This is a genomic window from Geomobilimonas luticola, assembly GCF_018476905.1.
In the GTDB taxonomy this organism is placed as follows: Bacteria; Desulfobacterota; Desulfuromonadia; order Geobacterales; family Geobacteraceae; genus Geomobilimonas; species Geomobilimonas luticola.
Map to the genome: position 1 here is coordinate 56,412 of NZ_JAHCVK010000002.1, position 230,686 is coordinate 287,097.

Below are 230,686 nucleotides of genomic sequence, written 5' to 3' on the forward strand. Positions count from 1 at the left end.
GACGGTGCCGGCACGCTGCAGACCGAGCTGATAGTTGTCTTCCGGCGAGCCGACGGTGTCGGTGTGTCCAATGACGGAGAGTTCCGCCGGTTGTCGCAGGTCAATGGCCTCGATAACCTCGGGGAGCAGGGCGGTTGACTCTGGAGTGAGATTGGTGGTGTTCTGTTCGAAATAAAGCAGGTACCTTGCAGGAGGCAACGGCATTGCAGAAAATGGCCCGGCGAAGATTCTGCGCACTTCAGCCTCGTCCATTACCATCGGTGTGGATGGTCCCCCGCCGGTTCTCGAAAACTTCGTTGCCTCCCACGGTTGTTTCAGTACCTGGGAGCCGTGGGGATTCGAAACGGTGACTTTGCCTGACGTCTTGCCCTCCTCCGGCACCAGGACCACAAGGTTCTGGTGCCCGGCACAGCCCGGCAGAAAAACCGCGAGCGTCAGCCAAAGAAGTACTCCTATCCGGTGCATTCCATATTCCGTTATCATGGTACGACCCTCATCATAAGATAGGTTCCCTTGATTCCCAGACTTGCCTTTGGCGTCTCAATCCGCACCGCTTCGGGAGCCAGTTTGGCTATCCTTCCCGATCGGTAGCCGATAATGCCGCGCGTTACCCGCAGAACCATTCCCATGTTCTGCCGGGAGGGCTCGAAGACGAACCTGTCGATGTGGAGTTCACTTGAGGAGCCGAGCGCGAGGATTGTATCGTCCCTGAGTATGATCGATATCCTGCCGGTCGGACCGGTTGAGAGTATATCTTTCTGATAAAGCTGCTGGCCGGGTTGTGCGGCTATGCGCTGGGTGTTCCGCAGTATTGCGACATCGCCAGCAGCCACCTTTACCAGGCCAATGGGGCGGAGTTCTTCCGCAGAAAATGCCGAAGTAGAGGCAGCAAGCAGGGTGCAAATCACCAGGAGCCCGATGCGCATCGAGTACTCTCCTTGAGGGGGGGGTGTAGACATTTCGTCATAGTTTACTGTAAACACATGAATTGTAAAACATTAAAAATTTCATGTAGTGCTCGGATGCAGGTTGCCATGGATTGGTCAGGCAAATATCCCTTGACTCCGCCCCGCAGAGGATGGTAAAGTTCCTCCGAACCTGCCCATACTGCCTTTTAACTTAACCCCGTGAGGTTAGCAAAGGTGTCGAAAACAGTTACCAGAAGAGTATTCTGAGAGCCTTTCCGCCTGTCCGCGGAGAGGCTCTTTTTTGTGAGGTTCGCGTGGTAGGGGTAACCCCTGTGGTTGCCCGTGAATCGGGCAGGCACAGAGGTCTGACCCTGCGAGAACAGGAGGAGGCACAGTGGCGACAGAGGGGACGGTTATTCTGGATGGGGCCGGGGTAAAACGGGCGCTCACCCGTATTGCCCACGAGATTCTGGAGAAGAACAAGGGGGTAGGGGGGCTGGTGCTGGTCGGTATCAGGACCGGCGGGGTGCACCTGGCCCATGAACTGGCGGATCGCCTGGCAGAGATCGAGGGGGAAAAAGTGCCGGTCGGAGCGGTTGACATAACCCTCTATCGGGACGACATCAAGGGGCATGCGGAGCACCTGCCGGTCGGGAAGACCGAGATCCCCTTCACCCTCGAAGGGCGGATAGTTGTCCTGGTGGATGACGTCCTCTATACGGGGCGTACCATCCGGGCCGCGATGGATGCCCTGATGGACCACGGCCGGCCCACCTCAATCCAGCTGGCGGTGCTTGTCGACCGGGGGCATCGGGAACTCCCGATCCGGGCCGACTTTGTCGGGCGAAACGTGCCGACCAGCCGCACAGAGAATATCCAGGTCATGTTCGATGCCATCAACAAACCGACTGACGTGGTGCTACAAAAGTGATGCAGGTAAAGGTAGAGGTAAAGTCATAATACTTTTTCTCAACCTCTGCCTGTGAGTGAAACGAACGAATACCTATACCTGCTCGCAGGGCGAGCTGACAGGGGGACGCCATGGGCTTCAAACACAAGGACATCATCGCGCTCAGGGACCTGACGAAGGAGGATATCGAACTCCTCATTTCCACGGCGGAAAGCATGCGCGAGATCAACAGCCGCGACATCAAGAAGGTTCCGACGCTGCGGGGCAAGACCATTATTAATCTCTTCTACGAGTCCTCCACCCGGACCCGGACATCCTTTGAGATTGCCGCCAAGCGTCTCTCGGCCGACACGGTCAATATCTCCCCCTCAACCAGTTCGGCCACCAAGGGCGAGACCCTGGCGGACACCGCCCTGAACCTGCTGGCCATGAAGCCGGACATCATCGTCATGCGCCATGCCGTCTCCGGTTCCCACTACTTCCTCTCCAAGAAGATACCCTGCTCCATTATCAACGCCGGTGATGGTGCCCACGAGCACCCCTCCCAGGGGCTTCTGGACATGCTGACGATAAAGGACAAATTCGGGCGACTGGACGGCCTGAAGGTCGCCATCGTCGGCGACATCACCCACAGCCGCGTGGCTCGCTCCGATATCCAGGGGCTGACCAAGATGGGGTCCCACGTATTCCTTGCCGGCCCTCCCACCATGGTGCCGCCGGGGGTGGAAAAGCTCGGGAATGTTACGGTCTGTCCCACCATGAAGGAGGCGATCCAGGATGCTGACGTGGTGATCATGCTCCGGATTCAGCAGGAGCGCCAGGGAAAGACCCTGATGCCCAATGCCCGCGAGTATTCCCGCTATTTCGGCCTGAACCCGGAAAACCTCAAGCTGGCCAAGCCGGATGCCATGGTCATGCACCCCGGCCCCATCAACCGCGGCGTGGAGATGTCCTCCTACGTAGTGGACGGCGACCAGTCCCACATTCTGAAACAGGTGGAGAACGGGGTGGCGGTGAGGATGGCGATGCTCTACCACGTCTGCGGCGGCGAACTCGCAGAGTGAGAACGCACACTTTTGCGCAATCTCGGCGTCAGATTTCTCGTTTCCTTGTGCGGCGTAGCGCTGCTACGCCTCCGCGTAAACGCTCATCTTCCTTGACCTTGCACAAAATTGAGCGTTCTTGGCACTAACTGATTTCGATACTTTTTACGAGGTGACCATATGAATCTGTTGATAAAGAATGGCAGGGTGATCGACCCGTCCCAGGGGATAGACGACATGCTGGATGTGGTGGTGGAGAAGGGGGTGGTGAAGGAGGTCGGCAAAGGGCTCAAGGCGCCCGCCGGTGCCGAGACCATCGACGCCGCCGGCAAGTACGTGGTGCCGGGGCTGGTGGACATGCACGTTCACCTGCGCGACCCGGGGCTCGAGTACAAGGAGGATATCGTATCCGGCACCCGGGCTGCGGCAGCCGGCGGTTTCACCTCGGTTGCCTGCATGCCCAACACCAAGCCGGTCATCGACAACAAGGCGGTGGCGAACTACATCATCGCCAAGGCCAGGGCGGAAGGGTTTGCCAACGTCTTTCCCATCGGTTCCATCACCTACGGCTCCCACGGCGAGCGGCTGGCGGAGATGGGGGAACTCAAAGAGTCGGGGTGCGTCGCGGTATCCGACGACGGCAAACCGGTAGTTAACTCCGAACTGATGCGCCGGGCTCTTGAGTATGCCCGGGGGATGGGGATTCTGGTCATCTCCCATGCCGAAGACCTTGCCCTCGTCGGCGAAGGGGTGATGAACGAGGGATTCACCTCGACGGAACTGGGGCTCAAGGGGATTCCGTCCGCCGGGGAAGATATCGCCACGGCACGCGACGTCATGCTGGCCGAGTACACCAGCTCGCCGCTCCACATCGCCCACGTCTCCACCCGCGGGGCGGTGCGCATCATCCGGGAGGCCAAGGCGCGCGGCGTGAAGGTCACCTGCGAGACGGCCCCCCACTACTTCAGCCTGACCGATGATGCGGTGCGCGGCTACAACACCAATGCCAAGATGAACCCGCCACTGCGGGAGGCGGATGATGTGGCTGCCATCAAGGAAGGGCTCAAGGACGGCACCATCGATACCATCGCCACCGACCACGCCCCCCATCATATCGATGAAAAGGATGTGGAGTTCAATGTGGCCCTGAACGGCATCGTCGGCCTGGAGACTTCCCTGCCGCTCTCCCTCAAGCTGGTGGAAGAGAAGGTGCTCACCCTTTCCCAACTCATTGAGAAGATGGCAGGCAATCCGGCCAGGATCCTCGGTATCGGCAGGGGGACCCTCAAGGCGGGGGCCGTAGCCGACATCACCGTCATCGACCCGGCCGTCGAATGGACGGTCACCGGGGAAGGGCTCGCCTCCAAGTCCAAGAACTCCCCCTGGTTGGGAGAGCAAATGAAGGGTGGGGCGGCGTACACCATTCTCGGCGGTAAAGTAGTTTTCAAACGGCAATAGAATCAGGCAAAGCAATTAACCACAGAGGGCGCAGAGAAACGCAGAGGAAAATCAAAATCTTGATAGAACACGGAACAGGCGAAAAAAACTGGATAAAGGCGGATTAGAGTCAAATCCTTTTAGGTTTAAAACCAAAAAAAGCTTTTTCAGGTTTAATCCGCAGTTATCCGGCAGTTTTCGCAGTTTCCGTGTTCCATTGCTTTCAGGTTTCCTCCGATTTTCTCCGTGTCCTTTAGACCCTGTGGGTCTCTGTGGTAAATGATTTTCAAGGGGTTATGTTTATGAAAGCAGTTCTCGCGCTCGCCGACGGGCGCATCTTTGCGGGGAAATCCTTCGGCGCTTCCGGTGAAGCCACCGGCGAGGTTGTGTTCAACACCGCCATGACCGGATACCAGGAGGTCCTGACCGACCCCTCCTACCGGGGGCAGATGGTCACCATGACCTATACCCAGATCGGCAACACCGGCATCAACCCGGAGGATATCGAGAGCAGGCAGCTCTACCTCTCCGGCTTCATCGTCAAGGAGTACCACGACTTCCACTCAAACTGGCGGGCAACCATGAGCCTTGACAGCTATCTGAAGGAGAATGGGGTAGTGGGTATCCAGGGGCTCGACACCCGGGCGCTGACCCGCCATCTGCGGGACAAGGGAGCCCAGAACGGGATCATCTCCACCGTCGATTTCGATCCGGAGAGCCTGCTCAGGAAGGTGCGTGCCGTTCCCTCCATGGCCGGTCTCGATCTTGCCAGCGGTGTTTCCTGTGACAAACCGTACCACTGGACCGAGAAGCTCTGGGAGCTGGGGGAAGGGTATGGCCAGGCGACACCGGCGGAATTGAAGTACAAGGTGGTCGCCTACGACTTCGGCATCAAGTACAACATCCTCCGTTGCCTCGTTTCCGCCGGCTGCGACGTGACGGTGGTTCCTGCCACCTTCCCTGCGGAAGAGGCGCTGGCCATGAATCCGGACGGGATATTCCTCAGCAACGGCCCGGGGGATCCGGAGCCGATGACCGCAGTGATCGAGAACATCCGGAAGTTAGTCGGCAAGAAGCCGATCTTCGGCATCTGTCTCGGCCACCAACTCCTGGGGCTTGCCCTGGGTGGGCGGACCATGAAGCTCAAGTTCGGCAACCACGGCTCGAACCTGCCGGTCATGGACCTGGCGACGCGGAAGGTGGAGATCACCGCCCAGAACCACGGCTTCTCGGTGGATATCGTGTCGCTGGGGCATGCATGTGAGCTGGCCCACGAGAACCTGAACGACCAGACCGTGGAGGGGATGCGGCACAGGGACCTCCCCATCTTCTCGGTCCAGCACCACCCGGAGGCGTCGCCGGGGCCCCATGATTCGCATTATCTCTTTTCGCGTTTTGTGGAAATGATGGAGACAAACAGGTGACCAGGGACTAGGGACCAGGGACCAGGGACCGGTAACGGCAGGTCTTGGTGAGCATTTACTGGTCCCCGTTTCCCGGTCCCCGATTACCATGAATTACCTCGATCTTTACAATTCAGGCGAGTTGCTGCGACGGGTGCGGACGGCCTATGCCCGGCTCAAGAGTTGTGACCTTTGCCCCCACGACTGCCGGGTGAACAGGCTGGCGGGGGAGACGGGGGTCTGCCGGAGCGGAGCACTGCCCCGGGTTGCATCGGCCAATGTTCACCGGGGGGAGGAACCCCCCATCTCCGGGACGCGGGGGTCGGGGACGATCTTCTTCTCCAACTGTAACCTCCGCTGCCGCTTCTGCCAGAATTTCCCCATCAGCCAGTTCGGCAACGGGGAGGATGTGACGACCCGAGAGCTGTCGGCCAGGATGCTGAAGCTCCAGCGACAGCGGGCCCATAACCTGAACCTGGTCACCCCGAGCCACTTCCTCCCGCAGTTTCTGGCGGCTCTCTATCTGGCGATCGGTGAGGGTTTCCGGCTCCCCATCGTCTGGAACTCCAACGGCTACGAACGGGTGGATGCGCTGGAACTCCTGGACGGGGTGGTGGATATCTACCTGCCGGACATGAAGTACGTGGCGGAAGATCCGGCGGTGAACTTCTCATCGGCTCACGGCTACCGGGAGATCAACCGGCGTGCGGTGCGGGAGATGCTTCGCCAGGTGGGACACCTGCAGCTGGACGAGGAGGGGATCGGGGTGCGCGGCCTCATCGTTCGTCACCTGGTCCTCCCCGAGGGGCACGCCGGCAGCCGGGAGACACTCCGCTGGATTTCAGAAAACCTTGGGGGGGATACCCACATCTCCCTGATGAAGCAATTCTTTCCGGCCCATGAGGCAGGGCAGATACCCGGCATCCACCGGAAGATCACCGACGAAGAGTACGAGGCGGCGGTGGAGGCCCTGGAAGAGGCGGGGCTGGAAAACGGCTGGGTGCAGGAATAGAGCAAAAGCTGCGTTTACAGGGATAAACAGGGTACGAGGGATAACGTCAAAACCTGAAGGTTACATCCTGTCTATCCTGAATATCCCTGTGCATATAGGTTTGAGGTTTTGTCGTGAGAACGATCGTATTACTGCTGCTGTCCAACATTTTCATGACCTTTGCCTGGTACGCCCATCTGAAGGACCTCCGTACCGCCCCCTGGTTTGTCGCGGTGCTGGTGAGCTGGGGGCTGGCTTTCTTCGAATACATGCTCCAGGTGCCGGCCAACCGGGCGGGCTACGGAACCTTCAACCTGGGGCAGTTGAAGATCATGCAGGAAGTGATAACGCTCTCCGTATTCGTGCCGTTCGCGGTCTTTTACATGGGGCAGCCGCTGAAGCTCGATTTTCTCTGGGCGGGGTGTTGTCTGGCAGGGGCGGTATTCTTCATATTCCGGGGGTGAAACGCGCCTTTAATGTCTTCGCGTTCCCTTGACAGCCTTGATCTTGCGAAAAAATCGCGTTTCTCGGAAAAGCACCCCGTTTATTTGCGAACAGGAGTTATGGATGCCCAAACGTACCGACATCAAGAAGATCCTCATCATCGGTTCCGGCCCGATTATCATCGGTCAGGCGTGCGAGTTCGACTACTCGGGCACCCAGGCATGCAAGGCTCTGCGCAAGCTTGGATACCAGATCGTGCTGGTCAATTCCAATCCGGCCACGATCATGACCGATCCCGGCATGGCGGATGTGACCTACATCGAGCCGCTCAATGTCCCTACGCTCACCGAGATAATCGCCAAGGAACGGCCGGATGCCCTGTTGCCCAACCTGGGGGGACAGACCGGATTGAACCTTTCCAGCGCCCTGGCCGAGGCCGGCGTTCTGGACACGTACAAGGTCAAGGTGATCGGTGTCAATCTCGACGCGATCAAGCGCGGCGAGGACCGGGAGACATTCAAGGAGACCATGACCCGTCTCGGCATTGAGACTGCCCGCAGCGACGTCGCCCACAGCCTGGAGGAGGCGAAGGAGGTGCTGGCGAAGATCGGTCTGCCGGTAGTTATCCGTCCGGCGTACACCATGGGGGGGACCGGCGGCGGTTTTGCCTACAATATGGACGAGTTCGAGACCATCGTCAGCCGCGGACTCTCGGCCAGCCCGGTGAGTCAGGTACTGGTGGAAGAATCGGTCCTCGGGTGGGAAGAGCTTGAGCTCGAGGTGGTACGGGACGCTAAGAATCAGAAAATAACGGTCTGCTTCATCGAGAACGTGGACGCCATGGGGGTGCATACCGGCGACTCCTATTGCACCGCGCCGATGCTGACCATCGCCCCGGAACTGCAGGCCAGGCTGCAGGACTACTCCTACCGGATCGTCGATGCCATTGAGGTGATCGGCGGCACCAACGTGCAGTTCGCCCACGACCCGAAGAGTGGGCGGGTGGTGGTCATCGAGATCAACCCGCGCACCTCCCGCTCATCAGCCCTTGCCTCCAAGGCCACCGGTTTCCCGATCGCGCTGGTCTCCTCCATGCTGGCCGCCGGCCTGACCCTGGACGAGATCCCCTATTGGCGCGACGGGTCGCTGGAGAAGTACACGCCGTCCGGCGACTATGTGGTGGTCAAATTCGCCCGATGGGCCTTCGAGAAGTTCAAGGGTGTGCAGGACAAGCTGGGTACCCAGATGCGGGCCGTCGGCGAGGTGATGAGTATCGGCAAGAATTACAAGGAAGCGCTGCAGAAGGCAATCCGCTCCCTGGAGAACGGTCGTCATGGCCTTGGCTTTGCCAGGGATTTCAACCGCAAGACGCTTGCCGAGCTAATGGAGCTTCTGGCCGAACCGTCCAGCGAGCGGCAGTTCATCCTCTACGAAGCGCTCCGCAAGGGAGCAGCCATTGATCTGCTTCATGAGCGGACCCACATCAAGACCTGGTTCCTGGAGCAGATGCAGGAACTGGTCGTGCTTGAGGAGCAGATTCTGCAGCACAAGGGGAACCTGCCGCCCGACGACCTGCTGATCCAGGCCAAGAAGGACGGTTTTGCCGACCGCTATCTGGCCCGGATCCTCGATGTCCCGGAACAGGCTGTACGCGAGCGCCGCATAGCCCTTGGCGTAGTGGAGGCATGGGAGCCGGTGCCGGTCAGCGGGGTTGAGGACGCGGCATATTATTTCTCCACCTACAACGCGCCGGATGCGGTCGGGGTGACCGGCCGGAAGAAGATCATGGTCCTGGGGGGAGGCCCGAACCGGATCGGCCAGGGGATCGAATTCGACTACTGCTGTGTCCATACCGCCTTTGCCCTCAAGGATGCGGGGTATGAGACCATCATGATCAACTGTAATCCGGAGACGGTCTCCACCGATTATGACACCTCCGACAAGCTCTACTTTGAGCCGTTGACGGTGGAGGATGTCGTTTCCATCTATGCCAAGGAGCGGCCGGAAGGGGTTCTGGTTCAGTTCGGCGGCCAGACTCCGCTCAATATAGCCCGCCAGTTGCAGGATGCCGGAGTCAGAATCATCGGCACCAGCCCGGATACCATCGATCTTGCCGAGGACCGGGAGCAGTTCAACGCCATGATGCGGAAGCTCGACATTCCCCAGCCGGAATCAGGCATGGCCAGCACCCTGGATGAGGCGTTGGCCATCGCGGCGCGCATTGGCTACCCGCTTATCGTACGCCCCTCCTACGTGCTCGGCGGCAGGGCCATGGAGGTGGTTCACGACGAAGAGATGCTGCGGGAGTATCTGGCCAAGGCGGTGGATGTGACCCCGGAACGGCCGATACTGATAGACCGGTTCCTCCAGAACGCCATCGAGGCCGAGGCCGATGCCATCAGCGACGGCACCGATGCCTTCGTTCCGGCCGTGATGGAGCATATCGAGCTTGCAGGGGTGCACTCGGGCGATTCGGCCTGTGTCATCCCGCCGGTCAACATCCCGGCGAAGCACATCGCCACCATTGAGGAATACACCCGGCGGATCGCCGTGGAGATGGGGGTCGTGGGGCTGATGAACATCCAGTACGCCATTGCCGACGATAAGGTCTACATCCTCGAGGCCAATCCGCGGGCAAGCCGGACCGTCCCCCTGGTTTCCAAGGTCTGCAATATCCCGATGCCCCGGCTTGCCGTGCAGGTGATGCTCGGTGCCAGGTTGAAGGATATGGGGCTTGTTCGCCGCCCGGTTCCCCATTTCGGTGTGAAGGAAGCGGTATTCCCCTTCAACATGTTCCCGGAAGTCGACCCGGTGCTTGGACCGGAGATGCGCTCGACCGGCGAAGTACTCGGCATGGCCGCTTCCTACGGCATGGCCTTCTACAAAGCCCAGGAGGGGGCCAACTCCATCCTTCCGCTGGAAGGAACGGTACTCATAACCGTTGCCGAACACGACCGCGCCGGTGCACTCGACGCCGCCCGCCGTTTTTCCGCGCTCGGTTTCGGCATCATGGCCACGCAGGGGACAGCGCAGTACCTGACAGAGAACGGCGTTGCCGCGCAAGCCGTTCTGAAGATGCACGAGGGAAGGCCCCATGTCGCCGACGCCATCAAGAACGGCGAAGTGCAGCTGGTGGTCAACACCCCGTCCGGCAAGACCAGTATTCATGATGATTCGTACATCCGCAAGGCTGCGATCAAGCACAAGGTTCCCTACATCACCACCACCGCCGCGGCAGTTGCGGCAGCAGAGGGGATCGCCGCCAGGCGGCAGGGGAAAGAAGATATCCGGAGCCTCCAGGAGTACCATGCGACCATTCAGTAGCGTAAAGGAGTTGTGCCTACATGCCTAAAAGAACAGATATCCATAAGATTCTCATCATCGGCGCCGGCCCCATCGTCATCGGCCAGGCGTGCGAATTCGACTACTCCGGCACCCAGGCGTGCAAGGCGCTCAAGGAGGAGGGATTCGAGGTGGTGCTGTTGAACAGCAACCCGGCCACCATCATGACCGACCCGGATTTCGCCCACCGGACCTACATCGAGCCGGTGACCCCGGAGATGCTCGCCAAGATCATCGCCAAGGAGCGCCCCGATGCCGTCCTCCCCACCCTGGGGGGACAGACGGCGCTCAACACCGCGGTGGCGGTGGCGGAGAACGGCATTCTGGAAAAGTACGGCGTGGAACTCATCGGCGCCAAACTCCCCGCCATCAAGAAGGCGGAGGACAGGACCCTGTTCAAGGAGGCGATGGAGCGGATCGGTCTGTCGGTCCCCCGGTCGGGGCTTGCCCATGATCGCCAGGAGGCTATGGCCGTCATCAAGGAAATAGGCTTCCCGGCCATCATCCGCCCTTCGTTCACCCTGGGGGGGACCGGCGGCGGCATAGCCTACAACATGGAAGAGTACGAGCGGATGGCCATGGCGGGGATCGATGCCTCCCCCACCGACGAGATCCTCGTTGAGGAGTCGGTCATCGGCTGGAAGGAGTACGAACTGGAGGTGATGCGGGACACCGCCGACAACGTGGTGATCATCTGCTCCATCGAGAACTTCGACCCCATGGGGGTCCATACGGGCGATTCCATTACCGTCGCGCCTGCCCAGACCCTGACCGACAAGGAGTACCAGATTCTCCGGGACGCATCCCTGAAGATCATCCGGGAGATCGGTGTGGACACCGGCGGTTCCAATATCCAGTTTGGCATCAACCCCCGTGACGGTCGCCTCGTGGTGATCGAGATGAACCCCCGCGTCTCCCGCTCGTCGGCCCTGGCCTCCAAGGCGACCGGCTTTCCCATCGCCAAGATCGCCGCCAAGCTAGCGGTCGGCTATACCCTGGACGAGATCACCAACGACATCACCCGCGAAACGCCCGCCTGCTTCGAGCCGGCCATAGATTACGTGGTGACCAAGATTCCCCGCTTCACCTTCGAGAAGTTCCCCGCCGCCGATTCCACCCTCACCACCCAGATGAAGTCGGTGGGGGAGGTGATGGCCATCGGCCGGACCTTCAAGGAGTCGTTCCAGAAGGCGCTTCGCTCCCTGGAGATCGGTTCCTGCGGCTTCGAGTCCCGCCTCTTTGACCTGGGGAAAGAGACCCGTCGGGCTTTGACACCCGCTGAGCAGCAGCTTCTTCTGGACAAGCTGGGAACTCCCAACTGGGAACGGCTCTGGTTCGTGGGGGATGCGATCCGGAGCGGTATGGAGGTGGACAGGCTTTACAAAATCACCGGCATCGATCCCTGGTTCCTCCACAACATCCGGCAGATCATCGAGATGGAGGACAAGCTCAAGCAGGTAAAGGTAGAGGCAAAGGAAAACCTTAAAGACCTTCTTCGCGAGGCGAAGCAGTACGGTTTCAGCGACAGGTTCCTCGGCAAGCTGTGGGGAAGGAACGAGGAGGAGATGCGCAAGCTCCGCCTTTCCCTCGGTGTCACGCCGGTCTTCAAGCGTGTTGATACCTGCGCCGCCGAGTTTGTCGCCTACACTCCCTATCTCTACTCCACCTACGAGGAGGAGTGCGAGGCGGAGGTGACCGACCGGAAGAAGATCATGATCCTGGGGGGTGGCCCCAACCGGATCGGCCAGGGGATCGAGTTCGATTACTGCTGTGTCCACGGCGTCTTTGCCCTGGCGGAGGACGGCTACGAGACCATCATGGTAAACTGCAATCCGGAGACGGTCTCCACCGACTACGACACCTCCGACCGCCTCTACTTCGAGCCTCTCACCTATGAGGATGTCCTGAGCATCGTGGATGTGGAGAAGCCGGACGGGGTGATCGTCCAGTTCGGCGGCCAGACGCCGCTGAAGCTGGCCGTGGCACTGGAGAAGGCGGGCGTCCCCATCATCGGTACTTCCCCCGACGCAATCGACCGGGCTGAGGACCGGGAGCGGTTCCAGGAGATGCTCCACAAGCTGGGGCTGCGCCAGCCGGAAAACGGCACCGCCCGCTCCTTCGAGGAGGCGGAAAAGGTGGCCGACCGTATCGGCTACCCCGTGGTGGTCCGCCCCTCTTACGTTCTTGGCGGGCGCGCCATGGAGATCGTCTACGATGTGGACAATCTGCGCCGTTACATGCATACCGCCGTGCAGGCGTCCCCCGAGCACCCGATCCTCGTCGACAAGTTCCTGGACGAAGCGATCGAGGTGGATGTGGATGCTCTCTGCGACGGTCGCGAGGTAGTGATCGGCGGGATCATGGAGCACATCGAGGAGGCGGGGATCCATTCCGGCGACTCGGCCTGCTCCCTTCCCCCCTACTCCATTTCCCCGGAAGTGGTGGCGGAAATCCGTCGCCAGACCGTGGCCATGGCCCTTGAGTTGAAGGTGAAGGGGCTGATGAACGTCCAGTACGCGGTGAAGGACGGGGTTATTTTCATCCTTGAGGTGAATCCGCGGGCCTCCCGTACGGCCCCCTTCGTCTCCAAGGCCACCGGCCGGCCCCTGGCGAAGATCGCCGCCCGCGTCATGGCGGGCAAGAGCCTGCAGGAACTGGGGGTCAGTGGCGATATCGTCCCCGCGCATATGTCGGTCAAGGAGTCGGTCTTCCCCTTCGTGAAGTTCCCCGGCGTGGACACCATCCTCGGCCCGGAGATGAAGTCCACCGGCGAGGTGATGGGGATCGATGCCGACTTTGCCACCGCCTTTGCCAAGGCACAGCTGGGAGCGGGGGTCAAGCTCCCCACCAGTGGCCGGGTCTTCATAAGTGTGCGTGACGCCGACAAGAAACATATTGTCACCGCCGCGAAAAAACTGTATGATCACGGATTCGAACTGGTTGCAACCCGTGGCACTGCCGCATTCCTGCAGGAGAAGGGGCTTGCGGTGCGGGTTATCAACAAGGTGCTGGAAGGGCGTCCCCACATCGTCGATGCCATCAAGAACGGCGAGATCGCCATGGTGATCAACACCACCCAGGGAGCCCAGGCGGTTGCCGATTCCTTCTCCATCCGCCGCAACACCCTGATGCACAACATCGCCTACTACACCACAGCATCCGGTGCCCGGGCCGCCGTGGACGGCATGATCGCGGTAAAGAAGGAAGCGCTGGACGTGAAGCCGATCCAGGAATATCTGGGCTGACGTCAGCCAGACACAAACGTACGAGGTTATACGCGGGGCGGCCGTTCTGGCTGCCCCGCCATTTTCGCACAATGTTGGACTTCAGACGTTGTGCAGACCAGAGGAGTTGCCAGGAAGATGTCCCATTCTGTACCGATGACGAAGGAAAGCTTTGAAACGCTTCAGGAGGACCTGAAGCGCCTGATCCGCGAGGAGCGCCCCCGGGTGATCCAGGACATCGCCGAGGCGCGCAGTCATGGAGACCTGTCGGAGAATGCCGAATATGATGCCGCCAAACACCGTCAGAGCTTCATAGAAGGGCGCATCGCCGAACTCCAGGACAAGCTTGCCCGCGCGTACGTGGTTGATCTGTCCAATCTTAAGCCGGACAAGGTGGTGTTCGGTTCCACCGTCACCCTTTACGATACCGCTGCCGACGAGGAGTGCACCTACAAGATCGTTGGCGAGGATGAGGCGGACATCAAGCTTGGAAAGATTTCCTGCACCTCCCCGGTCGGCAAGGCGCTCATCGGCCACAAGCTGGACGATTCGGTGAAGGTCAAGGTACCATCCGGTCTGAAGGAATACGAGATCGTCGACATCAAGTACGTGTGAGTCGCAGACAGGCCGGGAACGGTTTACTTTTCACCATTCACGTTTCACGATTCAACTAATCGGGAGAGAGGAAAGAATACATGAGCCAGACTGTAAACAAGGATATGACGTTTGCCCAGGTGATGCGGATGCATCCGGATGTGGTGAAGGTGCTTGCCAAGTACAACCTGGGGTGCATCGGTTGCATGGGAGCCCAGGCAGAAACCCTGGAACAGGGGTGCGGAGCCCACGGACTCAATGTTGACGACATTGTCAACGACATCAACGCACTGTTTGCCTGAACAGAAAAGGCGCCGTGAAGGCGCCTTTTTTTATGTCTGACCCCCCCTTGGCAGGTTTATTGGTGACGGGTGCAGCAGTCTCCCCCTCCCGTTCATTTCTCATGGTTTCTTTCCAGCAGGAACCGGGCCCTTGCCAGTTCCTCCTCCTTTTCCCTGTCCACCTTCGGATACGCGAGATCCAGCTCACTCAGGGCGTCAATAATGGCCGCTGACACCACCAGCCGCGTGAACCACTTGTTATCGGCAGGCACCACGTACCATGGCGCATGGTCGGTGGACGTGTGGCGGATCATGTCCTCGTAGGCGGCCATGTAATCGTCCCAGTGGTCCCGTTCGCGGACGTCGTCCATGGTGAATTTCCAGTTCTTGTCCGGGTTGTCGATCCGTTCGAGAAAACGTTTTTTCTGTTCGTCTTTCGAAACGTGCAGGAAAAATTTCCGGACGGCGACGCCGTTGCGCGTCAGGTAGCGCTCAAAGGCGTTGACGTCTTCGAAGCGCTCCTTCCAGACGTGTTCTGTCACGAGGCGGGGAGGGAGCTTTTCTCGTTCGAGAAGTTCCCGGTGCACCCGCACGACAAGCATCTCCTCGTAGTAGGAACGGTTGAAAATACCGATACGTCCCCGTTCGGGGAGACAGCGGTTGGTGCGCCAGAGAAAATCGTGATCCAGTTCTTCGGCGGAGGGGCTCTTGAAGGAGAAAACCTGGCACCCCTGGGGATTTATGCCGGACATCACGTGCTTGATGGCGCTGTCCTTGCCGGCGGCATCCATAGCCTGGAAGATGAGAAGGAGTGCCCAGCGGTCCTGGGCGTACAGTTTCTCCTGCTCTTTGCGCAGGCGCTCGATGCCCCGCTCCAGTTCCGCAGCCGCAGTTTCTTTCGTGAGGTTGCCGGTTTCGTCGGGCTTGACGCTCTTGAGCCGGAACTCCTTTCCGTTACCGACACGGAACGGTCCGGCAAACTCCCGCGCCTGTTTCGTCAGTTTCCCCATGGTCAGCCCCCTCCTGTGCTACCCCTTTTCCGGCTTCTCAGTGTCCGGCAGAGTCGTCGGTTTTGCCTGCTGCCGCATCCATTCCATTCTTTCCCTGATGGTCTTCTCGTAACCGTGTCCGGCGGGGTCGTAATACGTTCGCCCGGCAAGCTGGTCCGGCAGGTAGTTCTGGGGGACGTATCCCTGGGCGTAGTCGTGGGCGTACTTGTACCCCGCGTGGTAGCCGAGCTCCTTCATCAGCTTCGTCGGCGCGTTCCTGATGTGGAGCGGGACGGGGAGGGCGCCGCTCTTCCTGACCTCGGCCAGGGCCGCATCGATGCCGATGTAGGATGCGTTGGACTTGGGAGCGGTGGCGAGATAGGTCACCGCCTGGCCAAGGATGATCCGTCCCTCGGGGAGCCCCACCAGCTGGAATGCCTGGAGGGCCGCCACCACAATCTGGAGCGCCCGGGGGTCGGCGTTGCCGATATCCTCCGATGCCAGGATAACCATGCGGCGCAGGATGAAGATCGGGTCCTCACCCGCCTCCAGCATACGCGCCAGCCAGTAGAGGGCGCCATCCGGGTCGCTCCCCCGCATGGACTTGATGAAGGCGGAGATGACGTTGTAGTGCTCCTCTCCCCCCTTGTCATAGAGCAGTGCCTTTTTCTGCATGGCTTCGCGGGCTGTTTCCCGGTCGATCAGCCTGCCCGTTGCAAGCCGTGCCGCAGTCTCCAGGGTGTTGAGGGCGACCCGGCCGTCACCCTGGGCCTGTTCTGCCATGTAGGTGAGGGCGTCGTCGGCTATGGTGAGATCGAGGGAGCCCAGACCCCGCTCGACGTCGGCAAGGGCATGGCGGAGGATCCCCTCGAGCTCCTCCTCGGTCAACTGGTTGAGGACGAGCACCTTGCAGCGTGACAGGAGGGGAGCGATCACCTCGAAGGAGGGATTTTCGGTGGTGGCGCCGATCATGGTGAAGACCCCCCGCTCCACGTAAGGGAGGAAGGCGTCCTGCTGGGACTTGTTGAAGCGGTGGATCTCGTCGACGAAAAGTATGGTCCTGAGCCCCTTGAACTTGCGGATATCTTCCGCTTCCCTGACGATCTCCCGGATTTCCTTGATGCCGGAGAGGATGGCGGAGAAGAAGATGAAGTGGGCCTTGGTGGCATTTGCTATGATCCGGGCCAGGGTGGTTTTCCCCGAACCGGGGGGGCCCCAGAAGATGAGAGAGGTGAGCTGGTCGGTCTCGATCAGCTGGCGCAGGAGCTTCCCAGGACCGAGGAGGTGCTCCTGGCCCACGTACTCGGCGAGGGTCCGGGGGCGCATCCGCTCGGCGAGGGGGGCTTCCCTGAAGGTGTCGGCGGTGGCTTTAGCGTCAAAAAGATCCATGATTTGTTTATAGGTCATAGAGGTCCTATGGGACTTATGAACCGCCTTCATCCTTTCTATGTTCAACTAAACAGACTCCGTCATGGAGGCAATGCTGGGCCTGGGCGCTGATTTCGACGGTATCCACTCCCCAGATGTCCCGGGCGTATTCGGCTATGGTCCGGTCGCTGGAAAACTTTCCCATTCCCGCCGCGTTGAGGATAGCCCGCCGGCTCCATTCGTCCTGGTCGCGGTAAAGCTGGCTCACCTCTTCCTGGCTGGCGATGTAGGAGGCATAATCGGCCAGAAGCAGGTAGTGGTCCCCCTGGTTGAGGAGCGAATCGACGATCGGCTTGAACAGGTTGGCGTCGTAAGGTGAGAAGAAGCCGCCGCTGACCATGTCGAGAACCTTCTGCAGTTCCGGGTTACGGTTGTAGTACTCCCGCGGGTTGTACCCCTTCCGCTTCAACTCTGTCACCTCTTCGGCGGTAAGACCGAAGATGAAGATGTTCTCCCGTCCCACCTCTTCCATGATCTCGATGTTGGCACCGTCCAGGGTGCCGATGGTCAGGGCGCCGTTCAGGGCGAACTTCATGTTGCCGGTACCCGATGCCTCGGTGCCGGCGGTGGATATCTGCTCCGACAGGTCGGCGGCGGGGAAGATCATCTCCGCCAGGGAGACACTGTAGTTGGCGAGAAAGACCACCTTGAGCCGTCCCGCCACGTCCGGATCGCGGTTCACAACATCACCCACGGCATTTATGAGGCGGATGACCAGCTTGGCAATGAAGTAGGCGGGGGCCGCCTTGCCGCCGAAAATGAAGGTCCGGGGGACGATGTCCAGGCTGGGGTCTGCCTTGAGCCGGTTGTAGAGGGTGATGATGTGCAGGACGTTCAGGAGCTGCCGCTTGTATTCGTGGATCCGTTTTACCTGGCAGTCGAAGAGTGAATCCACATCCACCTGGATGCAGTTGTGCTTGAGGATATAGGCGGCCAGTCGCTCCTTGTTCTCCCGCTTCACCTTCTGCCAGTCGGCCCGGAATTCCGCGTCTTCCGCCAGGGGGCGGAGTTTTTCCAGCTCATACAGATCGGTAACCCACCCAGGGCCGATCCGGTCATCGATCAGGGCGGACAGGGGGGGGTTCCCCTTTTTCAGCCAGCGCCTCTGGGTGATGCCGTTGGTCTTGTTGTTGAATCGCTCCGGGTACATCTCGTAGAAGTCCCTGAACAGGTCGTTCTTGAGAATCTCGCTGTGGAGCGCGGCCACACCGTTCACCGAATGGCTCCCGACGATGGCCAGGTGCGCCATTCTGATTTTCCGCTCCCAGTGCTCTTCCACAAGCGACATCCGGGCGAGACGCCCGTTGTCGCCGGGGAATCGTCTACGCACCTCATCGAGAAAGCGGTCGTTGATCTCGTAGATGATCATCAGGTGACGGGGGAGGATCTGCTCGAAGAACCAGACCGGCCACTGTTCCAGCGCCTCGGGGAGGATGGTGTGGTTGGTGTAGGCGAAGACCCTGGTGGTCACGTTCCAGGCGTCGTCCCACGACAGCCCCTCCAGGTCGAGGAGGACCCGCATCAGTTCCGGTATGGCGAGGGCGGGATGGGTGTCGTTCAGCTGTATCGCCACCTTGTCCGGCAGGAGGCGCAGGTCCTTATGCATCTTCTTGAAGCGGTAGATGACGTCGTGCACCGTGGCGGAGGCGAGGAAGTACTCCTGCTTGAAGCGGAGCTCCTTTCCTTCTATGACATTGTCCGCCGGATAGAGGACCTTGGAGATGTTCTCCGTCAGCATCTTCTTTTCCACGGCCCGGATGTAGTTCCCCTCGTTGAAGAACTTGAGGTCGAATTCACGGCTCGACTTGGCGCACCAGAGGCGCATGGTGTTGACGGTGTTGTTGCCGTAGCCGGGGATGGGGGTGTCGTAGGCCATGGCCATGACGTCTTCCGTGTCGACCCACTCGTGGCGTGGCTTGCCGTCGATATGTACCGTCACCACGCGGCCGTTGAACTTGACCGGGTGAAGATGTTCCTGGCGGTCCAGTTCCCAGGGGTTGCGGTAGCGGAGCCAGTTGTCGGGGATTTCCACCTGGGTGCCGTCGGTGATCTTCTGGCGGAAAATGCCGTATTCGTAGCGGATGCCGTAACCATAGGCGGGGATAGCCATGGTGGCCATGGAGTCGAGGAAGCAGGCCGCCAGCCGCCCGAGACCGCCGTTGCCGAGCCCCGCTTCCTGCTCGTCCTCCACAAGTTCGTCGAAATCGTAGCCGAGAGACGAGACCGCCTCCTTGAATTCGTCCAGTAATCCGAGGTTGATGAGGCTGTTCTCCAGGGAGCGCCCCATGAGGAATTCCATGGAGAGATAGTAGACCCGCTTGTGATCGGAGTTGTAATAGTGCTGCTGCGTGTCGAGCCAGCGCTCAACCATCCGGTCGCGGACGGCGTAGGCCAGGGCGTTGTAGATGTCGTACCGCGAAGCGGAGTATTTGTCCTTCCCCAGGGTATACTCCAGGTGTTCCAGGAAGGACTTGATGGTCAGCATGAGGCTGTCGAGTTCGGGATTGTCGATGGTTGGGGGAAGGCTGTCGTCGTGCATCCGGTCCTCGTCTGATGTCCTGTGGTCCACTGCGTGAAGGTCGTCGTCACCTGTAAGAGTATAGCCGGTCGGCGCGGAATTTCCATGGACATGGTAACGGTTCTATGCTAGTAAAATCGTTCTTATACCACAGGTCAGGGGCGCGCAGGATGAAAAAAATCGCGATCTTCGCAAAGGTGCACGACCCCCGTTGCCAGGGGGTGGCGGAAGAACTCGTACACTGGCTTGAGGCGCGGGGGCTGGTTCCCCTGGTGGAATCCCACCTGGCGCGTCATCTCAGGCACGACGCCGGCATCCCGTCTGAGGATATCCCCGCAAACGCCGACATGGTGGTGGTGCTGGGGGGGGATGGCACCCTCATCTCCGCGGCGCGGCTCATCGGCGAGCGGGAAATCCCCATCCTTGGGGTCAACCTGGGGAGCCTCGGCTTTCTCACCGAGATCACCCTGGACGAACTCTATCCCGTTCTCGACAGCTGTCTGGCGGGGAACTACCAGGTTTCGGAACGGATGATGCTCAAGGCGACCGTTCTGCGGGACGGGGTGGAGGTGATGAACCACCGGGTCCTGAACGACGTGGTTATCAACAAGGGTGCCCTGGCCCGGATCGTCGACCTGGAAACCATGGTGAACGACTACTATCTCACCACCTTCAAGGCGGATGGTCTCATCATCTGCAGCCCCACCGGATCCACCGGCTATTCCCTCGCCGCAGCCGGGCCGATCATCCATCCAGCCCTGGAGTGCCTCGTCGTTACCCCCATCTGCCCCCATACACTCACCAACCGCCCCATTGTCGTCAATGCGGATGCCGCTATCACGGTAACGCTCAAATCGGCCCACGAGGATGTGTTCCTCACCCTGGACGGCCAGGTGGGGATGGAGCTCAAGGGGGGTGACGTCATCACCGTGCGGCGGGCCGCCCACCGGACCCGGCTCATCATGTCCCGGAGCAAGGATTATTTTGAGGTACTGCGTACGAAGCTCAAGTGGGGAGAACGATAACGGCAATTTTGAATTATGAATTTTGAGTTTTGAATTAACCCTGATGCGATGCGTTTAATTCAAGACTGTTCTTCGGTTTTCATTCAAAATTCATAACTCAAAATTCAAAATTGACTCTATGTTAACTGACCTGAACATAAAAAACTTCGCCATCATCGATGCGCTCCACGTGGCGTTCCAGCCGGGGCTTACCATCCTCACGGGGGAGACGGGGGCAGGGAAATCCATCATCATCGATGCCGTGAACCTGATTCTCGGGGGGAGGGGGTCGGCGGAACTGATCCGGACCGGTGCGGACGATGCGACCGTGGAGGCGCTCTTTGACCTGGCGGGTGAGGAGGCGCTCCTCTCCTGTCTGGCGGAACTCGGCATCGAGACGGAGGGGGAACTCCTCATCAAGCGGGTGGTGGCCCGTTCGGGGAAGAACCGGGTATTCATCGGCGGCGGCCTTTCCACCATCGCGGTCCTTGCAGACGTAACGCGCCTGCTGATCAATATCTACGGTCAGCATGAATCCCAGACGCTCCTCCGGCCTGAAAACCACCTGGCGCTCCTGGACGGATTCGCCGGTCTCGGCTCCCTGCGGGGAGACTTCTCCAGAATTCACGGTGAATTTCGAGGCGTCAAGGCCGAAATTCAACGTCTTGAGGAGGGGGCACGGGATGCGGCGCGGAAGCTTGACCTCCTTTCCTACCAGAGTAACGAAATTGGAGCCGCCTCTCTCGTTGCCGGCGAAGAAGAGGACCTGGAGCGGGAACGGCAAATCCTCGCCCATGGGGAGAAGCTTCTGGCCAACAGTCAGAGGGCGTTCGATCTCCTTTACGGGAGCGATGCCAGTATACTCGGCCAGCTGAAGCTGGTGACCGCCGCCGTTGGCGATATCAGCCGGATCGACCCGGAGCTGGCAGAGCTTTACGAAACGCTTCAGGGGGCTGCCCTTCAGCTGGAGGATGGTGCTCTTGCCCTGCGAGACTACGCAGCGCGGGTGGAGTCCGATCCGGAACGTCTGCAGGCGGTGGATGACCGGCTCGACCTGATTGGTCGTCTGAAGAAAAAGTATGCTCCGACCGTGGAAGAGATCATCGCCTTCAAGGCGCAGGTCGACAGCGAACTCGCGCTCCTCACGAATCGGGACCAGGCGCGCGGGGAGTTGGACGGGCGCCTGGAGGAATTGACGCACCAGATGCAGTCCCTCGGCCGTGAGCTTTCCGAACGGCGCCGTGAAGCAGCCAGTGTCCTCAGGACGGCAATGGAGCGGGAGCTCCGTGAACTGGCCATGCCCCACGCTGTGTTCGAAGTGGCTTTCGAAGCATTGGCTGAACCGCGACCGACCGGATTCGAGCGGGCCGAATTCCTGTTCTCTCCCAACCCGGGGGAGGTTCCGCGCCCCTTGGCCCGTATTGCCTCCGGCGGCGAGCTCTCCCGACTCATGCTCGCCCTGAAGCAGGTCCACCCCGAGAGCGATGTGCCGACCCTGGTGTTCGACGAGGTGGACACGGGGATTGGCGGTGCCACCTCGGCGCTGGTCGGGAAGAAACTGAAAAACGTAGCCCGGAAGCAGCAGGTGCTCTGTATAACCCATCTCCCCCAGGTGGCAGCCTTTGCCGACCATCACTACCGGGTGGAGAAGCGGGTGATTGACGGACGGACCGCAACGAACGTTTCTCTGCTGGGTGACGACGAGCGGGTTGCGGAAATGGCCCGCATGCTCGGCGGGGTGAAGATCACCGATACCACTCTGGAGCACGCCCGGGAGATGATAGCCGAGGCACGGTAAGAAACGGTTCTTTTTCGTTCTGATGGTATCAATCTTCGGGATTTATGACGGCAACGAATGAAGCGAGTTTGACCGCGAAGGCGCCAGGGGCGACCGGCAGGTCGAGTCAAGGACCCTCGTTTCTTTCTTGAACAGACCTGTCTGTGAAAGGATGATATATGCTCCGCAAGGCCCAGATCAAGGATGTGAAGGACATTCAGAAACTTTTGACCTTTTACGCCAGCCGCGGCGATATGCTCTCCCGTTCCCTTGCCGAGCTGTACGAGGTGCTGCGTGATTTTTACGTAGTCGTTGAGGAGGACAAGCTCTTGGGAACTGCGGCCCTCCATATTGTCTGGGAAGACCTGGCCGAGGTCCGTTCCGTTGCCGTTGCGGAGGACGCGGGCCGGAAGGGGGTCGGCAGCCAGGTGGTGCAGGCGTGCATCGACGAGGCACGTACGCTCGGACTCAAGCGGGTGTTCTGCCTCACCTACAAGCCGGATTTTTTCGCCAGGTTCGGCTTCCGCGTCGTGGACAAGTCCGAGCTTCCCCACAAGGTCTGGGGGGATTGTCTGAAGTGCGTGAAGTTTCCGGACTGTGACGAAATTGCTATGATACTTGATTTGGATTGACAGAAGACGGGGTGGTTATGGACTTCCAGGAAACCGCAAACCGTATCGAGAAGCTGCTCGCGTCCCGTGCATTGGACGGTTACGAGATCATGCTCGGCAGTTCCCGCAATCTCTCCATCGAGGTGAAGGAGCAGAAGGTGGACACCTTCAAGTGTTCCCATCCGGTAGGGGTGGGAGTGCGGGTGCGCAAGGGTGCGGGGATGGGGTTTTCCTACTCCACGAGCCTGGACGGTGCTGACCTGGCGCGGATGATCGACAATGCCCTGGTCGGTGCCGAAACCCAGACCCCTGACCAGTGTCATGGTTTCCCCCTCCCCCAGGAGTACCCCGTACTGACGGGGCTCGTGGATGACGAACTGGCAGGGGTTAGCGAGGAGGCGAAGGTCGGCCGAGCCCTGGAACTGGAGCGGCTGGTGCTGGCGGAAGACCCGCGGGTGCGGAAGGTACGCAAGAGCACGTACGGTGAGGCGGACTACCGGGTGTTCATCCGGAACTCACACGGTGTCGAAGGGAACTACCGGGGGACCTCGGTCTCCAGCAGCGTTTCCGCCATCGCCGAAGCGGACGGCGATTCCCAGATGGGGTGGGACTTCGGCTTCAGCACCCGCTTTGCCGGGGTGGACGTGGCGACGATCGCCTGCCTTGCCGCCGGCAAGGCGACGGGGCTCCTGGGGGCACAGAAAATTCCCACCATGCGCTGTCCGGCGGTGCTGGACAACTATGTCGCCACCGAAATACTGGAGGTGCTGGCCCCTGCCTTTCTGGCCGAAAGCGTGCAGAAGGGGAAGTCGCTCCTGGCGGGGCGGCTGGGGGAGCGGCTCTTCGCCTCAGGGCTCCGCATCCGGGACGACGGCACCCTTGACGGCGGCATGGCCACCACCCCCTTCGACGGGGAAGGGGTGGCGCACCGCAATACCATCCTCGTGGAAGACGGCGTGCTGCAAGGGTTTCTCTACGATACCTACTGCGCCTGCAAGGATGGGGCGACCTCCACGGGCAATTCCGTGCGGAGCGGCGTGAAGGGGGTGCCCCACATGGGGGTGACCAATTTCTTCATCGAGAATGGCACCCGTCCCCGCCGCGACCTCCTTGCCGGCATCGACCGGGGGATTCTCGTCACCGACGTGATGGGGATGCATACTGCCAACCCCATTTCCGGCGATTTCTCCGTCGGCGCCGCCGGCTTCCTGATTGAAGGGGGAGAAGTTTCTGCGCCGGTCAAAGGAATCGCCATTGCCGGCAATATCCTGGAGCTTTTTCGCTCCGTTGAGGGTGTGGGAGACGATCTCCGCTTCTTTGGCGGGGTCGGAGCACCTTCCCTGCGGATCGCCGCCCTGGACGTGAGCGGGCACTGACGGGGTGTTGCAGCAACCCATACGTGCCGGTTCAACGCAGGGGCGGGATCAAAGCCCGCCCTTCTTGTTTTGTGCTTCGGCTCCTTTATCATTATATCCGCGTGCAATGCCGTGGCATAACCCCTCCCGTCCCCTTTTCAGTTGAGCAAATTTCCCCATTGTGGTACCTTAACCTGTTTTTTATTTCCTCATAACGTTACCAGGAGACCTGTGCATGTTTGGAGCAATCCTCAAGAAGATCGTCGGCAGCAAGAACGAACGGGAGCTGAAGCGACTCTGGCCCATCGTTGAGCGGATAAACGCCCTGGAGCCGGAGATAGTGAAGCTTTCCGACGATCAGTTGCGACATAAAACCCTTGAATTCAAAGAGCGCTACGCAAAGGGGGAATCCCTCGATTCCCTTCTTCCCGAGGCCTTTGCCGTCTGTCGCGAGGCGGGAAAACGGGTCCACAACATGCGCCATTTCGACGTCCAGCTTATCGGGGGGATGGTGCTCAACTCCGGCAAGATCGCCGAGATGAAGACCGGCGAGGGGAAGACCCTGGTGGCGACCCTTCCCGCCTACCTCAACGCCCTTACCGGTCGCGGCGTCCACGTGGTTACGGTGAACGATTACCTGGCCAAACGCGACTCCGACTGGATGGGGCAGATATATCGCTTTCTCGGCCTTTCGGTGGGAGTCATCGTTCATGGCCTGGACGACGACGAGCGACGCGACGCGTATAACGCCGACATAACCTACGGCACCAATAACGAGTTCGGCTTCGATTACCTGCGGGATAACATGAAATTCGCCCTGGAAGACTACGTGCAGCGGGATTTTCATTACGCCATCGTCGACGAGGTGGACTCCATCCTCATTGACGAGGCGCGGACCCCGCTCATCATCTCCGGTCCCACGGAGGATTCCACCGACAAGTACTACGTCATCGACCGGATCATCCCTTCCCTCAAGAAGGGGGAGACAATCGAGGAGGAGGCCAACACCCTCTCCGGCAAGAGGAAGCGCTACACCGGTGACTTCACGGTGGATGAAAAAGCCAAGTCCGCCACCCTGACCGAGGAAGGCGTGCTCAAGGTAGAGAAACTTCTCAAGGTCGACAACCTCTACGATCCCCGCAACATGGAGATACTCCATCACGTCCAGCAGGCACTGCGTGCCCACGCCCTGTTCAAGCGGGACGTTGACTATGTCGTGAAGGACGGTGAGGTGCTCATCGTCGACGAGTTCACCGGTCGCCTCATGCCGGGACGTCGCTGGTCCGACGGCCTGCACCAGGCGGTAGAGGCCAAGGAAGGGGTGCAGATCGAGAACGAGAACCAGACCCTGGCCACCATCACCTTCCAGAACTACTTCCGGATGTACGAGAAGCTCTCGGGTATGACCGGTACCGCCGACACGGAAGCGGAAGAATTTCACAAGATCTACAAGCTGGACGTGACAGTCATCCCGACCAACCGGCCGCTGCTGCGCCCCGACTTCCCCGACGTCATCTACAAGACCGAGATGGAGAAGTTCAAGGCGGTCATCGAAGAGATCAAGGAGCTCCATGCCAAGGGGCAGCCGGTGCTGGTCGGCACCATCTCCATCGAGAAGTCGGAGGTGTTGGCCGAGCTTCTGAAACGGCAGGGGGTTCCCCACAATGTCCTCAATGCCAAGCAGCACGAGCGGGAAGCGGAGATCGTGGCCCAGGCCGGCCGCAAGGGGATGGTGACCATCGCCACCAACATGGCGGGGCGCGGCACGGACATCGTTTTGGGGGGGAATCCCGATGGGTTGGCCCGGCAGTGGCGCAAGGCCGAACCTGATGCGACCGACGAAGAATACGGGAAGAAGCTGGCTGAATTCAAGGAGCTTTGCGCCCGAGAGCACGACGAGGTGGTGAAGCTCGGCGGCCTCCATATCCTCGGCACCGAGCGCCACGAATCGCGCCGGATCGACAACCAGCTGCGGGGGCGTTCCGGCCGCCAAGGGGACCCGGGGTCGTCCCGTTTCTATCTCTCCCTGCAGGACGATCTGCTCCGGATCTTCGGCTCCGAACGGGTTGCGAAGATCATGGACCTCCTTAAGATCGAGGAGGGGGAGGCGATCACCCACGGGATGATCACCAAATCCATCGAGAACGCACAGAAGAAGGTGGAAGCCCACAACTTCGAGATCCGCAAGCATCTCATCGAGTACGACGACGTCATGAACAAGCAGCGGGAAGTGATCTACACCCAGCGCCGGGAAATCCTGGCTGGTGAGAACATCCGCGAAAACTTTCTGGAGATGATGGACGAGAGCGTGGAGGACCTGGTAACGGCCTATGCCATCGACAAGGTAGCGGCGACGGAGTGGGACTGGCAAGGGATTAGCGAGGGTGCTTACAAGGTGTTCGGCTTCCATCTGGACATCCCCCCCGAAACCATGGCACTCCTCAATCCGACCAATTTCAAGCAACTCCTCCAGGAGAAGGTGCGCGAGATATTCACCGCCAAGCTCGGCCAGTTCGGCGACGAGATGATGGACCACCTGATCAAGGTCATCATGCTCCAGGCCATCGACACCCAGTGGAAGGACCACCTCCTTTCCATCGACCACCTGAAGGAAGGGATCGGGCTGCGTGGCTACGGTCAGAAGGACCCCAAGCAGGAATACAAGAAAGAGGCCTACCAGCTCTTCATGGACATGATCGGCCGGATTCGCGAAGAGGTGGTGGAGAAGATTTTCTGGGTGCAGCTTGCCCGTGAGGAAGACGTGGAGAGGATCGAGGAACAGCAGCAGAAGAAACAGCGGCTGGTCTTCAACCTGGGGGGAGAGGACGTGCAGCAGCAACCGGTCAAGAGCCAGAAGGTGGGAAGGAACGAATCGTGTCCGTGCGGGAGCGGGAAGAAGTACAAACAATGCTGCGGCAAGTAAGGACGGCCGCCGATACACGCCCATCTGCGGCGTTGCCCGCGTCTCCCGCTTCCTCGACGTAGCGCTGCTACGCCTGCGGAGCGGGCTCCTCGCCGCCTTGCATCTGGACATGTCTCGACGCCCGTGCACTAGCGGTTATGGTGATAGGAACCTCTTGTTGTGGAGGATATTATGGTTAAGGGATTCAAGTTTTCCGCCGTTGAGGCGGCTATAAAGAAGCCGGGACGGCTCGACCTGGCGCTCATTTTTTCCGAGACGCCGGCGACGCTGGCGGCGGTGTTCACCACCAACAAGGTAAAGGCGGCACCGGTGGTGCTCGGCATGGAGCGGGCGAAGGAGGGTGTTTGCCAGGCGGTGGTAGTGAACAGCGGCAATGCCAACGCCTGTACCGGTTCACGGGGGATGGAGGATGCCCGGGAAACCTCGCGGCTGGTGGCGGAAGGTCTCGGCATCCCCGACGAGGCGGTGCAGGTCTCTTCCACCGGCGTGATCGGGGTACAACTTCCCATGGACAGGGTTCGGGGTGGTGTGCCGAAACTGGTGGAGGGGCTTGAGTCCGGTACCCTGGACGACGTGGCCCGGGCCATCATGACCACCGACACCTTTCCCAAGCTGGAGGCGCGGCAGGGTGATGCAGGCGGAGTCAGTTACACCATCGCCGGCGTTGCCAAGGGCGCGGGGATGATCATGCCGAACATGGCGACCATGCTTGCCTTTCTCGTTACCGACGCGGCGGTCGAGCCGGCCTGGCTCCGGAAGGCGTTCCGTCAGGCTGTCGACGCATCCTTCAACGTCATCACCGTTGACGGCGACACCTCCACCAACGACACGGCCCTGCTCCTCGCCAACGGGGCGGCGGGGAACGTTCCCATTCATGAGGGGACGCCGGAAGCGGCCCGTTTTATGCAAGAATTGCAGGACGTGGTCCTGGCGCTTGCCCGTCAGATAGTCCGGGACGGGGAAGGGGCCACCAAGTTCGTCGCCATCACGGTCAAGGGCGCTTCATCGGCCGGGGATGCCCGGCAGGCGGCCATGGCGGTGGCAAATTCCTCCCTGGTAAAGACTGCCTTTTTTGGCCAGGACGCCAACTGGGGAAGAATCCTGGCGGCGGTTGGGTATTCGGGCGTTGCGGTTGACCCCGACCGGGTAGCACTGTTTTTTGACGATGTCCTGATGGCCAGTAACGGTGTTTTTGCGGGTGGAGACGCAGAGGCACGGGGTTCGGCAGTGCTGCACAAGGATGAATTCACGGTTACCGTCGATCTTGGGTTGGGAGAGGGGAGCGCCACGGTCTATACCTCGGATCTCTCCCTCGATTACGTGAAGATCAACGCCGATTACCGGACCTGACAGTGTCGAGAGCAGGTAGAGGGCTGCCGGACTTACCATCTGGAGGTGCTATGAAACATTTTCTGTCGGTTGCGTGTCTGCTGCTGGTCATTGCCTTTGGCGGACAGGCGAAGGCAGCAGGGACCGGAATAAAGATTACCGAGATGGCGGTAACCACCAAGATAGTCCGGGGCAACCCGATAGATTCGGTACGGCGCATTTCCTGGCGTTCCGTTCCCTCCCTTTTCTGTTTCACCCGTACCGTCTCCAGTGACGGTGGCGAACAGTCCATAACCCATGTCTGGTACCGCGACGAGGTGAAGGTTGCCGAGTACAAGCTGCCGGTGCGCGGGGAGCGCTGGAGGACCTACAGCAAAAAGTCCGTGGACAGGGGCTCGCCCGGTGAATGGCGGGTGGATGCCCTCGATGGAGACGGGAATCTTCTCAAGAGCGTCAAATTCAAGGTCAACTGAACGACGGGGGATTCATTCCCCCTTCCGTTTTTCAGGGCGGTGCAGTGAATAGTCTCAAGGCGATTCTCATATCCCTCGTGGTTCTTGCCACGGCGGTCAGTGGTTCAGCTGAAACGCAGCGGCACGTAACGCCGCACGTGGAGAAGGTCGATCAGCTGCTGGAGAGCGCCATTGCCCGCGGACTTGTCACCGGTGGCGTTGTTCTCGTCGGCAATCGTCAGGGAGTGCTGTTCGAAAAGGCCTACGGCCGGGGACTCGGTGGACCGGACTCCCCCGGCCTCACCGTCGATTCTCTTTTCGACATCGCATCCCTTACCAAAGTGGTCGCCACCACGCCGGCGGTACTGAAGCTGGCGGAGGAGCGGAAACTTTCCCTTGTCGACCCGGTGGTCAGGTGGTTCCCGGAATTTTCCGGCAAGGGGAAGGATGACCTGCTCGTCCTCAACCTGCTGACCCATACTTCGGGCCTCGACGACTTCTCCCTCTCCTCTGTCAATCCCCTCCAGAGCGCTATCGAGGGGGCTGCCCACCAGCGCCTGAAGGGAGAGGTCGGGAACAGGTTCAGGTATGCCGACATCAATTTCATCCTGCTGGGTGAACTGGTCAGGCGGGCGAGCGGTGTCGGCCTCCAGGAGTTTGTGGCAAACAGGTTCTATGGCCCCCTCGCGATGCGTGATACCGGTTTCAGTCCCGACCCCGCCAAGGCGTTCCGCTGTGCGGCAACACGGGGTGCCGAAAACCAGCTGTTGCAGGGGCAGGTTCAGGACTACCCCGCACGCCAGCTGGGGGGAGTGGCGGGGCATGCCGGCCTGTTCACCACCATCCACGACCTGGCGCGCTTCTGCCGCATGATTCTCAACGAGGGAGAGCTGGGCGACGTCCGCGTACTGTCAGAGAGAGCCGTCCGGCAGATGACAGTCCCCTACTTCTCCCGGGGGGGAGATGTCATGCGGGGGCTTGGCTGGGATATAGCCTCTCCCTTCTCGTCACCCAAGGGTGAGGGGTTTTCCCGCTATTCTTTCGGCCATACGGGATACTCCGGCAGTTCCATCTGGATAGACCCGGCAAGCGACACCTTCGTGGTGCTGCTGACCTCCCGTGTCGATTATGGAAGAACAAAGGAATTCAGCAGGTTGCGCGGTGACCTGTCAACCTTGGCGGCCAGCCTCTTCGCTGCGACGCAGAAGGAGTTTGCCGGTGTCGTCCGGGACACCGACGAGTAAGAACAGCAGACGGTAATATCTTGACAGGTTGTGGCCATTGTGCTAGCTTTTGCGCACCTGTGCAGAGTTTAGGACACTTCCCGACCAACTTTTTCCGCGGAGGAGGGTTCGATGGGCAATAAATTGCTCCTCGCCGATGACAGCATCACCATTCAGAAGGTCGTAGGGATAATCTTTGCCAACGAGGATTATGAGCTCACCGTGGTTGACAACGGGAACGCTGCGCTGGACAAAGCCAGGGAGCTTTTGCCCGATATCATTCTCGTGGATGCCCTCATGCCGGGAAAGACAGGCTACGAAGTCTGTGAAGCTGTCCGCCGCGAGCCTTCCCTGCGACATGTCCCTCTTCTCCTCCTGACGGGTGCTTTTGAACCCTTCGATGAAGGCAAGGCCCGCGAAAGCGGAGCCGATGATTTTATTTCCAAGCCCTTTGAATCCCAGCATCTTATTGATAAAGTCAAAACGCTGATAGAGCTCGGCAAGGAACGTCGTGCCGGGCAGTCAGCCATTCCCGCGACTGAACCGGTCGCCACGCCTCCTGTCCAACCTGCCGTCACTCCTGCAGCAGTGGAGCCGTTGACGGCGGCAACCGCCGTTTTTGCCGCCGAACCGGAACAGGCACCAGCAGCAGCGGCCGGGATGGAAGAGATGCTCTTTGCCGATTTGGACGTGCCTGCGGAAACGGCTCCGCTTACTGCGGCAGTCTCACCTGCAGAGGCAACGGTCGAGGCGGAGTTGGTGGAAGTTTCTCCTGACGACGACCTGTGGGGGGCATTCGACCTGGAAGAACTGCCGGAAGAGAGTCAGGTCGAGTTCGGGACGGTCATTGCGGAGGAGACCGCTGTCGCCGAAGAGGTGGCAGTTGCGGACGAGTTCGTCTTTGCCGAAGAGGCGGAGGTCGGAACCATAGAGGCTTCCACGGTTTTGGTTGAGCCTGCAGGAGATATCGACGGCAAGTGGTTGCCGGTTGAAGAACAGACCTTCGATTTCCAGGAGGAAGAGGGCTTCCCCGAGGAGAGCATGCCGGAAGCGGATCCTTTTGCTGAACTGGCGGCCGCACCGGAAGCAGCAGCGCAGGATGAGATGGCGGAATTCCTTGCCGAGCCGGCCAGGGAGCCAATGCCGGTCATGGAACAGCCGTTCGCGCCCGAAGAGGAGTCCGTGCCTGCCCCGGCTCCGGCAGCTGCTCCCCCCCAGGAGATGGACCTGCAGTTCGCTCCCGAGGAAGAGTACGTACCGTTTGTCCCGCCAGGGGAGGCCGAGGCCCCCTCAGTGGCTGCCGTTGCAGCCACGGCAGCAGTGGCTGTCGCCACAGCAAGCGCAGTAGCGCCGGCATCTGCGGCATCGGCGCCGGCTCCAGCCCCGCCTGCGGAGTTGAGCGAAGAGCAACTGACGGCACTGGTAGCGAAGATATCGAAGGACATTATCGAACGAATCGCCTGGGAGGTTGTGCCGGACCTGGCGGAAAACATCATCAAGGAAGAGGTTCGTCGCCTCAAGGAAGGTGCCTGAAGCATCGGCCGGGATGTCCGGACAGATTGTGGATGAATGCAGACGAACGGGGGATGATGAATCCCCCGTTTGATTTATATCCGGGTTTCTTCGTCGGGACGGCAATGCGAAGCATGGTATCCCTGACACACTATATCAGCACATGAAGAGGTTGCAGCATGGCAGAACGTGAACTGGCCAAGGTCTACGAACCGCAGAGCGTGGAAGTGAAATGGTACGGGGAGTGGGAGCGGAGCGGTTATTTCCGTGCAGCGTCCGTTTCCGCAAAACCTCCTTACAGCATAGTCATCCCCCCCCCCAATGTCACCGGCGCCCTCCACATGGGGCACGCCCTCAATAACACCCTACAGGATATCCTCTGCCGCTGGAAACGGATGAGCGGTCATAACGTACTCTGGATGCCGGGGACCGACCATGCCGGCATTGCTACCCAGAACGTAGTGGAGCGGCAACTGGCTGCCGAGGGGAAGGATCGCCACGAACTGGGTCGCGAAGCCTTTATCGAGCGGGTCTGGCAGTGGAAGGGCGAATCGGGGGGACAGATCATCGGCCAGTTGAAGAGACTTGGCGCCTCCTGCGACTGGGAGCGGGAGCGCTTTACCATGGACGCGGGACTCTCCAGGGCGGTCCGTGAAGTGTTCGTCCGGCTCTACGAAGAAGGGCTCATCTACCGGGACAATCGTCTCATCAACTGGTGTCCCCGCTGCCATACGGCTCTTTCCGACATCGAGGTGGAGCATGAAGAGAAGGCTGGCCATCTCTGGCACCTCCGCTATCCGGTCGTCGAGAGCGATCGCTGCCTTGTTGTTGCCACCACCCGGCCGGAAACCATGCTGGGTGACACCGCCGTTGCGGTACATCCCGAAGACGAGCGCTACCGGGAGCTGATCGGCAAGAAGGTGCTCCTTCCCCTGGTCAACCGGGAGATTCCCATCGTTGCCGACGAGTACGTGGACAGGGAGTTCGGCACCGGCGTGGTGAAGATCACGCCGGCACATGACTTCAACGACTTCGAAGTAGGCCGGCGGCATGGCCTCGACGTTATCAATGTCTTTGACGAGTCGGGCGTCATCAACGCTGCCGGTCACCAGTACGAAGGGCTCGACCGGTTTGCTGCCCGGAAGAAAGTCGTCGAGGACCTGGAGAGTGCGGGGCTTCTGGAAAAAATCCAGGACCACGCCCTGGCGCTTGGTGGCTGCTACCGCTGCAAGACTGTCGTTGAACCGTACCTGTCTCTTCAGTGGTACGTCAAGGTGGGGCCGCTGGCGGAAGAGGCGCTGGCGGCAGTGAAGGACGGACGGACCCGCATCGTTCCCCAGCAGTGGGAAAACACCTACTATGACTGGATGGAGAACATCCGCGACTGGTGCATCTCCCGCCAGATCTGGTGGGGACACCGCATCCCCGCATGGTACTGCGACCACTGCGGCAAGGTGACCGTCGCCAAGGAAGACCCGTCGAAATGCGCAGCCTGCGGCAGCGACGAGATCCGCCAGGAGACCGACGTTCTCGATACCTGGTTCTCTTCGGCCCTCTGGCCCTTCTCCACCATGGGGTGGCCGGACCGGACTTCCGAGCTGTCTTCCTTCTACCCCACCTCATGCCTCGTGACCGGCTTCGACATCCTCTTCTTCTGGGTGGCCCGCATGATGATGATGGGGCTCCATTTCATGGGAGAGGTCCCGTTCAGGGACGTGTACATCCATGCCCTGGTGCGGGATGCCCAGGGGCAGAAGATGAGCAAATCCAAGGGGAACGTCATCGACCCCCTGACGGTGATCGACCAGTACGGCACCGACGCCTTCCGTTTCACCCTGGCCGCTTTCGCCGCCCAGGGACGGGATATCAAGCTGGCGGAAGAACGGATTGCCGGCTACCGAAATTTCGCCAACAAGATATGGAACGCGTCCCGTTTTGCCCTCATGAACCTGGCAGGGTTCACGCCGGCCAACGTCGACCCGGCGACCCTGCCCCTCACCAATGCCGACCGCTGGATCCTCCATCGTCTGAATGTTGCTGCGCAGGAAACGAAGGACGCCCTGGACGCCTTCCGCTTCAACGATGCCGCCGGCACCCTTTACCGTTTCACCTGGAGCGAGTTCTGCGACTGGTACATCGAACTGGTGAAGGACGACCTCTACCGGGGAGAGGCTGACCGTCAGCAGACGGCTCGCCAGGTACTCTGGACCGTTCTGGAGCACCTGCTTCGGCTTCTCCACCCCTTCATGCCGTTCATTACCGAAGAAATCTGGCAGAGCCTGCCGGGCGAACGACCGGTGCCGAGCATCATGCTGGCCGATTACCCGCAACCACGCCCGGAGTGGCAGTTCGTCGACGGGGCAGCCGAGATGGAACTGGTCATGGCGGTGATCACCGGCATCCGTACCATCCGGGGGGAGATGGATGTGGCCCCTTCCCGTGAGATTGCCGCCATACTCGACTGCAGTTCAGAAGGGAGTCGCCATCTCCTGAAGCAGAACGAGGTCTACGTCATGTCACTGGCCCGGATCTCCGACCTGGCCATCGGCAGCGGGATGGACGTTCCGGAGGACGCTGCCGTGCAGGTAGCGGGGGACGTGAAGATCGTCGTGCCGCTCAAAGGACTGGTGAACGTGGCGGAGGAAGAAAAGCGCCTTCTCAAGGAGATCGCCAAGGTGGACAAGGATATCGAGTTCCTTGACAAAAAACTGTCGAACCCGAGTTTCGTGGAGCGCGCCCCGGCCGATGTGGTGGTCAAGGAGAGGGAAAAGCTCACGGAGTTCGCCGACAAGAAGCTGCTTCTGGAAGAAAGCCTGGTAAAGATCCGCAGACTACACTAGGGGCGTACCGCGTGTTCGCCCCAACAGGGCGGTTGCATGAATCGCCCAGGGGATTCCCTTGTCACTGCCAATCGTCTTTTACATTTTTGCCTTCATCTTCGGTGCTGCCGTCGGTTCCTTTCTGAATGTCTGTATCTGCCGGCTTCCCAAAGGGGAGTCAATCGTCTTTCCTCCCTCCCATTGCACCCGCTGCGATTACAAGATACGGTTCTACGACAACATTCCCCTCATCAGCTATCTTCTTCTCGGGGGTAAATGCCGCTCCTGCCGCGAGCCGATTTCCGTCCAGTATCCCGTCGTGGAACTGCTCAACGGCCTGCTGGCCCTCTTTCTCTTCATCAAGTTCGGCCCGACACCCACTTTTGCCGTACTGTTCCTGCTCTGTGCGGCCCTCGTGGTCATAACCTTCATCGACCTGGAGCACCAGATCATCCCCGATGTCATCAGCCTTCCCGGCATCGTGGTCGGTTTGATCTGTTCCTTCTTCCTCCCCTGGCTCGGGTGGTTCGATTCCCTCACCGGCATCCTGCTGGGTGGGGGGAGCCTTCTTCTGGTGGCTTACGGCTACCACCTGCTCACCGGTAAAGAGGGAATGGGGGGGGGCGACATAAAACTCCTGGCCATGCTCGGGGCATTTCTAGGCTGGCGATCGGTTCCGTTCATCATCTTCGCCGCATCCCTGGCCGGTTCGGTTATCGGCGTGAGCGTCATGCTGGCCAAGGGTAAGGACAGCAAGCTGGCCATTCCCTTCGGCCCCTTCCTTGCCTTCGGTGCTGTCCTCTACATCTTTTACGGCCGGCAGCTGATTACCTGGTATCTGAGCCTCGGGAGGGGGGGGGGAGGGTAGCCCTCATGAAGCCGTTCCGCGTCAATCTCACCTTTGCCATTCTGGCTTCCCTCGCCTGCCTGCTCAGCCTTACCTGGATACTGCTGAGCCTCATCTCGTTCAAGACCGCCGAAAAAGACATTCTTATCCAGAAAAACGGGGAAGGGCGCATCCTCCTCGCTTCGTTCGTCAACCTTGTCCCCTTTCCCCTCGACCGTCTGAACGACGCGACGCCGGCCGGTTCGTTTGCGGTACGTCTCGCCAACGAACGTGCCATCGCCGGACTGACCGTCGTAAACCCGGAAGGGTGGCCGATGTACCGGGTTGCGGAAAGGGAGGGGCTGGATGCCGGCTTGACCAGGGCGTTGCGGACGGGAGATGCCACATCCTCCTTCAGCAAAGACGGCAGGCTCCTGTATCACTATGCGCCCTTGAGGGATGGCGCCCGTATAGCGGGTGCTGCGCGCCTCACCCTCTCCCTGGCTGCCGAACGGGATCGCCTGACCCGCTCACGCCATCTCTTTCTTTCCTACTTCATGCTCGATTTTCTCCTTCTGCTCGGACTCGGGTCGTTTCTCCTGTCCCGGGTTGTCGTTTCGCCCATAAGAAAACTGCTGGCGGCAACGGAGCGGATAACCGCCGGAGACTACAGTCACATGCTCCATATCCCCGGCTGCGCGGAGATAGTTGACCTTTCCGATTCGTTCAACATGATGCAGCTGGCACTCAGGGAGAAGCAGGAGGAGGTCGCTGCCCACGTGCGTTCCCTGCAGAAAGCCAATCTGGAACTGCAGACGGCCCGCGAGGAGACGATACGCTCGGAAAAAATGGCGTCGGTGGGGCTTCTGGCGGCGGGGATGGCCCACGAGATCGGCTCGCCTCTCTCGGCGATAATTGGCTATGCCGGCATTATGCGGGACGAGGTGGCCCATGACCCGGACAAGGCCGATTACCTGAGGCGGATCGAGCAGGAGGCGGGGAGGATTGACCGTATCGTGCGCGATCTGCTGAATTATGCCCGGCCAACCCCGGCAGAGAACGAACGGGTAGCTATTGCGCCGTTTCTGCGGGAGGCCATGGAGATGCTCGAACATCAGGGAATCTTCAAGAAGATAGTCTTGAGCCTTTCCGTCGCGGAAAACCTGCCGGCGGTATGCCTCGACCGGCACCAGTTATTGCAGGTGCTGATCAATCTCGTTCTCAATGCGCGGGATGCCATGCCCGGCGGGGGGAGGCTGGAGGTCATTGCCGCTGCCGATGTCATGAGTACGGCATATGACCGGTCGGAGCAAACCCGCCATCTTGTTAGCATGGGGCGGCGCAGGGAGGATTTCGGGGGGGTGTTCCGGTCGCCGTTCCCGGCGGACGAATTCGCTGCCCCCTGTGTGCGGATTGTGGTCGGCGACAGCGGGGAAGGGATATCTCCCGCGTCGCTGGAGAAAATTTTCGACCCCTTCTTTACCACCAAGGAACCGGGAAAGGGGACCGGTCTCGGCCTTTCCATCTCCGCCAGCATCATAGACTCCTTTGGCGGACGTATCACCGTGGAGAGTGCACCGGGGAAGGGCTCCCGTTTCAGTATCTGGCTGCCAGCCTGTCCTGTGGAGAGTGAACCGTGAGTCGTAACAATCGTAAAATCCGTATACTGGTGGTCGACGACGAAAAAAACCTCAGGCACATGCTGCAGGTCATACTCCGCAAGCAGGGGTACGTGGTGGAAGAGGCCGCAAACGGCAGTGAGGCATTGCAGAAGGCCCTGGCGGGCGGGTTCGATTTCATACTCAGTGACATCAGGATGCCGGTCATGGACGGGCCGGAATTTCTCCGCCAGGCGTCGGATGCGGGGGTTTCCGCAACGATCATCATGATGTCGGCCTACGGGACGGTGGATACTGCCATTGAGTGCATGAAACTGGGGGCCTATGACTATATCTCAAAGCCGTTCAAAAACGATGAAATTCTCCTGGTTCTGAAAAAGGCCGAGGAGCGGCAGCGTCTTGCCGCGGAAAACCGGCGGCTGAAGGAGGAGATGCACCGGGAATTCTCCTTTGCCAGTATCATCAGCAGAAACCCGCGCATGGGAGAGATATTCTCCCTGGTGGAAAAGGTGAGCGAGTACAAAACCACGGTTCTTGTCCTGGGGGAGTCGGGTACGGGAAAGGAACTGGTGGCACGGGCCATCCATTACAACAGCGGCCGCAGGAACGCCGAATTCGTGGCGGTGAACTGCGGTGCCATACCCGAGAGCCTGCTGGAAAGCGAACTGTTCGGCCATGTGCGGGGGGCCTTCACCGATGCCTCGGCTGACAAGGCAGGATTGTTCGAACAGGCCGATGGCGGCACCCTGTTCCTCGACGAGATAGGGGAGATGCCCCTTTCCCTGCAGACCAAGATACTGCGCGTACTGCAGGAGGGAGAGATCCGGCGGGTGGGGGAAACCACACCCAAAAAAGTCGATGTCCGGGTGATATCCGCAACCTCCAAGGATCTGGAACATGAGGTGCGGGGAGGGGGGTTCCGGGAAGACCTCTTTTTCCGGCTCAACGTCTTCAGCATAAAGCTCCCGCCTCTGCGGGAACGCCTGGAGGATATTCCGCTTCTGGTGGCCCATTTTCTCGGCAAGTATGGAGATAAGTTCGGTCGGCCGGGGGTTGAGTGCGCCCCGCAGGTGGTGAAGGAATTCATGAAATACACGTGGCCGGGCAATGTGCGGGAGCTGGAGAACGCCATAGAGCGCGGGCTCATTCTCTGCGAAGGTGACCTGCTGACCATGGACTGTCTGCCGGACGGCATCCGGAATGTGCATACAGTCCGCTATCTGCCCGCTGATTCCCTCTCCATAAAACAGGCAGGAGAGATGCTGGAGCGTGATTTCATCCGCCGTGCCCTGGAAAAGACCGGCGGCAACCGTACCCACGCCGCAAAACTGCTGGAAATAAGCCACCGGGCCCTTCTCTACAAACTCAAGGAGTACGGAATGGAGTAGGGAATTACCATAAAAAGATTAGTTAAATATAATAAAAAACTTGTAATAATAAGACGGCTATGCAATAACTGCATGGCCGTTTTTTGTTGCAATACCGGTACGATACCATCCCCGGAGGTGGGTGAATGACAGATGGTGCGGCGACGGAACAGCAGTTTCTGGACGGAACGGTTGAGAACGGGTTTACCCTGCTGGAATTGCTTATCGTGGTCGGTGTCATGGCAATTATCACCGCCCTGGCGTATCCCGCGTTCAGTTCCTACTATGGCGACTGCTGTATGAAAGCCGCAGTCTGGGAGATCGTCGGCATGGTCAAGGAGGCAAAGCAGCGCTCGCTGACCGACGACAGGTACTACGCCGTCGGCTTCGACCCGGTTCGTGGCGTGGTTTCCCTCATCGCCGATCGTGGGCCGGACGACGAATGGAATACCGGTGACGACCGGGTGGTGCGTATGTCGCGGTTGGAGGACAAAGGAGGCGGCGTACGGTTCGGGTATGGCACCTGCGGACCAATACCCGGGTATGCCGCTACCTCCGATGGCATAACGTTCCAGCAGAACAACACCATCGTCTGCAATCCGGAACTGACCGGCAATGCCGGCACCGTCTATCTCTGTACCTCCCGTGGGACCGCGGTCGCCGTAACGGTCAATTCCCGGGATTTCAGCTGCGTGCAGCGGCGCTGGAACGGCAGTGGATGGGTGAAGATGTAGGTCATATCCGGTGGTATGGCAGGGCGGATGACAGGACTGTGCATCTTTTGCATAGTCCTTTGTTTTTTGCGACGGGGCGATCTATCCGGTAATACAGGGAAAATTGCCGTGATACCGTAATTTTCCCAAGGGTACGAAAATTGCTATGAGATAAGAATGCAGGTGTGTAATTTCTGGAGAGAATCTGTTGCCAAGGGGAATCCATGCTGAAATCCATTGCTCCCGTCCTCGTGTTTCTTTGTGTTGCGGTGAGTGCAGTCGGCGTACAAGCAGAAGAGTGCAGCGATACCGGCGCCACTGCGCCGCTCATGACGCTTGACGAGGCCAACGAGACCCTGCGCGGCATCGGCGAGGTTAAGTCGGTCAAACTCTCGCCGGTGCAGGGGTTGTACGAACTGTCCGTCGTCAATAACGGCCGGCAGGCGACAGTTTACGTCGATTTTGCCCGGAAGCACCTCATACCGTCCCCCATATTCAGCCTTGCCACGAAAAAGCCGATAGCTCCCGAACCGACGGCCGTTTCCACCCCGCCATCCAGGGTTGACATCGCCACGGTGCCGACGGAGAACTCCATCATACTCGGCAACCCGGAAGGGAAGCGGAAGCTGTTCGTCTTCACCGATCCCGATTGCCCCTTCTGCGCCAAGCTCCACGAGGAACTCTGGAAGCTCACCACCCTGGACAACCAGGTGACCGTCTACGTCAAGATGTTCCCCCTCAAGATGCACCCCGCCGCGTATGACAAGGCGCGGGTCATCCTCGGCGCCGGCACGCCGGAATTGCTCAACAAGGCTTTCGCCGGCGAACCGATCCCCGCCCCCGGGCCGAAGGACTCCGCCAAGGCGGTGGACGACACCCTGAAGTACGCCGAGTCCATCGGGATAACGTCCACCCCCACCCTGATCCTGCCCGATGGAAGGATTGTCGTCGGGTTCAAAAAAGCCGAAGAGCTCAAGGCTCTCATGTCAACTGTCAGCGATAAAGGTGCGAAGCCATGATGAAACCAACAGCGAGGTACACCATGAAGGCCGTCGGTTCGTTCACGAAAATGCTTCCGGTCGTCGCCGCCCTCTCCATCTCCCTGGTGGCCGGTCCGGCCCAGGCCGATCCCGGCAACAACTACTGCATAACGCCTGCCTTCATCACGAGCAGCATACCTCCCAACCTGCTTCTGATGATCGACAATTCCACCAGTATGTACGATTTGGGATATGCGGATGAAGGACAGACGGATGCCAGCGGGAATATTACCCGCCAGCCTTCGTACTGCCGCGATCAGACCTATAAAACAAATTACTGTTCAAACGACAGTTCTCGCACCTGCGTCCAGGACTCGAATTGCAATAACTACTGCTCCGGTGATAGCATGCGCTATTGTGCTGCCAATGCCGAATGCGCCTCGGGGCAAACCTGCGTTCTCAACAACAGCTGCCTGAACGTTTATGTCGGCTATTTCGAACCCAATACCGGCTACGAATACGACTTCACCAACAAGTACTTTTACATTCCCGCCTCCCTTCCCACTTCCTGCGATAAGTACGTCACCAATACCCTCTGCGTCAATTTCGACTCGGGAACGGGAGAGGTGAACAAGTTCGTGGCCAAGGGGAACTACCTCAACTGGCTGGCCGCGTCAAAATTCGATATCGAGAAAAAGATACTTACGGGGGGGAAATACGCAACCAAGCTCTGCTACACCAGCAGAACCTGTTCGAATGACGGCGACTGCGAGTCGGGCCAGAGCTGTGCCTCCGGTACCTGTCGCACCAACAAGGCCTGTCTTTCCAATGGTGACTGCGAGTCGGGGCAGACCTGCACAGCCGTCACCCCGTTCCTTATGGCCGAGTCCCGCGGCTGTGTCGGGCAGCCATTCATCAAGCAGGCCCTTACCACCGATTTCGTCAACTATCCGAGCACGACGAAGCCAAATCCGAACACTGCCAACGAACTGGGAGTCACCTTTGCCGTACGAGGGCCGGTGGAAATCAATCCCGCCTCCCCCTCCCAGGGGGGGCAGACCTTCGTGTATATCCATCAAGGTTCCGTCAGGACAGAACCCTGCGATGATGCAACGACGCTCTGGAACACGCCGGGGGCGAGCAAGACTACCCTGCAGTCAAAAATCGAAGAGTGCATCAACTACAACCCCCATGCGGGCAACTACTGCCAAGGGGATATAGCCCGGCTTGTTTTCCCAACCTGCGCCTCGGATGCCGACTGCACCAAGCCGGTCGCCGCGGTTTCGGGGAAGTGCACAGACGGAACGACAGTCTGTTCTTCCGACACGGACTGCGGCAGCACGGTGACGCCGGGTAGATGCAGCAATAACGGCGTTGCCTGTGTGAACGATACCGTCTGTGCCGCTTCCACCACACCGGGCAAATGCAGCAACGACGCAAGCAAGTCCTGTCAGCAGGCGAGCGACTGTACGGTGGCAGCGATTCCGGGTGCCTGCAAGCTGGGTGGAGGTGCATGCATGTCGGACGCCAACTGTTCGCCGACGTACTACTGCAGCGTCAGGACCGACAAGACCTGCACCACGCCTGGTGACCCCTGCAACGCCGGCTGGGGGACCTGCACCGCAAATACCTGCAGCAAGCCGGCACCGATAGCGGGGAGCAGCGGTACCTGTACGAACCCGGCGCCGACGTCGGTCGGCGCCGGAACCTGTTCCAACCCGCCGCCGACGACAAGCGCGGGCGGCCTTTGCAATAATCCTCCTCCCGTTCCGGCAGGGACCCTCAATTACGCCCCCTGCATCAACCCGAGCCAGTCGGGGGAAGTCAAGACCAAGATTGCCCTGACCGAAACCGTCCAGACCTGCTGGCAGTATATCGGCACGGGGTCCCTCGGTTCGGGGGACATTACCCGCCTCACCACCGGCGGCAAGTGTACCGATGTATATGCCGCCTACGGCGTCTGTTCGGGAAACAACGACAAGGGATGCGGTGCCGATGCCGATTGCCCCGGTGCCCTGGGAGGGACCTGCCTCAAGGGGCCCAATTATATCTTGCCAGGGAATCCCGCTCTCGTCTGCGGCTCCAGCTATCTCGGGGCCTACTACACCGGCAGTGGACCGACCTGGGACAAGAACGCCTGGACCAATACGGCGGGGCAGATTAACGCGTTCAAGAGTTACTGCGACGCAAACCAGCCGTCGGTGATCGACCCCACCGACTCGGCAGCCAGCACGTCGAGCTATGAGAAGGTTCCGGCCCTTCTTGGGGGGATCGCGGTTGAAGGACAATTGGGGCCCCCCAAGGGGAAGCTGCTGTTACGGCTCAAGAAAGACACGCAGCCGTCGGGTCTGCTCCAGGAGTTCGGCGACCGGATACGGATCGGCGCCATGCAGTTCAACTTCGCCGGTTCGGCCACGGAGGCCTCCTCCACCTACGGGGCAACCATTACCACGCCGAAGGTCTGCTCCAACGATCGCTACAGACTCTGCGCCATTGATAAGGACTGTGGCGGCACGAACACCTGTAGTGCGACCACCGCCGGTTCCACCAATCTGGACGGCTCGAGCATCATCTATGACGTGGGAAAGGGAAAATGTTCCACGGCGGTTTCGCCCACGGTCCTCTGCACGACCGCCGCCGACTGTTCGTCAGGGGAGCGTTGCTATGCCAACCGCTGCTGGACGGCCACCTCCACCGACTGTACCACCGACAGAAACTGTCTCTCCAGTCAGACCTGTATCGGTGACGGCGCGGGTGATCATGTGAGTGCCGATGCCCTGGTGAGGAAAATCGATGACATACGGGCCAATGCCTGGACCCCCTTTGCGGAAGCCTACTACAACGCCATCGGCTACTTCGCCACGGTCAAACAGTGCTCCAACTCCACAACCCAGTGTTACACCGACAGCGACTGCAGCAGCGGCGGCCTCTGCAACAAGGTTATGGGGAGCAGGACCACCCTGAAGCTCAATTCGGACGATTATAACGGGAACATGAATCCTTCCCAGTTCCGGTGCCAGCAGAACTACGTCCTGCTCATCAGCGACGGGAGTTCCACCGCCGACCGGAATACCACGGCAAGCGGTTTGGCCGATCTCTACCATGTCTCCGCCGGCAAGCCGGTCAGTTGGGACAGTACCTGCACCAATTACATGGGGAGCAAGAATCTCCCCATCCTCTCCTGGCTTGCCCGGCACCTGGACATCTCCAAGTTCAGCACTTCTTCGACCACCCTGACGGTATGCTCCGGCAATACCAACCAGATATGCTCCCTCGATACCGACTGCCCGACGGGGCAGACCTGTCTCAATATACCCCGGAACGGCCAGGACGCCATCAGCACCTACGTGGTGTACAACGGTGGTTCCAACGGCCAGACCGGCGAGTGCAGCACGAGGCAGCTTCTTTCCGATACCGCCGAAAAGGGGGGGACAAGACTGCAGGTCGCGAGCAACCCCGCCCTGCTTTCCCAGTCACTACGGAAGGTATTCGAGGAACTGGCAGCCAAGGCCGCGTCGGGAACGGCGGCCTCAATCCTCAGCAACAGTGAGGGGAGCGGCGCCAATATTCTCCAGGCGGTCTTTTATCCGAAAAAAATCTTCAATGCTGAGACGTCTGCCAACTGGGTCGGAGAAATGCAGAATCTCTGGTACTACGTAGATCCCAAGATCAACAACAGTACCATCCGGGAGGATACGGACGGAAACCGCCAGTTGGACCTGGTGGCCGATAAGGTTGCTACCTTCATTTTCGATACCAGCGTCAACCAGACCATGGTCCAGTTGCAAACGGATACCAACGGTGACGGGATAGGGGACGGTGCCCCGACCACGGTCGATCCTGACGTGGTCAAAAGCATCTGGCGCGCAGGGAAGCAGATGTGGGTGCGTGATCTCACCCTGTCACCACGGACCATCTATACCCCGCTGCTTACGGGCGGAACGGAGGTGGGGAGTACCGGCCTGATGAAGTTTACCTATGGCGCCATCGGGAGCACCTCCTTCCCCGACAACTCGACCGTTTTGCAGCCCTACATGCAGATGAGCGACAACACCAGCACCGTCAAGATTATGAAGTACATCCATGGATTCGATTTCCCCGGCGATACTACCATGCGGAGCAGAACGGTGAAGATCGGCAACATCCCTGCGACGAATGTGGGAAATGATCCCACCGACCCTTACGTCACCAATCCCCGGGACAAGGGGATCGGGGTCTGGAAACTGGGGGATATCATCTCCTCCACGCCGCGCATCCAGTCCACCGGACGGCAGAATACCTACGATACCCAGTTGCCGGGGGGATACAACGACACCTCCTACGCATCTTTCATAAAATCCAATAACTACAAGAGTCGCGGAATGGTCTACGTGGGTGCCAACGACGGGATGCTCCACGCCTTCAAGCTCGGCATACTGGACGTGACCGCATCCGACACTACCAAGGCAACCCTGGCCGGTACCGGTCTCGGGGAGGAGCAATGGGCCTTCATACCGAAGAATGCGCTGCCGTACCTGAAGTATACGAGCGACCCCGATTACAGTCATCTCTATTTCATCGATGGTTCGACCATCGTCCTGGATGCCAGCATCGGCGTGTACACCTCGGGAACGGGGAGTTGTACCGCAGCAACCTATGACCAGTGCCTCAAGAACCCCATCGTGGTGGACACCGCAACCAACAATCTGGATCCGAACAAAAACACCTGGCGTTCCATCCTTATCGGGGGGATGGGGCTCGGTGGCGCATCGAGCAAAACCAGCTGCACCGGTCTCAACTGTGTCCAGACGCCGCTTACCGACCCGGGGGACACGGTCAACAACCCTGGCCTCGGCTACTCGTCGTACTTTGCCCTGGATGTGACCGACCCCGACAATCCCAGGTTCATGTGGGAATTCAAGGGTGACCCTGCAAACAACCACAATCTCGGGTATGCCACCTCCGGCCCGGCGATTGTCAGGGTAGGAGCGTCCAACAAGAACGGCAAATGGTTCGCGGTGTTCGGTTCCGGTCCCACCGGTCCGATCGATACGGCTACCCATCAGTTCCTGGGTCGCTCCAATCAGAACCTCAAGTTCTTTGTCGTCGACCTGAAGACAGGGGAGCTGCTACGGACGATCGATACGGGGATTGCCGAAGCTTTTTCCGGCTCTCTCATCGGCGGTCCCATCGACACCGACCGCTGGAACGCTATTGCTCCGGGGAGGTATCAGGATGATGCCATCTACGTGGGATATACAAAGAAACGTTCCACTAATGAATGGACAGGAGGAGGAGTGCTCCGGATCATGACCATGGAGAGCCCCAACCCGGCCGACTGGGAAGTCACGCCAGTCATCAGTGATGATATCGGACCGGTGCCGACGGCGATTGCACGCCTCCAGGACCGGAACAACCGTGACCTCTGGCTCTTTTTCGGCACGGGGAGGTATTACTACCGGGCCGGTTCGCTCATCGACGACTATACCAGTCACAGGACGCTCTACGGGGTCAAGGAACCGTGCTACAACACGTCTACCAACCCCGGTAATTTCCTGGATAAGACCTGTACCGATGCCAGGGCATCAGGCGACCTTACCGACCAGTCCACCACGCTCCATGAAGGTCCCCAGCCTGTCGGGTGGAAGATTGACCTCGATGCGTCGGTAACAGACTATGGCGCGGAGCGGGTGGTGACCGACACGGTTGCACTGACCAACGGTGCGGTATTCTTTACTTCGTTCAAGCCGACGGCAGATGCCTGCGGTTACGGCGGCAACTCGTTTCTCTGGGCGTTGGATTACAACTCAGGGCTCCGCCCGCCCAACTCCACGCTCATCGGCAAGGCTCTCATTCAGCTCTCCACCGGTGAGTTCAAGGAAGTTGATCTTTCCCAGGCCTTTACGGACAAGGGGAACAGGCGGATGGGGGTTCCCATGACCGGGAAACCGCCGGGAGATGCCCCGCCGATTCTCAGCACGAGCGGGAACAAGCCGATCAAGCGCATTCTGCACATACAGGAGCGCTGATATGGATGAGCGCGGATTCACCCTTACGGAAATGCTTATTGTCATAGCTGTCATCGGTATATTGACGAGCATTGCGGTCTATGGTTTTGGCAAGGAGCGATTGAAGTCCTCCATCGAGGCGCAGGTGCGGGATATGTACACGGAAATCGTCAATGCCCGGCTCCAGTCGTTTTATACCAAGCAACCCCGTTCGGTAATCGTGAACGGAACGCTGTTCAAGGTCATCGACACAGCGTCGAGCGCGACCCTGGTGGAGAAGACCCTGGCCCATCCGGTCGTGTTGAACACCACGAACAACCAGCTTGATTTCGACAGGAGCGGCCTGACCTTCGGCGCCTTCAGTTCCGCCTGCATCGAGCCGGCCGGCAATCCAGGCGCCATCGACAGCATCGTCATCTCGGCAGCAAAAATCAACATGGGAAAGAGATCATCGGGAGGAAGCTGTGGGACAGGTACCATCGTGCAAAAATAATGGCGGTTTCACGCTGGTCGAGCTCCTGGTCGCCATGGTAATCATAGTGATCGGAATGCTCGGACTTCTGGAGGCGGTGAACGTTGCCATGGAACACAACCTGAGGAACCAGTTGCGGGACCAGGCTGTCTACGTGGGGGAGAAGATACTGAACGACATGCGGGGGCAGCAGTTTGATGCAACATTTACCAACCACACCACCATCCCCATGAGTCTGAGGGGGGTGAACAAGAAATTCACGGTGGACACCACTACTATCCCTCTGGGAGCCGATTCGAAGCAGTATGAAGTGGTGGTGAAGTGGACCTACAAGAGCAGGAATTATCAGAACCAGGTGGTTACAGTTCGATCACGGTAGTCATCAGGGCAGATGCAGCACGACGCATTTCACGCGAGGATGAGCACTTTATGATACGAGAACAGCGCGGTTTTTCTCTGGTCGAACTGATTATCGTCATGGGTATCTTCATGATCATCATCATGGTCACGACCCAATCCTTCGAGACCATCGTTACCCAGGCAAGTCAGCAGGGGAAATCTGCCCAGACCCAGATCGAAGGAATTGTCGGCCTGGAGGTGTTGCGGGCTGATCTTGAGCAGGCGGGCTTCGGCCTCCCCTGGTTGTTTTCGTCCGCCCTGACGGGCACCGCCTACACCGAAGTGAATGTCGGTACCAATGAACCCGTTGCGTTTCCTTCGACCATCGCGAGTGCCGAGTTTTTCAACGATACTTCGCCCATATCCCCCCCCCGGGCAATTCTGAACGGCTCGACTATGTTCAACTACGACACATCAATAAATAAAGGATCACAGTATCTGGTTCTCAAATCCTCCGTTGCCGGCATAGACCCGGTTGCCAAGAAATGGACTTCGGTGGCCTATACCGAAGCAGGTCCGGCTACGACCACGTGGGGCCAGGCTGACCGGGACCTGGGTGACAACGACCGGATAATCGTCATCAAGACCACCTTCGCGAATAACCTGCCGAAGCAGCAGCTCATGGTGAAAGGCGGGCAGTTTTCCACTATATTCAGTGAATACAGCAGCATGTCCACCCCCCACACTCCGGGTGATATCTTCCATATCTACGGTGTCGACAAGCCCGACGGTGCTGCGCTCAGGATGCCCTTCAACCGGGCGGACTACTACATCAAGAGGCCGGCAACCATGCCCGCGACCTGTGCCCCCAACACGGGGATACTCTACAAGGCGGTGGCCAATCATGCTGACGGTTCACTTACTCCCGAACTCCCCCTGCTGGACTGCGTCGCCGACATGCAGGTCGTCTATGGACTCGATGCCGCCGGCAACGGGTTCATAGGTGACCACGTGGACGAACCTCCTGCCAAACTGGCACAACACGCGGACCAGGCGGAAACCATACGGAGCATCGTGAAGGAAGTGCGGGTCTATATCCTGGCCCAGGAGGGGAAGAGGGATAGGACCTATAATTTCCCCAGCAGCACCATAAGGGTTGGTGAAAGTTTCGGTGGGAACACGCGGGGACGTGATTTCGACCTTGAGGCCATAATCGGAGCCGACTATAAGCATTACCGCTGGAAGGTTTATACGATTGTGGTGCGACCCAAAAATCTGATTCAATAACCGGTGGGTGGATATTATGCGATACGTTCGAAATGAAAACGGAATAGCACTTTTGACGGCCCTGATGTTCACCCTCATCGCCCTGGGGATCATCATGGCGCTGCTGCAGATGGTTCTCATGGGGACCAAGATGTCCGCCAGCCAGAAAGTCTACCGCAACTCCCTGGAGGCCTCCTACGGTGGGGTCGACCTGGTTGCCAAGGAAATCATCCCCAAGCTTTTCGGCCGTTATTCCTCGGGGAGTGATTCCCTTATGTCCACGTTTGGCGGGTCGTCCAAAATCAGCCTGGAGTTGGGACCCTCCTTGCAGGACAAGCTTGAGAAGGATAGAAGAACCGGTTGGCCTTCAACTGCAAGCACGACTCCCGATGCCAAAGTTTCACCGGACATAACTTTCAGGCTTTCGGGTACTAACGGCAACTTCAAAGTGTATAACAAAATAGTCGATACGGTAACGGGCAATTCTGACACCAGTGGCAGGGATCTGGATCCCGGTATCGGCGTGGCGGGATCTGGGTCGGGGATTGCGCCGAAACACAGTCCCCATCTCATCACCATAGAGGTGCAGGGAGAACGGGAAACCAATCCCAAAGAAAAGGCGATGCTGTCGGTGCTTTATGCATACTGAAACGAAACCGCGTACGGGATTGTTTGATTTTCGTGCGTAGGTTGGATGTGAAGGAGTCGATAGTACGTTATTTTACGTGGTTAAATGGCAGGGGCTTACGGAAAAATACGCATGTTCTCAACGGCATTGTCTGTGTTATTTAGAGCTAACTTGCTAAAAATTAAGACTAAATATGTATTTGTGATAAATGGAATTTAAATTGCATAGTAATTATTGTCTTTGGCCATATTCCGCTATTTGATAACCAGTCTATGCTGTAAGTCTTGGCTGAACAGCATAGAAAAGATGGTAACGATAATACTAAACCATCCGTGAGGATGGGGCGGAAAGCCTATTGGGTCTCATTTGAGACAGCCGGGTTGCCGAAATATCATATGATATTCTGCAACCCTTTTTTTATCATATTTTTCAGATCAATGATGAAAAAATGCCATATAATAAGCATGTTAGAAGTGGGTAGATATAATTTAATATAATTATAATAAATTTCTTGACATTTCTATTGTTTATTGTAAATTCCATGTAAAATTACTAAAGTGGGTATGCCTGCATGAAAAACAAAAACAATGTCAAGAAGCTGCGCGAGCGTAAAATGATAAGCAAGGCCGAGTTGGCTCGACTTGCCGGCGTTTCTCCGGTTACCATTGACAGGATAGAGGGCGGCATGCCCTGTCGTATGGAAACGAAGCGGAAGATAATTCTCGCCCTGGGCTATTCGCTGACTGAAAAAGATAAGGTGTTTCAGGACTAATTTCTACAGGAAGCCAATCATGCTATTCTCCAAAAAGAAAGACATAGTCGGCATTGACATCGGGTCGAGTTCCGTCAAGCTCGTTCAGCTGAAAGAGCTTAAGGGTGGGTATGTACTGCAGAATGCGGGAATCGTCCCCCTCCCTCCCGAAGCTATTGTCGATAATACGCTGATGGACAGTTCTTCCATCGTAGAGGCGGTGAAAAACCTTCTCGCCGGTCTTAATATCGGCAAGGGGGTTGAAGCTGCCTGCTCCGTTTCCGGTAACTCGGTCATCATCCGCAAGATTTCACTCCCGGCAATGCCTCCGGAGGAACTGGAAGACCAGATCCACTGGGAAGCCGAACAGTACATCCCCTTCGACATCAATGACGTAAATATCGATTTCCAACTCCTTCCTCCCGATGAACACGATCCGACGAGAATGAACGTGCTGCTGGTGGCCAGCAAGAAGGATATAATCAACGACTACCAGACAGTCTTCAACGAAACCGGTATCAAACTGGCCGTGGTCGACGTAGATTCGTTCGCAATCCAGAATGCCTTCGAGATCAACTATGATCTGGATGGGGAAGATGTCGTCGCCCTGATAAATATCGGGGCAAGCATCATGAATCTCAATGTCGTCAAGGATGGTATCTCGCTGTTCACGAGGGATGTGCAGATGGGGGGAAACCTCTATACGGAAGAAATCCAGAAACAGTTCAGCGTGAGCGGTGAAGATGCCGAGCGATTCAAAGTGACCGGCGAGTGCCCCGACAGGGAGCGTCTCCAGAACATTATCAATCGTGTTAACGAAACTCTTGGGCTGGAAATTCGTCGTTCGCTGGATTTTTACAATACGACTGCCGGTGAGGGAAAAATAACCAAGGTATATCTCAGCGGCGGCGGTGCAAAGACGGCAATGCTCTCGGAGGCTGTCGGCCAGCGCCTGGGATTGCCGGTGGAGACCATGAATCCTTTTGCCAAGGTAAAATATGCGGACAAGGATTTTGATGCCGACTACCTTCACGAGATCGGACCTCTTGTAACCGTTGCTCTGGGGCTGGCAACAAGGAGGGTTGGCGACAAATGACGAGAATCAATCTATTGCCCGTCAGGGCTGCAAAAAAGAAGGAAACTGCAAAGCAGCAGATAACCATACTGATTGCTGCCGTAGTTGCGGTGCTTGTTGCCGGGTTGGCTTTTTACTCGGTGACGCTGGCGAAAGTCAGCGGTACGAAAGCTGAGATCAAGCGCTCTGAGGCAGAACTGCAGCAACTTAAGACCAAAATTGGGGAAATCGACAATATCAAGAAACTCCAGGCAGAGGTAAAGAAAAAGCTTGACGTACTCAACATGCTGCGCAAGGAAAAAAGCGGCCCTGGGGTCAGGCTGGCAAAGTTGAGCGACATAACCCCGGATAAGATGTGGTTGACCAACTACGCGGAAAATGCTGCCAAGGTCACAATTTCCGGCCTTGCCTACAGCGAAGATATCATTGCAACCTTTCTCAGGAACCTGCAGGAGTCTGAGCTGTTCACCGATGTGGAACTGCTCGTTTCGGAGCAGAAGGAAGAGAGTGGCGTCAAGTTGAAAAAGTTCGATGTGACATGCAATATAAAAGCACTTAAGAAGGAAGAGCCGCCGCCAGCTCAGCAGAAACAGCAGAAAAAATAGGCGGTTTGAAGATTGATTGGTTGTCAGTATCAGCCTGTATCCTTATGTCTAAATCGGTCGAGGACATTCCATGGACCCACGTGTAGAAAAATTACTGAAGCTCCCCAATAAACAGAAAGCCGCCATCCTCGGGCTTATCGTCGTACTGATCGGTGCTGGTTTGTTTTTTGGGTTGATACAACCGAAACTCAAACAGTTGAAGGTTCTTCAAGGGCAGCTGGACGGACTGCACACCCAGGTGACGGAAAGCCGGAAAATAGCAAACAACCTCCCGCGTTTCAAAGCCGAATATGCTCAACTGAACAAGGAACTGGAAAACGCGTTGACCGAACTGCCGAACCAGAAGGAAATCCCAACACTTCTTACCAGTATTACCAGTGCAGGCAAAGGAGCAGGTCTTGACTTCCTCATTTTCAGGCCAAAACCGGAAGAGCCTAAGGATTTCTATTCTGTTGTTCCCGTTGATATATCGGTATCAGGTTCCTACGCCAGTGTTGGTAATTTTTTTGTGGCGGTCGGCAACCTCCCTCGGATAGTCAACATCAATAACGTTGCGTTTACGAACCCGAAAAACATAGGTGGTAAAACGGTTTATACCATCAACTGTCTTGCTACAACATTCCGTTTTCTGGACAAGAAAGAGATTAAGGATGATAAAAAGGGCAAGAAATAAACAAGTTATTATACTGTTTTTGGTTCTGTCCCTGGCGGTGTCCGGCTGCAAGAAGAAAGCCGAGACACCACAGCCACAGGCTAAACCTCAGGCACCTGTAACGCAAGTGCAGAAGCCGGTGCAAAAGCAGCTTTCTTCCGCGCAAGTGGGGGGGGGGAACGCTCCAGCACTGAATTTCAGCCTCAAAAAAGATCCCTTCAAGCCGTTAATCGCCAAAGCGGAGCCTTCTGCAGGAAAAAACGCGGCACCGGTGATTTCCAAAAACACCAATATGCTGCCGATACAATCATTTGATGCAAGCAAGTTCAAGGTGTCGGGCATCGTTGCCGGGCTCAAGGAGAACAAAGCTCTCATCATTGATCCGGCTGGCAAAGGATATGTCGTAAAGCAGGGTATGTTGATCGGGAACAATAATGGCAGGATCACGAAAATAAGTAACAATGCCATTGAAATTGCCGAGCAGTATCGCGACGAAAGCGGCCATACGAAAAAAAGGGTTATCAAGCTTACTCTGTCCCCAAAACGGTAAGGAGAGTTCCAGATGAGAATGAATTCAGCCCGGGTTTGCCTTAATAAAATAGTCATTGTGATGATGCTGGCGCTCGGCGCAGGTTGCGCACAGCAGAGGGTTAATCTGGCGGATGAAAAATTGTCCGATGCTGCACAGCCCCTGACTATCCAGACCGTCAGCGTGGCGCCAGATGGGTCACAGGTGGATATCTCCGTTTCACAACCGGGCACGTTTACATTCTACAAGACAACAGACCCGGCGAAAGCGGTCGTTGACCTTGCTGACACGGAACCGGGCAATTTCAAATCCCTGGATGTCAACTCCGGAGTCATTCAGCGGATAGACGCCACGAAGCACGTGTTCAGTGGCGGTTATCTTACCCGTGTGGAAATAAGCCTTGCCAAGGATGTGGAGTTCACTGTCGGGGTTGATCCTGTTGACAAAAACAAGCTGGTCGTAAAATTTCCTGTTCACACCCAGGAGACTGCTGCTGTCCCACAGCTTGAGAAACCGGTCGCTCCTGCACCGGAATCTGCGCCCCAGCAACCTCAAGCGACTGCAGCGCAACCTGCTGTCCCGTCACCTGCCACAGTCGTACCGGTACAGCCCGCAGTCAATAGTCTCCAACCGAGGACCGTAACTGCCGTTAATGTGGTGCGAAATGGAATCGAGATCGACGTTGCGGGAGGGGTTGACACCTTCAACGCCTTCAAGATGACGAAACCGGACCGCATTGTCGTTGATGTTTTCGGTGCAAAAACTAGTATTGCCAATAACATGGTGGCGATTAATGCTTTTGGTGTCGGAAAAGCGCGAATCGGCCTTAGTGCTGAAAAAGTGCGCGTTGTTTTCGACGCGGTCAGCGGTACGCTTGCTCCCTACGAAGTGACCAAGACAGACCGTGGCCTCAAGGTAGCGATTGGTGAAACCGCCAACGCAGCTGTCTACACGGGAGGAACGACGGAAGTTTCGGCGCCTGCCGGTAAAAAGGAATCTGCCGGATCCATGCACGATAATGGCCCTGCTTCCGTGGAAGCGATCGATTTTAACGTTCAGGATGGCATATCAAGGATCACGATCAAGGTTTCGGGTGCCTGCACGGCAGGCAAACCGGTGAAATCGCCGAAGGGATTGAGCCTTTCCATCGCCGGATGCCAGATTCCCCGTAATCTGCAGAGGACACTCGATACCAGTTCATTTGTAAGTACGGTTCTGAAAATTACACCGTACCAGGCAAAGGTCAAGAGTGGCTATGACACCAGACTGATGGTCAAACTGCGTGCCGACGCATCTTCCGAAGTCAGGCAGGCCGGCAATGTTATCACCTGGGATATCAAGAACGAAGGGATCAGCGAAGCGACCCTGATCTCCGAGGTCGCCAAATCGCAGCCACCTGTTCTGTCGTCTGCGACAGCGGAACCGGTGACCATAACCGAAAAATCCTTACATAAATCGGGCAGCGATAAAAAAGTGTACAACGGCCGCAGGGTTACCCTTGAATTTTCTGACGCCGATGTCAGGAAGATATTCCAGCTCATCGCGGAAGTCAGCAACCTTAACTTCCTCATTGCCGACGATGTCACGGGAACAATCAGTATCAAACTGGTGAACGTCCCCTGGGATCATGCCCTTGATGTAATACTCGAAACCAAAGGCCTGGAGATGAAGCGGGACGGCAATATTGTCCAGATCAAGCCGAAGGGTAAGTTCAAGACGCAGGAACAGGAAGATGCCGAGCTCAAAAAAGAACGCGAGCGGCGGATGGAGCTACAGACAGTTGTTTTCGATATCAACTATTCCACGGTTGAAGACGTCGCGACGCAGTTAAAATCAGTCGCTACCCAGCGTGACGGTGTCAGCATTTCAGCCGATAAACGCACCAATAGGGTGATAGTGACGGACATTGCTCCCGCCATCGAGAGGATGAGGTTCCTGCTGAAAAATCTCGACATACCTGAAAAACAGGTCATGATCGAAGCCCGGATTGTGGAGGCCTCCAGTTCGTTTACCCGCGATCTCGGTGTCCAGTGGGGTATACATTACAAGGACGGCTCTGCATCAGTACTTGGTATCAATCAGCTCGACACCGGTTTTGGTGGCGTGGTGACACCTCCCCCCAGTTCCGGTTTTCCGGCGGCGGACAGCCCGGGTGGCGCGATCGGCATGTCATTCGGTAAACTGACGAGCAACATTCAGATCGATATGCGCCTCTCTGCAGCGGCGGCAGCTGGGCTTATCAAGATAGTTTCGACGCCGAAGGTGGTTACCCTCAACAACAAGGCCGCAAAAATATCCCAGGGACAGTCGATCCCTTACCAGACAGTGTCCGCCGAGGGGACCAAGACGGAATTTGTAGAAGCTGCGCTTACGCTGGAAGTAACCCCGCACATAACTGCGGACGGCAGTGTCAGCATGAAGATCAAGGCATCCAATAACTCGGCTGGGGTAGGTTCACCGCCACCGATCAACAAGAAGGAAGCTACGACCGAAATGCAGGTCAAAAACGGGGAAACCACGGTCATAGGTGGAATTTATGTGGATAGTGACACTTCCAATGATCAGGGTGTTCCCTACCTGAGCGACATACCGCTCATTGGGTGGCTCTTCAAGTCAAACACCACGACTAAAACCAAGACTGAACTGCTGATATTCATAACGCCTAAGATCGTGTCCTGACATAGAACTTTCACTGGAGGGTAAAGATGACAATAAAGATGTTCATGAAATTAGGTGTTACCGCTATCCTGTTCGCACTCCTTGGATGTGGCGGCGGGAATGGCGCAGATGGCCTGAATGGCAGTATAGACCTCTCGGCCACAGCGAGTGGACGTTATATTACTGCATCCGCAACGTATAAACATCCCACAAGAACCGATCTTATCGGTGTTCCGCTGACGTTTTCCTATTACGATGGCGCTACGGAAATCTTTCTGGGAACATACAATACCAATAACAGCGGGGGGATTGACCTGACTTTTACGGTGGCCCCTTTTGCCGGTACAAAAGATTTTGTCGTTCTTGCCAAGACCGGCGAGCTTTCCGCAAACAGCATTGTTACCATGACCGGAGCCACGTTTACCATGACGCCGCCGGCAGCCATGACGGTTACCGCCGATGCTACCGTCCCGACCGGCTCCACGGCATCGTTCCCGCTGACCGCGCCAAGCTTTGTAAAAATTGTTGATCCGTTCTTTAACGATATCGCGAATCACACTATTTCGATAACCGCTGCCCTTGCGCCAACGGCTGCCGGAGACAGCATTACGCCCAACCCGACGTCCGCTATTACAAGCCAGGTGGGGGTTGCGCAATTGAGTGGCGTTCTGGCAACGATTGCTATTCCCGATACGGTTTCGACACGGATAGTTACGGTTACCTGGACCGCTACTGACATGAACACCGGTTTCCAGGCTTCGGGGACAACAACCCTCACGGTGACACGGACGGCGCTGCCACTTCTTGTTCCCTAGCTTTCACTTTTTGCCCATATGTGTTACGACAATGCCAGGGACATCCCTGGCATTTGTTTAAATACTGGAGAATTCATGTTGCGTTATCTTACCGCAGGAGAATCCCACGGCCCTCAGCTAACCTCGATAATAGAGGGAGTGCCTGCTGGATTTCCACTTGACGCTGAATCCATTAATATCGATCTAGCCCGTCGCCAATGCGGTTATGGTCGTGGTGGGCGCATGCAGATCGAGACGGATCGTGTCGAGATTCTGTCCGGAGTCCGTTGGGGAAAATCCATCGGGTCCCCCGTTACTCTCTGTGTAGTCAATCGCGACTGGGTGAACTGGCAGGAAAAGATGTCCCCCCATGTGCGGCACCGCGATGACAAACTGGCGGTCACCCGTTCCCGACCGGGACACGCAGATCTGCCCGGGGCCATGAAATACGACCATCACGATGTCCGCAATATCCTGGAGCGCTCCAGTGCGCGAGAAACCGCCGTGCGGGTTGCGGTCGGTGCGGTTGCCAAGTCGATTCTTACCCAGTTCGGCATCACGGTTTCCGGCTTCGTCACGGAGCTGGGGGGGATCAAGGCTGAACGTCCCAAAATGTCGTGGGAGGCCCTGCAGGGGAAAATTGCGAAATCCGAACTGTTCACCTGCGATGAACGTGCCGAGGCTGAGATGAAGGCCCTCATCGACCGTGCGAAAGAGTCTGGCGATACTGTCGGGGGGGTCATAGAGGTGAACGTATGCGGCGTTCCCGTTGGTCTGGGGAGTCATGTGCAGTGGGACAGAAAGCTCGACGCGCGCCTTGCGATGGCGCTCATGAGCGTCCAGGCAATCAAGGGAGTGGAGATCGGGTGCGGTTTTGACGCGGCCCGCAACCCCGGCTCCATGGTTCATGACGAGATTTATTACGATTCGGTGCGCCTCGTTGAAGGCAAATCTTCGGGTTTCTACCGCAAGACCAATAATGCAGGAGGTATCGAGGGGGGCATCACCAACGGTGAAACCATCATCGTCCGTGCCGCCATGAAACCGATTCCTACCCTTTACAAGCCGCTCAAATCGGTGGACATCATTACCAAAGAGCCTTTTGAGGCGACAGTGGAGCGTTCCGACACCTGTGCAGTGCCGGCCGCTGCTGTTGTGGCTGAGGCAGTGGTCGCTGTCGAGATTGCCAATGCCTTCCTGGAAAAGTTCGGCGGTGACTCGCTGGGAGAAATCCGTCGCAATTACGATGGCTACCTGGCATATCTCCGCGCGTTCTGACATGGGGAACATCATCCTGACCGGGTTCATGGGGACCGGCAAGAGCAGTGTGGGAAAAGAACTGGCGCTGAGACTCAACTACCGGTATATTGATCTCGATGCACTGATAGTTGCCGAAGCCGGCATCTCCATAAACGAGATTTTCACACGGGACGGGGAAACCGCGTTTCGTGCTATAGAAGCCAGGTTGCTGTCGTCACTGAAGGGCGAGGAGAACATGGTGCTCTCCACGGGCGGAGGAGCTGTTATCGCCGGGGAAAACCGGCGCGTTCTCCGCGAACTCGGCATGGTAATCAACCTCGTTGCTCCGGCAGAGGAGATACTGCTCCGTCTTCGGCATGAACATGACCGGCCGCTCCTCAACAATGATAAGTCACTTGAACGCATCAGAGCGTTGATTGCCCATCGGGAGCCTTTCTACGCAGATGCGGATGTACGGATAGAGACCTGTGGCAAGACGGTGGCTGGCATCGTAGACGAAATTTTAATATGGCTAAAAAGGGCAGGGGCACGTGGACAGGCTTGATGTAGGGTTGGGGGAGAGAAGTTATCCCCTTTATTTCGGCAACGGAAATCTCGGTACGATCGGTGCCTGCTGCAAGGAACGCGGCCTCGGGATGAACGTCGCGATGATTACCAATCCGACAGTTGGTTCCCTGTATGCTGACGGTGTACGTGATTCCATGCAACAAGCGGGTTTTACCGTTAACCTGGTGGAGATCCCCGACGGAGAAGAGTACAAAAACAGCGTGACGCTCAATGCCATATATGACCGCTGTGTCGCTCTCGGTCTCGACCGCGGCGCGTTCATTCTTGCGTTGGGTGGGGGGGTGGTGGGCGATATAGCAGGATTTGCGGCTGCTACCTATTTACGGGGAATTCCGTTCGTTCAGGTGCCGACAACGCTGCTTGCCCAGGTTGACAGCAGTGTCGGCGGCAAAACCGGCATAAACCACCCCCAGGGAAAGAATCTCATCGGCGCGTTTTATCAACCGCGCCTGGTCCTGATCGACGTGACGGTCCTGGCGACTCTCCCTGAACGGGAATTCCTGTGCGGCCTGGCTGAGATCGTAAAGTACGGTATCGTGCTGGACCGGGAACTTTTCGAGTATATAGAGTCCCATGGTGACAAGCTCTTGGCAAGAAACAGCGACTCCCTGCTTCACGTTATCAGGCGATCCTGCGCCATCAAGGCAGCGGTAGTGGAGAATGACGAACGAGAAACAGGACTGCGTGCTGTCCTCAACTACGGCCATACCGTTGGCCATGCAGTCGAGACGCTTACGGGCTATGGTCGCTACAAGCATGGTGAAGCGGTTGCCATCGGGATGGTTCAAGCCGCAAGATTTTCCGAACGGTCCGGATTATCTCGTCACGACGAGACGGAGAGAATTGTGGCGCTGCTGACGCGACTCGGTTTACCGGTGGATTTGCCACAGTTCGGTGCAGATGAATATACCGAGGCGCTCTGGCATGATAAAAAGGTCCGTGAGGGGGGGCTCAATTTCGTCTACAACCGGGGGATTGGTGAGTTCCATATAGGGAGAGTGACTGATATATCAACCCTGTTGACCGCCTGTGGGATAGAGGCGTGACGATGGCTCACGTTTCCCTCGAGCGGGGCCGGGATTGAAATGTATGGAGATCTCGTGCAATGGTGAGATTCTACTGTGGAGAGTATTATGAACACGGAGAATAGGGACGAATTGGTGCTGGAAGACGATGACCTGCTGGTGGAACTGTCTGAGGAGGAAGCTCCTGAAGAAGAGTTTGCCTGGGATGACGATGTAGCGGACAACGGGGGAGGTCAGGATACTGTCACATCCCGGAACGCTGATGCCGACCCGGCACGGGATCCTCTGTCAACGGCTACCTTGGCTGAACTCTATGTTTCCCAGGGTTTTCTCAAGCGGGCGGTGACCATATACCGCGAATTGCTCGAAACCGAACCCGACAATGAGGATTTGAAACGGCGAATGATGGAACTCAAGGAAGCCGTTGACCGTGATCAGATTTCAGCACGGGAACACGCGCTGGATGACCTTTCTCTTGAGGACGCCGCCGGTCCGGCAACGTTGAACCCATTAGATGAACAGGTTGAAGCCGGCGGTACGGATTCGGTGCTTCGGACTCTGGAGCGCTGGCTGGAGAACATCGGAAGGAGACGCTAATGTCATTCAGAGCTACGCTGCAAACCATTGTGGAAGGTGTCGAGGGTGGATTCGGCGCCATTATCATGGGATATGACGGCATCGAAATCGATGCGTTTGTGCGTCAGGACAGCGGATTTGACGTCCAACTCCTGGCGGTGGAATACGCTACGGTTCTCAAAGAAGTGAAGAATACGGTCGATGTCCTCAAGTCAGGTGCGTTGGAAGAGGTGACCATCGCCACCGGGCGTTACCGGATACTTGTCAGAGCCGTCAATGATGATTTCTTTGTCGTCCTGCTGATGTCCAGTGATGGTAACTACGGCAAGGGCCGCTTCCTGCTCAAACGCGAGGTTCCTGCATTGCTGGCTGGTTTACAGTAGGAACGGGGGAAGAATCATGCATATTCTCGTGCTGCACGGGCCGAATCTGAATCTGCTCGGAACCCGCGAACCCGATGTTTACGGTCGCGACACCCTAGCCGGGATCAACGAGTCGCTCATGACGCTTGCGACTGACATGGGCATTTCGGTGACTTGTTTCCAGTCAAACTCCGAAGGGGAATTGATCGACAGGATTCAGGCTGCCGCATGTACGTGTGACGGTATCGTGATCAACCCTGCAGCTTATACCCATACCAGCGTCGCCATCCGCGATGCCCTTTCCGCTGTTGCCCTTCCCGTTGTGGAAGTGCACCTTTCAAACATCCATCGTCGCGAGGAATTCCGCACCCGGAGTTTTATTGCACCTGTCGCTGTGGGACAGATATCCGGCTTCGGTCTTGACAGCTATCTTCTCGGCCTGAGAGCGCTTTTTAACCATATTAAAAAAGGATTGTAATAGGTGCGGCAGGTGTGTTAAAAGACAGAATCTCTTCGGCCAGGGAGTATCTGGAGAGGTTTGGCGTCGATGCCATTCTCTTCGTGAATCTTTGTAATATCCGCTACCTGTGTGGATTTACCGGCAGCGATGGAGCCCTGCTCGTCACCCGTGAGGGGGGGGTGTTCCTTACCGATTCCCGCTACACTACCCAGGCTGCCCAGGAGGTCTCCCGTTTTCCCCGTCGTGAATACCAGGGAAAACTGGAAGGCATTGCCGCATTCATCAAGGAGTGCGATGCGGGCAGGGTCGGTTTCGAATCTGAACAGATGCCGGTGGCCCAGTATAACTCCCTTGCGGATATCTTGCCCGGCGTCGAGCTTGTCCCCATCGGGACGGAGTTGACGGCTCTCCGGCAGGTAAAGGACGAGCGGGAACTGGAGTTGCTGGCCCGAAGCGCCGAACTGGCCTCCCGGTCCCTGCTCGACATCTGCGGCGAAATTCGACCGGGAATGAAAGAGCGGGATGTGGCGCTCGCCCTGGAATTTGCCATGAAGCGGGCGGGGGCGGAGGAAAAAGCCTTCGACTTTATCGTTGCCTCGGGCAACCGTGGCGCGCTACCCCATGGCAAGGCCAGTGACAAGCAGATAATGGTTGGTGAGCTGGTGACCCTGGACTTTGGCGGTGTATACCAGGGATACTATTCCGACGAGACGGTTACGGTAGCAGTCGGAAAACCTGATGAACGGCAGCGTGAAATTTATGGCATCGTCAAAGAGGCACACGACCTTGCCCTTGCGGCGGTGAAGCCTGGTGTCAGTTTCAGGGAACTGGACGCGATTGCGCGCGACCTTATAGCCGGACGCGGGTATGGCGAGTTTTTTGGCCATGGACTTGGTCATGGGGTCGGGCTGGAAGTTCACGAGAAACCTGTCATATCGTATCGTGGCGAGGGAACTGTCGAACCGGGCATGGTGTTTACCATTGAACCGGGCATATACATTCCCGGCTGGGGCGGCGTCAGAATTGAAGATACCGTGGCAGTAACCCCCGATGGATGTCGCTGTCTCACCAAGGTTCCCAAGGAGTTGATGGTCCTTTGAGGGATTATCCGCAACAGGACCGAAACAGAACATGCAGTGCCAGAGTTGTTATCCCAAAGGATCAAAGGAGATTGAAGAATGGATATCAAGGATATCAAGACACTGATAAAAATGGTGACGGACACCGATATCACCGAGTTCGAGATGGAAAACAGCGAAGAGAAAATTTCCATCAAGCGGGGGAGCGCACCCCAGATAGTCCATTACCAGGCGCCCCAGCAGATTGCCATGCCCCAGGTGGCCCCCCTTCAGGTCGCTCCTTCCCAGCCAGTTCAGGTGGCCGAAGGTGGAGCTCCCGCTGCAAGTGCGGCCGTGCCCGACAAGGGGAAGGCTGTTGTGTCTCCAATCGTGGGTACTTTCTACCGTGCCCCGGCACCCGATGCTGCGCCCTATGTCGAGGTCGGTAAAATTGTGGAAAAGGGCGAGGTGTTCTGCATTGTCGAAGCCATGAAGCTGATGAACGAGATTGAGGCCGAGTACCGCTGCAAAATTCTCGAAATCTGCAAGGAAAACGCCCAGCCGGTTGAGTTCGGCGATACCCTGTTCCTGGTCGAGCCGCTCTAGGCGAAGCTGCTGTTCACCATTGTTCAATCAACCAATCGGAGAGCCTTAGATGTTCCATAAAGTACTAATTGCCAACCGTGGGGAGATAGCCCTGCGAATTATCCGTGCCTGCAAGGAGTTGGGGATCAAGACCGTTGCGGTATATTCCACCGCCGACAGCGAGTCGCTCCATGTCAAGCTCGCCGATGAGAGCGTCTGTATCGGTCCTGCCCCCAGCCTCCAGAGCTATCTGAACATCAATGCCATCATCAGTGCGGCCGAGATCACCGATGCCGAGGCGATCCATCCAGGCTACGGGTTTTTGTCCGAGAACGCCGCTTTCGCCGAGATATGCGAGAACTGTGGCATTGTCTTCATCGGGCCGTCCGCCGAGAGCATGCGCATCATGGGGGACAAGATCAGTGGCCGGCAGGCGGTGATCAAGGAGGGAGTTCCCATTCTCCCCGGCACCAAGGAAGGGGTTAACGACGTCGCCGAGGCGATCCGGATCGCCAAGGAGATCGGATTCCCCGTCATCATCAAGGCTACCGCCGGTGGTGGCGGAAGGGGGATGAAGATAGTCCATTCACCCGCCACCCTCCCCAACGCCTTTGCCACGGCTCGGGCCGAGGCGCAGGCCGGTTTCGGCAACCCGGAAGTCTACATCGAAAAATACTGCGAGCAACCCCGGCACGTGGAAATTCAGATTCTCGCCGACAAACATGGGAACGTTATTCATCTCGGTGAGCGGGATTGTTCGATCCAGCGGCGGCACCAGAAGATAATCGAAGAGGCTCCTTCAACCGTCAGTACGCCTGAGTTGCGCAAGGCGATGGGTGAGGCTGCCGTTCGAGCCGCCAAGGCGGTAGGGTACAACAGTGTAGGGACCATGGAATTCCTGGTTGACAAGAACAATAACTTCTACTTCATGGAGATGAACACCCGTGTTCAGGTGGAACATCCCGTGACGGAGATGGTGACCGGTGTGGATGTCGTCAGGGAGCAGATTCGCTCGGCGGCAGGGCTCAAGCTGCGTTACAAGCAGACCGATATCAAGATTCACGGTCATGCCATCGAATGCCGTATCAACGCCGAGGACCCGATAAAATTCACCCCATCTCCCGGCAAGATCGTCGGATATCACCCCCCCGGCGGCCTTGGGGTGAGGGTTGACTCCTTCGTGTATGACCAGTATACTGTGCTTCCCCATTATGACTCTCTTATTGCCAAGCTGATTGTCCATGCCGATAACCGGCAGGATGCCATCAAACGGATGGCCAGGGCACTGGATGAGTACATTATTGAGGGGATAAAGACGACGATACCGTTTCACAAGCGGATCATGGCCAATAAGGACTTCATCGAAGGGAACATCGACACCAGTTTCCTCGAAAGGATTGTGCTGGAGTAGCCCATGGATTTTCCCGAAGAGTTGAAGTACAGCAAGGAACACATCTGGGTCAGGATGGAAGGTAACAGGGCGGTGATCGGTATCACCGATTATGCCCAGCAGGAACTGGGGCTGATCACGGCGGTTGAATTGCCGGGGACAGGGGACGATCTTGAACAGGACGACTCCTTCGGTTCCATTGAGGCGCGCAAGACCGTGGCAGACCTCTATGCACCCTTCAGCGGCCCGGTGCTCGAAGTGAATGAGGAGTTGCAGGTCACACCGGAACTTGTCAACGACGATCCCTATGACGGCGGCTGGCTGGTGACGGTCGGCATCGCCGACCCCGAAGAATTGAATTCCCTCATGTCGGTGGAGGATTACATGGACTACGTGGAAGAGCACGAGGAATAGCCGTAGGGAAATGCGGCAGGTGAAAGAAGGCGAGGCGTATGCTCTCGCCTTTTTTTGTGGCTCTGATTCCTCCCACCGCCGTTTTGCCTTGGGTATTGGGATGATTCATGGTATAGGTTTGTGCAGTAACTTCAGAGGTCCTCAATGGAATTCAGTCGCGAGCTACGCTTATGACCCTGCGTATCGGTCAGATAGATTACGCCAACGTTACACCCATATTTACTGCCCTGACACGGAATTTTTCAACTGCGTCCTACACGTTCGTGCGGGGCGTTCCCTCCCGCCTGAACATGCTTCTTGCCAAGGGTGACATTGATCTCTGCCCTTCTTCCTCCATTGCGTACGCCAAATCGCCCGAGCAGTACTACCTTTTGCCGGACCTCTCCATAAGTTCCATCGGCCCCGTCAAGAGCGTGCTCCTCTTTTCCCGGGTTCCCCTCAACGAACTCGAGGGGTGCACGCTGGGATTGACCACCGATTCCGATACGTCGGTGAACCTTCTCAGGATAGTGCTGGCCCGAAGCCACGGCCTTTCTAACCGTTTCGAGCGAACGTCGCTCCCCCTTGCCCAGGCCCTCGAGGCTTTCCCGGCAATCCTCCTGATAGGCGATGCGGCCCTGCGGGGGGGAATGGATGGGCGGGTGGCGCATGTCTATGATCTTGGCGAGGAGTGGTTCCGGTTTACCGGTCTGCCGTTCGTGTTCGCCCTCTGGATCGTGCGCAGGGAGGCCGTTGAAGGGAAATACGGTGAGGTTGCGGCGCTGCTTTCCCAACTACGGGAAGCCAAGCGGATCGCCTATGACTCGTACGAGTCTATTGCCGCAACGTGTGAGGAAGAGCACTGGATGGGACGGGAAAGGCTCGTTGACTACTGGCGCTGCATTTCCTACGACCTGACACCCTTCCATCTGCAAGGGGTGAAGGAGTTTTTCAGGCATGCAACTGAAATGGGAATACTTCCGAGGGAACCGGCAATTCGTCTCTTTCCTGAATCGTGAGGCCTTTAGGCCTGAGTTTTGCTCTATCAGCGCATAAGGATTGTATATGCAAAATATGACGTGGCTTGACGCCTTATCCCAAAGGTTCAACCTCAGCCGTGAAGCAACCGATCGACAGTCCCCCATGGAAATCGTCGAACGGATTGCACTTGTGGCCAAAACCAGGTGGGTGCTTCTGTTCCTCATCGGGCTGTACTGCTGTTATGCCGGCGGTTTCTTCTATTTCAGCAAGTACGGATTTTTCCTTACCTCTTCACAGCTTATATTTCTTTTCATCACGGTAGCCGGCGTTGCTTCGTACAACCTGTTTCTCGAGCGCAGTTCCCGCAGTTCAGATATGCCCCGTGTACTCGGACTTCTGCAGATCTTTCTGGATATGTTGTTCGTCACCATTCTCATTCAGTTCAGCGGGGGTGCGTCCAGCTGGTTCTGGCCGGTCTATCTGATCGTCACCATCGAGGCAACCTACCTTCTTGAAAAGCGCCGGGAAGTCTGGCTGGTCGGTATCGTCGGTTCGCTTCTGTACGGGGCGCTGCTCGCCGGCCATTATTTTGGATCTATCCCGTATGTCACGATGCCGTTTATTGAAGAAGGGCTTCATCACGATCCCCTCTATCTGCTCCTCATGTGGTTCTGGGTCGTGATTCTCAACGCAACGGTAGCCTTCATCGGCACCTTCCTCATGACGGTGATCCGGAACGACAACGAAGCCCTTCGCAGAAGCGAGGAGCGGCTGGTCAATTTTCTCGATACCGCAAACGACCTCATCTTCAACATCGCCCCCGACGGAAGATTTCTGTACGTAAACCACGCCTGGCAGCGGATTCTCGGTTATCGGCCGGAGGAGGTGCCGGCTCTCAGGATTCTTGATATCCTTCATGACGAGAGTAGAACCCAGTGCCTGCGGGAATTTCGGGATATTCTCGCCGGGGGAAAGACCGACGCTCTGGAGGCCGTTTTCAGGGCGCGGGACGGCCGTCTGATAACAGTCGAGGGGAATCTGACCAGCATAATGAAGGATGACAAGTCGGCTGCCATCTGGGGTATATGCCGCGATATCAGCGATCGCAAGCAGACCCAGGAACAATTGTACCGCCTTGCCCACCACGACACGCTCACCGGACTGCCAAACCGTATCCTGTTCCTTGACCGCCTGAAGCAGGCACGGGCACTGGCTCACCGGCAAAAACTCCATATGGCGATACTGTTTCTCGATCTCGACCGCTTTAAAATCATCAACGACACGCTGGGGCACTCCATCGGCGATAAGCTGCTCCAGTCCGTAGCCCAGCGTCTCAACAGCTGCGTGCGGGAAGTGGATACCGTCGCCCGTATTGGCGGTGATGAATTCATCATCGTGCTGGTTAACCTGAAAGAGGCCGCAGACGCCGAAAAGGTGGCGCAGAAGATATCAACGACCCTGTCGGCTTCTTTTAATATCGAGGGACACGAACTCTTTGCCACGACCAGCATAGGTATCAGCCTCTACCCCGAAGATGGTGAAGATCTCGACAATCTGGTCAAGAAGGCCGATATCGCCATGTACAGTGCCAAGGGACTGGGGAGGAACACTCACCAGTACTATGAAAGCTCAATGGATGAGCACGCCCATAAGCGGCTGGTGCTGGAAAACAGCCTGCGCAAGGCGCTCGAAGGGGACGAATTCCATCTCCATTACCAGCCCAAGATCGATGCAACGAGCGGCGCAATAACTGCCATGGAAGCTTTACTCCGTTGGGTGCACCCCGACCTGGGCCTGCTCCCTCCGTCGGAGTTCATCCCCCTCGCTGAAGAGACCGGTCTCATCGTTCCGATCGGCGAATGGGTGCTGACCAAAGCGTGCCAGCAAAACAAGGCGTGGCAACAGGAGGGCCTCCCCCCGGTCCGGGTTGCCGTCAATCTGTCCGGCTACCAGCTGCAGCAGAAAAACCTCGTGGAAGTCGTTACCCGCGCCCTCACCCAGAGCGGAATGGCCCCCTGTTATCTGGAGTTGGAGATCACCGAAACCGTCATCATGCAGAATCCTGATTTCGCCATTACCGTACTGGGAGAATTACAGGAACTCGGGGTGGAGATATCCATCGACGATTTCGGCACCGGCTACTCGTCCCTTGCCCATCTGAAACGATTCTCGGTCAACACGCTCAAGATCGACAAGTCGTTCGTCCGGGATGTTGAGATCAATTCTAAGGATGCCGCCATTGCAACAGCCATCATTGCCATGGGGAACAGCCTCAATTTGCGGGTGATTGCCGAAGGGGTCGAAACGGAAGGGCAGGTGTCCTTTCTGAAGGATAACCTGTGTGACGAGATGCAGGGCTACTTCTTTAGCAGACCAATGCCGGCAGAGGATGTGGCTGCCTTCATGCGGGGCAGAGGTGTGCAGCTTTCTGACACTGAAAAAGGAAGTGACTCAGAGTAGCCCTTTCCTCTTGAGCCGGATGTAGTCCTGAAGAATTATTGCATGATCGAAGCAGAGGGACGGGGGGAGGGCTGCAAGGGGAAAGACGTCAAGCCCGGCGGCATCGTCTGCTGCGTGGGGAATGCCTGAACCCTTGGTCGCATACACCGTAGAGATGGTATGCATGCGCGCATCCCTGGACGGGTCGGAATAGCACCCCACCAGCCGCAGCGACCCGATTTCGAGGGAGGTCTCCTCACGTGCTTCCCTGATGGCTGCATCCTCGAGGGTTTCACCGTAATCCACGAACCCCCCCGGCAGTGCCCAGCCGAAAGGCTCGTTTCGTCTCTCGATCAGCACGATACCCTCTGCCATTTCTATGATGATATCGACCGTGGGGACGGGGTTGCGATAGACTTTGACCTGCGCACCACAGGCAGGGCAGGCCAGATAGGCACGGGGCATGTCTCCTCCGGAATGATTCGGAAATAAAAAAAGGGAGGATAAAATCCTCCCTTTTTCGTACCGTGCGCTGCGGGTATTACTTCTTCTTGCTGCCGCCCGAGGCCTTTTTGGAAGCCTTGAGGGGGTTGATCTTGGTGTCTTCGCTCTTGATCTCCACCTTGACGTGGGTAGCGAAGTTGCAGATCCCGGCCAGCCATTTCTTTTCCGGCGCCGGGTAGGCGCTACAGACCCGACCGATGGAGCCATCTACGATCCGCTCGCACCCTTCACAATTTTCCACTACCACCTGACAGGAGCCATCGGAAAAAACACACCCCTGCTTACCCCAGAAGGTACACTCGGTACCAGGAAGTACGGTCTGGCATTGCATAAACTCTCCTCCTCCTTCTTCTATTCGCTTGCCGCGTAACTGTCTAAGGGTCAATGTAGCAATTTTGCCGGAAAAAAGTCAACAGGAAAAATCCCTGTAAACAAGCCCTTTCCCTTGACTCACCGTGCCCTATATATTAACCTTCTACACAGTAAATGAGCAATAGTGCGGCATTACAGGCGAATGTCCGGCGCTGTGTGTCATGCAGCACCTTTAAATCCTGCAGGTTCCGGTCGCTGTTCCCTTTGAACTGATATTCAGCCGGGAGCCTCAGGTACGACCTGGCCAATTCCGTCAGATATGATTTGCAGACTTTCATTTGATTACCAGGAGGGTGTAATGTCACGTATAACCTTTGGAACCTCAGGCTGGCGCGGTATCCTGTGCGAAGACTTCATCTTCGATAACGTCAAGGTCGTCACCCAGGCCATTGCCGACCACATAACCGACCAGGGGGAGAAGGGCAAAGGGATAATCGTCGCCTGTGATTCCCGTTTCATGGGAGACCGGTTTGCCAAGGAAGCGGCCCGGGTGTTGGCAGGTGCTGGAATCAAGACATTCCTCTGTAACCGTGACACACCGACGCCGGTGGTAGCTTTCGAGATACTGCGCCGCAAAACGGCGGGAGCGGTCAATTTTACGGCCAGCCACAACCCGCCCGAGTACAATGGCCTGAAATTCTCTCCCGCCTCGGGGGGGCCTGCTCTACCGGAAACCACCCAGGACATCGAACGGCGTGCCAACGAGATGCTCGGCGAGTTCTGCTACAAGGAAGTGGAGCTCGACGATGCCCAGCGCCAGGGCCTGCTGGAGGAGATCGATCCGCGCCCGGCTTATCTGGCCGACCTGGAGCAGAAGGTAGATTTCGCGGCCATCGCCCGGCTTGGCGGTCTGGCCGTCAATCCGCTCTACGGCACCGCCCGGGGCTATCTTGATACGCCGCTCATGGAGCGAAATATTCCTATACGGCTTATCAATGCCCACCGTGATCCCTATTTCGGCGGTTTTCCTCCTGAGCCTGCCGAAAAGAACATTCAGGATTTCATTGCCCTTGTCAAGGGTGATCCGGCAATCAAGCTTGGTATTGCCACTGACGGGGACGCCGATCGATTCGGCATCGTGGACGAGGACGGGACCTATATCGAGCCGAACTATATCATCGCACTGCTCCTCGATTACCTCGTCCGCGTACGGGGAATGAAGGGTGGCGTGGCACGGAGCGTCGCCACGTCCCATCTGATTGATGCCGTTGCGCGAAAGCACGGAGTAGAGGTTTACGAGACGCCGGTCGGTTTCAAGTACATCGGCGAGCTGGTGACTCAGGACAAGATCATCATTGGTGGCGAGGAGAGCGCCGGGCTCACTATCCGTGGGCATGTGCCGGAAAAGGACGGCATCCTTGCCTGCTTTCTGGTTGCCGAGATGGTCGCCCGGGAGGGAATGTCGGTACGTGCCCTCCTTGAGAGGCTCTACAGTCAGGTCGGGCGCGTCGTTACCAAGCGGGAAAATATCACCCTCTCGCCGGAGTTGGAGGACAGATTCCCTGACAAGATGGGGACTACCCCCTCCGAGATCGCCGGAACCCGGATCAAGGATGTGGTCACCATCGACGGCAACAAGTTCCTTCTCGATGACGGCAGTTGGCTTCTCTTCCGCAAATCGGGGACCGAGCCGGTTGTGCGGCTCTATGGTGAGGCAGCCTCTCCGGAGAGACTCAAGGAAGTCATGGCTGCAGGTAAACAGTTTATCCTGAGTTGAGATGTAAAAGCAGAATACGCAAAGACGCGTGGGGGTGTCAGCTATTCCCGCGCGTCTGTTGTTACAGGTCTATACTTGACTAAATTACTCAGGCAATGTATCTTGAACACGACGCATGAACTGGGATACCGATAGCGTATCCGCTATCCAATAATCACTTCCGGGAGGCTGTAGATGTGGGATTACACTGACAAGGTTAAGGAACATTTCCTGAATCCGAGAAATGTGGGGGAGATAGAGAATGCGGACGCGGTGGGAGAAGTGGGAAGCCTGGCCTGCGGCGATGCCCTCAAGCTGTTCATAAAGCTGGACGAGAACAAGGAACGGATCGTTGAGGCAAAGTTCCAGACCTTCGGCTGCGGCAGCGCCATCGCATCCTCATCGGCACTGACCGAAATGATCAAGGGAAAGACCCTGGACGAGGCCCTCGGCGTGACCAACAAGGAGATCGCCGACTTCCTCGGCGGGCTGCCGGAGGAGAAAATGCACTGCTCCGTCATGGGGCAGGAGGCCCTGGAGGTGGCGATCGCCAAGTACCGGGGTGGTCCGGTGCCGTCCCACGACCATGGCCATGAGCACGAGCAGGAGGGAGAGATCGTCTGCAAGTGCTTTGGCCTGACGGACGGCTTCCTCAAGAAGGTCATCAGCCAGAACCGTCTGCATACCGCCGAGCAGGTCACCCATTTTACCAAGGCAGGGGGGGCCTGTGGCGGCTGTATACCTAAAATAAAGGAACTGATTGCCGAAGTGCTCGGGGAGCAGCAGAAACAGGAGCCCAAGAAACCGGAGCGACTTACCAACCTGAGGAAAATGCAGCTTATTCAGGAAGTGCTGGAAAACGAGGTGAGGCCGCTTCTCTGGGCAGACGGAGGCGATCTCGAACTGATAGACATTGCAGGAAATGCGGTCCAGATCGCCTTCCGCAAGGCGTGCGCCGGCTGCGCCTCTTCCGGCTATACCTCCCGGTTTGTGGAGCAGAAACTGAGGGAACTGGTGGCCGATGACATCACGGTCGAGGAGGTGCAGGGATGAGGGAAATCTACCTGGACAATAACGCCACTACCAAAGTGGACGAGGTGGTCTTTGAGGAGATGCGCCCCTATTTCTGCGAGCTTTACGGTAATCCCAGTTCCATGCATTATTTCGGTGGCCAGGTCCAAAAAAAGGTGGACGAGGCGCGGCAGCGGGTTGCCGGTCTCATCGGTGCCCAGCCGGAAGAGATAATCTTTACCGCCTGCGGCACGGAAAGCGACAATGCGGCAATCCGGTCGGCTCTGGAAGTTTTTCCCAACAAACGCCATGTGATTACGACCCGGGTGGAGCATCCTGCAGTGCTTACTCTTTGCCGCAGCCTTTCGAAGCATGGTTACCGTGTGACCGAGTTGAATGTGGACAGTGCTGGCCGGCTGGATATGGATGAACTGCGTGACGCCGTTGACGATAACACCGCCATTGTCTCGATCATGTACGCGAACAACGAAACCGGCGTCATCTTTCCCATCGAGGAAGTAGGCCGGATCGTCAAGGAAAAGGGGGCGTTGTTGCACACGGATGCCGTTCAGGCGGTTGGCAAAATCCCCCTCAACATGGCTGAATCTACCGTCGACATGCTTTCGCTTTCTGGCCACAAGCTCCATGCCCCGAAAGGTATTGGTATCCTTTACGTGCGCAAAGGGGTCCCCTTCCGGCCATTTCTGGTTGGCGGACATCAGGAGAAGAGCCGCCGTGCCGGCACGGAAAATACGGCATCCATCATTGCCCTGGGGAAGGCGTGCGAACTCGCCGGGCAGCATATGGGGGATGAAAACAGCCGGGTCAAGGCAATGCGCGATCGCCTGGAGAATGAACTGCTGCGCCTTATCCCGGCCGCCCGCATCAATGGCGGCGGGGCCGACCGGCTTCCCAATACCGTTTCCATTGCCTTCGAATTCGTCGAAGGGGAGTTGATCCTCCTGTACCTTTCCGAGCTCGGTATCTGTGCATCATCGGGGAGCGCCTGCACTTCCGGGTCTCTTGAACCTTCCCACGTTCTGCGCGCAATGGGGGTTCCCTTCACCTGTGCCCATGGTTCCATCAGGTTTTCTCTCTCCCGTTTCACGACGGACGAGGAGATTGATACGGTCATCCGGGAACTCCCCGCCATTATCCGGCGCGGACGGGAAATGTCCCCTTTCGGGCGCGAGTTGCTGGCAAAATAGTCGAACATGACCCAGGCACAGTAAAAAGGGGGTACGCGGATTCCGCGTACCCCCTTTATTTTTATGCGGTCGATACCGTCTACTGGCAGGTCTGGGGATTCTTGCAGATGGCGATGAGGGCTTCGAGGATGTTGGTGGTGGTCATGATGCCGACCAGATCCCCTTTATAATCCACCACACAGAGTCCGTAGAGTTTTTTATCGTGAATCAGTTGCGCTGCGTCAGTCAGGTCGGTGTCGGGAGTGACGGTGTAGGGTTTGGCGTTCATCGCTGCCTTGACCGGTGTTTTGGAGAGGATATAGTGGACCTCCCACGTGTCGAGGGCGGTCGCCTTGCTCGGGGTGTACTCCTTGATCATCCGGTCGGTTATGAGACCGACGAACTTCCCTTTCTTCATTACCGGCAGCCGGCGTACGTTCTTTTCCTTCATGAGGTGGATCGTCTCGATAATACTGGCGTCGGCATCGATGGTGATGGGGTTCCTGGTCATCCATTTTTCGACTTTGGTCATGATGATGTCTCCTCCAGGGGCAGGCGCAGCCCGCCCGGAAATGAAGCCGGCTGGCGCTCCGGCCGCGTCTACATGCCGAGGAACGCCTTCTTTACATGGTCGTCGTTGAGAAGGTCTTCCCCTTTTCCGGTCAACACCACCCGGCCGGTTTCCAGAACATAGGCCCGGTGGGATATCCGCAGGGACTGGTAGACGTTCTGCTCGACCAGCAGGACGGTTACCCCCTGCTTGTTGATTTCCTGGATGATATCGAAGATGAACTTGACCAGGAGCGGCGCAAGGCCGAGTGACGGTTCGTCCAGCAGGATCAGCTTGGGGTTTGCCATGAGTCCCCGCGCTATGGCGAGCATCTGCTGTTCACCTCCGGACATGGTGCCACCCAGCTGTTTCTCCCGTTCCTTGAGGCGGGGAAAAAGCTGGAACACCCGGTCGATGTTGGCGTCCCGGTCGGGGCGGGCGCTCTTGATGAACGACCCCATCCGGAGGTTTTCCAGGACGGTCATTTCGGGGAATATCTTCCTTCCTTCCGGCACCTGCACGATCCCCATCTCCACCACCTCATGGGGCTCATGCTTCGCCAGGTCGGCTCCGTTGAAGGTTATGGAACCGGATGTCCATTTCACGAGGCGCGACACATTCTTCAGGGTCGTGGATTTGCCGGCACCGTTGGCGCCGACCACCGTCACGATCTCCCCCTCGTTCACCGTCAGGTCCAGGTCCCAGAGGACCTGCATGTCTCCGTAGCTGAAATTCAGTTTGTCTATGTTAAGCATGGAAATCCCCCAGGTAGGCCCGTACCACTTCCGGATTGTTGACGATCTCCTGCGGAGTCCCTTCGGCAAGCTTTTCGCCCGAGTTGATGACCACGATCCGGTCCGATATCCGCATGATCGCCTTCATGTCGTGCTCGATGACCATCTGGGTTATGCCTCCCCGCTTCTTGATGTCGAGGATAAGCTGGATGATCTCGTCACTCTCCGCCGGATTGAGACCCCCCATGACCTCGTCCAGGAGAAGGAGCTGGGGCTGGGTGGCAAGAGCCCGGGCCACCTCCAGTTTCTTCCGTTCGCCGATGGGGAGCCCGCCAGCCAGGAAGTTGGGCTTGTTATCCAAACGGACCACTTTCAACTGCTCCATGGCCAATTCGCGGGCGGTCTTGAGGGAATTGGTCCGGCAGAGAGCCCCGACCATGACGTTGTCGACGACCGACAGTTTTGCCAGGGGACGGACCTTTTGCCACGTCCGCACCATGCCGAGCCTGCAGACCCGATCCGGTTCAAGCCCGTTGATCTTCTGTCCCTTGAATATCACGTCCCCCCGGGACGGCGGGTAGTAGCCGGTGATGCAGTTGAAGAGGGTAGTCTTTCCGGCGCCGTTGGGGCCTATCAGCCCCATGATCATCCCCTCCTCCAGGGAGAAGGATACATCCGAGTTGGCTGCCAGACCGCCGAAGAATTTGCTCACGTGCTGTATCTCAAGTATGGTTCCCATGGCTGTCTACCCCCTTCCTTTTTTCGCCGTCAGCTTCTTTATCCAACCGAGGACGCCGTCGGGCATGAAGAGGATGACCACGACAACCAGGATGCCGTAAATCAGGGCATGTGCATGGGCCAGGTGCTCCTTGAGGAATATCCCCAGCCCCGATTCTTCGGACGTGAGACCGGTCTTGAAAATCATCTGGGCAATCAGGTTGCTCCGAAGCGCCTCAGAAAGGGGAACCAGCACAAGCGCTCCGATGACCGGCCCCCAGATGGTGCCGATGCCGCCGATTATGCAGATGAGAACGATCTGGACCGAGATGTCCAGGGCGAGGACCGTCGGCGGGTCGATGAAGCCGATGTATATCGCATAAAAGCTGCCAGACAGCGAGGTGAAGACCGCCGAGATGGCAAGCGCGATGTTCTTGTAGATGGAAAGGCTGATCCCCAGTGAATGGGCCGCGTCCTGATCTTCGCGGATAGCCTGGAAATAGTACCCGAGTTTCGAGTTCTGGACCATCCAGGTCACCAGGATGGTGAGAAGGGCGATCACCAGGCCGATGTAATAGAAGGGGACCTTGGAGAGGAAGTCGGTCACGACGGTCTCGCCGATCTTGAAGACCGGAATCTCCGTGATAAGGATCCCTTCCGCGCCATTGGTAAGATCCTTCAGGTTCATGGCGGAAAGCCGCATGATCTCAGCGACGGCGATGGAGGCGAGAACGAAGTAGGGGCCCCGCAACCGGAAGCAGATCGAGCCGATGATGAGCGATACCACCAGGGCGATGCCGATACCGGCCAGCATGCCGTACCAGGGGGGTATCTGCTTGTACTGCATGAGAACCATGGTGGTGTAGGCACCGGCGCCGAAATAGGCTGCGTGGCCGACGGAATACTGGCCGGTATAGCCGCCGATGATATTCCATGCTTCCCCCTGGATGGTGGAGAGGAAGAAGAGAATCATGATGTGCAAGGCGTAGGGGCTCTGAACGAAGTTGGGGAAGAGGAAGAGCCCCACGAGAATTGCCACTCCCAGGGCTGTTGCCACCGGAGAGGTACCGGCTGATGTGCGAATGAGTGCGAATGTCAGTTTCATTGTCGTCAGCCCCCTACATTCTGGACTTGCCCATCAAGCCGGCGGGCTTGAAGAGCAGGACGAGGAGGAAGAGGACGAAGACAACCACGTCTTTCCATCCGGAAGAGATATAGACAGCACTGACGGATTCGGCGATGCCGATGATAACCCCACCGAGTGTCGCGCCGATGATGCTTCCCATTCCCCCGAGAACGGTGATGACGAAGGCCTTCAGGGTAAAAATTCCGCCGATCTGGGGGAAGATGTAATAGGTCGGCGATATGAGCGCGCCGGCGGTGCCGGCAAGCGCTGACCCGATACCGAAGGCGAGGATCGACATCCAGCGGACGTTGATTCCCATGAGTTGTGCAGCTTCCCGGTCCTGGGCCGTGGCACGGATCGCCTGGCCGGTGTCGGTCTTCAGCAGGAACCAGTAGAGAAGAATGGTGATGGCTGCTGTGATGAGGAACGAAATGGCGAGCGGTGAGGAGATCGAGATGCCGCCCAGGTTGAAACTCTCCGACGAATAGGAGGTGGAGAGAATTTTATAGTCCGATGTATAGATCAGCATCATGGTATTGCTCATGATCAGCCCCAGGCCGATGGTGAGCAGGATCTGATTCTGGGGGAGCGCCCCCTGCATCCGGTTGATGAAGAGTTTCTGGAGGAACGCACCGAAGAGGAACATGAGCGGAATCGTGATGACAATGGATACGAACGGATCGATACCGAACGACGTAAAGAGGACGTAGGTCATGTACATGCCGACCATCAGGATGTCGCCATGGGCGAAGTTGATGACCCGCATGACGCCGAAGATGATGGTCAGGCCGATCCCGATCAGGGCGTAGACGCCGCCGATCAGAATACCGCTGATGAGTGATTGCAATAAAACGGTCATAAAAATACTCCGGGACGGAGGACGGAGGACGGGGAATTGGAGCCAGGGAGGTGTCTTCCCCTGTTCCCCAGTCCCCCGTCCCTAGTCCCTGTTTTTTATTTCCACTTCGGGAACGGGAATACCGGCTTTTTCGATGCGAACTTGGTCGGGAAGACGGTTTCGAACTGGCCGTTCTGGATCTGCAGGACCAGCATCTGGTGCTTATTCTGGTTAGTGAACCCTTCGTAGTCCTCGAACTTCGTCTCGCCCATGATCCCTTTCCAGGAACCGCTCTTGAGTCCGGCCTTGGTCTTCTCGCGGTCGCCACCGTTCTTGCTTGCGGTTTCTGCCATGATCAGCATCGCCTGATAGGCGCAGGCGGCGTGATAGGTCGGCTCCTTGCCGAACTTTGACTTGTAGCGGTTGAAGAAGTCCTTGGCACCCGGCCAGTTCACGTCATCGGTCCACTGGGTGGTGGAAAAGACATTGTTGGAGATTTCCTTCTCCTTGGCGAACTGGACGGTGGTGAAACCGGCACCGCCGCCGAGGAACGCCTGGGGCTGGAGGCCGATCTCGCGGGACTGGCGCATGAGGAGGATGGCATCTGCCACGTAGGATACCATGAATACCAGGTCAGGATTCTTGGCCTTGATCTTGGTCAGGGTGGAGCGGTAATCGGGAGAACCCTTGGAATAGGATTCGTCGGCCACCACCTGGATGCCCTTTTTTGCTACGTACTCCTTGGCGGTTTTCGAGGTGGAGGTGCCAAAATCGGTGTTCTCATAGATGAAGGCGATGGTCTTGGGTTTGCCCATGGTCATGGCTGCGTCGATGAGGGAGGAGGCGTACTGGTCCGCCGGGGCATTGAGCCGGTAGACGTACTTCAGGTTCTGGCGGGTAATCTCTTCCTTGGCGGCTGCCGGCACCAGCAGAGGCACCTTGTACTTCTCCGCCAGTTTGGCGACGGCGTTGGCGCAGGCGGAGGTGTAGGGCCCTACCACACCGGCGACACCCTGGCCGGCAAGTTTTTCCATGGCGCTCATGGATATCTGGGGCTTGCCGGTGTCGTCCTCTTTCAGGAGTTGTACGTCGATACCCTTTTTCTTCAGGTCTTCGATGGCGAGGGTGACACCGTTGGTCAGGTTTTCACCGATGGGGGCCTCGGGGCCGGTGATCGAGTTGATGAAGCCGATCTTCACGTTGGCTGCCAGGGAGAGTCCCGGCAGCGCGAGGCAGAATGCCAGCGCAAAAACGATACCTCTTCTCATCATGGTCGTACCTCCTTGTTTGATTGCAACGCGTTTAAAGTATACCCTCTTCGGGAGCGAACTCCAGAAAGCCGCTCTGCCGAGCAGAAGGGTTTTCTGGTAATGAATAAATGAAAAGTCGTTTGATTCTATAAGCAACTAGAATGCCATAACTTTTGACGGTGCTAACCTACTGGAATCATGTCGTATGTGTATACAATAAAGCTGTTTTGTTTGCCTTGTCGGACAGAAGTGGCGAGAATTGGCCAGGATGGGGTGGCCAAAATCAGCCACTATGTGCCGAAGGAGCGGTGAAGGGGAAATGTTTGACCCGGAGCAGGAATTACCTGTTGACTTGACCCGGTGGCTGCATTAAACAGGTTGTAACTCTTAAGAACGAGGTTTACGGGATGGGGTATCGCAACCTGCAGGAATGCGTGGTGGAACTGGCAGAGAAAGGGGACCTGGTCAGGATCGAGGCTGAGGTCGATCCGCATCTGGAGGTCGGCGCGATCCAGCGCCGTGTCTACCAGGCAGGCGGGCCGGCACTCCTCTTTACCCGCGTCGCCGGGTGCCGTTTTCCTCTTCTGGGCAATCTGTTCGGGACTCTGGAGCGGACCCGCTTCATCTTCCGGGATACCCTGCGGGACATGGAGCGGCTGGTAGCGCTCAAGGTCAATCCCCTGGCGCTCATGAAGGAGCCCCTGTCCCTTGCCCGCACCCCCTTCGCCGCTCTTCACCTGCTTCCCAGAAGGGTCCTGAACGGGCCGGTGCTTTCCCGCACTACCACCATCGACCAGCTCCCCCAGCTGAAATCATGGCCCGAGGACGGCGGTCCGTTCATCACGCTCCCCCAGGTTTATTCGGAAAGCGCTGTCCGCCCCGGCATCCGCCATTCGAACCTGGGGATGTACCGGGTGCAACTGGCGGGAAACGAGTACCGGCTGAACGAAGAGATCGGCATCCACTATCAGATCCACCGGGGAATCGGTGTCCACCATGGGGAAGCGCTGGAAAGGGGAATACCGTTCCGGGTGAATGTTTTCGTCGGCGGCCCTCCATCCCTGTCTGTTGCGGCGGTCATGCCGCTCCCCGAAGGGATGCCGGAACTCGCCTTTGCCGGCCTTTTGGGGGGGCACCGGCTGGAGATGGTCAGTCGCCCCGGCGAACTTCCCATCCCGGCCGAAGCCGATTTCTGCATCACCGGCACCATCGATCCGACGAAGACCCTGCCGGAAGGGCCATTCGGCGACCACCTGGGGTACTACAGCCTGGCCCACGATTTTCCGGTGCTCCGGGTGGAGCGGGTCTGGCATCGCCCCGACGCCATCTGGCCCTTTACCACCGTAGGCCGCCCCCCCCAGGAGGACACCACCTTCGGCGCCTTCATCCACGAACTGACGGGGGAGCTCATCCCGCAGGTGCTCCCCGGGGTAAAAGCGGTCCATGCCGTGGATGCGGCGGGGGTCCATCCGCTCCTCCTCGCCATCGGCTCCGAGCGTTACGTCCCCTACGCCCGGGAGCGGGAACCTCGTGAGATCCTCACCATCGCCAACGCCATCCTCGGCCAGGGGCAGCTCTCTCTGGCAAAATACCTCTGGATCTGCGCCCATGAGGACGCACCGGAGCTTGATATTCATGACATTCCCGCTTTCCTCCACCACATGCTGGAGCGGGTGGACTGGCGACGTGACCTCCATTTCCAGACCCGCACCACCATCGATACCCTGGACTATTCGGGCGAAGGGTTGAATCGCGGCTCCAAGGTGGTGATCGCTGCGGTGGGTGAGAAGCGTCGGGAGCTGCCGGTCGAGCTTCCCGCCGACCTCCGCCTGCCGGAAGGGTTCGGCAACCCGCGGCTTTGTCTCCCCGGCGTTCTCGCCGTGCAGGGGCCTCCCTGTGCTGCGTCCCGTGGGTGTGACGACACCGACATGACGGCATTCTGCGACTTCTACGCCGGCCGCAGCGACCTGGCGGCCTTCCCCCTCGTGGTCATCGTGGACGACAGCGACTTCACCTCCCGCACCCTCAACAACTTCCTCTGGGTCACCTTCACCCGTTCCAACCCCGCCGCCGATATCTACGGCATCGGTTCCGCCACCCGCTGCAAGCACTGGGGGTGCGAGGGAGCGCTGGTCATCGACGCCCGTTCCAAGCCCCACCATGCGCCGCCACTCATCGACGATCCCGGTATAGAGAAGAGGGTAGATGCGCTTGGGGCGCCGGGCGGGCCTTTGCACGGCATCATTTAGGGGTAATTCATGTGCGCTGACACTCCAGATGTCGGTCATTCGTTCCCTCTCCATGAGGGAGAGGGACAGGTGGGGGGGAATAGGGGGTATCCTCTCATTCGGCCGTTGGCCACTTTCTCCCTTGAGGGAGAAGGGAGAAATGCTGTCAGGAAGGAGAAGAAGTTTCATGGACATTCTTGAAGCCATCCGTACCCGCCGGAGTGTGCGTGAGTTTACCGCTGAACCGGTGACGCCGGAACAGGTGACGGAAATACTCTCGGCAGGGCGATGGGCGCCATCGGGGCTCAACAATCAGCCGTGGCGGTTCGTGGTGGTGCGGCGTGAAGGGAAACGCCAGGAACTGGCGGCACTCACGAAATATCGACGGATCATCGACGGTGCTCCCCTGGCTATCGCCGTCTTCTGCGACCGGGAGGCGATGTACAACGACACCAAGGATCACCAGGGGGCGGGCGCCTGCCTCCAGAACATGCTGTTGGCCGTTCATGGCCTGGGATTGGGGGCGGTCTGGCTCGGGGAGATCCTCAACCGGAGTGCCGAGGTGAACGCCGTCCTGGAACTGCCGGCCCGCTACGAATTGATGGCGGTACTGGCGGTGGGGCACCCGGCGTCGTGTAACCAGCGGTCGGGGCGGAAGGGGATGGAGGAGTTGCTGCTCAAGGAGCTTTAGCCAAACGTTTCAGAATCTATTTGATATGTGGTGCTGGATGTGGCACAATTTGAGTGCTAAATTAAGTACTGTAAGGGGTCCAAATATGAACGTCATTCCTGCCCAGGAGATCAAGCGGCGCGGTATTGCCGCAGTGGACGAGCTGATCGCCAAGGGTGACGTGCACGTCATCCGCAACAACCAGCCGCAGTACGTGGTCCTTTCCGAGGAGCGCTACCAGGAACTGGTAGCCGAGGCGAACGAGGCATATCTGGCCAGGGTCAAGGCGTCACTGCAGGACGTAAAGTCCGGCCGGGTGCGGAAATTCACCTCTGCCGACGATCTTCTGCAAGCACTTGCCGAAGACGGTGAGTAGGCATGTTCGTTATTATCACTCCCGAGCAGTTCCTTCGACAGGCAAGAAGATTCTTCAAAAAACACCCCGATCTCAAGCCCCGCTTCGCTGCTACCGTTGCCGCCTTGCAAGAGGACCCATTTCAACCCCATCTTGCCCTCCATCCGCTCGCCGGCAAACTCGCCGGCTGTCACGCTATAAGCCTCACCTACAGCTACCGCATAACCCTTACGCTCCTGATTACCGAAAAGGAGATTGTCCTGCTAGATATCGGCAGTCATGACGAGGTGTATCGCTAGCTCCGAATCCCGAGACATGTGAAAAGCCGGAAATTTTCCCGGCATTTCATTCCTCAAGCTCTACCTTTACCTTTACCTTTACCTCAACCTATCCTTCTCGCCACCAGCGTGGCGCTGTGCTCCACCTTAAGGGTGCTTCCCGCCGCCTCCAGGCCACCTTCGATCTGGAGCTTGCAACCGGGGCAGTCGACCGCCACGGTCTGTGCGCCCGTGGCGGCGATGTTCTCCAGCTTGTTCTTCAGTACCTCCTGGGAGATCTCCGGATACTTTATGGAATAGGAGCCGCCAAAGCCGCAGCATTTGTCGCAGTCGGTCATCTCGGCGATTTCCATTCCCGCCAGCTCCTGCAGTACTTTCCGCGGTTCCTCATGCACCCCGCATCCCCGCTTCAGGTGACAGGCGTCGTGATAGGTAACAACCTGCCTTTCGCCTTTGCTGGTCCCGGATCCCGAGTCCCGGGTCCCGGCTTTCCGTGCGGCCAACTCCGAGAAGTTGAAGGTCTTTGCCGCCAGTCGTCGCACCTTCTCCGCGTATACCGGATCGTCCGCCAGGAGCTTGCCGAAGTCGTGCTTCAGGGACATGGTGCAGGTGGGGCAGATGGTGACGACGAAATCCGCCTCCTCATTCAGCAGCACATCCGTGTTGATCCGCGCCATGTCCCGCGCCACTTCCATCTCCCCCGAATAGCGGGCCGGTATGCCGCAACAGGTCTGCTCCTGGGGGAAGGTGACGGTGTAGCCGAGCTTTTCCAGGCTCGTCACCGTGTCCCGGCACATATCGGGATAGACGAAGTCCGCAAGGCAACCCGAGTAGAAAAGGACTTTTTCTCGGGACTCGGGACCGGGGACCAGGGACCGGGAACTTCGCTGGAACATATCTCTGAAAGGTGTCTCCGCTATTGGTGGCAGCGAGCGGTTGGCGGTCTCCCGGTTGAGGACGAGGGGGAGGTGCCGGATGCGGCCCCCTTCACCCTGGAACGGTTTCTGGGCCAGGTAAGCGGTCCGGAGGGCGGCGTGGAACAGTTTCCGGTTTTTCATGAGGGTGCCGAACAGGAACTTCTGGCCGAACGGTTTCCTGATCTTGTCCCGCAGGTCGACGATGAGTCCCTCGATGTCGATCTTGGCGGCGCAGACCTCGTTGCACTTCCGGCAGCCGATGCAGAGCTTGAGAATCTCCTCCGCCTTGTCGAAGCCGTGGAAGAAGGGGGTGAGGACCAGGCCGATCCCCCCCACGTAGATGTGGCCGAAGACGTGGCCTCCCACCAGCTCGTAGATGGGGCAGACGTTGGCGCAGGCGCCGCACTTCACGCATTTGAGCGCTTCCCGGAAGGCGGGGTCGGCGGCGAGCCTCAGGCGGCCGTTGTCCAGAAGGACAATGTGCAGCTCCCGACCCTCGACCCCCGTCGGCCCCTTGATAAAGGAGACGTAGGAGGTGATCTTCTGGCCGGTGGCGTTCTTCGGGAGAATATCGATGATGTCCAGAGCTTCCGTGAGGGACGGAACGATCTTCTCCACCCCCACCAGGGCGATGTGGGTACGGGGAAGGGTGGTGACGAGCCGGCCGTTCCCCTCGTTGGTGATGATGCCGAGGGTGCCGCTGTCGGCCATGGCCACGTTGGCACCGGACATTCCCACCTGACCGGTGAGGAACCCGCTCCGTAACGCTTCCCGGGCGGTCTGGACGAGGTAGGGGATGTCGGGGGGGCATTCCTTCCCCGTTTCCCTGCTGAACAGCTCCGCCACCTCATCCCGGTTCTTGTGGATGGCGGGCATGACCATGTGGGAGGGGCGCTCCCCCGCCAGCTGGATGATCCATTCCCCCAGGTCGGTTTCCAGGCATCTGACCCCGTTCTTCTCCAAGTAATGGTTCAGTTCGATCTCTTCCGACGTCATCGCCTTTGATTTAACGAGGAAATCGGCATTTTTTGACCGGATGATCTCCAGGATGGTCCGGTTTGCATCCTCCGGCGTGGTGCAGAGGTGCACCCGCGCACCGCTCTTCTCTGCGCTGGCGGTGAACTGTTCCACCAGGGCCGGCAACTGTTCCAGCCCCGCCATCTTGAAGTCGGATATCCGCCCCCGCAGTTTCTCGAAGTCAATTCCCTCAAACGCCTTGGCCCGCGCCACGGGGTAGGCCGCGGCAAAGTTCCTGAGCGCCTTCCGCAGAAAGGTGTTGTCGAGCTTCTGCTGGATCAGTCCCTTGTCCATGACGCGTCTCCTTCAAGCATGAGGATGTGCAGCTCCTTGGGGCCGTGGACGCCGATGGTGAGGACCCGTTCGATGTCGGCAGTGCGAGAGGGGCCGGTGGTGAGGGAGAGATAGGCGGGGGAGGGGCGGTTGAGGTTTTCTTCCAGAAGCCCCGCCAGGTCGGCCAGGGTCGGAACGATGGTTGTCGCGTCGAGGAATACCAGGTGCACCGGCGGCAGGGCGGTGGCGCTCCGGTCCGTCGGGTCGGTAAGGTCGAGGAGGAGGCTGCCGGTGGCGGCTATGCCGGCATGGGCAACGCTGATACCCACGTTCGCAAGGGGGAAGTCTTGCGGTGCGGCAAAGGCAAGACCGGCAAGTGTCTGTCGGATGGCCGGCGGCAGGGAAGGAGCGGCAACCGGGGAGGTGCCGGCTACAGATACCACGTAGTCAGCCCCATCGGCAAGAGTGGTAAACCGTTTTACAACGGCACCGACCGCTTCGGCGGCGACCTGAAATCGTTCTACCATAACGCACCTCAAAGAAGTGGCATTACCAAAAATGTGATTCCAGATTAATGTATAAACGCCCTTGTGTCAAGGCTAAAAACGGACTTTCTAAAAAGTGCTTGACAGGGTATGAAGAAGTTGTTAATTGGTAATACAAATTTGTAAAACTGTGTTGCATTATTGTGCAGACAGTTGGGCTGGGATGGGTTGACACCATCTGTATTCGAACGGCGGATTCCGTTTCTGACAACTTAGCGAGAAAAGGAGAAACTACGATGCCCTGGATTCAGACCTACACACCCTTGGGGGGGAGCCTGGGATTGTCGGCCCTGGTGGCAGCCATTCCCCTCGTCGTCATCTTCGTCTGCCTTGCCCTCCTGAAAATGAAGGCCCACCGGGCGGCTCTCCTGGCCGTCGGTTCGGCCATCGTCATTGCCATCGGCGTGTGGGGGATGCCGGCCAAGCTGGCCGCCCTCGCCACCCTCCAGGGGGCTGCGTTCGGACTCTTTCCGGTATTCTACATCGTTATCACGACCCTCTTTCTCTATAATATAACCGTCAAGGGGGGGCAGTTCGAGGTCATCCGCGCCTCCCTGGCCGGCGTCACCGGCGACCGCCGTTTGCAGGCGCTTCTCATAGCCTTCTGCTTCGGTGCGTTCATCGAGGGGGCAGCCGGTTTCGGCACGCCGGTCGCCATCGCAGGTGCCACCCTGGTAGGTCTCGGCTTCCGTCCTCTCTATGCAGCCGGTGTCTGTCTCGTGGCCAATACCGCGCCGGTTGCCTTCGGGGCCATAGGTATCCCGGTCGTCGCCCTTGCCGGCGTCATGGGGTACGGCGATGACGGGATGATGAAGCTCTCCACCATGGTCGGTCGCCAGTTGCCGTTCATCTCGGTCATTATCCCGTTTTACGTCATTCTCATCATGGTGGGGTGGAAGAAGACCATCGAGGTGCTGCCGGCGATCGTAACCTGCGGTGTTACCTTTGCCGTCACCCAGTGGGCGACCGCCAGTTATCTCGGTCCCTACCTTCCCGATATCACCGCCTCCCTCGTCGCCATGGTCTCCCTGGTGCTGCTGCTCCGCGTCTGGCACCCCAAGGAAAACTGGACCTTCGACCACGAGCCGGAATTTGCGGGAAAGGAGCAGCATCACTACACCGCCGCAGAGGTTTTCCGCGCCTGGGCTCCCTATCTTGCCCTCACCATCATGGTCCTTCTCTGGGGGATTCCTTCCATCAAGACAGCTCTCGACAAGAGCAAGGTGGTCATCACTGTCGATGGTCTCCATAACAACATCGTCAAGAAAGTCTCCAAGCCCGAGGACGGCCTGAAAAAAGCAGCCGCTGTCACGGCAGAGATCGACAGGCAGCTTGCTCTCCTTTCCCCGGCAGACACCAAACAAGCTGCCCTTGCGGCGAAGCTGGCCGAACTGAAGGGGCTGGAGGAGTTGGTCATCCCTGTGGAGCAGGGTCTTTCGGGGAAGGGGGCGGTGCTTCCCGAAGAGCGGCTCAAAGGATTCGACGCTGTCGCCAAGAAAAGGGATGATATCCAGAAAATGGTCAAGGAACTGACAACTGTCAGTGTCGCTGCCGGCGGCAGTATCCCGGCACCGGCAGTGGCCGCGGCTGTCCCTGTCATCGGCAAGGACCAGTTCAAACCGCTGAACAAGGCCCTTGCAGACCAGCTTCCCATCAAGGTAGCGGCCCAGTACAACTTCAACTTCATGTCTGCCGCCGGCACCGCTATCCTCATCGCCGCACTGCTCTCCGCGCTTCTCTGCGGCGTAAGCATGGGTGATACCGCGAAGATCGCCGGAAAAACCCTCGTGGACATGCGCTTTCCGGCACTTACCGTCGCCTCGGTTCTCGGCCTGGCCTATATCATGAACGCCGCCGGCATGACCAACTGCCTCGGCCTCGTGTTCACCAAGACCGGACACTGGTTCCCGTTCATCGCGCCGTTCCTCGGCTGGCTGGGTGTCTTCCTGACCGGCTCCGACACCTCCAGCAACGTCCTCTTCGGCGGCCTGCAGAAGGCGACGGCCGAACAGCTCGGCATCAGCCCGATCCTTACCGGGGCAGCCAATACGAGCGGCGGCGTCATGGGGAAAATGATCTCACCCCAGTCCCTGGCCGTGGCCTGCGCCGCCACCGGCATGGTGGGAGAAGAGGGGACCCTGTTCCGGTTCACCCTGAAGCACTCCCTCTTTCTGACGGTGCTAGTGGGGATTATTGTATATCTACAAGCTTACGTCCTCCAGTGGATGATCCCATAACTCGAACATTCTCCCTCACCCGGCCTGACGGCCACCCTCTCCCAAGGGGAGAGGGGCTGGGGGTGAGGGGCGAGGTAATGTATGAAACAGTCATTTATAAACGACTTGCAGAAGATCGTCGGCGAGCAATTCACCCTTTCCGACAAGGAGTCGCTGGCGGTGTACGGCTACGACTCCACACCGGAGCTGGAGAGCCTTCCCGGGGCGGTGGTGCTTCCCGGTTCGACGGAGGAGGTCAGCAGGGTCGTGGCCCTCTGCCATGATGCGGGCGTCAGTGTCACCCCCCGCGGTTCGGGTACCAACCTTTCCGGCGGTTCCCTCTCCGCCGGTGGCGTGGTGCTCCAGACGAGCCGCCTGAACCGGGTCGTGGAGATCGACGAGGAGAACCTGACCGCCACGGTTGAAACCGGGGTCATCACCAGTGCCCTCCACCGGGACGTGGAGGGGCGGGGGCTCTTCTACCCCCCCGACCCGGGGAGCATGAATATCTCCACCATGGGGGGGAACGTGGCGGAGAACTCGGGGGGGCTGCGGGGGCTCAAGTACGGCGTCACGTCGGACTACGTCATGGGGCTTACCACCATCCTGCCGGACGGGGTGCTCCTGAAAACGGGAGGGAAGGCGGTCAAGAACGTGGCGGGGTACAACCTGAACGATCTTCTTGTTTCGTCCGAGGGGACCCTGGGGGTTTTCACCGAGGTTATGGTCAGGCTGATCCCCAAGCCCCCGGCGAAAAAGACAATGCTCGTCCATTTCCCCGAGCTGGAGCAGGCGGCACTGACCGTCTCCCGTATCATTGCCGCCCGGATCATCCCGGCCACCCTGGAATTTCTGGACAGGGTGACCATCAGGTGCGTGGAGGATTACGCCAGGGTCGGGCTGCCGCTGGACGTGGAGGCGGTGCTCCTCATCGAGGTGGACGGCCACCCGGCGGTGGTGGAGGAGGATGCCGCGGCCATCCGGGCCATCTGCGAAAAGCACCGCTGCTCCTTCTTCCAGACCGCTGCCACGGCAGAGGAGGCGCTGAAGCTCGCCACCGCCCGGCGGGTGGCCCTTTCCGCCCTGGCCCGAGTCAAGCCGACCACCATCCTGGAGGACGCCACCGTCCCCCGGAGCTGCATCGCCCCCATGGTGAAGCTGATCCAGGAGACCGCCCGGAAATACGACCTCACCATCGGCACCTTCGGTCATGCGGGGGACGGCAACCTCCATCCCACCTGCCTGACCGACGAGCGGGACAAGGACGAGATCGCCCGGGCTCACCAGGCGTTTGCCGAGATCTTCGATGCCGCCATCGCCATGGGGGGGACCATCACCGGGGAGCACGGCGTCGGGCTGGCGAAGAAGAAGTACCTGCCGAAGCTGGTGGGGGAGGCAGGGGTCAGGGTGATGCGGAATATCAAGGAATCATTTGATCCGAAGGGGATTCTCAATCCCGGCAAAGTGTTTTAAAACGGGGACCGGTAATCAGGGACCGGTAAGATTTTACTGGTCCCGGGTCCCCAGTCCCGGGTTACGGGGTTTCCAATGGATTACGAAAAACTGATCAACTGCATGCGCTGCGGCATGTGCCTCCCCCACTGCCCGACCTACAAGGAAACTTTCCTGGAGACCGCCTCCCCCCGGGGGAGGGTGGCGCTGGTGCGGAAATTCCAGAAAGGGGATCTGGCGGCGAGCGAACGGTTCCTGGACTACCTCTCCCTCTGCCTCGACTGCCAGGCCTGCGCGTCCGCCTGCCCTTGCGGGGTGAATGCTGGCGAGTTGGTGGCCGAGTTCAAGTGCGAAAAGAAGGAACGGGACGGGCTCTCGTTCATGGAAGAGCTGGTTCTGCGCCGGCTCCTCCCCCATCCGGACCGCCTGGAGACCGCCGCGTCCCCCCTGAAGCTCTACCAGCGCTCCGGCCTGCAGAAGGTGGTGCGCAAGCTCGGACTCCTCAAGATGTTCCCCCCCGGCCTGTCGCGGATGGAAGGGCTTCTCCCCGAACTGCCGGCGCAACCGCTCCGACGGACCCTGCAGGAAGTGACGCCTGCCCAGGGGGAGGAGCGGGGGACCGTCGGCTTTTTCCTCGGCTGCGTCATGAGCCTGGTCTTTTCCGAGGCGAGCTTCGCCACCGTTCAGCTCCTTTCCGCCATGGGCTACCGGGTCATCACCCCCAAGGCCCAGAAATGCTGCGGCGCACCCAACATGCTTGCCGCCGACCGGCGGGGGATGGAAGAGATGGCGCGGTTCAACGTGGAACTGTTCAGCAGTTACGACCTGGACTTCATCGTCACCGACTGCGGCGGCTGCGGCGCCGAGCTGAAGAAATACGGCCACCACTTGGGTGGTGATGGCCACGCGGCGGTATTCAGCGGCAAGGTGCGGGACATCTCCCAGGTGCTCTACGAGGGGAGGGGACTGCTCGGGGAGAAGCTGAAACCTCTGCCGCACCGGGTCACTTACCACGACCCCTGCCATATCGCCCATTGCCAGGGTATACGGCACGAGCCGCGGCAGCTGCTTAAAATGATACCGGGTCTCGACTACCGGGAGCTTGCCGATGCGGACGCCTGCTGCGGCAGCGCTGGCACCTACAACATCGAGCGGCCGGAGATGGCCGACCGGGTGCTCCGGCGCAAGCTCGATACGGTCCTCAAAACCGGCGCCGACTACCTGGTGACGAGCAATCCCGGCTGTCTGTTGCAGCTTAAGCAGGCCCTTGCCCAAACGGAACCTCAGGTCCGGGTTATCCATCTGACCGAACTGTTGCAGGCGAGCATGAACGGTTGATCTGCCGTAATCTTGTTGCCATCGGCGGGGTAATGTAGTATTAAAAAGGACTGAAATTAGTCCTTTTTTTTATTGGAACCGTATGAATTTCAAACCGATCAAACCGAAGAAGGTTTCCACCCAGATAGCGGACCAGATCCGTACCTCGATCCTGGCCGGAGAGTTTAATCCCGGCGACAAGCTCCCCCCCGAACGGGAACTGGCGGAGATGTTCGGCGTCTCCCGTCCGTCGGTGCGGGAGGCCCTCAACATGCTGGCGGCATCGGGCCTGGTTGAGTCCTACCAGGGGGGAGGGACGGTGGTAAAGTCCCTGGTGGAGACCTCTGCCGGCAATACGCTCTCCGATCTCATCAAGGTGGAGCGGGAGCGGGCACTGGACGTCGTTGAAGTCCGAAAAGGGATGGAGACCTGGACCGCCTATTATGCGGCCCAGCGGGCCCTTCCCGAGGATGTGCGGAAGCTGGAGGAAATCGTTGCCCAGATGGAGCGGAACCTTGACGGAATGAAGCCGTCCCAGGACCTGGACGCCAATTTCCACATCATCATTGCCCGCGCCACCCACAACGTGGTCTGGCAGCACCTCATGCAGAGCATCTTCGATGCCATGCAGGAGTTCCAGAACAGCGTCTGGCGGGCGGTTTACATAACCGAAGAAGACCACCGCCTGCTGTTCGGCCAGCACCAGGCCATCTTTCTTGCCATCAGGGACCGGGCGCCGGAACGGGCTCGTGATGCCATGCTGACCCATCTCTCCTTCGCCGAGCAGCGGAGCAGCCTCTACGTCCGGCAGACAAAAGCCTGATCAGGCACCTCAACATGGAAAAAGCCCACCCGCTACGGCAAGTGGGCTTCAAAACCTCAAGCGCATATCCTGCAAAAACTCCTCGAACCATCTAACAGCCCAATTTTACCCCTGACTCCCCCTTGCCAAGGGGGGAAGCCTTGAAGCCTCCCCTGGATTCTTTGACAATCCCGAAATTTTGACTACTCTTGCTAGTACGCCATCAAGCTTTCGCCAAGGAGCCCGATGCAGACCCTGCTTGACCTGTTCCACACGTTCCCACCCCGCGGAGATCGTTGCGCCCTGGTCTTTCGCACCGGCGTCCGCCGCCTCTCCCTTTCCTACCGGGAACTCGCCGATTTGTCCCTCCGGATGAACCGGTGGCTGGCTGCTCAGGGGGTAGGAGCGGGTGACCGGGTGGTGCTCTGGGGGCCCAACTCACCCTGGTGGGTGGTTGCCTTCTGGGGGCTTGCGGCCCGGGGGGCGGTGGTGGTCCCGGTGGATTTCATGTCGGGGCGGGAGCGGGCTGAAACCATCGCCCGGCTGACTGATGCCCGGCTGGTCATCCAGAGCCGCTTCAAGGGTGAGCGGCTGACCGGTTGGTCGACGGTCATGCTGGAAGAGTTGCCCTACCTCCTTGCCGAAACGCCTCCCTTGGCGGACACCGCAACCCCGAACCCGGACGACACGGCCCAGCTCATCTACACCTCGGGGACCACCGGCAACCCCAAGGGGGTGATCCTCACCCACCGCAACCTCATGGCCAATCTCCTCCAGGTGAACCGGCATATTCCCGTCGTGACGGAGCGGTTCCGATTTCTCTCCCTGCTCCCCCTCTCCCACATGTTCGAGCAGATGGGGGGCTTTTTCACCCCTCTTTTTCGGGGGAGCGCCATCGTCTACCTCCGTACTCTCAAGCCGTCGGCCATCATGGAGGCGCTAGGGGAGGAGGATGTCTACGCCGTCATTGCCGTCCCCCGTCTGCTGCAGCTGTTGCAGAACTCCATCGTGCGGGAGCTGGCGGCGCGGCATCTGGAAAAGCCGGTCGGCTGGCTGTTGGAACGTTCGGCGAGGCTTTCCCCGGGTACCAGGAAACGGCTCTTTTTTCCCATCCAGCGCAAGTTCGGTTCCCATTTCACCCTCTTTGTCTCCGGCGGTGCTCCCCTCGACCCTGCGGTGTTCCGGTTCTGGAGTGGTCTCGGGTTCACGGTGGTGGAGGGGTACGGGCTGACCGAGTGCGCGCCGGTGCTGACCGCCAACACCATGGAGCGGCAGCTGGTCGGGTCGGTCGGTGTGCCGCTGCCGGGGGTGGAGATCAGGCTCGAAGACCGCCAGGTGCTGGCCCGTGGCGAGAACGTATTCCCCGGTTATTACGGTAACGACGATGCTACCCGCGCCGCATTCACGCAGGACGGCTGGTTTCGCACCGGCGACCTGGGGGAACTGGACGGGGAGGGGTGGCTTCATATACGGGGACGGGAGAAGGAGCTCATCGTCACGGGGGCGGGGATCAACGTCTATCCCGACGAGGTAGAAGGGGTCCTCGGGCGGGTGAAGGGGGTGGGGGAGGGGTGCGTGATCGGCCTCGACCGGGGAGGAGGGGAGGAGGTGCATGCGGTCCTCATCCTGGATGGGAGTGGCCGTCCCGCTGACGAGATCGTCCGGGAGGCCAATGCCGGCCTGGATACGCTGCACCAGATCACCGGCTTTTCCCTCTGGCCCGAGGCGGAATTCCCCAAGACCACCACCCTCAAGGTCCGCAAGTTCCTGGTGAAGGAAAAGCTCCAGCAGGGGCGCGGAGTTACGGGAGGTGTGGCGGCGGACCTCCTTGTCGCTCTCATTGCCCGGGCCACCGGGGCTCCCCCCGCGGAGATCCGCGAGGAATCGCTGCTGGTTACCGACCTGGGGCTTACCTCCATAGGCCGGCTGGAACTGGTCAATTCCCTGGAACAGGAGTTCCGTCTTGACCTGGAGGATTCCCTCATCGGTCCCCAGACCCGGGTGAGCGATCTGCGCACCATCGTCGCCCGACGGGAGAAGGTGGAAAGTCGCGACCGTTTCCGGTTCTGGCCCAACCGCCCTTGGGGGCGTCTCATCCGGATGGCCTGCGACTTTCTCATCCATCGGCCGCTCCTCGCCTGCTTCGTCAGGCTGCGGGTAGAGGGAGGGGAGCGGCTGGCAGGTCTGGATGGTCCGGTGTTGTTTGCCGCCAACCACCTGAGCTATTTCGACCAGCCGACCATCATGTCTGCCCTGCCAGGCTCCCTGCGCTACCGGACCGCCACGGCAGTCTGGGCCGAGTTCTTCTTCCAGAATTTCCGCAACATCTTCCAGCAGCTCTGGAAGCGGTCAACGTACGAGTACGGCACCATCGCCCTCAACCTCTTTCCCCTCCCCCAGACCCGCGGTTTCCGGAGTTCTCTCCGTTTCATGGGGCGGCTGGCGGACCATGGTGTCAACCTGCTGGTCTTCCCGGAAGGGGAGCGGTCGAAGGACGGCAGTCTGCTTCCCTTCAAGCAGGGGCTCGGCATCATGGTCCAGGAATTGGAGATGCCGGTGGTGCCGGTCAGGATACGGGGACTTGAGTATGTCTACCCCCGCGGGGCGCTCTGGCCGAAGCGGGGTGACGTGATGGTCACCTTCGGCGAGCCCCTCCGTTTCCGGGGGGAAGGGGCGGAGGAGATCGTTGCCGCGACGCGGCGGGCGATAGAGGAGTTGTGACATTAGTTCATTGGGGACGTAGAGGGCATAGAGGACGCAGAAGACATTACGTCTGAAGGATTCGGGCCATGGAGTGGTACCGCAAAACCATAGCAGATACCCTTGCCGAGCTCGGCTCGTCTCCCGGTGGACTCACTGCGGAAGAGGCGGCACAGCGCCTGGCTCTCCACGGGCCCAACGAACTCGTGGAGAAGCTGGGCCGCACGCCTCTGGCCATGCTCCTCGCCCAGTTCACCGACTTCTCCATTTTGGTACTCCTCGGGGCGGCGATCCTGTCGGCGGCGGTGGGGGATATCCATGACGCCCTGGCGATCCTGGCCATCGTCGTTCTCAATGCAGTCATCGGTTTTATCCAGGAATTCCGTGCGGAAAAGGCGATTGCCGCCCTGAAGCGGATGGCCACTCCTTCGACCACCGTGCTGCGTGACGGTACGCCGGTACAGATTCCGGCGGGCACCATCGTGCCGGGGGATGTGGTGCTTCTGGAGGCGGGGAACGTGGTGCCGGCCGATCTGAGGCTTGTGGAAGCGGTGCGGCTCCAGGCGGAGGAGTCGGCCCTGACCGGCGAATCGGTTCCCGTCGAGAAAACCGTGTCTCCCCTGGCCGGTGACCGGCTTCCCCTGGGAGACCGGACCAACCTGACCTACAAGGGGACGGTGGTGGTGACCGGGCGGGGAAGGGGAGTGGCCGTTGCAACCGGCATGGGGACGGAACTGGGGAAGATCGCCGCCATGCTCCAGGCGACGGGGGATATGAAGACCCCCCTCCAGAAACGGCTGGCAGGATTCGGCCGGCGGCTTGCCCTGGTGATCATTCTCCTCTGCGCCGTGGTCTTCCTGCTCGGGTTCCTCCGGGGCGAGCCCCCCCTCCTCATGTTCCTCACCGCCGTCTCCCTTGCCGTAGCCGCCATTCCCGAGGCGCTCCCCGCGGTGGTTACCATCTCCCTCGCCCTCGGGGCGCGCAAGATGGTGCGGCAGAACGCCCTCATCCGACGCCTGCCGGCGGTGGAGACCCTCGGCTCCGTGACTCATATCTGCTCCGACAAGACCGGCACCCTTACCCTGAACCGGATGACCGTGGAACAGGTATGGCTGGAGGGGCGGCTTGTTTCCCCGGTCGACTTGCCGGCACCTGCAGGCTCCCCTGCCGTTACCCCCGGTGACTGGCTGCTGGCGGCGTCAGCCCTCTGCAACGATGTGCATTATGATGGCACGGCGGCGGGGGTGGGGGACCCTACCGAGGTGGCCCTTTACGCCATGGCTGCCGCGGGAGGGTACGGCAAGAAGGAACTGGTCCACCGGTTCCCCCGGCTGGCGGAACTCCCCTTCGATGCGGGGCGGATGTGCATGACCACGTTCCATCGGGGGGAGGAGGGGGTCGTTTCCTTCACCAAGGGGGCTGCGGAGGTACTACTGGCACGCTCCACCCATGTTTTGACCTCTTCCGGGCCCTCACCGCTCGATCGGGACGGGTTGTCCCGCGCCAGCGAACAGATGGCCGATCAGGGGCTGCGGGTGCTGGCCCTGGCCATGCGGCGCTGGGAACGGGTGCCTGACCTGCTGGAATCGGATGTGGAAGCCGGGCTTACCCTGATAGGTCTGGTCGGCATGCTCGACCCTCCCCGCGAAGAGGCGGTGGCGGCTGTGGCGCTCTGCCGCGGGGCGGGGATAACACCGGTGATGATCACCGGAGACCATCCCGTCACGGCCCGGGTCATCGCCCGGCGGGTCGGCATTCTCACCGACGGTGGTGAGCTGGTGCTGACCGGCAGGGAGCTGGAGGACCTGTCGCTGGAAGAGTTCGAGCGGGAGGTGGAGCGGGTGCGGGTCTACGCCCGGGTCGCCCCGGAGCAGAAACTTAAGATCGTCCAGGCGCTCCAGGAGAGAGGGTATTACGTTGCCATGACCGGCGACGGGGTGAACGATGCGCCGGCCCTGCAGCGGGCCGACATCGGGGTCGCCATGGGGATCACCGGCACCGACGTGGCGAAGGAGGCGGCGGCCATGATCCTTCTGGACGACAACTTTGCCACCATCGTCAAGGCGGTCAGGGAGGGACGGCGGATCTACGCCAACATCCTCAAGTTCATAGTCTATTCCATTACCTCCAACACCGGCACCCTCGTCGCCATCTGCTGTGCTCCCCTGATCGGGCTGCCGCTGCCGCTCCTCCCGATCCAGATCCTTTGGCTCAACTTGCTCTGCGACAGTCTCCCCGGGTTGGCACTGACGGCCGAGCCTGCAGAGCCCGATGTCATGGAGCGTCCCCCCGTCAAACCTGACGAAGGAATCTTTGATAGCGGCCGCGGCTGGTTCATCGCCGGCTTCGGCATCCTGATCGGGATCGTCGCCCTCATCCTCCAGCAGTACGCCATGGCGGCCGGCATGGCGTGGCAGACCATGGTCTTCACGTTCCTCGTGGCGAACCGGATGGCGGTGGCATTCACCGTCCGTTCAGGACGGCAGTCACTCTTCCGGATAGGTATATTCAGTAACCGACTGCTTGTCGTCGCCGTCCTTTTCACGCTGGCTCTGCAACTGGCGGCGGTCTACCTGCCGCTTGCCCATTCCCTCTTCAGCACCGCATCCCTCGCTCCGGCAGAACTCGCGGTGACCCTCATCCTCGCCGCCGGCATGCTGGCGGTGGGGGAGGGGGAGAAGTGGCTGCTTAGGCTGTTGATGCGTTGAATCCATAAGTGAAATTCCGTGCCAGAGCTTGCTAAATACCCTTGCAGCCGATATGATAGAGCTTCAAAGTGAATGCTATGGAGTGGTGTAATGATCAATAAGTCCGCAAAGAGTTCACGTGCCGGTAAAAAGCAGTCTCCCGCAACGATCCAGTCGATGCCTGAACCTGAACAGAAAGGCTTCGAGATGCGATTCCCGGTTGTTGCCATCGGGGCATCTGCGGGGGGACTGGAAGCTTTGACCCAATTCCTTGAGCAGGTGCCGCACAACAGTGGCCTTGCCTTCGTGGTGATCCAGCATCTTGACCCGGACCATGTTGCTCTGTTGCCGGAACTTTTGCAGCGGGTTACCCGTATGCATGTGATGCCGGTCAAGGACCGGATTCGTGTCAAACCGGATTGCGTCTACGTCATCCCTCCCAATCGCGACATGTCGATTCTGCACGGAACGCTCCACCTTTTCGAGGCAGCCGAGCCCCGCGGTCTCCGTCTCCCCATTGATCATTTCTTCCGCTCGCTCGCTGATGACTGCAAGGAACGAAGCATCGGCGTGATCCTTTCCGGCATGGGGTCCGATGGTACCCTTGGACTGCGGGCAATCAAGGAGAAAGGTGGGTTGACTCTGGTGCAGGACCCGGGTTCTGCCAAGTTCAACGGCATGCCCAATAGTGCCATCAGTTTTGGTCTGGCAGACATAGTCGCTCGCGCCGAAGATATACCGGGAAAGATCCTGGATTATCTCCAGCATACCCCCATGACCGCGCCGCCGAAGGCGAAACTCGAAGACAAGGAGTTGAGCGCTCTCGACAAAATCGTCATTCTCCTTCGGTCCGAATCGGGCAATGATTTTTCTCTCTACAAGAAGAGCACCCTCTATCGCCGGATAGAACGCCGCATGGGTATTCATCAGATCGATTCCATTGCTGCCTATGTCCGTTATCTCCAGGCGAATCATCAGGAGTTGGAGCTTCTCTTCAAGGAGTTCCTGATTGGCGTGACCAGTTTTTTCCGGGACCCTGCCGCATGGGAAACCCTGAAAAACGATGTGATCCCGGCAATGCTGGCCAGTCATCCGGAGGGAGGGGTTCTGCGGGCCTGGTCGGCAGGGTGTTCAACGGGCGAGGAGGCCTACTCGCTGGCCATCATATTCAAGGAAGTTCTGGAATCGCTCAATCCGCCGGTACATTTCACCCTGCAACTCTTTGCCACCGACCTGGACCGTGAAGCCATCGACAAGGCCCGACAGGGTCTCTTCCTTCCCAATATTGCCAGTGACGTTTCAGCCGAGCGGCTGAACAGGTTTTTCACCAAGGATGAAGATGGCTACCGGATCAACAAGGAGATCCGGGAAATGGTGACCTTCGCCACCCAGAACATCATTACCGATCCCCCCTTTACTAAACTGGATTTCCTCATTTGTCGCAATGTGTTGATTTACCTTGATGTGGAAATGCAAAAGAAGCTCCTGCCGCTCTTCCATTACGCACTCAGCCCCGGCGGAGTGTTGTTCCTCGGGAGTGCCGAAACCCTTGGTTCAAGTGCCGAACTCTACTCGACGCTCAATGCCAAATTGAGGCTTTTCCGCCGCGATAACAGCATTAGTCGGGCTAACATGGTATCGTTTCCTTCAACTTTTGTTCCGGTTGCACCGGGCACGCCCAAGGAGCCTTCATTTGTGAAACCCGAAATAAATTTCCAGGCATCAGCCGACAGAATTCTGCTGCAAAAACACTCACCGCCGGCCGTCCTGGTCAACGAGCAGGGAGATATCGTCTATATCAGCGCCCGTACCGGCAAATATCTGGAACCTCCCGTGGGAAAGGCAAACCTGAATGTATTCGCCATGGCTCGGGAAGGACTTCGGTCCGAACTGCTCGCCACATTTCAGAAAGCGCATCGCCAGAACACGCCGGTGACCGTGCGGAATATCCGGATCGGTGCCAACGGCGGGAGCCAGTCCATCGATCTCATCATCCAGAAAATGGAAGAGCCGGAGTTGCACGGGATGGTGATGATCATTTTCAAGGACGTGGAACCCTGTCCCGCACCTGCCGTCAAAAAACGCGGTGCCAAAACGGCAGATGCCGTGAGTTCCCGGATATCCGAACTGGAACAGGAACTTCAGCAAACCCTTGAAAAGCTCAGGATCAATCGCGAAGAGTTACAGACGACACGGGAAGAGATGCAAACCTCCCAGGAAGAGCTGAAGGCTTCAAATGAGGAACTGCAGTCGATTAACGAAGAATTGCAATCCACTAACGAAGAGCTGACCACCTCAAAAGAGGAGATGCAGTCCATGAACGAGGAACTGCAGACGGTGAACTCCGAGCAGCAGGCTAAAGTGGACGAGCTGTCCCATCTTAACGACGACATGCGCAATTTCCTCAACAGCACCGAGGTCGCCACCATCTTTCTCGACAGCCAGTTGAACATCCGTCGCTTTGCCAACGCCTCAAGCAAGCTGTTCAAGCTGATTCCCGGCGATGTGGGGAGGCCCCTTTCCGATATCGTCAATGATCTCTGTTACCCCGAAATGACCGAGGATGCCGAAAGAGTTCTGCGGACACTGGTATATTCGGAAAAACAGGTGACCTCCGTGAATGGACGCTGGTTCTCCGTCCGGATCATGCCGTATCGTACGTTGGTTGATGTGATCGACGGGGTGGTGATCACCATGACCGATATCACTGTTTTCAAGCAGACGGAACAAGAGCTCAGGGATGAAATCGAAAGGCTCAGTCAGGGACGCAAGAATGAATGACGACCCGGAATCTACGTTGCCGTCCGCACGACGACTTAGGAGCAGTGCCGAGAAGCGTCTCGTGAACGCAGCCTCGAAATATGCTCTTCCGCAATCGAAGGAAGATGCGTTGAAGCTCGTTCATGAATTGCATGTGCACCAGATCGAACTGGAGATGCAGAATGACGAGCTGCATCGGGCACAGGACGAATTGCGCAGTTCGCGGGACCGCTACTCTCTGCTCTACGATTTTGCTCCCGTCGGGTACTTCACCCTCGATCGGCAGGGAATGATCCTGACCGCCAATCTCACCGGGGCAAGTCTGCTGAATACAGAGCGTTCCCGCCTGATCAGACGAAGTTTCGGCGGTTTTTTCGAAGGAGAAAACTATACGCTTTTCAAGGAAATGCTCACCAGGGTATTTTTGAACAGTGAGCCCCAGACGTTTGAACTACTGATGTCGAAAGCGGTGAAACGACCGTTGTATATGCATGTAGAGGCGTTGGCTGTCGAGCCGGGAGAGGAATGTCTTATTGCGGTGGTAAACATCACGGCACGGAAACAGGCAGAGGATGCACTCAGCCGTGCCCATGATGAACTGGAGCAACGTATAGCGGAACGGACCGCCGAACTGGCATTGACGGTTGACCTGCAAAAAAAGGAAATGGAAGAGCGTTTGCAGACGCTTGAAAAACTCCGGGAAAGCGAACTGTTGTTGATCCAGCAGAGCCGGATGGCGGCCATGGGGGAGATGCTTACCAATATTGCCCACCAGTGGCGTCAGCCCCTGAATGTCATGGGGCTTCTGATTCAGCAACTGGGTATGAGCAAGGATGCCGAGGAGCTGGACAGGGAGTTGATCGATCATAACGTGGCTAAGATGATGGAAATTCTCAGGCACTTATCGCAAACCATCGACGACTTCCGTGCTTTTACCGAACCGGACAGGGAGAAGTGTCCGTTCGCGGTAAACCAGGTCATTGCTAAAACGCTCCATCTTGTCGAGTCTCTCTTTTCCACCCAGAGGATTTCAATAACATTCGACCAGGGAGCAGATACACAACTATCAGGACATCCCAACGAATTCTGTCAGGCGCTGTTGAATCTGCTCATAAATGCGAGGGATGCACTCGTTGAATCGAAGCCGGAAAAAAAATGGATAAAGGTGTGTTCGCGGTCTGTGGACGGTCGGGCGGTAGTAACGGTAACCGATAATGGCGGAGGTATCCGTAACGATATCATAGACAATATTTTCGATCCCTATTTTACTACCAAGAGCTTGGGTAAAGGGAGCGGGATCGGGCTCTACATGTCAAAAATAATCATTGAAAAGAATATGGGCGGTCGCTTGACGGTCAGCAATGTTGCAGGAGGCGCGGAATTCAGAGTCGAGGTGTGACATGGAACTTGCACGGAATTCATCATCTGCGGTTACTATCCTGTTTGTCGAAGACGACCACGATACCATGGAAATACTCCAAATCCTGATGGCCAGGAAATTCCCCGATGTCAGGATCCATCAAGCTGAAAACGGTGAATTGGGGGTCAGTCTCTGCAGAGAGAACGTGTTTGACATCGTCATAACTGACATTAACCTGCCGGGAATCGACGGCATCTGCATGGCCAGAGAAATCAAGTCCATGAAACCGGACACGAAATTCATCGTGTTGTCCGGCTACAACGAAAAATCGTATCTCAATAAGTTGGACGACCTCGGGATCACGGATTTTATGGTGAAACCGATCGATACAAACATTCTATTCAAGCTCATTGAAAACCGTGTCAAACAGGTTTTGCGCGAGCGCTATAACCCATCTCTTTTAATCCATTGAGGTTTCGTGCAGCAACTGGCTGCTGTCTACCTGCCGCTGCCCCATTCCCTCTTCATTACCGCTTCCCATACTCCGGCCGAACTGGTTGATCCTCATCGTCGCTGCGGCATGCTGGCGGTTGGGAGAGGGAGAAATTGCTGCTGCGGCTGTTGCGGCGGTGAATCTCACAGTTCAATTCCATGAATTTCAATTTGCATGATATAACATGATATGTTACTTCTTGAGTTATGGAGAAGCGCCGTCCCCACTATCCCTTGGAACTGATCCGGCAACTGGCAGCCGACCCTGCACGCGCAAGGTTTACGAGGGTGGCTTTGGATGGAGCGGCGGAACTCGGTTTCGACACGGCAACGATGCGGTGCATTATAGGGAAACTACGCCTACGCCGATGCTGCGATCTGGCAGGATGTCTACCGCCCGGTTGCCTGCGGCATGTCGCTCTATATCAAGCTGACGGTCTATACGGAGGAAAACCTGCTGGTCGTTTCCTTCAAGAGGAGATAAGTCATGAAATGCCCCCTGTGCGGGACCGGCAATCTGGTTCGTGAATCCCGTGATCTCATGTACAGTTACGGAGGCCGTAGCACAGTTGTCCGACAGTGCGGCGACTTCTGTACCGCCTGCAACGAAGGTATTTTCAGCACCGACGAGTCGGAAAAATACCTGGCTGCGCTCAAAGAGTTTCGCTCCGAGGTGGACAGGGAACCCCTCGTCCCTTCGGAAGTGAGAAGAATACGGAAGAAATTGGGGCTGACGCAACGGGAGGCGGGAGATATCTTCGGTGGCGGAATCCGGGCATTTTCCCAGTATGAGCGTGGTGAGACCCGGCAGGGAAAGGCCCTTGACAAGCTTCTGCGCCTCCTTGACCACCATCCTGAACTCCTCGACGAATTACGCACGAGAGATGCGGCATAGCATTAATCTGCGCTGAAATTGCGAAAGCCCCGCTTCGAGCATCTGCCGAGCGGGGTTTTTGCATCTGCTCACATCTGATAGGAAAAGGCCTAGGAAGGGTGTACGTGACGCTCGACTCGCCGTCGTATCGCCTAGAATACTTGTTCGGTTGAAAATAGAGCTTAAATATCCAGCACTACTGTCCCCTTCCACCTTCTCTCCACCCGTTCGACCTTCAGCCGGTAGAGGGTCGCCGCCTTGACGTCCGCCAGCAAGTGGTGGCGCGTGGGGTCGATCCGTTCGCCGGAGCAATGGGCCTGCAGCGTAAAACCGCCAAGACTGTCTCCTAGTGACATCTCATCCACCCTGAGCAGGAGTTGCCGCGCGTCTTTGAGGTAGATCAGCTCGTTGAGAAAGTCCATGAGGAGCAGGTCGAGGGCTTCCTGCCGGAGGCTGATATCTGCTGTTTCCTGCGTCCCGATGGCGGCCGGATTTTCCACCATCTCGTTTAGCAGAGCTTCGGCGGCGGCGCGGAACAGTTCTTCCCGGCTCTCCCCCCAGAGGGCGAAGGCGGCGTCGGCGGTGGCGATGTCTTCTATGTAGCGGTAGGGCATGGGTACTCCAGGCTGGTACATCAACCCCCCTCCCGACCTCCCCCCGCTTGGGGGAGGAGAGTTGTCTCCCTCCCCAGGAGGGGTAGGGCTGGGGAAGGGGGTAAAGATGTTACAGCAATGCATCAAGCGCAGCGAAGTCGATGTCCTGCTCTGCGTTAGCCCTGATCCAGTTGAGCTTTTCCTGGTCCTCCGCCGTGATCTTGGCAACGTCATCCGTAAGAGTGGTAAAAACCGTCGAGGTGGTTTCCTCGACGCGGATGAAGGGGATTGAACTGTCGTCCAGGATCTGCTGGCTGATCTTGGAGACCGGGGCATGGCCGGTGATGACCATTCCGGCCAGTTTGCCGCGGTACTCGGGGATGTGGTAGAGGGAGGCGAGGGTGACGAGCAGTTCGTCCCGGGAGCCGGTCACTGCTACAAGGGTCGATTCCAGGAGGGCGTCCACCACCCGCTGGGACGAGGCGGCCCCCAGCTGGATGTGGTGGATGATCCTGCTTCGTTCGTCGGGATTACCGTGGACAGGAAGCTTGAGGAGCTTGCCGATGTGGGCGAGGGTCGGGTTGGCCAGGATGGGGGAGTAGTTGAAGCCGCCGGCCACGTGGATACCCCTGCCGTCGAAGGCGGTGCGCAGGTAGCCGAGGATATCGTTGCGCTTGGCGGGGAGGAGCTTGTTCATGATGACGGAGCGGACGTCGGCACCTTCCTGGCGGTAGAGTGCCAGATTCAAGTTGATGGCGTCGATGGCCCGGCCGATGCCGCTCTCGGTGACGATGAAGACCGGTGCGCCGAGCATTTTCGCCACCCGGGCGTTGTTCAGACCGATGACCGAGCCGACGCCGCCGTGACCGGCACCTTCGATGATGAGGAGGTCATACTTGGCGTCCAGTTCCTCCACCGCGTCCAGGATCTTCTTTTCCAGGTCCAGGTCGGCCAGCCGGCCGGCGAGGTAGTCGCGGGTGAAGTTCTGGTGGAGCGCCACCGGCGACATGAGGGCGATGTCCTCTTCGAGCCCGTAGGCCTTGGCCATGAGGACGGCGTCCATGTCCACCATGAAATCGTCGTAGTATTCGATCTTTGGCCCGATAGGCTTGATGAAGCCGACCCGGTCGTATTTCTTCCGCGCCAGGTGCATGAGCGAGACGCTGATGGTGGTCTTGCCGCAGTTCTGCCCCGTTGCGCCGATAAATACTTTCTTGGCCATGAATTCCCCCTCCGGAGTCCGAAATTAAGTCATTTAATGTAGGCTCTACCCCTTCACGTTCCCCACCGGTGTCAGTTTGACGATACGGCGGCTCAGCCCTGCCAGCTCGGTGGCTTCCACCACGTCGTCGATGTCCTTGTAGGCAGCCCCCGCCTCCTCGGCCAATCCACCGTAAGAGACAGTCTGTACGTAGATCCCCCGCGCTTCCATGTCACGCTGCAGTTTCTGCCCCTTGAAGAGCTTCTTCGCCTGGTGGCGGCTCATGGTCCGTCCGCTGCCGTGGGCTGTGGTGTAGAAGGCCTGGTCGCCGCTGGCCATGCCGGCGAGGAGATAGGAGCCGGTCTCCATGCTGCCGCCGATGATGACCGGCTGGCCGGTCTCCCGGTAGCAGTCGGGAATTCCCTCCATGCCGGGACCGAAGGCGCGGGTCGCCCCCTTCCGGTGGACGAGCACCTCCCGCATTTTTCCCTGCACCAGGTGCCGCTCCAGCTTGGCGGTGTTGTGGGCCACGTCATAGACCATGTTCATCCCCAGGTCACGGGGGTCGCGGTGGAAGACGTCGGCGAACACCTCCCTGATCCGGTGGAGGATCACCTGCCGGTTGGCGAAGGCCATGTTGACGGCGCACTTCATGGCGGCGAAGTAGTCCTGCCCCTCCCGGGAGCGGAAGGGGGCGCAGGCCAGTTCCCGGTCGTTGACCTGGATGCCGTACTTCTTTTCCATCACGCCGAGAAATGTCTGGAGGTAGTCGGTCGCCACCTGGTGGCCGAAGCCGCGGCTGCCGCAGTGGAACATGATGACCACCTGGTCGGGAGCGGTGATGCCGAAGGCGCGGGCGGTTTCTTCGTCGAAGACATTCTCCCGCCGGGCGACCTGGATCTCCAGGTAGTGGTTTCCACTACCGAGGGTGCCGATCTGGTTGTACCCCCGGTCGACGGCCTTGGCGCTCACCTTGCTCGCATCGGCGCCGGGGAAGCATCCTCCTTCTTCGGTCATCTCCAGGTCCTCGGGCCATGCATAGCCGTTTTTGAGGCACCAGCGTGACCCCTGCTCCACTACCCGGCAGAATTCGTCGTGGGAGAGCCTGACGAAACCGTGCCCCCCCACGCCGGCCGGAACCCGGTAGAAGAGCTGGTCCACCAGGTGGTGGAGCCGTGGCTGCACCTCGTCGCAGGTGAGGTTGGTCAGAACGAGCCGCATGCCGCAGTTGATGTCGAAACCGATACCCCCGGGAGAGATGACCCCTGCTTCCGGGTCCATGGCGGCCAGCCCGCCGATGGGGAAGCCGTATCCCCAGTGGCCGTCGGGCATGCAGTAGGCGTGGTTGATGATGCCGGGGAGGCAGGCGACGTTGGATACCTGCTCGAACACGCCGGCATCCATGGCGTGCAGAAGCTTTTCCGTGGCGAAGATTCGTGCCGGAACGAGCATTCCCGGCTTATAGCCGACGGGGAGTTCCCAGACGGTGGGGGCGATGTTTCTGAGTGCGTTCGGAACGGGCATGGCTCATTCTCCGGCGGGCAGGAAACAGGGCGTCGCCATGGTGACGGTGACGGCAAACAAACCAACTATACCATACCTTTGGGCAACCGCTATTACTCTGTCACCGCACTGGCGGCATGTGAGCAGAGGGTATGCCGGGGAGATGCCGGCCTGATTATGTGTAAAAAGTGTTTTACAGGTAACGTCAAATAGGGTATTTAAAGTTAAAAAACACCAATATTTCGGATACGTCCGCTTACAGGAGGCATCCATGCCATCACCTGCAACTTACAATCGCAGCGCTATCGGCACGCTCTGGAACCTGCGGGATATCCCCGTCGAGTGGCCGGGGTATGCCATTCTTCTCAAGGGGGATCGGGACAATGACCTTGCCATCGAGCCCGATGAACTGGACGGTGTCGACTGGATCGCCTTCTCCGAGGCGGTGGGGGACGTGCAGGAAGAAGCGGGCGTGAAGGACCCGGACTCCAAGCTGGGGCCCAACACACTGAAGCTGCTCAGGAAGAAGTACGGTGAGAAACCGTCCGCCGGTACCGTCCTGAAGACCGTCGGCGATCTCGTGCTCAAAAAGTCACGGGAACCGGTCGCGCCGCCGGCGGGGCCGGAGCTGGTAGGGCGAAACGACGAGGAACGGCGGATATGCTCCCTCTGGAACAGGTACGGTGCGGCTATCGGTGGGCAGGCCAGCCAGTACGGAATCCCCGTGGAATCGGCACTAGCGGTCTTCTGTGTGGAGTCGGGGACGGCGTACGACCCGGGAGCCGGTCTCGTCATCATCCGCTTCGAGCCCCACATTTTCCGGAAACATGCCGGCAAGGAGGTCGTCTGGGGGCGCGGGGGGCAGAAGACTGAATGGCGCAATTTCGAGACCGCCTTCGGAGTCAACCCGGAGGCGGCGCTCCTTGCCACGAGCTACGGCCTTCCCCAGCTCATGGGGTTTAACACCTGGGTCACCCGGTTCAAGAGTGCGCGGGAGATGGTACTTGCGTTTCAGGACTCCTGCACGGAGCAGGTGGCGGGCTTTTTCGGATTTGTCACGAAGAACAGGCTGGAGCGCTACATCGTCGACAGGGACTGGCGTTCGTTTGCCAGGCGTTACAACGGGCCGGCAAACGTGGACGATTATTCCTGCAAACTGAACAGGGCAATGAAAGTCATCGTATCGTTGCAACAGGACGGTGCAACATTTAAGTTGTAGATATCGTTATTCAGATGGCAGGGAGGAGATGCGCAGGTCGACAACCCATTCCCTGAAGATGGCAAGCTTGTGGTCGCCGAATTTCTCAAGACCCCTGCCGATCTCCTCCAGGGATTTTTCCCTGAGGTGGCGTCCCGGGTGCTTCGAATAGAAAAGGTCGGCGCAGCAGATAATCTGCTCTTCCCTGCTGACCGGCACCATCTCCCGGTGAGGGAGGGGGAGTTGCTGGTTCAGGATGTCCTCACCGGTAAGCCCCACCCCGATGTGCCGCTCGCAGACCAGCGCATGACGCGGTAGCCGTTCACCTTCCAGGATTTCCCTTCCCAGAATACCGTGACAGATGTAGGGATTCGCGCCGGCAAGGCCCATGCCCGGAGCATGGACCCGGCAGACGCCGATGTCGTGGAGGAGGGCCGCTTCCTCGATGAACTGCCGGTCGAGTTCTGTTATGCCGCAGTTGTCGGCAATCTGCAGGGCCTTGGCCGCCACGAGCCGGCTGTGCTCCAGCACGATTACGCCGGCATCGGGAGTGGCGGCGAAATATTTTTGCAGAAGTGCTGCGGGATCCATGGTTTACCTCGCTGCAAATTGCGGGTATTATGGAACAGGCTGGCGTGTGCTGTCAACGTCCGGGCGAACGAGCGCACAGGGAGAGGTTTGGCGGTGGAAATCAAAGAGACTGACCTGAAAATCGAGTATTTCCGCGCATCCGGCCCCGGCGGCCAGCACCGGAACACCACCGATTCGGCGGTGCGCATCCGCCACCTTCCCACCGGGATCGTGGTCCAGGCCACGGAGAACCGTTCCCAGTTCCGCAACCGGGAGGTGGCAATGGAGAGGCTGCGGGAGGCTCTCCGCCTGCGGGAGCGAAAGGTGAAGAAGCGGCTCGCCACCCGCGTTCCCAAGGGGGAAAAGGAGCGGAGGCTTACGGAAAAGAAACGGAATGCCGCCCGCCGACAGCATCGTCAGGTGGGGGAAGAGTGACCGGAGTTTGTAAACCCCCTAATTTCTTGACCATCCGGTCCCGATGAGGTATTTTACGCAGATAAAACGCCGAGGAGCGTCCTATGACCCGTCCCAGCTGGGATGAATACTTCATGGAGATCACCCATCTCGTCGCCAAGCGCTCCACCTGCCTGCGGCGGCAGGTCGGTGCGGTGGTGGTGAAGGATAAGAACATCCTTACCACCGGTTACAACGGTGCTCCTTCCGGCGTGGCCCACTGTCTTGAGGTGGGGTGTCTGCGGGAAAAGCTGCAGATCCCCTCCGGCGAGCGCCACGAGCTCTGCCGTGGCCTCCATGCCGAGCAGAACGCCATTATTCAGGCTGCCAAGCACGGCACCAACATCGACGGCGCAACCCTCTACTGCACCACCATGCCGTGCATCATCTGCTCCAAGATGGTCATCAACGCCGGGATCCGGCGGATCGTCTACGAAATGGGGTATTCGGACCAGCTGGCGGAGGAGATGATTCGCGAGTCGGGCATTGTCGTCGAAAAATTTGCTGCACCGGGAGTCCCGTCATGAAATGTCCGTTCTGCTCCTTTGCCGACAGCAAGGTGGTGGATTCCCGCCCCGACAAGGGGGGCTCCACCATCCGCCGCCGCCGCGAGTGCGAATCGTGCGGCAAGCGGTTCACCACCCACGAGCGGGTTGAGGATATCCTCCCCCTCGTGGAGAAGAAGGACGGCCGGCGGGAGCCCTTCGACCGGCTCAAGCTGATAGCCGGCATCCAGAAGGCGTGCGAGAAGCGGCCGGTGTCGGCCGAGGCGATCGAGCACATGGTGGACCGTCTGGAGACGCGGCTTCAGGAGAGCAGCGAAAAGGAAGTGCCGAGCACCACCATCGGCGAATGGGTGATGAACGAGCTCCACGACCTGGACCAGGTGGCATATGTCCGGTTCGCGTCGGTCTATCGGTCGTTCAAGGATATCAACGAGTTTATGTCGGAACTGCAGGACCTCCTCAAAAAATAGCGGCTTCGATAAAGGTCCATCTGCGGTGTTACGTTTCGGGTTTCGTCGCTCAACGTACCTCCAGTACGCCTCGCTCCTCTTCCTCACGTGCCTTGCATCTGGAGCCTTTCTCGAAGCCTTGATCCAGCGGCATGCGGTTATACTATGCGGGATATACACGAAAAATTCATGCTCCGGGCTCTCTCCCTGGCCCGGAAGGGGGTGGGGAAGACTGCACCCAATCCGGCGGTGGGGTGCATCATTGTCAGGGATGGTGTCATCGTGGGAGAGGGGTGGCACCGGAAGGCGGGGACCCCCCATGCGGAGGTGCATGCCCTGGCCCAGGCGGGGGATGCCGCGCGGGGGGCCGACGTCTACGTGACCCTGGAACCGTGCGCCCACCACGGCAAAACCCCCCCCTGCGCCAAGGCGCTCATCAAGACCGGGGTCGGACGGGTCTTTATCGGCATGGTCGATCCCAATCCCAAGGTCAATGGCGGCGGGATGGCAATGCTTCTGGCCGCAGGCATTTCGGTGAAATCCGGCATCCTGGAAGAGGAGTGCCGCCGGCTCAACGAGCCGTTCATCAAGCATGTCACCACCGGCCGTCCCTTCGTCATCCTGAAGAGTGCATTGACCCTGGACGGCAAGATCGCCACCGCGACGGGTGATTCCCGCTGGATCACCAACGACCGGTCGCGGCGGTACGTCCACAAGCTGCGGAGCCAGATGGACGCGGTCATGGTGGGAGGCAGGACCGTCCTGGCTGACGATCCCCAACTCACGTCCCGCGTGCCGGGCGGAAAGGACCCGATACGGGTGGTAGTGGACAGTTCCCTGCGCATTCCGCTCAACGCCCGGCTGCTCCATCTCCACTCATCAGCGCCCACCCTGATCGCCACCACGTCGGGGGACGAGGCGAAAATATCACGGCTGGAAGCGGCGGGGGCAGAAGTGCTCCGCTGTTCCGGTTACCATGGTCACGTGGACCTGGATGACCTGCTCAGGCAGCTGGGAGAGCGGGGGGTGCAGTCGGTGCTTCTGGAGGGGGGGCGCGAGCTGGCCGGAAGTGCGCTCCATCGCGGGATTATCGACAAGTTTCTCCTCTTCTATGCCCCGAAGATCATCGGTGGGGAGGGGCTTGACCCCTTTGCCGGCCCGGGGGCGGAGCGGATCGACGGGGCGCTGCGGTTGACGCGCATCAGAACCCGGCGTTTCGGCGACGACATCCTGGTGGAAGGGTATCCGGAGGCTGCATGTTCACAGGTCTGATTGAAGAGGTGGGGAAAGTCGTCCAGCTCGACCGTACAGGGAGCGCCGCCCGGCTCACCGTGGCTGCAACCTTTCCCGGCGATGCTGTCCAGCTGGGGGATTCCATTGCCATAAACGGCGTCTGTCTGACCGTCGTCTCCCAAGGAGGGGGGAGCTTTACCTTCGACGTTTCCCCCGAGACCCTGGAACGTACCGCATTCCGCGGGTTCAAGCCCGGTACGCCGGTGAACCTGGAACGGGCACTGCGCCTCTCCGACCGTCTCGGCGGCCATATTGTCACCGGACATGTGGACTGTGTGGCAACTGTCGCCGAACGGCGTGAGCAGTCGGGGAATACGGTATTGTCCTTTCGCCTTCCCCGTGACACTGCCCGTTACGTGGTGGCAAAGGGATCGGTTACCGTAGACGGCATCAGCCTGACAGTCAATGCCGTTACCGGCGATGGATTCAGCGTCAACGTCATCCCCCATACCACGGTGAGCACCACGCTGCAGTTCCGGAAACCGGGAGACGAAGTGAACATCGAGACCGACATTCTGGGCAAGTACGTGGAACGGCTCCTTGTGGGACAGAAGGGAGCAGGTACCGGCCTGACGCTGGAACTCCTTGCCAAAAACGGCTTTCTGTGACATAAAGAACGACGCCCAAACGGCTTAAGCGCGCCTTCTTTTTCCAGCGCGCAGTACTTTCAGTTCTCAGGATAAACGGGTTAATGACATGACGGTAGCCAGAATAGAAGATGCCATAGAAGATATACGCCAAGGGAAGATGGTAATCCTCGTGGATGATGAGGACCGTGAGAACGAGGGCGACCTGACCATGGCGGCGGAGATGGTGACGCCGGAGGCGATCAACTTCATGGCCAGGTTCGGCCGGGGCCTCATCTGTCTTACGATGACTGCCGAGAAGTGCGACCAGCTCGACCTGCCGCTCATGGTGAGTGCCAACACCTCTTCCTTCGGGACCGCCTTCACCGTTTCCATCGAGGCGCGGCGCGGGGTTACCACCGGCATCTCCGCTGCCGACCGGGCTCATACCATTCTCACTGCCGTGGCAGACAACGCGCGTCCCGAAGACCTTTCCCGTCCCGGCCATGTTTTTCCGCTCCGGGCCAAACCGGGTGGGGTGCTTGTACGAGCCGGCCAGACCGAGGGTTCCGTCGACATGGCGCGACTGGCGGGGCTCAGGCCGGCCGGCGTCATTTGCGAGATCATGAACGACGACGGGACCATGGCCCGCATGCCCCAGTTGAAGAAATTCGCCAAAGAGCACGGCCTCAAGATCTGCACCATTGCCGACCTGGTTGCCTACCGCCTGAAGCACGAATCCCTGGTGCGCCGGGTAACCGATGTAGTTCTCCCCACCAGCTACGGTGGGGATTTCCGTGCCATTGCCTATGAGAACGATGTGGACAAACTGGAACACCTGGCACTGGTGAAGGGAGAAATAAAGGGTGACGAACCGGTCCTCGTGAGGGTCCATTCCGAGTGTCTGACCGGTGACGTGTTCGGCAGCAAGCGGTGCGACTGTGCAGACCAGCTCCATGACGCCATGGCCATGATCGAGCGGGAAGGGAATGGTGTCATCCTCTACATGCGCCAGGAGGGGAGAGGGATCGGTCTTGTCAACAAGCTGAAGGCCTACGCCCTCCAGGACCAGGGAAAGGACACGGTAGAGGCGAACCTTGCCCTCGGGTTCAAGGCGGACCTGAGGGATTACGGGATAGGCGCCCAGATTCTCGTAAACCTTGGGGTGAAGCACATCCGGCTCATGACCAACAATCCGAAAAAGGTCATCGGCCTCGAAGGGTACGGCATCAATATCGTGGAACGGGTTCCCATCGAGGTGGAGCCGTCCAAGACCAATGTGGAGTATCTCCGGACCAAACGGGAAAAGCTGGGACATCTGCTGGAGAATATTTAGAAGCGTGACTTTTTCGCAATCTGTAAGTTCCTTAAGAGATAGAGTACGAATCATTTGTCAGGAGGAACAAGAATATGCCCAAGTTCTTTGAAGGTAAGCTGGACGCCAAGGGGCAGAAGGTCGGGATCGTGGTGGCACGGTTCAACAGTTTCATTGCCGAACGACTACTGGAAGGGGCCCTGGATGCGCTGGTCCGCCACGGTGCGGACGACAAGGACATCGATGTGGCCCGGGTGCCCGGTGCGTTCGAGATTCCCCTTGCGACCGCCAGGATGGCCCAGTCCGGCAAATATGATGCCCTGATCTGCCTTGGGGCGGTCATTCGCGGTTCCACCCCCCATTTCGACTATGTGGCTTCGGAAGTTTCCAAGGGGATTGCCCAGGTCTCCCTTTCCAGCGGCATACCGGTCGCCTTCGGTGTCCTTACCACCGACACCATTGAGCAGGCGGTGGAGCGGGCTGGCACCAAGGCGGGGAACAAGGGGTTCGATGCGGCCATGACCGCCATTGAGACCGTAAATCTGCTGAAGGGGCTGAAGTAGTGGGATCACGCCGGGAAGGCCGTGAACTGGCACTGCAGGCTCTTTACTCCTTCGACCTCAATCCGATGGAGCTCAGGCAGTCCCTTGTGCTGTTCTGGGAGCACAACCGGGCGGCGCCGACAGTACGGGATTTTGCCGAGCAGCTCGTAATCGGCGTGGCCGAGCATCGGGACGAGATTGACCGCATCATCGAGGAAAAGTCGAAGAACTGGAGTCTCGGCCGCATGGCGAGGATCGACCTGAATATCCTCCGGATAGCGGTGTACGAGCTCCATTACCGGTCGGACATACCGAAAAACGTGACCATCAACGAGGCGATCGAGGTGGCGAAGAAATTCGGCACCGAAGAATCCGCTGCCTTCATCAACGGCATCATCGACGAAGTGGCCTCCAACGTGCCGGACAAGTAACGTGACGGGGGCAAGGGATTGTCTTCGCCCCCATTACGTATTCACTATTGCGAGGGTTTATGCAGGAGATACAGATTGGTCTGCTTGGATTCGGTACCATCGGTACCGGCGTTGCCAAGCTGCTGATGAACAACAGTGCGTTGATCGAGGAGAAGCTTGGTACCCGGCTCGTCCTGAAGCGGATTGCCGACCTGGACATCACCACCGACCGGGGGATTTCCCTGCCGGCGGGAATGCTCACCACCAACGTAGACGAGGTGCTGACCGATCCGGAAATCGCCATCGTCATCGAACTGATCGGCGGTTACGACCCTGCAAAGCGCTTCGTGCTCAGGGCAATCGAGCACGGCAAGCACATCGTGACCGCCAACAAGGCGCTTCTGGCGGTGCATGGAGAAGAGATATACGCGGCTGCTGCCCGGCAGGGTGTGGAGGTCCTCTTCGAAGCGGCGGTGGGTGGCGGTATCCCCGTTCTTTCCGCCATCAAGGGGAACATGGCGGCCAACAACTTCGCCACGGTGTTCGGCATCCTGAATGGGACCTGTAACTACATACTCACCCGGATGACCCAGGAGGGTGCTGACTTCGGTGCGGTGCTGAAGAATGCGCAGGAACTCGGGTATGCCGAGGCAGACCCGACCTTCGACATCGAGGGGGTGGATACCGCCCACAAGCTGAGCCTCCTCCTCTCTCTCTGCTTCGGGACCCGCGTCGATTTCGACCATATCCACACCGAAGGGATCAGCGCCATATCCGCCATAGACGTCAATTTCGCCCGGGATTTCGGCTACAAGATCAAGCTCCTGGCCATCGGCAAGCGGGATGGAGACCGGATCGAGGCACGGGTCCATCCGACCATGATCCCGGTCAACTATCCCCTGGCTGACGTGGACGGCGTTTTCAACGCCATCCGCCTCTCCGGCGATTTCGTCGGCCCGGTCATGTTCTACGGCCGCGGGGCCGGCATGGACCCTACCGCCAGCGCCATCGTGGGGGACCTGATGGATATCGCCCGCAACATCCTGGCCGGCATCGGCCGGCGGACCGCACCCCTCGGCTATCTTGAAGGGCGGGTGAAGACCCTCGGCATCAAGCCGATGGGTGAGATTGTCAGCAAGTACTGCCTCCGCTTCAGCACCCTGGACAAGCCGGGCGTCCTTGCCAAAATTGCCGGGTCACTGGGGCGGCACGGCATCAGCATCGAGTCCATGATCCAGAAAGGGCGGAGCGCCGGTGAGACGGTCCCCATCGTTATCATGACCCATGAGGCCCAGGAAAAGGATGTGCGTGCCGCCCTGGCCGAAATCGACGATCTGGATTTCATCAGGGAGAAGAGTAATCTGATCCGCATCGAAGACAATCTGGAGTAATTTTCACGTTTCAGCGAATTCTTAGACGGGGCGCCCAACAGGGTGCCCCGTTTTGCGTATGATCCGGTAATTCCGTAAACATGGGACTTCCGTCGCAATCTCGTCCGCTACGGTCGGCCCTTCGCTGCGGACCTTGACCTGTTCCCGCAAGAAGGACATACAGTGCCGTATCCAGCATGACTCGTAGGAGTTGATTTCGGCGGGCGTCCGCTTGCCGCTCTGACCTTCCCTCCACTCCCGAGACTACGACGGAAGTCCAGGGGATTGTTGAAAGTCCACGGAATGTGGGAAGTCCATGGTGAGGAGATATTAAAGTCGGACCGACAGGGAGCCTGCCGGCGGAATGAGCTGGCTGAAGTAGTGGATTGAGGTATAGCGGGGGGAGGGGACCGGTGTGACGGTAGAGCTGAAGCGGCTCACGTAGATGAGGTAGGCGATGTTGTATGCGGCGGCGGTGGAGAGATTGGTCTCGCTGTCCTCACCCAGGAGCGTGCGTGCCGGGTCGTAGGGTATCCTCTCCCTGAGCTTCCCCCAGAAGGCAGGCTCTTCCTTGGGGAGCCCCAGTTCGTGGGCGGAGATGATGCCGGTGAAGTACTGCCCGACGCGAGTTTTGCGCATCTTAAGCTCTAGTGTCTTGCTGTGGGCGTTGGTCACCAGGTAGATGTGCTTATCGTGCCGGCTCAGAAAAAGAAGAAATTCCACAACCCCCGGATGGACGGCGATCAGGTGGTCCACTTCCCGCTTCAGCAGCGGGATATCGAGCCCGAGCCGCTCGGACCAGTAATCCAGGTCGGTCCAGTTGAGGGTATTCTCCTGGGATCGGAACAGGGGGATGAGGATATCCTTCGCCTCCTGCAGGGAAAGGGTGTGCTTTTGCGCATAGGAGCGGGGGACGTGCTCCAGCCAGAAGTGGTCGTCAAAGTGGCGATCCAGCAATGTCCCATCCATGTCGAGGAGGACGGTGTCGATTTCGTTCCAGTTTATCTGCATAGGACGTCGGAATTAGCAGGAATATTCAGGATAATCGGGGTGGAAAGCTCCGCAAAATATCTGCATGTCGTCGTTGTGTATGTACTTACCTGGACAATGTAAATACCTGGTTGTGCCCAAGGCCCGCTACAGGGCATTTTCTTCTATGAATGCCTTGATTGCAGTCCGGTCTGCCTCCAGGACAGCGCAGCGGCTCGGGAGCCTGTCGATCCCTGCCAGTGCCTGGGGGAACGGTGGCGCAATACCGGTGGCCTGTTCGACTGCTTCACCGAACTTTGCCGGGTGGGCTGTGGCGAGACAGACCGGTGTGGCGTCGGCAGGCACCAGTTCCTGGGCGGCGCGGACGCCTACGGCGGTGTGGGGGTCGAGGAGGTAGCCGGTTGCCTTGTGAAAGGCGGCGATGGTCTCAAGGGTCTCGGCCTGGTTGACGGAACGGGAGAGGAACTCTTCCCGTACCCGGGCCAGTTCATTGCTGCTGAATGCGATGCGTCCCGTTTGTGTCAACTCGACGAAAGCGTCCCGAACCCGGGCCGGATTTTCGTCGAACAGGTAGAAGAGGTAGCGTTCGAAGTTGGAAGCAAGCTGGATGTCCATGGAGGGGGAGACGGTAGGGACCACGTCACCGAGGGAGTAATCGCCGTCGTTGATGAAACGGGTAAGGATGTTGTTCTCGTTGGTGGCGAGCAGGAGCTTGCTGACCGGGAGCCCCATTCTCTTGGCGATGTAGCCGGCGAAGATGTCGCCGAAATTCCCCGTCGGGACAGAGAAGACCACGTTGGCGCCGCCGTTGTCGGTCACCCGGAACCAGGCGTAGAAATAATAGACCACCTGGGCCAGGACCCGCGCCCAGTTGATGGAGTTGACCGCCCCGAGGGCGTATTTCTCCTTGAAGGGTAGGTCGTTGAAGAGGCTTTTGACGATGTTCTGGCAGTCGTCGAAGGTCCCTTTGGCGGCGATATTGTGGACGTTGGCGTCGGTGACGGTTGTCATCTGCAGAGCCTGAATAGGAGAGGTCTTCAGGTGGGGGTGAAGGATGAAGATGTTGATGTTCTCCTTCCCCCGCACGCCGTAAATGGCAGCGCTCCCCGTATCGCCCGAGGTGGCGCCCACGATGTTCATCTTCTCCCCCCGCTCCTTGAGCAGGTAGGCGAACAGGTTTCCCAGGAGTTGCAGCGCAACGTCCTTGAAGGCGAGGGTCGGGCCGTGGAACAGTTCCAGGATGTAGACCCCGTCCTCGTGCACTACCGGTGTTATCTCCCGGTTGTCGAAGGTGGCGTAGGAGCGGTTGATGAGGTCCTGCAGGTCGTCAGCCGGGATATCGGTGGCATAGAGTGATATGAGCTCGAAGGCGAGCTGCTGGTACGAGAGTTCCCGCCAGGAGTCCAGGGTTGCCGCAGAGAGTGTCGGTACCCGCTCGGGAAGGAGAAGTCCGCCGTCGGTGGCAAGGCCCATCATGACGGCATCTTTGAAGCCGACCGGTTCAATCTGGCCGCGGGTGCTTATGTAGTTCATCGGTTTTTCCTGTGCGTGGAGTTGGCGCTGCAAGAGGTCGTAGTCTAGCAGGATTTTGCCGAAATGGGAAGTCTTTGCACGCGGGGGAAGCAGGGTGGCTCAGTGCCGGGTGGCTGAATAACATCCAGGATTTGGTATAGGTAAGCAGGTATGGTGGTAAGTTGATGAGTATTTTGTGGTATAGTTAAAATTCAATGGAAATAAGGTGTTACGGTTGAGACGTGACTGTAGTTGTGCAAGGATGATCTTGCCGAATGGTGGTGATGCAGCCGGAGAGTGTCAAGCGGTCAAAAACTTTCGGTAAAAGTTGATGAATAGCTTGCACCTATCGTGAACAACGTATTTCTCGCAGAGTTAAGATGGTTCACAGGAGGGGGGACAGCAACTCAGTAATTTAACAAGGTGAACTCCAGTGCTGGGTGCCCTACGTTGATGCAATGCGAAAGTTGCCGGCAGGCTGATGAGCTCCGTATATTTCCGATAATGCTTTGCTTGACAACCGGAGGGGGAAAAGTTTATACAGCGGGTGTCGTTCGGCACACGCTTTTGCGTGGTCGAGATGCTTCCTATTTAAAATCTTTCCAAGGAGTATGCACATGTCCAATTGTCCCTGCGGCTCGAACCTCCCCTTTGTCGACTGCTGCGAATCAATCATCAAGGGGAAACGGCCGGCACAGACCGCCGAGCAGCTCATGCGCTCCCGCTACAGCGCCTATGTGACAGTCGATACGGATTACATCTTCGAGACTACCCACCCGAAGCATCGCCAGGGGTACGACCACAAGGGGACCCAGGAGTGGGCGGAGAGCGCACAATGGGAGAACCTCGAGATTGTCGCAACCAAAGGCGGAAAAGAGGATGACAACGCCGGAGAAGTGGAATTCAAAGCCACGTACCGTGATAAGGGTGGACGGAAGGTCCACCATGAGCTGGCGTCGTTCGAGAAGGATGGCGGGAAATGGTATTTCAACGATGGAAACCTGGTGGCTCCCAAACCGCTCGTCCGGAGCGAGCCCAAGGTGGGACGCAACGACCCCTGTCCCTGCGGGAGTGGGGCCAAGTTCAAGAAATGCTGTGGTAAATAGGGATATGCTTTAATGGTGGCGGGGGGACGCCCCTGCCACCTCACCGCTGCATCCCCTCTGTATCACGCCCGTTTGTACGCCATCGTCGTCTCTCCCTTCTGCAATCAATCGATCCTGTGATACACTTTTTCCATCTCAACATGAAGGAACCGACACTGCCATGAACCTCCCCAAACGCGCAGAAATACTTACCGTCATGGACACACTTGCCGGCAGCCACCTGAAAGGGAAGGACAAGGCGGTCCGTCTGTCACTGATTGCCCTTCTGACGGGAGGGCATATCCTTCTTGAGGATATCCCCGGCCTGGGCAAGACGACCCTGGCCCTCGCCCTGGCCAACGTGCTCGGGCTTTCGTTTGGTCGTATTCAGTGTACGAGCGACCTGCTTCCGTCGGATATAACCGGACTTTCCGTATTCAACCGGGAGGAGAGCGCTTTCAAGTTCATACGGGGACCTATCTTCAACAGCATCGTCCTGGTGGACGAGGTCAACCGTGCCATGCCCAAGACCCAGAGCGCCATGCTGGAAGCGATGGAGGAGCGGCGGGTGACGGTGGAGGGGGTGACCTATCCCCTGGCCGAACCGTTTCTCGTCATTGCCACCCAGAACCCCCTGGAGCAGGTCGGGACCTATCCCCTCCCCGAATCCCAGTTGGATCGGTTCACCATCAGGACCGGCATCGGTTACCCCCCCGAGGAGCTGGAAAAATCCATTATCTCCTACGGCAGCATCCGGGACGACATCCGCCACATCGAGCCGTTGGTGAGTGCCGGCGACATCCTGGCAGCCCGGCAGGCGGTGAAGGAACAGGTGTACCTGTCGGACAAGGTGACGGACTATATTTATGCCATCGTGACGGCGACCCGCAATCACCCCCTGCTTCTCTCCGGCATTTCGACCCGGGGAGGGATCAACATCGCCGAGGCCGCCCGTGCCAATGCCTACCTGGAAGGACGGGAGTACGTGGTCCCTGAGGATGTGCGGGAGGTCTCGGTGGCGGTCGGTTCCCACCGTCTCATCTGCCGTCCCGAGCAGGAGAGTGTCAACAAGGAGGAACTCCTATCCGCCATCCTCGGAAGCATACCGGTACCGCTGGTCTGACCCTTACCAGATCCGGCGCATTTTACGTGGTCATAACCCTGTTGATCGGTTTTGCCGCGGTGAATACGGGGAACAACCTCCTTTTCTTCATCGTTTCCGCCCTGCTCGGTTTCATGGCGGTATCAGGGGTACTGGGATGGCTCAACATCCACGGCCTCGATGCGGTTGTGACTCCTCCCGACGAGGTCTACAGCGGCGTTTCCACCCTGTTTACCCTGTGCCTCATCAACCGCAAACGCCTTCTTCCCTCATTCCTGCTCCAAATCCACTGCAACGGAGCGACTGCCGAGTTCAAGCTGGTGGACCGCCGGGGGACGACGACCTCATCCCTCATGATGGCCTTCACGGGGCGCGGTCCCCATGCCCTCGAAAAAGTGACGGTCTGCTCCCCCTTTCCCATCAATTTTTTCGTCCGCTGCCGTACCCTTTCCCTGGATCTGCGCACCGTCGTCTTTCCCGCACCCCTTGGCTGCCCGGGTGCGGCAGATTCGCGCAGTCACGGCAGGAACGGTTCTCTGACAGCGCGGGGGAAGGGGTACGAGGGAGACATCGACCGGATCGTCGCCTACAGCGGTGGTGACCCCCTCAAAATGATTCACTGGCGCCTGTCGGCTCGCCACGATGAGCTGAAGGTCAAGGAGCTGAGTGCCACGGCGCGGGAACCTCTCGTCATCGATATCGACCGGCTGCCGGCAGGGAACCTGGAAGAGAAGCTTTCCTGCGCGACCTATCTCGTGAACCGGCTGATGCGTGAGGGGCGCCCGGTAGGACTCAAGCTGCGGAAGCGACTGCTCAAACCGGCCGACTCCCGGGGACACCGGTTGCGGCTCCTGACGGAACTGGCGTTGTATGGTAAGGATTAAATCGGTACTGGACATCCTGGCATACGGCATTGCCCTTCTCGGCTTTGTCCCGCTCGTTGCCTACCTGGACATGATTCCCCGGTTCCTGTTTCCGGCGGTGCTTCTCTTCGCCGTTGTCGCCGACCGGCGTGACACGATCCTGCGCGGCCACCTGCCGACAGTCATATCCCTTCTTTTCTTCGTCTATTTTGGTATTCAGTTTTCCCGTGACAATCTGGTCGGACCGGCGGTGAATCTCCTCGTTGTTCTTCTGGCGGTCCGTCTTGCGAGCGAGAAGGGGAGCCGGCACTATCTCCAGATCTATGCCCTGGCGCTGTTTGCCCTGGCCGGCTCGTCCCTTCTCAACCTGAGTGCCGCCTTTCTCGTCTATCTTCTTCTGCTCCTCGTCCTGATTGCGGTGTCTCTCGTGCTGCTGACTTTCTACGACCGCGACGGCGACACCGCCATCGCCCGGGACGGCATGATGAAGGTTGTAACTGTTGCCGCCAGCATGCCGCTTGCGGCCATGCCGCTCATTCTTCTTTTCTTCGTAATACTTCCCCGGACCCAGTTTCCCCTCTGGAACGTACTCAACGTGGCGTCAGGGGCCGCCACCGGCCTGAGCGACAAAGTGCAGCCGGGGACTGCGCCCGCCGTTGCCGAAGTCAAGAATGTCGTCTTCCGTGCCGATTCTCAACCTTTGACAAAAAACCAGCTCTACTGGCGCGGCGTCGTGCTCAACACCCTGGAGGGGGGGAGCTGGGTGCGGAAGCCGGTTCCCGGTGCCGAGTGGAGCGTACCGGGGGCGGGGAGGGGGGTGAGCCAGACCATCTTCCCGGAACCGGGCAAATCGCGCTACCTGCTTGCCCTCAATGTCCCCCGTGACCTGACCGGTGTCCGTTTTGCCACTGCCCCCGATATCGTGCATACCATCATACCTTCCGGACGGCGGCTCAGGTACGAGACCCAGTCCGTGCCGGGAGCGGTCATCCGTACCAGCCGCGGGATCGACCGGACGTTCTACCTGCAGCTTCCTCCCGGCCTGTCACCCCGTCTTGTCTCACTGGGGCGGCAGATGGCACAGCGGGGGAAGACGGACACGGACCGGCTGGCCCTCCTGGAAAGGTATTTTGTCGACCGCAAGCTTCGTTATGCAACGAAAGATCTGCCGACCGGCAGCGATCCCCTCGCCCAGTTCCTGCTCGATGGCAAGCCAGGCCACTGCGAGTTCTTCGCCTCGACCCTGGCCGTTCTGCTCCGCGCCGCGGACGTGCCGGCACGGCTGGTGGGGGGGTATTACGGCGGCGACTACAATGCAGTGGGTGGCTACTACGTAGTGACCGAGGAACGTGCCCATGTCTGGGTGGAGGCATATCTCGACGGCAAGGGGTGGGTCACGGTCGATCCGAGTGCCTGGGCGGTCAATTTTGCCGGAGTGGGCGGGGCGGAGGAACAAGGCTTCACCCGCCGGGTCCGGATGTACCTTGACTCCTTCAGTTATTTCTGGAACCTGACCGTCATCAACTACGACCTGGAACGCCAGATATCCATTCTCAATCGTGCGAATACCGGCTTACGCCGCCTGTCGTTCCCGAGCCATCTTTCCCTTCGATTGCTGCTGATTCCAGTCGTACTGCTTCTGGCGGCCCTCGTGGTCTGGAGGGTGTGCGTCTGGCAAAAGGTCGGCCGGGAGGAGCGACTGCTGAAAATTCTGTTCACCCTGGTGCGGCGCCGGTACGGCGTGGAATGGCCGCCGGACAAGGGTTTGCATGAGCTGGCCCGGACGCTCGACGAACCGCGGATCACCCGGTTTGTCCAAATGTACGGTGACGTGGTGTACCATGACCGGAAACTGTCCCGCGACGAGTATATCCGGCTGCGGTCTCTCCTGGCAGAACTGCGCGCAGCACCTCATTAGGCTTGACATGCCGTGCCGATTCAATTAGTTTAACTGCGAGAAAATAAAGTATATTTCACGGATTCCCTTGAGTACTGCCAAAGAAAAATATCTGGCGAGCGCCCAGAAGTTTATTGCCAAGGGTCAGGTTGACCGCGCGATAAAGGACTACGAGCAGGTTGTCGCCCTCGACCCCAACGACATCCGCCATCGGCAGCGGCTTGCCGAACTGCTGGTAAAGGTCAATCGCAAGGACGACGCGGTAGCCGAGTACAAGGCTATCGGCAAGTATTATTCCGACAATACCTACTTCCTCAAAGCCATTGCGGTCTTCAAGCAGATACAGAAACTTACCCCCGCAGATATCGACATATCCCTTGACCTTGCCAAACTCAATGAAAAGCAGGGGTTGAACGGCAATGCCCTCACCGAGTACGGCATCGTGCTCAACCACTACCAGCGTGCCGGCAGGCTTAACGATGCCCTCGGGGTGCTGGAGAGCATGCTCAACCTCGACCCGGAAAACCTCACCACCCAGTTGCAGTTTGCCGAACTTCATTTTTCAGCGGGCCAGGTTGACAAGGCCTACCAGGAATTTACCCAACTGGCGCTACTGCTCTGGAAACAGGGGAATCACGAGGCGTTTACCCAGGTGTGCACCCGCATCCAGGTCCTCTTTCCCGAGCAGAAGGAATTCCAGCTCGATTTCATCGCGACCCTTCTGGACAAGGGGGAAACCGGCGGGGTTATCCCCCAGTTGCAGCAGTTCATCCGTACCGACGTTGCCAATTTACGCGCCTGGCAGCTCCTGGCTGACGTTTGTCGCAGGCTGGGGGAAACCGAAAAGCTGAAGGGTGTGCTGCAGCAGACAATCAAGCTGTTTCCGGATGAGATATCGCTCCGGGAGGACCTTGCGAGGCTGAATCTCGATGCCGCTAACCTTCCGGGAGCCCTTGAGGTTCTCTCCGGGTCGGTACTGGCGTTCGTCGCCGCGGACGCGGTGGGTCGTATGGAGGCTCTCTACGCGGAAATCGAGAAACAGCTGCCGAAGGATAAAAGGGTTATTGATGGATTGCGGGCGCTCTACGAAGCGGTTGGCGACAAGGGGAAACTGGCGGCCCTGGAGGAGCGAGCTGCACCGGTAAAACCCCAGTCGGTCGTGGTTTCTCCGGTCCCACCTGAAAAAGCTGCCGTGAAGACGCCGGCTGTCGGGACGGTGAAGGCTGGCGGAAAACCGGCAGTTGCAGTTTCCGCGCCTGTCCTGCCAGATGAACCGGATTGGGAGGAGGATATCGATCTCTCCCTCCCTGACGAGATGGCTGAATCGGTTGCCGGACCGGTTGAACCCGAACCGGAACTCGAGCTGCCAGCTGATGTTTTGTCGCCGCTTGCCGCTGGAGAGAATACGGATTTCCAGGAAGATCTTCCCGAGGCAACTGTCTCCGAGGCAGAGATAGAGGAGGTTGAAGAGCTCGAACCGGAGACGGAAATCGAGGCGGTTGTAGAAACGCCGGAAGAGATTCTCGAAGAGATTCTGGAGGCGGAGCCGGAAGAGCCGCTTGATGAAGAACCGGAAGAGCTGTCCGACGCGGAGGAGTTGCTCGAACCCGAAGCTGAACTGCTTGCCGAAGAGATTCCGGGGGAGTTTTCAGCCGACCTTGAACTTGATGCGGAGTCTCTTGACGAGCCTGAAATTGTTGCCGACGAACTTCTCGTTCCCGACTATGGTGAAATGGGCGATCTTTTTGCCGAAGGAGAGGCCACTGACGAAGGGCTGGAAGAGCTTCAACTCGAACCCGTTGTTGATGACGCGGCGGTTCCGACTGACGAGGCGGGTCAAGAGACGTGGGCGGAAGGCTCCGAACCGTTACCTGCAGTTGACGACACAGTTGCCCTCGTTCTGAACATTGATTCCGAAAACGACTGGCTGGCCCGGGAGGGTGCTGGCGATCCCGGAGAGGAAACGGTTGTCAGCGGGGAAACTGGAATTGGTGCGGGTACGGCCGCTGGAGATGATTTAGTGGCAGTCCTGGGTGATGTTACGGGTGAGAGCGCTGAGGCGCTGACCGGTTTCTGGGGTGACGACGTGGACCTGGCCACCCTGGGTGAAGAGCTCTTTGTCGATGGTGGTGCGGATGCCGGAGCCGGTGCAGGTTCGAGCGACAAATACAGCCTGGACGGACTTTTTTCGGCGTTCAAGAAGGGGCTTGATCAGCAGGTGGAAAGCGGCGACACGGAAACCCACTTCAACCTGGGAATCGCCTACAAGGAGATGGGGCTCTATGACGATGCGATCAGCGAGTTCGAACAGGCGTCTCACGACCCGCAGCGTATAGCTGACAGCCTCACCCTGCAGGCCATGTGCTACCGGGAGAAGGGGGATGCGGCGACGGCCGAGGAACTGCTGCGTACCGGCGTGACCCTGAAAACCCTGCGCAAGGGTGAGATCCAAAGTCTAACCTACGAACTGGCACATCTTCTGGAAACCACGGGACGTTCCGCCGAAGCGCTCCCCTATTACCTGGAGGTCCGGGCGATCAGCCGCGGGTTCCGTGACACGTCCGCCCGCATTGCCGCTCTGGGGGGAGAGGATGCGGAATTCCAGGGACTGAGCATCATAGATCTCGAGGATGACTGATTTCAGAAGGATGTTTCTTACGATGACATTAGGCTCAGGGGTGCCTTGAAGCGGAGGGGCGCACTGAACAAATCGCTTCTGTATGAGTCGGGCAGCGGCGGGAGCGGGCTTGCGGCCGTGACCGCCTGAAGGATCTGCCGGTCGAATACCGGATTGCCCGATCCCTGAACCAGCAGACTCTGCACCACCGCGCCATCCCTGGCTATGATCAGGTTGACAACGGCGTTCCCCGCTGCTCCCTGATGGCTGCCCGGCTGAAGCCACCACTTTTCGTTTATCTGCCGCAGCATGGCAAAATAGTATTCCCGGATATCATCCCGCAGGGTTTCCCCTTCTCCGATCCCGCTGAAATAACCGTTCGTCAGGCCGAGTCCGATACCGCTTTTGTGGAGGTCTTCCGGTGCCGCCGGGGTACTTGAAGCCGTGTGCGGGGAGGTTTTGACGTCGCTCGAGGCCGGTGAAACGGGGGTTTCCGGTTCGGCGGTTGCTGGCTGCACGTGTACTGCTTCCGGGGGGTTCACCGCCGGTGCGGTCATGTCGGGAGCTCTCATTTCCAGGTCGAATACCGGAACCGAAGGCATCATGCCTTCTCCCCCACGGGGTTGCAGCAGGAACAGGGAGAGCAGGGCATGGCATAGAAGTGACGTGACCAGCATGAGGGGGAAGAAATTTTTTTTCTGCTGAAAGCTTGCTGCTGCGTTCATTGCCCGAACTCCGAAACAGGTGATTGAACCATTGCGGATTACAATGTTCCCTGCAGATAGTAACAAATTGTATGAGGTCGGGGCAACAAAAGAAAAGGGGACTGACGATCTTGTCGGTCCCCTCTCTTGTATGGTGTGTCACGGTCCGGTTACGAGTTCTGGGCATCCACCACGGCGATGGCGGCCATGTTGACGATGTCCGTCACGTCGTCGCCGCGCTGCAGGACATGGACCGGTTTTTTCATCCCCATCAGGATCGGACCGATTGCTTCGGCACCACCCAGGTGGTGGAGAAGCTTGTAGCAGATGTTCCCCGAGTTCAGGTCGGGGAAAATGAGGATGTTTGCCGCTTCCTTGAGCGAAGCGAAGGGGAAGCTCTTCTGCAGGATTTCCGTGACAACGGCGGTGTCCGACTGCATTTCTCCGTCGACGATGAGACCGGGCGCCTTTTCCTTGACGATCTCCACCGCCCGCTTGATCTTGAGGGTCTGGGGGTGCTGGACCGACCCGAAGTTGGAAAACGAGAGCATGGCTATCGTTGGTTCAATGTCCAGCATCCGGGCCTTTTCGGCGGCAAGAATGGCGGTTTCGGCCAGTTCCTCGGCGGTCGGTTCGATGCAGACCGTCGTGTCCGCCATGAGGAATATCCCCTTCTTGAAAACCATCATGTAGAGGCCGTGGACGCTGGAGAGTCCCTGCTGCTTGCCGATGACTTCCAGCGCGGGACGGATGGTCTCGGGGTAGTGGGTGTCGATACCGGAGAGGAGGCTGTCCGCATCACCCTGACGGACCATCATGCAACCGAAGTGGGTACGGGATTTGCGGGTCATCAGGCGGCGTGCCTCGGAAAGTGTCAGTCCCTTGCGCTGCCGCAGACTAAAAAGTTCCAGGGCGTACTCTTCCGATTTCGCGTAGGAGGCGGGATCGATTATGACCGGCTGGTTGCCGTTGAAGTTGAGATTCAGCTCGTCGATCTGCGCCATGATCTTGTCGTGGTTGCCGATGAGGACCGGGATGGCGATCTCCTCTTCCATGAGGATGTGGGCTGCCCGCAGGATTTTTTCGTTGTCTCCTTCCGGGAAGACGATCCTTTTCGGATCGCTCTTGGCCTTGTTGATGATCATCCGGAGGGTTTCCTTGGCTTTTCCCTGCAGGGATTCAAGGTGTTCGACGTACCTTTCCATATCCTCGATGGGCTGACGGGCGACACCCGATTCCATGGCCGCTCTGGCGATGGCGGGGGCAACCCTCAGGAGGGCGCGGGGATCGAATGGCTTGGGGATGATGTAGTCGCGTCCGAAGGAGAACTTGGTGTTGCCATAGGCACGGCAGACGGAGTCGGGGCACTCCTCACGGGCGAGCTCGGCAAGGGCGAAGACCGCTGCCTTTTTCATCTCCTCGTTGATGGTGGTGGCCCGCACGTCCAAGGCGCCGCGGAAGATGAACGGGAAACCGAGGACATTGTTCACCTGGTTGGGATAATCCGAGCGGCCGGTGGCGATGAGGACGTCGCCCCGCACGGCGTAAGCCTCTTCCGGCGTGATTTCCGGGTCGGGGTTTGCCATGGCGAAAATAATCGGGTTGACCGCCATTTTGCGCACCATCTCCGGTGTGAAAGCCCCTTTGGAGGAGAGACCGTACATGACATCCGCTCCGTCAGCCGCCTCTTCAAGGGTGCGGAAGGGGGTGTCTACGGCAAACCGCTCCTTGTATTTGTTCATCCCCTCGGTGCGCCCTTTGTAGATAACCCCTTTGGTGTCGCACATGATGAGGTTTTCATGCTTCACCCCGAGGGATATGGCCAGATTGGCGCAGGCGATGGCAGATGCGCCTGCGCCGTTGACAACGATCCGGATGTCTTCGAGTTTCTTGTTCACCAGGTGGAGGGCATTGATGAGGGCGGCGGCTGAGATGATTGCAGTGCCGTGCTGATCGTCGTGGAAGACCGGAATATTCATGGTCTTCTTCAGTTCTTCCTCGATATAGAAACACTCGGGTGCCTTGATGTCCTCCAGGTTGATCCCCCCGAAGGTCGGTTCAAGGAGCTGGCAGACTTTTATGACCTCATCGGGGTCTTCCGAGTTGACCTCGATGTCGAAGACGTCGATGTCGGCGAAGCGTTTGAAGAGAACGCCTTTTCCTTCCATGACCGGTTTGCCTGCCAGGGCGCCGATGTTACCGAGGCCGAGAACGGCGGTGCCGTTGGAGAGAACGGCGACGAGGTTGCCTTTGGCGGTATATTTATAGGCGTCTTCGGGGTTTTTCTCTATTTCGAGGCACGGCTCGGCTACCCCCGGCGAATAGGCCAGTGACAGGTCGCGGGAAGTCGAGCATGGCTTGGACGATATGACCTCGATCTTACCTTTGCGGCCGCTTGAGTGGTAATCCAACGCCTCCTGTTTCTTACCCATTTCTCTCTTCTCCTTTGCTGGTGTTTTATTTAGGTTAAAAAATATTCGATTAAAACAACAGTTCCTTTTTTCTTGAAAAGCCTATATTCCCACGTAGTGCACTACCCTATGCCTTTGCCGGAATGTTGTCAAGTATTTATTATCGATAAAATATAAAATCATTTTATTATCTGCAGGGCGTGTTTTTCCGTATTTAAAATATTGAAAACCCCGGCTTTTTCGTGAATAATCCAAGGCAACACCAAAGAGCGGCTTCCCGGTAGGGACCGGTGCCAACCGGTTCCATGGTGCCCGCCGCTCTTGTCGCCGAGGCACTATCACCTCCTGGAAGAGGGCGGTACGCGGCATTCAGCTTGACCATTGCGATGTGAGGGCAGAGGATATGGAACGGTTGTGGGCACCTTGGCGAATGGAATACATTGTAAACGACAAACCGTCCGGTTGCATCTTTTGTGAGGCTGAAACGCCGGAAAAAGACCGGGAACGTCTGATTCTCCACAGGACTCCCCTCAGTTTCGTCATGCTGAATCGCTATCCCTATACAAATGGCCATCTCCTGGTTGCTCCCTACCGACATAGTGCGGATTTGAACGAACTGGACGAAGCAGAAATGCTCGATCTGTTTGCAACTCTGCGTCTTTGCCGTAATGTCCTCCAGGCGACGGCATCGCCCGGGGGCTTCAATATAGGCATCAATCTGGGGCGAGCAGCCGGCGCGGGGGTCGACGAGCACCTTCACCTGCACATAGTCCCCCGCTGGAACGGCGACACCAATTTCATGTCTGTTCTCGACGATGTACGGGTCATGCCGGAAAACCTCATGACCACGTATGAAAGGTTGAGGCCGGCATTCATGTCAACTCCATGACATTTGTTCCCATTCTGACAATCTAGTTCGGAGGAAACTGCATGAAACGGATAGGAATCCTTACGGGCGGCGGCGACTGCCCCGGCTTGAATGCGGTGATTCGGGGTGTGGTCAAGGGTGCTGTCATACAGCGGGGATGGGAGGTTATCGGTATCGAGGATGGGTTCGACGGCCTTCTCGACCGTGGCAAGTGCCGTCTCCTGACCCTTGACGACGTGCGCGGCATTCTTCCCCGGGGTGGAACCATACTCGGGTCAACCAACCGGGGGAATCCCTTTTCCTTCCCGATAGAAAAGGATGGCAAGACGGTGTTCATCGATATCTCCGACCAGGTAGTCGGTACCCTGAAGGAACTCGGCGTCGAGGCACTGGTCGTCGTCGGGGGGGACGGTTCGCTGAAGATCGCCCAGGAACTCATACGCAAAGGCGTTCCCATCGTTGCGGTTCCCAAAACCATCGACAACGACCTCATGGAAACCGATGTCACCTTCGGCTACAATACGGCCCTGGAAACGGCCACCGATGCTCTCGACAAACTTCACTCGACGGCGGAGAGCCATCACCGGGTCATGATCCTGGAGGTGATGGGGCGATACGCCGGCTGGATCGCCCTTGAATCAGGTATTGCCGGCGGCGCCGACGTGATCCTGATACCTGAAATCCCCTTCGAGATCAAGAGAATCTGTCGAGCGGTGGATGACCGTCGCCGGCGGGGGCGGCGCTTCAGCATCATAGTGGCTGCCGAAGGGGCGTTTCCCCGAGGTGGAGAACGGGTTGTGCGGAAAAAGGCGGAAGCTGCCCACCAGATCGAACGTCTCGGCGGTATCGGCGAGTACGTGGCAAGAGAGATCGGGACCTGTCTCGACATGGACACCCGTGTCACCGTTCTGGGACATCTGCAGCGAGGAGGTTCTCCCACGACGTTCGATCGCTGTCTCGGGAGCCGATTCGGCATCAAGGCACTGGAGTTGATCGAAAAGGGAGCTTTCGGCCAGATGGTCTGCCTCAAAGGGAGGGACATCAGGTCTGCGCCCATTGAAAAGGCGGTCAGAAAACTCAAGCTGGTCAATCCTGGCGGTGACATGGTCCGGGCTGCGGAAGAACTGGGGATCATGCTGGGGCGCTGAAGGTTGATGTTGACATTGCACCACGCCTGGCATAGACTGCGCGAGTGCCCGTAAGGGCGTGTTTTTCAGGGGTAAAGCCGACACCCGGTCCGTTCACATTGGCAGAGGAGGGATGTTCCCGCATGCAACTGCATACAACCTCAAAGAACAGAAGCATTATCTACGCCTTGCTCGGATTCATTCTCGGTATCGGCGCACCCTTCGCGTGGACGGTCATCCGGCTCATCCTGTTCCCCGACCCGGCCCAGGCGCTTTGGCAGCAGATATTCTCCGACGTTACCAGAAGCTCTTACAATATAGCACTCTATACGTATATGGGGGTCGGCACGGCCTGCGTCATGTCGTTTCTCGGCTTTTTCATCGGTCGCGCCTCCGACCAGCTCCACGAGCGAGCAATAGAAATGGATGGCCTCCATCGCGAGGTGGCGTCACAGAAAGAGGTGTTCGAAAACCGCTACAAGGTTCTGGATAACAACATCAAGAACTTTCATCAGATCAGCAGCCGGATTCAGAAGTCGATCAACGTCGAAGAGGTCTTGTCCCTCTGCGCCGAGGGACTGCATGATGTCCTCGGCTACGAGCGGGTCAATATCCTCATGGCCGACGAGGGGCGGACTTCGCTCCACTTCGTGACCGCCACGGCGTCCGAAGGGTTCGACACGACCGGCGTCACCGTTCCCCTCGACGAGCGGATCGGGATCATCTTCAAGTGCTTCAACGACAAGCGCCTCTATCTTGTCGAGGATATCAGCACCTATCCGAAGGACTACCAGCTTCAGCCCCCCTTCGACAGCATCCGCCCGCTCCGCTCCCGCAATTTCGTCCTCTGTCCCATCGTTGTGAAAGGACAGTCGGTCGGCGTGTTTGGAATAGACAACAAGTTCAGTCACCGTTCCCTCAACGATACGGATGTGGACACCATCAAGCTGTTTGCCGACCAGGCAGCTTCCGCCATAACCCGCATCAACCTGCTCGGTGCGATTGACACCCTGACGGGGGAGTTGGGGAATACCTTCTCCGGCCTCCTCAAAAACCGCGAGGTGTATTCGCGCAACGTGCAGAACCTGATAAGCGCCGTCACGTCACTGGCGGATACGACCGCCCACATAGCGTCGGCTTCGGAAAGCGTTCTCTCTTCGGTGGATGAAACCAGCTCCGCGGTCGGTGAGATATCGGTGGCGATAGAGCAGGTCAGCCGGAATCTCGATGCCCTTTCCGAGGCTGTGGACAAGTCGGTGTCTGCCATGGAAGAGATCAGTGCCACCCTTAAAAATGTCGAGACAACCACTGCCGTATCGCATCAGATGGCCAGCCACGTCAAGTCCCAGGCCGATCGCGGCATGGTCGTCGTTGACGAAACAATTACGGCCCTGGCTGATATCCAGACGTCGGTAGATCTCTCCTACAGCGGAATCAAGCGTCTGAGCGAGAAGAGCAGCCGTATCGACAGTATCGTCAATGTCATCAACGATATAACCAAGCGCACCAATCTGCTCGCCCTCAATGCTTCCATCATCGCCGCCCAGGCTGGCGAGTACGGCAAGAGCTTCGGTGTTGTGGCCGACGAGATTCGCAATCTTTCTCTCCAGACCGGTCAGTCCACGGGGGAAATCACCGGCATTATCGAAGAGATCATGAGCGAATCCCGCACCGCGGCGGGCAGCGTGAGCGTAACCAAGGAGCTCGTGCAGAAAGGGGTCATCCTTGGCCGGCAGACGGGCGATGCATTACGGGTGATACTGGAAAGTTCCAGCAGGTCCATGGATATGACCGAAGAGATCAAAATTGCCACCGAGGAACAGGGGAAGAGCGTTCGCCTCGTTACCCAGTCCATGGAAGACGTCAGCACCATGACGTCGCAGATATTCAACGCCTCCAAGGAGCAGGCCAATGCCACCAAGAGCATTGTCCGGGCCATCGACTCCATCAAGGAACTGACGGAGGAAATGGTCGGTGCAACTGGCCGGCAGGTGGAGGACGGCACCTCCATAAAGGTGGCGGTCGACGAGGTTGGCGAGATGGTCATCGGCCTTTTCGACGATCTGGAAAAGCGCCGCGGCGAGAGTCGTGCCGTGGTGGACGAACTGGAGATGATCAAGGGGAACGCAGTGTAGCCTTCGGAAAAAAATGTGGACTTTTTTTCGAAGAGTGTGCTACAGGGTAAAAACCGCAAGGTGAGGCACACTACTGAGAGTGGAGCCGCAGCTGTCCTGTACAAACTGAATATACCGCCTGGATTCGGCATCCGAACCGGGACGGAAGGCAATAGCCGGTCAGACCCGGGAGGTATCCCCTCTCTGCCGTCGTCGTCCAACGCCCTCTGTCACCGGAGGGCGTTTTTTGCATCTGGAGGCTCTTGTGAACAAGCGGAAAACCATACTCGACATCCAGAAAATGAAGGCCGACGGTGACAAGATCACGGTTCTCACCTGCTATGACTATCCTACGGCCCGCATCATGGACAGCTGCGGCATCGACATGATCCTGGTAGGGGACTCGGTGGGTGTGGTTGTTTCCGGTCACGAGAACACTCTTCCCGTTACGCTGGAGGAGATGATCTACCACACGCGAGCGGTGCAGCGTGCCGAACCGAAAGCGCTCGTGGTGACGGACATGCCGTTTCTCTCTTACCAGATCGACGTGCGGGAAGCGCGCCTCAATGCGGGGCGCCTCGTTAAAGAGGGGGGGGCGTCCGCGGTGAAGCTGGAGGGGGGCGAGCACGTGGCCGCAACCATCCGGGCCATCGTCGATATGGATATTCCGGTGGTTGGTCATATCGGCCTTACCCCCCAGTCGATACACCGTATGGGGGGGTACCGGGTTCAGGGGAAGCAGGAGGCCCAGGCCGAGCAGCTGCTGGCGGATGCACGTGCCGTCGAAGCTGCCGGGGCATTCGCCGTAGTGCTGGAGGGGATACCGCTCAAGCTCGCGCGGCGCATAACCGATGAACTGAGCATTCCGACCATCGGCATCGGTGCCGGTCCCCACTGTGACGGGCAGGTGCTGGTAATCCACGATGTCCTTGGCCTCTGTGAGAAGTATTCACCGAAGTTCGTTAAACGCTACGCCGATGCCCGTGGCCTGATTGCCGACGCGGTTGACCGCTATATCGCCGATGTGAAGGGAGGAGAGTTCCCCACCGAGGGGCACTCGTTCAGCTAGATGCAAATAATCGAGTCGGTCGCTGCCATGCAGCAATTATCCTTTGCCACCCGCAGGTCCGGCCGGACCATCGCCTTCGTGCCGACCATGGGATTCCTGCATGACGGGCATGGATCCCTGCTGCGGGAAGGGAGACGGCGGGGGGACCTGCTGGTGTTGAGCATCTTCGTGAACCCGACCCAGTTCGGGGTGGGTGAGGATTTCGAGGCCTACCCCCGTGATCTGGCGCGGGACCGTGCGGTGGCTGAGGCTGCCGGAGTCGACGTCATTTTCGCGCCGCGGGCCGGGGAAATGTACCCCGCCGGCTACCAGACTTATGTCGACGTGGAGCGGCTTACACTCCCTCTCTGTGGTGCCAGCCGGCCCGGGCATTTCCGCGGGGTGACCACGGTGGTGAGCAAGCTTTTCAATATCGTGCAGCCCGACGTGGCCCTGTTCGGCTCCAAGGACTACCAGCAGCTTGCGGTTATCCGCCGGATGGTGGCGGACCTGAACATGCCGATTGAGGTTGTCGGCATGCCGATCGTGCGGGAGGCAGACGGTCTGGCCTTGAGTTCCCGCAATGCCTATCTTTCGTCTTCCCAGCGTCAGGCAGCCCTCTGTCTCAGCCGGTCGCTCCGGGCAGCTAAAGAGCTCTACGGCGCCGGGGAGCGCAACGTTGCGACATTGCGGGAGCGGGTAACGGCGATTGTTGCCGCCGAATTGTCCGCAACGGTAGACTACATAGAGTTCCGCAACGGTCATTCCCTGGAGGAGGTAGTCGTTGCCGACGACCAGACCCTCCTTGCTCTGGCGGTTAAAATCGGTACGACGAGATTGATTGATAATTGTTTGCTGGGAGAGGGGTGAAGCATGGAAAGAAAGATGCTGAAGAGCAAGATTCATCGTGCAACGGTAACCGGTGCCGACCTCCACTACGAGGGGAGCGTGACCATTGACAAGGACCTGATGGAAGCCGCTGACATCATCCCCTACGAGGCGGTAGCCGTCTGGAACGTGACCAACGGCAGTCGTCTGGAGACCTATGCCATCGAAGGCGAGAGGGGCTCGGGGGTCATCTGCCTGAATGGTGCTGCCGCCCGCCTGGTAGCCCCCCGCGACCTGGTCATCATCGCCAGTTTCGTCAACATGGAGAACGAAGAGGCTCGCAATTACGAGCCAAAGCTGGTTTTCGTGGATGATCAGAACCGGATGCTGCCAACCAGGAAGGAAGCGGCGGGGCAGGGGAATCTGAAAAAGGTCGCCTGGTAATTTCGGGACACGCCTTTTCCTGTGAAAAAATCGCGTTCCGATAAAGTTTGATTCTGGGCCAAGGGAACCACCCTTGGCCCTTTGCTTTTGGGTTGGTGCCTGCTACACTTCACCTATTCCCCGCACGACAAGGATTGCCAGCTATGGAGATTTTTGCCGCCTCATACCTGTTTTCCACAGGTTCGCCGAGTATTGAAGGTGGCGGGATTGCTGTGGCCGATGGCCGTATCGTCGCTACCGGTACCTTGGCCGAGCTTCGTTCCGCCTATGGCTGCCCTGTCACCGACTTTTCCGGCTGTGTCATCTTGCCGGGACTCGTCAATGCCCACACCCACCTTGAACTCACCCATTTCCCTTCGTGGAAGCTGCGCAAAGGGATTGATTATGCTCCCCGGACCTATGTGGACTGGGTCATCCAGGTTATCAAGATCAAACGCGGACTGACCAGAAACGAACTTGAGCTGTCAGTCCGCGAGGGGATACGTATCGCACTGGAATCGGGGACCACCGCCGTGGGAGACATTCTCGCTGACCGGAGCCTTGTGTCGTGCCATGGGGGAGGCCGTCTCGGCGGGCGGCTCTATTTCGAGGCTATCGGCCATGATGAGGGACGCTGCTCTGCGCTGCTGACGGAACTTCGCCATGCCCTGGACACCTTCCCTGCCGGCAGGTTCAAGGCTGGTATTTCTCCCCACGCCCCCCACACCCTCTCGCCACGGTTCATGTCGGAGGTGACGGACCTTGCCGTGAGTTCTTCCCTCCCGACCATGGTCCATCTGGCCGAGTCGCGGGAGGAGTTGACCTTTCTCCACGACTCCGGCGGCAAGATTGCGGAACTTCTCTACCCTTTCGCTGGCTGGGAAAGTTATCTCCCCCCACCGCGGCGCACGACCCCCGTGGCGTATCTCGATTCCCTGGGCGTTTTGCGGCGCGATACCGCCGTTGTGCACTGTGTCCATGTCACCCCCGCCGACGTCGAAATCCTCAAGCATCGAGGCGTTGCCGCCGTTCTCTGCCCCCGGAGCAACGACCGGCTGGTTGTGGGAAAAGCGCCGGCAGCACTGCTCAAAAAAGCAGGCATCCCCCTGGCGCTCGGGACCGATTCCCTGGCGAGCAACGACTCCCTCTCGCTCTGGGACGAAATGCGCTTTCTCCGCCAGGTATATCCTTCGGTATTCACTCCCCTCGAAATCATGGAGATGGCTACCATCGGTGCGGCCCGGGCCATCCGGCGGGATGATGAGCTGGGTACCTTGGCCCCCGGAAAACGTGCGGATTTCCTCGTGGTCCGGCCGGGAGCAACGGGAGCACTATCTGAACTGCCGGAAGCCTTGATCGAGCAAAGTGAGCTCATCGAGGTGTTCATCGGTGGGAAGCAGCTGTCTTAGCGCCCCTACTGACTGTTCTCTCTTTCGACCTTTTCCCTTGCTATTATTTAGCCCCCTTTGTTAGTATTACTCATATGGGAGAAAAGCTGATCTGCAATAACAAAAAAGCCTATCACGACTACTTCATAGAAGAGAAATTCGAGGCGGGGATGGTGCTCCAGGGGACGGAGGTGAAGTCCCTCCGCCAGGGCAAGGCCAACCTGAACGACTCCTTCGCCATGGTGAGGAACGGCGAGGCCTTCCTCCACAACCTCCACATTTCCCCCTATGATTTTGGAAACCGGGCGAATCACGATCCGGACCGGATGCGCAAGCTCCTTCTCCACAAGAAAGAAATAACCAAGCTCTTTGGCAGGATACGTGAACAGGGCTATTCCCTCGTTCCCCTCAAGCTCTACTTCAAGAACGGGATGGTGAAAGTCGAGATGGGACTGGCAAAGGGTAAGAAGCTCCACGACAAGCGCCAGGACATGAAAGAGAAGGACATGCGTCGTGATGTGTCCCAGGCGCTCAAGGATAGAAATAAATCCAGGGAATAGGGCGTGGAATGAATTAAGAAACGCAATTTTTGTGCAAGGTCAAGGCGCTCAAGGGAGGACGCGGAGGCGTACCTGAAAGGTACGTCGCACAAGGAATCCCGAAGAGCAACGCAGAGATTGTGCAAAAGGTGCGTTTCACGAACGGGGGTGTAAAGGTTTCGACGGGGATACTAAGCAAAGGTTGCATGCCGAGGTCCGGGTGGCTCGTTAAACAATCCGGGACGCATTAAGCGCCGATAATTACAACTACGCCGTAGCAGCTTAATACCCTGCTACCGATCTGCCTCCCCTCTCCCACGGGGGAGGACAGATCGTCATTTTAGTGGGATAGCTGAGGGGAGTGCCTGTGGCCCCAAGGCGAAATTTAGCAGGATCGAACCCTGAATATCCCGGCCAGTGGAGCTTCAGGGAGCTAAAATAAAAACTGGTATAAGCATGTAGACGCCTTCTGTGTACGATCTTCGGACCCGGGTTCGATTCCCGGCACCTCCACCATTTTGTGTAAGATGTAGATATTGTTGTGTATTTTATATGTCCCTCAGAAGTGGTACACCAAATGGTCCACTTCTGGGGGTATAGCATGTCTACAAAAACCTATCTATTCTGCCGTAAAAACACCTACTATTACCGTATCAAAGTACCCACCGATTTACTCAGTATAATTCCAGCAGTAGAAATCAAGAAGTCACTCAAAACCTCAGATTTAGATAAAGCACAGAGTCTTTCCGCTGCTATGGGGTATAAGGTCCATGCTGCCTTTATGCAATTACGTTCTGGCATGCTATCCGAACAACAGGTTAAAGTGGTTGTAAATCAATTGTTATCTAAGAAATTAGATAGCGATAGTATCACCTTGTCTTCAGCTATAAAAGATTATATCCGGAGAAACGAACGTTCCTGGACATTGAAAACAAGAATGGAAGTAGAAGGATCATATAACTTACTGCTCCAGATAATGGGTGATCGTCCGATGTCAATATTGGCACGCCACGACCTAGTCTCACTTCGTGATACTTTGACTAAGCTTCCTCCCAACATCCAAAAAACCTACCCTGGTAGATCCATCTCTGAAATATTGAGGCATTCGAACTTAGTACCAATGAGTGTTACGTCGATCAACAAGCATCTGACAAGAATGAGTTCGTTGATGAGGTTTTGTGTCCTTGAAGGACATATTTCAGTTAACTATGCAGAAGGATTGCAACTGCCACAGACTCAGAGGACCGACGAGGAGAGGAAGTCCTATAATATGGAGGATATCGCAGTAATCCGTAATCTCTTGCCATGCGATTCTGGGAATTTGGAACGTCAGTGGATTCCTGTTATTGGAATGTATTCTGGTATGCGGCTTGACGAGATATGCCAACTTTATCTTGAGGATATTGTGGACATCGAAGGGATTCCCTGTTTCGATATAAATGATAAGGGAGACAAGAAACTTAAGAACAAAACGAGTAGAAGGATTATACCGGTACATCCAAGATTATTGAAAGATGGTTTGCTGGAATATGTTGAAAATATGCGTAAGGGTGGCCAGGTTAGGTTGTGGCCGAACCTAATAAAGAGGAGAGATGGATATTCTCACGATTTTGGCAAGTGGTACCAGCGGTTCAATAGGAAGTATGTCACCGACGATACTAGGAAGGTGTTCCATTCATTCCGCCATACGGTAGCCGATCACATGAAGCAAAAGGGTGTCAGTGATACGGTTATAGCAGAAATCCTTGGACACGCACATGACTCTATTGCTATGGGTAGATATGGCAAGCGTTACCAGCCACAAGTGTTACTTGATGCGCTATTGAAACTGGAGTACGGGGTATAGTCTAACCGCTGATGCGAGGAGGCAGGAGGAAGTTTCCTGAGCTGGCCAAGGATATGGTCGGCTCTTTTTTTATTTTTTTCAAAAAAATGCTTGACGGGTGTGTAGGTATAGTATACTTATATGGTCATCCGACAATGAAAGGAGCAGCGATGGGAAAGACGACAATCTATTTGAACAAGGAAGCCGAGGAGATTTACCGACAAGCTAAGGAATATGCAGGTGACAATCTTTCAGCTGTTATCGTACAGGGTCTTAAGCTCTACGTTGAGAAGATGGATATGATGGCCAAGGGGATGACGGAACAGGTAATATTCGATGGTAAACGCTTCATGCACGAGGATATCTGTCAGGGAAAGAATCTAAAGTTTATAGGGATGAAGTTAGCCGAGGGAAGTACAGAATATGGGCACGGGGATGAGTACTGCCACTGTTTTACTCTATACCTTACACGCAAAGGTAAGTTTCTGGTCGCAAGTTCTAATGTGGATCAAAAATCGTATATCGAGAATTTCTTTTACAAGGTGTTTGATACATTCACTGAAGTGATGGCGGCTGGCTATCCATCTAGCATGCTCGAAGAGGCACGTATGAAGATGCCAGAGGTGGCATGTGAAGAGCTTGATGTATAGCCGTCGAATATACGGTTCCTTTGGCTTATGGAATGCAATGAACAACGTTTATTTGGTATCGAACCACTAGGTAGGTCTATTTATCATCCTGAAAAATTGCTTGAGGTATGGGAGCATGTTCAATCTGACCAGAATTATTGTAACTATCTAAAGGAAAATGGATTTGAGTTTGATTTTGTGGACAAGGCAATGGAATTAACGAGAGGGTGGATATATGTGGGGGATACATTCATAGAAGACTTTATGGAGATTGAGCAAAACATAGGTGTTGAGATGATGTTTCCAGATCCCGAAACAAAAGAACCTAAAGCTGTATTCAAATCATATAAGCATCAGTCTGTTAGCAGCAAATAGATTAAATTTGAGGGACGAGTATGACCATCGGTAGACAGGATCAAGAAAGAATAAAAGCAATGGCTAATAAATTACATACTACACTTATTAGTAGTGGTATTTTGGGGAAAAGGGAAATGCCAGAGTATCTTCTTCCTTTAGGAGTTGAGGAGGGATCATTGGAACATATCCTATTTATCACTCTGACAGTATCTTTAGACTACCAACGTGATGCTGATACCCTCTGGAAACGCTCACGAATGGCATATCAGGATGAAAGAACTCGTTACCTGTTCGATCCAAAGCTCCTTCATGAGGTCCCATACAAAACCATCAAAAATGACCTACAAAAACACAATGTGTCTCAGAAGATTACAAAGGACGCAGAAATATGGCGCACCGTAGGCGTAACATTCTACAAGAAGTGGGAAGGAGACCCTAGGAAATTTCTTGCAGATTGCAATTGGGACTGTCCGGAGATTCTGTCTAGATTGAAAGACGATAGTCATCAATACAACGGAAGAATAAGGCGGGACTTTCCTTATCTACGAGGGAATAAGATAGGTCCTCTGTGGGTAAGAATGCTTCGGGATAATGTAGGTATATCAGAGCTACGAAATCTGAATATGGTTCCAATACCAGTAGATATACATGTTGCAAGAGCATCTATGGCCCTTGGCGTAGTAAGAGGTCGTTATAATGGGAATCTGGAAGAGATATACGATCAAATTAGATTCGCATGGAGAGAAGGAGTGCTGGGTATTCAAGTTAAAAATCGTGAAATGGTTGCGTTGGATATGGATCTACCATTATGGCTACTTTCCCGAAATGGCTGTACTAGTAGAGATAAAGTCACAGGCATTTGCCCCAAAACAGATAAATGCCCAATAAAAGAGTTCTGCGTTCCTGGAAGAATCGACATCAAGGGGACAAAAATTATTATTGATACATGACAAGAAACGATTTTACCTAGGAGTTTGTATGGTTAAAGCAAAACCAAAAGCTGATAAAGCCCCTAGAGGTGCTTTGAACCAACAGGTTGCACGTGCAGGGGAGTTCTATGTGGCTGCGGAGTTGAATAAGCGCGGCGCGTATTTGTCATTTACCAACGAGGGGTTATTGTGACTTGGTTGTTAACCATACATGTAAACTAGGTTAACAGCTATACAGCTACCACTGTTCAGAATGCGACGTAACGTAATACATCAATAAGTATTCCTACCGAAGATACCAATAAGCTAACCAAAAACATAACTCAACCGCATACCGCTATTCCAGCCCCACACGCAGTTATTAACTTTGGGTCGCTATTGAGGATATTGGTATTATGTGAATAAGCATTATTGTGGGGAAAAGAAGAATAGCAATGTATATGCCTATATCAAGGTATGGTTAAAGACTCTTTCGGCCTCTCAAGATCATTTGTAAAAGGCCACAAATGATCATTCGAGGTCCGAGAAATGGTACACCAGGTGTTATGGATATAATTACTTAACTATCTGATATTACGTAATTTAAGTATTGAATTTTGGTACACGTTTTGGTACACTTTATTAGCTAAATACACCACTTTTGAGGATGTATAGCAATATCTATATGAATAAGGTGGATGTCAGGAAGCGCTACAAATACAACTGGTTATATAAGCATGTAGACGCCTTCTGTGTACGATCTTCGGACGCGGGTTCGATTCCCGCCACCTCCACCAATTGAAGGTCCAACAAGGACCAAAGCAGTACAGAAAGCCCTGATAAATCGGGGCTTTCTTTGTTTCGCGAATGCCGAGCGTGTTTGGAAAATTGTGTTATTATTGAGCAAAGTTCGGTGTCTAGCCTAAAGTGCCCCATGCGCCTGGAAAATCATGCTCAAGATCCTGTTGATCGAAGATATCCCCGATGATGCGGATTTGGTTGCACAGCAACTCCGGAGGGAAGGGCTTGTCTTCTCCCTGACACGGGTGTCGACGAAGGAAGAGATGGAAAGGGAATTCAGGGCTGGTACTCCCGATCTCATTCTTGCGGATTATACGCTGCCTGCCATCAACGGTATAGCGGTCTTGCGGATTGCCCGCGTTTTGTGTCCAAATGTGCCGTTCATCTTTGTTTCGGGCGAAGCGAGCGATGAGCGTGCGGTGGAAGCCCTCAAGCATGGGGCAACGGATTATATCTTCAAACTGAATCTCACTCGCCTCGTTCCCTCCATAAAAAGGGCCCTTCGTGAAGCAGCTGAGCGCAACCTTGCCCGCAAAGCCGAACACGCACGTAAAATCTATAGAGAGCGGCAGAGTAAACTCCTTGAGATTTCCCTGGAAATGCTTTCGGAAACTTCTCTTGACGGAATGCTTCCTTCAATAACGAAGTCGGCATGCGTCTTGACCGGCGGCAAGATGGGAATGACGGCCTATGGTACCTCTTGCGATTCACTCAGATTCTTTGCCGCAACGGGGACGGGGGAGCCTCTCCCCGCAGGCAGCGGGATGCTGCCGGTCGAAAAGGGGGGAGTCAATCTTGCGTTGTTGAAGAGCGTTGATGTCTTGAACCTGACGGATGAAATGCTGCGAAGCCATAGTGAGTGGTGGGGGATGTCGCATGATCATCTTCTGCCGCGTGGGTTACTCGGAGCCCGACTTACCGATGAGGATGGGAATGCCTGTGGGCTCATCATGGTATCTGATAAACAGGATGGCAGCGACTTTACGGACGAGGACCAGATCCTGCTGAATCAACTGGCGGCAGTCACATCGCTGACGATGCGCAACCTTGCGGCACGGGAAGCGCTTCAGTCGGGCCGGGATGAACTTGAACGACGGGTAGGGGAGAGGACAGCTGAACTGGCCCATACCGTGGCTGCACTCCAGGGAGAGATTGCCGAGCGAAAACAGGCGGAAAGCGAGCTGCTGAAAAGTCAGGAGCGGAACGCACTGGTTGCAATCGGAGCGAACGATGGAATATGGGACTGGGATATCGCCAGTGGCCAGGTATATTTCTCGGCACGCTGGAAGGGAATGTTCGGGTATGAAGAGTATGAAATCAGCAATTCCATCGACGAGTGGAAAAAACGGATTCATCCTGAAGACTACGACAGTGTAATGGCTGCACTGGACGATCACTTGAAGGGGGAAAGCCCTCTCTTCCAAGTGGAGTATCGCATGCTCCACAAGAACGGCGAGTATCGGTGGATTCTGACTCGTGGTGCCAGTTTTCGTGATATCAGGAAAAAATCGTACCGCATGGCCGGTTCTCATACGGATATAACTGAGAAAAAACGTGCCGATGAAAAGCTGCTGGCCTCCCATGAGAGCTTGCGCAATCTTTCGTCCCATCTGGAGTCACTGATGGAAAAGGAGCGAAAGAATATATCTCGTGAGATTCATGATGAAGTGGGACAGCTGCTGACGGCACTTAAATTCGATGTATCGTGGCTTGCAGGCAGGCTTCCCGCTAACAGGCCCGCTCTCTCCGAAAAAGCCAGGTCGATGGCTGACCTGATAGATATGACAGTCGAGACGGTGCAGAGAATCGCGACGGAATTGAGACCTCGGCTTTTGTACGACCTGGGGCTTGCAACGGCCATGGAATGGCACGCGGATGAATTCCGGAAAAGAACAGGCATTGCGTGCAATCTTGCGCTTGGCATCGACGAATCGAAACTGGATCCAGCACGTTCCACCGCCCTTTACAAAATATACAAAGAGGCTCTGACCAACGTCATGCGCCATGCCGGCGCTTCACGGGTGGATGTTTCCCTGAAGAAAAGGAAAAAGGGGATCATGCTCCAGATCAAGGATAACGGCAGGGGGATACGTGAGTCAGAAATCAACGACCCGAAATCGGTCGGTCTGATCGGCATCTATGAACGCGCCCATCTCTGGGGTGGCGAGGTACATATCAGCGGTGTTGCAGATGAGGGAACCATGCTCACGGTGGTCATGCCGATGAGTTGATGTTGTGCTCAGGGCATCGAAGGTTATTGAACAGTGTCGGAGGTCGTACATGATAAAGATACTTATTGCTGATGACCATGTTATGGTACGCAAAGGATTGAAGCAGATTCTCGATGATGTTCCCGATATGGTGGTTGTGGATGAATGTTCCAATGGCAGCGAACTGTTCAGTAAAATCAGTACGCTGGAATGTAACCTGGTCCTTCTGGATATCTCCATGCCGGGGCGAAACGGACTGGAGATTCTCGAGCAGCTGCATAATGAAAAACCGGCTTTGCCCGTATTGATCCTCAGTATGTATCCCGAGGAACAGTACGCCGTCCGCGCTTTGCGGGCGGGTGCATCCGGCTATCTGACAAAGATGAGTGCGCCGGATGAACTGATCACTGCCATCCGCAAGGTTTATTGGGGGGGGAGATATGTCAGCGACTCGCTGTCCGAGAGACTTGCTTCAGAGCTGGGGAGAAATGCCAGACGGCCGAGCCACGACGAGTTGTCCAACCGTGAGTATCAGATCATGTGCCAGCTTGCCTCAGGTAAGACGGTAACGGGGATTTCCGATGAACTTTCCCTCAGTGTGAAGACGGTCAGTACCTATAGAAAGCGGATACTGACGAAAATGCACATGAGGAACAATGCTGAAATTATTAATTACGTCATCAAGCACGGCCTGCTCGAGTAAGTACATGCTTCTCATCCACTAATTCCCCTTAATGTCAGAGCCCACCTCTCTAAAAAATCGTTATGAAATATTCAGTTATCCCCTCGGATAGGCGACTACCCTGCCAATTATTGACTCTTTTCAGAAACCTTGATCGGAACTTGCTGAATTAGCGTTGGTATTCCATTCGTGAGTCCTCTGCAGCATCCCTTGTGCCCTGCAATCCTTGATTTCACATTAAAAAATTCCTTCTGGAGGTGTGTCGGTCAGGAGCGTTTTTAATCTTCGGTAACCGCTGGCCGAGAATTTATGAAACGGCTCCACGAGCTATTTCCTGCAAAACACCTTTAATGGCAATCGAACAAAAGCGGATAAGATACTTATTCAGTGAAGCGTTTTGTAAGAGAATTCCTACAGAAATTAGTTAATAAATCCTACAAAAAAAAGAGGATTAGTCCGACAGACATTTCGCTTATTTATGAGTAAACTAGAAGTAAATAATTAACCGCAGTACATATATTGCCCGGAAATACTGATGGTTAATTAAATGTTCGTCGCCACAGATTAGAGCCGGCAGATACGTAATTATCGGGAGGATTACACAATGTCAATAATGGTCAAAATGCTCGTCGTTATGCTTCTGTTGAGTGCATGCACCGTGGTACGCAATCCGACTCCGCTTGACTACCCCGGCGTGCAGGCCGTGGCTGTTCCGACGGATGATTACCGTTTACAGGTTGGCGATCAGCTCGACGTCAAGTTCTTTTACCATCCTGAATTGAACGAGTCGGTGACGGTAAGGCCGGATGGACGTATCTCTCTCCAACTGGTGCAGGAAATCAGGGTGCTCGGCATGACGCCGCTCCAGTTGACGGAGAAACTTACCAAAGCATATTCCGCAGAACTCGACAAGCCTTCCATTACGGTCATCGTGAAAACATTTAACACCCACAGGGTATTCGTGGACGGTGAGGTGAACAAAGCAGGGCTCGTCCCCTTGATCGGGCCAATGACAGTTCTTCAGTCCATTTCGCAGGGTGGAGGTCTGAAGGATACCGCCAGGACCAACGAGGTTATCGTGATACGCCGCGTCGCCGAAAACAAGATCGCTTCGCTGGTTGTCAACCTCGACTATGCAGTTGACGGTACCGACATGCGTCAGGACATCCTGCTCCAACCCAACGACATAGTGTTCGTACCCAAGTCACCGATTGCCAATGTCGATGTGTGGGTGGATCAGTACATCCGCAGGTTGATTCCCATCCCCTTCGGTGTTGGTTACGGGCTCTAAGGATTCAAATTCATCTGGAGGAGTTATGGAAAACCAGTTTCTCATGGAACAGGATCAGGAAATCAGATCCTCAGGGCTGAGAGAGATAGTGATGGTCCTCTGTAAATACAAGACTGCAATACTGGCGGTTTTTGTAGCCACAGTGCTGCTTGCAGTACTTGTGGCGATGATGCTGCCGACGACATATGACGCAAAAACGAGCATTCTGGTCAAGAAAGGGCGTGAATATATCAACAGACCTGAGGTTGGCGACACGAATGATGCCATGTCTGTCAATATGGCAGACATAATAAACGCAGAGATTCAGATGCTGAAAAGTCGTGACCTGTCGGAAAAAGTGGTTAAATCGCTCCAGGTCGGCGTTCTCTATCCGGATCTGGCTCAAAAGGAGGGTGCCCTGGAGAAAGCGGTCGACATATTTCAGAAGAGTTTACTCGTTGAAAGCGTCAAGAACTCCAGCGTGATCCAGGTCTCATTCCAGCATACCGATCCAAGAATCGCTGCTAACGCGGTCAATACTCTGGTTGAATTGCTGAAAGAAAAACACCTGCAGGTATTCAGTGAACCACGTTCATCCTTTCTTGAACAACAGCTTGCCACCTACGAGCAGCAGTTGAAGGAATCTGAAAAGAATTTCGAAGGGTACAAACAGAAAAACAAGGTATTTTCCCTGGAAGAGCAGCGTACCATGCTTCTTCAGCAGCGCATGTCGCTCGATATCACTTTGAAGGAGGCCCAGAATCGTGTTGCAGAGCTTAGCAACAAGTTGGCGACCCTTACGAGGCAGAACCAGCTTGTAGCCCAGGACAAAAGCCTCAGCAGTGACAGTGAGTCGGTCGGAGCGGTTGCCGAAGCAAAATCCAAATTGCTGGCCCTCCAGCTGGAAGAACAGCAGATGCTTAAAAAGTACAATGAAAACAGCAGGATGGTGCTAAATGTCCGGAGGGAAATTGATGTCGTTACATCGTTTTTGAAGAATCAGGAGGGAGACAGTCTGTTAAAGGCAAAATCGAGCAACCCGGTTGTCCAGCAGGTGCGCATGGAACTTATGAAAACCGAGGCTGAACTGAACTCCCAGCGAGCCAAAGTGTCCGCGGTAAGTGGGCAAGTGGGTCAGATTGAAAGCAAGATACAGTCTCTGGATATGAGTGCCCAGCAATTCCAGAGCCTGAAACGTGAATTGGCCACCACGGAAAAAAATTACCAGACATACCTGAACAAGGCTGAAGAAGCACGCCTGTCCGAGGATATGAACCGCCAGAAACTGGCAAATCTCAGTGTATTGCAGCAGGCAACCCCCCCGTCGGAACCTCTGTCAGGAAAGAAACTGAAAATCGTTTTTTTGGGCGTTCTCGCAGGAGCGGTATTGTCTGTCGGCGGTGCTTTTCTATTTGAGAATCTCTTGCCGACGATTTCCGATCCTGCAACTGCTGAAAAGCGACTGGGGCTGCCGATACTTGCTTCACTGCCATACCGGGAGTAACGCTAATCATGTACACCGGTTTTTTTCACATGCAAAAGGAGCCGTTCCGGATGACGCCGGACCCGGAGTTCTTGTATCTGAGCCCCAGCCATAAGGAGGCACTGGCGTCGATCATTTATGGAGTCAAACAGAGAAAGGGGTTCATTGCCGTTGTGGGCGAAGTGGGAGTAGGCAAAACCACCATACTTCGTTCGTTCCTGAAAACAGTCGATAAAGAGCATGTGAAAGTCATCTACGTGTTTAACGCCGATGTATCGTTCAAGGCGTTACTCCGTACAATATATCAAGGGCTGGGGACTCCTGTCGAAACCGATGATGTCAACGAAATGTTGAACCAGCTGTACCATATTCTCATTCAACACTACAAGAACGGGATCAATGTGGTGCTCATAATCGATGAGGCACAGAATATGTCGCGGCAAACACTCGAACATCTCCGCATGCTCTCCAATCTGGAAACTTCTACTGACAAGCTCATCCAGATTGTTTTCAGTGGCCAGCCCGAATTTGAACTGCATCTGGATAGCTATGAACTGAGGCAACTGCACCAGCGAATTGCCGTAAAATCAACTATCCGACCTCTGACCATGGAAGAAGGCATGGATTACGTTAAACATCGATTGGCAAAAGCATCCGTTGGCGTTGGAACGGTATTCCCCGAAAGAGTGCTCAAGCAGTTAGTCAAGCAGTCGCAAGGAATTCCGCGAACCATCAACATTCTTTGTGACAACTGCCTGATAACTTCATTCGGGTATAAACAGCAAAAAGTCAATCTTTCCGTATTGAAAGAAATCAGTTCCGATCTCGGCATGGTGAAACCGACCAAAAGAGAAGCCTTCTTCGTATCTCTCATGCTGGTAGTTATTGGAGTTCTTTGTTTCATGATTTATCGGCAAAATCCACAGCGTGTTCCTGGAGATGAAATAAAATCGGTTCAGAGTGTCGAACATCTGACAGCTCAAGTGGCAAAAACGGAAAGCAGTGTCAATTCCCCTGTTCTGCCGCGCAAAAGCAGCGAAGTTACCGAATTTGCTGAAGCCCAAAGCGTGGCCAAGGATGATGAAAAGCCACTGCGCCGGAAGCTGATTCGTAAGGGGGACACGCTGGCAAACCTGGTCAAGGACCATTACGGAACGGTGGATTCCCGATTGATCGAAAAGGTCAAGCAGAACAACCCCTGGATAAAAAATGCGAATGTCATTTTGGAGGGGGAAAGGATCATATTCCCACCACAGGAATGACTATAGGCATTTTCCGTTTTTCTGGCAGCACCGAAATGTTCGTCCTACACCGTGTCGAGAAGGAGATATTCCATGAGTAACATCTTTGAGGCTCTGCAACTGGCTGAAAAAGAACGGGGAGACGTCCAGGAGCGGCAGGCCGTCTCCGTGCACGAGGAAAAGCGCTTCCCGTCGAAAACTTCGGTGAAAGAACCGGTACAGGCCGACAAATACCCCTTGCAGAACGTTGGCTCCAGTGTGGAAGCTGAAATGGTAGCTCTCTACCAGAATATCGATTTCGTTCTCCCTGACCTCCCCCAGAGGGCGATTCAGTTCATCAGTTCCCATGAAGGGGAGGGGGTCTCCTCGGTCGTTAGGGAGTTTGCTCGCCAGGCGTCGGTGATTATGGGTAAATCCGTGCTCATTGTGGATGCTGCCCACCGCAATCCCAGCCAGCATATTTTTTTCAACATACCTCCCGATTACGGCTGGAAAGATGCCATGAAAAACGGGGAACCGGTTGAAAATGCCGTCTATAAAGCAGGAAACCATAATCTGTACCTTTCCCCGTTGGTTCCCCACACGACCCTGTCTCCCCATGTTTATGATTTTGCTGCAACGAGCAAACTTCTGACGGATTTCAAAAAGAAATTCGATCTGATCCTTATCGATTCATCTTCAGCCACCACATCGCCCGACTGTATTGCCCTGACCCGCAGTGTCGATGGTGTCATTCTCGTCATCGAGGCAGAAAAGACCAAGTGGCAGGTAGCCGAGGCGGTGAAGGACAAGATCGTCAAAAATGGCGGGAACATTCTCGGTATCGTTCTCAACAAACGACGGTTCTATATTCCTGACTCCATTTATAAGTGGCTGTAATTTCTAACTGACAGAGAAAACTGTAGTCATGCGGGGGGTATTATGAAGCCGACAAATGCTCTTGAAACTGAGCAGGATATGTACAAAAAGGATAGCACTATCCCCTACGAACTCCTCGACCAGGAGTATGGCCTCTATGTGGAGGATTATTTCAACAAAACCCTCTGTCTTGAACGGAAACGGTCTGAACGGACCCATAAACCAATTCTCCTCTTGTTGGTCAATGTGGAGAAAATTGCATCAGGCGGTGGATCAGGTCAGACGGTGCAGGACATTGTCAAGACGCTCACCTCATCCATACGGGAAGTCGACCTGTGTGGCTGGTATGAACGCGGTGCCGTCATTGGCGTCATGTTCACGGCATTCAGCAGTGAAGCTGTCTGGGAGGCCATAGAGGCCATAGCAAACAAGATTAAGGAAAATCTGGCCCATGCCTTGTCTCCGGCTGTTCTCCGTAATATTGAAATAATGTTCCATGTTTTTCCGGAGAAATTCGACAGGCAGAAGCCCAAGAATTATCTCAATCCCACGTTTTATCCCGATATGGCGAAGCTTGCCGAAACACCCAGTATGGCATCCGTAATCAAGCGGGGCATGGATGTTTTGGGGAGCATAGTCGGACTCGTCCTCTTTTCTCCCTTCTTTATTGCCATTCCAATCCTCGTAAAAATAACGTCACCCGGGCCAGTGCTGTTCCGTCAGGAGCGGGTCGGCCAGTTCGGCCGCAGGTTCACGTTCCTGAAGTTCAGATCGATGCATGTTAACAATGACGACAAGATACATCGCGAATTTCTCAAACAGCTGATCAGCGGCGATATGAAAAATGCACCTGCTGGAGACAGCACGGCGCCTGTTTTCAAGATTACGAACGACCCCCGCATAACACCGCTGGGGCGGTTCATCCGCAAGACGAGTATCGATGAACTCCCCCAGTTTATCAATGTGCTCAGGGGGGAGATGTCACTGGTGGGACCACGTCCACCAATCCCCTACGAGTTTGAGGATTACGACATCTGGCACCGGTATCGGCTGTTGAAGATGAAGCCGGGCATAACGGGCCTCTGGCAGGTAACGGGAAGAAGTTCGACCACCTTCGACGCCATGGTAAGACTTGACATAAACTACATCAGAAACTGGTCGATCTGGCTGGATATCAAGATACTGTGTATGACGCCGTTTGCGGTGTTCAAGTGCAGGGGAGCTTACTGAACAACCTGATGTTTCCAGGCGGAGAAAGAGGGAAGGGGGACTTACATGATAAATCTGGGCGTTATCGGATATGGTTACTGGGGACCAAACGTCGTCAGGAATTTCAACGGCATTCCCAATGCTGAAGTCGTTTCAATCTGCGATTATCAGCAAAATGCCCTGAAACGGGCGAAGAATATCTATCCCAAGACAAACATCATCAGCGACTGCCGGGAGATACTCTTTTCACCCCGCATCGACGCGGTGGCCATCGTCACGCCGGTTTCCACCCATTATGACATTGCCCGGCAGGCGTTGGAGAACGGCAAGCACATCTTCATCGAGAAACCGTTCACCTCGTCAGTGGAGCAGGCGGAAAAACTTATCGAACTGGCTGAAAAAAAGAACTTAAAGATCATGGTTGACCATACGTTTCTCTTCACCGGCGCGGTCAAGAAAATCAAGCAACTCATCGACGACGGTACCATCGGCGATCTCTATTATTTCGACTCCACGCGGGTAAATCTCGGGCTGTTCCAGAAGGATGTGAACGTGGTCTGGGACCTTGCTCCCCACGATCTCTCCATCATGGATTATCTCTTCAACAAGAATGCCGTTGCGGTTGCGGCCACCGGCATGGCCCATTTCGACAATGACCTGGAAAATGTGGCGTACATAACGGTCTATCTTTCCGGAAATCTCATTGCCCATATCAACGTGAACTGGTTGTCGCCGGTCAAGATCCGAATGACCATGATTGGCGGGTGCAAGAAAATGGTGGTCTGGAACGACCTGGTTTCCGATGAAAAGCTGCGTGTATATGACCGGGGAGTCGAACCCGAAGACAAGGTGAGCGCCTATCCCCTGCGGGTGAACTACCGTTCCGGAGACATGTGGGCGCCCAAAGTGGAACAGTCAGAAGCGCTGAAGGAAGAGGCGGAGTATTTCATCGATTGCATAGCCAACGACAAGAAACCGTTCAACGACGGATATTCTGGGCTGCGCGTCATAAAGATGCTTGAAGCGACCGAACGCTCTATCAAAAAGGGGGGCGAGCTCGTCTATCTTTGAGTCTGTTTATTACCAGAAAACAGGAGGGGACCGTGGGAGAATATATCTGCATATCAGACGACGTAAAACTGGGAGCTAATGTCAAGCTCACCAAGTTCATCAACCTCTACGGTTGCACCATCGGCGATAACAGCAAGATCGGCGCATTCGTGGAAATCCAGAAAAACGCGTTCATCGGCAAAAACTGCAAGATTTCAAGCCACACCTTCATATGCGAAGGGGTGACCATCGAAGACAACGTATTTATCGGGCACAACGTCACGTTCATCAATGATCTCTACCCACGGTCTACTACGGAGAGTGGCCAGCTTCAGACCGAAGCGGACTGGGTATGCGGTACCACCCTCATAAAAAAGGGGGCGTCGGTCGGTTCCAGTTCGACGCTTCTGTGCGGGGTAACCATAGGTGAAAATGCCATCGTTGGGGCGGGGAGTGTGGTGACCAAGGATGTTCCCGCAAATACCGTCGTGGCGGGGAATCCTGCCCGCATTCTGAAAAAGCTGTAGGGAGGAAGAGCAATGAAAGTTCCGTTTCTCGATTTGAAAGCCCAGTACGATGCCATTGCCGGTGAAATCGACGACGCCATACGGCAGGTAATCGAACGTACCGCCTTTTCCGGAGGCCCATTTGTGAGCGCCTTCGAAGAGCAGTTCGCCGCATTCTGCCAGTGCAAGCATGCCATTGGCGTGGGAAGCGGCACCGAGGCCCTCTGGCTTGCCCTTGCCGCGCTCGATATAGGACCGGGAGATGAGGTCGTCACCGTTCCCAACTCGTTTATTGCCACTGCCGAAGCCATCAGTTTTTGCGGTGCAACGCCGGTTTTCGTCGACGTCAACGGGGAGAGCCAGACCATGGACCCCAACCTCCTCGAAGCTGCGATAACAGAACGCACCAGGGCGGTCATCCCGGTCCACCTGTTCGGCCAGATGGCCGACATGGGGCCAATCATGGAGATTGCCCGTCGGCATAACCTGTTCGTGGTGGAAGATGCCTGCCAGGCGCACGGAGCTGAGTATAACGGTCGGCCGGCCGGTTCAATCGGCAATTTCGGCTGTTTCAGCTTTTATCCCGGCAAGAACCTCGGTGCATATGGTGAGGCCGGAGGTGTAGTGACAAACAGTGATGAAATGAGTGAGAAGATAAAAATGATCCGCGATCATGGCCAGTCGAAGAAATATCACCATGCCATGATTGGGTGGAACGGCCGGATGGACGGTATCCAGGGAGCCGTCCTGAGTGTGAAGCTCAAGTATCTTGCCGGCTGGAATGATGCGCGCCGAAAAAATGCCCGGTTATATACCAGTCTCCTGAACTCCATTGATGGCGTTATTCCTCCCCGGGAAATGGATTACTCGCGGCATATCTACCATGTCTATGCGGTAAAGGCCAGGAACCGCGACTCCCTCATGGCAGCATTGACAGAACAGGGTATAAGCTGCGGCATCCATTATCCGGTGCCGATTCACCTGCAGAATGCCTATCAGTACATGGGAGCGGGGAAGGGAGCATTCCCCGTGGCGGAAAAATGCGCGGAAGAAATCGTTTCTCTCCCCATGTTTCCCGAACTGACTGAAGAGCAGGTTAACTTCGTTGTCGGGGAGATACGGCGGTTCTGCTCAGTGTAGGTAATCCAATCAAATAGTTGGTTAATCTCCTATTGTGCAGGTTGAAAGATTGAATATCTAACAATGGAAAAGCCATTCGTAATGATAAATCCTGTTGAGTATTCTAACTGGAATGATGCCATTCTTCAGGATTTGAACTGCTCAATTTTTCATTCATCCAATTGGGCATCGGTACTTTCTGAATCTTACAACTATAAACCGCTCTATTATATTCTTAGGAAAAATGACCGGATAAACGCTTTGATACCGTTCATGGAAATCAACACCGCATTGACTGAAAAAAGAGGGGTATCTCTCCCTTTTACAGACTATTGCGATCCCCTGTTTGCAGACGGTGTAGTGTTCAAAGAACTGTTGGGCGATATGATCGAATATGGTGAAAAATCGAAATGGAAGTCCCTTGAATTTAGAACCGAAAATCCGTTGTCATCCATTCCCGTGTCTTTTCAGTTCTATGGCCATTCGCTGGATATTTCCAGGAATGAAGAAACAATTGTTTCCGGTTTCCGCGACAGCACAAGAAGAAACATTAAAAAGGCGGAAAAGGAAGGGGTTGCGGTCACAATCGACCGGACATTTGATTCTGTAAGGGAGTTCTATCGTCTAAACTGTTTAACGAGAAAAGACCATGGTCTACCCTGTCAGCCGTATATATTTTTTGAAAAAATGTATTCCCATATCATAGCAAAGAATCTTGGTGTCGTGATTCTCGCAACAATAAACGAAATAAACATTGCAGGGGCAGTCTTTTTTAATTTCGGTAACAGGGTGATCTATAAATACGGGGCATCTGACAGAAATTATCTGCATCTCAGAGCCAACAACCTGATCATGTGGAAAGCAATTCAGTGGTATTGCGGGCAGGGATATCAACGTTTCAATTTTGGCAGGACTGAACGAGAAAATACCGGTCTTCTGCAATTCAAAAGAGGATGGGGTGCGCGTGAATATTCAATCAATTACTACAAATACGATTTCAGGCAAAGGGCATTTGTTTCGGACCACGTAAAAGTAACAGGATTGCATAATCGTATTTTTCGAATGATGCCGATTCCTTTGCTCAAAATTGCCGGAGCTATACTGTACCGGCATGCCGGGTGAGCAGATGAAGACGGGGATATATAAATGAACAGTTGCTACAATGAAATTTATTACTGTGTTAAGCCGCTCATACCGAGATGGGTTCAGATATATGTTCGAAGACTGTTCATTCAATACCAACTTGTGAAATATAGGAATGTCTGGCCGATAGATGAAAATGGTGGCAAGGAACCGGCCGGGTGGCAGGGATGGCCCGAAGGCAAGAAATTTGCCCTTGTTCTTACGCACGATGTTGACTCGGCGCAAGGTCAGAATAAATGTCTCGATCTTATGAGACTCGATGAGGAACTAGGCTTTAGATCATCCTTCAATTTCGTTCCTTTAAGATATTCGGTGTCATCCGATATCCTCGCTATACTCAGGAAACGCGGATTCGAAGTCGGAGTGCATGGACTGTATCATGATGGAAAGTATTATCTGTCAAAGGGCATATTTTTAAGACGGGCTGCAAAAATAAATGATTTCCTCAAGAAGTGGCAGGCCGTGGGCTACAGGGCTCCTGCCATGTATCACAAACTGGATTGGTTCCATGAACTGGAAATCGAATATGATGCCTCAACATTCGATACCGATCCCTTCGAGCCCCATGCAGTCGGTGTAGGAACCATATTCCCTTTTTTTGTTAAAGACCCAGCGATGAAAAGGGGCTACGTAGAATTACCCTACACACTGCCGCAAGATTTTTCGCTCTATATACTCATGCAAAAGAACAATATAGATATCTGGAAACAAAAAATGGCGTGGGTGGTTGAACGGGGAGGAATGGTCCTTATAAACACGCATCCTGACTACATGGATTTCAACGGGGATAAGTCGATTGAAGGATATCCTGCACAATATTATCAGGAATTCCTCAGGCATATACGAGAGAGGTATGACGGCCAATACTGGCACGCACTTCCGAGAGATGTAGCACGCTTCTGGAGGAGCGAATATTGTAAAATGTGTGAGTGATACAAAAGGGAGGGCCTTTCATGAAGGATAAGACGCTCATACAACAATTCATAATGAATGAACTCATGCGTGGCAAGAATGTTTCTGGCCTGGAAGTGACAGATAATTTAATTGAAACCGGCGTAATTGATTCATTGGGCATACAAATTCTTATCTCGTTTCTTGAACGTAACTTTTCTATTGCTATAGCCGATGAAGATTTGATACCTGACAATTTCGAGTCTGTTGATGCAATCTGGGCTTTTGTCACCAGGGATTGACACTAAGTAATCTATAACGGAACGGATCAGTTGCGAAGGATGGTTTTATGAAACGGTTTGTTATGAGAGTTATACAAGTTTATGAATTCATAAAGCATAACGGATTATCATCTTTTTTGCATGAGATTGTTTATCGTAACAGAACTGCCATTGTAGTTGAAAAAAGCCTGCTTGAATTTGATGCTGATAAGGAGCAGTCTGAGAATTATCCCATTGGTGTGATAGAACTGCGACCGGAATTTCTGGCAGAAAATAGATTCAACTATGCAGTGAAAAACAGACATCTGAAGGCTACCCATTATCTGAAAAAGGGATATGGTGGTTGTGCAATCATAAGAGATGAAAAGATAGTAGGGGATATCTGGTTTACGGCACTAGACAGGAAAGCTGAGAATTATCATCACCCCGACTGCAAATGGCTGCAAATCAGTTGTGCGGAAGACCATGTGTACACGTTTGATATGTTTTTGAGCCCTGATGAACGTGGTAACAATCTCGCGTCATTGTTGCAGACTAGTGCTTTGAAGGCACTTCGGCAAAAGGGATTCACTAAGGCGTACGGGTATTACTGGAGTGATAACGTACCGGCGCTCTGGGTACACAGAATGGGGAAATGGAGAGAGGTCAAACGCTTGAAAGTGAACAGATTTTTATTTTTCAAGCAAGCTGTTGCCTGATGGGGTTTTGTCATGCCGATGCTCATGACCTGTTTTCCACAAGAAGGAGGCACCTATGCGTAACAGCAAAGACATCCCGATGGTACCGAATAGAAAGGCTTCTATGCCGGTTGTGTATGGAGACACTCCGTCATTTCTCGGCGTTGACGTACTTGATCCGCGTTCACTTAAGAAAGGATATGATGTTATTGTTGCCGGAGTGCCGTGGGAGGGGACTATAACTTGGGGGTCTTTTTCCGGATGCGAACATGCGCCACGAACAATCAGGCATGCCTCTGCCCGTTATGGTGGGTTCCTGCCAGAATATGAGATAGATCTCTTCGATTATCTCAGAATTGGCGATATCGGTGACACACAAGTCGCCACGTCAGATCCCGCAGAGACGATGAAAAATGTATATGAAGCGATGGACGCAATATACAAAAATAACAGCATCCCCATCGTGCTGGGAGGAGATCATTCGTTCACGCAAGAGATAATCAAAGCGCACAGCGCAAATTACGATGGAAACATCGGCGTCATACATCTTGATGCCCATTTCGACAATTCAAGCAGATTCGGGGACGATGAATTCCCACGGTGCGGCCCCATACATAGAACCGCGCTAATCGATAAAGTCAGAAATGAAAGCATCGTCCATGTGGGGATCAGGGGGCCGAGGAACTCTCCGTCACAGTTTGAATATGCAAGGGAAATTGGTGCTTCAATCTTTACCATCAGGGATATCAGGCACCAAGGGATCGACAGTGTCATTGAGAGAGCGATCACCATTGCACGAAAAAATACACAGCACCTCTTTGTCTCGATCTGCAGCGATTGCATCGATGCGGCGTTCAACCCCGGTGGCCCAGCTGATTTCAACGGTCTTTTTCCCCATGAATTGTTTTCTGCACTGTACCGGCTTGGCGAAGAAGGGATAGCGGGTCTTGACTATGTCGAGATTTATCCCAAGCAGGATCCGATGTCGTTTTCATCTCACCTTGCTTCATGGGGACTGATCCACGTGCTGGCGGGACTGGCCACAAAAAGAAAGAGAGTAGAATCACCATTGTTGCCTAGCACACAACAATAAGGAAGTTTGACCCAACCCTCATCTCATGCAAGTAATTGAATAACCGGGATCTACTTATATGATGGATTTTTCGTTGACCGAAGACCAGATAGCTTTCAAGAAGGCCGCCATAGAGTTTGCCGGACGCGAACTCAATGAAGGCGCCATGCAACGCGAAAGGAACCGTGAGTTCAATCAGGCGGGTTGGGGAAAATGCGCGCAATTTGGCATACAAGGTCTGACGTTGCCGCAGCGCTACGGCGGTCTGGAGATGGATATCCTTACCAGCATCGCGGCGATGGAGGGAATGGGGTATGCCTGCCGCGACAGCGGATTACTCTTCTCTCTGAGCTCCCACATCTGGACCTGTGAAATGCCGATTCTGAAATTCGGAACAGATGAACAGAAAGAGAGATACCTCGCCGGTCTTGCAAGCGGGTCTTTAATAGGAGGACATGCCATGACGGAGCCGGATTTCGGTTCCGATGCATTCAGCATAAAATGCAAGGCAGTGAAAAATGGGAATACCTATGTTTTGAATGGGACAAAAACATTCATAACAAATGCTCCCCTAGCAGATATTCTCCTCGTCTTTGCCGTTACAGATACTACCAAAAAGTTCGCCGGTCTTACCGTATTCATGGTCGAAAAGACGTTCCCAGGTTTTTCGGTCGGCAAGTGCGAGGAACTGATGGGCTTGAAAACCTGCCCTCTTGGAGAGGTAATTCTCCAGGACTGTGAAGTGCCTGAAGAAAACAGATTAGGTGGGGAGGGAGCCGGCGCAGCCATATTCAATTCGGAAATGGAATACGAGCGCAGCTGCCTGTTTGCAACTCATGTGGGTGCAATGGAAAAAATACTTGATGAATGCATCAGCTATGCAAAAGTCCGGGAGCAGTTCGGGAAACCGATCGGAAGCAATCAATCAATATCTCACAAAATAGCAGACATGAAAGTGCGTGTGGAGTTGTCACGACTCATGCTCTATAAAGCGGCCTGGATGAAAGCGCAGGGGAAAAGAGCTCCAATAGAATCTGCGATAGCTAAGCTCTATATCAGCGAGAGCTATGTGCAAAATTGCCTAGAAGCGATACAGATTCATGGAGGCTATGGTTACTCGACAGAACTGGATTTTGAACGGCATCTGCGTGATTCTGTCGCGGGGAAGATATATTCTGGTACCTCGGAGATACAGAGGAATATTATTGCTAACTTTCTTGGGCTGTAATTGCATCTGAAGGAGAATAACCAAAATGAGCAATAAATTCAGTGTGATTATAGCTACATATAATTGCGAAGAGTATCTTCGCCAAGCAATTGAATCGGTACTGGCACAAACTTTTACAGATTATGAGTTCATTGTGGTTGATGATGGATCTACTGATGGTACGCAGGGCATAATTCAGTCCTATGGGCCGAGGATAAAATACATACGGCAGGAAAACCAGGGATCCGAAATGGCTTACAAAACTGGTGTGTCTCATGCGAGTGGTGAGTACATGGCATTTTTGGATAGCGATGATCTCTTCCTTCCGAACGCATTGGCAACGTACGATAAAATTATCAGACAACTTGAGTCACCCCCTTTGATTATTGGCGCAATGCAACGATTTTTCCAAAATGAGGATGTTGACATGGATTCCGGATGTGTGAACGATGATGCCGAGGTTTTCATATACCGGGATTACCTGTCCAAGGATGTGGGGATCGGCCTTTCACAGAGTAGAATCCTCATGCATAAGACCCTTTTTGACCAGGTATATGGCCTGCTGAAAAGATCAAAACCCTGTTATTTGAACGATTACGACTTGCTCCTCCAAGCTGGGATATACGGGCCATGCATAATCGTTAAATCACCAGTAACAGTTGCCTACAGGCAACACGAGAAGCAAGGGAGCAGGCAAATAGAAAAAATGAGTCAAGGGGTGTTGTATCTGCTTCATTCAGTTTGGCAAGGTAAGTGTAGTGGCGGGAGGTCTCGTTTTTTTGACAAGTGTGCGTATCTGGGCGGTCCTGTGTATGAGTGGAGCAGTAAGGCATTCAAAATTAAGCGGCCGGGCTTGGCTTTCAAAATAATTATAAACGGGTGGCTGATGCTATTGGCTGCTGTATTAAAAAAAATAGCAATTATGTTTAGATGCCCCGCTAAGGCATTGATCATCACTTAATAGAGAGCCGCATAAATTTTTACCAGAATTACAAAGTCAACAACTAAGAAACGGTTTAATGCCAGGGGGGAGTTTGCTCTTGAGGCACTGGTAAGCTTCGACGAGGCGTCACGTCGATACTTTGAATCGCTTCAGGAGCATTGAGGCTCCAAAGAATCACCGACAGTTAGGCAGCCCGTCCAGTATCACAACCGGCTGTTAATACCTGACAAGGGAAAAACCATGTTCCTGTTACCGCATCTTCTTTCAGCAACAACCGAAAAATACCCGGACAAAGACGCCGTGGTTTTAGGTGAGAGCACGATAAGCTATGCGGAGTTGGAACGGAAGAGCAGTCAATTGGCCTTTTCGCTCGTGGAGCAGGGGGTCAAAAGGGGAGACAGAGTTGGGATGCTGCTGAAGAAATCGATCGAGTCGATCATCTCTCTCTTTGGAATAATGAAGGCGGGGGCAATCTATGTGCCGATTGATCCCCTTGCACCGGTTGCGAGGTCACAATACATTATCCAGAACTGCGGCATTGACTGCCTGATCACATCTGCTCAAGGAATATCTGATCTCTTCGCTGTGGGAGAAACGGTGCTGCTGCCAAGGAAATCGATTGTCGTAGGGCTGAATAAGGAACTCTCTTCTCGGCAGCGACCCGGTATGGAATGCATCGCGTGGGAAGATATCGGGGACAGTAAACCGGTGAATTATTGCCAAGCTTCAATAGCCGATGTCTATCCGGCATACATACTTCATACTTCGGGATCGACAGGGACCCCGAAAGGGGTCGTAATCTCTCATCTTAACGCCCTGAGCTTTGTGAACATGGTAACGGATTTCTTTCAGATAAGCCCTTATGACCGGATTGCAAGCCATGCACCTCTTCATTTCGATCTTTCGGTATTTGACGTTTTTGGAGCAGTTAGAAAAGGCGCCACAATAGACCTTGTGCCGGAATTCTTGTCAACATTCCCTGTAAAATTGGCAGAATTCATCGACAGGAGGGGCATCTCCGTGTGGAACTCGGTCTCTTCTGTCTTGACCATGCTCGCAGACAAAGGCGTACTTGAGCGTTCTGTTTTTGACTCTCTGCGGCTCGTGCATTTTTCAGGTGATATCATGCCGGCAAAATATCTGCGGGTACTGAAGAAGCATATGAGAAATGCGGCATTTTACAATATCTATGGGCAGACAGAGGCAAATTCATCGATGTTCTATCGGGTGGACGATATCCCGGCTGACGATGCTTGGAAGATCCCCATCGGTAGACCTTTTCCGAACATTGAAGTCAATGTGGTAAACGAACGCAATGAGGTCATCAACCATCCCGGGGAGGACGGTGAACTTCAGGTCAAGAGTTCAACGGTTGCCCTTGGGTACTGGAGCGATAAAGAAAAGACATCGGATAAATTCGTTCAGGAGCCAGGAAACTCTTCGTTCAGGTCAACAGTATACAGAACAGGGGACATTGTGCGCGCAGATGATGCTGGCAACTACCTGTTCGTCGGCAGAAAAGACCATATGATAAAAAGCAGGGGGTATCGTATCGAATTGAGTGAAATCGAACTTGTTCTGACCAGTCATCCTTTGGTCAGGCAGGCAGTAGTTATAGCTGTTCCGGATGAATTGATCGGGAATAAAATCATTGCATATGTTGTACAGTCAGAAGGGGACAAAATGGATGTCCATGACCTCTCCAACTACTGCTACAGATTCCTGCCGAAATACATGGTGCCAGAAACGTTTGAATTACTCTCTGACTTTCCAAAAACTTCGACCGGAAAGATTGACAGGAATTATTTTGAGGCTAAAGCGTTGATAAGCACTTCGCCTACTGTATGACTGTATTATTCGATGCCTGCAATAACTAGCTGGTGGCTGATTATATTCTGATCTACGAAGATAGCTTATATTAGTCAAGATGCATTACATGTTTACTGGATACATTTATGAGTCACACAACTACAAAAACTTTGCATGCATGTTTTATATATTATCAGGAGTTTGGGCAACTGTTATGTCGTGAAGCAACAGCATTGCAGAATGCTGGTTACGACATTGATATCATATGTCTGAAGTCGAATGTAACCGAAAAAATTCACCAATCCTATAATGGTATACGACTCTACAAAATTCACTCTCGTCCTACCGCGGAAAGGACGGTTTATTTGTATTTCTTAAGAATGTTTTTGTTTTTCTTGAAGTCGACATTATTGCTGAGCTATCTGAGTTTCAAAAGAAGATATTCTGTTGTACACGTTACTTCTCCTCCTGACATTGCGGTGTTTACAGCTGTTGTTCCTAAGCTCATGGGGGCTCAGATCATTTTGGACATCCACGACATCGGACCTGAGTTATACATGAGGAAGCTTAATGTTAAGGAAAATCATCCCGTCATAAAGATATTGAAGTTTCTCGAACGTGCTTCTGCAAAATTTTCTGATCATGTCATAACTGTTACCCACATCTGGAGGGACCGGCTTATATCGCGCTCTGTATCTCCGGATAAGTGCTCAGTGCTTCTCAATGTCCCTGATGTTGATCTATTCAAGATTTATCCGACTAACAGACGGGACAATGCAGAGGAATTCAATTTATTCTATCACGGTACATTGGAGGAGCATTTTGGAGTGGATACCCTCCTGGAGGCCATGCCATTGATAAAGTCGCACATTGACAATGTGCGACTGCACATCTACGGGCCAAAGCGGGGAAGACTGTTCGATAAACTTGTCAGTTATGCAGACAAGCATAATATGGGGAGTTTTGTTGTGTTCCATGGAGGAGTACCGTTTTATGAACTTCCGAAAATCCTCGTTGATGCAGACATTGGAATGGTGCCAACCAAGGACTCTGTATTTTCTGACGAAGCTGTGAGCATGAAGTCGTTTGAATATATTTTCTCGGGAATCCCCATCGTTATATCCAAAACCCAGGGGCACCAGTACTACTATGACGATTCCATGGTCAAGTTTTTTAAACCTTGCGACAGTGCTGATCTTGCAAGATCGGTTATTGAGCTGTATGAAAATAAAATTGCACTAGCACAACAGGTGCAAAACACCAAACGTTTCATAGACCAATACCGATGGGATACTTACAAGAATGTCTATTTGCAGATCATGAATCATGCCTCGGGAGAACAAGAGCAGGAGGGGAGTACCTCTGCATGACTCTCTTTCCAAAGCTGGAAAGATCATTGACTCTTTTTCGAAGGATTGTGCCTGCTACTCAATTACTGTCGGTGGGAACTATTCTTGTGTATCATGGTGTATGTAAAGCGGGGCTTTCGTCAGACCTGCTTCCTGACTCTGTCCTGGTAGAGGATTTTGACAGGCAAATGTGTTATCTCCATGATAACGACTATAATGTGGTGTCGTTACAGAATTTGGTTTCGTGCTTGGGGGCTGGCAAGGTCATTCCGGAAAATACAGTTGCAATAACATTCGATGATGGTTATCGGGACACCTATACAAATGCATACCCAATTCTGCAGAAATACGATCTACCTGCTACTGTCTTTATTACTGCTGCTTTCATTGGATCAGAAGCGCCATTTCCTTGGTTGACCTCATCTCGGGGAAATTCATTTGATGCGCGGTATCCAATGACGTGGAATGAGGTCGTCCAACTTCATGTTGCGGGAATGGAAATAGGATCTCACACCTATACACATCAATTCTTGCCTGTCTTGAGTCGGGAGCAGATTGACAAAGAATTAAAGCTGTCGCGGCAAGTCATTGCTGAAAAAACGGGTGTGGAAGTGCATTCGTTAGCTCTTCCCTATTCATATCCCCTGTCGCATCGCAGGTGGCCGACATTCAAAGAGCATCTTATGACCGCGCTGGTGCAGAATTCATATCACTATTGCTGCACAATGCTTCGTGGACACATTGTTGCGACAGACAATCCTTTCCTTCTTTCAAGAATACCTGTTGGCAAATATGACGATATGGAATTATTTAAAGCCAAGTTATCAGGATGGTATGCCTGGACCCGGTTTCCTCAATACTTTTTTCAGCGTTACTTAAAAACATACCAATAGTCGGAATTGAGGAAGCCATGGACTTTGAGTCGAATGCTATACTTAAACAAAATAATGTAGTTTTTATCAAATGGTTCCCTTATGACAAAAGGAATGAAGCTATCTCTAACTCAATTGGTGCCCGTTGTCTGTTCATTCATTCACTCAAGACAAGGACGCATGCAAATGCCCCGCTTCGTTACGTATTGCAATCTATCAAAACATTTATTCATTTGTGGAAAGAGAAGGCCAACACTGTTTTCGTGACTAATCCGCCGATTTTCGCTGTAGCTGCCGTCGCTTTATATTGTGCGGCCTGTAAAGGTCGCTATGTCATTGATTCCCACGGAGGTGTATTCAACCCTAAATGGAAGTTAGCTGAACCGCTTCATCGTTACCTGGTGCGTATGGCTCAATTGAATATAGTAACGAATCAGTCTTTTGAAAACATTTACAAAGAATGGGGAGGGAAGACCTATATTATCAATGATCTCGTTTTCGATATTCCTAAGCAGAATGAAGTTATGCTCAGTGAGAAATTCAATATAGTAGTTGTCTGTTCATTTGATCCGGATGAACCTGTCGAGGAAATCATTGCCGCAGCAGGAGAACTGCCGAAGGTTTCGTTTTACGTCACGGGAAATTATCAACGTTCGACGCGCGACCTGACTATCGGGAAACCGGATAATCTGTTTTTCACAGGATTCGTCCCCGATCAGGATTATTTCGATATACTCCACTCCTGTAATGCAGTAATGGTACTCGTTACTCAGGGGAATACCATGCAACAGGGTGCTTACGAAGCTGTATCGGTGAAAAAACCGATGATATTGTCCGATTGGGCAATCCTGAAAGAAACCTATCCGGAAGGAGCCATTTTCGTCGATAACTCCAAAGATTCCATCAGGGACGGGGTGCTCGACCTTGTAAACAATTATAAGGATTACTGTGCGCAGATGGAGATTTTGCATGAAAGGCGGAAACAGATATGGCAACAACGCTGTGAATATCTGCTCAAACTGGTGAATGACGCGTAAAACGCAGGGATTGGCTCCAATGTATGGGGGGTGTAATGAAGCTTGCATATCTCACTAATTATTTCCCATCGCTGACAGAAACTTTTATCTATCGCGAAGTTATGGAGTTGCAGCGTCGAAACTACAGCATCGACGTGTATTCACTGCGCAAGCCTGATCGCAATGATATATCCCAGGAAGCTGTCGGATTATATGATGCTACCCGCTATCTGCTGCCAATCGACGTTTTATACCTATGCAAATGTCATTTAAAGTATTTATTTGGACGACCACTTCGTTATGTCATGACATTGTGTAAAATGTTGACTGGTACTCACAAAAATCTGAAAGGGCGAATACGGAGCCTGATGCATTTCGGTGAAGGAGTCGTGCTGGCAGACATGATGTCGAAAGCAGGTGTAACACATATTCATTCGCACTATGCATCCCAATCTACTTCGGTTGCGCGGGTAATTCATTTGCTGGCTGGACTTCCCTATAGTTTTACGGGGCATGCACACGATATCTGGCATGATCAATTACTGTTGCCACAAAAGCTCGCTGAAGCAAAATTTGTCGTGACCTGTTCACACTTCGGCAGACAGTGGCTGCTCAAACAGATTGACCGCGATGTCTCAGGAAAAGTCCATGTGGTTTACCACGGACTGGATACGCGGAAATTTACTCCTCCTGTAAATGAAAAAAGGAAGAAGAATCTGGTCCTTAGTGTCGGAAGACTTGATGAAATAAAAGGGCACCCAGATTTAATAAGGGCTTGTGCGATTTTGCGAGACAAAAATTTTGACTTCGAGTGCGCGATAGTAGGTGAGGGGCCAATGCGTTCCGAGTTGGAGAAGCTGGTGGCGGCCTGCCAGTTAGAAGAATATGTAAAGCTTATCGGTGCTCTCCCCCAAGAGGAAATCATAACCTGTTACCAATCGGCGTGGGTCTTTGCACTACCCTGTGTGACAGTCAACGATGGTCGCCAAGACGGGCTTCCCAATGTTTTGATGGAAGCAATGTCATGCGGGCTGCCGGTCATAACCACGAAATGCACCGCCCAAACGGAGTTGATCGAGCACGAAAGGAATGGACTGCTGATTTCTCCCCATCAACCGGAGGAACTGGCGAACGCAATCATGGAACTATGCGAGGACGTAGGATTACGGGATTTGCTCCGGATGGACGCCCGTCTTAAGATGGAGCAGGAGTTTGACAACCAAAAGACAATAGAGCCGCTTTTGCGCTTATACGATCAATATCTGTAGCAGCAGATTGGTGCCTGGGTGTTCCGGGAGCAATCAAGGAACGAATCATGAAAGCCCTGTTTCCGATAATTGTCATTTATTCAATCCTTTTTATGGCAATTGGGTTGAAGGACATCAAGAGATTTCTCGTTCTTACCGGCGTGCTTTCCCTCCCTCTACAGATCGATTACACAATCATGAATACCCTTTGGGCAGACCGTGGTTGGTCTCAAGGAATACTGCTCAGGCTTTCCGATGTGTCCTTCATAATGCTTGCCGTTGTCATAGTGTGGGAAAACATGCGTAAGAACAACAGTTTGCTGCTTCTCCCTACAAGAATCTTTTGGCCGTTCGTCGGATTCGTGATGGCATGCCTGTTTTCTTTTGTCAATTCAAAATCGATTATAGTATCGGGTTATCAAGTGGCAATGATAACCAAGATTTTCTTTTTGTACTGCGTGGTCATGTATAACTATGTGATTGGCGAAAAAGAAATGCGGTTTGCAATCAATTGTATGGTCGCCTGCATGCTTATCCAGTCAGTGATCGCAATTGCACAAACGTATTTTCTATTTAATGTCGGCTTCCTCCGTACGGGACCGACTGTAGAGGAGATTATCCAGCTTGATTCAGGCATGATCCGCGCTTCAGGAACGACCACTCACCCTAATTCATTGGCATCATTTATAGTTCCGATCCTAATATCATATATAGCCATATATTTAGGAGACAAAAAATCCATGTATGGCACCCTGATTATATCTTTGTCGTTATTTGCACTGATACTAACCAATTCTCGCGGTGCCTGGATCGGGTTTAGCGTGGGACTTGTTGGCATGCTCTATCTGCTTGTTCATCACAAACAGATCAAAACGAAACAACTTATGCCGGTCTTTGTGTTAGTTATGATAGTGTTTGTCGCTACATCACCGTTAATCTATGAGCGCATCGTCGGTGACGACCACAACTCAGCGATGTCGAGATGGCCATTGATCCAACTTGCAGTATTGATGTTTAAGGAACACCCTTTTGTTGGGGTTGGGATCAATACGTTTATGTTGACGGTTAAAGACTACCTACCGCAAAGTCTTTCGGATATCTACTTATACAGCGTCCACAATCAGTATCTTCTTGTGCTGTCGGAAAGCGGCATTTTCGGACTCATCACATTCATCTGGATCATGGTCTCTATGCAAAAAGGGGTCACATTGAATGCTGGCAGTGGCAGGACATTCGCCAGAAGGCTTGGCATCGGTACAAGTATGGGGTTTTTGGCGATAGCTCTGCACATGATGGTAGATATCTACGTGTCCGAAATAGCGTTGGGAACAATCATGATCATGTATAGCATCTGTTCGGCGGGTAAGAAATATGGTGCTATGAACCACAGAATTCACGTCAACTCAAGTTTGCAGAAAAATTGCTTGAGGCCAAATATATGATTCTGGGTAAAGTTATTAAAAATAGCACGTATCTGTTTTTGTCTGAATTAATAGCAACATTAGTCAATTTCTTGGTGACTCTGCGGCTCATTAATCATTTAGGTACGAATGATTATGGCATCTGGAGTTCAGTTCAAGCACTTCCCGTAATGCTGCTTATTCTGTCAGATATGGGATTGAACAGTCTTATGTTGAGAATTATTGCCAGGGACGTCACACAGAAGGAAGAAATTGTTGGCAAATTCATACTTATAAAAATATTTATGAGTTTAATGTTTGTTTTTACGCTTGCATTGCTGGTACTACTAATAGGTTATGAACGACATATATGTAGCTATATGGTAGTGGTTTCTTTGGCACTCTGCTTCTCTGCCTTGTATGAAATGTTAATGACTGTTTACCGAGCCCAAGAAGATTTCAAATATGATGCCAAAATGAATATAATAGGCAAAGTGATGAATACAGTATTTATTTTGATAGTTATAGAATCCGGTCTCAGGATTGGTGGGCTTGTTGTTGCCCTTGTGCTAGTAAATATTATTATGTTGATGCTGATCCTTAAAAAATACGTAGCTGACAATAGTATTAAATTAGTCGCAATGAGCGTAAAAGAATGTGTTGTGATCGTTCGACAGGCATTGCCGTTTGCTATTATCTCGTTTATTTTGCCGGTATTTCTCCAGATCGACATCATCATGTTGTCTCGGCTTAAAACCTACGAATCGGTTGCTATATATAATGCCCCTTATCGCATAATTCTGTTCCTGTACATTGTGCCGTATGTGTTACGTAAGGCCATGTTTCCCAGTCTGTCTAATTTTTCAACTCACGATGGAAGTGCCTTTCAGAATTCATTCAACTATGCATGTAAACTTGTAATTCTCACCGGGGTACCGATGGCGGTTGGAATTTACTTGCTTGCGGATAAGATCATTCCTTTCTTATTCAGTGATACATTCAGTCAGTCCGTTGTACCTCTGAAAATAATGGCAATAATGATGGCTATGAATTATGTCAATTCCATATTCAACGTAACAATGTGTTCGAGTGGTAAGGAACATGCTGCGACAGTCCTGTTCATCTTTGCCACAATCTTTAACGCATTTTTAGATTTTTTACTTATTCCCCGCTATGATTTTATCGGTGCATGTATTGCATCGCTTGCAGCCGAAGGGTTATTAATATTTGGAGGATACTATATTATTAGAAATACGATTTGTGAACTGCAATTGGATGGTGAGTATGTAAAGATTGTGCTAGCTACAGTTGTCATGGGGACAGTAGTTGTTGTTACTATGAAAATGTTGCTACTCATTCAGATAGTCATAGGGATTTTAGTATATCTGATGTCATTATTTTTTATGGGCGTCATTACTCACGGACAAATCAATAATATACGCAAGTTATTCCTGGAAAAGGCTTAATTATGCGTAAAGTCCTCGTCATAGCTGATGATTTTCCCGGTCTGGGGGGGCGGAATCTGGGCCTCATCAACGGGTTGTCGAAGTTTGGCTACGAACCTATTGTTATTACAAACAGGAAACAGAATTATACTGTTTACAATGACGAACTGAAAAAACCTCTAACAATCTATACTACGCTCTGTTTTCATAAGACACCATTCAGACTATTTTCAAAAGTATTCAATTCATGGAGACTAAAAGAATATTTTGAAAGCATATTCTTTGTACCTGACCTCTATATAAATTGGGTTCCATTTGCAGTTGTCAGAGCTTTGTTCGTAATAGCAAGGGTTGATATACATGCGATCATTACCATTTCTCCTCCCGAAAGTGTTCATCTGACAGGTATGATTCTTAAAAAAATAACATGTATTAAATGGATCAGCGACTTTGAGGACTTGTGGACGGTAAAGCTCGTAAATTATAAACCTCCTACATTTATGCACGATTACGTAATCAAGTCTCTCGAAAGAATCATCTACAACAGCGTAGACCACATTGTCGCGAACACTGAAGGGAATAGAAATATCTACAGCAGGTTTTACGACGTTCCTGACGCAAAAATATCGGTTGTTGGTCTTGGGTACGACCGTGAGGAAATATATGCTCTAGACCGGAAACGTAAAACATCACGTAACACTGTTTTTACCATGGGTTACATGGGCTTTTTCGATAAAACCGGTTTCCCCTGGGAACAATATTTGGTGGTCGTTAAGCGACTTGTTGATGCACTCAACGGCGATCTTTGCTTGAAGATCTGTGGCACTGTTTCCAAGAAGGCTCTCGACTTCATACGCGATAACCACCTTGCTCCTTTTGTCGAGTTCTGCGGAACTTTGTCGCATGTCAAGGCTATGGAGGTTATGGCGGAAACTGATTTGCTCATTTTACTAATGTACGAAACAGAGTACAGTCAAGCGATCATACCTCATAAACTCTACTATTACCTTGGTCTGAACAAACCTATATTCGCCATTGCCCAGCATGACGGTGAGGTCGCGCAGATAGTGCGACGAACCAAATCGGGCATTGTCGTTTCTGTATCAGAAGAGGAGGTCATCTACAATACATTGCTGGGCTTTTATACAAGGTTCAAATCTAATGAAGAAGGACTAGTCTACAGCCCCATCGCGACTGAAGTTGAAAAATACGAAATATCTTATTCCAGCCACAAATTGGCTGCAGTTATCGACTTATTAACCCAATCTGCAGAAAGGAATGGCTATGTCACATAAATTGACGAAAGAAGTGTGGCATACACTAGCGTGTCCTTATTGTTCCGAAGCTCTGGAGGCAGTTAGAGATAGCGTGCACTGCAGTGGCTGCGATGCAGTATATCATTATTCCGCAGGTGGTCCGCTGGACTTGCGACTTCCCCGCCCGAGAACTTACTCCGGAGAATTTCGGATTGGAGTTAGCTCAGCTCCCGAGTACACGTTCCCCTACACTCAGCTTACAACTAATGAGGCACCTGAAGTAAATTACGACCAGGTGTCAACCCCTCGTCATCTGTCAAAGCAGATACTCAGTTATTTTCCTAAGGCAAGGTCTGGAGTTAGTTTGGCGCTTGATATCGGTTGCGGGACGGCAATCCATAAAGAGGTGTGTGAGAAGGCTGGATTCACCTATGTGGGCTTGGACTATAACTGTGATGAAGCGTCAATATTAGGTGATGCTCATGCCTTGCCATTCAAGGATGGTAGTTTCGACTTTCTTCTGTCAATTGCCGCTTTGGAGCATATGCGGTATCCGCATATTATGATGAAGGAGGCGTACCGTGTTCTAAAACCAGGTGGACGATTTGTTGGGACAGTTTCTTTTCTTGAGCCTTTTCATGATTACAGTTACTACCACCACTCACATCTGGGATTATTCAATTCCCTTCATTCGGGCGGGTTCGAGGTTGAACGGATCTCACCGAACGACAACTGGTCGGTACTGTTTGCTCAGGCCAAGATGATATTATTCCCGAACATGCCTAGCAATCTTGCCCGAACGCTTGTTTTGCCAGTGCATGTACTGCACCGACTCTGGTGGTTATTGGGAGGGAAGTTAAAAAGAAAAGACGTAGAACTGAAACGTCAGCTATCTACCGCCGGTGCATTTACCTTTATTGCTTTGCGGAATTGAGGCAGAAAATAATAGACCTTCCTGTCTAAACGAACCTAGTTGTGGGATGCACATGATACGATTGCACATTCTCGATTCCCGCTGCGGCGGGTATTTTCGTCATGCACCACCTTACATGCATGAAAAAATTCTTTCTTTATCCAGCCAGATAACGGGAGACTCTTTTCACTGGTATCCAATTTTTCTGAACAGGTATTACCTGAGTGAACTTGGCATGAGGTTCGATTTTTACTCAGAAATCTCTGATGAACTGTTTGACTGTGATATTTTGTTGTTAAGTTCCCATCATTTCGATATCGAGCGGAAAGATCATCAGGAACGTTTAAGGATATTGGCCCAATTGAAGGAGATGCGCAGTAGAGGCTGCAAAATTGCTTGGTTTGATATGCGAGACAGTACTGGGAACACTCAGTTTGAAGTTCTTCCCTATGTGGACAAATATCTCAAGAAACAGTATCTGAAGGACAAGAATCTTTACCGACAGCGCTTGTATGCGAATCGAATTTTCTCTGACTATTTTCATCAGAGATTTGGCGTTTCTGATTCTTATCATGAGGAGAATATTCCACTGCCGGTAGGCGCTGAATCTAAGTTGGAGCTATCGTGGAATCTTGGCCTCAGCGACCGCCGGACGGGTGGGTACTTGGAGAGAGTAGGGTATCTCCTGACTGATCTCTTGGAACGGGTACGTAATGTAGACCACCGAGTGAGATGGACTAACCCCATCATAAATCGGGACGTCAACTTGGTTGCCCTATTTCATACTAATTACCGGAGGAAGACCGTCGCCTTTCAGAGAATACGAGCATTGGATATTCTCGCGACCATGCATTTAGAAAGTAGTGTCATAGGCGGAAAGAACTTTAGCCGCCGGAACTACCTGAAACTGCTTGAAAGATCTAAAATAGTTCTAAGCCTTTTCGGCTGGGGAGAGCTCTGCTTCCGGGAGTTCGAAGCGTTCATGGCAGGAGCCTGTGTTATGATGCCAGATGTTTCCCATCTATCAACTTGGCCGGATATCTATATTCCCAAACAAACATATTGGCCTCTCCGGTGGGACCTTGAAGATCTTGAAGAATCGATTGATGTATTGCTGTCCAATGAACATGACCGACTGGAACTTGCGCAATTTGGACAGGAGATTTACCGACAGCAGTTTTCAAGGAATGGTCGTGAGATATTTAGTCAGCGATTGAAAAATATCATAAATGATATCCTAGGAAATTAGAAGGAAGGATTTCTCAGCGTGGGCCTTCCTGCATTATGCAGGAAGGCCCACGCGTACGTTAATTTATGAGTTCTCGAAGACTTCTTGCGGGGGGAGGGGTAGGGGTGGTGCCGGCATACTCATAGGGACCGATTGACATAGGGGTTGGTCTTTTATAACCGTTCATATCTACTGTTAAAGCAACCGCTACATCGCTTGGAAGTGTAGTCGTCACCGGAGATTTCCCGTTCATATAGGTATATGTTGTCAGTTGCGTACCCTTGCCGAGCAAATTGCTTGTAGACTGCAGATTGAAATCATAGTTATAAGTCTGAGATGAGTTAGAAACTGCTGAAACAAACTGTGGCAATTTTCCGTCAATGGAGTTCAATGAATGAGCATCCTGGCCATGCTTGGTATACCAGGACCGCGATGTGCCTCCAGGTGCTGAAGATGTGTTATAGAAATACGGGTCATATACCGTCGAATCGTTCCAGTAAACTGCCTTGGCCTGTTTCCCGTACCCCCAATAGTTATAGTCCATGGGAATAATGGAGTTGTACAGGCTGTTGATGTTGAATTGCTCAACATCGTTTGTGGTGTTCATGTAAAAGATGGTGTTCTTTATCTCTGCATAGTAATACCGATTGGCATAAGCACCAGTAGTTTCCTGGCTGGCTCCATAGAACCCTGTACCATTGAAGGCTGCTATGGAATTGTAGATATAGGCCGATATCCCGTTGTAAATGTCGTATCCCATACCATTGTTGGTAGCGATGGTGTTCACAAAGAAAACTCTCGCTGTGCCACTTATATCTTCCAAGTTTGCGCCGAATCCAACAGAGTTGTTGTGGGAAATTGAATTGAATACTTTGATGTTGTCCGTGGTGGTGGAGACAGAACCTACGGTGCCGATGTCGAAGCCCCTCCCGGCATTTGCGTATGCCTGACAGTTCTTGAACGTAAGATTGGTGGAATTTGTTATCCAGAAACCGATATACACGTTGTTGCCGCCAGGACTGCTTCCAGGGGGTGAGCCATTATGGTGCGATGTGGCATTTTCAACAAGGCCATTGTCGTTGCCCCCACCATCATCCCCGAAGTAAAAACCACCTTGGTAGCCGCCTGTTTTGCTGTTGCCGTTAACTTCAATGTTGTTGAAATGGAAATTCTGTTGCTTCTGAACAAGGATGTTTTGATAGCCGTTGTTATAAGCCTTCAGAAAATAGACTTTCAGCCCGGTAGTCTTGATGGCCTCTGAATTACCCCACGCTCGAAGTCCGTACATGGGAGAGTTCTGCACCGTAAAACCCGCAGCAGTGAGACCATCGATGGTGAGGTCGGCGACTTTGTCGATGAACACCAACGAGTCGTAGCTACCGAAAGTAAGTCCCGTGCCGTCGATGATTGCCGAACCGGATGCCGTGTCCCGTTGCACCGTTACTCCTGAACTGTAATAGGTTGAATTTATCACCCAACGGTGGTTGTATGTTCCAGCCTTAACAATAAGTGTGTCGCCAGTCTGCAATTTCACCCAATTGTTAGCCAGATATCCGGAGTTATTAGTTTGCATTGACCCTGGCATATTCTTCCAAGGCGTCGACTGGCTCCCGTTATTTGTGTCAGCACCAGCAGATTGATCCACGTAATAAATAGCTGCCTCTGACTGCTGCGCAATTCCTAACAAAACAACGCAGGATAATATTAAAAGGTATTCTAGTGATTTTTTCATGTTGGTCTCCTTCTTGTTATTTTACCATCCGGTTCAACTCTGTACAGACTCTTTGAAATTCAGTCATGGGCGGAGTCAAGTACAAATTGTCCGTATCCGCGAATCCGGTTTTCCAATCTATTGCAAAGATATTCCAGCAGATTTTTCTCTATCTCCCAGCCGGTCTACGACTGCCCGGTGGGTGTGGATTGATTCCATTCTAACGTATATACATGCTGGCGGTAAGCAAGTAATTTCCCCACCGTTTTGTGGTGCCAGGCAAACTCGACGGTAAACCATTGCTGAATGCATTAGCGGCTTCAAAACCTCCACTCACTGCCCCGCAATCGAATTTGTAGAGTAGGTTTGAGGCTGCCTGGGCAGCGATGTAATAGGTAGTTCCTTGGGAGACGGAGACCGGATTAACGGATATTTCCACGTAGCCGGCAGCAGCGGCAACTACGCTTCCCTCTGTCAGTTTTTTACCGCTCTTGTTGTATAAAGCCAAACGGAGTTGAGTCGGGGAACCGAACTGACGGATGCTAATTCTCAGTTTGTTTACGGTTCCCGTTGCATCTGCCTTGATCGGACTCCATATCATATATTGCGCTGACCCATCCAGACCGGCTATCTTGGCTGTTCCTATATCGTTCCAATGCCCTGCAGTTACGACAAAGTTTGCCACGATCGTGTGGTTTGCCGTGATACTGTTGAAGGTATAGTTGGCAACAGACCCAACGGAGACGCCATCAACGGTTACAGAGGCAATTGAGTAACCGACTGCCGGAGTGAAGGTGTAAGTTTGGGTGGCACCGCTGTTCACCGTGGTGGTTCCGGACGGGGTGATGCTGCCACCGGCGCTGGCAGAGGCTGAAAGGGTGTAGGTAACAGGGGTGGCTGCAAAGTTGGCTGTGATGGTGTGGTTGGCGGTGATGTTGCTGAAGGTGTAGCTGGCCACCGCTCCGACGGAGATGCCGTCAACTTTTACGTCTGCGATTGTGTACCCGGCTGACGGAGCAATGGTGTAAGTTTGAGAAGCACCGCTGTTCATTGAGGTGTTACCGGACGGGGTGATGCTGCCACCGGTGCCGGCAGAGGCTGAAATGGAGTACGATACAAGAGGTGCTATGGCAAAATTCAACACTTGGTGGCTGCCGGTAAAGGCGACGAAGCCGAGGTTGTTGAGAGGGGATGCACTTGCCTGTTCTGTTCTAAAGGCATAACCGGTTGCCAAACATATCTCGGCCCCTCCTTGAGGTGCCACATAGACGTCATAAGTATGATTGGTAACGTTGACCAACATGCGTACGTGGTAAGTGTTGCCAGCCGTGTAGGGTATGGCCGCATCCGCGGCATATATGCTTCCGTTGCGAGCATCGATGGTGCCGGTCGGGTTGAATCGAACCATTGTCGCACCGTTGGTAACGTCCTGCGCCGGCATAGCGGACAGCACTGTCAAGGCGTTAATGTTGTTATCATTAGGGATCAGGTCGAAACTGGTTGTGAACACTCCGTTTTGCGAGGGAATTGACTGATTCTGCCAAACGCTAGAACTGGTAAAAGTGGTCGAAGTCGACGTGCTTGCAGAAAATGTCGCCGAGATAGTACGATTTGCGACGACATTGCTGAATGTGTAGCTTGAAACTGCGCCAACAGAGATGCCATCGACTATTACGTCGGCGATCCTGTAACCGGCTGTCGGGGCGATGGTGTAGACCTGGCTGGCGCCGCTGTTCACTGTGGTTATGCCCGACGGCGTGATGCTGCCGCCGGTGCCGGAAGTGGCGGTAACGGTAAAGGTGCTGGACGCAGTGAAACTTGCAAAAGTTGCGGTGATTGCGTGGTCTGCTGTGACGTTGGTAAAGGTGTACGTGTTGACTGCACCGACGGAGACCCCATCAACTGTTACATTAGCAATGCTGTAGCCGGCGTTGGGAATAATCGAAAAAGATTGTGATCCTCCCTGGCTGACTGTCATGGAAGTGATGGTTGATGTTCCGCTGGTTGCGGTGCTTGTCGTCACGCTGCCAACCGGCGCTATCGTTCCGCCAGCACTGGCAGTTGCCGTCAGGGAGTAGGTGAAGGGGAATGACTTGCTGATCTCGTTTGAGTAGCCACTTTCGTTGCCGGCACCATCATAGTCGGTTACGGTAAAATAATACGTCGAGCCTTCGGAGAGGTTGTTCAGTGCATAGGTAGTCGTGTTCCCCACGTCGATGGTCTGGGAGTAGTTGCGGGATGCACTTCCAACGTGGAGTTTGTAGCCGTTGATGCCCGTGAAGGGGGTTCCGTCGGCATTGACTGGCGGATCCCATGCCAGCGTCGTCATGGCAGCATGGCTATATGTAGTAAGCTGGAGTATCATGACGGTCATTATTGTCGCAATGACTAACGAGCGGTAGAAGAAATGTTCGATTGTATTCTGTAGGTGAGTAAGAGTTTTCACGATTGAGTACCTCCATGTTTGGGTTAATCCGCCGAGCGAAATCAGCCCATTTATGTGAGGTACTGAATCTTCGCTTGGCATCCCTGCTGCCATATCCCGGTGGTTAGGGACTTAGGCCAGCGGCTTTGCGTCCCGCCCTTTCGGACGGTTTGCCCTTTTCAAGCTGTTACGGTGCTACCGGTTTTTTCACCTCTCTTCTTATCGTTAATCGTTCGGTGAGTGGCTGTAATTGAAGACACAAAAAAGCCGGGGCAAAATATCTATGAAGGATATTTCGGCGACCCGGCTGTCTCGGTGAGACCCTTAGGCTTTCCGTCCCATCCTTGCGGATGGTTTAGTATTATCGTGTATCACTTCTATTCAATTGTTAGATATACTATTACAGGAATTTTCGAGAAATAACTGTGACCCTTATCACATGTTTGGCATGTATTTCGTTAGAAAATTTCAACATGACTTATTACCAGGTAACCAGTCCAACAGCTCTCCGCAGTATGAGGAGTGCGTCATTCAGGTTGACACTGCTGTCACCCAGCGGCTTGCCGGACGCATCGAGTGGCCAGACGTCGGCCCGTGTTCTTTGATCGACCGTCAGTTGCGTGTTATTGGTCACGGATCTGAGGGTCGTGAGTGCATCGGCGAGAGATATGACGCCGTCACTGTCGACATCTCCTTTTGGTGAGGTTGTGCTTGCGGTTGTGGTGAAGCTGGCAGCAATTGAGTGGTTGCTGTTTAGGTTGCTGAAAGTGTACGAAGTAATTTTGCCGGCCGAGATTCCGTCCACCGTGACGTTTGATAGCTGGTAACCCTGGTTGGCTGTTACGGTAAATGACACACTGGTGCCTTGGGGGGCGGTGACGGTTTTAATGGTAGAAATCTGGTTGCTGGCCTGGTTTACGCTGACATTCCCCTGGGGGGTGATGGTGCCGCCGTTACCTGCGGTCGCCGTAATCTGATAGGACGCGGGGACAGGGGGGGCTGTCGCAGCAGGAAAGGTCTTGCTGACTTCGTTGGAAAAGCCGCTTTCGTTACCTGCATAGTCATAGTCGGTAACAACGAAATAATAGGTGGTCCCATCATTCAGGTTGCTGATGGTATAACTTGTCACGTTGCCGGTATTGATGCTCCGGGTGTAGGTGCCGGACGCGGTGCCGAAATACAGGTTGTATCCGGCAACCCCCGTGAAGGGGGTCCCGTCGGGGTTAACCGGCGGATCCCATGCGAGGGTCGTCTGTGCCGCCAGTGCCGTAGTAATGGAAAAAAGAGGGAGGAAAAGCAAGATAAAGAGAAGGGGGAAGAGTCGTTGAACCAGGATGCCGCCAAAATGGCGTCTGGATGTTTCAAGGGCTCTAAGCATGTCGGTACTACCTCCATAAATTGCCCCGGAAACATGGTGACCTGAACGCAGAAAAGCCGGGGCAAAATATCTATGAAGGATATTTCGGCGACCCGGCTGTCTCGGTGAGACCCTTAGGCTTTCCGTCCCATCCTTGCGGATGGTTTAGTATTGTCGTGTATCTCTTCTATGCAATTGTTACGTGTACTGATACAGGAATCTTCGGAAAATAGTTGTGACCTGTGTCACAGATTTTGCATATATATTGTTAAAAACAGTTAACGTGTGGGGCGCTCCGTCTGGTACATTGTCTTGAAAACAGAAAAGCCGGGGCTGAATATCGATTAGATATTTCGGCGACCCGGCTGTCTCGGTGAGACCCGTGGGCTTTCCGTCCCATCCTTGCGGATGGTTTAGTATTGTCGTCTATCTCCGGCTGTTGTTTTCGGAGACATAGCTACACAATCATGGAGAGAAAGTCAATAGAAATATTACGCTATGTTTTACAAGCATTGTAATTTATTGAAGAAATTTGGTTTGACGAGGATGTTCTTGTTGGTGAGGATTTCGATTTCGCCATCGTTTGTGAGCTTTCCAAGCAGGCGGGTAGCTGTTTCGCGGGATACTGAGGCATAATCGGCTATTTGCTTGTGGGTCAGTTTCAATGAAATCATAACCCCCCTCTGGTCCTTTATCCCATAGAGCCTGGCCATGCTGTTGAGCACTTCCCTGAGCCGTTGTTCTGCATTTGCAAAGCTCATGGCCTTGAGCATCAAGAGCGATTCCCTGAATCTCGCACAGAGCATGGTGATGATATTCAAGAGCACATTGTTGTTTTTCAGCATGAATTTTTCAAAGTCCTGTTTGGCGAGAAGACCAATTTCCGTGTCTTCCATGGCAATGACCGATGCGGGAGCTGTTTTCCCGTCCAGGAGGCCCATCTCGCCAAAAAAATCCCCCCTTTTGTGAATGGCCAGTATCCGCTCCTTGCCATCCTCGCTCTGGTGAACTGCCCGTACCTTGCCGGAATAAACGACATACATGTAATTGGGCGTATCTTCCTCGAACAGCACCACCTGGTTTTTGTTTATACGTTTGGGGACCAGGAGCTTTTCGATTTCAGCAAGTTCATTCTTGTTCATACATGAAAAAAACGGAATGTTCTTGAGCACTTCCGCTGAGCGTGATTTTTGCCTGACAGTGAAAGGTTGCACATATGCGCTCATAGTCAAAGCCCTCCCTGAGTATAAGGTAATTATAATTAGTCGTGATTCAGTGTCAAGGTGCGGGCTGCCTATAAGTCCTTGCAGGATAACGATTTGTGGAGTATATATAGGCATCCGACGGCATGTGGAAACTGAAAGAGAGGCACCGATGTCCCAGGAACTTTGCGAAATGTCCCTGCGACAGACACAGGAGCTGCTGAAGCTTACCGACGAGGCGTTGCAGGAAATCTGCTGCAAGCGCTTTACGGGGGAGGAGCTTTCAGTCAAGGCGCTCCAGATGGTTCTGAAAGGGAAGGGGAAACGAGGCCCCGCCAGTGTTTTCGTTGCGTTCAACGGGAAAGGCGATAGTGTGCTGCGCGGCCGCGTTTTCCATCTCCGTGATGGGGAAATTGCGGAACGTTCGGAAGAAATTGCCGTCAACACTTTAACCGACTATGCAACTTTTGCCGGTATCATCGATACGCATGCCGATGTTGTCGTTTCCAACTGGAGTGACAGTTGCGAATCGGTAGAAAATTACCAGGATTTTTTCCCCAATGCCGTCAAGGCGTTTGTTGGCGATGTGATCAGGAACTTCGTCACCTACCGTATAAGCGGGGAAATGCCGGGTGTCATAATCGCTTTCAATTATCCTGGACGTGCCACCGATTATGATGCCGATGTTCTCCGTGGCCTTGCGGTAGTGATCGGCTCCGTATTCACCATCTCCGACCAGATGAGGGAAACGGAAAAGGCCTTCATCTACACCATCGAAGCTTTGGCCAGAGCCTGTGAGGCGGCTGAGGAAGATACCGGCAGGCACATAATCCGTGTTAACCGCTATGCCGGTGCCCTTGCGGCAAATATGGGGCTACCTGCCGACTATGTTGAAGTTATTGCCTATTCGGCACAGATGCACGATGTGGGGAAAATCAAAGTTCCCGCGGCAATCCTGCTCAAGGAAAGCCCTCTGGATAAACAGGAATTGGACATCATCAAGATGCACCCGGTGTACGGCGAACAGATACTGGGGGATTCGCCGCGTTTGCGCATTGCACGAGAAATCGCCATCTCCCACCACGAGAATTGGGATGGAAGCGGTTATCCCAACGGCTTGCGGGGAGAAGACATCCCGTTATCGGGACGCATTGTCAAGCTAGCTGATGTCTACGACGCGCTCCGGTCGCGGCGGAGCTACAAACCACCTCTGAGTCATGCCGAGGCGATTGGCGTGTTTCGTGACGGAGATCACCGCATCAACCCCCGGAACCACTTCGATCCGAGCCTGCTGACCCTGTTTTTCAAGATCGAGCATATGTTTGAAAAAATATACGATAGCTTCGCCGGCGATAATCTTTGACGTTTCAGCTATTTTGCTTTTGACACCGAAGAAAAAATCTATTAATTATAAACGCAACATAAAACCAAGGAGACGAGGATGTTCCTGCTTCCCAAAGGAAATCCGCTGTACGAGAACATTCCTGCCGCAAAAATCAAATTGCCGGAAATGCTCGAAAAGCTGAAGAATGGTAGCTTCACCGGTTACCTAAACTTTACTTTTCCCACATCGACTGCCATTCTTTTTTTTGAAGGCGGGAAACTCATCAGCGCATTGCTGGAGCGTGGATCCACGCGGCAGACCGGCTTCGAGGCGATGGCCGGACTCTGCAACAACATCATGGCAGGTGGCGGCAGCCTCAATGTGTATCGTCTGTCAAAGGACCTTACCATGGGGCTTCATGCTCTATTGCACGGGGAGATGCTCTACCGCGGTCAGGAAGTAAAGCTCATAGATATAAAAGGGCTGCTGGAAAAGGTCAAGGCACAGCGACTGAACGGCTGTCTTCGCATATATACCGATGAACGGTCGGCGCTCATCTTTTACAAGGATGGTTCGCCACTCGGTTTTTTCCATGACGGCACCCAGGATATCGATACGTCCGCGACCGAATCCCAGAAAATTGCCGGTCTTCCCGGTGCTAAAATCGATGTTCTCTCCACCCAGAGTGCAGACGAGTTGATGGACTACGATCTGCTGGAGATGGTCAATATTGACAAACTCTGGGGGTCGACGGAAGCGCGTTATGCGGCGGAAATCAACCAGATGAAGCGGGACGGTCAGGAGCGCGAAATCAAAGAGCGTGAATCCCGACTGAAAGAACTGGAAGACGACCTGAAAGAAGTTGCGTCTGCCTACCTCGGAAAAATGGGGCGAACTCTCGTTGAAAAGGAGCTGGGCGGGGTAGGAGGTCGTGAGGCTCTGCAAAAAGAGGAGAGCGTGATTACGTTCCTAGCCGGTGTGGAAAAGAGTGCCAAGCTGTTGACCAGTCTTACCAAGCTCAAAGAGATGGTGGAAACCATGAAAAGTGAAATTTCAAATCGGGCAAAAGCTTGAACCGGAAGTGAAACGGCTTCTGCCTGGAATGCTGTTGGTTTGATTTGCACTAAACCGGAGGGTAAAAATGGATGATATTGGTAATCTTATAGGAATTATCCAGGTAGTATTCTGGTTGTTGGCCGGCGGGATGAGTTTCTACTTCAGTATTGGCAACGCTCGTGTTTGGACGAGCATATCCGTCGGGTTTTTTCTGATTTTTCTGAGTCAGTTCTACCTGCTCGCACCATGGGCTGATTACACGCGGCTCGAAGCTGTGCACTACATCATCGGTACGGTCGCCATCATGGTCATGACCCACGGTTTTCAGGAGTACTACGTATTCAGCCGGACGCTGGACATCGGGGGGAGCAAGGCGGCTGTATATCTGGGGACACTCGGGGTGATCTGTGTCTCATCCGTATTCATCTTCATCAATCCCGAACCGACGTATACGGTCCTTCGGAATATAAGAATGATTGAGAATGCCAGTTGGGTATTTCTGGCTGTCATCAATATCGACCTCATCCGGAAGATATACGTCCAGATACGGGATTCGGTCATTTCCAAGGGATTTGTGGCGTTCGGGATCGTCTTCTTTTTCATCTTTCTCTGGAAGGGGTCGGAACTCTACCTGCAGGTTTTCTGCTGGGATAACGACTGGCACATCTTTGCCACCAATAATGGTATCGCCGATACTGTCGATCTCTACTCCGACCGTATTGCATTCTCTTTGCTGGTAAACCAGATCGGCGGGATGCTGTCCGCACTTTCGGTCGGCGGAACGTTCATTTATCTCTATCGGTTGCTCAGGTAGCCGGTTCGGACCTGATTCGGTCATTCCTCCTTAGTGATCCGTATCACCTGGAGAACACCGGGCATCGATTCGATCGTCCTGATGTCGAGCGTGTCCGTGTCGCCGATTACGCCGATGATGATACGGTTGGCACCAGTTGATTGGTGAATGTCAAAATTTTTGGTTATCAAATATTCCTTGACCTGATCAAGCGCCGATTCGTCGGCGCTTTTTTTCATGATAATCAGCACGTAAGTTCCTCCTCGGATTTATACGGTTTCCCCGCAGCTAATTTCTTTCCTGATTCGTCATGATTCTTTCCAGGCGCCGCGACTCGTCGATCACCCGTTCGAACAGTCTGACAATGGCCTGATCGTCCAAAGGCCCCGGATTTTCTCCCTTCATTCGCGTGAATATGCGTTTCTCACGGGCAGGGTCGTAAACCGGCAGGTGCAACCCCTTTTTTATCTCGCCAATCCTGAGAGCGAGTGTGGCCCGTTCGTTAAATATGCGAAGGAGTTCACTGTCCAGCCGGTCTATTTCCTGCCTGATTTCATCGATAGTCATGAGTACCTCAGAAATTTTTCTTGATGAAAGTGTCCTTCTTGCAGTGAACATCGTCCCGTTCCGGATAATCGATGTTGTAATGCAGTCCACGGGATTCCTTGCGGTTCTGGGCGCAGCGCACGATCAGTTCTGCTACGGTGGCGATATTGCGCAGTTCGATGAGATCGGAGGTGATGATGAAGTCCCAGTAATAGTCGTCGATTTCTTCCTGGATCAACTTGATCCTGTTCAAGGCCCGTTCGAGACGTTTTGTGGAACGGACGATGCCGACGTAATTCCACATGAAACGGCGAATTTCATCCCAGTTCTGGGAAACCACCACCATTTCATCGCTGTTTGTGGCGGTACTGGCGTCCCACACGGGGATTTCGGGAAAATCGAAATGGTTGGTGCCGAGTTGCTCTATGGCGTGTTTGTAGGCACGTCCGGCGTAGACTGCCGCTTCGAGCAGTGAGTTGCTGGCCAGCCTGTTTGCCCCGTGGAGACCGGTAAAAGCCACTTCACCGATCGCATAGAGGTGCTGGATATCGGTTTCGGCGTTCAGGTCAACGGCGACGCCACCGCAGAGGTAGTGGGCCGCCGGAACGACCGGCAGCCCCTCTTTTGTCATGTCGAGACCGTATTCGAGACAGGTCTGGTAGATGTTGGGAAAACGGCTACGGACGTACTCCGGGTCCTTGTGAGTGATATCCAGATAGACACAGTCATCGCCGTGGGTTTTCATTTCGTTGTCAATGGCACGCGCCACGATGTCGCGGGGGGCCAGATCCTTCAGGTGATGATATTTCTCCATGAATGCGGTACCGTCCCGACGACGCAGGATTGCCCCTTCGCCCCGGACCGCTTCCGAGATCAAGAATGATTTTGCATGGGGATGGAAGAGGGTGGTGGGGTGGAACTGCATGAACTCCATGTTGGCGATGGTTGCACCTGCCCGGTAGGCCATGGCAACGCCGTCGCCTGTGGCGACATCGGGGTTACAGGTATAGAGATAGACCTTGCCCGCGCCGCCAGTGGCCAGCAGGGTTATCTTGGCGGCGAAGGTCTTCACCGCGCCACTCCCTATGTCAAGGACATGGGCGCCGAGACAGCGATTCGGTTTCACGCGTTTCTTGGCGATCTTGGCTTCGGTGATAAGGTCGATGCCTATGTGGTGTTCAAAGATGGTTATATTCGGGTTCTCGCGAGCTGCCGCCACGAGTGCCCGTTCGATTTCCCGCCCGGTGACGTCGTCGGCGTGGAGTATGCGCCGCTGACTGTGCCCTCCTTCCCGGGTAAGGTCATAGCTGTCCCCCTTGGTGGTAAATTCAACTCCCCAGTCGATAAGGTTGCGGATGGTTTGAGGCCCTTCTTCGACCACCATGCGGACCACATCCTCGTGGCAAATGCCGGCGCCGGCGACCAGGGTATCGTCAACGTGGGCGTCGAACGTGTCTTCCTGCGAGAAAACGGAAGCAATTCCGCCTTGGGCGTAATTCGTTGCCGACTCGGTAATTTCACGCTTGGTGACCAGCGATACCTTCCCGTGGGCAGCTGCCCTCAAAGCAAATGAAAGTCCGGCGATACCGCTGCCTATGACCAGAAAATCGCTTTCCAACTTCATGGAGTCCCCCTCGTCAGATGCTGATTTGATGTCGTCAAGAGCGAGAATTATTTACCCCCTCACGTAATTTGTCAAGGCATTTTAAGGTGTTATCGTTTGTGGAGAGAAGTTTGACCTTGCCAATAGGTGTTACTTGGTCTATAAATTGAATGGATTACGTGAAATGAGCTGAATTCATGAAGAAAGACAAGGAGGCATTCAGGGTGAACAGGTCCAGTCTGCTGCTAATCATAGTGACACAATGTGCGCTGCTGTCCGGGAGCGCTGTGCTGTCGGCAGCCGACATCTACAGATACGAAGACGACAGCGGCGTTGTCCATTTCACCGACGCACCTACCGACCATCGTTTCAAGATATTCATGCGTGACATAAAGAAAGATCGAAAACTGCGTACCAACTTCAAGCTGACCAACTGTGTCCGCAATCCCGAGGAATTCGATCCGATCATTAATGCCTGTGCTCTGGAGTTCGGGGTGGATAAATCGCTCGTAAAGGCGGTTATTCATGCCGAATCAGGGTACGATCCCAATGCCGTTTCCCGTAAAGGTGCGAGTGGTTTGATGCAGCTCATGCCGAAGACAGCCCAGGATCTGAAAGTCAGCAACAGCTTTGATCCAAGGGAAAATATTCGTGGTGGCGTCCGTTATCTGAAATTCCTTCTTACCACATTCAAGGGGGATGAGCGGCTTGCCCTTGCCGCTTACAATGCGGGATTGACGAAAGTGGCCCAGCATGGCGGCGTGCCGCCCTATGCGGAAACGCAAAACTATGTCAGCAAGGTTCTCAGTTACAAACAATCCTACAATGGTCGCTGAATAAGGATGTTTCATGCTCCTGGACAACCGTAGCCCCATCTGGAACATCCCCAACATTCTTACCTTGCTCCGTATCGCGGCGATCCCGGTGCTGGCCGTCCTCCTCCTCTCTCCTTCCCGGGAGGCTGGTTTCTGGGCGGCGGCACTCTTTGCCGTGGCGTCCATTACCGACTGGCTCGACGGTTACCTTGCCCGCCGGATGGGAATTGTCACGGTTTTCGGAAAATTCCTCGACCCGATTGCCGACAAACTGATCGTCATGGCGGCACTCATCATGATTCTTCCCTATGGCCGTGTTCCTGCCTGGATGGTGCTCGTGATACTCGGTCGCGAGATCATCATAACCGGTCTGCGTGGCATCGCCTCCACCGAGGGAATCGTCATCTCCGCCAGCGATCTGGGGAAATTCAAGACCATTTTTCAGCTTGTTGCCATCATCGCTCTTCTTCTTCACTATGACTATCGCTGGTTTTTCTCCATCGACCATCCCTGGTTGTATGTCAATATGCACAACGTCGGCATGTTCTATCTCTGGATCGCCACCATCATCACCATATGGTCGGGTGTCGATTATCTGGTCAAATACATGCGTGTCATAGCCAAGTAATTGTTATTGCCCCCTCCTGCATGAATTCTCTTGAGGTTGACCATGGATGATCTCCAGCATCGTGGGGACGCTGCCCTTTCCGCGACAATGGGGCATGTCGTCAGCATTCCCGTTATTGTCGCCGCGCTCGGCTATTTTGTCGATATATACGACCTTGTGCTGTTCAGTATCGTGCGGATACCGAGCCTTAAGGCACTTGGATTGCGAGGGCAGTCGCTCATCGACCAGGGTGTGTTCCTTCTCAATATGCAGATGATCGGTATGCTCCTGGGTGGAATTCTCTGGGGCATACTGGGTGATAAAAAAGGGAGGCTGAAAATCCTTTTCGGCTCCATCTTCCTCTATTCGCTTGCCAACATTGCAAACGGTATGGTTACCACCATCGAAGCCTATGCGGCCCTGCGCTTCATCGCCGGTGTCGGGCTTGCTGGCGAGTTGGGAGCCGGAATTACGCTGGTTGCCGAGATTCTGCCGAAGCAGATACGTGGTTATGGCACCATGGTGGTTGCAACGGTGGGGGTTTCGGGCGCCATCATGGCAAATTTCGTCGCGGGCCACTTTGACTGGCGTACCGCTTACTTCATTGGCGGTGTGCTCGGCCTAGTCCTTCTCATCCTCAGGATCAGCGTCAGCGAGTCTGTCATGTTCCGGGAAATCGAAAGCCGGCAGATCAGCAAGGGGAATTTCCTCTCCCTTTTCACCAGCCGCCGGCGCTTCTCCAAGTATCTGAAGTCGATCATGATCGGCGTGCCGACCTGGTTCGTGGTCGGCATCCTCATCACCTTTTCTCCCGAGTTCGCCAAAGTCCTCATGGTGACAGGTCCGGTTTCAGCGGGCAATGCGGTCATGTTCTGCTATCTGGGACTCGTGTTCGGTGATTTTGCCAGTGGTGTCCTTAGTCAGTTGCTGCAGAGCAGGCGAAAAGTGGTCATGCTGTTTCTCGGTCTGACGGTTTTCGGCATTGTCGCCTATTTTCTCCAGAACGGTCAGTCCCCCCGCATGTTTTACGGCGTCTGCACGCTTCTCGGTTTTGCGAGCGGATACTGGGCCATCTTCGTTACCATTGCCGCCGAACAGTTCGGCACAAATCTCAGGGCAACCGTCGCCACCACGGTTCCCAATTTCGTCCGTGGCATGGTAGTTCCCATAACGCTCTTTTTCCAGTTCGCTCGCCAGCAGTTCGGCATTGTAAGCGGTTCCCTGCTGGTAGGCTCCGTCTGCATGCTGGTTGCACTCTGGGCGTTGTACCACCTGGAGGAAACCTTCACCAAAGACCTTGATTTCGTGGAAGGGTAGGGGACCATCTTAGAAGTTGACAGCGTCGCCGTAAAAGTGTATAAAGCTACTTCCATTTGCCGCGGATACCGCAGGAAATGGAGAACAATCGGCGGCGTAGCCAAGTGGTAAGGCAGAGCTCTGCAAAAGCTCCATTCAGCGGTTCAAATCCGCTCGCCGCCTCCAGAATAGCCAAGGATCAGTCAAAATCGACTGATCCTTTTTTTATGTCAAGGACATCGGGTAAACCGGTTTTGAGTAAGATGGCGGTATTCCTGGGGGTGTCGTGGCCTGTTGTTCTGTTCTGCGCGCCAATTGTCAGGCGAATTCTGCACAGATCCTTGAGCATCTGTAGCGAATCCTTGACAGGGTGCACCTTTGAGCCAGGCGCGTTTAGCCATTCTATCGGCACTTCGGCAACACGATAGCCGTTCTTTTTGGCCAGCGCGAGAATTTCCACGTCATAGGCAAACCGGTCGATGTGGGCCTTGGCGAACAGGCTGCGGGCTGTTTTCCCCTCGAATAGCTTGAACCCGCATTGGGTGTCGCTGTAATCGTCGATGACGAGGGCTTTCACAATGCGGTTGAATATCTTTCCCATTCCCTGACGCCACCAGGGCTGCCGTTTTGTGATTCTGCTCATGGCGAGTGCCCGCGATCCGATCGCTATGTGGCAGGATTCGACGTCTATAAAAGGTCTGAGCGTTTCAAGTTCATCGATGGGAGTGGAAAGATCGGCATCCGTAAGAAGAACAAGTCCCCCTCGCGATGCGAGAACGCCGGTCCGCAGAGCGTGCCCTTTCCCCCGGTTCTGGGGGTAGCTGATCAATTTCAGCTCTGGAATGTCCCCGGATAAGGTCTCGGTAAGTTCGGCTGTGCCATCGCTACTTCCGTCGTTGACTACGATGATTTCAGTTGTGAGGTTTCTTGATGCCGCGTAGTCATGGATTTTACGCAGTGTCAGGGGGAGTCGCGCTTCTTCGTTGAATGCGGCAATCACGATGGACAATTCAGTGTGCATGCGGTCTCCCCGGGCGCGATTTGCGCCCTAATTGCTGAATTCCTTCCAGATCAGGCCGGTTTCGGCATTGAACTTGGTGATACTGCTTGAGTCTTCGATGCTTCCGGTAAATGCCGATTCGTCTTCCCAGAGAATTCCTTCCGGCATGAGTACCTTGGTGATGACGGTTTTTCCCACCACGGTCTTGTCACCGATTGGACGGGTCCTGGTCTTGCTGGTCGACTCGAATATCTTGAGGACGAAGTTCGACTTCGGGGTCGTTTCATCTGCGGGTTCCGCGATGAAAGTATAAATCCCTTCCTGTGACCTTTCAATGATGGCTTCCCGTGTATCATCACTTTGAGTGACCATCAGGGGAGTTATGTTCTTTTCCTGGCGAACCTCGTTCAAAGTCTGCGGCCGGTTTCGCCGTGATTTCGGGTACGCACGAAAGGTGGTGGCAATCTTCAGGGAGGATTTGCAGATCACGACCAGTTTCAGGTCACCATGGACCGCAGGGATAATGATTCCCTTTTTTTCAGGCTTCGGTGTAGCCGGTTTCTGTTCAGACGACGCTTTTACAACACGGGCAACGGGAACCTCCTGATTTTTCTCCAACGACGGGTTGGCCGATGTTTTTTGCGGTGCAGTCTCAGTTGCAGCAACCTTGTGCATGGCGGCCGCTTTTTCGAGAAGGGCCTTTTTCTGCGCCAGCCGTTCATTTTCCGCGTTTCGCCTCGCCTCTTCGACAGACCTTCGCTCCTGTTCGGCTGCCATTTCGGCAGCCTTGCGCTGCTTTTCGGCCTGTTCACGCGCCAGGCGTTCTTGCCGGGAACGTTCCGCGACCCTGCGTAACCGCTCTGCCTCTTCCTGGGCAATCTTCTGACGCGCGTCCTCAGCAGCCTCCCGCTCCCGGTCGGCCTTCAGCTTTGCCGCCTGTTCAGCCTTGTTGCGCAACTCCTCTGCCCGTTGCCGTGCCTGTCGCTCCTGCCGGGCTCGTTCAGCCGCCTGGTGCTGTCGTTCGGCTTCTTCCCGCTTTGCCTTCAACTGTGCTTCCTTTGCTTCTCTCTGTTCCTGCGCAACTTTCAATCGTGCCGCCTGCTCGGCTGCCCTTCGCTTCTGCTCCGCTTTCTCACGGGACATTCGTTCCTGTCTGGCACGTTCCGCAGCCTGGCGCAAACGGTCTGCCTCTGCCTGCGCCGCTTGCAGTTGCGCTTCTTCAGCTGCTATCCGTTCCTGTTCTATCTTAAGAGCTGCCTCCCGTTCGTTCGCTTTGCGTTGCTGTTCGGCTCGCTCTCTTGATAATCTTTCTTGCCTGGCTTGCTCGGCAAGCTCGCGCACTCGTTCTGCTTCTGCCTGATCAGCCTTTATTCGTGCCTCCTCAGAGGCTTTCAGTTCCTGCTCGGCCTTGAGTGCAGCCAACTGCTCAGACTCCTTGCGCAACTGCTCCGCCCTCTCCCGTGCAAGATGCTCCCGTCGGGAACGTTCGACTGAAACACGCAACCGCTCTGCCTCAGCTCTGGCGGCCTTTAAACGTTCTTCTTCGGCAAGTCTCCGTTCGCGTTCGGCCTTGAGATCTGGTGCTGGTTTCGATGCGGGGAGCGGTTTTACCGGGGCTGGAACTGGGGGCTTGATAGCTTCTTTGATACGTACTAGCTCCAGTTGCTGTTCTGGATCGTCCTCACGTACGGGGGCGTCAGGTGGTTCCGGAGCAGCGGGTAGGGGTTCGGTGCTGATATCTTCACTTTTCTGCTCGGCGAGAGGTTTTTCAGTTGCATCTTTCTGCGCTTCACGTGTTACCGCAAGGGATGGGGACGTAACGTTATCTTCAGTGGTTAATGGCTCCGGTTTAGTTGCTGGCGTCAGTGATGGGTCCAGCCAGATGAAGTCGAATCTCATTGCCGATCCCACGGCCGGGTAGAAGATAGAGGTGGATGCAAGGACGAGAAACAGCACGATGTGAAACAGCAGGGACGAAAAGATTGCACATCCCAGGTCGATTGATTCTCTATGGTGTTGTGGAGGCTTCTGACGTTTCATGTCATTGCCCTTCATGTCCGGATGTACCACTAGCTGAATGAGTCAGCCGGCTTCTTCAGCACCATGAGGAGAGAAACTCCCCAAGGCAGACGGGCCGTTTTGAGATATAACGACTCTATCTTGTAAAGCGTCATAAGCAGCCGGCTTAGCCAAGCTGGCGTTTCCCTCAGATCCGATTCTGTAGAAGCAGGTTTGCCGCGAGAAGAGAGCCTCCGCACGAGCACCGGAAGGAAGATGAAAAAATTTGTATATGAAATCCTCTCCAGTACAAAACCGGCATCCGCACCGAGACCTGCCAGGCCTGAACGTGTGTACCTCCGAACATGGTGGTGTGCCGTGTCGTGGGTACCCCAGAGGAAACTGAAGGCAGGTACCGTTACTATGACCGTGCCACCCGGCCTGCAGACACGGAATGCTTCCCGCAGAACGCCGAGATCATCCTGCGCGTGCTCGACTATGTCCAGAAGCGACACGAACGTGAACGCGCCATCCCTGAACGGCAGCTTATCCCCACTGGCCTTGACCAGGTTTGCCCTGACCTTGTCACGACAGTAGTGGAGAGCCTGTTCGGAGACATCTATGCCGAATCCTGTTCCAACCCGTGCGAATTCATTGAGAAACATGCCGGTACCGCAGCCGATGTCGAGGTAGTTGCCCGCCTGGACTCCCGCCCGCTCAAGAAAGCTGGTTACAAGGAGTTTTTTTCCCTGAAACCACCAGTGGTTTTCTTCAAGACGATGCATCTTGTCAATTTCATCTGCGCGCATTGGGCGTGTCCTCGGGAATGTAGGGTGTTACGGACGGGTACTTTTCAATCAGATTGCGGTATTCAGGCAGATTCTTAACGAAAATGCTTGCTACTTTGTCAGAGTAGATAAGTTTCCAGTTAGTGTCTTTCAGAAGGTAACGCGATAACGTTGAATCAGAGTCGAAAAAAACCCAGGTGATCCTGTATTTGCTAACGATCTTTTCCCAATCATGTTCAAACTTAATTACTTTGTAATAATCCTTCATTATGTTAGTTCCATACATATCGAGCCTGCCGTCGATAAAAACCTTGTACTGAGGATAGGCGCGGTAGATGAGATAATCACCGAATTCATCATTGTTGAACATATTGCCAGCGATCTTTTCCTTCAGCAGGAACTCGACAGCGGCAACCGGTTTGGTTTTTTCATCGAATGTATGGTGTATTCTACCGAAAAACACTGCAATGACAACTATGAGGACTGCTGCTGACGGCCAGATGTATCCTGATACAGATACATCGATTTTGGAGATATTTTCTGCCCTTTTACGAAAAAACAGAGTGATTCTGTTCTCAGGAATATCCTGTATCCAGCTGGCCTGGCGAGTCAGAATCGGTGCGACAATAAGCGCAAAGAGAGGTATGTAGCGTGCCGAATAGAGCGCCATATTGGTAAACAACAGGACCAGAACGAGTTCTGCCGCATCGAGGCGTTTCTTTGTGACGGCGAAAAGGGTAATCAACAGAAACAGCAGGTACTTGAATGGCATACGTTCGTGAAAATTCGGGGAAAGAAATTCCGTAACGTGATCCATGATGTATTTGTCGGAGACAAGTTTGAATGGAAAGAGAAGGATGTGGTAGCCGTAGGGGTTAACGAGGCAGGCTAGAAGGCAGATTCCGGTCGTCAGAACGAGTTGCCTGCATTTTTGCCAGTAGTGGCCCCGCTCGGGTGGGGAGGCAGTCAGCATGTTGACGAGATTGCCGACAAGGTATGCGCCGAGCAGCATGAATCCGCCCAGGAAACCACCATGCAGGTTCACCCAGAGCAGCATGATAAAAGGAAGAAGATGGAGACGGTTCATCCGGCCATAATGCCAGGATTCTAGTAGATAGTACCAGATGATCATCAGCAGGAGAGAAAATATGTGGGGCCTTGCCAGCCAGTGTATCAGTGACGAGCCTATGACGAGAACGATGATGGCTATAGCCCAGAGAATGTTGGATTTGTAGCCACGGAGTATCCTGAACAGGAGATAATGTGCCAGAGACAGAAGAAACGAGAAGAATACAACGATGCCGGTGAGGCCGAATGCGTTATGGATAGCTGCCATAATCACTTCGGACAGCCATTCATGGGCAGTCCAGAGGAGGGGAGGGGCGTGGAAAGAGAACATGTCGTGCGTGGGTATTGTCAGAGTATTGATAATGTACTCTCCGGCACGTATGTGATACCCCGTGTCGCCATCGCCAAGCATATCCGACTTACTATAGAAGGAGAGATAGAAAAGAATCGTGAAAAATAGTAAGTCGGCGATGGAAGGGAGATAGTGATTCTTTGTTTGTGGTGTAATTTCCATTGTTAATGACGCCTTTATTTGGATAGAGATCTGACAATAGCGCTATGTAATGTGACGAAAATTGCAAAGCACATTACCATGATTAAAGCTATAACGGATATGATTTTTGCGGTCCGTCTCAGCTCTGTGTCAGTGAAAACTATTACAAATTCATGTTTCCCTTGGGGGACGTCGAACATCATCAATCCTGACCGGTCTTGAATATTCAAGGATGTCTCTTTCCCATCGACAAACAATTTCCATCCCGGATAATAAAATGTTGATACTTTGATCTTTGAGCAGGTTGCTGCATCAACGTAGCCCTCTCGCTTTTCTGGGTGCCACTCAGTTATGCGGACTGAAGCATTGCCAGAGATTACCCCCATCTTTTCTTTCCCACTATTCATGATGGTTTGCCTTGGAGCGGAAGCCCAAATAGGGACATATTCCCATGCTATTGTATTTTTACTATTTTGAATGGGATTTTCTAGAGAGGTAATTAGTTCCTTATGAAACAGGCTTGCTTTAAATATTATTGTTGCCGATATGATAGCGAGGGGGATGAATGTAAGGAGATACACTCTGTATTTTGAAAATTGCATTCTGTTAAAGTAACTGGCGATAGTTGTACAGAAAAAAAGCTCCATTAGTAGAATCCATCTCCATGGAAACTGTAAAGACGGGAAACCCGGTATAAACAGCCAAATAGGTGCAGAGATAGGAGTTGTAAGAAAGAAAGAGAGAATGAACGGGGCGCAACAAAGTAAACCTTGCTTTGATTGTTGGCAGTTAAGCTCATATTTATTGAAAAATTTGGAAGCAATCAACGAAAAAACAGTTAGTTCTATTGTTACAGAAATATGTAGCCACTGGTAAAATCTATCACTGATGTTATTTAGATCGAAAATGAAATTTTTGGTGTAGTCGCAAACTGTACATTTGGTGATGTAATCGATATGTACGTAGATGCGTTCGAAGATGACAGGAATCATATAGAACGACGAGATTCCAAAGCCAATAATGACCCCAAGAGCACTGAAAAGAGGGAATTGTCGTTCTTTTTGAGTGATCAATACATAAACTATGTACAGTCCAATTGCGCACGTCAACATGTAACCAGTGACAAGGTGTGTAAGTATCAAACCTGAGAAGGAGGCACTTAATCCAATTAAAGGCCAGAAAGGCTTTTTTGCATGATGAATTTGCAACAACGATAGCAAGACGAGGGGTCCCCAGACATATGCGTAAAGTTCCGCAAATGTACCACGGGCATACAGATCTAGAAGATGGAACGGCAGTATCTGATAAATAATTGCGCACAAGAGGCTGGCATCTTTACCGCAGGTCTTGCGCACTGCCGCATACATCGTCAAACCGGAAAGGAAAAAGCTGAACCATATTGCAATGGTCATTGATTCTCTGAAAGATGGAACAACCAAATGGATTATAGCAACTATGTAGTAGCTAAAGGGTGAATAAAAGATAAAAGTAGGACTACCAAGGCCTTCATTGGCATCGGCCATCCATCGCGGATAGAGACTTCCTCCTGCGATTCCCCGACTGAACTGATCGGCCTGGAAAACATGAAATAGCATATCGTGGCTGTAAGGGAGTGACTGGTGTATAATTAGCGGCATGATACAGTAACTGGCAGTCAGGCAAAGACACAAACTGACGACGATAAATTCAACAAAGTAATTGTTGGAATTGTGGATGTTGGAGTGCTCGAATTTAATAAATGTTGTTGCGTGCATAAGTCAGTCAACGCATCCGTCTTGGATAATAGTCATGTTAGGATAAATCTTTCCCATTACGCCAACAGGTCCAGAAGCTACAGCAATATGCGGAAGTACTTGTCTAATGACTATGCTTTTATAACTGTCGACCTGTTTACGGTCATCTCCAACCAGAACAGTGGCTATGTTGTGTATATTCGTTGGTAGTTGTATTTTTTCTGACAAATAGGTGTCTCTGTTGAAACCACAGAAGATAATACGTCTTTTCCCCGAAGGTGATTTGGATGCATTGGCTTGATAGGTTCTGTATTGGGGGAGGTAGTACATTATCTGTCTGAATCCATAAAAAACATAGTTGTTGCCTATGAAAACAGTGGTGTTGGGATCGAACGAACGCATATCTTCCACCATAAGTTCTATGTCCCTGTCATGATTTTTGATTGTTTTCCAAGAAATCATATAGGACGAATACATGAATACACCGGTGTTGATCAGTAACAGAACTAAGATTAGTGCTGCGGTGATATCATGGTCGACGAGTCTATGGAGTTCTTTGCACATATATACCGTGGCACTGGCAGAAATGACCAGCAGGGGGGGGGTAAAAATGAGTGCATATCCTGGGTTGGCTGGGTGGATGAAAATAAGAAGGTAGAAAATGAAAGAAGGAAGCGACCACGCTGCAATAAACAAACAAACGTTGCTTCCGGAGGTTGCTTGCGGCGTTTTCTTACGTAAACGAACGTAAGCGGCAAACCCTATTGCCAGAATGCCTGAACCGGCGCTGTAAATTGTAAAGTCATAGAGCGTTTGTGAATAGAGTTTGAAGGCAACCCACCCGCGATCAAAAACTGAATTATGCCGGGTGGTAAATTCCATCAGCTCTCTAAATGCCCCTGTGTAGGCGTTCCATCCGCCCGTCATGTTGACCATGGGGGCAAACCAGCTGAAGCAAACGACCCCTAAAAGTCCTATTGACGCGATAATTTTCCGTAGGGGTGCTTTTCTCACGGCAAACAACCAGAGAGGGAAGAGAAAAACGACGGTATTCTGGCGTATGCCACCTGCAATTCCCAACGCAAGCACTGAAATCCAGATGTACTGGTATCTTCCCGTATAAAGCTTCCAGCAGAACCATCCCACGAGAGCGCTGAAGAAGGCTTCAATTCCGTAGGAAAGGGCTACTTCGCCGTGAAACCAGAGATTGGGGCTGGTAATGGCGAAGCATGCAGCGATGCCCCCCGTTTTACTGTCATACATATCTTCTGTGAGCAGGTAGATTACGACGACGGTCAGACCGCTGAAGACGATACTCATGGTGACCAGGGCTGCATTGGCATCGCCAATGAATAGATAGAAAAGTCTGCCGAGCATGACGTAGAGGAAATAACCGGGAGGGTGGGGTTGATGAACGGTTATGTCGTAACGCTCAAGTGCCAGGGCATAATTCACGGAATCAATGTGATAGAGGAATTTGCTGGTAAAGGGAATGCGAGTTGCGACGGTCAGGAAGAAAAGTCCCAATAGGGTTAAAACGGTATCGCGGCTGAAGCGTTCACGCAATTACAACCTCGTCTCCAACAGATGTGTTTGTTGTTGAAAGAGTCCCGGCAGGCAGTTCGATCACGCTGGTTGCACCCTGCAGCACTTTCGTCATGCGATTCGGTTGAAGACCCTCTGCAAGGGAAATGACACGATTAGCCTTGTCGAGAAAAATTACATCTATCGGGAACTGCATGCAGAAGGTATGAACTCCCTTGCATGGCCTTATCAACAAACCCTTGCCGGAGGGAAGGTCGCTTCTGCCGAGCAGTCCTTTCATTCGTGTGAAAAGGGTGTCGGCTATTGACACATCGTCTGCTAATGTATTCCCGGTTGTACAATTGACAGCTTTCATTGCACCTGCCTTGTCACCCCGGCCATGCAATCCTGCTTGTGCATGGCCGGGGTGGGTCACTACTACTTCTTCCCAAGCTTGACATAAATCAGGGCCAGTTCTACCGCGATAATCATCAGCACTATTGCATGAAAATCAATCATGATGTTGCCCTCCTTTCTGTTAATGGCACAAACACAAAAAATAACAGGCTACTGCTTGGTTAAAACCTTGCTTATCTGAATAAATGCCGGCCCGAGAATGACGACCAGCAATGCCGGGAAGACGAAGAAGGCCAGGGGGAAGAGGAGTTTGATGGCGGTTTTGGCCGCAGCCTCCTCGGCAATCTGCCGCCTTTTGGTCCGCAGAGAATCAGCATGCACCCGCAATGCCTGGGAAAGGCTCGTTCCGAACCGCTCCGTCTGGGCCAACATGGTGACGAAGGCCTTCACGTCATCCACCATTGTCCTTTCCGCCATGTCTTTCAATGCCTCGATCCTCGGTTTTCCCGCACGTGTTTCCCGTGAAGCGTTTCGTATCTCCATGGCCAGCGGGTCGTTGGCGAACTGGGGTGTTTCCGTCGCTCTGATGAGGGCGGCGTCCATACTCAGCCCAGCTTCGACACTGACGGTGATCAGGTCGAGGAGGTCGGGCAGTGTGTGGAATATCTGTTCTTTTCGTCTGTTTACTTTCCGATAGAGCCAGTAACTTGGAAGCAGGAAGCCAATGATTGCCATCGATACCAGTAATAAAAGCGACATGGGGTCTGCGTATTTTCCCGTCGGAACGACATAAAAGAGAACGAACACGAACGGCAGCAGGGCGGCAAGCAGAAGTTTGCTTCCCATGAAGGCGTAGACACTTCCTTTCCCGTAACCTGCGGCCACCAGCAACTGGGTATATTTTGACTGCTCTTTGTCTGAAAGGGGAATGGCTGCCCCCGCTTGCTCAACAAACTCCTGCCATTTTTTCTTGCGGTCTTCGACCAGTGGTTGTATCCGTTCTTTTTCGCCGAACTTTTCGAGCCTCTCCATAACCATGCTTCTGCGGGAGATGGTCGGGTAGAGCAGAGCCCACGTGAGAAGCGCGATGGATAAGAATACTGCTGCCGTAATAACGTAGAGCATGGGAGCCCCTAAATCCGAATGTTGATGATCTTCCTGATGAACAGGAAGCCAATCACCTGCATGAACACTGCCAGCATGAGAGCGTATCTTCCCATGTCTTCTTCCAGCATGACCCGTTCATAACTGGGGAGCAGGAACTGGAAAATGACAAAGGTTGCCAGCGGCAGGGCAGCGAGTACGTATCCCGACAAACGGCCCTGGGCGGTATACACCTGAATCTGCCGCCGGATGCGCAATCGTTCCCTGATAGTTTGGGAGAGGTTGTCGAGGATTTCGGCAAGGTTCCCCCCCACCTCGATGTTGATTCCGATTGCCGTGGTGAAGAACCTGAGATCGAGTGAATCCATCCGTTCATTCATGTTGTCGAGGGTGTCGGTAATTCTCAGTCCGAGTTGCTGCTGATCATAGGCGGTTTTAAACAGGTCGCCGACGGGGTCGGCTATCTCCTGACCGATGAGCTGGATGGCGCTCGTGAACGAATGGCCCGCCCGGAGCGACCGCGCGATCATCGTCAGTGCTTCCGGGAACAGTTCGGTGAAGGTCTCGATACGCTTCTGCTTCAGGATTTCCAGGTATATGGGAGGTGCCGCGATAAGGAGAAGCACGAAGAGCAGGCTGAACCAGAACATCTTGGTAATCAGGAAGCAGAAGAGAAAACCAAAGACAACGATTGCAATAACGATGAGCAGGAACCGGGAGGTGGAAATCTTAAGGCCGGCATGATCGAGTCGCTTGTCGAGATTATTCAGGTACGGAATGTGCGTGAGAAACTTGTCGAATGGAGGCACTTCCTTGAGAATCTCGGAGCGGAGGCCCTCGGACATGCTCTCGGCTTTTCTTTCCTTGGCCATACGCCGCAATCTGCGCTTCAGGTCGAACTTGGGGGATTGGCGATATTCCGCAGTACCCAGGAAAACAGCTGCCAGGATGGAAAATACCGCGAGGAATGTAAAAAGGATTATCAGTTGCATCCGCTATCTCCCGGTTTCGAATACATCCGGCGGCAGTTCGTATCCGTAGATTTTGAAACGCTCCGCGAAAAGAGGCCGTACCCCGGTGGCACGGTATTCGCCTACTACTCTGCCTTCCTTGTCGATACCTTTCTGGTTGAAGACAAACACGTCGTGCATGACAATGGTGTTACCTTCCATGCCGGTAATCTCGGAAAGCTTTACCACCTTTCGCGTACCATCGGAGAGCCTGACGAGCTGGACGACAATGTTGAGCGCTGCGGCAACCTGTTCCCGGATGGCACGCTCCGGAAGATCCATGCCTGCCATGAGCACCATCGTTTCGATGCGGGCCAGGGCGTCCCTGGTTGAGTTGGAGTGGACGGTAGAGAGCGAGCCGTCATGGCCGGTGTTCATGGCCTGCAGCATGTCGAGAGCTTCACCACCGCGGACCTCGCCAAGGATGATCCTGTCCGGCCTCATCCTCAGGGCATTACGAACCAGGTCCCGCTGGGTCACTTCACCTCTTCCCTCTATGTTGGGGGGCCTCGTTTCAAGCCTGACCACATGCTCCTGCTTGAGATGCAGCTCGGCCGAGTCCTCAATGGTAACAACCCGCTCGTTATAGGGAATGAATTCCGAGAGAACGTTCAGAAGGGTTGTCTTGCCCGTACCGGTACCACCAGAGATCAGAATGTTGTGACGCGTCTTGACCGCCCCTTCCAGAACCAGGTGCATCCTTTCGTCAAGGGAGCCATTCCTGATCAGGTCACCTATCCTGAGCGGTTCGAGCCCGAAACGCCGTATGGACAGAACCGGTCCGTCAAGGGCGAGGGGGGGGATGATGGCATTGACACGCGAGCCGTCGGGAAGTCGTGCGTCCACATAGGGGGACGATTCGTCAATCCTGCGGCCGACTTTCGAGACGATCCGCTCGATAATCTGCAAGAGGTGTACATCGTCCCGGAAGTAGACATCTGTCTTTATGAGCTTGCCGAATTTTTCGATGTAGACCTGAGAACTGTTGTTGACCAGGATGTCGGAAATTTCCGGGTCGGCGAGGAGCGGTTCGAGCGGGCCCAGGCCGAAGGTCTCGTGCTGGATCTCGACAATGAGATGTTCCCTCTCGGTCTGGTTCAACGGGACGCCGTCTTCCGCGATCAACGCTTCGATGACGTACTTGATCTCCTTGCCCATGTCGCCATTGCCGAGTTGTTCGAGCTTGCTGAGATCGAGCTTGTCGATAAGTCGTCTATGGATGCGCGTCTTAAGGTTCTGGAAGAACTGCCGGTCCTTGACGATAACGTTGTCGTTGCTCTTGAAAGTATCATTGAAGATCATATCATTCCCCAAAAGTACGGAACCTGATTGAATTATTTAACCATATCAGCTAGCGCCTCGATGGACTTGCTGACCGGAGAGCGCGGGAGCAGTTTAACAACCGGCATCCCCTTGTTTATGGAGTTGATGACATCGTCATAGCAATTAGGGATGGTTTGAAACACGCTGTAGCCGAGCACCTTTTCCGCGTCTTTGATCTGAATGTCTGCCTTGGGCAGATAGCGGTTGACGATCAGTTTCAGGCGGTCCTTGTGGAATCCTCTTCTCTCCATGGCGACCAGATAGCGCTTCGTGTTCTTGAGTGCCGGCAGGCTGAGTGCCGTAGTGAACAGGATGGTGTTGGAACTTTCGAAGATTGCCAGGTTGCAGTCGGCAAGGGCTCCCCCGCAATCGACAATGACATAGGTGAAAATCCCCCTGAGAAATTCCAGAATGCGCAGAATCTGCTCCGGGGTAATGGATATCGCTTCGTCCACTTCGACCGGTTCGGTCAGGACAAACGGCCCTGATGAGTGCCGCGTCATGACGGTCATGAGGAAATTGGCGTCCAGTCGGGCGATGTTGGTGGTGACGCTGCTTAACGTATAGGTCGGGTTGACGTCAAGGAAGGTGGAGATGTCTCCCGAAAACAGGTTCAGGTCCACGAGGGCGACCTTGGCCCCCTCTGTAGCAAGGGACGCGGCCAGGTTAACTGCGAGAGTGGTTGTACCAACCCCTCCAATGGGATAGTAAACGCTGATGATCTTGCCGCGCTGTTTTTCTTCTACAGGTTTGGCGAAACCGAAGCGTCCTACTTTCTGCAGAGCCTGGAGCAGTTCCTGCTGAATGATGGGGCGTAGCAAGTATTCAACCGCGCCGGCTCGCATTGCGGTGAGAATCCATTCGGAACTTTTTTCCACGGAACTCACAATTATGGAGGTGCGGGGGTGCCGGGAGAGAAGGAGCCGTATGTAATCCGCGCCCTGCTGGATATCGGCTAACTCCAGAATAATGACATTGGGTTCGACCCTCTGAATGGAGAGCGCGGCTTCGCTGAAGGTGGCAACCGACCCGATGATTTTGATGGTGTCAGCGTAAGGCTTGAGGGTGGCCTCTATTGTCTCCCTTGAAGCCTTGTCGCTGTCTATTATGAGCAAGTTGACATGTGGCGGCATCTTCAGTTCTTTCTCCTGATACAAATTAATATCGTTACTTTACTAACTGAGAGTGGAATACACCGGTAACAGTGTCTATTTCAGAGCATTCGATACAACCGACAATCTCTATGGTCATATTGGGGAAAGGATGACCACTAATATCTCTGATTCTTATCTTCAAGAACCTCGTAACGACGTAACGTTCACCTGGCAGATTTGAACCCATCCCTTGGACATCTGGTGCGAAGCATTCGCCTGAATCGGATCGGACTAATGGGACTATAATTTCCCAATATGGTTTGGCGGGAGTAACTTCAACAGAAAATCTGTTTATCAGGTCTCCATTATTGTTAAAAAGATTACCAGGTGCAGCATTATTTGAGTATACGTGCTGGCCGCATAATGAAGAGGCCAATGGTGTATCAAGTGTGCCATTGATGTACTGCCTTATGGGGCTATTAGGTGAAAAGTCTGTAGATGGCTCATCTCTGTATTCGGAAAAAGCCACGATGTATTTAGAAGGCAAGCCTAATTGATTGCCTCCCGTGCCTGTGGCATATTGTCTATCCCAGTATAATGTTAGAATGGTCCCTGGCGGTGTAGCAGTTGGAGAACACCATTGATCACACAAGAGTATCCCTGCTCCTGGTCGGGGGGGGTGAGTCGCGATAGCCTCGGCCTTTGCTCCCATCTCAGGCCAACCAGGACCGCCGGCTGGTAACAGGGAAAAAATTCGTCCGAAGAAAAGATGAACCATCCCCTGGTTAGCAGAAGTAGCACCTGCAACGTTCCTGCGAGCCACAACTCTAACGGCATTCCTGGGGAGCCTTGACGTACTGAATTTGGGGTTTAAGGTATCGTTCCAGTTCCCGATGGTTATGTCGCTTTCGGTGATACTGACATTGTCACCAGCTGCTTTGTTGCTGGAGGCGAATTTTATTGCCTCAGCGTTAACCTTTATCGTGTCGGGCAATTGAGTTGCTGCTGCCAAGGCGGCTGCATCCGCCGCGTTTTGCAATTGCCCCTTTGCCACGTACATATAGCCGATGTCTATTGCAAGACCTAAGAATGCCATGATGGCAACTAGCATCAGTGCGATGTAGACAAGGGCAATGCCCTTCTTGTCTTTCAGTCTGTTCATTCTCCCAGAGGCATCCATTTCAGTTCCCTCTCTTCTTCGGGAGTAAGCTTCCTGTCAGTTGGTAGTTCGGCTTTTTCTCCGGGAGCCATGGGTTTTACGATTTTCGGTGTGATGAAGAAAACCAGTTCTTTCTCTTTGATATCATCCTGGGTTGAGCGGAAGAGGGCGCCCAGAATGGGGATGTCCCCCAGAAGTGGAATCTTGGACATTGTTTTTATCGCCTCTTCCTGAAGGAGACCTGCAAGAACAAGGCTTTCGCCATTTTTTAGCTCAACTAAAGTGTTTACATTTCTGGTGTCAATAATGGGATAACCGTTGACCGCCAGAGTCCCTGATATGCTGCTTACTTCCGCTGGGTCAATCCTAAGGGAAATGATCCCATTCTCCATGACTTCCGGTTTGAAATTTAAAGTAATACCGACTTGTTTAAATACAATTTCAGTACTTGCGACACCACCTACACTTTTTACAACGGAGTAGGGTATTTCACTCCCTGCATGGAACTTTCCATCTTGTCCGCTCTTCACGAGTAGATTCGGTTCAGCCAGGACTTTGGCAAGACCTTTGGTGGTCAGTGCATTGAGCACTGCGCCGACACCGGCCGGAAAGTACGATATTCCGAGTTGATAGGCCTCGAGTGGGTTGTAACTGCCAAGTCCGACAACATTTCCGGATATGCCGACACCACTTCCCGTTTCTTGGGTTTGAAATCCATTGCCAGAAGAAGTAGTGCTTTTAATGGCACCACCGACGGGGGCACCAATGAGATTGGTAAATCCTTCAGCTGTATTCCCTTTGGCCATATAGCTGATGCCCAGCTTCTTGAGTGAAGTCTTGTCAACCTGGGCAACTTTTACCTGGAGCAGTACCTGCTGCGGTTCGTCGATGCGGATATGGTTGATGACCTTGACCGAATAAGCCTTGGCAATTTCTTCTGCTTTTTTGCGTGTCTGCTCGTTGGCGGTGTTACCTGCGAGGACGATGGTGTCGTTTGCGTACTGCATGGTTATGGCATCGTTCGGTACAAGTTCCTTCAACTGTGTTTCCATGGCTCCTAGATCGCCCATAATTTTCAGATCGAAGAACGACGGTTTGTCATTCCCCTTTTCCCAGACGATGAGATTTGTGGTTCCAGGTGCCGTACCGTTTATCTGCAACTGCTGGGGGGTAATGAGAATAAGCTCCGCAAGTGCAGGATTGGCAATGGAAACACGTGCGGCAGGGTTTTTCAGGTTCAGGAGAATGCTCTTGTTGACGGTTACTTCCGTCGGAATTCCTCCCCAGGAGGTTGCCGCCGGCGCCAGCAGAAGTAAAAGGTATATGGGCAACAGGCACGGGTTAGATCTGAATAGTTTCATTACACCACCTCGTTGTCGTGAGTTTTGTTCTGTCATGGCGGTTATTCGGTAAACTGCTTTGACGTCCGCTCTTTTCCCTTTATGATCTCCACACTATAGGAGGGGGACGGGGCGGAAGGCGCCTTTGATACCTGCTTTACCGCCTTGCGAGGTTTTGGTGTCGCCGATACTTTGCTTGTTGTTGGACGTTCGCTGCCGGTGAGTACCTTGGAAATGGTAGCACCCCTCGATTCCACGGGAGCGATATCGGCGATGTTTCTCAGAAGAAGCTGAAGGGTCCCCTTACTTGAGCCCAGAACCAGCTTTTCGGCATCTTCAGGCAGAAGGTCAAGGGTAACGGTTGGTACAATGGCAGGCTTTCCTTCTTTCTGCTCCGTTATCTGGCCGGTCGCCAGCACCGGGACGTTTTGCAGGACTATTTTACTGATATTTTCCGCCGGTGATCCCGGAATAGGGGTGGTCAGAACAACATCGACCCGGTCATTGGGGGTTATGAACCCACCTACGCCTGCAACTTCATTGACGGCAACGGTCACGGCCCGATGCCCCTGGGGCACCACGTAGGTCATGAATCCGGTGCCACCCGCGCCCGCTTTCGGCTTGAGTTTTTGTTCTGTGATGCTGTCACCCGGCGTAATGTGTCGGATCGCCACCCTGCCGACAGCTGCATTCACCTCCTGCATGCTCCCCGGCGGAATGCTCTCCTTTGCCCAGGCGGCAATCTTTACCTGGTTTGCCGTGATTTGGCTTCCAATCGGTATTTCCGTCGCGGCAACGACGATATTTTCCGGCTGTGCCGCAGTGATTTTTTTCTTTTCTTTGTTCAGGTAGTTGTACGTCAGCCAGGCTGCGGCTCCAGCAAAGACTAGAGCCAGAACCGATACAACTAATACCGACTTGTATCGCAACATGATCCCTCCTCGAAGTGTGGGAATAGGATGTCATTCATAACGCATGGATGCTTCTCCCGAAAGGCCATTCCCCAGCGGGATGATTTTTGAAACTACCGTCTGGAAATTAGCCCAGGTGACGGAAACAGTAATACGGTCGCCAGTTGTGGGAGCGGTTGTGGCAGTGCTATAGGATGTGAATGCGGAAATGGATACCGTGGTTTCGCCTCTGGGGATGCCGCTCGTCAGGCTACCACAGACAATTTCGTATACAGACTTGTTTTCATTGTTGAAGCTACACGCCGTGTTTAGCGGTTCGCCAGCTTTGGGACTCAACCCGGTTGGACGACTCGTTGCATCGTATGTCGGTAGGACAACGGCTGCGCGTGCACCAGCGCGGGCAGCGTTGTTCAGGGTGTTCTTTATGTACATAGCCCTGCCAAACTCGAAAATACCGAGGACTAGGATGAGCAAAATCGGTAGGATTATAGCTGTTTCAACGATTGTTTGGCCTTTAGAATTCATTTTTTTGCACCTGGCTGAGGGTTTTGACGTGTAATGATGCCGAAGTAAAAAAGCATCCGGGCTGTCTCCCATGGCTGTATGGGACATGTGGAAGAACCCCGGATGCTTTTCATAAATAAATTGCCCTCATGGGAATACTCACCGGTTAGTTATGACATTTGCAGTCATACAAGTGCTCGTTGTTGTCTTGAGGTCTTGAATGACGTACGATTGCTAATAGTTCATCAGGGCATATCAATTGAGTTATTGCAATGCATTATTAACTTTTGAGTAGACAGTGTTGCTGGATTTTCCGATACCCATTACCATGGCGATGACCACGATTGCGATGAGGACGAGGATCAACGCATATTCAACAAGTGTCTGCCCCTTTTCGTTCTTCAACGCTTCGGTCATTTTAACATACAGTGCAGTAATGTAATTCAACATGTGTTCTCTCCTTTCAATTAAGTTAAGTGGGGGTGGGATGGTTTGGTGGCAGTTCGATTTTGCGTCGGCCTCCTTTCTGAAATTATTTGGTAATCGACCGCCTAATTAAAACGATATGTTATGGGGGGTATTTATTGTGTATTTGTAGTGTAATGTATTTCTAATGTCAAGCGCTCTAAAAAATAATTTATGAATTTATAGCAACAATTAGTAGTGTTGTCGAATTTACAATAAATTACTGTCCTGCTGCGTTGACCACGCCGGTGTTTATCTTTGAATAGGTGCTATTGACGGTCTGCCCGAGGCCCATGAGCATAAAGATCACCACCATGGCGATTAACATCAGGATGAGGGCGTATTCGACCAGGGTCTGGCCTTGGGTCGAACGTAAGTAGTTACTGACATGGCTGAGAAAGCGCTTCATCAAAGTCATATATAGCCCTCATGATGCTGCATATTAAAGTGTGTGCACTAACTATGGGTCAACACAGTTGACTGATTGGCTTTGTTTTAATGTAAGTGTAGCGGCAAGTGAAATATTATCAAGATTGCCAAGAAATTTTTTATCATCCGATGGCCTATTAATGAATTTCATATATTTGCTGGATGTACGTGTATCTTTAATGAGTGACGCTGCCCGAGTAAATACAGTCCGCACTGTTTACAAGCAGCAGATGGTATAGTAATAATTAACCGTGTGGGGTTGTGGTGGAACAACAGGTTGCAGACCATATGAATGGAGTCAAACATGTATCAACTGGGACTCAGAATGATCGAGGAAGGGATTATCACCAAAGACCAGCTTGACAGGGCGCTGGAAAGACAGCATCGCATGGGTGGCCGTCTTGGGCAGAACCTCCTGGCGCTCGGTTTCGTGAAGGAAGAAGAGATCAAACGCGCGTTCGTGAGGACTCCACGTGCCCCAAAAACCGTGGAAGAGGCTCGATTGGACCCGTCACTGGTGACGGACCTTGTCCTCAAGCATCTCCTCTTTACGGGGGAGTTCAAGATGGCGGACATTGCCGAACGGGTAAAGCTGCCGGTGTCGATTGTCGAAGGCGTGCTGGAAGAGTTGCGCAGGGAAAAGTTTATTGAGGTCAAAGGTGCCTCCAGTTACACCAAGATGGCGTACGTTTTCAAAATAACCGAATTGGGGGTCAAACGGGGGACCGATCTCCTGGAATTATGCAGATATGCAGGCCCCGCGCCAGTTTCCCTGGACGACTACCGCGCCACCGTCGAATCCCAGACGGTGAAAAGCGCTATTATCGATGAGCAGAGGCTTAAGAAAGCCCTGTCCCACCTCGTTATACATGACAATACGTTGAAACGTCTCGGTCCCGCCATCAGTTCGGGACAGGCCATATTCATTTACGGCCCCTCGGGAAACGGGAAGAGCGCCATTGCCGAGTCAATTGGGAGAGTATTCCCCGACACGATTTACGTCCCCTACGCCATAACGGTCGGCGGCCAGATTATAAGGGTTTACGATCCCGTCAACCATGAGCAGGTGGAGCCATCAGGGTCGCAGGAGGAGGTTGATCAGCGCTGGGTCCTCATCAAGCGTCCCATTGTGATTACGGGTGGCGAACTGACTCTGAAGATGCTGGACCTGGAGTTCAATCCCATCTCGAAATATTACGAAGCTTCCCTCCAGATGAAGGCAAATAACGGATTGTTCATCATCGATGACTTCGGCAGACAGCAGGTTGAACCTTCAAGAATTCTGAACCGCTGGATCGTACCCCTTGACCGCATGGTGGATTATGTAACGCTTAGTACCGGCATGAAATTCGCCATTCCCTTTGACATGGTGGTGGTATTTGCCACCAACCTGGATCCTAAAGACCTTGTCGATGAAGCATTCCTGCGGCGAATCCGCTACAAGGTAAAAATTGACCAGCCGAGCGACAAGGAGTTTCTCCAGATTTTCAAAATGGTATGTGAGGCCAATGGTATTGCGTTCAACCAGGAAGTGTACGACTACCTGTTGCACGACCTTTACACCAAGGATGGCAGGAAGCGGAATGCGTGCCACCCTCGGGATCTGATCGAGCAGATAATTGTGGATTCGCATTATCACGGCAGAGCACCCCAGCTTACCAGGGAGAATATGGAAGCGGCCTGCGACAACTATTTTATTTCCCACGAAAAGGCATAAATTGTTTTCGGCTATTTGCGCCTCTGCCATATCCCACCAAGCCCCCTCTCCTTTGATTGGAGGGGGGATTGGTTTTTTGCCAGAAATTTTGCTTTTTAGATGGTTTAAATTCCTGGAAAATATGATAGAATTTGAAAAATAAGTGTAACCGTCTACTGGGGGGTGGGGCTATGCTTATTCGTGCGATCTACGAAGACTATACCAGGGGTATGATCAAGGACTCCTATCTCGATAATCTTATTCGTCAAGGAAAGATAGTGGGCTTTTTTCGGACTAGTGGTTATGTACGGATAGGCCACGACCCGATCCGCGGTACAGGTGGAGAGTATAAGGGGCCGGAGAGAAGGCGCCGGCCCATCGAGTACCAGTAACCATCTCATCTGAAAATCAAATTGCGAGCAGGTTTATGAAAAAGGCCGGCCCTAGAGGGGGTCGGCCTTTTTCATGGTTTCCCCGGCAATGTGTCTTTACTTCAAGGGTGTAATTTGCTAGCATAAACGGCCTGTATATCGTGCTGTAAAGGGTCTTTATGTCTGAACTCACCCCGATGATGCGGCAATATCTCGAAATCAAGGCAGACCATCCAGATTCCATCCTGTTTTTTCGCCTCGGTGATTTTTATGAGATGTTCCTTGACGATGCCGTCAAGGCCTCCCGCATTCTCGACATAACACTCACGTCCCGCAATAAGAATTCCGACGGTGCTGACGTCCCTCTCTGCGGTGTCCCCTACCATTCGGCCAATCCCTATATCGCCAAGCTGATCGAAGCGGGGGAGAAGGTGGCCATCTGCGAGCAGGTTGAGGACCCGAAAAGCGTCAAGGGGATCGTGCGGCGTGAAGTGGTACGCGTTGTCACTCCCGGTCTGGTTGTCGATGCCGACTGTCTCTCCCCCAAGGAAAACAACTACATCCTTTCGTTTGCAACGTCAGGTGAGGCATGGGGCGTGGCCTATCTCGACCTTTCCACCGGAGAATTTCGCCTGACCGAACTGGAGGGGAGCTCCGGGGCATGTGCCGAGGCTGCGTGCGTTAGCCCTCGGGAAATTCTCGTGCCTGCTGTCTTTCGCGAGAACGGCTCTCTTGCCAGTCTGTCCAGTGTTACCGGCGAGCGGATAGTTACGTTCGTTGACGACTGGGTTTACGATGCTGACTATGCCGGTCGGGTATTCCGCAACCAGTTCGGAGTCGAATCGCCGGATGCCCTCGGCTGTGAAGGGTTTCCGGCGGGAGTGCTCGCTGCCGCGGCAGTACTTCATTACCTTGAGGAAACACAGAAGGGGAAGGCTGCCCATGTCAGTACCATAACTCCTTACAAGACCAGGGAATTCCTGGTTCTGGACGAGACTGCACGGCGCAACCTGGAGCTGACGGCGACCATGAGCGAGGGGAAACGTCGTGGCTCGCTCCTTGGCCTCATGGACCGGACGGTAACGGCCATGGGGGGACGTAAGCTTAAGCAATGGATTAACTATCCCCTGATAAGCCTTTCGCACATAAAGGAACGCCAGGATGCAGTGGAGGAATTGCTGCCTGCCGGTTTGCGGGGCGAGATCGTGGGGCAGCTGACCGGCGTCTATGACCTGGAGAGGTTGAACGGACGGATAAGCCTGGCTTCGGCCTCTGCCAAGGACCTGGTGGCGCTGCGGGAATCCCTGCAGCGGATTCCGTCGCTTCTCGATGTCCTTACGTCGATGTCATGTGCGCTTGTCCGGTCGCTGGTCGATGGGATCGACCCTCTCACGGACCTCGTCGACCTTATTGGCCGCGGAATCGTGGAGAATCCGCCGTTTTCCCTGCGTGACGGTGGCATCATTGCCGATGGCTATCATGCCGAGCTGGACGATCTCCGCTCCATCAGTCGGGAAGGAAAAGGGTATATCGCCCGTCTGGAGGCGAAGGAGCGGGAACGTACCGGCATTACCTCCCTTAAAATCCGTTACAACAAGGTCTTTGGCTATTATATCGAGGTAACCCGGGCGAACCTCGCCGGCATCCCTTCGGACTACATCCGCAAGCAGACCTTGGCCAATGCGGAGCGTTACATTACTCCCGAACTCAAGGAGTACGAGGAAAAGGTGCTGGGTGCCGAGGAGCGGATCACCGAGCTGGAATACGCACTTTTCCAGGAAATGCGTGTCACGGTTGCGGCCCAGAGTGAAAGAATTGCCCGCACCGCGGATCGACTGGCGACGCTGGATGTCCTGGCGAGCCTGGCCGAACTGGCCCATGAGCGTGGCTACAACCGTCCCGTCGTGGACGAAGGGGACGCCATCGCCATCACGGACGGTCGCCATCCGGTCATTGAGGCCATGTCCCTTGGTGAACGATTTGTTCCCAATGACGTGCTGCTCGACGGCAGTGAAAACCAGCTCCTTATGATCACGGGGCCAAACATGGCGGGGAAGTCCACGTTCATGCGTCAGGTTGCATTGATCGTGCTGATGAGCCAGATGGGAAGCTTTGTTCCGGCAGGCGAGGCGCGGATCGGGGTAGTGGACAGGATATTCACCCGCGTGGGGGCAGCGGACAATCTGGCACGCGGCCAGTCTACCTTCATGGTGGAGATGACCGAGGCCGCCCAGATCCTTCGCGAAGCCACATCCCGGAGTCTGGTCGTTCTCGATGAAATAGGCCGTGGCACCTCCACGTTCGATGGCGTATCCATCGCCTGGGCGGTGGCGGAATACCTCCACGACCGTCCCGATCATGCAGCCAGGACTCTGTTCGCAACGCATTACCACGAATTGACCGAACTGGCGGTAACCCGCGGTCGGATCAAGAATTTCAATATTGCGGTCAGGGAGTGGAACGATCAGATCATCTTTCTCCGTAAAATTGTTCCGGGTGGGGCGTCCCATTCCTATGGGATACAGGTGGCACGTCTGGCTGGCCTTCCCCTGACGGTCATCGAGCGCGCCCGGGAGATTCTGCAGAATCTGGAAAAGGGTGAATTCAGCGCGGAAGGGATACCGCGGATAGCGGGCAGCAGAAAAAATGCAGCTCCGAAGCATTCACCCCAGCTTTCCCTGTTCGGAGGGGAGGGGGACAGGGTGGTCGAGCGGTTGAAGGAGCTCAATCTCTCCGTCATGACACCACTGGAAGCGCTGAATGTGCTGGACGAATTGAAGAGGATGGTGTGACCATGCGTCGTAACGGTGCGTTTTTCATAATGTTCTGCCTAATGTGCATGCTGGTCGCGCATCCAGCATTTGGCGCGCGGAATTCCACGGTCGGAGAGACCGGCAAGAAACAACAGAGCACGAAAAAGAAGGGCAAGTCCGGCACGGCAAAGAGCGCAAAGGCGACCAAAGCGAAGCCGCCCCAAAAGCCCGCCGCGAAAAAACAGGTTGCGGCGGACAAGCACAAACCTGTCCCGATTCCCGTGTCGATTGAAACGCCTGCCGTTGGCAGGGGAGTGGTAAATGACGTGCGCTACTGGTCCAATCCCGATTATACAAGGATTGCCGTCAGCGTGGACCGGGAAGTTCAGTTCGAGTACCATCAATTGCCTGCCATAAGGGAGGCGTCGGTGCCGCCGCGTCTCTATATCGACCTCAAGGGGACCCATGTGGCGCCCGGCGTGAAGGATATTCCCATCGGCGACGGTCTGCTGAAGACGGCACGGATAGGCCAGTACCGTGCCGATACGGTGCGTGTGGTTCTTGATATGGAGAGCATCAAAGACTACAAGATATTCACCTTTTCCGATCCGTTTCGCATCATTATCGATGTGAAGGGAGACCGTCGCGAGGAATTGACCAAACCACGGGAAACGGTACTGACTCCCCTTGTACCCTCCGTCCCGGCCATCAAACCCGAACCCGCCGAGCAGAAAAGGCCTCCCAAACCGGTTATCGGCAAAGTGAGGAGGATTGTCGTCGATCCGGGACATGGCGGTCACGACCCGGGGGCACTGGGAGGAAACGGGACGAAGGAGAAGGACATCGTTCTTCAGGTTGGCCTCAAGCTTGCGAAGCTTTTGCGGGAGCTCGGGCTCGATGTCGTCATGACACGCTCCACCGACGTCTTTCTGGAACTGCAGGAAAGGACCGCGATTGCAAACAAGGTGGGTGCCGATCTGTTCGTTTCCATCCACGCAAATGCCGCGCTCAATCGAAATGTCTCGGGGATCGAGACCTACTACCTGAATCTCGCCAAGACCGAGAAAGCAGCCCAGCTTGCTGCCAAGGAGAACGGCACCAGTCTGGAGAAGGTGAGCCTCCTGCAGGCGGTATTGTTCGATCTCATGGCGAACTACAAGCTCAATGACTCGGCCCATCTGGCTGAGGAAGTGCAAAAATCCCTCTACCACAAGGTTTCAGGGGAATATGCAGGCGTGAAGAATCTGGGCGTCAAGCAGGGCCCTTTCTATGTCCTCGTGGGGGCAACCATGCCGAGCATTCTGGTGGAGACGGCGTTTCTCAGCAATGAAAAAGAGGAAGTCCGCTTGCGGGACACGCAGTATCAGGATGCGACTGCCGCGGGGATTCTGGATGGTATCAGGGCATACATGGCCAGTTTGAAATGATACTGCCCGTTTGTTCGATCTGATTCGTCGAGCAGACCAATGAGGGTTTATGGAATTCGATATAAATCGCTACTTTCCCGACAGCAGCCAGGTTGCCGGGGATGCGGGCAGGGCTACCTTTGAAGAGAAACGCCCGCTCTATCTGGCGGCCAGCAAGCATTTCCTCACCCACTATCGCGAGGAGATCAAGGCGAAACACCGGGGTGGGGCGAGCGGCAGAGACGTGGTGAAAGATATCACCGCCATGACCGACACCCTTGTCAGAAAACTGTTCAGCTCCATAACCCGCGACCTTGGCGGGAACCGGCATGAAAGGGGTCAACTGACGCTGGTCGCGATCGGCGGATACGGGCGAGGAGAACTCAACCCCTATTCCGACATAGACCTCATGTTTCTCTACAGCGGCAGCGATCCACAGCGTGTGGAGGATATTGCCCAGAAACTCCTCTACTTCCTCTGGGACATGCGGCTGGACGTGGGGTATTCGGTCCGGACAATCAACGACTGCGTGGAGATGGCGCGTTCCGACCTGACGGTGAAGACTGCCCTGTTGGATGCCCGTTTCCTGAGGGGAAGTCATCTCCTGTTCAAGGATTTCCAGAAGGTGATGCTGACCCAGATTCTTTCAAAGGGGAGCGATGCCTTCATCAAGGAAAAGCTAGCCGAAGTCCGGAAACGGCGTGAAAAGTACGGTTCGACGGTGTACACCCTTGAACCGAACATAAAAGAGAGCGAAGGCGGGCTGCGAGATCTTCACTCCGCCATGTGGATTGCCAAGATCAAATTCAAGATCGATGAGCCCCATGAACTTATCATCAAGGGGGTTGTGACGGAGGAGGATCTGGCGCTCTACCATGGGTCCCTCGACTACCTCTGGCGTCTTCGCAACGAATTGCACTATCTGGCTGGCAGGAAGAATGACCAGTTGACCTTCGTTGCCCAGACACAGCTCGCCCAGTTCCTTGACTACCGTGACAACGGGAAGGTGCTGGCTGTCGAGGAGTTCATGCGGGATTATTATCTCCATGCGGCGCGGGTCGAGCATTTTTCTTCCATGCTCATATCCAAGTGTGTCTGGCGAGAGGAGGGGGCCAGCAGGCTGCTTGGCTACTTCACCCGGCGGCCGGTCGGAGAGGGGTTCTACGTTCTCAAGGGTGAACTGGTCATCCCCGATGAATCGGTAATTGAGAAAGACCCGGTCCGCCTCATGAAGATTTTCGAGTACGCGCAGAAACATGGCGTTGCCCTCAACATCAAAGTCAAGGGGCTTATCAGGCGCAGCCTCGATCTGGTGAATGACAAGTTCCGACGCAACCGCGATGTGAATACGTCGTTCTTCAATATTCTCCGCTCGGACAAGGGGGTTCCTGAAACCCTCAGGATGATGCACCATCTGGAATTTCTCAACCGGTTCATTCCCGAATTCGAACGGATTTTCTGCAAGGTTCAGCACGACCTCTACCATATCTATACGGTGGATACCCATTCCCTGTTCTGTGTGGAAGAACTCTTTCTCCTCTGGAAAGGGGAGCACCGGGACGATCTCCCCCTGCTGACCCAGTTGGTCCAGGAGGTGGACAAGCGGGAACTCCTGTTTCTCGGGGTGCTGCTCCACGACATGGGGAAGGGGGAAGGGGGAGGCCATGCGGAGAAGGGTGCGGCAATGGTGCCGACCATCGCCCGGCGGATGGGGTTGAGCAAGGAAGACAGCGAGCGGCTGGAATTTCTGGTGGGGACTCACCTCCTCTTTGCCCATATCGCCCAGCGCCGCGACCTGCACGATGAAAAGATGATCATCCAGTTCGCTCGCCAGATGGGAAAGAGCGAGAACCTGAAGATGCTCTACCTGCTCACGTATGCCGACATCAAGGGGGTGGGGCCGGATGTCTGGACAGAATGGAAGGCGCTTCTCATGCAGGAACTCTACGAGAAGGCCTTCCAGGTTCTGGAACGGGGCGATTTCCGGTTCGAAGCGAGCAGCGAGCGGGTCAGGAAGGTCAAGCGGAGTGTCGTCGAGCTCCTGGAAAACGACTATCCGTCGCTGGTGGTTAAGGATGAGCTGAAAGCCATCACGACCCGCCATCTGCTGGCCAATCCTCCGGCGGTGATCGCCGAGCATGTCCGTATTCTTCTCTCTCTGGAAGATCAGACCATGGTGATGCGGGTTGCCCATGACATGGAGCGCAACTACAGCACCTTTACCATATGCACCCTCGACGTACCCGGTCTGTTCGCCAAGATAACCGGGGTGATGGCGGCAAACGGCATGAATATACTCGGAGCCCAGATACATACCAGCCGGAACGGCAAGGCACTCGACGTGCTCCAGGTCAATTCCCCCCAGGGATTCGTCATCGTGGAAGAGGGGCGCTGGAAAAAGGTCGAGGAGGACATGATCCGGGTTCTGACGGGTAAGATCAATGTGGGGACGCTGGTGGAGAAGCGTCAACGTCCGACCATGCTTGCGGACCGGCCGAAGCCACGGTTTCCGTCCCGCGTTGAAATCGACAACGAGGTTTCGGAGGACTACACCGTCATCGACGTGTATACCCACGACAAGGTCGGACTACTGTACCGGATCACCAGTTCCCTTACCGACATGGGGCTCTACATCGGCGTCTCCAAGATTTCCACCAAGGTGGACCAGGTGGCGGACGTATTCTACGTCAAGGATATTTTCGGCCACAAGGTGACCAGCCCGGAAAAACTGGAGGAGATCAAGGGGCGGCTTCTGGCAGCTATTGATGAGTGATGTCATGCACCACTATCTGGATTTGTTCCTGAATTACCTGCTGGTGGAAAAAGGGCTGGCGGCGCACACCATCGAGGCGTACAGCCGGGACATCGGGAAATATCTCGAATTCCTCTCATTGTCCGGGTGTGCAGCGATAGAACGGATCCGCCCCCTCGACGTGGCGGCCTTCATCGCCCGGGAAAAGGAGGCGGGCCTCGCCCCCCGCAGCCGGGCCAGAGCGCTCTCGGCGGTACGGATGTTCCACCGGTTTCTGCTGGTGGAGCAGTATGTCGACACCAATCCGACGGCCATCATCGAGGCGCCGAAGGTCATGGGCAAACTGCCGTCGGTACTGAGCGGGCGGGAGGTCGAGAATCTCCTCGCCGCGCCGGCGGGTGCCGGCTGGTTGTCTATCCGGGACCGGGCCATGCTGGAAGTCCTCTATGCGACCGGTTTGCGGGTGTCGGAACTGGTGGGCTTGAAGGTGCGGGACGTAAATCTGGATGCCGGCTATCTTCTCACCATGGGCAAAGGCTCGAAGGAGCGGCTCGTGCCGTTGGGGGAATCGTCGCGCAATGTCCTGCGTGAGTACGTCGGGACGGTCAGGAACCGTCTTGACCGGGGGGGGGACTGCCCGTACCTTTTTCTCAGCCGTCTGGGCGGCCCCATGAGTCGGCAGGCATTCTGGAACATCATCAAGAAACGGGCGATGGAAGCGGGGATACTCAAGAATATTTCACCCCATACCCTTCGCCACTCCTTCGCCACCCATCTGCTGGAGAACGGAGCGGATCTGCGGAGCGTTCAGTTGATGCTCGGCCATGCCGACCTGTCCACTACCCAGATATACACCCATGTCACCCGGGAGCGACTGAAGCGCCTTCATGAGGAGTTCCACCCCCGCGGGTGACGGCGATACCGAAAAAGAGTGAACTCCATCTGAAAGGAAAGCAGAAATCATGAAATACATCGTACTGCTCGGCGATGGCATGTCGGACGAGAAGATGCCTCAATTGGGTGACAAGACCCCGCTTCAGGTTGCCAAAACCCCCCATATGGATTACATGGCCAAGCGGGGAAAGCTTGGCCTCGCCAGAACGGTCCCCCCCGGTCTTCCCCCCGGCAGCGACGTGGCCAACCTGTCGGTGTTCGGCTACGACCCGCTGAGCTGCTATACCGGCCGTTCCCCCCTGGAGGCAGCCAGCATGGGTGTGGAACTGGGGAGCGGTGACGTGGCGTTCCGGGTCAATCTGGTGACCCTCAAGCCGACAGGGACCACCCTTATCATGCAGGATTACTCTGCCGGCCATATTTCCACCGAAGAAGCGCGGGAACTGATCGACGAACTTCAGCGGCAGCTGGGCGACGACGAATTCCAGTTCTTTCCGGGGATCGGCTACCGGCACCTGCTGGTCTGGCGTAACGGCAGGGATCAGCTTACGTCAACCCCTCCCCACGACATCACCGGAAGGAGCATCCTCGATTATTTCCCCAGGGGCGACGGAGCGGACAGGCTCATCAACCTGATGAATTCCTCCCAGATGGTCATGAGCCGCCATCCGGTGAACAAGAAGCGGGGTGAAGACGGCAAAATGCCGGCCAACTCCATCTGGCTCTGGGGGCATGGCCGCTCGCCCCGCATGGAAACGTACCGGGAGCGCTTCGGCCTGAGCGGTGCGGTCATTTCGGCGGTGGACCTGATTCGCGGTATCGGCATCTATGCCGGCCTTGACATTATAAAGGTCCCCGGTGCCACGGGGTACATCGATACCAACTACAGCGGCAAGGCCGAGGCAGCCCTTGCGGCCCTTCGGAGCCACGACTATGTCTACCTGCACGTGGAGGCGCCTGACGAGGCGGGCCACGGCGGCAACCTGGAACACAAGCTGAAGGCGATCGAGGACTTCGATGCCCTGGTTGTGGGACCTGTCCTGGAAGGGATTCGTCAATTCGGCGCGTACCGCATCCTCTGCACTCCCGACCACCCGACACCGCTCCGGCTCATGACCCACACCTCCGATCCGGTCCCGTTTATCCTCTACGGAGGAGAAGAACGGGAAAATCCTGCTGTCGGTGGGTACGATGAGGAGGAGGCACACAAGACCGGTCTCGTTCTGGAGGATGGGTTCCGGTTGATGGATATGATGATGAAATAGTCATGTCAACAGGGGATTTGAATTATTCGTCCAAACATGAAAAGGCGGGGAGCGTTCCCCGCCTTTTCTGCGTCTAAGAGAATCATTTGAACAACGGTGGCCCGGGGGGACGGAACGGGGCAGGACCGGTATCGTGGCCGTAGTAATAGGGGGATTGATAGAAGTAGGGTGAGGGATTGGAGTACAGGGTATCCATGCCGGAACTCCGCCAGACGTGGGTTTCCCGGATGGCGACAACCGGGTAGGTGTACTCCACCTCGTCCAGCATCCTGGTCTGTTTCCCTTTTACCTCTCCCAGTATGGTTATCATCCTCCCCGGCTCATAGATTACCCGGTCGAGAAATTCGGCGCTGGTCGCAAGGAAGCGGCCGCCTGAAAACATGGCGTCTTCCGGGTAGTAGCTACGGTCGAGTTCCATCTGGACCACTTCAAGGGTCCCTCCAACTTTGGCATTCCTCACGACAGCAATCTTCCCTCCCAGTATGACAACCTTGCCGATGTAGCTGTCCGGGTTCTGTTTGAGTTTTCCGTAGGTAATGGCCGGGTCGGCCAGTTTGCGTCCCGATTCACTGATCACCTGGGTGCAGGCGGTCGTGTGCATGAGCAGGATAACCAAGAGTGCAAGTCTCGCCATTGCTCTTCCTCCCGTGAATTTCTGTTCCAATAGTAGCGGTTCAACGGGGATTGTCAATCTTGAGCCCTTGACGCTAGGCAACTCGCGTGAGCTGTGTTATATAAGGTTGCGTTAAAGAGTTTTAACTGTTGGGGGTGTGTCGTGGGTGAGTGCCAATCGTGCCTGGAGCAACGCTGTACAAACGGCCTGCTGCTCTATGATGAGAAGCTAGGAGGCGGTTAATGGAGAGGCCGCTTCTGCTTCCTCTGCTTGCCTTCATCGGAGGCCTGGTGGTCGCCGGGCTTGCGGATATAAGCCTCTCTGCCCGGTTTTTGCTGCCGTTGCTTGCCGTTTCGCTGGTCGCAGCGTTTGGCGCCCGCAGTTTACCGTTTCATGCAGCCCTCTTCATACTCATTTTTCTGCTGGGAAACCTTTCACTCCAGCCATACCTTCATCCCGAACTTTCCCCTTCCCATGTCGCCAATGTCGATTCCAGCCAGTCCATCGTCATGGAAGGGGTGGTGGTTTCGCGCCCAGAAATGACCGACAAGGGATGCCGGTTGCTCGTCCAATCAGAACGTCTCGTCGAGGCGGACTCCGATATGCCGCTGACCGGAAAGCTTCTGCTGTTCATCGACGGAGGGGTTGGCGACATTCTGACCGGCGACCTTGTCCGGTGTCGCGTCCGCACCAGAATACCGCGGAAGTACGGTCTCCCGGGAGAATTCGATTACCCCCGGTACCTGGCGTACCGTGACATTTTTGCCACCGGTTTTGTTGCCTCCGGTGACGACATTATCCTCATGGGGCGTGGCGTTGCCTATCCCCTGCAACGGAGGATCGATGCGGTTGCACGTGACCTGGGGCGCTTCATGGATACGGTGGTGTCTCCTCCCGAGAACGGCATACTCAAGGCCCTGCTTCTGGGGGAGAGGGGAGGGGTGGCCGAAGGGCTGGAGGATGCGTATGCACGGAGCGGCGTCAACCACATCCTCTCCATATCAGGCTTTCATGTCGGTATCATAGCCCTGTTCCTGTTTCACCTGCTGTTCATGGCAACCCGCTGTTCGGAATTTCTCATGCTTCACCTGAATCTGCGCCGCACCCTCCTGCTCTTCACGTTGCCGGTCCTGGTGTTCTACCTCTTCCTGTCCGGCGCCGCTCCCGCCACAGCCCGCTCGGTTCTTACCATTACCGTCTATGTCATCGCCCTGGCGCTCCAGCGGGAGACCGATCCGATCAATTCGCTCCTTCTGGCCGCCCTGGTCATTCTCGGGTTGCATCCGCCCGCCATCTTCGACCTGTCATTCCAGCTCTCCTTCCTGGCTATCTGGGGGATACTGGTTTTCGCCCCTCTCTTCACACACCCCTTTGCCGGCAAGATCGGTGGCGTTGCTGAAAAAGGCCTTCTCTTCCTTGGGGTCTCCGTTGCTGCAACGCTTGTTACCCTGATCCCTGTCGCCTACTATTTCCATCGGGTTTCCCTGACGGGGCTGGTGAGCAATTTCATCATCGTGCCGCTCATGGGATACGGTGCCGTGGTTATCGGGTTTTCCGCGCTGCCGTTCGTCTATCTTGCCCCCTCTCTGGCAAAATTTCTCCTCATCGGAGCGGCATTCCTGGTAAGGCTCTCGGACTGGGTCATCATTAACCTGGCCAGGATCCCCGTCGGAACCTTTATCCACCCCGACCGGATCGATCTTTTCCTGTTCTATTCCGCCCTGGGGGTGTTCACCTTCGTCTCACTGCGCAGGCTGAGGTACGGAGGGGCGGCGCTTTTGGCAGGCGCACTGGTCGTTCACCTTTTTTGCCTTCCCGACACTGGGGCGGGAAAATTGCGGATAAGTTTTCTCAGTGTCGGGCAGGGGGATGCCACTCTGATCAGGTTCCCCGGCGGCAAAACCATGCTGGTGGATGGTGGAGGGAATGCGCGTGGCGGAGGCTCCGATGTGGGTGAGCGGCTCGTTGCTCCGGCCCTCTGGAAAATGGGGATATCCGCCATCGATTACCTGGTGCTGACCCATCCCCATCCCGACCATTGCCAGGGGTTGGTTTTTGTTGCGAAAAACTTCAGGGTCCGGGAGTTCTGGGAGGGGAGTGAAGGGGGCGGGTATCCGGAATACTCAGTTCTTAAAGAAATACTTGCTGCTCGGCATGTCACAACAAGAACGGTGAACGCAGCTTCTCAACCGTTCGTTATAGACGGAGTACGCATAGAACCTCTCGCCCCGCTGCAGCAGTCAGCAGAGGGTGGGGATGATCCCAGCAATGTCAACAATGGTTCTCTGGTGCTTCGCCTGGTGGCAGGTTCAACATCCGTCCTGTTCACCGGCGATATCGGCGCCGTTACCGAGGCGGAACTGCTCAGGCGAGATGCCACCGTGCAGTGTACCGTGCTCAAGGTAGCCCACCATGGAAGCCGCTTTTCCTCCTCACGTCCCTTTCTTGCGGCTGCCGCTCCCCGCTATGCCGTCATATCGGCCGGCTATGGCAACAGTTTCCATCTCCCCGCCCCTGAGACAGTCGCAAATCTTGTACGAAACGGTATAACGGTTTTCAGAACCGACCTGGACGGCACCATTGAAATGTCGTGTGAACCGCACGGGAGAGTGGTTGGAATTGCGGCAACGGCAGGGCATTTTGATTGACATGCTTCCGGCTAATCTGGTACGTTAACCAGTCGGATTGCAGTTGGTTTATACATATGACCACGCCATTTACATGATTTCAGGAGAGCTGCTGCATGGAAAGGATTCTTGTCATAGAAGATGACAGTTTTTTCCGGGAAGTATTTTCCGACCTGCTTCGTGAAGAAGGTTACGACGTGGAAGTTGCGTCGTCCGGTGAGGAGGCGCTGGAGATACTCGGACTGCGGTCTTTTCACGTGGTTGTGACCGACCTCGTCATGAAGGACGTTTCAGGGCTCGATATCCTGTCACGGGTCAAACAGAAAGATCCTGCCATCGAAGTGATCATGGTCACCGGTCACGGCAATCTGGAGACGGCTGTGTTCGCCCTGAAAAACGGTGCGCGTGATTATCTCGTCAAGCCGATCAATCACGAGGAATTAAAACATACGGTTGCTCTCTGTATCGAACAACGGCGTCTCCTGGATGAAAACCACGAGCTGAAAGAACTCGTGAACCTGTTCCAGGTCAGCCAGACCATTGCCAACTGTCTTGACATGGACCGCCTTCACTCGCTTGTTGTCGATGCACTGGCGAAGGAAATAGGTCTCGCACGCGGAGTCGCCTATTTTATCGAAGGCTCCGACCAGCTGGAACTGAAAGAGGTGCGAGGATTCGACGAAGCGACCGGTTTGCTGCTGGGTGATACCGCTCTGGCGAATTTCGATGTACATGACGACAAGGCAGACAACTTCATCCATCTCCACAACTTTGTGCCGGCAGGGACGATGCCCGACAACACCATGATTGGCGGAGTGAACGATGCGATGATTCTGTCACTCCGGTTCAAGAAAGCATTACAGGGCGTCATCATATTCTTCAACGAAGCGGGACACGATTTCCCGAGTGCGATCAATCACAAAAATCTCAACTTTCTGATAGACCAGGCATCGCTGGCGTTCGAAAACGCGGCCCGTTTTACCAGTGCGAAAAATCTGCTCTACATTGACGAGTTGACCGGCCTTTTCAACTACCGTTACCTCGAAATCGCCCTGGAGAGAGAACTGAAACGTGCCGAACGTTACGGGTCGTCGCTGTCGGTTTTGTTCCTCGACCTCGATTTGTTCAAGAATGTCAATGACTGCCATGGCCATCTGGTCGGGAGCAAGGTGCTCAAAGAGGTGGGGACCCTGCTCAAGAAATCGGTACGTGAAGTGGATTCCGTCATGCGTTATGGTGGTGACGAATATACCGTCATATTGGTGGAAACGGGCGTGGGGGGAGCGGCAACCGTTGCAGAACGTATCCGCCGCTCCATAGAGTCCCACAATTTCCTTGCCGATGAAGGATATACCATCAAGCTCACCGCCAGTCTCGGTTACGCCTGTTTTCCGGACGATGCGAAAACCAAGACCGATCTTCTGGAACTGGCGGACCGAGCCATGTATCGGGGGAAATCCAGCGGAAAGAATATGGTATTCTACCTATCACCGCGCAATGCGGAACAGTAACGTGCAGTGAAGGAGCGTTAGGGACGTGGCAATCAACGGTATCAAGGGTTTCAACGACATCCTCCCCGGCGAGGTTGAAAAGTGGCAGCATATCGAAGCAACCGCCCGCCGTGTTTTCGAGTTGTACGGTTTTGCCGAGATCAGGGTCCCTGTTCTGGAAAAAACGGAACTGTTCAGCCGTTCCATCGGGGACGCCACCGACATCGTGGAAAAAGAGATGTACTCCTTCGTCGACAAGGGAGAAAATCGGGTCACCATGCGGCCTGAGGGGACGGCCTCGGTGATGCGTGCCTTTATCGAACATAAGCTCCACGCGGTAGATCCGATAGCCAAGCTCTATTACATGGGGCCCATGTTCCGCTACGAACGTCCCCAAAAAGGGCGCTATCGCCAGTTTCACCAGATCGGCGCCGAGGTGACGGGGGTGAACGATCCCAAGGTCGATGCCCAGGTGCTGACCATGCTCTGCCACTTTTTCGCTGAACTCGGGTTGACGGAACCCTCGCTGCAGATTAATTCCCTCGGCTGTCCGGCGTGCAGGCCGGTATACCGACGTGCACTCACGGATTTTCTCAGAGCCCGGATAGATAAACTCTGCGACGACTGCAAACGGAGACTGGAAACCAACCCCCTGCGGGCTCTCGACTGTAAATCGGCCGGTTGCAAGGAAGCTACCGTGGGTGCGCCATCGGTCCTCGACCATCTCTGCGGGGAGTGCGAAGCGCATTTCGATGCTCTCCGCACTCACCTAGAGGGGGTAGGCACCTCATATACCATCAATCCCCGCATGGTGCGCGGGCTCGATTATTACACCCGGACGACCTTTGAGCTGGTTACCACGCTTCTGGGTGCCCAGAGTGCGGTGGCTGCCGGCGGTCGCTATGATGGGCTGATTGCCGATCTTGGTGGCCCCTCCTTGCCGGGCATCGGTTTTGCCATGGGGGTGGAGCGGGTAGCTTTGCTCCTGGCGGACCGGGAATTCAGCAAGCGACCCGACCTGTTTGTGGCAGCTCTTGGCGAGCCGGCACAGAAACTGGCATTCGGACTCATGTGTGCCATGCAGAGGCGCGGCATTGCGGTTGAAATGGATTACGAGGGTAAAAGCCTGAAGAGCCAGATGCGACGGTCCGACAAGTTCAGGAGCCGTTTCACGCTGATCGTCGGAGAGGATGAACTGGCACGGGGAATTGCAGTCCTGAAGAATATGGATGCGGGAACCCAGTCGGAAATTCCGCTGGATGCCGATGCGGTAGCGCGGGGCATGCTTGCATGAGCCTCCCTTCGTACTTTTTCGATCTCATGCCACCCACGCCGGTTACGAAGCCGGCCGGGTGGTTTTTTTTGTTTTTGTAGAGGCTGTTTTGGCTCTGTTAGTGTCATGATATCCGCACAGGAGGCTACGCCATGAAAAAGATTTGGTGTCTTGTCGTGCTGCTTGCCGTTTTCATCGCATCGGATGCGATGGCCGCCCGCGTGTTTCTGAAGGACGGGTCGGTCGTGCAGTGCCAGTCGTTCTGGCGCAGCAAGGATACGGTCTATGTAATGGTCAATCGCGATGTGATGTTGGAGTTTTCGCCAGGAGACGTGAACATCAAGAAGACGTTCCGCGCCCGGCCGGTGAAGAAGGTACAGCCGGTCAAGCAGGATGCCGAAAAGTCGGAAGCAACCAGCCCGGGAGAGGAGACCCCTGCGACAGGCGGCACTTCCAAACCATCAGCCGGGGCGCTCACGCCATCACCTGCGCCAGCCAAGGCGCAGCTCGTAACTCCGGCAACAGCCGCTCCCAAGGCGGGTACCGCTCCGGCGCAGGCAGTGGCGGCCCCTGCAGTGGCCCCGGCCGCGAAACAGGCCGCTCCTACCAGTGGCTCGGCAGCCCTGACGCCGGCTAAACCGGTAGCCGTTGCAACCTCTCCGGAAAAACCGGCAGTGGTGCCGCCAATGCCCAAACCTGCGGTAGTGCCGCCGCCGGTGGCGGAGGCTGCAGGCATGGGGTTCGGCATGACGTTTCTGCTGGTGCCCCTCCTTCTGGTCATCATCCTCATCGCCTCCATGTGGAAGGTATTCGAAAAAGCAGGGGAGGCAGGCTGGAAGGCCCTCATCCCCATCTACAACCTGTACGTGCTGGTGGCCATCGCCGGCAAGCCCTGGTGGTGGTTCCTGGTTATCCTGCTCGTCCCCTTCGTCGGGTTCATCCTCTACCTGCTCGTCTGTCTCGCCCTGGCTCAGAGGTTCGGCAAGAGCCCCCTCTACGGGGTGCTCCTCTGCCTGGTCGGCTTCATCATGTTCCCGCTCCTTGCCTTTGATGATTCGACCTACGCCTGACATCACCACTTGACCATTTCATCAACCGGTCATGGAGCCCCAGGCCCCGTGGCCGGTTTTTTTATCCTGATGGCTATTACATTAATACCTGCAAACAATCTTGAGGGGTGGCAACATAAGCAATTGACAATTGAGTGAAAAAAATGTATACAGTATACGCTTTTCGACAAGCTGTCCTTAATGAAATTGATGGGTTTCTGTACCACCGGATAGGATACCGTAGTCACGCATACCAACAAACAGGAGGGGTTACCGCATGATCGAAGCTTATCTGCAGCATGAGAAAGAAAGGGCATCCCAAGGGATTCCGGCACTGCCGCTCAACCCGGAGCAGACCGCCGAACTGTGCAAGCTGCTCGTGAAGCCCCCCAAGGGGAAAGAGAAGTTTCTCCTCGGACTCCTTACCGATCGGGTTTCCCCCGGTGTCGATCCGGCCGCCAAGGTGAAGGCCGAGTTCCTCGCTGGCGTGGTCGCCGGTAAGATCAAGTCTCCGTTGGTTACCCCCAAGGACGCCATCAAGCTCCTCGGCACCATGATCGGCGGCTACAACGTGGCCCCGCTCGTCGCCGCCCTCAAAGACAAGGCGCTGGCCGACGAGGCGGCCAAGGCGCTGTGCGGCATCACCCTCGTCTATGACGCCTTCGACGAAGTCGCCGCGCTGGCGAAAGCCAAGAATGCGGCCGCAACCAAGGTGCTCAAGTCCTGGGCCGAGGCCGAGTGGTTCACCGCCCGCAAGGGGGTGCCCGAGAAGATCAAGGTGAAGGTGTTCAAGGTGGACGGCGAGATCAACACCGATGACTTCTCCCCGGCCGGCGACGCCTGGAGCCGCCCCGACATCCCGCTCCACGCCCTGGCCATGGGTAAGACCCGCTTCAAGGGCGGGCTCGACACCATCGCCAAGTTCCGCAAGGACGGTTTCCAGGTCGCCTTCGTGGGTGACGTGGTCGGCACCGGATCCTCCCGCAAGTCCGCCTGCAACTCGGTTCTCTGGCACATCGGCGAGGAGATTCCCTGCGTTCCCAACAAGAAGACCGCCGGCGTTATCATCGGCGGTGTCATCGCCCCGATCTTCTTCAACACCGCCCAGGACTCCGGCGCCCTGCCGCTGAAAGCGGACGTGACCGGGATGAAGACCGGCGACGTGATCGTCATCGACACCAAGAAAGGGGTCATCACCGACGAGTCGGGGAAGAAGACCCTCTCCACGTTCACCATCGCACCGAACACCCTGGCTGACGAGTTCCGCGCCGGTGGCCGGATTCCTCTCATCATCGGTCGCGCCGTTACCGACAAGGCCCGCAAGGCCCTCGGTCTCAAGCCCTCCACCGCCTTCACCCTGCCGGTGAATCCGAAGCCGAAAGCGAAGCAGGGGTACTCCCTGGCCCAGAAGATGGTCGGCAAGGCCTGCGGCATCACCGGTATCCTCCCCGGCACCGCCTGCGAGCCGAAGATGACCACCGTCGGTTCCCAGGACACCACCGGCCCCATGACCGCCGACGAACTGAAGGAACTGGCCTGCCTCAAGTTCCAGTCCCCCATGTTCATGCAGTCCTTCTGCCACACCGCCGCCTACCCGAAGCCGGCCGATGTGAAGATGCACAAGAACCTCCCGGCCTTCATCATCGAGCGGGGCGGCGTACCCCTCAAGCCGGGCGACGGCGTCATCCACTCCTGGCTGAACCGCCTGCTCCTCCCCGACACCGTCGGGACGGGCGGCGACTCCCACACCCGTTTCCCCATCGGGATCTCCTTCCCGGCCGGCTCCGGCCTGGTCGCCTTCGCCGGCGCCATGGGGTTCATGCCCCTCGACATGCCGGAGTCGGTCCTCGTGCGCTTCAAAGGGAAGTTCAACCCGGGCATCACCCTGCGTGACGCGGTGAACGCCATCCCCTACTATGCCATCAAGCAGGGGCTCCTCACCGTACCCAAGAAGAACAAGGTGAACGTCTTCAACGGCAAGATCCTCGAGATGGAAGGGCTCCCCGACCTCAGCGTCGAGCAGGCCTTCGAGCTGACCGACGCCGCCGCCGAGCGCTCCGCTGCTGCCGGCTGCATCCAGCTTAGCGAGAAATCGGTTGCCACGTACCTGCGCTCCAACGTCGCCCTCATGAAGAAGATGATCAAGGACGGCTACCAGGACAAGAAGACCCTCCAGAACCGGATTAAGGCCGTGGAGAAGTGGCTCGCGAAGCCCGAGCTCTTGAAGGCCGACAAGGGCGCCGAGTACGCCGCGGTGATCGAGATCGACCTCAAGGACATCAAAGAGCCGATCCTCGCCTGCCCGAACGATCCGGACGACGTGAAGCTCCTCTCCGAGGTGGCCGGCACCAAGATCCAGGACGTCTTCCTCGGCTCCTGCATGACCAACATCGGCCACTTCCGTGCCGCTGCCGAGATCTGGCGCGGCCAGAAGTTCAACCCGAACGTCCGCACCTGGATCTGCCCGCCGACCCGCATGGATCAGGCCCAGCTCAAGGACGAAGCGCTCTTCTCCATCTACAGCGCCGTGGGCGCCCGGGTCGAGATCGCCGGCTGCTCGCTCTGCATGGGGAACCAGGCCCGCGTGCCCGATGGTGTGAACATGTTCTCCACCTCAACCCGTAACTTCGACGACCGGATCGGCGACGGCGCCAAGGTGTTCCTCGGCTCCGCCGAGATCGGCGCGGTTATCTCCAACCTGGGTAAGATCCCGACGCCGAAGGAGTACTTGGCTATCTACAAGGAGAAGATCGAGCCGAAGAAGGATTCGGTGTACAAATATCTGCAGTTTGATGAGATGGCGGAGTATAAGTAGGATAGTGGCTGTGAGGCTGCCGGTGTGAAATGAACCCCCGTCCGGGCTTCCGGACGGGGGTTTTGTTTAGTGCTCACGACGTCCTGACGGTGGGTTCCGCACCTGATTGCGCTTTCTCTGGCTGATGCTACAATAACCCGAGCATGGGCGAATTGAATGGGAGGTATGAACCATGAGAACGAATTCGTTGCCGGTCGCGTTTTGGTTGTTGTTGTCAGTCTGTCTGGTTGTAGGGACGGTTTCCCCTGCACACTCTTCGGAGATGAAGGTGGAGGGCTACAAGTCCTTGCAGGGGGTAAAGCATGTGGAGGCAGTGTTCGACTTCAGGATAGGCGATCCAAAGAGCGCCGCCTTGCACCTTGATGTGATCCACCAGACATGTAAGGACAAGGCGCTGCAGACGGGAAAGAAAAAGCCGGCATTTGCGGTCGTGTTCAGCGGACCGTCAGTAAAGCTTCTCTCCAAGAAGAGGGAGGGGGGCATGGCAGACGATGCGAAGAAGCTTGACGAAATTGCCGCTATGCTTACCGTCCTGGCAAAAGAAGGGGTCAGGCTGGAGGTCTGCCGGATAGCCCTCAGCGTGTTCGGTATCGAGTCAGCCTCGATTCTGCCGGAACTCCATACGGTGGGTAATGGATATGTCTCCCTGATAGGTTACGGAGCTCAGGGATATTCGTCGGTCCCGGTGTACTGATACCGTTTTTACTCATAGAGAAGGCTGGGGCAGGCGCTGAAATGCAAGCTTCCCCCATCCTTTTCTCCGATGCAGGAGACTTAGAGCAGTCCCTTATTTCCCGTTTCACCGTATCCGGTGTTTCCTCTTTCATACTGTATTTCAATTGTCATACAGGCGCCCTACCTTCGAAACCCTCGCCCTGTTGTCCAACATCGTCGATCCCTTATTCATTTTCTGCGTATAAAGGCATTGCGCAAAAATGAAATCTAAATCAATTATTCTGGTGAGGGGATCCTTCGCGGATGACCGTACTGACGGCGCCTCTAGTGTGCATCTAGTTGGATGCAGGGCCTGCCGAAAATACCGACGAGCCATTTTAGCTACGGCCGTCACCATTAATTCTTGAAGCATCAACCTATTTTGAGTATACTTGCGCGATTCGTTTACTAACACCGGAGGTCGAGTTGATGATAGATTTTCTTGGCGATTGGAAGAGAACCCACTACTGCGGGGCGTTGACAAGCAAGGATGTCGGTCGGGAAGTGGTCCTCATGGGATGGGTCATGCGCCGTCGTGATCATGGTGGTCTCATTTTCATCGACCTGAGGGACCGGGAAGGCATTGCCCAGGTGGTGTTTGATCCGGACCAGAGCGGCGATTCCCATAAAAAGGCCGAGGCGCTGCGCAACGAATACGTCGTGGCGGTGAAGGGGAAGGTGATCGCACGCCCCGAAGGGACCGTCAATCCGAACATGAAAACCGGCGAGGTCGAGGTGGTGGTGAGCGAGTGCAAACTCCTCAACCGCTCCAAGCCGCTCCCCTTTACTCTCGACGACTATGTGGACGTCGCGGAGAACCTCCGCCTCAAGCACCGCTACCTGGACCTGCGGCGTCCGGCGCTGCAGCAGAACCTCATCCTCCGCTCGAAGGTTGCCCAGGTGACGCGCCAGTACCTGACCGGGAACGGCTTCCTCGAACTGGAGACCCCCTTTCTCACGAAATCCACGCCGGAAGGGGCCCGCGACTTTCTCGTGCCGTCCCGCATAAGCAACGGCGAATTCTATGCGCTCCCCCAGTCTCCTCAGCTTTTCAAGCAGATTCTCATGGTGTCCGGTTTCGACCGGTATTTCCAGATCGTCCGCTGTTTCCGCGACGAGGACCTGCGAGCCGACCGCCAGCCGGAGTTCACCCAGATAGACTGCGAGATGTCCTATATCGACCGGGAGGACATCATCACGGTCATGGAGGGGCTGATTGCCACCATCTTCAAGGATGCGAAGGGGGTGGACGTGGCGCTCCCTATCCCGCGTATGACCTATGGAGAGGCGATCCGCCGGTTCGGTGTGGACAACCCCGACCTGCGGTTCGGCCTCGAACTGGTTGAGCTGTCGGACATCGTGAAGGGGGCGGGTTTCAAGGTCTTTGCCGATGTGGTATCAGGTGGAGGTATTGTCAAGGGACTCAACGCCAAGGGGTGTGGCGGCATGTCCCGCAAGGAGATCGACGACCTCACGGAATTCGCGAAGATCTACGGTGCCAAAGGGCTCGCCTACGTCAAGGTAACGGCGGAGGGGTGGCAGTCTCCCATCGCCAAGTTCTTTACGGCCGAGGAGATAGCCGCGATGGACAAGCTGTTTGCCGCGGAGGAGGGGGACCTGCTCCTGTTCGTTGCCGACAAGCCAAAAGTCGTCAACGATTCCCTCGGCAAGTTGCGAAACCATCTCGCCAACCTGCTGGGGCTTCTTGATAAGGACGTCTTTAACTTCGTCTGGATCACCGATTTCCCCCTTCTTGAGTGGGATGATGAGGATAAGCGCTGGGCGGCGGTTCATCACCCCTTCACCGCACCCATGGACGAAGATCTTGCCTATGTGGAAAGCGATCCGGGGCGCTGCCGCGCCAAGGCCTACGACCTGGTGTTGAACGGCAACGAAATCGGTGGCGGCAGCATCAGGATTCATCAGGAAAAAATCCAGTCACTCATGTTCAAGATGCTCGGGCTTTCCGAAGAGGATGCACGTTCCAAATTCGGATTCCTATTGGATGCACTGGAGTATGGTACGCCTCCCCACGGGGGGATCGCCTTCGGCATGGACAGACTTGTCATGCTCCTTACCGGTAGTGACTCCATTCGCGACGTTATCGCCTTCCCGAAAACACAGAAGGGCGCCTGCCTTATGTCGGATGCTCCTTCACCCGTTGATGCCAAGCAGTTGAGGGAATTGGGGCTCAGATTGGCTGCGAAGTAACCATGCGCATGAGGAAAGGATGAGCAGACTATTTGCACTCATCGCTGCTCTCGTGCTGTTCGTTGCCGCTTGTACGCCGGCAGTTCCCCGGTGGCGTCAGGAAGCACGCCTGGTATTCGACCGGGTCAGACTGAACGGAGCCGACAGGGTTTTCCCCACAGAATACAAGAGCCTGGAAGATGCCATGCTGAAGGGGGAAGGCTTTGCGAAATCGGGGGATACCGGTGATGCGGAGCGTTATTACCTTCTCGTGATGAACAGGGGGGAGCTGCTCGAAAAGGAGCTTGCTGCCGAGTTGAAACGGCGGAGTGAAGCGGCACGATTGCGGGCTGAAGCTGAAAAGCAGGAGCAGGAGCGACAGGCTGCCCGTCTTGCCGAGCAGCTCAAGCAGGCAAAAGCCCGCGCAGAAGCGGTCGCCGCAGCTGAGGCTGCCGAGGCTGCGCGGAAAAAAGCCGAAAAAGCACGGCAGCGGGAGAAGGCGTTATCCGCCTATCACACCGTCAAGCGGGGCGAGTCGCTACCGCAAATAGCCTCGCAACAGGATATATACAACGAAGCAAATCTATGGCCACTCATCTACCGGGCCAACCGCGACCAGATAAGTGACCCCCGCCATATCTGGCCTGGCCAGGTATTGCGTATCCCACGAAATGTGACCCGTGAGGATATCCAAGAAGCACGACGTTACGCCCAGGATAGACAACTTCATTAGCCGTTCCTCTGTACATTCGGGAGTACGTCCCGATGTTTCCTGAATTGACCTAATCGCTTTGAAACAATAAAATATTCTCACTTATTTTCCTTGACAGGCTAACCCATTTTGTATACTGTATACAAAATTCCCACCATGCCAAACTTGTATGATTTCCGTTTGTTCAATCGCGTGTTTAGTGTGCGGTGTCGTAAAAAATACGGTGTCCGGCACGGCGGATGTGTGAAGTCCTACAGGTGAATTCATTACTGATTACTGGTACTACAAGGGCGAAATTCCTTTCATTGAGCCTCTGACCACGCGGGCATAAAAACTAAGGAGAGAACATGACGACACAAAAGATTATCTGGTCAAAAATCGACGAAGCACCTGCATTGGCAACGTACTCTTTGCTCCCGATCGTCAACGCCTTCACAAAGGCGGCTGGCGTTGTAGTCGAGACACGGGATATCTCCGTTGCAGGAAGAATTATCGCAAATTTCCCCGACTATCTGACGGAGAGCCAGAGGATGCCTGATTATCTGGCCGAGCTCGGTGATCTTACTCAGAAGCCTGAGGCCAACATCATCAAGCTGCCAAACGTCAGTGCCTCGATTCCCCAGTTGAAAGCTGCCATCAAGGAGTTGCAGGAGAAGGGGTACAAGCTTCCCGATTATCCCGAGGAGCCCAAGACGGACGCGGAGAAAGAGCTTCACGCACGCTACGCAAAGTGCCTGGGCAGCGCCGTAAATCCGGTTCTGCGGGAAGGCAACTCGGACAGGAGATCGGCCAAGGCGGTAAAGGAATACGCCAAGAAGCATCCGCACAAGATGGGTGCCTGGACCCCGGACTCCAAGACCCATGTGTCGTGGATGGATTGCTGCGATTTTTACGAGAACGAAAAGTCCGTTACCATGGAGAAGGCCGGCAATGTAAAGATCGAGTTCGTCGATCAGGCCGGCAAGGTCACGGTTCTGAAAGAGAAGCTCCCGTTGCAGGCCGGAGAAATATTTGATGGAACCTTCATGAGTGTCCGGGCTCTGCGCAAATTCATCGAAGAGCAGATCGAAGATGCCAAGGCAAAGGGTGTTCTCTTCTCTGTGCACCTCAAGGCTACCATGATGAAGATCTCCGATCCGATCATGTTCGGTCATTTCGTTTCCGTCTACTTCAAGGACGTATTCGAGAAGCATGCCGCAACCTTCAAGGAGTTGGGGGTCAATCCGGACCTCGGTCTGGGTGATCTGTACCTGAAGCTTGAGAAGCTGCCTGCAGCCAAGAAGGCAGAAATCGAAGCTGACATTCAGGAGACGTACAAGAAAAGACCGCCTCTGGCAATGGTTGACTCCGATAAGGGTATAACCAACCTCCATGCCAGCAACGATATCATCATCGATGCCTCCATGCCGGTCGTCATCCGTGACTCCGGCGGGATGTGGGGCCCTGACGGCAAGCTTCACGATGTGAAGTGCGTGGTTCCTGATAGATGCTATTCGCGCTGGTATCAGGTTTGTGTAGATTTCTGCAAGAAGCACGGCCAGTTCGACCCCACCACCATGGGTTCCACCTCCAACGTGGGTCTCATGGCGCAGAAGGCGGAGGAGTACGGTTCACACGACAAGACCTTTAAGGTGACGGCAAACGGCACGGTCCGCGTTCTTGACGAGTCCGGCGCCGTGCTTATGCAGCACACCGTGGAAGAAGGCGATATCTGGCGTGGTTGCCAGGCCAAAGACCTGCCGATCCAGGACTGGGTCAAGCTTGCGGTGAGAAGGGCAAAGGCAACCGGTGCCCCGGCCATATTCTGGCTGGACAAGAACAGGGCTCACGATGCTCAGATGATCGAGAAGGTTAATAAGTACCTGAAGGATCACGACACCACCGGTCTTGATATTCGCATCATGGCCCCTGTGGATGCGATGCAGTTCACGTGCGAGAGAGCAAAAGCCGGTCAGGATACCATTACGGTCACCGGTAACGCACTCAGGGATTACCTGACCGACCTCTTCCCGATTCTGGAGTTGGGCACCAGCGCCAAGATGCTCTCCATCGTACCGCTTCTGGCTGGCGGCGGACTGTTCGAGACCGGCGCAGGCGGTTCCGCTCCCAAACATGTTCAGCAGTTCGTACAGGAAGGGTACCTGCGCTGGGATTCGCTCGGTGAGTTTCTGGCCCTTGCCGTATCCCTCGAGCATCTGGCTGCCAGCTTCAAGAATGAAAAAGCCCAGCTGCTGGCCGATACCCTTGATCAGGCCAACACCAAGTTCCTGGATCAAAACAAGAACCCGGCCCGTAAGGTTGGCCAGATCGATAACCGTGGCAGCCATTTCTATCTTGCCATGTACTGGGCTGAGGCCTTGGCTGCGCAGACCAAAGACAAAGACCTGGCTGCACGTTTCGCCAAGGTTGCCCAGCAGCTTCAGGAAAATGAGGCAAAGATCAATGAGGAACTGATCGGGGCCCAGGGCAAACCCCAGGATATCGGCGGGTACTACATGCCGGACCCCGCAAAGACGGAAAAGGCAATGCGTCCCAGTGCGACGTTGAACGCAATTATCGACGCTATTGCATAAACCACGAGTGTAGGAAGTAGAACAACATACAGACAAGGAGAGAGAAAATGGCGAGAAAGAAGATTGCATTAATCGGTGGTGGTCAGATCGGTGGCGTTCTTGCTCAACTCTGCGCACTGCGTGAGCTTGGTGATGTCGTTATGTTCGACATCGTGGAAGGGTTGCCCCAGGGGAAAATGCTCGATATCGCCGAAGTAGGACCGGTCGACGGTTTTGATGTCAACCTGAAGGGTACCAATGACTACAAAGACATCGAGGGCTCGGACGTTGTTATCGTAACGGCAGGTCTTCCCCGCAAACCGGGCATGAGCCGGGACGATCTCATCGCTACCAACTCCAAGATCATGACCGAAGTAGCCAAGGGGATCAAGCAGTACGCTCCCAATTCTTTCGTCATCGTCATTTCCAATCCGCTCGACGCCATGGTAACGCTCTGTCAGCAGATTACCGGTTTCCCCTACAACCGCGTCATGGGCCAGGCCGGCGTGCTTGATTCCTCCCGCTTCGCTGCGTTCATCGCATGGGAACTGGGTGTGTCCGTTAAAGACGTAACCGCCATGACCCTCGGTGGCCACGGCGACGACATGGTGCCGCTCGTCCGCTACACCAGCGTCTGCGGTATCCCGGTCATGGAACTCCTTGAGCAGAAATACAAGGACAAGGCCAAGGCGAAAGAGGTTATGGAAGCCATGGTCAAGCGGACCCGCGGTGCAGGCGGCGAGGTTGTTGCTCTCCTCAAGACCGGCTCGGCGTTCTATTCTCCCGCATCCTCGGCTATTGCCATGGCGGAGTCTATTCTGAAGGATCAGAAGCGCGTGCTCCCCACCTGTGCCTACTTGCAGGGTGAATTCGGTGTGAACGGCTATTATGTCGGCGTTCCCTGCGTTCTCGGCGAAAAGGGAATTGAAAACATCATCGAGTTCAAACTCGATGCCGAAGAGCAGGCCATGATGGACAAGTCCGTGGCAGCTGTAAAGGAACTTGTCGGCAGCATGAAGTAGTTATCTGCTTCACAGTTTGTCTGTTAAGACAAAAGAAGGGCATATGCCCTTCTTTTGTCTTATGGAGTGGACATTCCATGGAGACAAAACCAATTATTGAATTCAGATACGATATGTGGTAAATTTCGCCAGTTTGTCGGCCTAACGGCTTTATTCCAGATAAGGAGCGTAAGTAGATGGAAAAGAAGCTTCCAACGATCGAGGTTATCGAGAAGTATTGTAAGGGATGCCACATCTGCGTCGAATTCTGCCCGACCAAGGTATTGGAAATGCAGGGGTTTGTCGTGGGAGTAAAGAACCTGGAGGCCTGCATCAAATGCATGCAGTGCGAACTCCGCTGCCCAGATTTTGCAATCAAGGTTACTGCATAAACACTTTTATAGGAGGTAAGTAACGTGGCTAAGAAAGTTGCTTTCATGCAGGGTAACGAAGCTGCGGCCCATGGCGCTCTGTACGCCGGCTGCAAGTTTTTTGCTGGTTACCCTATCACCCCTTCCACTGAAGTCGCCGAGGTTATGTCGGCCGAGCTTCCGAAGGTAGGGGGCAAGTTCATCCAGATGGAAGACGAGATCGGCGCAATGGCCGCCCTTATTGGTGCATCGCTTACCGGGTTGAAGGCTCTCACGTCGACATCTGGTCCCGGCCTCTCCCTCAAGCAGGAAAACATCGGGTATGCATGCATCACCGAGGTCCCCTGCGTCATCGTCAACGTCATGCGCGGCGGCCCCTCGACCGGTATGCCGACCGGCCCTTCCCAGTCAGATGTCATGTGTGCCAAGTGGGGAACCCACGGTGACCACCCGGCCATCTGCCTGGTGCCTGCTTCCGTACAGGAACTGTTCGAGGAGACGGTCAGGGCGTTCAACCTGGCCGAGAAATACCGCACGCCGGTCATGATCATGCCTGACGAGATCGTGGCTCACATGCGCGAGCGGATCGTATTTCCCGAGCCGGGCGAAATCCCGGTCGTCGACCGTACTGCTCCTTCAGTGACACCTGACAAATACAAGCCGTACGATACCTCTTTCGGCGACGTCCCCCCTCTGGCTGCATTCGGTTCCGGCTACAAGTTTCACGTCACCGGTCTCAACAAGATGCAGGACGGATTCCCGACCACCAAGGCAGAGATCGTCCAGGCAGAGGAAGAGCGCCAGGTCCGCAAGGTGGAGGCCAACAAGGCCGAAATCATGAAGTGGGAAGAGTATTTGGTTGACGATGCTGACGTCGTCGTCGTCGCGTTCGGTTCAACTTCCCGTTCTGCACGATTTGCAGT

The 230,686-nt window shown here is 55.2% G+C and carries 193 protein-coding genes, 1 tRNA gene, 1 other RNA gene, 3 pseudogenes and 5 riboswitches (2 of these 203 only partly in view); of the genes and pseudogenes, 149 read left to right on the plus strand and 49 right to left on the minus strand.

The window, feature by feature from the left end:
* Positions 1-483 carry the 5' portion of an OmpA family protein gene (locus KI810_RS06955; protein ID WP_214174790.1) on the minus strand. 138 nt of this gene lie to the left of the window's left edge, so 483 of the gene's 621 nt are visible here — the first part of the coding sequence; the start codon lies at positions 481-483; its stop codon lies off the left edge, out of view.
* Positions 480-926: a FecR family protein gene (locus KI810_RS06960; RefSeq protein WP_214174791.1), complete on the minus strand. Its 447-nt coding sequence runs from the start codon at positions 924-926 to the stop codon at positions 480-482. Before KI810_RS06960 ends, KI810_RS06955 begins: the two co-directional genes overlap by 4 nt.
* A 376-nt stretch (positions 927-1,302) precedes the next feature.
* Between KI810_RS06960 and pyrR the strand changes: the two genes are divergently transcribed.
* From pyrR to KI810_RS07010, 10 genes are all read left to right on the plus strand, one after another.
* The gene (pyrR, locus tag KI810_RS06965; protein ID WP_214174792.1) at positions 1,303-1,839 is read left to right on the plus strand and encodes a bifunctional pyr operon transcriptional regulator/uracil phosphoribosyltransferase PyrR; all 537 of its coding nucleotides are present in this window, start codon (positions 1,303-1,305) and stop codon (positions 1,837-1,839) included.
* A 110-nt stretch (positions 1,840-1,949) separates the two neighbouring features.
* Positions 1,950-2,882 (plus strand): aspartate carbamoyltransferase catalytic subunit, encoded by a 933-nt coding sequence (locus tag KI810_RS06970; RefSeq protein ID WP_214174793.1) that lies wholly within the window; start codon positions 1,950-1,952, stop codon positions 2,880-2,882.
* Between the two features lie 159 nt (positions 2,883-3,041).
* A complete protein-coding gene (locus tag KI810_RS06975) occupies positions 3,042-4,319 on the plus strand; it encodes a dihydroorotase (RefSeq protein WP_214174794.1) in 1,278 nt (425 codons plus the stop codon).
* A gap of 281 nt (positions 4,320-4,600) precedes the next feature.
* Positions 4,601-5,722: a glutamine-hydrolyzing carbamoyl-phosphate synthase small subunit gene (gene carA / locus KI810_RS06980; RefSeq protein WP_214174795.1), complete on the plus strand. Its 1,122-nt coding sequence runs from the start codon at positions 4,601-4,603 to the stop codon at positions 5,720-5,722.
* Positions 5,723-5,810: 88 nt separating this feature from the next.
* Positions 5,811-6,713 (plus strand): radical SAM protein, encoded by a 903-nt coding sequence (locus tag KI810_RS06985; RefSeq protein WP_214174796.1) that lies wholly within the window; start codon positions 5,811-5,813, stop codon positions 6,711-6,713.
* A 113-nt stretch (positions 6,714-6,826) separates the two neighbouring features.
* Complete coding sequence (locus tag KI810_RS06990) at positions 6,827-7,156, plus strand: DMT family protein (protein WP_214174797.1); 330 nt, start codon at positions 6,827-6,829, stop codon at positions 7,154-7,156.
* 103 nt (positions 7,157-7,259) lie between these two features.
* On the plus strand, positions 7,260-10,460 hold the full coding sequence (gene carB / locus KI810_RS06995; protein ID WP_214174798.1) for a carbamoyl-phosphate synthase large subunit: 3,201 nt from the start codon (positions 7,260-7,262) through the stop codon (positions 10,458-10,460).
* A gap of 20 nt (positions 10,461-10,480) precedes the next feature.
* A complete protein-coding gene (carB, locus tag KI810_RS07000) occupies positions 10,481-13,723 on the plus strand; it encodes a carbamoyl-phosphate synthase large subunit (protein ID WP_214174799.1) in 3,243 nt (1,080 codons plus the stop codon).
* Positions 13,724-13,840: 117 nt separating this feature from the next.
* A complete protein-coding gene (gene greA / locus KI810_RS07005; protein ID WP_214174800.1) occupies positions 13,841-14,317 on the plus strand; it encodes a transcription elongation factor GreA in 477 nt (158 codons plus the stop codon).
* A gap of 80 nt (positions 14,318-14,397) precedes the next feature.
* Positions 14,398-14,598, plus strand: coding sequence for a DUF1858 domain-containing protein (locus KI810_RS07010; RefSeq protein ID WP_214174801.1), 201 nt, complete (start codon positions 14,398-14,400; stop codon positions 14,596-14,598).
* A 92-nt stretch (positions 14,599-14,690) separates the two neighbouring features.
* Here KI810_RS07010 and KI810_RS07015 read toward each other — a convergent pair whose 3' ends face one another.
* From KI810_RS07015 to KI810_RS07025, 3 genes are read right to left on the minus strand one after another with little or no spacing between them, the layout of a single operon-like run.
* The gene (locus tag KI810_RS07015; protein ID WP_214174802.1) at positions 14,691-15,587 is read right to left on the minus strand and encodes a polyphosphate kinase 2 family protein; all 897 of its coding nucleotides are present in this window, start codon (positions 15,585-15,587) and stop codon (positions 14,691-14,693) included.
* An 18-nt stretch (positions 15,588-15,605) separates the two neighbouring features.
* Positions 15,606-16,955, minus strand: a complete 1,350-nt coding sequence (locus KI810_RS07020) for a replication-associated recombination protein A (RefSeq protein ID WP_214175178.1) — start codon at positions 16,953-16,955, stop codon at positions 15,606-15,608.
* A gap of 34 nt (positions 16,956-16,989) precedes the next feature.
* A complete protein-coding gene (locus tag KI810_RS07025) occupies positions 16,990-19,533 on the minus strand; it encodes a glycogen/starch/alpha-glucan phosphorylase (protein WP_214174803.1) in 2,544 nt (847 codons plus the stop codon).
* A gap of 149 nt (positions 19,534-19,682) precedes the next feature.
* Between KI810_RS07025 and KI810_RS07030 the strand changes: the two genes are divergently transcribed.
* From KI810_RS07030 to KI810_RS07220, 39 genes are all read left to right on the plus strand, one after another.
* Positions 19,683-20,537: an NAD(+)/NADH kinase gene (locus tag KI810_RS07030; protein ID WP_214174804.1), complete on the plus strand. Its 855-nt coding sequence runs from the start codon at positions 19,683-19,685 to the stop codon at positions 20,535-20,537.
* 118 nt (positions 20,538-20,655) lie between these two features.
* Entirely contained in the window at positions 20,656-22,314 is a 1,659-nt protein-coding gene (gene recN / locus KI810_RS07035) for a DNA repair protein RecN (protein WP_214174805.1), read from the plus strand.
* 158 nt (positions 22,315-22,472) lie between these two features.
* On the plus strand, positions 22,473-22,925 hold the full coding sequence (locus KI810_RS07040) for an N-acetyltransferase (protein WP_214174806.1): 453 nt from the start codon (positions 22,473-22,475) through the stop codon (positions 22,923-22,925).
* 17 nt (positions 22,926-22,942) lie between these two features.
* A complete protein-coding gene (locus tag KI810_RS07045; RefSeq protein WP_214174807.1) occupies positions 22,943-24,280 on the plus strand; it encodes a TldD/PmbA family protein in 1,338 nt (445 codons plus the stop codon).
* A gap of 214 nt (positions 24,281-24,494) precedes the next feature.
* Positions 24,495-27,182 carry a preprotein translocase subunit SecA gene (gene secA, locus KI810_RS07050; protein WP_214174808.1) on the plus strand — a complete coding sequence of 896 codons (2,688 nt, stop codon included), beginning with the start codon at positions 24,495-24,497 and terminating at the stop codon, positions 27,180-27,182.
* A gap of 168 nt (positions 27,183-27,350) precedes the next feature.
* Positions 27,351-28,532: a bifunctional glutamate N-acetyltransferase/amino-acid acetyltransferase ArgJ gene (gene argJ / locus KI810_RS07055; RefSeq protein ID WP_214175179.1), complete on the plus strand. Its 1,182-nt coding sequence runs from the start codon at positions 27,351-27,353 to the stop codon at positions 28,530-28,532.
* A gap of 50 nt (positions 28,533-28,582) precedes the next feature.
* Complete coding sequence (locus tag KI810_RS07060; RefSeq protein WP_214174809.1) at positions 28,583-28,984, plus strand: DUF2914 domain-containing protein; 402 nt, start codon at positions 28,583-28,585, stop codon at positions 28,982-28,984.
* A gap of 44 nt (positions 28,985-29,028) precedes the next feature.
* Positions 29,029-30,207 carry a serine hydrolase domain-containing protein gene (locus KI810_RS07065; RefSeq protein ID WP_343213478.1) on the plus strand — a complete coding sequence of 393 codons (1,179 nt, stop codon included), beginning with the start codon at positions 29,029-29,031 and terminating at the stop codon, positions 30,205-30,207.
* 111 nt (positions 30,208-30,318) lie between these two features.
* Complete coding sequence (locus KI810_RS07070) at positions 30,319-31,719, plus strand: response regulator (RefSeq protein ID WP_214174811.1); 1,401 nt, start codon at positions 30,319-30,321, stop codon at positions 31,717-31,719.
* 158 nt (positions 31,720-31,877) lie between these two features.
* Positions 31,878-34,538, plus strand: a complete 2,661-nt coding sequence (locus tag KI810_RS07075; protein WP_214174812.1) for a valine--tRNA ligase — start codon at positions 31,878-31,880, stop codon at positions 34,536-34,538.
* Positions 34,539-34,596: 58 nt separating this feature from the next.
* Positions 34,597-35,385, plus strand: a complete 789-nt coding sequence (locus tag KI810_RS07080) for a prepilin peptidase (RefSeq protein WP_214174813.1) — start codon at positions 34,597-34,599, stop codon at positions 35,383-35,385.
* Between the two features lie 5 nt (positions 35,386-35,390).
* On the plus strand, positions 35,391-36,983 hold the full coding sequence (locus tag KI810_RS07085; protein ID WP_214174814.1) for a sensor histidine kinase: 1,593 nt from the start codon (positions 35,391-35,393) through the stop codon (positions 36,981-36,983).
* A 59-nt stretch (positions 36,984-37,042) separates the two neighbouring features.
* Positions 37,043-38,350: a sigma-54-dependent transcriptional regulator gene (locus KI810_RS07090; protein WP_214175180.1), complete on the plus strand. Its 1,308-nt coding sequence runs from the start codon at positions 37,043-37,045 to the stop codon at positions 38,348-38,350.
* Positions 38,351-38,475: 125 nt separating this feature from the next.
* On the plus strand, positions 38,476-39,063 hold the full coding sequence (locus KI810_RS07095; RefSeq protein WP_214174815.1) for a pilus assembly FimT family protein: 588 nt from the start codon (positions 38,476-38,478) through the stop codon (positions 39,061-39,063).
* Positions 39,064-39,266: 203 nt separating this feature from the next.
* Positions 39,267-40,061: a DsbC family protein gene (locus KI810_RS07100; protein WP_246525361.1), complete on the plus strand. Its 795-nt coding sequence runs from the start codon at positions 39,267-39,269 to the stop codon at positions 40,059-40,061.
* Positions 40,058-46,030 carry a pilus assembly protein gene (locus tag KI810_RS07105; protein ID WP_214174816.1) on the plus strand — a complete coding sequence of 1,991 codons (5,973 nt, stop codon included), beginning with the start codon at positions 40,058-40,060 and terminating at the stop codon, positions 46,028-46,030. Before KI810_RS07100 ends, KI810_RS07105 begins: the two co-directional genes overlap by 4 nt.
* Position 46,031: 1 nt before the next feature.
* On the plus strand, positions 46,032-46,502 hold the full coding sequence (locus tag KI810_RS07110) for a pilus assembly FimT family protein (RefSeq protein WP_214174817.1): 471 nt from the start codon (positions 46,032-46,034) through the stop codon (positions 46,500-46,502).
* The gene (locus tag KI810_RS07115; RefSeq protein WP_343213480.1) at positions 46,474-46,860 is read left to right on the plus strand and encodes a type IV pilus modification PilV family protein; all 387 of its coding nucleotides are present in this window, start codon (positions 46,474-46,476) and stop codon (positions 46,858-46,860) included. Before KI810_RS07110 ends, KI810_RS07115 begins: the two co-directional genes overlap by 29 nt.
* Before the next feature lie 50 nt (positions 46,861-46,910).
* The gene (locus tag KI810_RS07120) at positions 46,911-48,107 is read left to right on the plus strand and encodes a PilW family protein (RefSeq protein ID WP_214174818.1); all 1,197 of its coding nucleotides are present in this window, start codon (positions 46,911-46,913) and stop codon (positions 48,105-48,107) included.
* A 52-nt stretch (positions 48,108-48,159) separates the two neighbouring features.
* Complete coding sequence (locus tag KI810_RS07125; protein WP_246525362.1) at positions 48,160-48,735, plus strand: pilus assembly protein PilX; 576 nt, start codon at positions 48,160-48,162, stop codon at positions 48,733-48,735.
* 289 nt (positions 48,736-49,024) lie between these two features.
* Positions 49,025-49,102: riboswitch (cyclic di-GMP riboswitch) on the plus strand.
* Positions 49,103-49,285: 183 nt separating this feature from the next.
* Complete coding sequence (locus KI810_RS07130) at positions 49,286-49,486, plus strand: helix-turn-helix transcriptional regulator (protein WP_214174820.1); 201 nt, start codon at positions 49,286-49,288, stop codon at positions 49,484-49,486.
* Positions 49,487-49,505: 19 nt separating this feature from the next.
* Positions 49,506-50,561, plus strand: a complete 1,056-nt coding sequence (pilM, locus tag KI810_RS07135; RefSeq protein WP_214174821.1) for a type IV pilus biogenesis protein PilM — start codon at positions 49,506-49,508, stop codon at positions 50,559-50,561.
* Positions 50,558-51,145: a PilN domain-containing protein gene (locus KI810_RS07140; protein ID WP_214174822.1), complete on the plus strand. Its 588-nt coding sequence runs from the start codon at positions 50,558-50,560 to the stop codon at positions 51,143-51,145. Before pilM ends, KI810_RS07140 begins: the two co-directional genes overlap by 4 nt.
* Before the next feature lie 70 nt (positions 51,146-51,215).
* Positions 51,216-51,818 (plus strand): type IV pilus inner membrane component PilO, encoded by a 603-nt coding sequence (locus KI810_RS07145; protein ID WP_214174823.1) that lies wholly within the window; start codon positions 51,216-51,218, stop codon positions 51,816-51,818.
* On the plus strand, positions 51,796-52,347 hold the full coding sequence (locus tag KI810_RS07150; protein WP_214174824.1) for a pilus assembly protein PilP: 552 nt from the start codon (positions 51,796-51,798) through the stop codon (positions 52,345-52,347). The genes KI810_RS07145 and KI810_RS07150 overlap by 23 nt, the downstream gene beginning before the upstream one ends.
* A 12-nt stretch (positions 52,348-52,359) precedes the next feature.
* Positions 52,360-55,005, plus strand: a complete 2,646-nt coding sequence (locus KI810_RS07155) for a type IV pilus secretin family protein (RefSeq protein ID WP_214174825.1) — start codon at positions 52,360-52,362, stop codon at positions 55,003-55,005.
* 26 nt (positions 55,006-55,031) lie between these two features.
* Entirely contained in the window at positions 55,032-55,799 is a 768-nt protein-coding gene (locus KI810_RS07160; protein ID WP_214174826.1) for a hypothetical protein, read from the plus strand.
* A gap of 75 nt (positions 55,800-55,874) precedes the next feature.
* On the plus strand, positions 55,875-57,056 hold the full coding sequence (gene aroC, locus KI810_RS07165) for a chorismate synthase (RefSeq protein ID WP_214174827.1): 1,182 nt from the start codon (positions 55,875-55,877) through the stop codon (positions 57,054-57,056).
* 1 nt (position 57,057) lies between these two features.
* The gene (locus KI810_RS07170) at positions 57,058-57,582 is read left to right on the plus strand and encodes a shikimate kinase (RefSeq protein ID WP_246525364.1); all 525 of its coding nucleotides are present in this window, start codon (positions 57,058-57,060) and stop codon (positions 57,580-57,582) included.
* Complete coding sequence (gene aroB / locus KI810_RS07175; protein ID WP_214174829.1) at positions 57,569-58,651, plus strand: 3-dehydroquinate synthase; 1,083 nt, start codon at positions 57,569-57,571, stop codon at positions 58,649-58,651. The genes KI810_RS07170 and aroB overlap by 14 nt, the downstream gene beginning before the upstream one ends.
* Positions 58,652-58,738: 87 nt before the next feature.
* A complete protein-coding gene (locus KI810_RS07180; protein WP_214174830.1) occupies positions 58,739-59,227 on the plus strand; it encodes a tetratricopeptide repeat protein in 489 nt (162 codons plus the stop codon).
* Positions 59,227-59,589 (plus strand): roadblock/LC7 domain-containing protein, encoded by a 363-nt coding sequence (locus KI810_RS07185; RefSeq protein ID WP_214174831.1) that lies wholly within the window; start codon positions 59,227-59,229, stop codon positions 59,587-59,589. The genes KI810_RS07180 and KI810_RS07185 overlap by 1 nt, the downstream gene beginning before the upstream one ends.
* Before the next feature lie 16 nt (positions 59,590-59,605).
* Positions 59,606-60,046, plus strand: a complete 441-nt coding sequence (gene aroQ / locus KI810_RS07190) for a type II 3-dehydroquinate dehydratase (RefSeq protein ID WP_214174832.1) — start codon at positions 59,606-59,608, stop codon at positions 60,044-60,046.
* 14 nt (positions 60,047-60,060) lie between these two features.
* Entirely contained in the window at positions 60,061-61,128 is a 1,068-nt protein-coding gene (locus KI810_RS07195) for a M24 family metallopeptidase (RefSeq protein ID WP_214174833.1), read from the plus strand.
* Positions 61,129-61,206: 78 nt separating this feature from the next.
* On the plus strand, positions 61,207-61,692 hold the full coding sequence (gene accB / locus KI810_RS07200) for an acetyl-CoA carboxylase biotin carboxyl carrier protein (protein ID WP_214174834.1): 486 nt from the start codon (positions 61,207-61,209) through the stop codon (positions 61,690-61,692).
* A gap of 49 nt (positions 61,693-61,741) precedes the next feature.
* Complete coding sequence (accC, locus tag KI810_RS07205; RefSeq protein ID WP_214174835.1) at positions 61,742-63,082, plus strand: acetyl-CoA carboxylase biotin carboxylase subunit; 1,341 nt, start codon at positions 61,742-61,744, stop codon at positions 63,080-63,082.
* Positions 63,083-63,085: 3 nt separating this feature from the next.
* On the plus strand, positions 63,086-63,475 hold the full coding sequence (gene gcvH / locus KI810_RS07210) for a glycine cleavage system protein GcvH (RefSeq protein ID WP_214174836.1): 390 nt from the start codon (positions 63,086-63,088) through the stop codon (positions 63,473-63,475).
* 170 nt (positions 63,476-63,645) lie between these two features.
* Positions 63,646-64,473: a menaquinone biosynthetic enzyme MqnA/MqnD family protein gene (locus KI810_RS07215; protein WP_214174837.1), complete on the plus strand. Its 828-nt coding sequence runs from the start codon at positions 63,646-63,648 to the stop codon at positions 64,471-64,473.
* Between the two features lie 46 nt (positions 64,474-64,519).
* Entirely contained in the window at positions 64,520-66,895 is a 2,376-nt protein-coding gene (locus tag KI810_RS07220; protein ID WP_214174838.1) for an EAL domain-containing protein, read from the plus strand.
* Here the strand turns inward: KI810_RS07220 and KI810_RS07225 are convergent.
* Positions 66,887-67,339: an NUDIX domain-containing protein gene (locus KI810_RS07225; RefSeq protein ID WP_214174839.1), complete on the minus strand. Its 453-nt coding sequence runs from the start codon at positions 67,337-67,339 to the stop codon at positions 66,887-66,889. The two genes, KI810_RS07220 and KI810_RS07225, sit on opposite strands and share 9 nt — an antisense overlap.
* Positions 67,340-67,415: 76 nt before the next feature.
* Positions 67,416-67,709, minus strand: a complete 294-nt coding sequence (locus tag KI810_RS07230) for a PxxKW family cysteine-rich protein (protein WP_214174840.1) — start codon at positions 67,707-67,709, stop codon at positions 67,416-67,418.
* A 339-nt stretch (positions 67,710-68,048) separates the two neighbouring features.
* On the opposite strand from KI810_RS07230, the gene KI810_RS07235 reads away from it, so the two are divergent.
* The 3 genes from KI810_RS07235 to nifS all read left to right on the plus strand — a co-directional run bounded on the left by KI810_RS07235 (position 68,049) and on the right by nifS (position 71,665).
* Positions 68,049-69,467 carry a phosphoglucomutase/phosphomannomutase family protein gene (locus KI810_RS07235; protein ID WP_214174841.1) on the plus strand — a complete coding sequence of 473 codons (1,419 nt, stop codon included), beginning with the start codon at positions 68,049-68,051 and terminating at the stop codon, positions 69,465-69,467.
* A gap of 174 nt (positions 69,468-69,641) precedes the next feature.
* On the plus strand, positions 69,642-70,499 hold the full coding sequence (nifU, locus tag KI810_RS07240; RefSeq protein ID WP_214174842.1) for a Fe-S cluster assembly protein NifU: 858 nt from the start codon (positions 69,642-69,644) through the stop codon (positions 70,497-70,499).
* Complete coding sequence (nifS, locus tag KI810_RS07245; RefSeq protein ID WP_214174843.1) at positions 70,496-71,665, plus strand: cysteine desulfurase NifS; 1,170 nt, start codon at positions 70,496-70,498, stop codon at positions 71,663-71,665. Before nifU ends, nifS begins: the two co-directional genes overlap by 4 nt.
* 79 nt (positions 71,666-71,744) lie before the next feature.
* Here the strand turns inward: nifS and KI810_RS07250 are convergent, their stop codons facing one another.
* From KI810_RS07250 to KI810_RS07275, 6 genes are all read right to left on the minus strand, one after another.
* On the minus strand, positions 71,745-72,176 hold the full coding sequence (locus tag KI810_RS07250) for a CBS domain-containing protein (RefSeq protein WP_214174844.1): 432 nt from the start codon (positions 72,174-72,176) through the stop codon (positions 71,745-71,747).
* Positions 72,177-72,244: 68 nt separating this feature from the next.
* The gene (locus KI810_RS07255; RefSeq protein WP_214174845.1) at positions 72,245-72,949 is read right to left on the minus strand and encodes an ABC transporter ATP-binding protein; all 705 of its coding nucleotides are present in this window, start codon (positions 72,947-72,949) and stop codon (positions 72,245-72,247) included.
* On the minus strand, positions 72,942-73,667 hold the full coding sequence (locus tag KI810_RS07260) for an ABC transporter ATP-binding protein (protein WP_214174846.1): 726 nt from the start codon (positions 73,665-73,667) through the stop codon (positions 72,942-72,944). Before KI810_RS07260 ends, KI810_RS07255 begins: the two co-directional genes overlap by 8 nt.
* 6 nt (positions 73,668-73,673) lie before the next feature.
* The gene (locus KI810_RS07265) at positions 73,674-74,750 is read right to left on the minus strand and encodes a branched-chain amino acid ABC transporter permease (RefSeq protein WP_214174847.1); all 1,077 of its coding nucleotides are present in this window, start codon (positions 74,748-74,750) and stop codon (positions 73,674-73,676) included.
* Positions 74,751-74,763: 13 nt separating this feature from the next.
* Positions 74,764-75,630 carry a branched-chain amino acid ABC transporter permease gene (locus KI810_RS07270; protein WP_214174848.1) on the minus strand — a complete coding sequence of 289 codons (867 nt, stop codon included), beginning with the start codon at positions 75,628-75,630 and terminating at the stop codon, positions 74,764-74,766.
* Between the two features lie 95 nt (positions 75,631-75,725).
* The gene (locus KI810_RS07275; protein ID WP_214174849.1) at positions 75,726-76,880 is read right to left on the minus strand and encodes an ABC transporter substrate-binding protein; all 1,155 of its coding nucleotides are present in this window, start codon (positions 76,878-76,880) and stop codon (positions 75,726-75,728) included.
* 386 nt (positions 76,881-77,266) lie between these two features.
* On the opposite strand from KI810_RS07275, the gene KI810_RS07280 reads away from it, so the two are divergent.
* The 4 genes from KI810_RS07280 to KI810_RS07295 all read left to right on the plus strand — a co-directional run bounded on the left by KI810_RS07280 (position 77,267) and on the right by KI810_RS07295 (position 80,411).
* A complete protein-coding gene (locus KI810_RS07280) occupies positions 77,267-79,108 on the plus strand; it encodes a UbiD family decarboxylase (RefSeq protein ID WP_214174850.1) in 1,842 nt (613 codons plus the stop codon).
* Between the two features lie 166 nt (positions 79,109-79,274).
* On the plus strand, positions 79,275-79,778 hold the full coding sequence (locus KI810_RS07285; protein ID WP_214174851.1) for a nitroreductase family protein: 504 nt from the start codon (positions 79,275-79,277) through the stop codon (positions 79,776-79,778).
* 85 nt (positions 79,779-79,863) lie between these two features.
* Positions 79,864-80,133 (plus strand): type II toxin-antitoxin system Phd/YefM family antitoxin, encoded by a 270-nt coding sequence (locus KI810_RS07290; protein ID WP_214174852.1) that lies wholly within the window; start codon positions 79,864-79,866, stop codon positions 80,131-80,133.
* A gap of 2 nt (positions 80,134-80,135) precedes the next feature.
* Complete coding sequence (locus tag KI810_RS07295; RefSeq protein WP_214174853.1) at positions 80,136-80,411, plus strand: type II toxin-antitoxin system RelE/ParE family toxin; 276 nt, start codon at positions 80,136-80,138, stop codon at positions 80,409-80,411.
* An 83-nt stretch (positions 80,412-80,494) separates the two neighbouring features.
* Here the strand turns inward: KI810_RS07295 and ldhH are convergent, their stop codons facing one another.
* Complete coding sequence (ldhH, locus tag KI810_RS07300; protein ID WP_214174854.1) at positions 80,495-82,618, minus strand: L-lactate dehydrogenase (quinone) large subunit LdhH; 2,124 nt, start codon at positions 82,616-82,618, stop codon at positions 80,495-80,497.
* On the minus strand, positions 82,603-83,124 hold the full coding sequence (locus tag KI810_RS07305; RefSeq protein ID WP_214174855.1) for a LutC/YkgG family protein: 522 nt from the start codon (positions 83,122-83,124) through the stop codon (positions 82,603-82,605). The genes ldhH and KI810_RS07305 overlap by 16 nt, the downstream gene beginning before the upstream one ends.
* 254 nt (positions 83,125-83,378) lie before the next feature.
* Here KI810_RS07305 and KI810_RS07310 point away from each other — a divergent pair, with 254 nt between their 5' ends.
* From KI810_RS07310 to KI810_RS07350, 9 genes are all read left to right on the plus strand, one after another.
* On the plus strand, positions 83,379-85,379 hold the full coding sequence (locus tag KI810_RS07310; RefSeq protein ID WP_214174856.1) for an L-lactate permease: 2,001 nt from the start codon (positions 83,379-83,381) through the stop codon (positions 85,377-85,379).
* A gap of 81 nt (positions 85,380-85,460) precedes the next feature.
* Positions 85,461-86,831, plus strand: a complete 1,371-nt coding sequence (locus tag KI810_RS07315; RefSeq protein ID WP_214174857.1) for an FAD-binding oxidoreductase — start codon at positions 85,461-85,463, stop codon at positions 86,829-86,831.
* 75 nt (positions 86,832-86,906) lie between these two features.
* Positions 86,907-88,148 (plus strand): (Fe-S)-binding protein, encoded by a 1,242-nt coding sequence (locus KI810_RS07320; protein ID WP_214174858.1) that lies wholly within the window; start codon positions 86,907-86,909, stop codon positions 88,146-88,148.
* Positions 88,149-88,230: 82 nt separating this feature from the next.
* Positions 88,231-88,950, plus strand: coding sequence for a FadR/GntR family transcriptional regulator (locus tag KI810_RS07325; protein ID WP_214174859.1), 720 nt, complete (start codon positions 88,231-88,233; stop codon positions 88,948-88,950).
* 225 nt (positions 88,951-89,175) lie between these two features.
* On the plus strand, positions 89,176-91,650 hold the full coding sequence (locus tag KI810_RS07330; protein ID WP_214174860.1) for an AMP-binding protein: 2,475 nt from the start codon (positions 89,176-89,178) through the stop codon (positions 91,648-91,650).
* A 68-nt stretch (positions 91,651-91,718) separates the two neighbouring features.
* Positions 91,719-94,337 (plus strand): cation-translocating P-type ATPase, encoded by a 2,619-nt coding sequence (locus tag KI810_RS07335; RefSeq protein WP_214174861.1) that lies wholly within the window; start codon positions 91,719-91,721, stop codon positions 94,335-94,337.
* Positions 94,338-94,427: 90 nt separating this feature from the next.
* Positions 94,428-97,097 (plus strand): chemotaxis protein CheB, encoded by a 2,670-nt coding sequence (locus tag KI810_RS07340; RefSeq protein ID WP_214174862.1) that lies wholly within the window; start codon positions 94,428-94,430, stop codon positions 97,095-97,097.
* On the plus strand, positions 97,090-98,475 hold the full coding sequence (locus KI810_RS07345; protein ID WP_214174863.1) for a sensor histidine kinase: 1,386 nt from the start codon (positions 97,090-97,092) through the stop codon (positions 98,473-98,475). The genes KI810_RS07340 and KI810_RS07345 overlap by 8 nt, the downstream gene beginning before the upstream one ends.
* A gap of 1 nt (position 98,476) precedes the next feature.
* Positions 98,477-98,908 carry a response regulator transcription factor gene (locus KI810_RS07350; protein ID WP_214174864.1) on the plus strand — a complete coding sequence of 144 codons (432 nt, stop codon included), beginning with the start codon at positions 98,477-98,479 and terminating at the stop codon, positions 98,906-98,908.
* On the opposite strand, the gene KI810_RS07355 is transcribed toward KI810_RS07350, so the two are convergent.
* The gene (locus tag KI810_RS07355) at positions 98,897-99,076 is read right to left on the minus strand and encodes a hypothetical protein (protein ID WP_214174865.1); all 180 of its coding nucleotides are present in this window, start codon (positions 99,074-99,076) and stop codon (positions 98,897-98,899) included. The two genes, KI810_RS07350 and KI810_RS07355, sit on opposite strands and share 12 nt — an antisense overlap.
* A gap of 222 nt (positions 99,077-99,298) precedes the next feature.
* On the opposite strand from KI810_RS07355, the pseudogene KI810_RS17675 reads away from it, so the two are divergent.
* Both KI810_RS17675 and KI810_RS07365 read left to right on the plus strand, forming a co-directional pair.
* Positions 99,299-99,412 (plus strand): annotated as a pseudogene (locus KI810_RS17675) (type II toxin-antitoxin system MqsR family toxin); the annotation flags it as partial.
* A gap of 3 nt (positions 99,413-99,415) precedes the next feature.
* Complete coding sequence (locus KI810_RS07365; RefSeq protein WP_214174866.1) at positions 99,416-99,823, plus strand: type II TA system antitoxin MqsA family protein; 408 nt, start codon at positions 99,416-99,418, stop codon at positions 99,821-99,823.
* A 161-nt stretch (positions 99,824-99,984) separates the two neighbouring features.
* On the opposite strand, the gene KI810_RS07370 is transcribed toward KI810_RS07365, so the two are convergent.
* From KI810_RS07370 to KI810_RS07380, 3 genes are all read right to left on the minus strand, one after another.
* The gene (locus tag KI810_RS07370; protein ID WP_214174867.1) at positions 99,985-100,416 is read right to left on the minus strand and encodes an archease; all 432 of its coding nucleotides are present in this window, start codon (positions 100,414-100,416) and stop codon (positions 99,985-99,987) included.
* A gap of 109 nt (positions 100,417-100,525) precedes the next feature.
* Positions 100,526-101,617 carry an AAA family ATPase gene (locus KI810_RS07375; protein WP_214174868.1) on the minus strand — a complete coding sequence of 364 codons (1,092 nt, stop codon included), beginning with the start codon at positions 101,615-101,617 and terminating at the stop codon, positions 100,526-100,528.
* Between the two features lie 45 nt (positions 101,618-101,662).
* Positions 101,663-103,120 carry an RtcB family protein gene (locus KI810_RS07380; RefSeq protein ID WP_214174869.1) on the minus strand — a complete coding sequence of 486 codons (1,458 nt, stop codon included), beginning with the start codon at positions 103,118-103,120 and terminating at the stop codon, positions 101,663-101,665.
* 250 nt (positions 103,121-103,370) lie between these two features.
* Here KI810_RS07380 and KI810_RS07385 point away from each other — a divergent pair, with 250 nt between their 5' ends.
* A complete protein-coding gene (locus KI810_RS07385; protein ID WP_214174870.1) occupies positions 103,371-104,318 on the plus strand; it encodes an N-acetylmuramidase domain-containing protein in 948 nt (315 codons plus the stop codon).
* A gap of 6 nt (positions 104,319-104,324) precedes the next feature.
* Here KI810_RS07385 and KI810_RS07390 read toward each other — a convergent pair whose 3' ends face one another.
* The gene (locus tag KI810_RS07390) at positions 104,325-104,888 is read right to left on the minus strand and encodes an HD domain-containing protein (protein ID WP_214174871.1); all 564 of its coding nucleotides are present in this window, start codon (positions 104,886-104,888) and stop codon (positions 104,325-104,327) included.
* Between the two features lie 99 nt (positions 104,889-104,987).
* Here KI810_RS07390 and KI810_RS07395 point away from each other — a divergent pair.
* The 9 genes and pseudogenes from KI810_RS07395 to KI810_RS07435 form a co-directional block, all read left to right on the plus strand.
* Positions 104,988-105,302: pseudogene (locus tag KI810_RS07395) on the plus strand (peptide chain release factor-like protein); the annotation flags it as partial.
* Between the two features lie 83 nt (positions 105,303-105,385).
* Positions 105,386-105,847: a deoxycytidylate deaminase gene (locus tag KI810_RS07400; RefSeq protein ID WP_214174873.1), complete on the plus strand. Its 462-nt coding sequence runs from the start codon at positions 105,386-105,388 to the stop codon at positions 105,845-105,847.
* Complete coding sequence (gene nrdR, locus KI810_RS07405; RefSeq protein ID WP_214174874.1) at positions 105,844-106,296, plus strand: transcriptional regulator NrdR; 453 nt, start codon at positions 105,844-105,846, stop codon at positions 106,294-106,296. Before KI810_RS07400 ends, nrdR begins: the two co-directional genes overlap by 4 nt.
* 144 nt (positions 106,297-106,440) lie before the next feature.
* Positions 106,441-107,547 carry a bifunctional diaminohydroxyphosphoribosylaminopyrimidine deaminase/5-amino-6-(5-phosphoribosylamino)uracil reductase RibD gene (gene ribD / locus KI810_RS07410; RefSeq protein WP_214174875.1) on the plus strand — a complete coding sequence of 369 codons (1,107 nt, stop codon included), beginning with the start codon at positions 106,441-106,443 and terminating at the stop codon, positions 107,545-107,547.
* Positions 107,532-108,176: a riboflavin synthase gene (locus tag KI810_RS07415; RefSeq protein ID WP_214174876.1), complete on the plus strand. Its 645-nt coding sequence runs from the start codon at positions 107,532-107,534 to the stop codon at positions 108,174-108,176. The genes ribD and KI810_RS07415 overlap by 16 nt, the downstream gene beginning before the upstream one ends.
* Positions 108,177-108,264: 88 nt before the next feature.
* A complete protein-coding gene (locus KI810_RS07420) occupies positions 108,265-109,470 on the plus strand; it encodes a bifunctional 3,4-dihydroxy-2-butanone-4-phosphate synthase/GTP cyclohydrolase II (protein ID WP_214174877.1) in 1,206 nt (401 codons plus the stop codon).
* 74 nt (positions 109,471-109,544) lie between these two features.
* Positions 109,545-110,012: a 6,7-dimethyl-8-ribityllumazine synthase gene (gene ribH, locus KI810_RS07425; protein WP_214174878.1), complete on the plus strand. Its 468-nt coding sequence runs from the start codon at positions 109,545-109,547 to the stop codon at positions 110,010-110,012.
* Complete coding sequence (gene nusB / locus KI810_RS07430) at positions 110,012-110,422, plus strand: transcription antitermination factor NusB (protein ID WP_214174879.1); 411 nt, start codon at positions 110,012-110,014, stop codon at positions 110,420-110,422. Before ribH ends, nusB begins: the two co-directional genes overlap by 1 nt.
* Positions 110,423-110,481: 59 nt before the next feature.
* Positions 110,482-111,792, plus strand: coding sequence for a homoserine dehydrogenase (locus tag KI810_RS07435; protein WP_214174880.1), 1,311 nt, complete (start codon positions 110,482-110,484; stop codon positions 111,790-111,792).
* Positions 111,793-112,101: 309 nt separating this feature from the next.
* Here the strand turns inward: KI810_RS07435 and KI810_RS07440 are convergent, their stop codons facing one another.
* Both KI810_RS07440 and thrC read right to left on the minus strand, forming a co-directional pair.
* Entirely contained in the window at positions 112,102-112,782 is a 681-nt protein-coding gene (locus KI810_RS07440; protein ID WP_214174881.1) for an HAD family hydrolase, read from the minus strand.
* Between the two features lie 126 nt (positions 112,783-112,908).
* Positions 112,909-114,294, minus strand: coding sequence for a threonine synthase (gene thrC, locus KI810_RS07445; protein WP_214174882.1), 1,386 nt, complete (start codon positions 114,292-114,294; stop codon positions 112,909-112,911).
* A 596-nt stretch (positions 114,295-114,890) separates the two neighbouring features.
* Here thrC and KI810_RS07450 point away from each other — a divergent pair.
* From KI810_RS07450 to KI810_RS07470, 5 genes are all read left to right on the plus strand, one after another.
* The gene (locus KI810_RS07450; RefSeq protein ID WP_214174883.1) at positions 114,891-115,379 is read left to right on the plus strand and encodes a YchJ family protein; all 489 of its coding nucleotides are present in this window, start codon (positions 114,891-114,893) and stop codon (positions 115,377-115,379) included.
* 160 nt (positions 115,380-115,539) lie between these two features.
* Complete coding sequence (locus KI810_RS07455; RefSeq protein WP_214174884.1) at positions 115,540-116,481, plus strand: AAA family ATPase; 942 nt, start codon at positions 115,540-115,542, stop codon at positions 116,479-116,481.
* 26 nt (positions 116,482-116,507) lie between these two features.
* Entirely contained in the window at positions 116,508-117,344 is an 837-nt protein-coding gene (locus KI810_RS07460; protein ID WP_343213481.1) for a DUF58 domain-containing protein, read from the plus strand.
* On the plus strand, positions 117,331-119,241 hold the full coding sequence (locus KI810_RS07465) for a transglutaminase TgpA family protein (RefSeq protein WP_214174885.1): 1,911 nt from the start codon (positions 117,331-117,333) through the stop codon (positions 119,239-119,241). The genes KI810_RS07460 and KI810_RS07465 overlap by 14 nt, the downstream gene beginning before the upstream one ends.
* 67 nt (positions 119,242-119,308) lie before the next feature.
* Entirely contained in the window at positions 119,309-121,858 is a 2,550-nt protein-coding gene (locus KI810_RS07470) for a tetratricopeptide repeat protein (RefSeq protein WP_214174886.1), read from the plus strand.
* A gap of 17 nt (positions 121,859-121,875) precedes the next feature.
* Here KI810_RS07470 and KI810_RS07475 read toward each other — a convergent pair whose 3' ends face one another.
* Entirely contained in the window at positions 121,876-122,562 is a 687-nt protein-coding gene (locus tag KI810_RS07475; protein WP_214174887.1) for an energy transducer TonB, read from the minus strand.
* Positions 122,563-122,711: 149 nt separating this feature from the next.
* Complete coding sequence (locus KI810_RS07480) at positions 122,712-124,973, minus strand: NADP-dependent malic enzyme (protein WP_214174888.1); 2,262 nt, start codon at positions 124,971-124,973, stop codon at positions 122,712-122,714.
* A 382-nt stretch (positions 124,974-125,355) separates the two neighbouring features.
* Between KI810_RS07480 and KI810_RS07485 the strand changes: the two genes are divergently transcribed.
* The 41 genes and pseudogenes from KI810_RS07485 to KI810_RS07685 all read left to right on the plus strand — a co-directional run bounded on the left by KI810_RS07485 (position 125,356) and on the right by KI810_RS07685 (position 168,205).
* Positions 125,356-125,841: an HIT family protein gene (locus tag KI810_RS07485; RefSeq protein ID WP_214174889.1), complete on the plus strand. Its 486-nt coding sequence runs from the start codon at positions 125,356-125,358 to the stop codon at positions 125,839-125,841.
* Positions 125,842-125,882: 41 nt separating this feature from the next.
* Positions 125,883-126,968, plus strand: coding sequence for a 6-phosphofructokinase (locus KI810_RS07490; protein ID WP_214174890.1), 1,086 nt, complete (start codon positions 125,883-125,885; stop codon positions 126,966-126,968).
* A 122-nt stretch (positions 126,969-127,090) separates the two neighbouring features.
* On the plus strand, positions 127,091-129,082 hold the full coding sequence (locus tag KI810_RS07495) for a methyl-accepting chemotaxis protein (protein ID WP_214174891.1): 1,992 nt from the start codon (positions 127,091-127,093) through the stop codon (positions 129,080-129,082).
* Positions 129,083-129,326: 244 nt separating this feature from the next.
* Entirely contained in the window at positions 129,327-130,130 is an 804-nt protein-coding gene (gene panB / locus KI810_RS07500; RefSeq protein ID WP_214174892.1) for a 3-methyl-2-oxobutanoate hydroxymethyltransferase, read from the plus strand.
* Positions 130,131-130,979, plus strand: a complete 849-nt coding sequence (gene panC, locus KI810_RS07505) for a pantoate--beta-alanine ligase (protein WP_214174893.1) — start codon at positions 130,131-130,133, stop codon at positions 130,977-130,979. It abuts the gene before it with no gap.
* A gap of 3 nt (positions 130,980-130,982) precedes the next feature.
* Positions 130,983-131,381, plus strand: coding sequence for an aspartate 1-decarboxylase (panD, locus tag KI810_RS07510; protein WP_214174894.1), 399 nt, complete (start codon positions 130,983-130,985; stop codon positions 131,379-131,381).
* 143 nt (positions 131,382-131,524) lie between these two features.
* On the plus strand, positions 131,525-132,769 hold the full coding sequence (locus KI810_RS07515) for an amidohydrolase family protein (protein WP_214174895.1): 1,245 nt from the start codon (positions 131,525-131,527) through the stop codon (positions 132,767-132,769).
* Positions 132,770-132,843: 74 nt separating this feature from the next.
* Positions 132,844-133,308 (plus strand): SsrA-binding protein SmpB, encoded by a 465-nt coding sequence (gene smpB / locus KI810_RS07520; protein ID WP_214174896.1) that lies wholly within the window; start codon positions 132,844-132,846, stop codon positions 133,306-133,308.
* A 143-nt stretch (positions 133,309-133,451) separates the two neighbouring features.
* Positions 133,452-133,803, plus strand: a transfer-messenger RNA (tmRNA) gene (gene ssrA, locus KI810_RS07525).
* A gap of 85 nt (positions 133,804-133,888) precedes the next feature.
* Positions 133,889-135,133 carry a site-specific integrase gene (locus KI810_RS07530; protein ID WP_214174897.1) on the plus strand — a complete coding sequence of 415 codons (1,245 nt, stop codon included), beginning with the start codon at positions 133,889-133,891 and terminating at the stop codon, positions 135,131-135,133.
* Between the two features lie 149 nt (positions 135,134-135,282).
* On the plus strand, positions 135,283-135,762 hold the full coding sequence (locus KI810_RS07535) for a hypothetical protein (RefSeq protein ID WP_214174898.1): 480 nt from the start codon (positions 135,283-135,285) through the stop codon (positions 135,760-135,762).
* Positions 135,763-135,789: 27 nt separating this feature from the next.
* Positions 135,790-136,116, plus strand: coding sequence for a hypothetical protein (locus KI810_RS07540; RefSeq protein ID WP_214174899.1), 327 nt, complete (start codon positions 135,790-135,792; stop codon positions 136,114-136,116).
* 20 nt (positions 136,117-136,136) lie between these two features.
* Complete coding sequence (locus tag KI810_RS07545) at positions 136,137-137,048, plus strand: hypothetical protein (protein WP_214174900.1); 912 nt, start codon at positions 136,137-136,139, stop codon at positions 137,046-137,048.
* 28 nt (positions 137,049-137,076) lie between these two features.
* Positions 137,077-137,220: a hypothetical protein gene (locus tag KI810_RS07550; protein WP_214174901.1), complete on the plus strand. Its 144-nt coding sequence runs from the start codon at positions 137,077-137,079 to the stop codon at positions 137,218-137,220.
* A gap of 736 nt (positions 137,221-137,956) precedes the next feature.
* Positions 137,957-140,038 (plus strand): PAS domain-containing protein, encoded by a 2,082-nt coding sequence (locus KI810_RS07555; RefSeq protein ID WP_214174902.1) that lies wholly within the window; start codon positions 137,957-137,959, stop codon positions 140,036-140,038.
* 49 nt (positions 140,039-140,087) lie between these two features.
* Complete coding sequence (locus KI810_RS07560; protein ID WP_214174903.1) at positions 140,088-140,720, plus strand: response regulator; 633 nt, start codon at positions 140,088-140,090, stop codon at positions 140,718-140,720.
* Positions 140,721-141,303: 583 nt separating this feature from the next.
* Positions 141,304-141,990 carry a polysaccharide biosynthesis/export family protein gene (locus KI810_RS07565; protein ID WP_214174904.1) on the plus strand — a complete coding sequence of 229 codons (687 nt, stop codon included), beginning with the start codon at positions 141,304-141,306 and terminating at the stop codon, positions 141,988-141,990.
* 25 nt (positions 141,991-142,015) lie between these two features.
* The gene (locus tag KI810_RS07570) at positions 142,016-143,473 is read left to right on the plus strand and encodes a GumC family protein (RefSeq protein ID WP_214174905.1); all 1,458 of its coding nucleotides are present in this window, start codon (positions 142,016-142,018) and stop codon (positions 143,471-143,473) included.
* 8 nt (positions 143,474-143,481) lie between these two features.
* On the plus strand, positions 143,482-144,714 hold the full coding sequence (locus KI810_RS07575) for an AAA family ATPase (RefSeq protein ID WP_214174906.1): 1,233 nt from the start codon (positions 143,482-143,484) through the stop codon (positions 144,712-144,714).
* 72 nt (positions 144,715-144,786) lie between these two features.
* A complete protein-coding gene (locus KI810_RS07580; RefSeq protein ID WP_214174907.1) occupies positions 144,787-145,572 on the plus strand; it encodes a CpsD/CapB family tyrosine-protein kinase in 786 nt (261 codons plus the stop codon).
* 42 nt (positions 145,573-145,614) lie between these two features.
* The gene (locus KI810_RS07585) at positions 145,615-146,781 is read left to right on the plus strand and encodes a sugar transferase (RefSeq protein WP_214174908.1); all 1,167 of its coding nucleotides are present in this window, start codon (positions 145,615-145,617) and stop codon (positions 146,779-146,781) included.
* Positions 146,782-146,826: 45 nt separating this feature from the next.
* Positions 146,827-147,831 (plus strand): Gfo/Idh/MocA family protein, encoded by a 1,005-nt coding sequence (locus tag KI810_RS07590; protein ID WP_214174909.1) that lies wholly within the window; start codon positions 146,827-146,829, stop codon positions 147,829-147,831.
* A gap of 149 nt (positions 147,832-147,980) precedes the next feature.
* Positions 147,981-148,328, plus strand: a pseudogene (locus KI810_RS07595) (acyltransferase); the annotation flags it as partial.
* A 21-nt stretch (positions 148,329-148,349) separates the two neighbouring features.
* Positions 148,350-149,456, plus strand: coding sequence for a DegT/DnrJ/EryC1/StrS family aminotransferase (locus tag KI810_RS07600; RefSeq protein WP_214174911.1), 1,107 nt, complete (start codon positions 148,350-148,352; stop codon positions 149,454-149,456).
* 63 nt (positions 149,457-149,519) lie between these two features.
* Positions 149,520-150,557, plus strand: a complete 1,038-nt coding sequence (locus tag KI810_RS07605; protein WP_214174912.1) for a lipid II:glycine glycyltransferase FemX — start codon at positions 149,520-149,522, stop codon at positions 150,555-150,557.
* Positions 150,558-150,581: 24 nt separating this feature from the next.
* Positions 150,582-151,511 (plus strand): polysaccharide deacetylase family protein, encoded by a 930-nt coding sequence (locus KI810_RS07610; RefSeq protein WP_214174913.1) that lies wholly within the window; start codon positions 150,582-150,584, stop codon positions 151,509-151,511.
* A 20-nt stretch (positions 151,512-151,531) separates the two neighbouring features.
* A complete protein-coding gene (locus KI810_RS07615; protein ID WP_214174914.1) occupies positions 151,532-151,771 on the plus strand; it encodes an acyl carrier protein in 240 nt (79 codons plus the stop codon).
* 47 nt (positions 151,772-151,818) lie between these two features.
* Positions 151,819-152,448 (plus strand): GNAT family N-acetyltransferase, encoded by a 630-nt coding sequence (locus tag KI810_RS07620; RefSeq protein WP_214174915.1) that lies wholly within the window; start codon positions 151,819-151,821, stop codon positions 152,446-152,448.
* A gap of 55 nt (positions 152,449-152,503) precedes the next feature.
* Positions 152,504-153,520 carry an agmatinase family protein gene (locus tag KI810_RS07625; protein ID WP_214174916.1) on the plus strand — a complete coding sequence of 339 codons (1,017 nt, stop codon included), beginning with the start codon at positions 152,504-152,506 and terminating at the stop codon, positions 153,518-153,520.
* Between the two features lie 58 nt (positions 153,521-153,578).
* Positions 153,579-154,727 (plus strand): acyl-CoA dehydrogenase family protein, encoded by a 1,149-nt coding sequence (locus KI810_RS07630; RefSeq protein ID WP_246525368.1) that lies wholly within the window; start codon positions 153,579-153,581, stop codon positions 154,725-154,727.
* Positions 154,728-154,752: 25 nt separating this feature from the next.
* Positions 154,753-155,667: a glycosyltransferase family 2 protein gene (locus tag KI810_RS07635; protein ID WP_214174917.1), complete on the plus strand. Its 915-nt coding sequence runs from the start codon at positions 154,753-154,755 to the stop codon at positions 155,665-155,667.
* A 222-nt stretch (positions 155,668-155,889) separates the two neighbouring features.
* Positions 155,890-157,497: an amino acid adenylation domain-containing protein gene (locus KI810_RS07640; protein WP_214174918.1), complete on the plus strand. Its 1,608-nt coding sequence runs from the start codon at positions 155,890-155,892 to the stop codon at positions 157,495-157,497.
* A 107-nt stretch (positions 157,498-157,604) separates the two neighbouring features.
* Positions 157,605-158,828 carry a glycosyltransferase family 4 protein gene (locus tag KI810_RS07645; RefSeq protein ID WP_214174919.1) on the plus strand — a complete coding sequence of 408 codons (1,224 nt, stop codon included), beginning with the start codon at positions 157,605-157,607 and terminating at the stop codon, positions 158,826-158,828.
* Positions 158,825-159,700 carry a polysaccharide deacetylase family protein gene (locus KI810_RS07650; protein WP_214174920.1) on the plus strand — a complete coding sequence of 292 codons (876 nt, stop codon included), beginning with the start codon at positions 158,825-158,827 and terminating at the stop codon, positions 159,698-159,700. Before KI810_RS07645 ends, KI810_RS07650 begins: the two co-directional genes overlap by 4 nt.
* 17 nt (positions 159,701-159,717) lie before the next feature.
* Positions 159,718-160,716, plus strand: a complete 999-nt coding sequence (locus KI810_RS07655; protein WP_214174921.1) for a glycosyltransferase — start codon at positions 159,718-159,720, stop codon at positions 160,714-160,716.
* A gap of 35 nt (positions 160,717-160,751) precedes the next feature.
* Positions 160,752-161,963: a glycosyltransferase family 4 protein gene (locus KI810_RS07660; protein WP_214174922.1), complete on the plus strand. Its 1,212-nt coding sequence runs from the start codon at positions 160,752-160,754 to the stop codon at positions 161,961-161,963.
* Positions 161,964-162,010: 47 nt separating this feature from the next.
* The gene (locus tag KI810_RS07665; protein WP_214174923.1) at positions 162,011-163,384 is read left to right on the plus strand and encodes an O-antigen ligase family protein; all 1,374 of its coding nucleotides are present in this window, start codon (positions 162,011-162,013) and stop codon (positions 163,382-163,384) included.
* A complete protein-coding gene (locus KI810_RS07670) occupies positions 163,381-164,808 on the plus strand; it encodes a flippase (protein WP_214174924.1) in 1,428 nt (475 codons plus the stop codon). Before KI810_RS07665 ends, KI810_RS07670 begins: the two co-directional genes overlap by 4 nt.
* 2 nt (positions 164,809-164,810) lie before the next feature.
* Positions 164,811-166,082 carry a glycosyltransferase family protein gene (locus KI810_RS07675; protein ID WP_214174925.1) on the plus strand — a complete coding sequence of 424 codons (1,272 nt, stop codon included), beginning with the start codon at positions 164,811-164,813 and terminating at the stop codon, positions 166,080-166,082.
* Positions 166,072-166,977 carry a class I SAM-dependent methyltransferase gene (locus tag KI810_RS17430; RefSeq protein ID WP_214174926.1) on the plus strand — a complete coding sequence of 302 codons (906 nt, stop codon included), beginning with the start codon at positions 166,072-166,074 and terminating at the stop codon, positions 166,975-166,977. The genes KI810_RS07675 and KI810_RS17430 overlap by 11 nt, the downstream gene beginning before the upstream one ends.
* Before the next feature lie 52 nt (positions 166,978-167,029).
* Positions 167,030-168,205, plus strand: coding sequence for a glycosyltransferase (locus KI810_RS07685; RefSeq protein ID WP_214174927.1), 1,176 nt, complete (start codon positions 167,030-167,032; stop codon positions 168,203-168,205).
* Between the two features lie 58 nt (positions 168,206-168,263).
* Here the strand turns inward: KI810_RS07685 and KI810_RS07690 are convergent, their stop codons facing one another.
* From KI810_RS07690 to KI810_RS07705, 4 genes are all read right to left on the minus strand, one after another.
* Positions 168,264-169,916 carry a hypothetical protein gene (locus tag KI810_RS07690; RefSeq protein WP_214174928.1) on the minus strand — a complete coding sequence of 551 codons (1,653 nt, stop codon included), beginning with the start codon at positions 169,914-169,916 and terminating at the stop codon, positions 168,264-168,266.
* A 199-nt stretch (positions 169,917-170,115) separates the two neighbouring features.
* The gene (locus tag KI810_RS07695; protein ID WP_214174929.1) at positions 170,116-172,341 is read right to left on the minus strand and encodes an InlB B-repeat-containing protein; all 2,226 of its coding nucleotides are present in this window, start codon (positions 172,339-172,341) and stop codon (positions 170,116-170,118) included.
* 73 nt (positions 172,342-172,414) lie between these two features.
* Positions 172,415-172,505: riboswitch (cyclic di-GMP riboswitch) on the minus strand.
* 109 nt (positions 172,506-172,614) lie between these two features.
* A riboswitch (cyclic di-GMP riboswitch) is annotated at positions 172,615-172,690 on the minus strand.
* 111 nt (positions 172,691-172,801) lie between these two features.
* Positions 172,802-173,698: a fibronectin type III domain-containing protein gene (locus tag KI810_RS07700; RefSeq protein ID WP_214174930.1), complete on the minus strand. Its 897-nt coding sequence runs from the start codon at positions 173,696-173,698 to the stop codon at positions 172,802-172,804.
* 83 nt (positions 173,699-173,781) lie between these two features.
* Positions 173,782-173,857, minus strand: a riboswitch (cyclic di-GMP riboswitch).
* Between the two features lie 172 nt (positions 173,858-174,029).
* Positions 174,030-174,105: riboswitch (cyclic di-GMP riboswitch) on the minus strand.
* 75 nt (positions 174,106-174,180) lie between these two features.
* Positions 174,181-174,903, minus strand: a complete 723-nt coding sequence (locus tag KI810_RS07705) for a Crp/Fnr family transcriptional regulator (RefSeq protein ID WP_214174931.1) — start codon at positions 174,901-174,903, stop codon at positions 174,181-174,183.
* Positions 174,904-175,051: 148 nt separating this feature from the next.
* On the opposite strand from KI810_RS07705, the gene KI810_RS07710 reads away from it, so the two are divergent.
* The 3 genes from KI810_RS07710 to KI810_RS07720 all read left to right on the plus strand — a co-directional run bounded on the left by KI810_RS07710 (position 175,052) and on the right by KI810_RS07720 (position 178,073).
* On the plus strand, positions 175,052-176,242 hold the full coding sequence (locus KI810_RS07710) for an HD-GYP domain-containing protein (protein ID WP_214174932.1): 1,191 nt from the start codon (positions 175,052-175,054) through the stop codon (positions 176,240-176,242).
* A 78-nt stretch (positions 176,243-176,320) separates the two neighbouring features.
* Positions 176,321-177,277 carry a GTPase-activating protein gene (locus KI810_RS07715; protein WP_214174933.1) on the plus strand — a complete coding sequence of 319 codons (957 nt, stop codon included), beginning with the start codon at positions 176,321-176,323 and terminating at the stop codon, positions 177,275-177,277.
* A gap of 67 nt (positions 177,278-177,344) precedes the next feature.
* Complete coding sequence (locus tag KI810_RS07720) at positions 177,345-178,073, plus strand: hypothetical protein (RefSeq protein ID WP_214174934.1); 729 nt, start codon at positions 177,345-177,347, stop codon at positions 178,071-178,073.
* 20 nt (positions 178,074-178,093) lie between these two features.
* Here KI810_RS07720 and KI810_RS07725 read toward each other — a convergent pair whose 3' ends face one another.
* The 3 genes from KI810_RS07725 to nadB are packed head-to-tail and all read right to left on the minus strand — an operon-like array spanning position 178,094 to position 180,222.
* Entirely contained in the window at positions 178,094-178,303 is a 210-nt protein-coding gene (locus KI810_RS07725; protein WP_214174935.1) for a hypothetical protein, read from the minus strand.
* Positions 178,304-178,340: 37 nt separating this feature from the next.
* A complete protein-coding gene (locus KI810_RS07730) occupies positions 178,341-178,619 on the minus strand; it encodes a chorismate mutase (RefSeq protein WP_214174936.1) in 279 nt (92 codons plus the stop codon).
* A 7-nt stretch (positions 178,620-178,626) separates the two neighbouring features.
* Positions 178,627-180,222 carry an L-aspartate oxidase gene (gene nadB, locus KI810_RS07735; RefSeq protein ID WP_214174937.1) on the minus strand — a complete coding sequence of 532 codons (1,596 nt, stop codon included), beginning with the start codon at positions 180,220-180,222 and terminating at the stop codon, positions 178,627-178,629.
* Between the two features lie 176 nt (positions 180,223-180,398).
* Here nadB and KI810_RS07740 point away from each other — a divergent pair, with 176 nt between their 5' ends.
* From KI810_RS07740 to KI810_RS07755, 4 genes are all read left to right on the plus strand, one after another.
* On the plus strand, positions 180,399-181,037 hold the full coding sequence (locus KI810_RS07740; RefSeq protein ID WP_214174938.1) for a lytic transglycosylase domain-containing protein: 639 nt from the start codon (positions 180,399-180,401) through the stop codon (positions 181,035-181,037).
* A gap of 13 nt (positions 181,038-181,050) precedes the next feature.
* Entirely contained in the window at positions 181,051-181,644 is a 594-nt protein-coding gene (gene pgsA, locus KI810_RS07745; protein ID WP_214174939.1) for a CDP-diacylglycerol--glycerol-3-phosphate 3-phosphatidyltransferase, read from the plus strand.
* 42 nt (positions 181,645-181,686) lie between these two features.
* Positions 181,687-182,940: an MFS transporter gene (locus KI810_RS07750; RefSeq protein ID WP_246525372.1), complete on the plus strand. Its 1,254-nt coding sequence runs from the start codon at positions 181,687-181,689 to the stop codon at positions 182,938-182,940.
* A 90-nt stretch (positions 182,941-183,030) separates the two neighbouring features.
* A tRNA-Cys gene (locus tag KI810_RS07755) sits at positions 183,031-183,105 on the plus strand.
* Positions 183,106-183,118: 13 nt separating this feature from the next.
* On the opposite strand, the gene KI810_RS07760 is transcribed toward KI810_RS07755, so the two are convergent.
* The 17 genes from KI810_RS07760 to KI810_RS07840 all read right to left on the minus strand — a co-directional run bounded on the left by KI810_RS07760 (position 183,119) and on the right by KI810_RS07840 (position 201,208).
* Positions 183,119-183,940, minus strand: a complete 822-nt coding sequence (locus KI810_RS07760) for a dolichyl-phosphate beta-glucosyltransferase (RefSeq protein WP_214174940.1) — start codon at positions 183,938-183,940, stop codon at positions 183,119-183,121.
* A gap of 27 nt (positions 183,941-183,967) precedes the next feature.
* Positions 183,968-185,959, minus strand: coding sequence for a hypothetical protein (locus KI810_RS07765; RefSeq protein ID WP_214174941.1), 1,992 nt, complete (start codon positions 185,957-185,959; stop codon positions 183,968-183,970).
* A gap of 29 nt (positions 185,960-185,988) precedes the next feature.
* The gene (locus KI810_RS07770) at positions 185,989-186,726 is read right to left on the minus strand and encodes a class I SAM-dependent methyltransferase (protein WP_214174942.1); all 738 of its coding nucleotides are present in this window, start codon (positions 186,724-186,726) and stop codon (positions 185,989-185,991) included.
* On the minus strand, positions 186,713-188,287 hold the full coding sequence (locus KI810_RS07775) for a hypothetical protein (RefSeq protein WP_214174943.1): 1,575 nt from the start codon (positions 188,285-188,287) through the stop codon (positions 186,713-186,715). Before KI810_RS07775 ends, KI810_RS07770 begins: the two co-directional genes overlap by 14 nt.
* Positions 188,288-188,301: 14 nt before the next feature.
* Positions 188,302-190,020: a 6-pyruvoyl-tetrahydropterin synthase-related protein gene (locus KI810_RS07780; RefSeq protein WP_214174944.1), complete on the minus strand. Its 1,719-nt coding sequence runs from the start codon at positions 190,018-190,020 to the stop codon at positions 188,302-188,304.
* 3 nt (positions 190,021-190,023) lie between these two features.
* Positions 190,024-191,565 carry an ArnT family glycosyltransferase gene (locus KI810_RS07785; RefSeq protein WP_214174945.1) on the minus strand — a complete coding sequence of 514 codons (1,542 nt, stop codon included), beginning with the start codon at positions 191,563-191,565 and terminating at the stop codon, positions 190,024-190,026.
* Positions 191,558-191,959 carry a DUF192 domain-containing protein gene (locus KI810_RS07790; RefSeq protein ID WP_343213482.1) on the minus strand — a complete coding sequence of 134 codons (402 nt, stop codon included), beginning with the start codon at positions 191,957-191,959 and terminating at the stop codon, positions 191,558-191,560. Before KI810_RS07790 ends, KI810_RS07785 begins: the two co-directional genes overlap by 8 nt.
* Positions 191,960-192,090: 131 nt before the next feature.
* Positions 192,091-193,005, minus strand: coding sequence for a type II secretion system F family protein (locus tag KI810_RS07795; protein ID WP_214174946.1), 915 nt, complete (start codon positions 193,003-193,005; stop codon positions 192,091-192,093).
* 8 nt (positions 193,006-193,013) lie between these two features.
* Positions 193,014-193,976, minus strand: coding sequence for a type II secretion system F family protein (locus tag KI810_RS07800; protein ID WP_214174947.1), 963 nt, complete (start codon positions 193,974-193,976; stop codon positions 193,014-193,016).
* A gap of 3 nt (positions 193,977-193,979) precedes the next feature.
* Positions 193,980-195,296: a TadA family conjugal transfer-associated ATPase gene (locus KI810_RS07805; protein ID WP_214174948.1), complete on the minus strand. Its 1,317-nt coding sequence runs from the start codon at positions 195,294-195,296 to the stop codon at positions 193,980-193,982.
* 32 nt (positions 195,297-195,328) lie between these two features.
* Complete coding sequence (locus KI810_RS07810; protein ID WP_214174949.1) at positions 195,329-196,450, minus strand: CpaE/TadZ family protein; 1,122 nt, start codon at positions 196,448-196,450, stop codon at positions 195,329-195,331.
* A 34-nt stretch (positions 196,451-196,484) separates the two neighbouring features.
* Positions 196,485-197,573: a pilus assembly protein TadG-related protein gene (locus KI810_RS07815; RefSeq protein WP_214174950.1), complete on the minus strand. Its 1,089-nt coding sequence runs from the start codon at positions 197,571-197,573 to the stop codon at positions 196,485-196,487.
* Entirely contained in the window at positions 197,570-198,931 is a 1,362-nt protein-coding gene (locus tag KI810_RS07820; protein ID WP_214174951.1) for a type II and III secretion system protein family protein, read from the minus strand. The genes KI810_RS07815 and KI810_RS07820 overlap by 4 nt, the downstream gene beginning before the upstream one ends.
* Before the next feature lie 41 nt (positions 198,932-198,972).
* Positions 198,973-199,842 (minus strand): Flp pilus assembly protein CpaB, encoded by an 870-nt coding sequence (cpaB, locus tag KI810_RS07825; protein WP_214174952.1) that lies wholly within the window; start codon positions 199,840-199,842, stop codon positions 198,973-198,975.
* A 30-nt stretch (positions 199,843-199,872) separates the two neighbouring features.
* A complete protein-coding gene (locus KI810_RS07830) occupies positions 199,873-200,346 on the minus strand; it encodes a TadE/TadG family type IV pilus assembly protein (protein ID WP_214174953.1) in 474 nt (157 codons plus the stop codon).
* A gap of 243 nt (positions 200,347-200,589) precedes the next feature.
* Complete coding sequence (locus KI810_RS07835; RefSeq protein ID WP_214174954.1) at positions 200,590-200,775, minus strand: Flp family type IVb pilin; 186 nt, start codon at positions 200,773-200,775, stop codon at positions 200,590-200,592.
* Between the two features lie 235 nt (positions 200,776-201,010).
* Positions 201,011-201,208, minus strand: coding sequence for a Flp family type IVb pilin (locus KI810_RS07840; RefSeq protein ID WP_214174955.1), 198 nt, complete (start codon positions 201,206-201,208; stop codon positions 201,011-201,013).
* Between the two features lie 315 nt (positions 201,209-201,523).
* Between KI810_RS07840 and KI810_RS07845 the strand changes: the two genes are divergently transcribed.
* The 7 genes from KI810_RS07845 (at position 201,524) to KI810_RS07870 (ending at position 212,356) form a co-directional block, all read left to right on the plus strand.
* Positions 201,524-202,936, plus strand: coding sequence for a cyclic di-GMP-binding domain-containing protein, MshE-related (locus KI810_RS07845; RefSeq protein WP_214174956.1), 1,413 nt, complete (start codon positions 201,524-201,526; stop codon positions 202,934-202,936).
* A 170-nt stretch (positions 202,937-203,106) separates the two neighbouring features.
* Positions 203,107-203,307, plus strand: coding sequence for a GSU3473 family protein (locus KI810_RS17570; RefSeq protein ID WP_343213483.1), 201 nt, complete (start codon positions 203,107-203,109; stop codon positions 203,305-203,307).
* Between the two features lie 158 nt (positions 203,308-203,465).
* A complete protein-coding gene (gene mutS / locus KI810_RS07850; RefSeq protein WP_214174957.1) occupies positions 203,466-206,078 on the plus strand; it encodes a DNA mismatch repair protein MutS in 2,613 nt (870 codons plus the stop codon).
* Between the two features lie 2 nt (positions 206,079-206,080).
* Complete coding sequence (locus KI810_RS07855) at positions 206,081-207,466, plus strand: N-acetylmuramoyl-L-alanine amidase (protein WP_246525374.1); 1,386 nt, start codon at positions 206,081-206,083, stop codon at positions 207,464-207,466.
* A gap of 49 nt (positions 207,467-207,515) precedes the next feature.
* The gene (glnD, locus tag KI810_RS07860) at positions 207,516-210,218 is read left to right on the plus strand and encodes a [protein-PII] uridylyltransferase (protein ID WP_214174958.1); all 2,703 of its coding nucleotides are present in this window, start codon (positions 207,516-207,518) and stop codon (positions 210,216-210,218) included.
* Positions 210,219-210,222: 4 nt separating this feature from the next.
* Positions 210,223-211,110: a site-specific tyrosine recombinase XerD gene (xerD, locus tag KI810_RS07865; protein ID WP_214174959.1), complete on the plus strand. Its 888-nt coding sequence runs from the start codon at positions 210,223-210,225 to the stop codon at positions 211,108-211,110.
* A 49-nt stretch (positions 211,111-211,159) separates the two neighbouring features.
* The gene (locus KI810_RS07870; protein WP_214174960.1) at positions 211,160-212,356 is read left to right on the plus strand and encodes a cofactor-independent phosphoglycerate mutase; all 1,197 of its coding nucleotides are present in this window, start codon (positions 211,160-211,162) and stop codon (positions 212,354-212,356) included.
* An 82-nt stretch (positions 212,357-212,438) separates the two neighbouring features.
* On the opposite strand, the gene KI810_RS07875 is transcribed toward KI810_RS07870, so the two are convergent.
* Positions 212,439-212,990 (minus strand): Slp family lipoprotein, encoded by a 552-nt coding sequence (locus KI810_RS07875; RefSeq protein ID WP_214174961.1) that lies wholly within the window; start codon positions 212,988-212,990, stop codon positions 212,439-212,441.
* 221 nt (positions 212,991-213,211) lie between these two features.
* Here KI810_RS07875 and KI810_RS07880 point away from each other — a divergent pair, with 221 nt between their 5' ends.
* The 12 genes from KI810_RS07880 to KI810_RS07935 form a co-directional block, all read left to right on the plus strand.
* A complete protein-coding gene (locus KI810_RS07880; RefSeq protein ID WP_214174962.1) occupies positions 213,212-215,617 on the plus strand; it encodes a DNA internalization-related competence protein ComEC/Rec2 in 2,406 nt (801 codons plus the stop codon).
* 95 nt (positions 215,618-215,712) lie between these two features.
* Positions 215,713-217,107: a GGDEF domain-containing response regulator gene (locus tag KI810_RS07885; protein ID WP_214174963.1), complete on the plus strand. Its 1,395-nt coding sequence runs from the start codon at positions 215,713-215,715 to the stop codon at positions 217,105-217,107.
* Positions 217,108-217,132: 25 nt separating this feature from the next.
* Positions 217,133-218,380, plus strand: coding sequence for a histidine--tRNA ligase (gene hisS / locus KI810_RS07890; RefSeq protein WP_214174964.1), 1,248 nt, complete (start codon positions 217,133-217,135; stop codon positions 218,378-218,380).
* A 131-nt stretch (positions 218,381-218,511) separates the two neighbouring features.
* Positions 218,512-219,429, plus strand: coding sequence for a DUF5684 domain-containing protein (locus KI810_RS07895; protein ID WP_214174965.1), 918 nt, complete (start codon positions 218,512-218,514; stop codon positions 219,427-219,429).
* A 256-nt stretch (positions 219,430-219,685) separates the two neighbouring features.
* Positions 219,686-222,223, plus strand: a complete 2,538-nt coding sequence (acnB, locus tag KI810_RS07900) for a bifunctional aconitate hydratase 2/2-methylisocitrate dehydratase (RefSeq protein ID WP_214174966.1) — start codon at positions 219,686-219,688, stop codon at positions 222,221-222,223.
* Positions 222,224-222,491: 268 nt separating this feature from the next.
* Complete coding sequence (locus KI810_RS07905; RefSeq protein ID WP_214174967.1) at positions 222,492-222,917, plus strand: DsrE family protein; 426 nt, start codon at positions 222,492-222,494, stop codon at positions 222,915-222,917.
* Positions 222,918-223,366: 449 nt separating this feature from the next.
* Positions 223,367-225,148: an aspartate--tRNA ligase gene (aspS, locus tag KI810_RS07910; RefSeq protein WP_214174968.1), complete on the plus strand. Its 1,782-nt coding sequence runs from the start codon at positions 223,367-223,369 to the stop codon at positions 225,146-225,148.
* A 19-nt stretch (positions 225,149-225,167) separates the two neighbouring features.
* On the plus strand, positions 225,168-225,860 hold the full coding sequence (locus tag KI810_RS07915; protein WP_214174969.1) for a LysM peptidoglycan-binding domain-containing protein: 693 nt from the start codon (positions 225,168-225,170) through the stop codon (positions 225,858-225,860).
* A 326-nt stretch (positions 225,861-226,186) separates the two neighbouring features.
* Positions 226,187-228,412, plus strand: a complete 2,226-nt coding sequence (locus KI810_RS07920) for an NADP-dependent isocitrate dehydrogenase (RefSeq protein WP_214174970.1) — start codon at positions 226,187-226,189, stop codon at positions 228,410-228,412.
* 47 nt (positions 228,413-228,459) lie between these two features.
* Positions 228,460-229,413 (plus strand): malate dehydrogenase, encoded by a 954-nt coding sequence (mdh, locus tag KI810_RS07925; RefSeq protein ID WP_214174971.1) that lies wholly within the window; start codon positions 228,460-228,462, stop codon positions 229,411-229,413.
* Positions 229,414-229,589: 176 nt separating this feature from the next.
* A complete protein-coding gene (locus KI810_RS07930) occupies positions 229,590-229,784 on the plus strand; it encodes a 4Fe-4S binding protein (protein WP_214174972.1) in 195 nt (64 codons plus the stop codon).
* Positions 229,785-229,808: 24 nt separating this feature from the next.
* A protein-coding gene (locus KI810_RS07935; protein ID WP_214174973.1) for a 2-oxoacid:acceptor oxidoreductase subunit alpha crosses the window boundary here: on the plus strand, positions 229,809-230,686 show its 5' portion. It continues 256 nt past the right edge of the window; the window shows 878 of its 1,134 coding nt (coding positions 1-878); the start codon lies at positions 229,809-229,811; its stop codon lies off the right edge, out of view.

What these genes read in the sequence shown, in the direction of transcription:
- KI810_RS06960 (WP_214174791.1), bottom strand. Translation starts at nt 926, where the DNA reads ATGCGCATCGGGCTCCTGGTGATTTGCACCCTGCTTGCTGCCTCTACT.
- KI810_RS06970 (WP_214174793.1), top strand. Translation starts at nt 1,950, where the DNA reads ATGGGCTTCAAACACAAGGACATCATCGCGCTCAGGGACCTGACGAAG.
- KI810_RS06975 (WP_214174794.1), top strand. Translation starts at nt 3,042, where the DNA reads ATGAATCTGTTGATAAAGAATGGCAGGGTGATCGACCCGTCCCAGGGG.
- carA (WP_214174795.1), top strand. Translation starts at nt 4,601, where the DNA reads ATGAAAGCAGTTCTCGCGCTCGCCGACGGGCGCATCTTTGCGGGGAAA.
- KI810_RS06985 (WP_214174796.1), top strand. Translation starts at nt 5,811, where the DNA reads ATGAATTACCTCGATCTTTACAATTCAGGCGAGTTGCTGCGACGGGTG.
- carB (WP_214174798.1), top strand. Translation starts at nt 7,260, where the DNA reads ATGCCCAAACGTACCGACATCAAGAAGATCCTCATCATCGGTTCCGGC.
- carB (WP_214174799.1), top strand. Translation starts at nt 10,481, where the DNA reads ATGCCTAAAAGAACAGATATCCATAAGATTCTCATCATCGGCGCCGGC.
- greA (WP_214174800.1), top strand. Translation starts at nt 13,841, where the DNA reads ATGTCCCATTCTGTACCGATGACGAAGGAAAGCTTTGAAACGCTTCAG.
- KI810_RS07010 (WP_214174801.1), top strand. Translation starts at nt 14,398, where the DNA reads ATGAGCCAGACTGTAAACAAGGATATGACGTTTGCCCAGGTGATGCGG.
- KI810_RS07015 (WP_214174802.1), bottom strand. Translation starts at nt 15,587, where the DNA reads ATGGGGAAACTGACGAAACAGGCGCGGGAGTTTGCCGGACCGTTCCGT.
- KI810_RS07020 (WP_214175178.1), bottom strand. Translation starts at nt 16,955, where the DNA reads ATGGATCTTTTTGACGCTAAAGCCACCGCCGACACCTTCAGGGAAGCC.
- KI810_RS07025 (WP_214174803.1), bottom strand. Translation starts at nt 19,533, where the DNA reads ATGCACGACGACAGCCTTCCCCCAACCATCGACAATCCCGAACTCGAC.
- KI810_RS07030 (WP_214174804.1), top strand. Translation starts at nt 19,683, where the DNA reads ATGAAAAAAATCGCGATCTTCGCAAAGGTGCACGACCCCCGTTGCCAG.
- recN (WP_214174805.1), top strand. Translation starts at nt 20,656, where the DNA reads ATGTTAACTGACCTGAACATAAAAAACTTCGCCATCATCGATGCGCTC.
- KI810_RS07040 (WP_214174806.1), top strand. Translation starts at nt 22,473, where the DNA reads ATGCTCCGCAAGGCCCAGATCAAGGATGTGAAGGACATTCAGAAACTT.
- KI810_RS07045 (WP_214174807.1), top strand. Translation starts at nt 22,943, where the DNA reads ATGGACTTCCAGGAAACCGCAAACCGTATCGAGAAGCTGCTCGCGTCC.
- secA (WP_214174808.1), top strand. Translation starts at nt 24,495, where the DNA reads ATGTTTGGAGCAATCCTCAAGAAGATCGTCGGCAGCAAGAACGAACGG.
- KI810_RS07060 (WP_214174809.1), top strand. Translation starts at nt 28,583, where the DNA reads ATGAAACATTTTCTGTCGGTTGCGTGTCTGCTGCTGGTCATTGCCTTT.
- KI810_RS07070 (WP_214174811.1), top strand. Translation starts at nt 30,319, where the DNA reads ATGGGCAATAAATTGCTCCTCGCCGATGACAGCATCACCATTCAGAAG.
- KI810_RS07075 (WP_214174812.1), top strand. Translation starts at nt 31,878, where the DNA reads ATGGCAGAACGTGAACTGGCCAAGGTCTACGAACCGCAGAGCGTGGAA.
- KI810_RS07085 (WP_214174814.1), top strand. Translation starts at nt 35,391, where the DNA reads ATGAAGCCGTTCCGCGTCAATCTCACCTTTGCCATTCTGGCTTCCCTC.
- KI810_RS07090 (WP_214175180.1), top strand. Translation starts at nt 37,043, where the DNA reads ATGCTGCAGGTCATACTCCGCAAGCAGGGGTACGTGGTGGAAGAGGCC.
- KI810_RS07095 (WP_214174815.1), top strand. Translation starts at nt 38,476, where the DNA reads ATGACAGATGGTGCGGCGACGGAACAGCAGTTTCTGGACGGAACGGTT.
- KI810_RS07100 (WP_246525361.1), top strand. Translation starts at nt 39,267, where the DNA reads ATGCTGAAATCCATTGCTCCCGTCCTCGTGTTTCTTTGTGTTGCGGTG.
- KI810_RS07105 (WP_214174816.1), top strand. Translation starts at nt 40,058, where the DNA reads ATGATGAAACCAACAGCGAGGTACACCATGAAGGCCGTCGGTTCGTTC.
- KI810_RS07110 (WP_214174817.1), top strand. Translation starts at nt 46,032, where the DNA reads ATGGATGAGCGCGGATTCACCCTTACGGAAATGCTTATTGTCATAGCT.
- KI810_RS07120 (WP_214174818.1), top strand. Translation starts at nt 46,911, where the DNA reads ATGATACGAGAACAGCGCGGTTTTTCTCTGGTCGAACTGATTATCGTC.
- KI810_RS07130 (WP_214174820.1), top strand. Translation starts at nt 49,286, where the DNA reads ATGAAAAACAAAAACAATGTCAAGAAGCTGCGCGAGCGTAAAATGATA.
- pilM (WP_214174821.1), top strand. Translation starts at nt 49,506, where the DNA reads ATGCTATTCTCCAAAAAGAAAGACATAGTCGGCATTGACATCGGGTCG.
- KI810_RS07140 (WP_214174822.1), top strand. Translation starts at nt 50,558, where the DNA reads ATGACGAGAATCAATCTATTGCCCGTCAGGGCTGCAAAAAAGAAGGAA.
- KI810_RS07145 (WP_214174823.1), top strand. Translation starts at nt 51,216, where the DNA reads ATGGACCCACGTGTAGAAAAATTACTGAAGCTCCCCAATAAACAGAAA.
- KI810_RS07150 (WP_214174824.1), top strand. Translation starts at nt 51,796, where the DNA reads ATGATAAAAAGGGCAAGAAATAAACAAGTTATTATACTGTTTTTGGTT.
- KI810_RS07155 (WP_214174825.1), top strand. Translation starts at nt 52,360, where the DNA reads ATGAGAATGAATTCAGCCCGGGTTTGCCTTAATAAAATAGTCATTGTG.
- KI810_RS07160 (WP_214174826.1), top strand. Translation starts at nt 55,032, where the DNA reads ATGACAATAAAGATGTTCATGAAATTAGGTGTTACCGCTATCCTGTTC.
- aroC (WP_214174827.1), top strand. Translation starts at nt 55,875, where the DNA reads ATGTTGCGTTATCTTACCGCAGGAGAATCCCACGGCCCTCAGCTAACC.
- KI810_RS07170 (WP_246525364.1), top strand. Translation starts at nt 57,058, where the DNA reads ATGGGGAACATCATCCTGACCGGGTTCATGGGGACCGGCAAGAGCAGT.
- KI810_RS07180 (WP_214174830.1), top strand. Translation starts at nt 58,739, where the DNA reads ATGAACACGGAGAATAGGGACGAATTGGTGCTGGAAGACGATGACCTG.
- KI810_RS07185 (WP_214174831.1), top strand. Translation starts at nt 59,227, where the DNA reads ATGTCATTCAGAGCTACGCTGCAAACCATTGTGGAAGGTGTCGAGGGT.
- aroQ (WP_214174832.1), top strand. Translation starts at nt 59,606, where the DNA reads ATGCATATTCTCGTGCTGCACGGGCCGAATCTGAATCTGCTCGGAACC.
- accB (WP_214174834.1), top strand. Translation starts at nt 61,207, where the DNA reads ATGGATATCAAGGATATCAAGACACTGATAAAAATGGTGACGGACACC.
- accC (WP_214174835.1), top strand. Translation starts at nt 61,742, where the DNA reads ATGTTCCATAAAGTACTAATTGCCAACCGTGGGGAGATAGCCCTGCGA.
- gcvH (WP_214174836.1), top strand. Translation starts at nt 63,086, where the DNA reads ATGGATTTTCCCGAAGAGTTGAAGTACAGCAAGGAACACATCTGGGTC.
- KI810_RS07215 (WP_214174837.1), top strand. Translation starts at nt 63,646, where the DNA reads ATGACCCTGCGTATCGGTCAGATAGATTACGCCAACGTTACACCCATA.
- KI810_RS07220 (WP_214174838.1), top strand. Translation starts at nt 64,520, where the DNA reads ATGCAAAATATGACGTGGCTTGACGCCTTATCCCAAAGGTTCAACCTC.
- KI810_RS07225 (WP_214174839.1), bottom strand. Translation starts at nt 67,339, where the DNA reads ATGCCCCGTGCCTATCTGGCCTGCCCTGCCTGTGGTGCGCAGGTCAAA.
- KI810_RS07230 (WP_214174840.1), bottom strand. Translation starts at nt 67,709, where the DNA reads ATGCAATGCCAGACCGTACTTCCTGGTACCGAGTGTACCTTCTGGGGT.
- KI810_RS07235 (WP_214174841.1), top strand. Translation starts at nt 68,049, where the DNA reads ATGTCACGTATAACCTTTGGAACCTCAGGCTGGCGCGGTATCCTGTGC.
- nifU (WP_214174842.1), top strand. Translation starts at nt 69,642, where the DNA reads ATGTGGGATTACACTGACAAGGTTAAGGAACATTTCCTGAATCCGAGA.
- nifS (WP_214174843.1), top strand. Translation starts at nt 70,496, where the DNA reads ATGAGGGAAATCTACCTGGACAATAACGCCACTACCAAAGTGGACGAG.
- KI810_RS07250 (WP_214174844.1), bottom strand. Translation starts at nt 72,176, where the DNA reads ATGACCAAAGTCGAAAAATGGATGACCAGGAACCCCATCACCATCGAT.
- KI810_RS07255 (WP_214174845.1), bottom strand. Translation starts at nt 72,949, where the DNA reads ATGCTTAACATAGACAAACTGAATTTCAGCTACGGAGACATGCAGGTC.
- KI810_RS07260 (WP_214174846.1), bottom strand. Translation starts at nt 73,667, where the DNA reads ATGGGAACCATACTTGAGATACAGCACGTGAGCAAATTCTTCGGCGGT.
- KI810_RS07265 (WP_214174847.1), bottom strand. Translation starts at nt 74,750, where the DNA reads ATGAAACTGACATTCGCACTCATTCGCACATCAGCCGGTACCTCTCCG.
- KI810_RS07270 (WP_214174848.1), bottom strand. Translation starts at nt 75,630, where the DNA reads ATGACCGTTTTATTGCAATCACTCATCAGCGGTATTCTGATCGGCGGC.
- KI810_RS07275 (WP_214174849.1), bottom strand. Translation starts at nt 76,880, where the DNA reads ATGATGAGAAGAGGTATCGTTTTTGCGCTGGCATTCTGCCTCGCGCTG.
- KI810_RS07280 (WP_214174850.1), top strand. Translation starts at nt 77,267, where the DNA reads ATGGGGTATCGCAACCTGCAGGAATGCGTGGTGGAACTGGCAGAGAAA.
- KI810_RS07285 (WP_214174851.1), top strand. Translation starts at nt 79,275, where the DNA reads ATGGACATTCTTGAAGCCATCCGTACCCGCCGGAGTGTGCGTGAGTTT.
- KI810_RS07290 (WP_214174852.1), top strand. Translation starts at nt 79,864, where the DNA reads ATGAACGTCATTCCTGCCCAGGAGATCAAGCGGCGCGGTATTGCCGCA.
- KI810_RS07295 (WP_214174853.1), top strand. Translation starts at nt 80,136, where the DNA reads ATGTTCGTTATTATCACTCCCGAGCAGTTCCTTCGACAGGCAAGAAGA.
- ldhH (WP_214174854.1), bottom strand. Translation starts at nt 82,618, where the DNA reads ATGGACAAGGGACTGATCCAGCAGAAGCTCGACAACACCTTTCTGCGG.
- KI810_RS07305 (WP_214174855.1), bottom strand. Translation starts at nt 83,124, where the DNA reads ATGGTAGAACGATTTCAGGTCGCCGCCGAAGCGGTCGGTGCCGTTGTA.
- KI810_RS07310 (WP_214174856.1), top strand. Translation starts at nt 83,379, where the DNA reads ATGCCCTGGATTCAGACCTACACACCCTTGGGGGGGAGCCTGGGATTG.
- KI810_RS07315 (WP_214174857.1), top strand. Translation starts at nt 85,461, where the DNA reads ATGAAACAGTCATTTATAAACGACTTGCAGAAGATCGTCGGCGAGCAA.
- KI810_RS07320 (WP_214174858.1), top strand. Translation starts at nt 86,907, where the DNA reads ATGGATTACGAAAAACTGATCAACTGCATGCGCTGCGGCATGTGCCTC.
- KI810_RS07325 (WP_214174859.1), top strand. Translation starts at nt 88,231, where the DNA reads ATGAATTTCAAACCGATCAAACCGAAGAAGGTTTCCACCCAGATAGCG.
- KI810_RS07330 (WP_214174860.1), top strand. Translation starts at nt 89,176, where the DNA reads ATGCAGACCCTGCTTGACCTGTTCCACACGTTCCCACCCCGCGGAGAT.
- KI810_RS07335 (WP_214174861.1), top strand. Translation starts at nt 91,719, where the DNA reads ATGGAGTGGTACCGCAAAACCATAGCAGATACCCTTGCCGAGCTCGGC.
- KI810_RS07340 (WP_214174862.1), top strand. Translation starts at nt 94,428, where the DNA reads ATGATCAATAAGTCCGCAAAGAGTTCACGTGCCGGTAAAAAGCAGTCT.
- KI810_RS07345 (WP_214174863.1), top strand. Translation starts at nt 97,090, where the DNA reads ATGAATGACGACCCGGAATCTACGTTGCCGTCCGCACGACGACTTAGG.
- KI810_RS07350 (WP_214174864.1), top strand. Translation starts at nt 98,477, where the DNA reads ATGGAACTTGCACGGAATTCATCATCTGCGGTTACTATCCTGTTTGTC.
- KI810_RS07365 (WP_214174866.1), top strand. Translation starts at nt 99,416, where the DNA reads ATGAAATGCCCCCTGTGCGGGACCGGCAATCTGGTTCGTGAATCCCGT.
- KI810_RS07370 (WP_214174867.1), bottom strand. Translation starts at nt 100,416, where the DNA reads ATGCCCTACCGCTACATAGAAGACATCGCCACCGCCGACGCCGCCTTC.
- KI810_RS07375 (WP_214174868.1), bottom strand. Translation starts at nt 101,617, where the DNA reads ATGGCCAAGAAAGTATTTATCGGCGCAACGGGGCAGAACTGCGGCAAG.
- KI810_RS07380 (WP_214174869.1), bottom strand. Translation starts at nt 103,120, where the DNA reads ATGCCCGTTCCGAACGCACTCAGAAACATCGCCCCCACCGTCTGGGAA.
- KI810_RS07385 (WP_214174870.1), top strand. Translation starts at nt 103,371, where the DNA reads ATGCCATCACCTGCAACTTACAATCGCAGCGCTATCGGCACGCTCTGG.
- KI810_RS07390 (WP_214174871.1), bottom strand. Translation starts at nt 104,888, where the DNA reads ATGGATCCCGCAGCACTTCTGCAAAAATATTTCGCCGCCACTCCCGAT.
- KI810_RS07400 (WP_214174873.1), top strand. Translation starts at nt 105,386, where the DNA reads ATGACCCGTCCCAGCTGGGATGAATACTTCATGGAGATCACCCATCTC.
- nrdR (WP_214174874.1), top strand. Translation starts at nt 105,844, where the DNA reads ATGAAATGTCCGTTCTGCTCCTTTGCCGACAGCAAGGTGGTGGATTCC.
- ribD (WP_214174875.1), top strand. Translation starts at nt 106,441, where the DNA reads ATGCGGGATATACACGAAAAATTCATGCTCCGGGCTCTCTCCCTGGCC.
- KI810_RS07415 (WP_214174876.1), top strand. Translation starts at nt 107,532, where the DNA reads ATGTTCACAGGTCTGATTGAAGAGGTGGGGAAAGTCGTCCAGCTCGAC.
- KI810_RS07420 (WP_214174877.1), top strand. Translation starts at nt 108,265, where the DNA reads ATGACGGTAGCCAGAATAGAAGATGCCATAGAAGATATACGCCAAGGG.
- ribH (WP_214174878.1), top strand. Translation starts at nt 109,545, where the DNA reads ATGCCCAAGTTCTTTGAAGGTAAGCTGGACGCCAAGGGGCAGAAGGTC.
- KI810_RS07435 (WP_214174880.1), top strand. Translation starts at nt 110,482, where the DNA reads ATGCAGGAGATACAGATTGGTCTGCTTGGATTCGGTACCATCGGTACC.
- KI810_RS07440 (WP_214174881.1), bottom strand. Translation starts at nt 112,782, where the DNA reads ATGCAGATAAACTGGAACGAAATCGACACCGTCCTCCTCGACATGGAT.
- thrC (WP_214174882.1), bottom strand. Translation starts at nt 114,294, where the DNA reads ATGAACTACATAAGCACCCGCGGCCAGATTGAACCGGTCGGCTTCAAA.
- KI810_RS07450 (WP_214174883.1), top strand. Translation starts at nt 114,891, where the DNA reads ATGTCCAATTGTCCCTGCGGCTCGAACCTCCCCTTTGTCGACTGCTGC.
- KI810_RS07455 (WP_214174884.1), top strand. Translation starts at nt 115,540, where the DNA reads ATGAACCTCCCCAAACGCGCAGAAATACTTACCGTCATGGACACACTT.
- KI810_RS07465 (WP_214174885.1), top strand. Translation starts at nt 117,331, where the DNA reads ATGGTAAGGATTAAATCGGTACTGGACATCCTGGCATACGGCATTGCC.
- KI810_RS07475 (WP_214174887.1), bottom strand. Translation starts at nt 122,562, where the DNA reads ATGAACGCAGCAGCAAGCTTTCAGCAGAAAAAAAATTTCTTCCCCCTC.
- KI810_RS07480 (WP_214174888.1), bottom strand. Translation starts at nt 124,973, where the DNA reads ATGGGTAAGAAACAGGAGGCGTTGGATTACCACTCAAGCGGCCGCAAA.
- KI810_RS07485 (WP_214174889.1), top strand. Translation starts at nt 125,356, where the DNA reads ATGGAACGGTTGTGGGCACCTTGGCGAATGGAATACATTGTAAACGAC.
- KI810_RS07490 (WP_214174890.1), top strand. Translation starts at nt 125,883, where the DNA reads ATGAAACGGATAGGAATCCTTACGGGCGGCGGCGACTGCCCCGGCTTG.
- KI810_RS07495 (WP_214174891.1), top strand. Translation starts at nt 127,091, where the DNA reads ATGCAACTGCATACAACCTCAAAGAACAGAAGCATTATCTACGCCTTG.
- panC (WP_214174893.1), top strand. Translation starts at nt 130,131, where the DNA reads ATGCAAATAATCGAGTCGGTCGCTGCCATGCAGCAATTATCCTTTGCC.
- panD (WP_214174894.1), top strand. Translation starts at nt 130,983, where the DNA reads ATGGAAAGAAAGATGCTGAAGAGCAAGATTCATCGTGCAACGGTAACC.
- KI810_RS07515 (WP_214174895.1), top strand. Translation starts at nt 131,525, where the DNA reads ATGGAGATTTTTGCCGCCTCATACCTGTTTTCCACAGGTTCGCCGAGT.
- smpB (WP_214174896.1), top strand. Translation starts at nt 132,844, where the DNA reads ATGGGAGAAAAGCTGATCTGCAATAACAAAAAAGCCTATCACGACTAC.
- KI810_RS07530 (WP_214174897.1), top strand. Translation starts at nt 133,889, where the DNA reads ATGTCTACAAAAACCTATCTATTCTGCCGTAAAAACACCTACTATTAC.
- KI810_RS07535 (WP_214174898.1), top strand. Translation starts at nt 135,283, where the DNA reads ATGGGAAAGACGACAATCTATTTGAACAAGGAAGCCGAGGAGATTTAC.
- KI810_RS07540 (WP_214174899.1), top strand. Translation starts at nt 135,790, where the DNA reads ATGGAATGCAATGAACAACGTTTATTTGGTATCGAACCACTAGGTAGG.
- KI810_RS07545 (WP_214174900.1), top strand. Translation starts at nt 136,137, where the DNA reads ATGACCATCGGTAGACAGGATCAAGAAAGAATAAAAGCAATGGCTAAT.
- KI810_RS07550 (WP_214174901.1), top strand. Translation starts at nt 137,077, where the DNA reads ATGGTTAAAGCAAAACCAAAAGCTGATAAAGCCCCTAGAGGTGCTTTG.
- KI810_RS07555 (WP_214174902.1), top strand. Translation starts at nt 137,957, where the DNA reads ATGCTCAAGATCCTGTTGATCGAAGATATCCCCGATGATGCGGATTTG.
- KI810_RS07560 (WP_214174903.1), top strand. Translation starts at nt 140,088, where the DNA reads ATGATAAAGATACTTATTGCTGATGACCATGTTATGGTACGCAAAGGA.
- KI810_RS07565 (WP_214174904.1), top strand. Translation starts at nt 141,304, where the DNA reads ATGTCAATAATGGTCAAAATGCTCGTCGTTATGCTTCTGTTGAGTGCA.
- KI810_RS07570 (WP_214174905.1), top strand. Translation starts at nt 142,016, where the DNA reads ATGGAAAACCAGTTTCTCATGGAACAGGATCAGGAAATCAGATCCTCA.
- KI810_RS07575 (WP_214174906.1), top strand. Translation starts at nt 143,482, where the DNA reads ATGTACACCGGTTTTTTTCACATGCAAAAGGAGCCGTTCCGGATGACG.
- KI810_RS07580 (WP_214174907.1), top strand. Translation starts at nt 144,787, where the DNA reads ATGAGTAACATCTTTGAGGCTCTGCAACTGGCTGAAAAAGAACGGGGA.
- KI810_RS07585 (WP_214174908.1), top strand. Translation starts at nt 145,615, where the DNA reads ATGAAGCCGACAAATGCTCTTGAAACTGAGCAGGATATGTACAAAAAG.
- KI810_RS07590 (WP_214174909.1), top strand. Translation starts at nt 146,827, where the DNA reads ATGATAAATCTGGGCGTTATCGGATATGGTTACTGGGGACCAAACGTC.
- KI810_RS07600 (WP_214174911.1), top strand. Translation starts at nt 148,350, where the DNA reads ATGAAAGTTCCGTTTCTCGATTTGAAAGCCCAGTACGATGCCATTGCC.
- KI810_RS07605 (WP_214174912.1), top strand. Translation starts at nt 149,520, where the DNA reads ATGGAAAAGCCATTCGTAATGATAAATCCTGTTGAGTATTCTAACTGG.
- KI810_RS07610 (WP_214174913.1), top strand. Translation starts at nt 150,582, where the DNA reads ATGAACAGTTGCTACAATGAAATTTATTACTGTGTTAAGCCGCTCATA.
- KI810_RS07615 (WP_214174914.1), top strand. Translation starts at nt 151,532, where the DNA reads ATGAAGGATAAGACGCTCATACAACAATTCATAATGAATGAACTCATG.
- KI810_RS07620 (WP_214174915.1), top strand. Translation starts at nt 151,819, where the DNA reads ATGAAACGGTTTGTTATGAGAGTTATACAAGTTTATGAATTCATAAAG.
- KI810_RS07625 (WP_214174916.1), top strand. Translation starts at nt 152,504, where the DNA reads ATGCGTAACAGCAAAGACATCCCGATGGTACCGAATAGAAAGGCTTCT.
- KI810_RS07630 (WP_246525368.1), top strand. Translation starts at nt 153,579, where the DNA reads ATGATGGATTTTTCGTTGACCGAAGACCAGATAGCTTTCAAGAAGGCC.
- KI810_RS07635 (WP_214174917.1), top strand. Translation starts at nt 154,753, where the DNA reads ATGAGCAATAAATTCAGTGTGATTATAGCTACATATAATTGCGAAGAG.
- KI810_RS07640 (WP_214174918.1), top strand. Translation starts at nt 155,890, where the DNA reads ATGTTCCTGTTACCGCATCTTCTTTCAGCAACAACCGAAAAATACCCG.
- KI810_RS07645 (WP_214174919.1), top strand. Translation starts at nt 157,605, where the DNA reads ATGAGTCACACAACTACAAAAACTTTGCATGCATGTTTTATATATTAT.
- KI810_RS07650 (WP_214174920.1), top strand. Translation starts at nt 158,825, where the DNA reads ATGACTCTCTTTCCAAAGCTGGAAAGATCATTGACTCTTTTTCGAAGG.
- KI810_RS07655 (WP_214174921.1), top strand. Translation starts at nt 159,718, where the DNA reads ATGGACTTTGAGTCGAATGCTATACTTAAACAAAATAATGTAGTTTTT.
- KI810_RS07660 (WP_214174922.1), top strand. Translation starts at nt 160,752, where the DNA reads ATGAAGCTTGCATATCTCACTAATTATTTCCCATCGCTGACAGAAACT.
- KI810_RS07665 (WP_214174923.1), top strand. Translation starts at nt 162,011, where the DNA reads ATGAAAGCCCTGTTTCCGATAATTGTCATTTATTCAATCCTTTTTATG.
- KI810_RS07670 (WP_214174924.1), top strand. Translation starts at nt 163,381, where the DNA reads ATGATTCTGGGTAAAGTTATTAAAAATAGCACGTATCTGTTTTTGTCT.
- KI810_RS07675 (WP_214174925.1), top strand. Translation starts at nt 164,811, where the DNA reads ATGCGTAAAGTCCTCGTCATAGCTGATGATTTTCCCGGTCTGGGGGGG.
- KI810_RS17430 (WP_214174926.1), top strand. Translation starts at nt 166,072, where the DNA reads ATGTCACATAAATTGACGAAAGAAGTGTGGCATACACTAGCGTGTCCT.
- KI810_RS07685 (WP_214174927.1), top strand. Translation starts at nt 167,030, where the DNA reads ATGATACGATTGCACATTCTCGATTCCCGCTGCGGCGGGTATTTTCGT.
- KI810_RS07690 (WP_214174928.1), bottom strand. Translation starts at nt 169,916, where the DNA reads ATGAAAAAATCACTAGAATACCTTTTAATATTATCCTGCGTTGTTTTG.
- KI810_RS07700 (WP_214174930.1), bottom strand. Translation starts at nt 173,698, where the DNA reads ATGCTTAGAGCCCTTGAAACATCCAGACGCCATTTTGGCGGCATCCTG.
- KI810_RS07705 (WP_214174931.1), bottom strand. Translation starts at nt 174,903, where the DNA reads ATGAGCGCATATGTGCAACCTTTCACTGTCAGGCAAAAATCACGCTCA.
- KI810_RS07710 (WP_214174932.1), top strand. Translation starts at nt 175,052, where the DNA reads ATGTCCCAGGAACTTTGCGAAATGTCCCTGCGACAGACACAGGAGCTG.
- KI810_RS07715 (WP_214174933.1), top strand. Translation starts at nt 176,321, where the DNA reads ATGTTCCTGCTTCCCAAAGGAAATCCGCTGTACGAGAACATTCCTGCC.
- KI810_RS07720 (WP_214174934.1), top strand. Translation starts at nt 177,345, where the DNA reads ATGGATGATATTGGTAATCTTATAGGAATTATCCAGGTAGTATTCTGG.
- KI810_RS07730 (WP_214174936.1), bottom strand. Translation starts at nt 178,619, where the DNA reads ATGACTATCGATGAAATCAGGCAGGAAATAGACCGGCTGGACAGTGAA.
- nadB (WP_214174937.1), bottom strand. Translation starts at nt 180,222, where the DNA reads ATGAAGTTGGAAAGCGATTTTCTGGTCATAGGCAGCGGTATCGCCGGA.
- KI810_RS07740 (WP_214174938.1), top strand. Translation starts at nt 180,399, where the DNA reads ATGAAGAAAGACAAGGAGGCATTCAGGGTGAACAGGTCCAGTCTGCTG.
- pgsA (WP_214174939.1), top strand. Translation starts at nt 181,051, where the DNA reads ATGCTCCTGGACAACCGTAGCCCCATCTGGAACATCCCCAACATTCTT.
- KI810_RS07750 (WP_246525372.1), top strand. Translation starts at nt 181,687, where the DNA reads ATGGATGATCTCCAGCATCGTGGGGACGCTGCCCTTTCCGCGACAATG.
- KI810_RS07760 (WP_214174940.1), bottom strand. Translation starts at nt 183,940, where the DNA reads ATGCACACTGAATTGTCCATCGTGATTGCCGCATTCAACGAAGAAGCG.
- KI810_RS07765 (WP_214174941.1), bottom strand. Translation starts at nt 185,959, where the DNA reads ATGAAACGTCAGAAGCCTCCACAACACCATAGAGAATCAATCGACCTG.
- KI810_RS07770 (WP_214174942.1), bottom strand. Translation starts at nt 186,726, where the DNA reads ATGCGCGCAGATGAAATTGACAAGATGCATCGTCTTGAAGAAAACCAC.
- KI810_RS07775 (WP_214174943.1), bottom strand. Translation starts at nt 188,287, where the DNA reads ATGGAAATTACACCACAAACAAAGAATCACTATCTCCCTTCCATCGCC.
- KI810_RS07780 (WP_214174944.1), bottom strand. Translation starts at nt 190,020, where the DNA reads ATGCACGCAACAACATTTATTAAATTCGAGCACTCCAACATCCACAAT.
- KI810_RS07795 (WP_214174946.1), bottom strand. Translation starts at nt 193,005, where the DNA reads ATGCTCTACGTTATTACGGCAGCAGTATTCTTATCCATCGCGCTTCTC.
- KI810_RS07800 (WP_214174947.1), bottom strand. Translation starts at nt 193,976, where the DNA reads ATGCAACTGATAATCCTTTTTACATTCCTCGCGGTATTTTCCATCCTG.
- KI810_RS07805 (WP_214174948.1), bottom strand. Translation starts at nt 195,296, where the DNA reads ATGATCTTCAATGATACTTTCAAGAGCAACGACAACGTTATCGTCAAG.
- KI810_RS07810 (WP_214174949.1), bottom strand. Translation starts at nt 196,450, where the DNA reads ATGCCGCCACATGTCAACTTGCTCATAATAGACAGCGACAAGGCTTCA.
- KI810_RS07815 (WP_214174950.1), bottom strand. Translation starts at nt 197,573, where the DNA reads ATGAACAGACTGAAAGACAAGAAGGGCATTGCCCTTGTCTACATCGCA.
- KI810_RS07820 (WP_214174951.1), bottom strand. Translation starts at nt 198,931, where the DNA reads ATGAAACTATTCAGATCTAACCCGTGCCTGTTGCCCATATACCTTTTA.
- cpaB (WP_214174952.1), bottom strand. Translation starts at nt 199,842, where the DNA reads ATGTTGCGATACAAGTCGGTATTAGTTGTATCGGTTCTGGCTCTAGTC.
- KI810_RS07830 (WP_214174953.1), bottom strand. Translation starts at nt 200,346, where the DNA reads ATGAATTCTAAAGGCCAAACAATCGTTGAAACAGCTATAATCCTACCG.
- KI810_RS07835 (WP_214174954.1), bottom strand. Translation starts at nt 200,775, where the DNA reads ATGTTGAATTACATTACTGCACTGTATGTTAAAATGACCGAAGCGTTG.
- KI810_RS07840 (WP_214174955.1), bottom strand. Translation starts at nt 201,208, where the DNA reads ATGACTTTGATGAAGCGCTTTCTCAGCCATGTCAGTAACTACTTACGT.
- KI810_RS07845 (WP_214174956.1), top strand. Translation starts at nt 201,524, where the DNA reads ATGTATCAACTGGGACTCAGAATGATCGAGGAAGGGATTATCACCAAA.
- KI810_RS17570 (WP_343213483.1), top strand. Translation starts at nt 203,107, where the DNA reads ATGCTTATTCGTGCGATCTACGAAGACTATACCAGGGGTATGATCAAG.
- mutS (WP_214174957.1), top strand. Translation starts at nt 203,466, where the DNA reads ATGTCTGAACTCACCCCGATGATGCGGCAATATCTCGAAATCAAGGCA.
- KI810_RS07855 (WP_246525374.1), top strand. Translation starts at nt 206,081, where the DNA reads ATGCGTCGTAACGGTGCGTTTTTCATAATGTTCTGCCTAATGTGCATG.
- glnD (WP_214174958.1), top strand. Translation starts at nt 207,516, where the DNA reads ATGGAATTCGATATAAATCGCTACTTTCCCGACAGCAGCCAGGTTGCC.
- xerD (WP_214174959.1), top strand. Translation starts at nt 210,223, where the DNA reads ATGCACCACTATCTGGATTTGTTCCTGAATTACCTGCTGGTGGAAAAA.
- KI810_RS07870 (WP_214174960.1), top strand. Translation starts at nt 211,160, where the DNA reads ATGAAATACATCGTACTGCTCGGCGATGGCATGTCGGACGAGAAGATG.
- KI810_RS07875 (WP_214174961.1), bottom strand. Translation starts at nt 212,990, where the DNA reads ATGGCGAGACTTGCACTCTTGGTTATCCTGCTCATGCACACGACCGCC.
- KI810_RS07880 (WP_214174962.1), top strand. Translation starts at nt 213,212, where the DNA reads ATGGAGAGGCCGCTTCTGCTTCCTCTGCTTGCCTTCATCGGAGGCCTG.
- KI810_RS07885 (WP_214174963.1), top strand. Translation starts at nt 215,713, where the DNA reads ATGGAAAGGATTCTTGTCATAGAAGATGACAGTTTTTTCCGGGAAGTA.
- KI810_RS07895 (WP_214174965.1), top strand. Translation starts at nt 218,512, where the DNA reads ATGAAAAAGATTTGGTGTCTTGTCGTGCTGCTTGCCGTTTTCATCGCA.
- acnB (WP_214174966.1), top strand. Translation starts at nt 219,686, where the DNA reads ATGATCGAAGCTTATCTGCAGCATGAGAAAGAAAGGGCATCCCAAGGG.
- aspS (WP_214174968.1), top strand. Translation starts at nt 223,367, where the DNA reads ATGATAGATTTTCTTGGCGATTGGAAGAGAACCCACTACTGCGGGGCG.
- KI810_RS07915 (WP_214174969.1), top strand. Translation starts at nt 225,168, where the DNA reads ATGAGCAGACTATTTGCACTCATCGCTGCTCTCGTGCTGTTCGTTGCC.
- KI810_RS07920 (WP_214174970.1), top strand. Translation starts at nt 226,187, where the DNA reads ATGACGACACAAAAGATTATCTGGTCAAAAATCGACGAAGCACCTGCA.
- mdh (WP_214174971.1), top strand. Translation starts at nt 228,460, where the DNA reads ATGGCGAGAAAGAAGATTGCATTAATCGGTGGTGGTCAGATCGGTGGC.
- KI810_RS07930 (WP_214174972.1), top strand. Translation starts at nt 229,590, where the DNA reads ATGGAAAAGAAGCTTCCAACGATCGAGGTTATCGAGAAGTATTGTAAG.